Source organism: Pseudomonas sp. N-1-13 (assembly GCF_057787095.1).
This window is the reverse complement of record NZ_JBYNRI010000001.1, coordinates 5222030-5451774: the sequence shown is the minus strand read 5'-3', so window position 1 is coordinate 5451774 and position 229745 is coordinate 5222030. Positions and strand designations below refer to the sequence as shown.

The window sequence follows — 229745 nt, the reverse complement described above, 5'->3', positions numbered from 1 at the left end:
CTTCACCATGGGTTTGCTGCTGTCCTTGGCATGAATCTGACCGATCACGATCTTGCCGGTGCTGGGTACCTGGTTGACCACCAGGGTCGCACTCAATTTGTTGTCGGCGTCGGGGTATAGCCAGTTGCGCAAGGTGCCGTTTTTGTAGGTCTCGCGCAATTCGCTGCGCGGGTAGATCGCGTTTTCAGTCTTGGTGCCGGTGACCGGTGACCAGAAATACACCGTGCTGCCTTCAGAGTTGAAGTATTTGTTCTTGAAACCGTCCACCAGTCGAGGGGTTTCGATGGTTTTGGGTGGGCTTCCCTCGGGGATGCTCAAGTTCCAGGTTGCAAGATCGACCATGTGCGGGCCCTTTCTACGGAATGAATATGTTGCAAGATCCAGCCGGAGGCTCTAGCCAGCGCTTTATGACGCGTCCCGAGAAACGCGGGGGATCGAATTTTCATATCCGTCCGGCGGGGGGGTGGCGTCAACTGTCCGTCAGAGTGGTGTTTGCCGCTTTGGTGCCCGAGGACGACGACCGTTAGTCGGGCAATTCGAATTTTTTTTGAACGATGGCGCTATGGCATCGGCGTCGATGTGGGTCACGTTCGCAGGGAGCAGCGTCCATGCTGCGGTATGCCAGGGGAAATACGCTTATAGAACGGTGTGATGAATTTCCAGCATGCTGAACGTCACTTTTCCACCTTCAGTGGTGTAGCCGGTGTTGTCCTGCACGTAGACGCCGGCTTTGAAATACAACGGCTTGTCCTTCCAGTCCGGGCTTACCGTGGTTCTCCAGTTGTAACCCGCCGCGCTGATGCCCAGCGCGCCCTTCGGACTGAGGTGAATCTGGTAGGAAAACCTGCGATCAAGTTGCACGCCCGTGGCGATGGTGATGACCTGGCCCGATTCGTCGTCGGGGCGCAGTCGGACCTTCGCGACGATGTTGCCGGTGGAGCTGTAGGCCTTGTATTGGTATTCCAGTTTCACCATGGGCCGGGTGCTGTCTTTGGCGTGGATCTGGCCGATCACGATCTTGCCGGTGCTGGGCACCTGGTTGACGGTCAAGGTGGCGCGCAGCTTGTTGTCTGCCGCTGAGTAGAGCCAGTTGCGAAGGGTGCCGTCGCTGTAGGTTTCCCGCAGTTCGCTGCGCGGGTAAATGGCGTTTGCAGTCTTGGTGCCGGTCACCGGCGCCCAGAAGAACAGCGTGCCGGTGTCGGAGTGGAAATAGTCGTCCTTGAAGCCCTGGGCTAGCCGCGGTGTTTCGATGGTGATGGCGGGGCTGCCTTCGGGGATGCTCAAGTTCCAAGTGCTGAGATCGATCATGGTCGGATCCTGCGTAACGGGCGTAAAAGTGCTGAGGACCAAAGCGGGAGGCTCTACTCCAAGCATTTGGGGTGTGTTGATCACGCAGGAAGGAGTTTTTTGGATAACCATCCGGCGGATGTTTGACGTCAATTGTCCGTCGAATGGATCTTTTGCAGCATCTGTGCCTGGATGGTGAACCGTTAGTCGGCAGTTCGAATTTTCCCTGAACGATTTCGCATTGATAGGGTCGCCTGGGCGGGCAGCGCTGCGTTGCTGCCATGGCGCCATGCAAAGCGTCTAGATGTGATCGATATCCAGCAGGCTGAACGTCACGGTCCCGCCTTCGGTGGGATAGCCGGTGTTGTCCTGCACGTACACGCCCGCCTTGAAGTACAGCGGCTTGTCGCTCCAAGTGGAGCTGATGGGGGAACTCCACTGGTAACCCGCACCATTGATGGTCAGGACGCCGGCGGGGCTGAGGTGGATCAGGTAAGAGAAGGACTGATTGAGCTTTATGCCTGTGGCGATGGTGATGACCTGGCCCGATTCGTCGTCGGGACGCATGCGCACTTTGGCGACGATGTTGCCGGTGGAGCTGTAGGTTTTGTACTGGTACTCCAGTTTCACCATGGGGCTGGTGCTGTCTTTGGCGTGGATCTGACCAATGACGAGCTTGCCAGTGCTGGGGACTTGGTTGACGGTCAGCGTGGCGGCCAGCTTGTTATCAGCCGCTGAGTACAACCAGTTGCGCTGGGTACCGTTGCTATAGGTCTCCCGCAGTTCGCTGCGTGGGTAAATCGCGTTGGCAGTCTTGGCGCCGGTGACCGGTGCCCAGAAAAACACCGTTCCGGAGTCGGCGTGGAAATACTGGTTCTGGAACCCCTGCACCAGTTGAGAGGTTTCGATGGTCGTTGGTGGGCTGCCTTCGGGGATGCTCAGGTTCCAGGTGGCGAGATCAATCATGGTCGGATCCTACGTAACGGAGTGAAATGCTGAACGCCCAGCCAGAGGCTCTAGCTCAAGCTTTTGGGCGTGTTAATCACGCAGGGGGAAATTTTTTAATGACCGCCCAGCGGATGATTGACGTCAATTGTCCGTCGAAGGTGTCATTGCAGGTTTTGTGCCCGAGGTGGGTGACCGTTAGTCGGCTATTTTGGGCTTTGTCTGGATGATGGCGGGATGACACCTACTGCTTTTCAGAATCACGGTCTAGAGTGAGATCACAGTATTTGTCCGCCTTGCTACGTCAGGTCGGACGTGACGCCCGATAAGAGAAGCAGCATGGAATGCGTGCAACCACCGCTTGGCGAAGACAGTTCCGTCCTTTTGATAGTTGATGATTACCCTGAAAACCTGCTCAGCATGCGAGCGTTGTTGCAGCGTCAGGACTGGAAGGTGATGACCGCGTCCTCGGGTGTCGAAGCCCTTAACCTTCTACTCGAACATGACATCGACCTGGTCCTGCTGGATGTGCAGATGCCCGACATGGACGGTTTTGAAGTGGCGCGTCTGATGCGCGGCAGCCAGCGGACACGGCTGACCCCGATCATTTTCCTGACCGCTAACGAGCAATCCCAGGATGCGGTGATCAAGGGCTACGCCAGCGGCGCCGTGGATTACCTGTTCAAACCATTCGATCCGCAGATTCTCAAGCCCAAGGTTCATGCCCTGCTCGAACACCAGCGCAATCGCCGGGCCTTGCAGCGCCTGAGCCAGGATCTGGAAGCCGCCAGGGCTTTCAACGCCTCGGTGCTGGATAACGCCGCCGAAGGCATCCTCGTGGTGGACGAAAGCGGGTGTATTCGCTTCGCCAATCCGTCTACCTGCCGCCTGCTTAATGCCACCGCCGAGCAGTTGCAGGGAATGCCGCTCCTGGATTTCCTGCAAAAACCCCACATCCCCGAGTGGATCGGCTCCGATATCCATGTCGCCTACTGCCGGGGGCAGACCTGGCGCCTGCACGATGCGGTCCTGCGCACCGCGCCCGGCCAGCAGGTGTCGGTGGCCTTGTCTTGTGCGCCCCTGCCTGCGGAGCAGAAGGCCATGGTGGTAACGCTTCAGGACATGTCGGTGGTGCGTCACTTGCACCAGCAACTCGAATACCAAGCCGTCACTGACCCGCTGACCGGTCTGCTCAACCGCAGGGGGTTTTATCAGACAGCCGAAAACCTGCTGATGCGCAGCGAGCGGCTGGAAAGCAACTGGGTGCTGCTGTACCTGGATCTTGATGGCTTCAAACGGGTCAATGACTCGTTGGGCCATGATGCCGGTGACCGCGTGTTGCGCTGGGTGTCGGAACAACTGAAGGCGTGCCTGCGCCCGTTCGACATTCTGGCGCGTCTGGGCGGCGATGAGTTCACCGCCCTGCTGGATCTGGAAGTCCCCGAACAAGCGGCCAAGATTGCCGAGAAACTCATCGAACGGGTGTCTATCTGCCAACAGATCGAGGGCATGGACGTAGCGCTGGGGGCCAGCATCGGCATCGCGACCTACCCCGACTGCGGCGCCAATCTCGACGGTCTGCTGCGCGCCTCCGACATCGCCATGTACGAGGCCAAGCGCGCTGGCCGTCAGCAATACCGTTTTTACGATCACGAAATGAACGGTCGAGCCCGTTCACGGCTGATGCTCGAAGAAAGTGTGCGCTCGGCCATCGAAAACCGCGATTTCAATATGGTCTACCAGCCCCAGGTGGGGGTGGGCGACGGCCGCATCCGTGGCTTCGAGGCGCTGTTGCGCTGGCAGCACCCCAGCGTCGGTGATGTGCCGCCGGGGTTGTTCCTGCCATTACTGGAAGAGGCCCGGTTGATCAGTCGGCTGGGGAGCTGGATTTATCATCGCAGCGCCGCACAGCGTAAAGTCTGGGAGCGCTTGTTCGCTGATGATCTGGTACTGGGGGTGAGTCTGAGCAGCACCCAGTTCGGTTTGCCGAACCTGGTGACCGAATTGCGCCAGGTCCTGGAGCGACATGCCCTCAAACCGCGGCAACTTGAGGTCGAGGTGACTGAAGACGCACTGATGCGCAACCCCGACGAAACCCATAAACAACTGCGGCTGCTGCATAACCTGGGGGTGCGGGTGGCGTTGGATGATTTCGGTTCCGGGCCTTGCTCGCTGGCGCACCTGCGCGACCTGGAGCTCGATACCCTCAAGCTTGATCGACACCTGATCGCCCGTCTGCCAGGTTCACCCCGGGATGCGGCACTGGCGGCGTCGGTCATCGATTTGTGCAAGCAATTGGGTTTGCGGGTGATCGCCGAGGGCGTAGAGACGCCTGAGCAATATCAGTGGCTCAAGGCCCACGGCTGCGAATATGTGCAGGGGTTCCTGGTGGCGCGGCCCTTGATGGCCGAAGACACCGATGCCTTTGCCCGGCCATTTGACTGGAGCGCGATGCAGGTCTGAATTCGCTACACTGGCGGCTTTTGTGACTGTGTTGCCGCCGATGATCGCGCTCAAATACCTCCAGGCTTACCCCGCCGCCCTGCAAGCCCAAGTGCAGCAACTGATTGCCCAGGATCGGCTGGGCGACTACTTGCAGCAGCGCTACCCCGACCGGCATTCGGTCCAGAGCGACAAGGCCCTGTACGGTTATGCGCTGGATCTCAAGCAACAATACCTGCGTAACGCGCCCGCTATCGACAAGGTGCTGTTCGACAATCGTCTGGACCTGACTCACCGCGCCCTGGGCTTGCACACTGCCATTTCACGGGTGCAGGGCGGCAAGCTCAAGGCCAAGAAAGAAATTCGTATCGCTGCGCTGTTCAAGGACGCGGCACCTGAGTTTTTGAAAATGATCGTGGTGCACGAACTGGCCCACTTCAAGGAGTCGGACCACAACAAAGCGTTCTACCAACTCTGCGAGCACATGCTGCCGGGGTATCACCAGTTGGAATTCGACTTGCGGGTGTACCTGACCTGGCGCGATCTGCAACCCCCCAAGGAATGACCGAATGGACGTCAGCAAGACCAAAAGCAGTTTCTATCGTCGTTTGTATGTGGCGTACCTGATTGATAGCGGCGTGGCCAGCAACATTCCCGCGCTCACCGAAGTCACCGGTATGCCGCGACGTACCGCCCAGGACACCGTGGCAGCGCTGGCGGACCTGGATATCGTGTGTGAATTCGAGCAGCTAGAGGGTGCCCGTAACCATGCCGGGCATTATCGGATCCGTGATTGGGGGGCGATTGATCGGCGCTGGATCGAGGGGAATTTGCCGCGCATTAAAGCGGTGTTGGAGTATCCCTGAACATTGGCGGCTTCTGGGGAGGCGTTATCGCGAGCAGGCTCGCTCCCACATTGATCTGCAGTGGACATATGCTTTATGTACCACGCAGATCCACTGTGGGAGCGAGCCTGCTCGCGAAGAGGGCATCAAGGCCGATGCATGCCAATGTGTGGAATCCCGTCTTCCATGTACTCGATACCCACCACTCCAAACCCATACCGCGAGTAATACCCCTGCAGATGCGCCTGTGCCGACAGTGAGATCGATGTACCGGGCCAGTGCTTCTCGGCCTGCTTGAGACCCTGTTCCATCAGTTTGTGGCCCAGCCCCTGTCCCCGTGCTTGGGGGGCGATGACCACGCGCCCGATGACCACGTCACTGTTTTGCGAGTGCGGATCGAGCAAGCGAAGGTAAGCCACCAGACGATTGTCCTGCCAGGCCATCAGGTGGCAGGTGTCGCCCTCCAGGTCCAGGCCGTCGACGTCCAGGTAGGGGCAATTCTGCTCCACGACGAATACTTCGGCGCGCAATTTGAGGATGGCGTACAGCTGTTCCTTGCTCAGGTCACTGTGATGTTTGCAGACCCAGTCGATATCCATTTTTTGAATTTCCTGAAGAACCTGATGCCGATATTAAGCGGGCTGGCTGCGGAAGTCTCTTTCTTGGACAACTGTAAAAATCTGTGACAAAGGCCAAAATGCCATCATCGAATTGTCGCGGCGTGGCCTTCTTTGTGTAATCTTCGATTCAACGCTGCGCAGCGGTTCCACTGAGCTAATGTTAGGACCGGATGTCTGACGACATCTCTTGAGATTCGGCTAAAAACAAACCGGGCTTTGAACCCGTCAAGGATGTTTGGCATGCCGCGATTGCATCGAGCTCTTGCTTTGGTCGGGTTGCTGTTGCTGAGCCACAACGCCTGCGCGCAAAAGTTGCGTCTGGTGGCAGATGGCTGGCCACCCTTTACCGACACCACGCTGGTCAATGGTGGCCTGGCGACCGATATCGTCAGTACCGCTCTGGCGCGAGCCGGTTATGCCAGTGACTTTGAGCAGGTGCCTTGGGCCCGGGCGATGCTGGGCATCGGCGAGGGGCGCTATGACGTGCTGATCAATGCCTGGTACAGCGAAGAACGTACCCATGTGGGCCGTTTCTCGGCTGAGTACCTGCTCAATCGCGTGCGCTTCATCAAGCGCAAGGACGCACCCATCCAGTACGAGAACTTGCAGCAGCTGCATGCCTATCCCATCGCCGTGGTCCGCGGATACGCCTACTCCAAGGCGTTCGATGAGGATCAGCAATTGCAGAAAGTCCCTGTGCATAACTTTGCAATGGCCGTGCGCATGCTCGCTGCCGGTCGGGTGAAGCTGACCCTGGAAGATGAGTTCGTCGCCCGTTATTACTTGTCTCGTGAGTCGGCCAAGGTGCGCAACGCCGTGGAGTTCATGCCCAAGCCACTGAGTGAAAACAGCCTGCACATCCTGGTCAGCCTGAAGAACCCGCAGCACGAGCAGATTGTCGCGGGATTCGATCGGGAGATTGCGGCGATGAAGGCCGATGGTAGTTATGCGCGGTTATTGAAGGCGCACGGGATGTGATCTTGCGGTGCCTGGACTGGCGCCATCGCGAGCAGGCTCGCTCCCACAGTTGATCTAGAGCGGACACTTAAATTTTGTACGGCTGAGGTCCACTGTGGGAGCGAGCCCGCTCGCGATGGCGGTGGTGCGAGCACCACACTCCTCAAGCCTCACTGGTGTCCTTGACCAGATGCGCCGCCAACGTGCGCAGCGGCCCCAACTGACGGCAGATCAACCCCAGTTGCGTCTGCACCAGCCGCTGACCCTCGTCGATTTCATCGGGCATCTGCTCAAGCTCACTGGCCAAGGCTTCTTCCTCGTCGCTTTGGACCGCTATCGGTTGTTTGCTCGCCAGGCCCTGGGCAATTTCGTCGATGCTCGCGGCCAGTTTCACCCCTGCGCCGTCGATCAGGTGTTCGCGCACGTCTGCAGGCAATGGGGTGTCCCGATGGGCGCCCAGACCTGACAAGTAGCTGAGCAGGGTGTGGGACAGCACCAGGAAGCGGAACCCGACATCGGCTTCCTTACGGAAATGCCCCGGCTCCATCAGCATGTTTGCCAAGGTGGTGGACAATGCGGCGTCGGCGTTGTGGGCGTTGCGTCGGGCCAGGCGATAGGCAAGGTCATCGCTTTTGCCGGCGGCGTATTGCTGCATGATCTGGCGCAGGTAAATGCTGTTGCAGGTCAGCGTGTTGGCCAGCACCTTGTTCAACCGGCGGCCTTGCCAGTCCGGCAGGAACAGGAATACCGCAAGGCCGGCGATCAGGCTGCCCAGCAGCGTATCGAACAGGCGTGGCAGCAGCAGTCCATAGCCGTCGCCCACCTGGTTGAAGCAGAACAGCACCATGATCGTGATCGCGGCGGTTGCCAGGGTGTAGCGGGTCGTGCGGTTGGTAAAGAACACCACCCCGGCGGCGATGGCGAAAGACGATTGCACCAGCGGGTTGGGAAACAGATCGAACAGCGCCCAGGCCACCGTCAGGCCGATGGCGGTGCCGATGATCCGTTGGCCGAGCTTGCGCCGGGTGGCGCCGTAGTTGGGTTGGCACACGAACAGCGTGGTGAGAATGATCCAGTAGCCTTGGGACGGGTGGATCAGATGCACCATGGCATAACCCACACTCAGCGCCAGGGGCAGGCGCAGGGCATGCCGGAACAGCAGCGAGGTGGGCGTGAGCTGTGTGCGCAAGCGGACCCAGACGTCCTTCAGGTTGCGCGGCGAGCGATCCAGCAGGCTGCTATCGGTGGCGTCGGCCAGGGCGTCGGGGTTGCTCGCGTCGCTGAGCAGGCGGTCCATGGTGCCAAGGTTCGCCGACAAGGCCCGTAGCGAACGCAGCAATCCGCGCCAGGCTGGGTTGCTCTGAATCCGCAGGTGTTCGAGGGAGGCATGCAGGTCATTCAGCGCCTCGGCGAAGCTGGCGTCATAGACGAATGGCTGGCGCAGTTGGATCGACTCGGCCAACGCTTGGCAGGCTTTACCTTGCTGGCGCAGCAGGCGTTGGCAGCGGAACAGCACGTCGCTGTGAAAGAACGCCTCGGCCAGTGCGTTGTAGGGGTAGTGGGAAGAGCTGGCGCGCTCGTGGATATCCTGGGCGAGGAAGTACAGCTTCAGGTAGCGGCTGACCTTCGAGCCTGGTCGCCCATTGCCTACGCGGTGCAGGATGATTTCCTTCGCCGCGTTAAGCGCGGCGACGACCCGGCCGTTCTGCTGGGCCAGTTCCAGGCGTCGGGCTTCGACGTCCAGTTGACGGATCGGCTCGAAGAGCGATGATTTGAGCTTCAGATAGCGTCCCAGCTCGCGGAACAGCCGCGCCAGGCTTTGCTGCACCGGCTGGTTGGAAAACAGCGCCTGCCACAGCACCGAGAGCAGGCCGTACCATGCCGCACCGGCCACCAGCAGCAAAGGTTCGTGCCAGAAATCGGTGACCGCGCCACCGCGCTGGTCTACGCCGATCATGGTGTAGACCGAGAGAATCAACGTGGCCGAGGCAATCGCGCCATAGCGCTCGCCCAGCGCACCGAGCATAGTCAGGGCGAAACTCGCCAGCGCCAGGGCAACGATGAACAGAACCGGATAAGGGAACAGCAATTCCACCGACAGCGCTGCGATGGTGAAGCACACCAGCGTCACGGCCAGCGCGTTGAGGCGGCCCTGCCAGCTGTCATCGGTCTCGGCCAGGGCGCTGGCGATGATGCCCAGGAACAGCGGGATCAACAGCGCCATCTCATCCAGATACCAACACAGCGCCATGCTGCCGGTCAGGGCGATGAACACCCGTACGCTATAACTGAATTTATCCAACGCCCAAAGGCGACGCAGAGACTGACTAAACGAGGTCGATGACATGAAGTGCACGGGCCTGACGGGCAATGACGCTAAATTGAGGCAGTAATGACGCCGACGCAATGGCGGCGATCACATCCGGCAGCAAAAAGTGTTCCGGGATGCTCCAGCAAACCCCAGTGGGAGCGAGCCTGCTCGCGATGAGGCCGGTACATTCAACATTGATGTTGTCTGATAGTCCGCCATCGCGAGCAGGCTCGCTCCCACAGGATCATCATCCCCATTGGATTCAATGCATCCCTTCAATCAGACGTATTGCGCAGCCGCATACCCCGACGCCCAGGCCCATTGGAAGTTGAACCCGCCCAGGTGCCCGGTGACGTCCAGTACTTCGCCAATGAAATACAGGCCAGGGCTTTTCAGTGATTCCATGGTCTTGGACGAGACTTCCCGCGTATCGACACCGCCCAGGGTCACTTCGGCGGTGCGGTAGCCTTCGGTGCCGGCCGGGACGACATTCCAGCTCGACAGTTTCTCGGCAATGTCTGCCAGTTCGGCGTGGGTGTATTGCTTCATGGGTTTGGAGACGAACCAAGTGTCGGCCAGAAGGGTGGCCATCTTCTTGGTGAACAATTCGCCCAGCAGGGTTTTCAGTTCGCTGTTGGGGCGTTCGGCCTGTTGCTGTTGCAGCCAGCTCGGCACGTCGTGGTCCGGCAGCAGGTTGATCTGCACCGTGTCACCCGGTTCCCAGAACGAGGAAATCTGCAGGATCGCCGGGCCGCTGAGGCCGCGGTGGGTGAACAGGATGTTCTCGCGAAAACTCTGCTCGTTGCAGCTCACCAGGCAATCCACTGAAGTGCCTGAAAGTTCGGTGCACAACGCCTTGAGTTGGTCGGTGATGGTGAACGGTACCAGCCCGGCGCGGGTGGGCAGCAGTTGGTGGCCGAACTGTTTGGCCACCTGGTAACCGAAACCGGTCGCGCCCAGCGTCGGGATCGACAGCCCGCCCGTGGCAATCACCAAGGATTGGCAGGTGATGGCCCCGAGGGTGGTTTGCAGCAGGTAGCCGCTCTCGGTTTTCTCGATGCGCTCGATCGAGGTGTCCAGGTGCAGGTTGACACCGGCCTGGTCGCATTCGTCCAGCAGCAGGCCGAGGATGTCGCTGGACTTGTTATCACAGAACAACTGGCCGAGTTTTTTCTCGTGATAGGGCACGCCGTGCTTGGCCACCAGGGCGATGAAATCCCACTGGGTGTAACGGGCCAGGGCCGACTTGCAGAAATGCGGGTTCTGCGAGAGGAAATTGCCCGGTTCGCTGTACATGTTGGTGAAATTGCAGCGCCCACCGCCGGACATGAGGATTTTCTTGCCGGCTTTGTTGGCGTGGTCCAGCAACATCACCTGCCGTCCGCGCCCTGCGGCGGTCAGCGCGCACATCAACCCCGCGGCGCCAGCGCCAATGATCACGACTTCGGTAGAGCGCAAAACGGTGTCCCTCTAAATGTCACCACAAAACCCATTGTGGGAGCGAGCCTGCTCGCGATGAGGCCGGTACATTCAACATTGATGTTGTCTGACAGTCCGTCATCGCGAGCAGGCTCGCTCCCACAGTTTGATCTCTGTTGGAGTTACAGGATCCGCACCCGCAACGAACGGCCCTTGATCTTGCCATCGTTCAGGCGTTGCAGCGCCTGTTTGGCGATTGCGCGCTCCACGGCGACATAGGCCTGGAAGTCGAAAATCGCGATCTTGCCGACCTGGGCGCCGGGGATGCCGGCCTCGCCGGTCAGGGCGCCGAGGATGTCGCCGGGGCGGACTTTGTCTTTGCGCCCGGCACCAATGCACAGGGTGCTCATGGCCGGCAGCAGCGGGCCGCCGCCCTGGGGCTTGAGGTTGTCCAGTTGGTCCCAGCTCAGTGGCGACTTCTGCAACTGCTCGATCGCTTGGGCGCGGTGGGCTTCGGACGGCGCCACCAGGCTGATGGCGATGCCTTTTTCACCCGCACGCCCGGTGCGGCCGACGCGGTGAATGTGAATCTCCGAGTCGCGGGCCAGTTCGACGTTGATCACCATGTCCAGTGCGTCGATGTCCAGGCCACGGGCCGCCACATCGGTGGCGACCAGCACTGAGGTGCTGCGGTTGGCGAACATCGCCAGCACTTGATCGCGGTCGCGCTGTTCCAGATCGCCATGCAGGCCGACCGCCGAGATACCTTTGGATGTCAGATGGTCGACGGTTTCCTGGACTTGCTGCTTGGTGAAGCAGAACGCCACGCAGGAAGCCGGACGGAAATGCGCCAGCACCTTGACCACGGCGTCCATGCGCTCTTCGGGGGAGATTTCATAGAAACGCTGCTCGATCTGCGCGTCGGAGTGAAAGGCTTCGGCCTTGACCTGCTGCGGGTTGCGCATGAACTTGGACGACAGTTGCTTGATGCCCACCGGGTAGGTGGCGGAGAACAGCAAGGTCTGACGGCGTTCCGGGGTCTGCTGGATGATGTCTTCGATGGCGTCGTAGAAGCCCATGTCGAGCATGCGGTCGGCTTCATCGAGGATCAGCGTGTTGAGGCCGTCCAGCACCAGCGAGCCCTTGCGCAGGTGCTGCTGGATGCGCCCTGGCGTGCCGACGATGATGTGGGCGCCATGCTCCAGGGAAGCGATCTGCGGGCCAAACGACACGCCGCCACACAGGGTCAGGACCTTGATGTTGTCTTCGGCGCGGGCCAGGCGCCTGATTTCCTTGGCAACCTGATCGGCCAGCTCACGAGTCGGGCAGATCACCAGTGCCTGGCAGCCGAAGAAGCGCGGGTTGATCGGGTTCAGCAGGCCGATGCCGAAGGCCGCGGTCTTGCCGCTGCCGGTCTTGGCCTGGGCGATCAGATCCATGCCCTTGAGGATCACCGGCAAGCTCTGCGCCTGGATCGGCGTCATCTGGGCATAACCGAGGGATTCGAGGTTAGCCAGCATGGCGGCGGACAGCGGCAGAGTATTAAAAGCGGTGGCAATGGTGGTCACGGGACTGGCCTGCAAAACAAAATGTCGCGCAGTGTAGCAGCCTCGTGCCACTTTTCTCGAAAGTTCTGGACGAGCTGTGAGGGCCACGCTTGTGTTGGGGGCTGGTGGATCCAGAAACTGTGGGGCTCTGGAACTGTGGGAGCAAAGCTTGCTCGCGACGAAGGTGGCGCGCTATTTCAGGAAACCGAGTCGCCTGTATCGCGGGCAAGCCTTGCTCCCACAAAAAGCGCCAAGCCACGACGCCTCTTAGTCAGTGCTCGATATGCTCATCCGGCCGCTTGGCCCGCCGCCCATCCTCTTTCGACAGCTGCGAAAAAATCGTCGCCGCCAGCATCGCCATGATGCCCACCGTCAGGAACGTCAACTGGAACGCGCCAAGCACGGTGTCCACCCCGTCGTTGCCGACCTGGGCGGTAAAGCCGCCGAGCAGCGCACCAGCACAGGCCACGCCCAGGCTCAGGGACAGTTGCGCCACCACCGACAGCAGGCTGTTGCCGCTGCTGGCGCTGGCGTCGTCCAGGTCAATCAGGGTCACGGTGTTCATCGCGGTGAACTGCAACGAGTTGATCGCCCCCAGCACCGCCAGTTGCGCCAGCAGCAGCCAGTACGGCGTCTGTTCGCTGACCAGGCCCATGCTCGCCAGCATCAGGCCCAGGGCCAGGGTATTGGCGGTCAATACGCTGCGGTAGCCGAAGCGCTCGATCAACGGCCGGGCCACGGACTTGGCGACCATCGCCGCCGCGGCCAGAGGTAACATGCTCATCCCGGCCTGGGACGGTGAATAGCCCAGGGCTACTTGCAGCAGCAACGGCACCAGGAACGGCAGGGCGCCGCTGCCCAGGCGCGCGAACAGATTGCCGAGAATCCCCACGGCGAAGGTCCGGGTCTTGAACAGCGAGGGTGCGAACAGCGGGTTTTCGATGTGCCCGGCCCGTAGCCAATAAGCGGCCAGGCAGGCCATGCCGCCGAACAGCAGCAACATCACGCGCAAGTGCGGCAGGTGCAGTTCACCGAGGCCTTCCATGGCGATGGTGATCAGCACCATGGCCGCGCCAAACAGCAAAAATCCCAGGCCATCGAACCGGGTACGCTCGCTGCCGCGCAGGTCCGGGATGAATTTCCACACCGCGTAGCAACCCAGCACGCCCACCGGCAGGTTGATGATGAAGATCCAGTGCCAGGTCAGGTACTCCACCATCCAGCCGCCCATGGTCGGCCCGATCAGCGGGCCGAGCAGGCCGGGAATGGTGATGAAACCCATGATCCGCACCAGTTCCGAGCGTGGGTAGGCCCGCAGCACGACCAACCGGCCCACCGGCAGCATCAGCGCGCCGCCCAGGCCCTGGATCACCCGGGCGCCGATCAGCATGGACAACGAATTGGACAAGGCGCAGAGCAACGAGCCGAAACTGAACAGCAGGATCGCGCCGAAGAAAATCTTCTTGGTCCCGAAGCGGTCGGCGATCCAGCCAGAGGCCGGGATCAGCAGCGCCACGGTGAGCATGTAGGCAATGATCACGCCCTGCATGCGCAGCGGGTTTTCCGCCAGGTCGCTGGCCATGGCGGGCAGGGCGGTGTTGAGGATGGTCCCGTCCAGGGACTGCATGAAGAAGGCAATCGCCACGACCCAAGGAAGCCAGCGGGCGGTGACAGCGTCGAGCGGTGCGCGGTTGGGCATGGGACCTCTTGTACGGAGTGTTGATCAGGAACAGATGCCGCTGTTGTGGCGAGGGGATTTATCCCCGCTGAGCTGCGAAGCAGCCCCAGAACTGTCGCCTCGGTGAGTCAGGCAGAACGCATTTACCCTTTGGGGGTCGCTTCGCAACCCCGCGGGGATAAATCCCCTCGCCACAGGTCCTGTGTTTGGTTGGCTACAACGTCAAGGTCAAGCGCTTGACCAATGCCCCCGGCAACAGCATCGAAGCCGTGGCCCGCTGGCTGTAGGTGCTGGCCGAGAGCAGCAGTTCCCGCTCCCGGCTCAGGCCTTCGAGTTGCGAGCCGAGCAGGCTGTAGACGCTGTCGTCGAAACGCATGGTGCTGACCGGCGCGACGATCTGGCCGTTCTCGACCCAGAACGTGGCGAAGCGGGTCATGCCGGTCATGCGCGCGGCCGGTTGGTCCGAGTAGTTCAGGTACCAGAGGTTGCTGATGTACAGCCCGGTGCCAAGGTGTTCGAGGATGTCTTGCTGCTCGAGCTGGCCTTCGTTCATCACCAGCGCCGTGGGGTATTCGTAGCTGCTGGCGCCGTTGGCGTTCAGGCCGTGCTCGGCGGCGCTGCGGGAGTTGATCAACTGTGCACCGGCCATGCCTTTGACGATCAGGCCCAAGTCATCGCGCGGATAACCTTCGTCGGAAAACGCCGGGCTCAAAGAGCCGCTGACCTGCTCACTGAGCCATACGTCGGGGCTCAAGCTTGCTTCGTTCGCGTAGAACTTCTGCAACGGACTTTGCTTGCTGGCAATCGCCCGGGCCGAAAACCCGCCCCAGCTGAGCATGCCCATGATTTCTTCCATCGCCGCTGGTGCCAGGTAGGCGCGGTATTCACCGGGCGGCAGGGTGCGCAAGGGGCGGCCCAAAAACGCCAACTGCTCGCGGGCCTGTTCAAAGCGCCTGGCAAAGCCTTCGCTGCTCCATTCGTGCCCGGCGTAGCTGGCTTTTACCGCCTGGCCGTTTTCATGGAACAGGCTGAAATCGAAGTTGAAGCTGTTGGCCTGATGCCAGCCGAACGCCCCCGAAGAACTGGCAAAGCCCCGGCTGATGGGGCCGGCGGCATAGAAACCGACCAAATCCAGACCGTCGGCGGCGCGGGTGATTTCGGCCACGGCCTGGTCGGTGTCCGGCAGTGGATGGTCCTGCACGTTGTGGCTCTGCCAGTGATTGTGGTTGAGCAGCAGGTACGGATCGGGCGGCAGCAGCGGCAGGGTTTCGCGCAACTGTTGCAGACCTTCGGCCAGGCGTTGCAGGTCGGTTTCGACTTCGCCGGACAAGGTGATCTGCAAGTCGGCGTGGCGCCCGTCGTTGATCAGTTTGAAGCTGACGCTGGCCTGCTGCACCTGCCCGGCCTGACGGACCTTGCCATGGTTGAAACGCACAAAAGCAGAGGATTCGGCGGCGTAGCCGAGGGTGAACTGCTCGGCTTCGCGCAGTGCATTGCGCAGCCAGTCCACCAGCGCCTTGAAGGCCTCGGCCTGATTGTTGCCGGTGCTCATATTGCCGGTGCTCATCAGGCATCTCCCCCAAACACTGCGACATTGCTGAATACGCACGCCGGCGAGGCATGGCCGACGCGAATGACCTGGTTCGGTTCGCCCTTGCCACAATTTGGCGTGCCCAGTACCTGGGCGGTACTGGCATCGCCCACCGCCCGCAGGCTTTTCCAGAATTGCGCGGAAATGCCTCGGTAGTTGGGGTTTTTCACCACGCCCTTGAGCTCGCCGTTTTCGATCAATTGGCCCCACTCGCAACCGAACTGGAATTTGTTGCGGGCATCGTCGATGGACCAGGAGCGGTTGGTGCGCATCAGCACGCCGTGTTCGATGCCCTGGATCAGTTGCTCCAACGATTGGTCGCCGGGCTCGATGTTCAGGTTCGCCATGCGGTCGATGGGCGGGCGATTCCAGCCACAGGCGCGGCTGTTGGCGACCCCGCTCAGGCCTGCGCGAAATTGCGACAGCGCACCACCCAGGGGGCGCAGCAACAGCCCTTCACGAATCAGAAATTCTTTGCTGGCGGCGGTGCCGTCGTCGTCATGGCTGTAGCTGGCCAGCTCTTCGGGAACGTTCGGGTCGAAGGTCACGTTCAATAGCTGGGAGCCGTACTGCAGATGCCCGAAGTCGCCGGTCGTGACGAAACTGGTGCCGGCGTAATTGCGCTCGTCTCCCAGGATGCGGTCCAGTTCCAACGGGTGACCGATGGACTCATGGATCTGCAGCATCATCTGGTCAGGCATCAACAGCAGGTCACGGGGGCCTTGCGGGGTGTTCGGCGCCAGGAGCAATTGCAGGGCCTGGTCGGCGATCTTTGGTGCGGCACCGATCAGGCCGCAGCGGCGGATGACATCGAAGCCGCCTTGCTGGCCGAAGTTCTCACGGCCCAGGGTGCGGGTCTGGCTGTCGTTGCCGTCGAAGGCGGTGACGTCCAGGGCCGGATAAACAAAGCGTTGGGCCTGGCGCAGTTCGGCGCCGGCGCTGTTGAGGTAGATCTGCTCGACCTGGGTCAGGCCGATGCTGACCTGCCAGTTCACCAGGCGCTCATCCTTGGGCACCGCGGCGGATTCGTCGCCCAGTAACTGATAGCAGTCGTTGAGGGACGGGAACGCCTGGTCGAAGTGAGGCGAGAAGTAATCGGCGCGGTCGCTGGAGACCGCCTGCTCGCGCAAGTCGAGCAGGGCGTGTGGCTTGAGTCGGCGGGCTTGTTGCTCGGCCCGCTCCAGCGCCGCTTGCAGGCCGGCCTGGGACAGGTCGTTGGTGGCCGCATAGGCCTCGACACCGTCGACCCGCACGGTCAGCATCGCCCCTTCGTCACGGCCCAGGCTGGGCGGTTCGGCAATGTTCTTGCGCACCGACAGATGCTGGCCGGACTCGCGCACGTAGCGCAGGGAAAAGAACTCAGCGCCCGTGCGCAAGGCAGCAAACCGCTGCTTGAGCTGGGGGTGGACATCGAACATGGAACCTCCTTGTCTGGAGTGGCGGTGCAGCGAGGTGCGGCGCATTGACGCGACGGCTCTAGATTAGGCCTGGGCGGGGGAGGGATCAAGGCAGATGGGAATATGGAGTGTCAGGCCGGACGCCATCGCGAGCAGGCTCGCTCCCACAGTTGACGGTTGTCGGGCACAAGATCTGTGTCCGCCGCAGATCCACTGTGGGAGCGAGCTTGCTCGCGATAGCGGTGTAATGCCTTACTGCGCCAGAGGCCCGACTTCGCGCATCGGCTTGCCGCGCACCGGCGCGTCGCCGGCCACGTAGTATGGCGCGGTGCTACGTGGCAGTGGCTGGCGGCCACGGATCTTGTCGGCGATTTTCTCGGCGATCATGATCGTTGGCGCATTCAGGTTGCCGGTGGTGATGATCGGCATGATCGAGGCATCGACCACGCGCAGCCCTTGCATGCCATGCACGCGGCCTTCGCCGTCCACCACCGCCATGTCGTCGGTGCCCATCTTGCACGAGCAGGACGGGTGGAAAGCGGTTTCGGCGTGCTCGCGGATGAACTGGTCCAACTGCTCGTCAGTCTGCACCTCGATGCCCGGACTGATTTCGCGACCGCGAAACGGGTCGAGCGCCGGCTGCTGCATGATCTCGCGGGTCAGGCGGATGCCGTCGCGAAACTCCTGCCAGTCCTGCTCGGTGGCCATGTAGTTGAACAGGATGCTCGGGTGCTGGCGCGGATCCTTGGACTTGGCCTGGATCCGGCCACGGCTTGGCGAACGCATGGAGCCCATGTGTGCCTGGAAACCGTGTTCCTTCACGCCGTTGCTACCGTTGTAGTTAATTGCCACCGGCAGGAAGTGATACTGGATGTTCGGCCAATCGAAGTCCGGGCGGGTGCGGATGAAACCGCCGGCTTCGAACTGGTTGCTGGCGCCGATGCCGGTGCCGTTGAACAGCCATTCGGCACCGATGGCCGGCTGGTTGTACCAGAGCAGCGACGGGTACAGCGAAACCGGCTGGGTGCAGGCGTATTGCAGGTACAGCTCCAGGTGGTCCTGGAGGTTTTCACCGACGCCTGGCAGGTCATGGACCACCGGGATGTCGAGGCTTTCCAGCAGTTTGGCCGGGCCGACGCCGGAGCGTTGCAAAATCTGCGGCGAGGCGATGGCGCCGGAGCAGAGCAATACTTCCTTGCGGGCGCGGGCCTCGACGCGCTCTTCAGCAGCGCCCACCAGATAACGCACGCCGACCGCACGTTTGCCTTCGAACACGATCTTGTCGGTCAGGGCATGGGTGACGATGGTCAGTGTCGAGCGCTTCTTGGCCACGTCCAGGTAACCGCGCGCGGTGCTGGCGCGACGACCATTGGGCGTGACGGTACGGTCCATCGGGCCGAAACCTTCCTGCTGATAACCGTTGAGGTCTTCGGTGCGCGGGTAACCGGCCTGAACGCCGGCTTCGACCATGGCATGGAACAGCGGGTTGTTGCCGGCCTTGGGCGTGGTCACGCTGACCGGGCCGTCACCACCGTGGTAGTCGTTCGGGCCGATGTCGCGGGTTTCGGCTTTGCGAAAATACGGCAGGCAGTCCAGGTAGGCCCAGTCTTCCAGGCCCGGCAGCTTGGCCCAATTGTCGTAGTCCAGGGCGTTGCCGCGGATGTAGCACATACCGTTGATCAGCGAAGACCCACCCAGGCCCTTGCCGCGACCGCATTCCATGCGACGGCCGTTCATGTGCGGCTCCGGGTCGGTCTCGTAGGCCCAGTTGTAGCGACGACCCTGCAGCGGGAACGCCAGGGCGGCGGGCATTTGCGTGCGGAAATCCAGGCGATAGTCCGGCCCACCGGCTTCGAGCAGCAGGACGGTGACGCCTTCGTCTTCGGTCAGGCGGGTGGCCAGGGTGTTACCGGCCGAACCGGCACCGATGATGATGTAATCGAATTCTTGGGACATGAAATGCACCCTCTTTTTGAATTGGGTTCAGGTCGCGATTGCCTTGACGCCGCGCAACCTGTGGCGAGGGGATTTATCCCCGTTCGGCTGCGCAGCAGTCGTAAATCAGCGACTGGGTTTGTCTGAAGAATGGGGGGCCTTGGGGAGGGGGCTGCTACGCAGCCCCACGGGGATAAATCCCCTCGCCACAACGGCGTTCACTCAAGGCCTCATGTCAGATCAGAACACCGACGCGTAATCGCCCAGTTCGACCTGTACCGATTTGATACGGGTGAAGTTGTTCAGCGAACTGATGCCGTTCTCCCGGCCCACGCCCGATTGCTTGTAACCGCCGACCGGCATTTCGGCGGCCGATTCGCCCCAGGCGTTGATCCAGCAGATGCCGGCTTCGAGCTGATGAATCACGCGGTGCGCGCGGTTCAGGTCGCGGGTCACGACGCCGGCGGCCAGGCCGAAGTCGGTGTCGTTGGCGCGGCGGATCACTTCTTCTTCGGTTTCATAGGTGAGGATGCTCATCACCGGACCAAAGATTTCTTCGCGCACGATGGTCATCTCGTCGGTGCAATCGGTGAACACGGTCGGGGCGACGAACGCGCCCTTGGCCAATTCGCCTTCAGTCAAACGACCGCCGCCGCACAGCAGGCGCGCGCCCTCGGCCTTGCCTTTCTCGATGTAGCCCAACACGCTTTCCATGTGGGCGAAGCTGACCAGCGGCCCGAAGTTGGTGTTTTCATCTTCTGGATTGCCGATGCGAATACGTGCCACGCGCTCGGCGATCTTGGCTTCGAAAGCTGCCTTGAGATGGCTCGGCACGAACACCCGGGTGCCGTTGGTGCAGACCTGGCCGGAGCTGTAGAAGTTGGCCATCATCGCGGTGTCGGCGGCGCGATCCAGGTCGGCGTCGTCGAAGATGATCAGCGGTGACTTGCCGCCCAGTTCCATGGTCACGTCCTTGAGCGACGAGCTCGAGGCGCTGGCCATGACTTTCTTGCCGGTGTCGGTGCCGCCGGTGAACGAGATTTTCTCGATGCGCGGGTGCTCGGTCAGCCAGGTGCCGACTTCACGGCCGCTGCCCGTCAGCACGTTGAACACCCCCGCTGGAACGCCGGCTTCGGTGTAGATCTCGGCCAGTTTCAGGGTGGTCAGCGAGGTGACTTCGCTCGGCTTGAAGATCATCGCGTTGCCAGCGGCCAGGGCCGGGGCCGATTTCCACAACGCGATCTGGATCGGGTAGTTCCACGCGCCGATGCCGGCCACCACGCCCAGGGGTTCGCGACGGGTGTAGACGAACGAAGTGGTGCGCAGCGGCACCTGCTCGCCTTCGATGGCGGGCACCAGGCCGGCGTAGTATTCCAGCACGTCGGCGCCGGTGACGATGTCGACGTAGCGGGTTTCGGAATAGGCTTTGCCAGTGTCGAGGGTTTCCAGGGCGGCCAACTCATCGTTGCGCTCGCGCAGGATCTCTACGGCGCGGCGCAGGATGCGTGAACGCTGCATGGCGGTCATGGCGGCCCAGACTTTCTGGCCTTTTTCGGCGCTGACCACGGCGCGCTCGACGTCTTCTTTGGTGGCCCGCTGCACCTGGGCGAGTACTTCACCGTTGGCCGGGTTGATGGCTTCGAAAGTGGCGTCGCCGCTGGCATCGCTGTACGCGCCATCGATGTAGAGTTTTTGCAGTTCGAAACGGGCCATAAAGTCCTCGCAAGTGCATGAGTGGTTGGCTGACCACCGGGGCGTGTCGTCTACAGCTGACTACGCGGTTCGGTGGCGGTTCAGGAGCCGAGCGGTTCTGTGTGCTCTGTTACCCCTGCCTTGGCCAATTGGAAATCCATGTATTCGTAAGCGATCCGGTGCGCCTGGGCGGTATCGAACGCGTCTCCCGACAGCGCCCCGCGCAGCCACAAACCGTCAATCAACGCGGCCAGGCCCCGTGCCGCGCTACGTGCCTCATCGAGGGGCAACACGCGGCGGAACTGGCAACACAGGTTGGAATACAGACGGTGATCGTTGATCCGCTGCAACCTGTGCAAAGACGGGTGGTGCATGCTGGTGGCCCAAAAGGCCAACCAGGTTTTCATTGCCGGGCCATTGACCTGGCTGGCGTCGAAGTTGCCTTCGATGATCACCTGCAGGTGAGCCCTTGGGCTTGGGTCCTCCAGCGCCTGACGGCGTGCAGTGACGTTCTCGCTCAGGACACTCATCAGGTACTGGGCCGTGGCCGCGATCAGGCCATTCTTGTCCTTGAAGTAGTGGCTGATGATGCCGTTGGAGACACCGGCCAAACGGGCGATCAGCGCAATGCTGGCGTCCCCCATCCCGACCTGATCGACCGCTTGCATAGTGGCTTCGATCAATTGCTGGCGGCGGATGGGTTGCATACCGACCTTGGGCATCTGGTACATCTCCTTAGGCCATCCGATGGATGAGTGTTGTCTATCGGAATGAAGGCCAGTCTATTTTGTTTTGATTGAACGTTCAATCAACAAAAATAAGTTCTATGACAAGTCGTCGCTATTTGCCGGGGCGAGGACTTTTGGGGATGTCTTTATAACACTCGTCGGTTGGCATGTAGGCCAAATGCGCTTGATAGCTGGAATACTGTTGTGGTGAGGGGATTTGCATTCCAAGTCAAGCTGGTCAGCAGTTCAGAATCACCCAAACAAAAACGCCGCGATCGTCTCGCGGCGTTTTTGTCGGTTTCGCTTAGCCCAGGTTTTTGCCGAGCAGTGCGTGGTACAGCTCACTGTCGCCAAGAATCCCGACGACCTGCTGGTTATCGTGAAGTACCAGCTTGTTGCCGGTCTGGTAGCGAATCTGCAGCGCGTCGCGCATGCCGATGTTGGAGTCCACCAGGGTCGGACGACGGCCCAGGCCTTCGACGGCTTGGCCCGGGGCCCAGTTTTGCAGGTCCAGCACCGCGCCGTTCTGGCGGGCGCCCTTGATGGTGTTGCCTTCGGCCAGATCGAGCCAGGAGTCGCCGCCCGGATCCAGGCACACCGAACCGTTGATGCGCTTGCAGTTGTCCAGGGTGCGCATCAGGCTGCGGCCACAGAGCACGTTGAGCGGGTTGGTGTGGGCGACGAAGGTGCGCACGTAATCGTCGGCCGGGTTCAGCACGATTTCTTCCGGCTTGCTGTACTGGATGATCCGGCCGTCTTTCATGATCGCGATCCGGCTGCCCAGCTTCAAGGCTTCGTCCAGGTCATGGCTGACGAACACGATGGTCTTGCTCAGTTTGCGTTGCAATTCCAGCAATTCGTCCTGCAAGCCCTGGCGGATCAGTGGGTCGAGGGCCGAGAAAGGTTCGTCCATCAGCAGGATATCGGCGTCCATCGCCAGGGCGCGGGCCAGACCGACCCGTTGCTGCATGCCGCCGGACAACTCGTCCGGTTTCTTGTTGCGCCACTGGGTCAGGCCCACCAGCTCAAGTTTTTCATCCACCAGCTTCTTGCGTTCCTTTTCCGGCCGGCCCTGCATTTCCAGGCCGAAGCTGATGTTTTCGCGCACCGTAAGCCAGGGCATCAGGGCGAACTTCTGGAACACCATGGCAATGCGCTTGGTGCGCATCATCTTCAGTTCGGCCGGGCTGCAGGAGGCGATGTCGATCTGCCGGCCTTCATGCTCGACGAACAACTTCCCGCGACTGACGGTGTTCAAGCCGTTGATGCAACGCAGCAGGCTGGATTTACCGGAGCCGGACAGCCCCATCAGTACGCAGATTTCGCCTTTTTCAATGTCCAGGCTGGCTTTTTCCACACCGACGATTTGCCCGGTTTTCTTCAGGATTTCGTTGCGCGTCATGCCTTGGTCGAGCAGCTTGAGGGCTTCACGTGGATCTTTGGAGAAGATCACGTCGACCTCTTCGAAGCGGATTATGCTCATGCGTCACCCCCTACTTTGGCGTCGGGTTGCTTGCAGATTCGGTCGAGCATGATTGCCAGCAATACGATCGCCAGGCCTGCTTCGAAGCCCAGGGCGATATCAGCGGTGTTCAGTGCGTTGACCACGGGTTTGCCCAGGCCGTCGGCACCCACCAGCGCGGCGATGACCACCATCGACAACGACAGCATGATGCATTGGGTGATACCGGCCGCGATGCTGGGCATCGCATGGGGCAGTTCGATACGGGACAGCAGTTGGCGACGGGAGCAGCCGAAGGCTTTGCCGGCGTCCATCAGTTCGTCCGGAACGTCGCGGATACCCAGGTAGGTCAAGCGGATGGGCGCGGCAATCGCGAACACCACCGTCGAGATCAGACCGGGGACCACACCCAGCCCGAAAAGGGTCAGGGTAGGAATGAGGTAAACGAAGGTCGGTACGGTCTGCATCAGATCGAGCACCGGACGCATCATGGTGTAGAACAGCGGCTTGTGCGCGGCAACAATGCCCAGCGGCACGCCGATCAAGACACAGACCAGGGTCGCGAACAGCACCTGGGCCAGGGTTTCCATGGTTTCCTGCCAGTAACCCAGGTTCAGGATAAGCAGAAAGGCTGCGATAACGAAGACCGTCAGGCCCCACTTGCGCTGGATAAAATGCGCCAGTAGAGCGATGAGGCCGATCAAGACAAGCGGGTTGAACCAGGTCAGCGCAAACGTCACGCCGTGAATCATCGTTTCCAGTGACAAGGCGATGGCATCGAATGTGTTGGCGCCGTGTTGCGTCAACCAGTCGACAAAGCCCGCAATGTACTGGCCCAAGGGTATTTTCTGATCAATCAGCATGGTAGTGAACATCCGCATGCAAGGAATAAACAGCCCGGACGAGCGAACCCGCCCGGCATAAAAGCATTACTGCGCAAGCTTGGCTTTCACGGCTTCCAGGCCGGGTTTACCGTCAATGGTGGTCACGCCAGCGAGCCAGGTATCGAGTACCTGTGGGTTTTTCTTCAGCCAGGCCTTGGCGGCTGCGTCAGGCTTCATCTTGTCGTCAAGCACGTTGCCCATCAGCGTGCTTTCCATGTCCAGGGTGAAGGTCAGGTTTTTCAACAACTGACCTACGTTGCTGCATTCCTGGACGTAGCCTTTGCGGGTATTGGTGTAGATGGTTGCCTGGCCGAAATTCGGACCGAAGTACTCGTCACCACCGGTGAGGTACTTCATTTTGAAGCGGGTGTTCATCGGATGAGGTTCCCAGCCCAGGAACACCACGGCGGTGCTGCGGCGCTCGGCGCGATCGACCTGTGACAACATGCCGGCTTCGCTGGACTCGACGATCTTGAAACCGGCGTCCTTCAGGCCGAAGGCATTCTTGTCGATCATGCTCTGGATCAGGCGGTTGCCGTCGTTACCCGGTTCGATGCCGTAGATCTTGCCGTCCAGTTCCTTCTTGAACTTGGCGATGTCGGCGAAATCCTTCAGCCCTTTGTTATAGAGCTCTTCGGGCACCGCCAGGGTGTACTTGGCGTTCTCCAGGTTGGCCCGCACCGTATCCACGGTGCCGGCTTCGCGGTAGGCCTTGATGTCGTTTTCCATCGTCGGCATCCAGTTGCCGAGGAACACATCCATGTTCTTGCCGTCGGCCAGGGACTTGTAGGTCACCGGTACGGAAATCATGGTGGTCTTGGTTTTGTAGCCCAGGGCCTCAAGTACCACGCTGGTGGTGGCGGTGGTCACGGTGATGTCGGTCCAGCCGACATCGGAGAAGTTGACGGTGCTGCACTGCGCGGGTTCAGCAGCGTTGGCCAGCATCGGAAGACTCAGCATGGCGGCCAACAACAACGGCGTGGAACCTTTCATGGGTGGACTCCTGGTGTTTTATCGGCGGTGTCCGGTCAGGACCACCGCGCTTATTGGGGTTGCGGTTGGTGGCGCGTGGGCACTCTTCGACACGCGGCCTTGCAAACGAGCCGTAACCGATCATGTACCAGTGCAAATCTGTCGCCTACAGGGTGCGTCGTATCCAGTACAGGGAGGGTCGCATCCAGTGTCAGTGACGTCGTTTACAGATTTTTTTCACCCTTGGCTGGCCTCTGATACGCAAAAAACGTCGTAAAACCGGGGCAAAGGGCGGGCGACGTCGGTGGGCATGATTGCGTCGGTGTCAGACGTCGAACGCCCTGGCAAAAGCCGGATGATGCGGGCATCCCGGCGTTGAGCGTAGCAGCTCCGCCACCGGGCGCTCCTGCGCCCGGATGTGCCTGTTCTGGAGGTTCTCGGCAATGGCAATCAGCGTGTTCGACCTGTTCAAAATTGGTATCGGCCCGTCCAGTTCCCACACCGTGGGGCCCATGCGCGCTGCAGCGCTGTTCGTTGAAGCGATGCGCGCGAAGTCGTTGCTGCGCGATGTGCGTCGGGTCGAGGTGCAGCTGTTCGGCTCGTTGTCAGCAACAGGCATCGGCCATGGCAGTGACAACGCGGTGATCATGGGTTTGATGGGCGAGTGGCCAGACGCGATCGATCCGTCGCAGATTGGCCCGCGCATCGAGTTGTTGCGCCAAACCCAGACCCTGCTGCTGGACGGTCGCCTGCCGGTGCCTTTCGTCTGGTCCCGGGATATGCGCCTGCTCGACGAAAACCTGCCGTTCCACCCCAACGCGATGACGCTGGTGGCCGAGGGTGACCACGGCGAGTTGCACCGCGACACCTATTATTCAGTCGGCGGTGGCTTCGTCGTCGATCAGGCCCAGGCGTCCAGCGGCGTGGTGGATCTGGACGTCACTGAACTGCCTTACGATTTTTCCAGTGCCGAAGAACTGCTCCAGTTGTGTAGCACCCACAACCTTCGGGTGGCCGAGCTCATGATGGCCAACGAAAAGGTCTGGCGCTCGGAGGAGGAGATCCGCAGCGGCCTGATGAAACTCTGGCGGGCGATGCAGGATTGCGTCGAGCAGGGTCTCAAGCATGAGGGCATCTTGCCCGGCGGTTTGAATGTGCGCCGGCGAGCGGCCAAGCTGCACCGCAGCCTGCAAGAGCTGAACAAGCCCAATGTCATCGGCTCGACGCTCAGCGCCATGGAATGGGTCAACCTGTTCGCCCTGGCGGTCAATGAAGAAAACGCCGCCGGTGGGCGCATGGTCACGGCCCCGACCAATGGTGCGGCGGGGATCATTCCGGCGGTGCTGCATTACTTCATGAAATTCAGCGAAGCGGTCACCGATGCCAACGTTGTGGATTACTTCCTCGGCGCGGCGGCGGTGGGCATCCTGTGTAAAAAGAACGCCTCTATCTCCGGTGCCGAAGTCGGTTGCCAAGGGGAGGTGGGCTCGGCCTGCGCCATGGCGGCGGCCGGCCTGGCGGAGATCCTCGGTGCGACGCCTGAGCAACTGTGCAATGCGGCGGAAATCGGCCTGGAGCACAACCTTGGCCTGACCTGCGATCCGGTGGGCGGCCTGGTACAGGTGCCGTGTATCGAGCGCAACGCGATAGCCGCGGTGAAAGCCATCAACGCCGCGCAGATGGCGCTGCGCGGAGACGGCCAGCACTTCATCTCTCTGGACCGGGTGATCCGCACCATGCGCGATACCGGCGCCGACATGCATGACAAATATAAAGAGACATCGCGCGGTGGACTGGCGGTCAGTGCGGTGGAGTGCTGATCTCCTCGCCAGAGGCGATCGCATATCGCTCACAAAATGCACACTGATCCACAAACGCGCCACCTTTTAGCGCGTCGCAAACAGACATGACACCGTTTGTCGGACCCACCGCTGTTCGTCCCTCGACCGTTCGTCATTCGCACCTGTGGTGATACCGGTTGCGCAAGTGGCGCAGCCCAGTTCCCACAAGTGCTACCGTTCTGCTCACGGCCAACGGTGGCGGGTGCCTGCCGCCCCTGATGGCACCTATAACCCACACTCATCGCGTGCCTTATTTAGACTGGCCGCGATGTCGTTTTCAGGATTTATTGAACACGCATTCAATTTAGGCATGGCAATTGCTCTATCGATGCAAAGCCCGTCTCTTGCGTAGAGACCGAGGGCAACAACCAATAAAAAGAGCCTCCGCCTGAGGCCATCACTTGCTTTGTGTGAGGAGATACCGCGATGACGACGTCCAACTCAGGGGCCCAACCCCAGAACCGTGCGCCTCAATCCATCGGCTTTTTGCTGCTGGACAATTTCACGCTCATTTCCCTGGCGTCCGCGGTGGAGCCGCTGCGCATGGCCAACCAGCTGTCCGGTCGTGAGCTGTATCGCTGGACCACCCTCACTGTTGATGGCGGCCAGGTCTGGGCCAGTGATGGCTTGCAAATCACGCCGGACGCGGCCATGCACAAAGCGCCGCCCATCGACACCGTCATTGTGTGTGGCGGCGTCGGCATTCAGCGCACCGTCACCCGTGAACACGTGTCATGGCTGCAGAGCCAGGCCCGTCAGTCCCGGCGCCTCGGCGCGGTCTGCACCGGCAGTTGGGCCTTGGCCTGCGCGGGTCTGCTGGATGGCTTCGATTGCAGTGTGCACTGGGAATGTCTGGCGGCAATGCAGGAAGCCTTTCCGCGGGTATCGATGAGTACCCGTCTGTTCACCCTCGACCGCAACCGCTTCACCAGTTCCGGCGGCACCGCGCCACTGGACATGATGCTGCACCTGATCAGCCGCGATCACGGCCGCGAGTTGTCGGCAGCGATCTCCGAAATGTTTGTCTATGAGCGCATTCGCAACGAGCAGGATCACCAGCGCGTGCCACTCAAGCACATGCTGGGCACCAATCAGCCGAAGTTGCAGGAAATCGTCGCGCTGATGGAAGCCAATCTCGAAGAGCCGATCGACCTGGACGAACTGGCGGTGTACGTCGCCGTCTCCCGGCGCCAGTTGGAGCGCTTGTTCCAGAAATACCTGCATTGCTCGCCGTCGCGCTATTACCTCAAGCTGCGGCTGATCCGGGCGCGGCAACTGCTCAAGCAGACGCCGATGTCGATCATCGAAGTGGCGTCGGTGTGCGGTTTCGTTTCCACGCCGCACTTCTCCAAGTGCTACCGCGAATACTTCGGCATTCCACCGCGCGACGAGCGCGTCGGCTCCAACACCGCGCAGCAGGTGGCGATGATGCCGCTGCCACAGGCGCTGGTGCTGTCGCCATTGTCTGGCCCGTTGTCAGCGTTGAGCCAGGCGCGCAATGAGTCGACGTTTGCCAGTGTGAGGCTTTAAGACCGAGGCGCCGTCAATCGCGAGCAGGCTCGCTCCCACAGGTTCTGTGATCGACACCGAATCACTGTGGGAGCGAGCCTGCTCGCGATAGGTTTTTCAGACGTTCTGGTTTTTCTGATACTCCGCCAAAGCCGGCAGCAGCTGCAGATCAATCGCCCGACGCACGGCGGGCAGGATGGTGGCGCCGCTGATGTACATGTCCTTGACCATCTTGCGCAGTTCATTGGCGCGGGCCGTGTCCAGCCCGCGCACCGCACACTCGCAGGCCTGTTCGGCGGTGGAGCCGCTGGGTATTTGCAGCCCCAGGGCCTTGAGCTGGCCCAGCAGGTCTTCCTGGTCGATCAAATCGGCGTACATCATGACGCTTTTCCTTGTTCAGGGATTGGGGTCGTGACTCGATTCTGGTAGCCGGCCGAAGCGGCGGCAAGGGCAAATGGTCGCGATGTCATGAATGACTATGGGGGCGTCGTTTTCGGCTAACTTGCCCAGGCCTGGACTGGGCACACTGGCCCCAAGCTGAATCACGACGGTTTGGTCACCCTCGCGCAACAGCTCCTCCAGTAACGCAACTGCCCCGATCCAGTCACGGCTTGATCGGGGATTTTTTTGCCTGGGTGAATCAGAGGGTGATGGGGTGTTGGACAGACCGCTATCGCGAGCAGGCTCGCTCCCACAGGCCTTGTGCACGACACAGAGCCCCTGTGGGAGCGAGCCTGCTCGCGATGAACGATGACGCGGTCTACCGTTGCAACACCAGAATCTTCGACAGCAACTCATCGCGATCCACATAGCACCCTTGGAAATGTCGAGCTCCGGTGGCCGGGTCGAAGGCATTGCGGGCGTGCAGGGTACGGCGGTTGTCGAAACACCACAGTTGGCCGGGTTCAAGCCTTTGCATCAGGCGGAACTGCGGCTCGCGAGTCAGCGCTATGAAGCGGCGGTAGGCACGGTAGAGCCTGGGCATCTGCTCGACCGAGGTGTCGAACGGCCCGCGCAGAAAGTTCGCCATGCGGATCTCCGAGACCTGTCCCAGGGCATCCAGCGCGATAATGGGCGCCAGGCAGCGGTAATCACTGTGGCGGTCCTTGTTGCGAAACTCCACCGGGATTTCACACAGCGCGGCAAAGGCCTCGGGGTCTTCCTGGCGCAGCGCCTCGGCGATGGCGAAACCGTCGACAAATAGGCTCTCGCCGCCGTCGGCGTCATTCACCAGGCAATGCAGAAACTGTAATCCTGGTTGCAGCTCCCGGGTGGGTAGGTCGCTGTGCAGTGGCAGGTTGAAAGCGGTGTAGGCGTTACTGTCGGCATCGGCCTTGGATTGCACGTTGAACAGCACGCCGAAGTTGCTCTGGCGGATGAACGAAATCTGCTGGGCGATCAGTTTCAGCGAGCCGGGTTCGGTGGGTACGCCGCGCACCTGGGTCAGGCCGATGTCGCGCACCGCCAGCAACCATTGCAACAACGTATCGGTGTCGTCCATCAGCGCCTGGTAATCAAACACCGGCAGTTGCAGGTCGTGCCGCCAGAGCTGGCGCTTGGGCTTGCTCGCCAGGCGTTCAGCCCTGGACTGATCATCGTAGGCATGGGCACGCAGCCAGCCTGGGTCGAAACGGCTTTGGTGGCCGTCCTGCCAATCCACGCACAGGCAGCCTTCACTGTCGAGACGGGTCGCACGGGGGGCCAGGTCTTCAGGTACATCGACGATTTCCAGCACCTGCTCGCGGGTCACGGTGTAGACGCACTGTGGGCAGGGGCAGTTGTCCCGCAGCCACTGATGATGGAAGGGGCTGATCCGACCGTCGGCCCAGGTGACCTGCACCCGGTCGGTCAAGGGCGTCACTGCGGTCAATGCACAGATCAGGGGGTAACGGCGGAAGTCGGCAAAAGCGGCGGCGGTGTTCATGGCGATCTCCTGTTCGGGTTTTATCGGGCCGGCGGCAATGCGATGACCCGGCCGATATAGGCCGGCGGCGACAGGTCGGATTGCTCCGTGAGCAGGGCTTTGAGCTTGCCCAGGGTCTGTTCCGTGAAGGGCGCCGAGCGCGGGCCAGCCAGGTCGACGTGCAGCAGCATCTGCTCGTTTCCGGCCAGTTCCTTATCGCCGCCGACCAGGTGCAGGCTGTGGTAGAGATGCAGGCGTTTGGCGTCGTGGCCGATGATCTGTGTACGCACCTCGACCTGGGCGTCGAGCTTCACTTCGTGCAGGTAGTTCAAGTGCAGTTCGAGGGTGAACAGCGAGTGGCCGCTGGCTTCGCGGTTCTGGCTGTCCATGCCCAGGTGATCCATCAGTGCGTCGGTCGCGTAGCTGAAGATCAACAGGTAATAGGCATCGCGCAGATGGCCGTTGTAATCGACCCATTCGGGGAGGATGCGGGTTTGGTAGGTGGTGAGGGTGGGCATGTTTCTGGTTCCGACAGTTGTGGTGACTGGGCTGGCGTTATCGCGAGCAGGCTCGCTCCCACAATGAACTTCTGGGTGAGACAGATCGCATTCACACCTCAAATCCTGTGGGAGCGAGCCTGCTCGCGATGGGGCCAGACCTGCTGATCCAAAAGCCAAGGTTTACTCGCTGAAGGCCATCCCATGCTTTTCTTTGGTGGTCTTCACCGCTTCCAGCACTGCCAGCAGGCAATCATCACGATAGCGCTCCAGGGCCGAGATGCTGCGGCTGCCCAGTTGCTCGCTCGTGCCGTCCACCACATCGTCGATCAGCTTGTCGGTCAGCTCCGGCGCCGGCAGGTAGGTCCACGGCAACTGCAACGCAGGGCCGAATTGAGCCATGAAATGGCGCATTCCGGCATCGCCACCGGCCAGTGTGTAAGTCAGGAACGTGCCCATGAACGACCAGCGCAAGCCGGCGCCAAAACGGATGGCATCGTCGATTTCGCCGGTGGTAGCCACACCGTCGTTGACCAGGTGCAGGGCTTCGCGCCAGAGCGCTTCGAGCAGCCGGTCGGCAATGAAACCGGGCACTTCCTTGCGTACATGCAGTGGGCGCATGCCGAGGGACTCATACACCCGCATCGCGGCCTGTACCGCTTCGGGCGCGGTGTTTTTGCCGCCGACGACTTCCACCAGCGGCAGCAGGTAGACCGGGTTGAACGGGTGCCCGACCACGCAGCGTTCCGGGTGGGTGGAACCTTCATAGAACTCGCTTGGCAGCAGTCCCGATGTGCTGGAACCAATCAGCGCATTGGGCTTGGCGGCGGCGCTGATCTGGCCGTGCAGCTCGAGCTTCAGCTCCAGGCGCTCGGGGGCGCTTTCCTGGATGAAATCGGCGTCGCGCACGCATTCTTCGATGGTCGCGACAAAGCGCAGCCGATCCTGGGAGGCACCGGGTGCCAGGCCTTGTTTCTCCAGTGCGCCCCAAGCGTTGGCCACGCGTTTGCGCAGCGCTGCCTCGGCACCCGGCGCCGGGTCCCAGGCCACGACGTCCAGGCCATGGGCCAGGGCGCGACTGACCCAGCCGCTGCCGATAACACCGCTGCCCAGGGCGGCGAAGGTCTTGATGTCGGTGATAAAGCTCATGGTGATTTCCTGAAAAGGGTTCGCTGATCTAAATGTGGGAGCGAGCCTGCTCGCGATGGCGCTGTGTCAGTCGGCACATCAGTCGCCTGTTTCACCGCTATCGCGAGCAGGCTCGCTCCCACAGGGGAAGGTGTCGGTTGGGTTTAGCCGCGGGTGGTCAGACCCATCTTCTTGCGCCCCTCCGCCGGCGTGAGCACGCGCGCGCCGAGGCGGCTGAGGATTTCGCTGGCGCGTTCCACCAGTTGGCCATTGGTGGCGAGCACGCCTTTGTCCAGCCACAGGTTGTCTTCCAGGCCGACCCGCACGTTGCCCCCCAGCAGCACCGCCTGGGCCGCCATCGGCATTTGCATGCGGCCGATGCCGAAGCCGGCCCACACGGCGTCCGCCGGCAAGTTGTCGACCATGGCTTTCATGGTGGTGGTGTCGGCCGGCGCTCCCCACGGGATGCCCAGGCAAAGCTGGAACAGCGGGTTGTCCAACAGGCCTTCCTTGATCATCTGCTTGGCGAACCACAGGTGGCCGGTGTCGAAGATCTCCAGCTCGGCCTTGACCCCCAGTTCGGTGATGCGCTTGGCCCCGGCCCGCAGTTGCGCCGGGGTGGAAACATAAATGGTGTCGCCGTCGCCGAAGTTCAGAGTGCCGCAATCCAGAGTGCAGATTTCCGGCAGCAACTCCTCGACGTGGGCCAGGCGGGTCAGCGGGCCCACCAGGTCGGTATTGGGGCCGAACTCCATGGGATTTTCGCCGCCGCCGATCTCCAGATCGCCGCCCATGCCGGCGGTGAGGTTGACGATGATGTCCACGTCCGCCTCTCGGATGCGCTCCATCACTTCGCGGTACAACGCCACGTCACGGCTGAACTTGCCGGTCTGCGGATCGCGAACGTGGCAGTGGACCACCGTGGCGCCGGCCTTGGCGGCCTCGACGGCAGCCGCGGCGATCTGTTTCGGGGTGACCGGCACGTGTGGGCTTTTGGCGGTCGTGTCGCCAGCACCGGTGAGTGCGCAGGTGATGATGACGTCGTGGTTCATGGTGCAGGTTCCTTACAGGCGTGATGAGTCACTGCGCAGCCGATTGGCGCTGCGCAGATGGATGGCGTTTGTTCAGTTGCTGGTCAGTTTCAGGTTGTCGGCGGCAGGCTTGCCATCGAAGGTGGTGACGCCTTCGAGCCAGCGTTGCTTGTCTTGCGGATTATCCTTGAGCCATTGCTTGGCCGATTCGAGCGGGTCCTTGTGATCCAGCAGTGGCTGCATCATCCGGCTCTCGTCTTCGGCGGTGAACGTCAGGTTGCTCAGCAGACGGCTGACGTTCGGGCATTTTTGCGCGTAGTCCGGCGCGGTGACGGTCCATACGGTGGCCATGCCTTCGTTCGGGCCGAGGGCGTCTTCGCTGCCGGTGAGGTAGGTCATTTGCACGTTGACGTTCATCGGGTGCGGCGCCCAGCCGAAGAACACCACGGCTTCCTTGCGGCGCACGGCGCGGTCCACGGCGGCGAGCATGCCGGCTTCGCTGGATTCCACCAGTTGGAATTTGCCCAGGCCGAACTGGTTCTTGGCGATCATCGCCTTGATCTGGGTGTTGGCGCCGGAACCGGGTTCGATGCCGTAGATCTTGCCGCCCAACTCTTTTTCGAATTTGGCGATGTCGGCGAAAGTCTTCAGGCCCTTGTCGGCCAGATAAGTCGGCACGGCCAGGGTGGCGCGGGCGTCCTTGAGGCTGGGTTGCTCCAGGACCTTGACCTGCTTGGCCTCGACGAACGGGGTGATGGTCTGGGTCATCAGTGGGTTCCAATAGCCCAGGAACATGTCCAGGCGCTGGTCGCGGATGCCGGCGAAAATGATTTGCTGGGAGGCGCTGGTCTGTTTGGTCTTGTAGCCGAGGCCGTCGAGCAACACTTGGGTCATGGCGCTGGTGGCGATGACATCGGTCCAGTTGACCACACCCAGGCGCACGTTCTGGCACGCGGCGGGATCGGCTGCCATCGCAGCGGAACTCAGGAAGGTGGTGGTGCTGAGTGCAAGAACGCAGGAGCTGATCAGTCGTTTCATGTCGGGTTCCTCGGCAGTCTTTGTTATGGGTTCCGGCATCTGCGCGCCGGTGATGCCAAGTTACGCAGCCAGTCCGCCGGCAAAACGCACAGCGGCGACTCGCTCTTGCACTGCAGCGACCTGTGGCGTATCAAGGAGCGCACGCTACCCGCCAACCGAGTGCGCTACATGTCCCAGGATTTCTACTTCTTGTTGATGCCGGGTTTTTCGGCCATCGGTTTCATTTCGGCCATCGAACCGTTGCGGGTCGCCAACCGCTTTCGCGGTGAGTTGTACCGCTGGCATGTGTTGAGCGCCGATGGCGGGGCGGTGCTGGCAAGCAATGGCATGTCGGTCAACGCCGATGCCGCGTTGGAGCCATTGAAGAAAGGCGCGACCCTCTGGGTGGTGGCGGGGTTCGAACCGCTCAAGTTCGTGACCCCGGCGTTGGAGCGCTGGCTGCATCGGCTGGACAACGAGGGCGTCACCCTGGGCGGCATCGACACCGGCAGTGTGGTCCTGGCTGAGGCGGGGCTGCTGGAAGGCCATCGCGTAACCCTGCACTGGGAAGCGATCGAGGCGTTCAAGGAATCTTATCCACAGCTGAGTGTGACCCAGGAACTGTTCGAAATTGACCGCCGGCGCATCACCTGCGCCGGCGGCACTGCGTCCATCGACCTGATGCTGGACCTGATCGGCCAGGCCCATGGCCCGCAACTGGCGATTGAGGTCAGCGAACAATTCGTGCTCGGCCGCATCCGTCCGCGCAAAGACCACCAGCGCATGGAAATTGCCAGCCGCTATGGCATTCGCAACAAGAAGCTGGTGCACGTCATCGGCGAGATGGAAACCCACAGCGAGCCGCCCCTGAGCACCTTGGCCCTGGCCGAATCCATCAACGTCACCCGCCGCCAGCTCGAACGCCTGTTCCGCCTGCACTTGAACGACACTCCCAGCAACTTCTACCTGCGCCTGCGCCTGGAAAAGGCCCGGCAACTGTTGCGCCAGACCGACATGAGTGTGCTGGAAGTGAGCATCGCCTGCGGTTTCGAATCACCGTCGTACTTCACCCGCAGTTATCGAGCGAGGTTTGAACGGTGCCCGCGGGAAGATCGGCGGCGCCAAGGGGATGGGCGGGAGGTGGTTTGACAGGCTTTTATACTCAATTATGTTCGCGACTAAATTACACCTGTCGCCATAATTGAGTATGAAAGCATGTGTTGACCACCGAGGCAGGGGGGCAACGCCATGTTCACCGGCTCCAATCGCGACAAGCTCGTTCGGACCTCTGTGGGAGCAAGGCTTGCCCGCGACGAAAGCGGCGCGGTGCATGGGAGAGCGAGGCGCCTGTATCGCGGGCAAGCCTTGCTCCCACACAAAAAACTGCCGCAAGTCCAGTGTTTGGCTGAAAGAGGCTTACTTCTTCACCAGCGCCGAACACGCCGCCTTATAAGCCTCATGCTGATACTTGTTCAGCGTCGCGGGCAATGCGAAGTCGTGTTTCTTGTTCTGCGCATTGATGGTCTGCGGCGACAGCAGCGTCACCTCACAACCCTCAAGCAACTGGAAAACCCCTTCGATCTTGAACGTGGTCGGCCCGCCAGCGAACTCGCCTTTCTTGCTGCGCTTCTTGATGGCGATGCGGTCGATACCGTTATCCACCACGAACGCCCGGACCTGGGCGGCGAACGCCTTGACGTTGGCGGCCTCGTCATCATCGTCCAGGGCGATTTTCTTGGTATTCAGCGCGACGTGACTCAACGCCTGTGGATCCAGCGAGGCAACGGCAATGATCGCTTCGCTGCCTTTGATTTCGATGCCGCAGATTTTCATGTGAATTCCTTTGCTCGATAGTGGCGTGCAGCTTACAGCTCCAACTGATCGGCATGGATACCAAAGGCGGCGGCAATTTTTTCGCGAGTTGCCCGGCGAGGTTTGGCGACTGATTCCTGCTGGGCAAACGCCGGTTGAGAAATACCCAGGCGCCTGGCGACCTCATCCTGGGTCAAGTTCAGATGTTCGCGCCATGCACGGATGGGCGTGGCGCCGTCGACAATGCGGCTGACGACTTCATGGGGAATCAGATCGGGTTCCATTTTTTTTTGCGCAACGTATTGGGCATACGGAATGACCACGAATGCAGGATTCCCGTTTGCGTCGTTTATGATCTGAATATCAGTAGGTACGTTCATCGCGTTTCTTGACCTCTTGAATGCTGACGACCTTGATCGCCCCGTCCCGAACCTGGGCCTGATGCATAGAGTGCATTTTCAGAAGCTGCTTAACGGCCTTTCTGGTCCAGTGAATAGTGTTCATGGAGGAATATAAGTCTTTTATAAGATTTGCTAATCCTGACTTATATTTTCTCTAGGGCCAACGTATGAACGGTGTCTGAATATTGCTCCGTAAACGGCCCTTTATTCCTGCCCAATCGACTCCAAGAACTCCGACCGGTCATCACTCACCTGGGCCATGCAGTCGTTTTCGGCGATTTTGTAGGCTTCGCTGCCGGGTTTGGCCGGGAAGGCGGCGATGGCGCAGTCGGCATCGCGTTGTTTTTGCCACAGTTGCTGGGCAACTCTGATTTTGCTGGTGATGTCGTTGAGCTGGGCCTTGTTGTCGGCGTAGAGGGTTTGCAGACGTTCGTTGAGGCTCTGCAGGTTGTCGGCGAGCAGTTGTTCGGCGGCGGCTTTGCCGTAGGCCGAGCAGGCCAGGGTCTGGACGTCGTTTTCCACGGCGTCGCAGGGGTTGTGTTCGGTGTCTTCGGTCGCGTGGGCGACGGTGCTGATCAGAGCCAAAGCCAGGATGATTGATTTCATTGCGTTGCCGCTCGAGTCCAGTGAAAGCCAGTGATGCGGCGGATTCTGGCGTAAGCCTCGGGTAAAGAACAGACGGGTAGGGTGGCCCGCTCATAGCCCTTTGTCGTGGATTGACGCTTTCGGCAATTCCCCTGTCGTTTTTGCACCCGGTCGCCAATGCACCGAGGCATATGCTGGCCCCAAAGCGCCGGCACACGATTCGGCGCATGAATCGCTGACAAAAGGGGACTGCCTGATGAGCCCAGCCGAATTGCACGCCGACAGCATCGTTATCGACGGGCTGATCATTGCCAAGTGGAACCGTGACCTGTTCGAAGACATGCGCAAGGGCGGCCTGACTGCCGCCAACTGCACGGTGTCGGTGTGGGAAGGTTTTCAGGCCACCATCAACAATATTGTGGCCAGCCAGAAACTGATCCGCGAAAACAGCGATCTGGTGATCCCGGTGAAAACCACCGCCGATATCCAGCGCGCCAAGGCTCAAGGCAAGACCGGCATCATCTTTGGCTTCCAGAACGCCCACGCTTTCGAAGACCAGCTTGGCTACGTCGAGATCTTCAAGCAGCTCGGCGTTGGCGTGGTGCAGATGTGCTACAACACCCAGAACCTGGTGGGCACCGGCTGCTACGAGCGTGACGGCGGCCTGTCGGGCTTCGGTCGTGAAATCGTCGCCGAGATGAATCGGGTCGGCATCATGTGCGACCTGTCCCACGTCGGCTCCAAGACCTCCGAAGAGGTCATCCTCGAATCGAAGAAACCGGTCTGCTACTCCCACTGCCTGCCCTCGGGCCTGAAGGAGCACCCGCGCAACAAATCCGATGAAGAGCTGAAGTTCATCGCCGACCACGGCGGTTTTGTCGGCGTGACCATGTTTGCGCCGTTCCTGGCCAAGGGCATCGATTCGACCATCGACGACTACGCCGAGGCCATCGAATACACCATGAACATCGTCGGTGAGGACGCCATCGGCATCGGCACCGATTTCACTCAGGGTCACGGTCAGGATTTCTTCGAAATGCTGACCCACGACAAAGGCTATGCCCGTCGGCTGACCAGCTTCGGCAAGATCATCAACCCCCTGGGCATCCGCACCGTGGGCGAGTTCCCGAACCTCACCGAGACGCTGCTCAAGCGCGGCCATCCAGAGCGGGTGGTGCGCAAGATCATGGGCGAGAACTGGGTCAACGTCCTGAAAGACGTCTGGGGCGAATAAAGCCGCCGCATCACTGAATCCTTAACCTGCGGCCATTAGCGCCGCAGGCATACCACGAATTTTCGGAGTTAAGTTTCCATGGCCAAAATCGCCCCTCAATTGCCTATCGAAGTCGACAGTGAAACCGGTGTCTGGACCTCTGATGCCCTGCCGATGCTCTACGTGCCGCGGCACTTTTTCGTCAATAACCACATGGGCATCGAAGAAGTGCTGGGCGCCGACGCCTACGCCGAGATTCTCTACAAGGCCGGCTACAAATCCGCCTGGCACTGGTGTGAAAAAGAAGCCGAATGCCATGGCCTGGAAGGCGTCGCGGTATTCGAACACTACATGAAGCGCCTGTCCCAGCGCGGTTGGGGCCTGTTCAAGATCCAGGACATCGACCTGGATAAAGGCACCGCCAGCGTCAAGCTGGAACACTCGGCGTTCGTCTACGTGTACGGCAAGGTCGGGCGCAAGGTCGACTACATGTTCACCGGCTGGTTTGCCGGCGCCATGGACCAGATCCTCGCCGCTCGCGGCAGCAAGATCCGCACCGTGGCCGAGCAGGTCTACGGCGGTTCCGAAGAAGGCCACGACGACGGCCTGTTCATCGTCAAGCCGTTGTAAGTCGAGGATCGCGCCATGGCTTTTGAAGCAATGTTCCAGCCGATCCAGATCGGCAAACTGACCATCCGCAACCGCGTGCTCAGCACCGCTCACGCCGAGGTCTACGCCACTGACGGCGGCATGACCACCGACCGGTACGTGAAGTATTACGAAGAGAAGGCCAAGGGCGGCATCGGCCTGGCGATCTGTGGTGGATCGTCGGTGGTTGCCATCGACAGTCCGCAGGAATGGTGGAGTTCGGTGAACCTGTCCACCGACCGCATCATCCCGCACTTCCAGAACCTGGCCGACGCCATGCACAAGCATGGCGCCAAGATCATGATCCAGATTACCCACATGGGGCGTCGCTCGCGCTGGGACGGCTTCAACTGGCCGACCCTGATGTCGCCGTCCGGCGTGCGCGAGCCGGTGCACCGTGCGACCTGCAAGACCATCGAGCCGGAAGAAATCTGGCGGGTGATCGGTAACTACGCCCAGGCGGCACGGCGTGCCAAGGCCGGTGGCCTGGACGGCGTCGAGCTGTCCGCCGTGCACCAGCACATGATCGACCAGTTCTGGAGCCCACGGGTCAACAAGCGTACCGACGAATGGGGCGGCAGCTTCGAGGGGCGGATGAAGTTCGGCCTGGAGGTGCTCAAAGCCGTACGCGCCGAAGTGGGCGACGACTTCTGCGTGGGCATGCGCATCTGCGGTGATGAGTTCCACCCGGACGGCCTGTCCCACGAGGACATGAAGCAGATCGCCAAGTACTACGACGACACCGGCATGCTGGATTTCATCGGTGTTGTGGGCTCGGGTTGCGACACCCATAACACCCTGGCCAACGTTATCCCGAACATGAGTTATCCACCGGAGCCGTTCCTGCACCTGGCCGCCGGTATCAAGGAAGTGGTCAAGGTTCCGGTGCTGCACGCGCAGAACATCAAGGACCCGAACCAGGCCACGCGGATCCTCGAGGGCGGTTACGTCGACATGGTCGGTATGACCCGTGCCCACATCGCCGACCCGCACCTGATCGCCAAGATCAAGATGGGCCAGATCGACCAGATCAAGCAGTGCGTCGGCGCCAACTACTGCATCGACCGCCAGTACCAGGGCCTGGATGTGCTGTGCATCCAGAACGCTGCAACCTCCCGTGAATACATGGGCGTGCCGCACATCATCGAAAAATCCACCGGGCCCAAGCGCAAAGTGGTCGTCGTCGGTGCCGGCCCGGCCGGGATGGAAGCGGCGCGTGTGGCCGCCGAACGTGGCCACGACGTGACCCTGTTCGAGAAAAAGGAATTCATTGGCGGGCAGATCACCACCGCTTCGAAAGCCCCGCAACGGGACCAGATCGCCGGCATTACCCGCTGGTTCCAGCTGGAACTGGCCCGGCTGAAAGTCGACCTGCGCCTGGGCGTGGCGGCGGACGCGGCGACCATCATGGACCTGCGTCCGGATGTGGTGGTGCTGGCCGTCGGCGGGCATCCATTCCTCGAGCAGAACGAACACTGGGGCGCCGCCGAAGGGCTGGTGGTCAGCAGCTGGGACGTGCTCGATGGCAAGGTTGCACCGGGTAAGAACGTACTGGTCTACGACACTATTTGTGAATTCACCGGCATGTCGGTGGCCGACTTCCTCGCCGACAAGGGCAGCCAGGTCGAAATCGTTACCGACGACATCAAGCCGGGCGTGGCCATTGGCGGGACTTCGTTCCCCACTTACTACCGCAGCATGTACCCCAAGGAAGTGATCATGACCGGGGACATGATGCTGGAGAAGGTCTACCGCGAAGGCGACAAGCTGGTGGCGGTGCTGGAGAACGAATACACCGGTGCCAAGGAAGAGCGCGTGGTGGATCAGGTAGTGGTGGAAAACGGCGTGCGACCGGATGAAGAAATCTACTACGCGCTCAAGGAAGGTTCGCGCAACAAGGGCCAGATCGACGTCGAAGCCTTGTTCGCGATCAAGCCCCAACCGTGCCTGGAGCAGAGCGGCGATGGTTACCTGCTGTTCCGCATCGGTGATTGCGTAGCGCAGCGTAATACCCACGCCGCCATCTACGACGCGCTGCGGTTGTGCAAGGATTTCTAACGGCTTGCACATAGCCCTGTGGGAGCGAGCCTGCTCGCGATGAACGATAACGCGGTCTGCCTGAGGCACCGCGGCGCCTGAATCGCGAGCAGGCTCGCTCCCACAGGAACCGAGTAAGGCATCTCGACCTGCAAGACCTGAGGTCTTTGGGAGCTTCACCATGCTGAACACCCTTCTTCCCATCCTGCTGTTCGCTGCCCTGGGCCTTGCGGTCCTTGGCGCTTTGCGGCGGGTGAACATGTGGCGCCGGGGGCGACCGTCCAAGGTCGACCTGATCGGTGGTCTTTTCGCCATGCCCAAGCGCTACATGGTGGATTTGCACCATGTGGTGGCGCGGGACAAATACATCGCCAACACCCACGTCGCCACGGCGGGTGGTTTTGTGCTGGCGGCGCTGCTGGCGATTCTGGTGCATGGTTTCGGCCTGCAGAACCGCATTCTGGGCTATGCCTTGCTGTTCGCCACGCTGCTGATGTTCAGCGGCGCGATCTTCATTGCCCTGCGTCGTCGCAATCCACCGTCACGGCTGTCCAAAGGGCCGTGGATGCGTTTGCCCAAGAGCCTGTTCGCGTTCTCCATCAGTTTTTTCCTGGTGACCTTGCCGGTCGCCGGGATCTTGCCGGCCGACTTCGGGGGCTGGGTGTTGGTGGCGCTGTTGGGCCTGGGCGTGCTTTGGGGTGTGTCGGAAATGTTCTTCGGCATGACCTGGGGCGGGCCGATGAAACATGCCTTTGCCGGGGCCCTGCACCTGGCCTGGCACCGCCGCGCCGAACGCTTTGGTGGCGGCCGCTCAACCGGTCTCAAACCTTTGGACCTGAACGACCCCGCAGCACCGTTGGGCGTTGAGAAACCCAAGGATTTCACCTGGAACCAGTTGCTCGGTTTCGACGCTTGCGTGCAGTGCGGCAAGTGCGAAGCCGCGTGCCCGGCCTTTGCCGCCGGCCAGCCGCTGAACCCGAAAAAACTCATCCAGGACATGGTCGTCGGCCTGGCCGGCGGCACCGATGCGAAATTCGCCGGCAGCCCCTACCCATCCCTTGACGGCAGGGGTAAACCGGTGGGCGAACACAGCGGCAATCCACACCAGCCAATCGTCAACGGCCTAGTGGACGCCGAGACGCTGTGGTCCTGCACCACTTGCCGGGCGTGCGTTGAGGAATGCCCGATGATGATCGAGCACGTCGATGCCATCGTCGACATGCGTCGTCACCTGACCCTGGAGAAAGGCGCCACGCCGAACAAGGGCGCTGAAGTACTGGAAAATCTCATCGCCACCGACAACCCTGGCGGCTTCGCCCCGGGCGGGCGGATGAACTGGGCGGCGGACCTGAACCTGAACCTGCTCAGCGAGGTGAAGTCCACCGACGTGCTGTTCTGGGTCGGCGACGGTGCCTTCGACATGCGCAATCAGCGCACTTTGCGCGCCTTCGTCAAAGTCCTCAAGGCGGCGAACATCGACTTTGCCGTGCTCGGCCTCGAAGAGCGCGACAGCGGCGATGTGGCCCGGCGCCTGGGTGATGAAGCGACCTTCCAGCTGTTGGCCAAGCGCAACATCCAGACCCTGGGCAAATACAGCTTCAACCGGATCGTCACCTGCGACCCCCACAGCTTCCACGTACTGAAAAACGAATACGGCGCTTTCGATGGCAACTACCGGGTGCAGCACCACAGCACTTACCTGGCAGAAGTCATCGAGGCCGGCGCCCTGAACCTCGGCCAGCACAAGGGCGACAGCGTGACCTATCACGACCCCTGCTACCTGGGCCGTTACAACGGCGAATACGAGGCGCCACGCCAGGTGCTGCGTGCGCTGGGCATCGAGATCAAGGAGATGCAGCGTTCCGGTTTCCGCTCCCGTTGCTGCGGCGGTGGCGGCGGCGCGCCGATCACTGACATTCCGGGCAAGCAGCGTATCCCCGATATGCGCATGGAAGACATCCGCGAAACCGGCGCCGAACTGGTGGCAGTGGGTTGTCCACAGTGCACCGCGATGCTTGAGGGGGTGGTTGAGCCACGCCCGATGATCAAGGACATCGCTGAACTGGTGGCCGACGCTCTGCTCGAAGACGCGGTTGCGAACAAACCAGCGGTTCCGGCCAAACGTGAACCTGCGGAGGTGCACTAATGAGCGACATCATCCGCCGCGACCCTCGCGCCGAGTGGATCGCCCGTAACCGCCTGCACCCACTGCACGCGGCCATGCAACCGGTCCAGCACAGCTGGATGGGTCCCAACGGTGTCATCCGCAAGAACGTTCATGGTGTCGGATTCATCGGCCCCAACGGCATCAAGCGTATCGACCGCAGCGGCGCCCAGCAGGGCGGCGCGACCAAGCGTACCGCGGCAACTGAAGTGCAATTGCCGCTGCATCAGGTGCCGCAACCGGCGTTTTATATCTGCGTGGTGCCAGACATGGTGGGCGGTCGTCTCAGCAGCCACGACCGCGATCTGCTGGGCCTGGCCCATCAATTGGCCGGTGCCGACGGCGCGGTGCTGGCGGTGGTGTTCGGCGAGCACAAGGAAAGCACCTTTGCCACGGCCGGTGTCGACCGCTTGCTGGTACTGGAAGGCGAGGCGTTCAGCGGTTATGCACCGGAACAGCGAGTCCAGGGTCTGCGGGCTGTGGATAACCAATTCAACCCACGCCATTGGCTGCTGCCTGACAGCCGCACCGGTGGCGGCGAACTGGGCCGGCGGTTTGCCGCAGCCCTGGGCGAGCGCCCGGCCACACGGGTCTGGCAGGTCAAGGGTGAGGAGTGCATCGGCCGGGCCGGTGCCGGCCTGCAAGATTTGGCGCGGCCTTTGGCGCGGTTGATCCTGGCCGCGGCCGAATGCGCCGAACCGGTGAGCGAAACCCGCCACGAAGCCTTGCCGGTGGAGTTATCCACAGGCGTGGCCCGCAGCTTGTCGCGCATCGAAGACCTGGGCGCGGTGGCGGTGGACCCGGGCGCGATCCCGATGGCCGAAGCCGAATTCATTTTTTCCGGCGGCAACGGGGTCAAGGACTGGGCGCTGTTCCACCAGACCGCTGCGGCCCTGGGCGCCACCGAGGGTGCTTCGCGGGTAGCGGTGGACGATGGCTTCATGGCGCGGGATCGCCAGGTTGGCGCGTCCGGCACCTGGGTTACGGCGCGGGTCTACGTTGCGGTGGGGATTTCCGGGGCTATCCAGCACCTGCAGGGCATCGGCGCCTGCGACAAGGTGGTGGCGATCAACCTCGATCCGGGCTGCGACATGATCAAACGGGCAGACCTGTCGGTGATTGGCGACAGCGCGGCGATTCTCCAGGCCTTGATCGCGGCGGTAGAGGCGTACCGCAACGAAGCCAAGCGCGATGCGGCTTAAGCTAAGGATTCAACCATGAGTACTCAAGTGATCAGCCTGGTGTCCATCGGCGCCCACCCCACCTCCGGTCGGCCCCGGCGCGCCGAGCAGGATGCGCGGGCCGTGGAACTGGGCCTGCAACTGGCCGGCAACGACCTGCAAGTGCTGCACGCAGGCGACGTGGCTGAACCGGCCCTGCGCGCCTATCTGGGCATGGGTCTGGACGAACTCTACGTACTGGATAACCCCGCAGGTGCCGACGCACTGCCGGCCCTGACTGATTATCTGCGCGACGCGGGAGCCCAAGTGGTGCTCACCGGCAGTCAGGCGGAAACCGGCGAAGGTTCAGGTATGTTGCCGTTCCTGCTGGCGGAAAATCTCGGCTGGCCGCTGGTGGTGGGGTTGGCCCAGGTCGAATCCATCGACAGTGGCGTAGCCTTGGTTCTGCAAGCCTTGCCCCGCGGCCAGCGGCGACGTCTCAAAGTGCGCCTGCCGTTCCTCGCCACGGTGGATAACGCGGCCCCCAAACCCCGGCAAAGCGCCTACGGCCCGGCCCGACGCGGGGCGTTGCACGCTGAAGAAGTCGAGGTGATCGACGACGCCCTGTTGGCGGTGGCGACCCTGCAACCGGCCAAACCACGGCCCAAACGCCTGAAAGTGATCAAGGCCAAGAGCGGCGCCGACCGCATGAAAGCCGCCACGGCCAAGGCCAGCGGCGGAGGTGGGCAGGTGCTCAAAGGCGTGAGCCCGGAGGCGGGCGCCGAGGCGATCCTCAAGTTGCTGATTGAGGAAGGGGTGGTTCGCTAAATCCAGGCTCACCTTGTCCCTTGTGGGAGCGAGCCTGCTCGCGATAGCGGTCTTCCATTCACCTCCAGGTTGACTGACATGGCCCCATCGCGAGCAGGCTCGCTCCCACAAGGGCTGAGGTTTACCCACAATCCCTGTGCGCGCCTCTGTGGATAACCTGTTCGATCCTATCCAGACACCGCGCAAATCAGGCCTTTCAAGCCTTCGCTCAAAAAACGTCCAATCTGACCCGCTGCAACATCCAGCCATAAAACCGCTGCCCTGGCATGTTGTCGTGACTCAAACCTGCGCCTAAAAAAAGCTATTTGATAGCTAATGGAGCCACATCAATGGAAGTTGAATTTCGTCCGGCGTTGCCCACGGATACACGGGAGATCGCTCGTCTGTTCCGGATTTCCTCAGAGGGCGCGTCGGATTACATCTGGAGCCAGCTGGCGGAGTCCGGGCAGGATCTGCTGGAGGTAGGGGCTGCTCGCTATGCCCGTGAGGATGTCGATTTTTCCTACCAGAACTGCCTTATTGCAGAAGCCGGCGGACAGGTCATCGGCATGATGCATTGTTACGTGACGCGTGAGGATCCGCTGGCGACTCCCGTCACTGATCCGATCCTGGCGCCCTACGCCGACATGGAAGTCCCCGATACCCTCTATATATCGAGCCTGGCCCTGCATGAAGGGTGGCGTAACAAGGGGCTCGGCGTGCGCTTTCTCGAGCGAGCGCAACAACGTGCCGATCAACTGGCGCTCAAAGGCCTCAGTTTGATCGACTACGCAGCGAACATTGGCGCCCGGCGCTTTTATGAGCGCCACGGTTTTGGCATCGTCAAAACCTGCCAGGTCGTCCCGCATCCGCTGATTCGGGTGACGGGGGAGGCGTATTTGATGCATCGGCCTTAACCGTCACGGCGGGTTGTTCTGGAGCCAATAGCCCTCTGTGGGAGCGAGCTTGCTCGCGATAGCGGTCTGTCAGGTAACGATGAGGGGGACGGCTAGTCGGTCATCGCGAGCAAGCTCGCTCCCACAGGGGTTATGTGTTTACCCACAATCCCTGTGCGCGCCTCTGTGGATAACCTGTTCGCCCCTCGCCACACCCCACGCAGATCAAGCTCCCCAAGCCTGCGCTTAAAAAACAACCAGCCTAACTCACGGTTTTTCCTCGATTCTGTTTGTGAATAAGCGTGAGCGCAGGACGCTACTTGCCCCCAATCTCTGTTGGCGCTTCTGTGGATAAGATGTTCGCTACCCTCTACAGGCCATACGGAACGGGGCTTTCATGGGGCTGATCATAAAATGATCAATTCATCATTTTTATCCGAAAAATTCCGCTAAAACCTCGATTTACCGGCCATAGTCGCGGTTTTCCACAGAACCGTCAGAATTACCCCCAAACACTGTTGGCGCTTCTGTGGATAAGGTGTTCGCTCTCCTCCAGAAGCCACGCTAGACAAGGCTTTCAGGTGGTTGATCAGTTTTTGATCTATATGGAAAGGAAACGCTCTTTGTTCATAAGTCACGGTTTTTCTTTAGCTTTTACTTAAAAAAATCAGTCGCAATGAGGCACTTGTCCCCATTAGCTGTGGGTGGACATGTGGATAACTTGTTTGCGAAAGCGTAAGAGCCACGGCGGGTATAGGCCCAGACGCTATAGATCAAATTTCATACAGTTCTAAGGATCCACCTTGACGTGGCCCTGGCAGCTGTCTTCACTCATGGCACAAGGACACCGCCACTTTATCCACATCTGGTTCAGGGAGAACGCATGATGGATAGCAAGCCCCCCTGCTGGTACCCGATCTCGGCTGCGACCTGTACTCCGACCCCTCCCACCCGGTTACCCAAACGCAGACGTCGTCGTGCCACCAATCAGCGTGCGCGTCTATAGCGCCTCGTTGAGCCCTGAGTTTCCCCTGTAACACCGTTGACTGCCGCTCCAACCCGTACGGGATAGTGGCCAGGCGTTCGTGCGCCTGTCGATTTGCAGGCAACCGCAGAGTTGCCCCATCTGCCTGAGAGGACTTGAACATGACACGGATCTCGACCCCCATTAGCGAAATCAAGGAGCATTACGACGTTATCGTCATTGGTTCCGGCTACGGCGGTGGCATTGCTGCGTCACGCCTGTCCCGGGCTGGGCGCAAGGTTTGTCTGCTGGAGCGGGGCCGGGAGATCCAGCCCGGCGAATACCCCAACACCATGCTTGCGGCCACCGAAGAGTTGCAGGTGCATGACCCGGACGGTCACATCGGGTCGCGCACCGGACTGTTCGACCTGCACGTCAACGCCCAGCAGAACGTGGTGGTCGGTTGCGGCCTGGGCGGCACTTCGCTGATCAATGCCAACGTTTCGCTGGAGCCGGAGCCCGGTGTGTTCGAGGACTCCCGCTGGCCGCAGGCGGTGCGTGACCATTGCGACACGCTGCTCAAGGACGGTTATGCGCGGGCTCGGGAAATGCTCAAGCCCAACCCTTACCCAGATGCGGCGCCGAACCTGCCCAAGCTCGACGCCAACCGCAAGTCGGCGAGTTATCTCAAGCAGGACGCACATTTCTACAAACCGCCCATCAACGTGACATTCGACAAGTTGCCCAACAACCTCAACCACGTCGGCGTCGAGCAGTTGCCGTGCAACGGCTGTGGGGATTGCGTCTCGGGCTGTAACAACAAGGCCAAGAACACCACGCTGATGAATTACCTGCCGGATGCCTGGAACCATGGTGCGGAGATTTTCTGTCAGGCCCAGGTGCGGCACCTGGAGCGCGACGGCGACGGCTGGATCGTGCATTTCCAGTACCTGGACAGCGGTCGCGAGTTGTTCTCGGCGCCAACCCTGTTCGTGCGCGCCGACATCGTGGTGGTGTCCGCCGGCACCCTGGGCTCTACCGAGATCATGCTGCGTTCCCGGGACAAAGGCCTGTCGATGTCCAGTCAACTGGGCGAGAACATGAGCGGCAACGGCGACATCCTCGGGTTTGGCCACAACTGCGACCAGACCATCAACGGTATCGGTTTCGGCGCCCACTCGGCCAAGGAGCTGGAGCCGGTGGGACCGTGCATCACCTCGATCATCGACATGCGTACCGAGGGTGACTGGCGCAGCCGCATGGTCATCGAGGAAGGCTCGATCCCCGGCGCACTCGGTCGGCCCATGGTGCCGAGCATGGCGGCGTTCGCCGGGATGATCGGCGTGCCCACCGACACGGGCCTGGGTGCCAGCCTCAAGTACAAGGCCCGGGAAGCCGAGAGCTTTCTGCGCGGCCCGTACTACGGCGCGCTGCATAACATGCAGACGTACCTGATCATGAGTCACGACAACGGCAAGGGGCGCATGGTGCTCGACAACAAGGACCAGTTGCGCATCGACTGGCCCGGCGTCGGCGAGCAGGAAAACGTGACCCTGGGCAATGAGCGTTTGCACCAGAGCACCAAGGCGTTGGGCGGGATCTGGGTCGAGAATCCGATCTGGACCAAGCTGCTCAAGCACAGCATCGTTTCGGTCCATCCCTTGGGCGGCTGCGTGATGGGGGAAGACGCGACGCAAGGCGTGGTCAACCACAAGGGCCAGGTGTTCAGTGGTGCCAGCGGGACGGATGTCTATCCCGGTCTGTACGTGACGGACGGTGCGGTGATCCCGACTTCCCTGGCGGTGAACCCGTTGTTGACCATCTCGGCGGTGAGCGAGCGCAACATGGGGCTGCTGGCGGCCGATCGTGGCTGGATCATCGACTACACCCTGCCTTCGGCCCCGCGCAAACCGGTGGCGGCGCCGACCCTTGGCGTGCAGTTCACTGAAACCATGAAGGGCTACTTTTCCACAGCCTTCACCCAGCCTCAGGGCACTGATCTTTCGCTTTACGAAGCCGCGGCCAAGCGCGGCAAAGCCGATAACTCGCCCATCGAATTCACCCTGACCATCACTGCCGCCGATCTCAATCGCCTGATCAAGGAACCGGAACACGCCGCCACCCTGGTGGGTACGCTGGATGCGCCGATGCTTTCGCCCAAGCCGCTGGTCGCCAGCAACGGAGTGTTCAACCTGTTCGAGCAATACCAGGAACAGGTGGATGTGCGGCACATGAACTACGACATGAAACTGACCGCCGAGGATGGCAGCGATTATTACTTCAGCGCCTTCAAGACCGTACCCGAGGACAACGGGGTGCTGAACATCTGGCACGACACCAGCACGCTCTATGTCACGCTGTATCGCGGGCCGGACAAGAGCGGCGAGGTCATCGGCTCGGGGGTGATGCACATTCTGCCGGCCGACTTCGCCAAGCAGATGACCACCATGAAAGTGCTCAACGCACGTAACGAGCGTGAGCGAGTGGAAGCGTTGGCCCGCTTCGGCAAGTTCTTCGCCGGCATTTTGTGGGAGAGCTACGGCGGGGTGTTCGCTGGCGATGTGTACTTCAATCCGGACGCGCCGCCTCGCAGCAAGCGGCCACTGGACGCACCGGCGCCGACCGTGCATTTCTTCCAGACCGAGGACAACGTCGAGCTACGCCTGACTCGCTATCAAGCGGGCAGCAAAGGCCCGGTGATGCTGGTGCATGGCCTGGGGGTGGGGTCGAATATTTTCTCCACCGACACCATCCAGACCAACTTGCTGGAGTACCTGTGCAAGCACGAGTACGACGTTTGGTTGCTGGACTTGCGGGTGAGCATCCTGCTGCCGGCCAGCAAGCATGAATGGAACGGCGACCAGGTGGCCCAGCACGACTTCAAGGCTGCTATCGAGCAGATCCAGCAGGCCACGCTGGCCCGTGACGTGCAGTGCGTGGTGCATTGCTACGGTGCGACGACGTTCTTCATGTCGATGCTGGCGGGGCTGCAAGGGGTTCGCTCGGTGGTCTGCTCACAGATTGCCGCCGACACGGTGGTTGCCACCGCCACCGGACTGAAGGCCGGTTTGCATTTGCCGGGGATGCTCGATGCCATCGGCATCAAGTCCCTCACGGCCTACGCCGACACCAAGGAAAGCTGGTTCAACAAACTCTACGACAAGGCTCTCAACGGTTATGCCCGGATCGAGGCCCAGGGCTATTGCACCAACCCGGTCTGCCACCGCATCACGTTCATGTATGCATCGCTGTACCGCCACGACACCCTCAACGAAACCCTGCACGACAACCTGCATGAATTGTTCGGTGAGTCGAACATCCAGACCTTCGAGCACCTGGCGCTGATCGTGCGCAAGGGGCACCTGGTGGACTTCAAGGGCAACGACGTCTACATGCCGCATTTCGATCGGTTGAAATTGCCGATCTGCTTCATCAGCGGCGCCGAGAACCAGTGCTACCTCCCTCAAAGCACCCTCAAGACCTACGAGCGACTGTGCGATATGCACGGCCCGCAACTGTTCAGCCGTCACGAAGTGCCGGGCTACGGCCACATCGACTGCATTTTTGGCAAGGATGCGGTGGTGGATGTGTACCCGATCATCCTTGAACACCTGGAGAAGACGGCGCTGGGCTAGTTCTAGATCGCATCGCGAGCAGGCTCGCTCCCACACGGGGTTTGTGCCGTACGCAGGTTCGGTGGCCCACACCGTTCAATGTGGGAGCGAGCCCGCTCGCGATGCGATCGTCTGGACGCTGCATCTCGTGAGTCAGGAATAAGGAAAAAGGATGCCATGAACACTTACATCCGTTGGTTCCAACGCATCATCTGGGTGGGCATTGTGATGAACATGGTCTTCGCGATTCCGGCGCTGTTCGCGCCGGCGTTGCTGACGTCCATGCTTGGCCTGCCGCCCGTGCTGTCCGATCCCTGGCTGGAAAACACCGGCATGTTGCTGGTGGGGATCAGCCTGTTCTACATGCCCTCGGGGTTCAACGCGCCGCGTTTCGTGGTGCATTCGTGGTTGTGCGTGCTGTCGCGGCTGGTGGCGGTGGTGTTCTGGATCTACCTGATCAACACCAACAACCAGGGCCAGTTGTTCGTGCCGATGTTGATGGGCGACTTGAGCATGTTCCTGATTCTGGGCGTGCTGCTGTACCTGGGCAGCCCGGTGGCCCATCGTCCACTGGCCTTGCTCTGCGCCGGTTGGCGGGAGTGGCGCGCCGGCTGGGCGCAGCGCTGGCACAGTCATGGTTTCAAGGTTGGCATGCTGGTGATGCTGCTGGTGCTGGGTTTTATCGGCTACCAGACCTGGTACCAGATGATCCGAGAGGTGCCGCAACCGGATTTTGCCTCCGACGAAGACCATTACAAATACGCCGCCATCGGCCTGGGCATCGAAGCGCGGATCCCTTATTACCTGTTCGCCGTGCTGCCGCAGATGTGCCCGGAAAAACTGCCCAAGCCCGGCGGTTACGAGGTGTTCGGGTTTCTCTATGAGAACGGCAACGACCTGCCGATTGGCATGGCCAAGCGGCAACTGGGCTACCCCACCGTGGAGCCGAACTGCGCGCTGTGCCACACCGGCTCGTACCGGGCCAATGCCAGTGACATAGCGGTTCCGGTCGCCAGCGCGCCGGCCAACACCCTGCAACTGCAGGCCTTCCAGTGGTTTGCCTACGATTGTGCCAGCGACCCGAAATTCACCCCAGATGCGGTCATGGCGGCGATCAACAGCAAGTTCCAGCTGGGCTTTTTCGAAAAACTGTACAACCGTTACCTGATCATCCCGATGGCCAAGAGCGCGTTACTCAAGCAGAAGCAGGCCTACGCCTGGCAGAAACTGCGCCCGGCCCAAGGTCCGGGGCGGACCGATACCTTCAACCCGACCAAAATGGTGGTGTTCGGCTTCCCGGATGACTCCACCATCGGCACCGTGGACTTGCCGCAGGTCTGGAACCAGAAACCCCGTGAGTCGATGTATCTGCATTGGGACGGCAATAACAACAAGATTCACGAACGCAACTACGCGGCGGCCATGGCCGTGGGCGCGACACCGCAATCGGTGCTGCCGCCGAGTTTCAACCGGGTGACCAATTGGCTGCTGGGCCACAAGGCGCCGGCCTGGCCGTTCGCCCTGGACCAGGCGAAAGTCGCCCAGGGCAAACCGATCTGGGAGCAGAACTGTGCCGCTTGCCACGACTTCGGCCGTGCCGACACAGGACAGGTCACTACCAACATCGACCAGTTGGGCACCGATCCCCATCGCCTGAACTCCTTCACCGTCGGGCTGGTGACGGCGTTCCACGGCTTCAAGAAACCGCCGTTCGACTTCGGCGCCTACCGCAAGACCCAGAGCTACAGCAACACCCCCACGGACGGCATCTGGCTAAGGGCGCCGTACCTGCACAACGGCTCGGTGCCGACCCTGTGGGACTTGTTACAACCGCCCGAGTTGCGGCCGCAAGTGTTCTACACCGGCTCCGACATCTACGACCAGGAGAAGGTCGGCTTCATCACCAGCGGCGCGCAGATGAAGGCGTCGGCGGATTTCAAATACGACACCCGCCTGGAAGGCAACCACAACGGCGGCCACCTGTATGGCACGCAGTTGTCGGATGCCGACAAACGGGCCCTGATCGAATTCATGAAAACCCTGTAGCCCAGGGCACTGCGAAGGAGCGTTCACATGTCATTACTGCACCATTGGGAACATGAGTTCGACAAGGTCAAAGTCCGCCTGCACGGGTTGGTCACGCGGCTGGAGATGTCCTGGAAAAAACTCGTCAACGACCTGGAGCCCGAAGAGTTCGAGGCCATCGTCAAGCTGCTCCAGCGTGGCCACGATCAGGCCCGGCACGTCATCGATCACGGCGACCTGCCGGATGACGAACCGGCCGTGCCGTGGGAGCTGGCCCACGGTCTTTCGATCCTGAAGATTGGCAATGCCAGCGCCTTGCCGCAAACCGAGGACGAGCTGCCGACCCGCGTGCTCAAGGACGGCACCTTGCTCGGTTGCCGCAAATGGGAGTTGCTCGACCTGTTGTGGAGTGAGGCGTTGCTCAAGTGGATCGAGAACCTGCGCCATCACGCGCCGTTCGCCACTAACCCGGCACTGGTGAAAATGGACAGCGACGTGGTGTTGGCGATTGCCGGCGACTGGGGCACCGGACCGTTCGACAGTCATGCTCCGGCCGTGGCTGTCGCCAATCAGATGCAACTGGCCGAGGCCGACTTCACCATCCATCTGGGCGATGTGTATTACGCCGGCACCCATTCCCAGGAGGACGTCGACATGGTCGGCTGGCCCCAGGGCAAGCACGGCTCGTTCACGCTCAATTCCAACCACGAGATGTACAGCGGCGCCCACGGTTATTTCAAGGAGCTGGCCAAGCGTTTCCCGGTGCAACAGGGCACCAGTTACTTTGCCCTGTACAACGACGATTGGCTGGTGGTCGGCCTCGACAGTGCCTACGCCTCGGACGCGATGAATCTGTACATGGATGGCACCCTCAACGCGCAACAGATCGACTGGATGAAAAACCTGCCCAAGCGCAAAAAGCTGATGGTGCTCAGTCATCACCAGGGCTTCGATATTTCCGGGTACCACAAGACCGCGCTTTACCAACCGGTCTGCGATGCCCTGGGGCGTGAGCCGGACTACTGGTATTGGGGGCATCTGCACAATGGCATCTGCTACGCGCCCCAAGGCGGGCTGCACGCACGCTGTGCCGGGCACGGAGCGATTCCCTACGGCACCACCAGCGAGTTGAACGGACATGCCGGGGTGTTGTGGTCGGAAACGCAGTTGGCGGGGGACGAGGCGTACCCGGAACGGGTGTTGAACGGGTATGTGAAGGTGCGGCTGGTGGGGGAGGAGATTGTCGAGACGTTTTATGGGGAGGATGGGTCGGTGCGGTGGTCTTCACAGTAATCGGGTGAATGTGAGGCCGCTATCGCGAGCAGGCTCGCTCCCACATTTGATCTTCGGTGCGCCAAAGATCCTTTGTGGGAGCGAGCCTGCTCGCGATGCTTTTGCTGTCAGCCCTGGACCGGAACGCCCTTGAGGTACGGCGCAGGTTCCGCCCCCAGGTTGTTGAGCATGCGCTCGCTGTACCAGTCGACGAAGTTCACCACGCCGAACTCATAAGTCTTGGAGTACGGGCCTGGCTGGTAGGCGGTGGAGTTGATGCCGCGCTGGTTTTCTTCGGCCAGGCGACGGTCCTGGTCGTTGGTGGCGTCCCAGACCTGGCGCATGCGTGCCACGTCGTAGTCCACGCCTTCGACCGCGTCCTTGTGTACGATCCACTTGGTGGTGACCATGGTCTCCTGGGCGCTGATCGGCCACACAGTGAACACGATGATGTGGTCGCCCATGCAGTGGTTCCACGAGTGGGGCAGGTGCAGGATACGCATCGAGCCCAGGTCCGGGTTCTTGATGCGGCCCATCAGTTTGGCGCAGCCCTGCTTGCCGTCCATGGTCATCGACACGGTGCCCTTGAGCAGCGGCATGCGCACGATACGGTTGCGCAGGCCGAAACTGGCGTGGGCGTAAGGGATTTTCTCGGCTTCCCAGGCTGCGGCGGAGGCCGCTACATGGTCCTTGAATGCCTGGTCGGCCCGTGGGTCGGTGACGTCGTCCCATTCCAGCAGGGTCTTGAGCAGTTCCGGGTGCGCGCCGCCGCAGTGGTAGCACTCACGGTTGTTTTCCAGCACCAGCTTCCAGTTGGCTTTTTCCATCAAGGTGGTTTGCACCGCCACCTTGGTGTTTTCCATGTCATAGGGTTCCATGTAATGGGTCAAGGTCGCCAGGAAATCGTCGATGGCCGGCGGGTTCTCCGCCAGGCTGATGAAGATGTAGCCACCGGCGGTCTTCACGTTCACTGGCTTCAAGCCATACTGGTTCATGTCGAAATCGGCGCCCATTTCGGTGCCGGCGAACAATAGGCGACCGTCCAGCTCGTAGGTCCACTGGTGGTAATGGCAGACCAGCTTGGCGACCTTGCCCTTGTCGCTGGTGCACAGCCGCGAGCCCCGGTGCCGGCAGACGTTGTGGAACGCATGCACCACGCCGTCGGCGCCGCGAATCACGATGATCGGGTTCTTGCCAACCTGCAGGGTCAGGTAGTTGCCCTTGGTCGGAATTTCGCAGGTCATGCCGGCGATCAACCATTCCTTCTGGAAGATTTCCTGCATGTCGATATCAAACAGGCGCTCATCGGAGTAGAACGGCTGCGGCAGCGAGAAAGTGCGCTCGCGTTCCTGCAGCATTTGCGCGGTGGCCTTGCGTGCGGGTTCCAGCGGATCGCCCAGGCTCAGGGTTGCGGTGACGTCCATCGTTTTATCCTCATGGCCCTCTACGTGGCCGGCGAAAGTGGCTAATCAAATGTGCTACGCAAGGCAGAAAATATTATTTATCTGTTGGGGCGAGTGTGGGGCCGCGCAGGGGGCGAACCTTATCCATGGGCGACATGGCCCAATCTGTTCCCGACGCGCAAGGTCCGGTCGTTGGGGGCTGGTCGCGGTAAGCATGTGAATGTCGCAGATAGGTAAATGGGCGATTCGCGCTATACGCAGAATCGCCTCATAAGAGGCCGACAGTCGGCCGTGGAGATCAGCATGTCCAACAGCTTCCTGAACCCGGTAACCACCCAGACCTGGGCCAATGGTCGTCACATTGTCCGTTGCGTCAAAGTCATCCAGGAAACCTGGGATGTGCGCACCTTTTGTTTCATGGCTGATCAGCCGATTCTGTTCTTTTTCAAGCCGGGGCAATTCGTCACCCTGGAGCTGGAAATCGAAGGTCAGCCGATCATGCGCTCCTACACCATCTCCAGCTCGCCGTCGGTGCCCTACAGTTTTTCGGTGACCATCAAGCGCGTACCGGGGGGCAAGGTTTCCAACTGGCTGCACGACACCCTGCACGAAGGTCAGGAGCTGGCGGTGCACGGGCCGGTCGGCCTGTTCAATGCCATCGACTTCTCGAACCCCAAGGTGCTTTACCTCAGTGGCGGTGTCGGCATCACGCCGGTGATGTCCATGGCGCGCTGGTACTACGACACCAATGCCAACGTCGACATGGTGTTTATCCACAGCGCCCGCTCGCCCAAGGACATCATCTATCACCGCGAGCTGGAACACATGGCGTCGCGGATCGATAACTTCAACCTGCACCTGATCTGCGAAAAACATGGGCTGGGCGAGCCTTGGGCCGGGTATCGCGGCTATCTGAACCACAAGATGCTGGAGCTGATGGCGCCGGACTTCCTGGAGCGCGAAGTGTTTTGCTGTGGCCCGACGCCCTACATGAACGCGGTCAAGCGCCTGCTGGAAGCCGCTGGCTTCGACATGACGCGTTACCACGAGGAGTCCTTCGGCGCCACGCCACCGGAAGCTCGCGCCGACGCGGTGGAACAGGCCGAACAGGCTGCCGACGCCCCGGAAGTCGATGTGGCGGACCTACATCTGGTGGAGTTCACCGCCTCTGGCAAGAGTATTCGCGTGGGGCCGGGAGAAACCGTCCACGCCGCCGCCGCCAAGCTCGGCATGATGATTCCCAAAGCCTGCGGTATGGGCATCTGCGGCACCTGCAAGGTTTTGAAACTGGGCGGGGAAGTGGAGATGGACCACAACGGCGGTATCACCGAAGACGACGAGGCCGAAGGTTACATCCTGTCGTGCTGCAGCGTGCCGAAGGGGGATGTGCGGATCGAGTTCTGATCAGTCCATCCAAGTAGCGATGAGCACCTTCTGTGGGAACAAAGCCAGTGGGAGCAAGGCTTTGTTCCCACTGTGAGCCCCTCTCACCACAGGGGTATGACGGGCATGGGTTCGGTTTTTCTAGCCCGCCATCACTTCCCGAATATCCACCGCCAATTCCCGCACTCGCGCTTCTTCGGTGTCCCACGAGCACATGAACCGCGCGCCGCCCTTGCCGATGAAGGTGTAGAAGCGCCAGCCCTTGGCGGTCAGCGCGGCGATGGCCGGTTCCGAGAGTTGCAGGAATACGCCGTTGGCCTGGACCGGGAACATGAGTTCCACGCCTGGGATGTCGCTCACCAGTTGCGCCAGCAGTTGGGCGCAGTGGTTGGCGTGCCGGGCGTGCTTGAGCCAGGCGTCGTTTTGCAGCAGGCCGACCCAGGGCGCCGAGAGAAAGCGCATCTTCGAGGCCAACTGCCCGGCCTGTTTGCAGCGATAGTCGAAGTCTTCTGCCAGGTCGTGGTTGAAGAACAGGATCGCTTCACCCACCGCCATGCCGTTTTTCGTCCCGCCAAAGCACAGCACATCCACCCCGGCTTTCCAGGTCAGGTCTGCCGGTGAGCAGCCGAGGAAGGCGCAGGCGTTGGAGAATCGTGCGCCGTCCATGTGCAGGTTCAGCCCCAGTTCCTTGCAGGTGGCGCTGATGGCGCGGATTTCTTCCGGGGTATAGACGCTGCCAACTTCCGTGGCCTGGGTCAGGGTCACAACGCGGGGCTTGGGGTAGTGGATATCCTGGCGCTTGAGGGCGATCTCGCGGATCGAGTCCGGGGTCAGCTTGCCATTTTCGGTGCGCGCCACCAGCAGCTTGGAACCATTGGAAAAGAACTCCGGCGCGCCGCATTCGTCTGTTTCGACGTGGGCGGTTTCCGAGCAGATCACGCTGTGGTAACTCTGGCACAGCGAGGACAGCGCCAGGGAGTTGGCCGCGGTGCCGTTGAACGCGAAGAATACTTCGCAGTCGGTTTCGAACAAGGCACGGAAATCATCCGCCGCGCGGTGGGTCCACTCATCATCGCCGTAGGCCCGCTGATGACCCTGGTTGGCTTCTTCCATGGCCGCCCAGGCTTCGGGGCAAATGCCGGAATAGTTGTCGCTGGCGAATTGTTGACTCTTGTCGGTCATGGCCTTGCTCCTGAAATAGAGAGTCCTGGGTAAGAGATCCCTGACAGAATTCCCGGATGGAGAATTCCGTGGTCCGGCGTGCTTTGAGTCCGGCACGCGGTGGTCGATAGTGGTGCGCACTTTACCCAAGATTCGCGGGGGAACACACTGGATGTTTCTGTCAGAAACTCACAAAACCGCTAGGGCGGCTGTACCCATGAACCGACGCGACGGAGCCTTGGACCTGCTCAAGTGGTTGGCTCTGTTGGCGATGGTGCTCGATCATCTGCGATATGTCGGTTACTCCGCCGATTGGTTGTATGTGCCGGGACGTCTGGCGTTCCCCTGGTTCTGTCTGGCGATGGCGGCGAACCTGGCGCGCAACGGGGCCAGTGCGAGCTCGTGGCGTTACCTGGGCTGGCTGTTGCTGTTCAGCTCAGTGAGCGAAATTCCTTATCGGTTGTTTATTCCTGTGCCGGCCACCTTGAACGTGCTGCCGACCCTGACCCTCGGGTTGCTGGTGGCGCGTAGTTGGCAAACCCATACGCTGGAAGCGCGTTTGCTGGCAGCGGGGGCGTTGCTGCTGGCGGCGCTGTTTTCCTCGCGGCTGATGTTCGGTTTTTTTGGCGTCCTGCTGCCGCTGGCGATGTTGCTGGTATTTCACCGGCCCTGGTATTTCGCGTTGTTGCCAGGCTTGGTGTGCCTGGCGGCCAACCAGTGGCGGGTGCTGTATGGCGCGGCCTGGCTGGGGGATGCGGTGGCGATCGGCGGGTTGGTGGCGTGTCTGTTTGCGCCATGGCTTGGGCTGGTGCTTTTGCGACACGCTGGTCGTTTTCATCCTCCGCCCATGCGGCGCTGGGCCTACGGTCTGTATCCCGCGCATTTCCTGCTGTTGCTCGCGGTTCGCCAGATCGCCGCATAGCCCTATGGGAGCAAGGCCTGTGGGATGACACTGGGATAACCCTGTGGGAGCAAGGCTTGCCCGCGATGAAAGCGACGCGGTCTCCCATGGACTGAGGCGCCTGGATCGCGAGCAAGCTTTGCTCCCACAGTGTTATCCCACAAGCCTTGCTCCCATAGGGCTGTTCCACAGGCCTTGTTCTCCGACTCTTTGAACGCATGTCGTAAACGCACCTTTGCGTGGCGTCCATAGGCATTTGACCTGCCTGCGCCGGCCATACCATCGCTTCCAAAGGGCACGACCGAACGGTGGTCAGTGCCTCACCGAGACGAAAGGCGCACCGCCGCCGCTGGGAGAGACGCGATGTTCAGCAAGCAAGACCAGATCCAGGGTTACGACGATGCACTGCTGGCGGCGATGAATGCCGAGGAGCAACGCCAGGAAGATCACATCGAGCTGATCGCGTCGGAGAACTACACCAGCAAGCGTGTGATGCAGGCCCAGGGCAGCGGCCTGACCAACAAATACGCCGAAGGCTATCCGGGCAAGCGCTACTACGGTGGCTGCGAGCACGTCGACAAAGTCGAGGCCCTGGCTATCGAGCGCGCCAAGCAGTTGTTCGGCGCCGACTACGCCAACGTCCAGCCGCACTCCGGTTCTTCGGCCAACAGCGCCGTATACCTGGCCTTGCTGCAGGCCGGCGATACCATCCTGGGCATGAGCCTGGCCCACGGCGGTCACCTGACCCACGGTGCCAAGGTGTCGTCTTCGGGCAAGCTCTACAACGCGGTTCAGTACGGCATCGACACCACCACCGGCCTGATCGACTACGACGAAGTCGAGCGCCTGGCGGTCGAGCACAAGCCGAAGATGATCGTCGCCGGCTTCTCGGCCTACTCCAAGACCCTGGATTTCCCACGTTTCCGCCAGATCGCCGACAAGGTCGGTGCCCTGCTGTTCGTCGACATGGCCCACGTCGCCGGTCTGGTCGCTGCCGGTCTGTACCCGAACCCACTGCCTTACGCCGACGTAGTCACCACCACCACTCACAAGACCCTGCGCGGTCCGCGTGGCGGCCTGATCCTGGCTAAGGCCAACGAAGAGATCGAGAAGAAGCTCAACGCTGCGGTATTCCCCGGTGCCCAGGGCGGTCCGCTGATGCACGTCATCGCCGGCAAGGCGGTGTGCTTCAAGGAAGCGGCGGAGCCAGGCTTCAAGGCCTACCAGCAGCAAGTGATCGATAACGCCCAGGCCATGGCTGGCGTGTTCATCAAGCGCGGCTACGATGTAGTGTCCGGCGGCACCGATAACCACCTGTTCCTGGTCAGCCTGATCCGTCAGGGCCTGACCGGCAAGGACGCCGACGCCGCCCTGGGCCGCGCGCACATCACCGTCAACAAGAATGCCGTGCCGAACGACCCGCAATCGCCGTTCGTGACCTCGGGCCTGCGCATCGGCACCCCGGCGGTGACCACGCGCGGCTTCAAGGTCACCCAGTGCGTGACGCTGGCCGGCTGGATCTGCGACATCCTCGACAACCTCGGCGACGCCGATGTCGAGGCCAATGTTGCCCAGCAAGTGGCGGCCCTGTGCGCGGACTTCCCGGTTTATCGCTGAGTCGGTTTTGGAGTAATGACTATGCAACGCTATTCGGGCTTTGGCCTCTTCAAACACTCTCTCAGCCATCATGAAAACTGGCAGCGGATGTGGCGCACGCCGACCCCGAAAAAGGTCTACGACGTGGTCATTGTCGGCGGTGGCGGGCATGGTCTGGCGACCGCCTACTACCTGGCCAAGGAACACGGCATCACCAACGTGGCCGTGGTCGAGAAGGGCTGGCTGGGCGGCGGTAACACCGCGCGCAACACCACCATCGTGCGCTCCAACTACCTGTGGGACGAATCGGCCCACCTGTACGAACATGCGATGAAACTCTGGGAAGGCCTGTCCCAGGACCTGAACTACAACGTGATGTTCTCCCAGCGTGGCGTCTACAACCTGTGCCATACCCTGCAGGACATTCGTGATTCCGAGCGTCGCGTCAGTGCCAACCGCCTCAACGGCGTGGACGGCGAGCTGCTCAACGCCAAACAAGTGGCCGACGAGATTCCGTACCTGGACTGCTCGAAAAACACCCGCTACCCGGTGATGGGCGCCACCGTCCAGCGTCGCGGCGGCGTGGCCCGTCACGATGCCGTGGCCTGGGGCTTTGCCCGGGCGGCGGACGCGTTGGGCGTGGACCTGATCCAGCAGACCGAAGTGATCGGTTTCCGCAAGGAAAACGGCGTGTGCATCGGTGTGGAAACCAACAAGGGCTTCATCGGCGCCAAGCGCGTCGGCGTGGTCACCGCCGGTAACTCCGGACACATGGCCAAGCTCGCGGGGTTCCGCCTGCCGATCGAATCCCACCCGCTGCAAGCGCTGGTGTCCGAGCCGATCAAGCCGATCATCGACAGCGTGATCATGTCCAACGCGGTGCACGGCTACATCAGCCAGTCCGACAAGGGCGACCTGGTGATCGGTGCCGGTATCGACGGCTACAACGGCTACGGCCAGCGTGGCTCGTACCCGGTGATCGAACACACGGTTCAGGCCATCGTCGAGATGTTCCCGGTGTTGTCCCGTGTACGCATGAACCGCCAATGGGGCGGCATCGTCGACACTACGCCGGACGCCTGCCCGATCATTTCCAAGACCCCGGTGCCGAACATGTTCTTCAACTGCGGTTGGGGCACTGGCGGCTTCAAGGCCACCCCGGGCTCGGGCAACGTCTTCGCTGCAAGCCTGGCCAAGGGTGAAATGCACCCGCTGGCCGCGCCGTTTTCCATCGACCGTTTCCACAACGGTGCACTGATCGACGAACACGGCGCTGCTGCCGTCGCCCACTAACAGGAGAAATCCCTATGTTGCACATCTTCTGTCCTCACTGCGGCGAACTGCGCTCCGAAGAGGAATTCCATGCATCCGGCCAGGCGCACATCCCGCGTCCGCTGGATCCGAATGCCTGCACCGACGAGCAGTGGGGCGACTACATGTTCTTTCGTGACAACCCACGCGGGTTGCACCATGAGCTGTGGGACCACGTCGCCGGCTGCCGCCAGTATTTCAACGTGACCCGTGACACCGTGACCTACGAGATTCTGGAAACCTACAAGATCGGCCAAAAGCCGCAATTCACCGACAAGGCTGACAGTCCGAAAGCGGCCGCGCAGGCTCTGGGAGAGAAGGTATGAGCCAGATCAATCGCCTGTCCAACGGCGGACGGATCGACCGCAACAAAGTGCTGAGCTTCACCTTCAACGGCCAGACCTATAAAGGCTTCGAGGGCGATTCCCTGGCCGCTGCACTGCTGGCCAACGGTGTCGACATCATCGGCCGCAGCTTCAAGTATTCCCGTCCGCGTGGCATCTTTGCCGCCGGCGCCGAAGAGCCGAACGCGGTACTGCAGATCGGCGCCACCGAAGCCACGCAGATCCCTAACGTGCGCGCCACGCAACAGGCGCTGTATCAAGGGTTGGTCGCCACCAGCACCAACGGCTGGCCGAACGTGAACAACGACATGATGGGTATTCTCGGCAAGGTCGGCGGCAAGCTGATGCCGCCGGGCTTCTACTACAAAACCTTCATGTACCCGCAATCGTTCTGGATGACTTACGAAAAGTACATCCGCAAGGCCGCGGGCCTGGGTCGCTCGCCGACCGAGAATGACCCGGACACCTACGACTACATGAACCGTCATTGCGACGTGCTGGTTGTCGGCGCCGGCCCTGCTGGCCTGGCCGCCGCATTGGCCGCGGCCCGCAGCGGTGCGCGGGTGATCCTGGCCGACGAGCAGGAAGAGTTCGGCGGCAGCCTGCTCGATTCCCGCGAGAGCCTGGATGGCAAACCGGCGACCGAATGGGTGGCTGCTGTTGTTGCTGAGCTCAAGTCGATGCCAGATGTGGTGCTGTTGCCGCGCGCCACGGTGAACGGTTACCACGACCATAACTTCCTGACCATCCACGAGCGCCTCACCGACCACCTGGGTGATCGCGCGCCAATCGGCCAGGTCCGCCAGCGCATCAACCGGGTCCGCGCCAAGCGCGTGGTGCTGGCGACTGGTGCCTGCGAACGGCCGCTGGTCTACGGCAACAACGACGTACCGGGCAACATGCTGGCCGGCGCGGTCTCCACCTACGTGCGCCGCTATGGCGTGGCACCGGGCAAGAAACTGGTGCTGAGCACCAACAACGATCACGCCTATCGCGTGGCGCTGGACTGGCTCGACGCCAGCCTGCAAGTGGTGGCCATCGCCGACGCCCGCAGCAACCCGCGTGGCGCGCTGGTGGAAGAGGCGCGTGCCAAAGGCATCCGCATCCTCACCGGCAGCGCCGTGATCGAGGCTCGTTGCAGCAAGCGCGTCACCGGGGCCCGCATCGCCGCCATTGACGTCAAGGCGCACAAGGTCACCAGTCCCGGCGAATGGCTGGACTGCGACCTGGTGGCCAGCTCCGGCGGCTACAGCCCAGTGGTTCACCTGGCTTCGCACCTGGGCGGCAAGCCGATCTGGCGCGAAGACATCCTTGGTTTCGTACCGGGCGAAGCACCGCAGAAGCGCGTGTGCGTCGGCGGCGTGAATGGCGTCTACAGCCTGGGTGACACCTTGGCCGATGGTTTCGAAGGTGGCGTGCGCGCGGCCAACGAAGCCGGTTTCAAAGCGGTGGAGGGTGTGTTGCCCAAAGCCCTGAGCCGCCAGGAAGAACCGACCCTGGCGCTGTTCCAGGTGCCGCATGAAAAATCCACTGCACGGGCGCCGAAGCAATTCGTCGACCTGCAGAACGACGTCACTGCCGCCGCCATCGAACTCGCCACCCGCGAAGGCTTCGAGTCGGTCGAACACGTCAAGCGCTACACCGCACTGGGCTTTGGTACTGACCAGGGCAAGCTGGGCAACGTCAACGGCCTGGCCATCGCGGCTCGCTCGCTGAACGTGAGCATCCCGCAGATGGGCACCACCATGTTCCGCCCGAACTACACGCCGGTGACCTTCGGCGCGATAGCCGGGCGGCACTGCGGGCACATCTTCGAACCGGTACGCTTCACCGCGCTGCATGCCTGGCATGTGAAAAACGGTGCTGAATTCGAAGACGTCGGCCAGTGGAAGCGCCCTTGGTACTTCCCGAAGAACGGCGAAGACATGCACGCTGCGGTCAAGCGCGAATGCAAAGCCGTGCGCGATAGCGTCGGCCTGCTGGATGCCTCGACTCTGGGCAAGATCGATATCCAGGGCCCGGACGCCCGCGAGTTCCTTAACCGCGTGTACACCAACGCCTGGACCAAGCTCGACGTGGGCAAGGCCCGCTACGGTTTGATGTGCAAGGAAGACGGCATGGTCTTCGACGATGGCGTGACGGCCTGTCTGGCGGACAACCATTTCGTGATGACCACCACCACTGGCGGCGCGGCGCGCGTGCTGCAATGGCTGGAGATCTATCACCAGACCGAATGGCCGGACCTGAAGGTGTACTTCACTTCGGTTACCGACCACTGGGCGACCATGACTCTGTCGGGCCCCAACAGCCGCAAGCTGCTGAGCGAAGTCACCGACATCGACCTGGACAAGGACGCTTTCCCGTTCATGACCTGGAAAGAAGGCCTGGTGGGTGGTGTACCGGCGCGGGTGTTCCGTATCTCGTTCACCGGTGAACTGTCGTACGAAGTCAACGTGCAGGCCGACTACGCCATGGGCGTGCTCGAGCAGATCGTCGAGGCCGGGAAGAAATACAACCTGACCCCGTATGGCACCGAGACCATGCACGTATTGCGGGCCGAGAAGGGCTTCATCATTGTCGGTCAGGACACTGACAGCTCGATGACCCCGGACGACCTGAACATGGGCTGGTGCGTAGGCCGGACCAAACCGTTCTCGTGGATCGGCTGGCGTGGCATGAATCGCGAAGACTGTGTGCGTGAGGACCGCAAGCAACTGGTGGGCCTCAAGCCGATCGACCCGAATGTCTGGCTGCCGGAAGGTGCGCAACTGGTGTTCAACACCAAGCAGGCGATCCCGATGACCATGGTCGGTCATGTGACGTCCAGCTACGCCCACAACTCCCTGGGTTATTCATTTGCCATGGGCGTGGTCAAGGGCGGCCTCAAGCGGATGGGCGAACGCGTGTTCGCGCCACTGGCCGACGGCAGCGTGATCGAGGCAGAGATTGTTTCTTCGGTGTTCTTCGATCCGAAGGGGGATCGGCAGAATATTTGATACCTGATCGTTCCCACGCTCCGCGTGGGAATGCATCCCGGGACGCTCCGCGTCCCAAAAGCGGACGCAGAGCGTCCATGGCGGCATTCCCACGCAGAGCGTGGGAACGATCAATCTACGAGACAGGTGCTCCATATGACCGCAGTCAACGTGTACCAACAACGCCCAACCACCGGGGCCAAGGCCGAGTCGTCGCTGCACCATGCCGACCTCGCCAGCCTGGTGGGCAAGGGTCGCAAGAACGCCGGCGTGACCGTGCGCGAGAAGAAACTCCTGGGCCACTTGACCATCCGTGGCGATGGTCATGACCCTGCGTTCGCTGCTGGCGTGCACAAGGCCCTGGGCCTGGAGCTGCCGGGCGCGCTGACCGTCATCGTCAAGGGCGAAACCAGCCTGCAATGGCTCGGCCCGGACGAGTGGCTGCTGGTGGTGCCCAGTGGCGAAGAATTTGCCGCCGAGAAAAACCTGCGCGAAGCCCTGGGCGATCTGCACATCCAGATCGTCAACGTCAGCGGCGGTCAGCAGATCCTCGAACTGTCCGGCCCGAATGTGCGCGACGTGCTGATGAAATCCACCAGCTATGACGTACACCCAAGCAATTTCCCGGTGGGCAAAGCCGTGGGCACGGTGTTCGCCAAGTCGCAACTGGTGATCCGCCACACGGGCGAAGACACCTGGGAACTGGTGATTCGCCGCAGCTTCTCCGATTACTGGTGGCTGTGGTTGCAGGATGCCGCGGCTGAGTATGGGTTGAGCGTGCAGGCCTGACTAGGGTTGGACGCTGTCCTTTTGTGGCGAGGGGATTTATCCCCGTTGGGCTGCGCAGCAGACCCCAAACCTGCCACCTCAGTACGTCAGGCCGATCACATCAAGCTTTTTGGGGCTGCTTCGCAGCCCGACGGGGATAAATCCCCTCGCCACAGGAGTCACTGCAATGAGCCGCGCCCCAGACACATGGATCTTGACTGCCGACTGCCCCAGCGTGCTCGGCACGGTGGACGCGGTGACCCGCTTTCTGTTCGAGCAGGGCTGCTACGTCACCGAGCATCATTCCTTCGACGACCGGCTCTCAGCGCGTTTTTTCATTCGTGTGGAGTTCCGCCAACCCGACGGTTTTGATGAGCAAAACTTCCGGGCCGGCCTGGCCGAACGTGCGCAAGCCTTTGGCATGGTCTTCGAACTGACGCCACCCAACTACCGGCCCAAAGTGGTGATCATGGTCTCCAAGGCCGATCACTGCCTCAACGACTTGCTCTACCGTCAGCGCATCGGCCAGTTGTCCATGGACGTCGTGGCCGTGGTGTCCAACCACCCGGACCTCAAGCCGCTGGCCGACTGGCACCAGATTCCGTACTACCATTTCCCCTTGGACCCGAACGACAAGCCCTCCCAGGAGCGGCAGGTGTGGCAGGTGATCGAAGACACCGGCGCCGAGCTGGTGATTCTCGCCCGCTACATGCAAGTGCTGTCGCCGGAGCTGTGTCGCAAGCTCGACGGCAAGGCGATCAACATCCATCACTCGCTGCTGCCGGGCTTCAAGGGCGCCAAGCCGTATCACCAGGCCTACAACAAAGGCGTGAAACTGGTCGGCGCCACGGCGCACTACATCAACAACGACCTGGACGAAGGCCCGATCATCGCCCAGGGCGTGGAAGTGGTGGACCACAGCCACTATCCCGAAGACCTGATCGCCAAGGGCCGGGACATCGAAGGGCTGACCCTGGCCCGGGCGGTGGGGTATCACATTGAGAAAAGGGTGTTTTTGAACGCCAATCGCACGGTCGTTCTTTAGATTTTTGGGGCCGCTTCGCAGCCCATTCGCGAGCAAGCTCGCTCCCACAGGATCTGCGTCGTTATACAGATTCTGATGACACCCACAATCCACTGTGGGAGCGAGCTTGCTCGCGATGAGGCCCTTACAGACAACAAAGAAACAAGACACAAGCACTACCCGAGCAATCAACGCGCTGCCTGCCTGGGCAACGCAGTTTCATAAAAACAACAGCGAGGTGAAAGCATGTCTGGCAATCGTGGTGTCGTGTATCTCGGCAACGGCAAGGTCGAAGTACAGAAAATCGACTATCCAAAAATGCAGGACCCGCGTGGCAGGAAGATCGAGCACGGCGTCATCCTGCGCGTGGTATCCACCAACATCTGCGGCTCCGACCAGCACATGGTGCGCGGCCGCACCACCGCTCAGACCGGCCTGGTCCTGGGCCACGAAATCACCGGTGAAGTGATCGAAAAGGGCAACGACGTCGAAAACCTGAAGATCGGCGACCTGGTGTCTGTTCCGTTCAACGTGGCTTGCGGGCGCTGCCGTTCCTGCAAAGAACAACACACCGGCGTCTGCCTGACCGTCAACCCGGCCCGTGCCGGCGGTGCCTACGGTTATGTGGACATGGGTGACTGGACCGGCGGCCAGGCCGAATACGTGCTGGTGCCCTACGCGGATTTCAACCTGTTGAAGCTGCCGGACCGCGACAAGGCCATGGAGAAAATCCGCGACCTGACCTGCCTGTCCGACATCCTGCCGACCGGCTACCACGGCGCCGTCACCGCCGGCGTTGGTCCTGGCAGCTCCGTCTACATCGCGGGTGCCGGTCCGGTTGGCCTGGCGGCTGCCGCTTCCGCCCGCCTGCTGGGTGCCGCTGTGGTCATTATCGGTGACGTCAACCCGATCCGCCTGGCCCACGCCAAGGCCCAGGGTTTTGAAATCGCCGACCTGTCCAAAGACACCCCGCTGCACGAACAGATCGCCGCGCTGCTGGGCGAACCGGAAGTCGACTGCGCCGTTGACGCTGTGGGCTTCGAAGCCCGTGGTCACGGCCATGAAGGCGTCAAGCACGAAGCTCCGGCCACCGTGCTCAACTCGTTGATGGGTGTGGTTCGCGTAGCCGGCAAGATCGGCATCCCCGGCCTCTACGTCACCGAAGACCCGGGCGCGGTCGATGCCGCGGCAAAAATGGGTAGCCTGAGCATCCGTTTCGGTCTGGGCTGGGCCAAGTCCCACAGCTTCCACACCGGCCAGACCCCGGTGATGAAGTACAACCGCCAACTGATGCAAGCCATCATGTGGGATCGCATCAACATCGCCGAAATCGTCGGCGTACAGGTCATCAGCCTGGACGACGCGCCTAAAGGCTACGGCGAGTTCGATGCAGGCGTACCGAAGAAGTTTGTGATCGATCCGCACAAGATGTTCAGTGCGGCCTAAGCGGTAGGCAAGACGGAAAAAGGGCGACAGTGATGTCGCCCGTTTTATTTGATAGGTTGCCCTCAAGGTTGTTTATTGAGTGTCAGCTGTTTATTCCTCCAAGCCTGCTGAGGAGGAGGGCCCTCATCCACATACAGCTCCCGGTAACTATATAAGCAGGTGTTTGCTACAGGCGTGGGCGTTGTTAACGTCATTTGGTACATCGGTTGTAGAAAGTTAGGGCCCACGGCCTCGCCCCGCCAGATAACTTTTCCAGAGGAGTCCTTCACAGAATACTCCTCGTAGACCGGTCGGCCAGGAATGGTCTCTGGCATTAAACGAAACACAATTTCCCCTACGGCGGGACAGCTTGTTGCGTTCGCAGCATGGGTCACGCCCAGGAGTCCAGCGACGGAAAGTATGCAAACTATTAAACCGCGCATTTCAGGTACTCGCTTGTTGATTGGAGCAACGATGATCGCTGAGCGTCGTGCTTGGGCCTACTGTCAGAAATGACAGTGGGTCAGACTAAAAGGAAATAGCCTTGCGGGTTTTCATGCGACGTTTCAGGGAAAGGATCTGAGTGAGCCGAGGGTTATTCCGGCGTCACTCTCAGAGCCTGCATGCCTTTATCACCCATCTCGATTTCAAACGAAACAGTCTGTTTCTGTTTCAATGTTTTATAACCCTCGCCAGCTATTGCCGAGTAATGAACGAACAACTCCTCGCCTCCTTTGCCGCAGGTAATGAAGCCATAGCCCTTTGCATCGTTAAACCATTTAACGGTTCCTTTGATTCGGTCGTTCATTTTTATTCTTCCTGCTTGCCCGAATGAAGAAAGGCACAGGGACTGTGGTTTGCCCATAGCCTTGTTTTTCGTTGTCACGGCTGCAGCTTAGAGTCCGTATGAACAGCTGCCTACTGTCAACATTGACAGTAGGCAATACCGAAGTCGTGGAGGACGTCGAGGGCTTGGGGGCGATGAGCAGGGCAGCAGGGAACAATCCCCCTGGACCCCAGTCCAACGCACGCTTTACGCCGCTCTTTATGAGCGGTTTTTTCATGCTCAAGAGGATGTCCCGGATGAAGGTTTCACGAGGTTTTGCACTGTCTTGCCTGCTCGCGCTGGCAAGCAGCCCGGCCTTCGCGCAGTTCAGCCTCAGTGATGCGGCCAATGCGGTGGCGGCGATGCAGGGCGATCAGCCGGGGGAGGGCGCGGTGGCAGCTGCGCCGCAAGCCGCCGGGTTGCTCAATACCCTGGGCTCGGAGCTCAAGATCACCCCGGAACAGGCCATCGGCGGTGCCGGTGCGATGCTGGGGCTGGCGAAGAACCGACTCAGTGAGCCGCAGTTTTCCGAATTGAGCAAAAGCGTGCCGGGCCTGGATCAGATCGCTGGCAACAACGCTATGGTGGGCTGAATGGCTTGGGTGGCCTGGGCGGTTTGCTCGGTGGCGGGTCGGACAAGAACGCCTTGCTCGACGGCCTGCTGGGTAACGTCAAGGACACCCACGACCTGAACAACGCCTTCAGCGCGCTGGGCATGGACAGCGGCATGATCGGCCAGTTTGCCCCGGTGATCCTTGAATACCTCGGCCAGCAGGGTGTGGCCAGCTCGCTGCTGCAGAACCTGGGTGGCATCTGGGGGGCCGGCGCAGGTATCTGATCAGTCGCGCTCGCTGCGCAAGGCGGCGATGCGCTGATCTTTTTCGATCCAGAGCTGGTTCACCCAGTTCTGGACATGCTGGCGAAACACCGGATCGTTTTCGTAATCGCCCTGCCACAGCGCCGTGTCCAGCTCGCGGGTCTGGATGTCGATAATGACCTTCGGCACCGCACCGCTGATCAAATCCCAGAACCCCGGCGTCCGTTCCTGGGGGTACACCACCGTCACGTCCAGCACCGCGTCCAGTTGCTCGCCCAGCGCCGCCAGCACGAATGCCACGCCACCGGCCTTGGGTTTGAGCAGGTGTGTGAAGGGAGACTGTTGCTGTTGGCGCTTGGCGGCGGTGAAGCGTGTGCCTTCGAGGTAATTCACCACGGTGACTCGTTGGCGCTTGAACAGCTCGCAGGCCTGACGGGTGATTTCCAAGTCTTTGCCTGCCAGCTCCGGATTTTTTGCCAGGAAGGCCTTGGTGTAGCGTTTCATGAAAGGGTAATCCAGCGCCCACCAGGCCAGCCCCAGGAACGGTACCCAGATCAACTCTTTCTTGAGGAAAAACTTGAAGAACGGCGTACGCCGGTTGAGGGCCTGGATCAGCGCGGGGATGTCGACCCAGGACTGGTGATTGCTGATGACCAGATAGGAGGTGTCGCGGCGCAAGTCGCCGCCGCCGCGTATTTCCCAGCGGGTGGGAATGCACAGGGCGAAGATCAGTTTGTCGATTTCGGCCCAGGTTTCGGCGATCCACATCACTGCCCACGAGGCGCAGTCGCGAAGACGCCCGGGCAGGACCAGTTTGAGCAACGCGAACACCATCAACGGCCCGAACAGCACCAGGGTGTTGAGCAACAGCAGAAGGGTGACAAAACAGCCGGTGAGCAGGCGGCGCATAAATAACTCTTGCAAACAGGTGGGCGGGCCATGATAAGCAGCTTCGGGCGGCAGGCCAAATCGAGGTGAAACGAGCAACCTGTGGCGAGCGAAGTGATCTGTGGGAGCAAAGCTTGCTCGCGATGAAAGTAACGCTATTTCTCTGGAACCGTGGTGGCCGTATCGCGAGCAAGCTTTGCTCCCACAGACCCCCTTTCCCCGGCAGAGATGTTCTTGACGCCAACCGAACGAATTCACAGCCCACGGTCTAAAATCCCGCTGCCCACCCATACAAAGGAAGTCCATTACGTGAAATCCCTTCTCGCTCTGCTTTCCCTGGTGGCCCTTCCAGTGCTGGCCGCCGAACCGACCCTGTACGGGCGCTACGAATACATCGCGCTGCCGGAAATCGGCGGTGAGGTGCTCAAGGCCAAGATGGACACCGGCGCCCTGACGGCCTCGCTGTCGGCCAAGGACATAGAAACCTTTACCCGCGACGGCGAGGACTGGGTGCGTTTCCGCCTGGCGACCAAAGGCGCGAGCAACAAGCTCTTTGAGCACAAGGTCGCACGCATCAGCAAGATCAAGACCCGTTCGGAAGAAGATGAAGACGACGAATCGGCTGCCCCCAGCAAACGTCCGGTGGTGGAGCTTGAAATGTGCCTGGGTGATGTCAAGCGGACCGTTGAGGTCAACCTGACGGACCGCAGCAGCTTCAACTACCCGCTGCTGATCGGCGCCAAGGCCCTGCGCGAGTTTGATGCGGCGGTGAACCCGGCCCGACGTTTTACCGCTGACAAGCCCGACTGCTGATTTCCCTGATTGACGTGCCCCCGGGGTTGGGGCACCGTTCCGGCAACTTTACTGTCGGGCGCGGACGCCATGCCTCACATTCTGATTGTCGAAGACGAAGCCGCCATTGCCGATACGCTGGTGTTTGCCCTGCAAGGGGAGGGTTTCGGCACCACCTGGCTGAGCCTTGGCGCGGCTGCGCTTGAGCATCAGAAAAGCACCCCGGCGGACCTGATCATCCTCGACGTGGGCCTGCCGGATATCAGTGGATTCGAGACGTGCAAAAATCTCAGACGTTTCAGCGACGTTCCGGTCATCTTTCTTACAGCCCGGGATGCTGAGATCGACCGGGTAGTGGGGCTGGAGATCGGGGCCGACGATTATGTGGTCAAACCGTTCAGCCCTCGGGAAGTGGCGGCGAGGGTCCGCGCCATCCTCAAGCGCGTCGCGCCGCGACCGCCCACGGATCTGGGCGCCGGGCTATTTCAGGTCGACACAGAGCGGGTGCAGATCCACTATCGTGGCCGACCGCTGAACCTCACCCGTCACGAATTCCGCCTGTTGAACTGTCTGCTGGAGCAACCCGAGCGTGTGTTCAGCCGCGAACAACTGCTCGACGCCCTGGGTGTGGCCAGTGATGCCGGCTACGAGCGCAGCATCGACAGCCACATCAAGAGCGTGCGCGCCAAATTGCGTCTGGTCAGGGCCGAGGCTGAACCGATCCAGACTCACCGTGGCCTCGGCTACAGCTACAGCCCGGGGCAGAGCTGATGTCGCTGGGCATCCGGATTTTCCTGGTGTATGTGCTGTTCATTGGTTTGACCGGGTATTTCGTCCTCAACACAGTGATGGAAGAAATACGCCCCGGCGTGCGCCAGTCCACCGAAGAAACCCTGGTGGACACCGCTAACCTGATGGCCGAGATCCTGCGGGACGATTTCAAGGCCGGCACCCTCAACCAGAACCGCTGGCCGCAACTGCTCAAGGCTTACGGTGAGCGCCAGCCTGCAGCATCGATCTGGGGGTTGCCAAAGAACCAGGTCAACCATCGCATCTACGTCACGGACGCCAAGGGGATTGTGGTGCTCGACTCCAGCGGTGTGGCGGTGGGCCAGGATTATTCGCGCTGGAACGACGTCTACCTGACCCTGCGCGGGCAATACGGCGCACGCTCGACCCGCAGCGTTGCCGATGATCCGACGTCTTCGGTGATGCACGTTGGCGCGCCGATTCGCGACAACGGCCGGATTATCGGCGTGGTCACCGTGGCCAAGCCCAACAGTTCGCTGCAACCCTATGTCGACCGCACCGAGCGGCGCCTGTTGGCTTACGGCGCCGGGTTGATCGGCCTGGGGCTGCTGTTGGGCGCCTTGTTGTCGTGGTGGCTGAGCGCGGCGCTACGGCGTTTGACTGTTTATGCCGAGGCCGTCAGCCAAGGGCAACGGGTAGAGGTGCCGCATTATCGCGGTGGCGAGTTCGAGCAACTGGCCGGTGCGGTGGAACACATGCGCACCCAACTGGAAGGCAAGGCTTACGTCGAGCGCTACGTGCACACCCTGACTCACGAACTCAAGAGCCCGCTGGCGGCAATCCGTGGTGCCGCCGAGTTGCTGCAGAGCGACATGCCGACGGCCCAGCGTCTGCGTTTCGTCAGCAACATCGACAACGAAAGCGTGCGCATGCAGCAGTTGATCGAGCGTTTGCTCAACCTGGCCCAGGTCGAGCAGCGACAGGGACTGGAAGAAGAGGTTGCCGTGCCGCTGGCGGCATTGATGGACGAACTGCTGGAGGCCCGCAGTGGCTGGATCGAAAGCCGGCAGTTGCAGATCGAGCGGCACATTGCCGTGGACCTGACATTGACGGGGGAGCCGTTTCTGTTGCGTCAGGCCCTGGGCAATCTGCTGGAAAACGCCCTGGACTTCACGCCCGTCAACGGGTTGTTGCGCATGAGTGCCGAGCGTGTCGGCAACCGCGTCGAGATCCGGCTGTTCAATCAGGCCGAACCGATTCCCGCCTACGCCCTGCCGCGTCTGAGTGAACGCTTCTACTCCCTGCCGCGCCCTGACAGCGGTCGCAAGAGCACCGGGTTGGGCCTCAACTTTGTGGAGGAAGTGGTGCAGTTGCATGCCGGGGAGTTCAGTATTGGCAATGTCGAGGGTGGGGTTGAGGTGGTTTTGCGGTTGCCTTGAAACCGCCTCTGCCGCCTGACAGAACACAACCCTGTGGGAGCGAGCCTTGGGCAGTCTCCACACAATCTCCACAATCTCTCCATAACCCCAGCACACAGCCGGCTCAAGCTCTCCCTCATTCGAACAGGGAGAGCCCCACATGAACCGCAGCCTCGCCGTAAAACTGGGCATGATTGCCCTATTGATCCTCCTGCTGATGATCCCGTTGTTGATGATCAACGGCCTCATCGACGAGCGTCAGGAACTGCGCGACGGTGTACTGCAGGACATCGCCCGCAGTTCCAGTCACAGCCAGCAACTCATCGGGCCGATGATCGTGGTGCCGTTTCGCAAGGATGTGCGGGTCTGGAATACCAACGAGAAGACCGGCGCGCGGTTCCTGGAAACCGTCGAGCAAAGCGGTGAGTTATATTTTCTGCCGGAGCAATTGGACGTCGACGGCCAGATCCGCACAGAAACCCGTGCACGCGGGATCTACGAGGCGCGGTTGTTTCATGCCGACAACCGGATCGACGGCTACTTCAAGGTGCCTGAGCGTTTCGGCGTGGCCACCAAGGATTTTGCCGACTACCGCTTTGACGAGCCCTATCTGAGCGTGGGCATCAGCGACATCCGCGGTATCGAGAATGCACTGACCCTGAAGCTCAACCAGCAGACCGTCGATTTCCTGCCCGGCTCGCGGATCGGCTGGCTGGGGCAGGGCGTGCATGTGCCGCTGCCAATGGTCACGGCCCAGGGCAGCACTGAGCTGACCTTCGGTTTCGACCTGCGGCTGCAAGGCACCGGTCAGTTACAGATTCTGCCGGTAGGTAAGTCCACCCAAGTGCACCTGTCGGCCGACTGGCCGCACCCCAGCTTTATCGGCAACTACCTGCCGACCCAGCGCGACATCAATGAGCAGGGCTTCAGTGCCGACTGGCAGACCTCGTTTTTCTCTACCAACCTGCTGGAAACCTTGCAAGCCTGCGAGCCAAGCGATGGCTGTGAAGCGTTTCGCAGCCGTGCCTTTGGTGTGAGTTTCATCGACCCGGTGGACCAATACCTCAAGAGCGACCGGGCGATCAAATATGCACTGCTGTTCATAGCGTTGACGTTTGCCGGGTTCTTTCTCTTCGAAGTGCTCAAGAGCCTGGCGGTGCATCCGGTCCAGTACGCCTTGGTGGGCGTGGCGCTGGCGTTCTTTTACCTGTTGCTGCTGTCCCTGTCGGAACACATCGGTTTTGCCCTGGCGTATTTGCTGTCAGCCAGCGCCTGTGTGCTGCTGATCGGGTTCTATGTCTGTCATGTGTTGCGCAGCGTGAGCCACGGCCTGGGGTTTTCGGCGGGGTTGGCGGGCTTGTACGGTTTGCTCTATGGATTGTTGAGTGCCGAGGACTACGCCTTGCTGATGGGCTCGCTGTTGCTGTTCGGTCTGCTCGGTGTGTTCATGGTATTGACCCGTAAGCTGGACTGGTACCGGGTGGGAGCGAAGCCGACGGCTGCGATGACGTTCGATCTGGGAGAGGTGAAATGAGCCGGTCGCTGGGGTTGCGCGAGGACCGGCAATGGCGAGCAGTGCTGGTGACTCGCATAGGGCAGTTGTTTCCCTTGGATCCGCTGCGCTGCCATCGCGGGCAAGCCTTGCTTCCAAAGGCGGAGCAAGGTCTATGTGGGAGCAAGGCTTGCCCGCGACAAGGCCAGTATGGCTAACGCAGGGCTAGATTCTAGGCACTGTCTCGACCATCGAAGGCCGCAAGCTCACTTCGGCAAACCACGCTGCCAATTGTGGATTGGCCTTGCGCCATTCCAGATCGGGATGGCGCAGGTCCAGGTAACCCAGGGCGCAGGCCACGCTGATGGACGCAATGTCGAAATGGCAGGCCAGTTCGGCTATCGCCTCGGCTTCGAGCATGCCCAGGGCGCGGCGGATCTTGTCCCGTTGCGCATCGAGCCACTCGGCCCAGTGTTTTTCGACGGGTCGCAGGGCGGTTTCGTAGCGAATCATCACCGCGGCGTCCATGATTCCGTCAGCCAGGGACGCCAGGGTCAGGCGTCGCCACCGGGCTGCGCCGTCGCGGGGAATCAGCGGATTGCCGACGTGCTGGTGGTCGAGGTAATCAAGAATGACGCGACTGTCGTGGAGCACATTGCCATTGGCCAGGCGCAAGGCCGGGATCTTGCTCAGGGGGTTGTCATCAATGAGTGCCTGGTCTGGCCTGACCGGCGTGAGCTGGCTGAGCTGCAACGCCACGCGGTCTTGCTGGCCGGTTTCGTGCAGCAGCACCAGGACCTTGCGCACGAAAGGCGAAGCGGGGTTGTGGAACAACGTCATGCTGGGGGCCGACATGCAGGTATCCTCGATTAACGGGCAAGGGCTTAGCCTAGACAGTTCCAAGGCGGCTGGCGAGGCCGATTGGAAGCCAGTGTGGGAGCGAGCCTGCTCGCGATAGCGCAGTGTCAGTCGATATCAATGTGACTGGTTCACCGCCATCGCGAGCAGGCTCGCTCCCACATTGGGTCCGCGTCGGGCTGAAGTTATCTGCGTTTGATCAGCCCCCAGGTTCCCAGCACCGTCGGCACGCCCAAACCCACCCAACTCACGGCATCCCAGGCCCCATCGCCGAGCAATGCCGAAAACAACCCCGCCGCGCTCAGCACGCCGATTGCCACGGGAATACCAAACACTTTCCAGAAACTCGACTGCCGGGGCCTCACGAGACCACCTGCGCCGCGACCGTTGCGCGCTTGGCCGCTTTTCGCCGCACGACCCACAGGTAGACGCCGCTGCCGAGGACGATGATGGTCAGCACGTCCAGGGTCGCCCAGAAAATTTGCATCGGCCGACCGCCGTAGTCGCCGAAGTGCAGCGGCAGGGACAGGCTCATCATATCCATGTACCACGGCCGTTCAGCCACGGCGGTGACATCCAGGGTGCTGGCGTCGATCAATACGGGTGTCAGCAAATGGGAGGTCAGGTGGGTGTCACCTTTCATGAACACGCTGTAGTGGTGTTCGCTGGAAAACAGCGTACCGGGGAAGGCGATGAAGCTGGGCTCCATGCCCGGCGCAACCTCTTTGGCGATGTCCAGCAAGCGGGTCGCCGGGGCCAGTTGCGTCAGCGGCGGGGCGTCGCGATAGGGCTCGACCATGGCGCTGAGGCTGTCATTGCGCCAGGCGGCGATGATCAGGTCGGCGCACGCCGCGATGACGCCGGTCACGCCCACCGTCAGCGCCCAGACCAGCGTGACCACGCCGATCAGGTTGTGCAAATCGAGCCAGCGCAGGCGCGTGGATTTATCCTGGCGCACCGTGGCGAATTTCAGGCGGCGCATGAACGGCAGGTACAACACCACACCGGAGACGATGGCGATCACGAACAACAGGCCCATGAACGCCAACAGCAACTTGCCTGGCAAGCCGGCGAACATGTCCACATGCAGGCGCAGCATCACCATCATGAAACCGCCGTTGGCCGAGGGCATTTCCAGGGCCTCGCCGGTGCGGGCATCGAGCATGAACGTGTGGGAGGAATTGGGTTCGGTGCCCGGCGTCGGCGCCATGATGGTGATGACACCGTTGGGATCATCCTCGTCCCAGCCAAAATACTGGACCACCTCACCGGGGCGATGGGCCTTGGCTTTTTCCACCAGTTGCGCAAGGTCCAATGGCGGTGTGTCGGCCGGCATTTCGCGAAGCTCGGGGGCGTCGCCCAGCAGATGCTCGATTTCGTGATGAAAAATCAACGGCAGCCCGGTGATTGCCAGCATCAGCAGAAATACCGTGCAGATCAGGCTGGTCCAGGTGTGGACGAAGGACCAGCGACGGATGGTTTTGCTTTTCATGATTGATCCGAATGCAAAAAGGGCCACAGGTGGCCCTTCAAAAGGTTTACGCAAATGCTAACCGTTTACCATTTGTAATTCACGCTGGCGACGACGCTGCGTTGATCGCCGTAGTAGCAGTAGAAACCGTCACACGTGGACAGGTAGTCCTTGTTGAAGACGTTTTTTGCATCCACCGCCACCGATACCCCTTTGAGCGAGTTGTTCAGGCGACCCAGGTCGTAATGGGCCGAGGCGTCATACACGGTATAGGAGCCGACATGGCCCCAGTCGGTGTTGGTGGTGTTGCCATAGGTGTCGCCGACGTAACGCACACCCGCACCGACACCAAAGCCGTCCAGCGGGCCGTTGTGCCAGGTGTAGTCCGCCCAGGCGGTGGCTTGGTTACGCGGCACCTGGGCCATGCGCTTGCCTTTTTCCGCCGTCGTGCCTTTGGTGATTTCACTGTCGTTGTAGGTGTAGGAGCCGATGAGCTTCAGGTTGTCGGTCACGTCGCCCGAGGCCTCCAACTCCAGGCCACGTACCTGTACTTCACCCACTTGGCGGGTGACGTTGTTTTCGGTGACAGAGTTGTTTTTCTGGGTCAGGTCGAACACCGCCGCCGTCAGCAGGGTTTTGGTGCCGGGTGGCTGGTACTTGATGCCCGCTTCGTACTGTTCGCCTTCGGTCGGCTTGAATGCATCGGTGCTGTTGACGTTGGTTCCGGCCGCTGCCTGGAAGGACTGGGCGAAAGAAATGTACGGCGTCACGCCATTGTCGAAGACGTAGCTCAGCGCCGCGTTGCCGCTGAATTTCTTGTCGCGCTGGGTGTTGGTCGCGCCGGCCTGGTTGTGGAATTCGGTGCCGGTGTGGATCCAGTCTTCACGACCACCGAGGGTCAGACGCCAGTTGTCCAGGGCGATCTGGTCCTGGATGTAGAGACCGGTTTGCTGGGTCTTCTGGTTGTAGTCGTACATGGTGAAGTACTGGACGTTGGAGAAATCCTGTCCGTAGGTCGGGTTGTGGATATTGCTGGCCGGTACGCCGGTCGAGCCCCACAGCCAGCGCGAGTTGCTGTTGGAGCGCTGGTGATCCAGGCCCAGCAACAAGGTGTGGCTCAGGGCTGCGGTTTGGAAGTCGGCCTGGAAGTTGTTGTCCACGGCGAACTGGCTTACGTCTTCATCGACGATACCCGCTGTTCGCTGCACGGTTCCGTCGGCGCTGACCGCTTCGTCGGGGCCGGCCGGCCAGATCTGCCCGCCCGCAGTGACACCCTGAAACTCCAGGTCGCTCTTGGTATAGCGCAGGTTCTGGCGGAACTGCCAAGTGTCGTTCAGACGATGTTCAAACGCATAGCCGAGGGCGTAGTAGGTGCGGTCGTAGAATTCCCAGTCCGGGTCACCCAGGTTTTTGTGGTGGGAAATCTTGCCGGCCGGCGACGACAGCTTGGTGCCTTGCAGCGGCAGGAATTGCCCGGTGATGCCGGTGTCGTCGCGGGTGTACTGGGACAGGAAGGTCAGGCGCGTGTCGTCGTTGATGTTCCAGGTCAGGCTGGGGGCGATGTTGTAGCGTTTGTCCGGGATGTGATCGACCTGGGCGTTGCTGTCGCGCACCGTGCCGCTGACCCGATACAGGAACTGGCCTTCGTCATCGACCTTGCCGGTGCTATCGAAGTTGATCTGCTTGTGTTCGTAGCTGCCGGCTTGCAGTTCGACCTCGTGACTGCTTTGAGCTTGCGGGCGACGGCTGACCATGTCCAGCATGCCGCCGGGTGGCGTCTGGCCGTAGATCGAAGACGCCGGACCACGCAGCACGGCGATGCGTTCGAGGTTCCAGGGCTCGATTTTCGGCGTGACGTAGTTGCCCTTGGGCAGCGGCAGACCATCGAGGAACTGCGTCGGTACAAAACCGCGCACCAGCAGCCAGTCGTTGCGTGAGTCCGAGCCGTAGCCGCTGCTCTGCACGCCAGCGGTGTAGCGCAGGGCGTCATTGAGGTTGAGGACCGAGCGATCTTCCATCTGCTGGCGTGTGACCACGGAAACCGAGCGCGGCAGTTCGACAATCGGCGTATCGGTCTTGGTGCCGGCTGCCGTGCGAGTGGCGACATAGCCATCGGTCGGACCCCACGCGGTCTCGCTGAGGCCGGCGCCGATCACGCTGGTTTCCGGCAAAGCCATGACGCCTTCGGGCACGGCCACCAGGCTGTAGGTGCCGGCGCTGCTTTGTTGCAGTTGAAGGCCGGTGCCGCGCAACGCCTCACGTAATGCGCCAATGGCATCGAACTGGCCCTGGACCGGTGCCGAGGTTTTGCCCGAGGCCAGGGACGGGGTCAGACTCAGGGCGAGCCCGGCCTGACTGGCGATCTGGTTCAGGGTGCTGGCCAATGGTGCGGCGGGCAGGTTGTAGGTGCGCACGCTCGAGGCTTGTTCGGCGGCCAGCAACGGGCCGCTGACCAACGGGGCGGCAAAAGCGATGGCAACGGCCAACAGACTGGGGCGCAACAGGGTGTCTAGCGGGCGGGACATACGGCGGCTCCTGAATGGAAATATTTCTCAATTGCCTTGGTGCCGGATGAAAATTCAAAAGTGATAGGGCTGGATGAAAATAATTTAGATTCAGATTGGGGTGAGGTGTCCAACGGGTCTTCGGATCGGGACGGCTTCATCGCGAGCAGGCTCGCTCCCATAGCGGATCACTGAAGATCAAATGTGGGAGCGAGCCTGCTCGCGATGGGGCCTCAAGGCTTGGTCTCGGCCCTCGGCCCCACCATCACCCACCAGCGCGTGTGATGCTCGACTTGCACCGGCAAGGTCGGCAGCAGGGCACTGAGTGCCAGATCGGTGTCGTGCAGCGGGAAGCTGCCAGTGATGCGCAGGTCTGCCACCTGTGGCTCGACACCCAGGTAGCCGCGACGATAGCGTCCCAGCTCATGGACCAGGTCTTCGAGGCGGGCGTTGTCCACCACCAGCATGCCGCGGGTCCAGGCATCGGCACCCGGATTCAGGGCCATCGTCGGCCCGAGGCCGTCGCGACGCATCAACACCTGCTGGCCTTCGCGCAGGATCTGCTCTTCGTCGGTGGCCTGCGGATGCGCCGCCACTGCCGACTTCAACACGCTCAGGCGCGTGCCTTCTGCTTCTCGCTTGACCAAAAAACGGGTGCCCAGGGCGCGCATGTTGCCTTCGCGGGTTTCAACGATAAACGGACGCGGATCGTTGTGGCCGGTTTCCACCAGGATCTCGCCTTCTTGCAGGACAATGCGGCGTTGCTTGTCATCGAAACGCACGTCCAGCGCACTGTGGGTGTTGATGTTGATCAGCGTGCCGTCGGCCAGGCGCAGGACGCGTTGTTCGCCGGTGGCGGTGCGCTGGTCGGCCAGCCAGTAATCCAGCGGCAAGTAACGATCTCCGGCAAACAACGCCAGGCCGATCACTGCAACAATGCTGGCCAGGCTGCTGCCGAGCTTGCGCACCCGGCGACGGATGTTTGCTCTGGATTGCAACAACGCGGCTCGCCCAGGGCCGTTGGCGACACTGAAGCGTTGGTCAAGCATGCCCAGTTGCCGCCAGGCCCGGGCGTGTTCTTCGTCGGCGGCATGCCATTGGGCGAACGCTTCCCGCTCCTGGGCACTACCGCCGCCTGAGTCCAAGGACAGTTGCCAGGCAATGGCCGCATCCAGAACCCCGGTCGAGACGGGTTTGGAAGAAGGCGTGCTCATGTCGGCTCACCATAAAGCGCGATGTAGCACTGGCGCATGCCCTGGGCCAGGTACTGCCGCACCCGGGGCACGGAAACCCCCAGGCGCTCGGCGATTTCTGCATGGCTGAGGCCGTCGAGGCGGTTGTAAAGGAAGGCGGCGCGGGCCTTGCTCGACAATTTGCCAAGCAGCCGATCGATAGCCTTGAGGTCTTCGAGGATCAGTTGCTGCTCTTCCAACGACGGCTGTTCGTTTTCCGGGATCAGCATCAGCTCGGTGAGGTAGGCCTGCTCCAGCGCCGCCCGACGGAAATAATCGAACAGCAGTCCCTTGGCGATCGCCACCAGAAACGCCCTGGGCTCTCGGGGCGCTGTCAGTTCCTCCCGACCCAGCAGGCGCACGAAGGTGTCCTGGCTCAGATCTTCGGCCCGCTGCGGGCAGGCCACGTTGCGGCGCAGCCATGCCAATAGCCACCCGCGATGGTCACGGTACAACGCACCAACCAGATCACTGTGGGGGCTTGGGACTGACGACACGAAGCATCACCGACGTTTTAAGTAACGAGAATTGTTCGCGATTGTCGCAGAGGCGGGGGAGAGAAAGCAATTGGCGCTGGTCGGAGCACGATCCGCGGGTTCAGGTGAGTCTGTAGGAGCAAGGCTTGCCCGCGATGGCATCGCCGGGACTGGCAGCCAGGCCGAGTCGCCTGCATCGCGGGCAAGCCTTGCTCCCACAGGTCAACCACCTTGGGCTAAAGCGAAGGCGCCCGTTGCCGTCGCTTCCATTGGCTCAGGTGCTGTTGCAGCTCAAGCGGGCTATGGATCTGCTGCTGACGGGCACGGCTGAACAGAATGAGCGCCAATTCGGCGGTGGCCAGGGCGTCGGCGCTGGCGTTATGACGGTCGAAGACTTGCAATTTGCACCAGTCGATCCAGTCGTCCAGGCCGGCCTTGCGCAGGTGCGCTTGAGGGCAGAGCATCGGCGCCAGGTCAGCGACATCCAGAAACGAATGCTGCAAGCGATAACCGAGGTAATCCTTCAGTGCTCGCCCCAGCATGTGGGAGTCGAACGGCGCATGAAATGCCAGCAGAGGGCTGTCGCCGACGAATTCCATGAACGCCAGCAGCGCCTCGGCGGGGTCGCTGCCGGCGGCAATTTCACTCGGCGCCAGGCCATGGATCAATACGCTGGGTCCCAGCTTCTGCTTGTCGCACTGCAAGGTGCGTTCGAACTGTTGGCTGAAGTCGATGGCGCCGTCCTCTATGACCACCGCACCGATGGACAGCACCTGATCCTTGTTCAGGTTCAACCCCGTGGTTTCCAGATCCAGCACCACCCAGCGTTGCTCCCTCAGGCTGCATTCACCCAGGGGCGCGGGGGCCGGCAGGCGCTCCAGGCGCTGTTGCACGTCTTCAGGCAACATCGGTTGGACCGGGCGTAACCAGGAAAAAATGCTCACAACTGGTACCTCAGCGTCAGGCTGCTTTGCAGCCGTTGGGCTTGGCGCAGGGATTCGCGCAGAATGCGCCGGTCCAGATGATTAAGGCTGTCGGGGTCGACCCGGTTGGAGTAGGGCAGGTTTTCGCGGGTCTGCAGTTGATGTTGTTGCATGCGGGTTTGCTGGATGAAGTGGTAGGCCTCTTCATAGGCCGCGCCATCGAGCGGTTGGATCACGTCCTTGATGACCAGTTGCCGCAAGCGCTCCAGGGTATTGTTGGCTTCGATGCCATTGGCCAGGGCCAGCAGGCGAGCGCCGTCGACAAAAGGCGTCAGGCCTTGCACTTTCAGGTCCAGGGTGGCTTTTTCGCCGTTCTTGCGGCTGAGCACGAAATCCCTGAAGCGTCCCACCGGTGGACGATGACGCAGCGCGTTCTCGGCCATCATGCGCTGGAACAAACGGTTATCGGCCACCTGTTCGAGCACTTGCTGGCGCAACTGCTCACAGCCTTGCTCATCGCCCCAGACCACCCGCAGGTCGAAATAGATACTCGAGCTCAATAGGTTTTCCGGCGTCGCTTCACGAATGAATGCGGCAAAGCGTCGGGCCCATTCGGCGCGGGACAGGCACAGCTCCGGGTTGCCGGCCATGATGTTGCCCTTGCACAAGGTGAAACCACAGAGGGCCAGGCTCTGGTTGATCTGTTGGGCGATGGGCAGCAGCAGCCCGCGGATCTGCGCCGCATGGGCGGCGTCCCGGGCTTCGAACAGGATGCCGTTGTCCTGGTCGGTGTGCAGGGTCTGCTCGCGCCGGCCTTCACTGCCGAAACACAACCAACTGAACGGCACGCCCGGGTCACCCTTGTCGGCCAGGGTCAGTTCGATGACCCGGCACACGGTGTGGTCGTTGAGCAGTGTGATGATCTGGGTGATCTGCGTCGACGACGCACCATGGGCCAGCATGCGCTCGACCAATTGACCGATCTCGCCGCGCAGGGCCACCAGGGTCTCGACTTTCGGAGCGCTGCTGATGGTCCGTGCCAGATGTACCAGGTCGACCCGCTGCAGGGAAAACAGATCGCGCTCGGACACCACGCCGCACAAGCGATGGTCCTTGACCAGACAAACATGGGCAATGTGGCGCTCAGTCATGGCGATGGCCGCGTCGAAGGCGCTGTGGTCCGGCGAGAGATAGAAGGGTGTCGGGGTCATGTGCGCGGCGATGGCTTCGGAAAAATCCCCGGAGCCGTCGGCGACCACATGCCGCAGGTCGCGCAGGGTAAAAATCCCTACCGGCGCTTTTTGCTCGTTCACCACCACAATGCTTCCGACCTGCTGTTCGTGCATCAGTTTCACGGCTTCGCGCAGGGGCATGTCGGGGTTGCAACTCACCGGATGACGCATCGCCAGCTCGCCCAGCCGGGTGTTGAGGGAGTATTGGGTGCCGAGGGTTTGCGCGGACTTCTGCTGGACTTGCTGATTGAACTGGTCGAGCAGGCTGCTAACTCCACGCAGCGCGAAATCACGAAACGGGCTCGACAGGGCGAATAGCTTGATGAATGCCTGCTTGTTCAACTGCAGGCAGAAGGTGTCCTCGCCGGCACGGTGTTCGGTGCGCGTGGCCCGCTCGCCCAGCAGCGCGGCAAGGGGGAAGCATTCGCCGGTGGTGATTTCGAAGGTGGTCTCGGTGCCACCTTTTGCCGAATGCGGACGCTCGCCCACGACCCGGCCCTGCTTGACGATATAAAAGTGTTCCACCGTGCCGTCGGCCGGTTTGATGATGGTGTCCCCCGGTGCGTAAAAACGCAGCAGGCATTGCTCCACCAGATAAGCCAGGTGAGCGTTTTCCATTTGGTTGAACGGGGGAAAACGCTGAAGGAATTGCAGCGTTCCCTGGATGTTCTGCAACACCGCGGTTTTCCCAGCCTGGGTAAAGGCGTCCGTTTTTTTCATAACCATGGCGCAGTCTTTTTTGAATTGTTGTGGTCGGATCTGTCCCCATGGTCAACCCCTGAGGGTAGGGTGCCCATTGGACGTAAGTCTAGGTCAACGCAAAAGGCTGGGAACGATAGAAAAATCCCTCGTGTGGTCTATCCGAAGCCTGCAATAAATGTACTTGGAAAAAAATCCGACGAAGTGCACATTGAAGCGACGCAGAACGATGTCTGACCACTGTGCCAGGGGATCGATTAAAGAACGTAGAGAGCATCATGTCCGACCACGATATTTTGAGTGACGCCGAGCGCGAGGCGCTGAGTGCCGTCATGCTGGAACCCGACCTGCCGCCGCAACGAGTCTTGATTGTCGATGACGACAAGGACGCCCGTGAGCTGCTATCGGAAATTCTGGCCCTGGACGGCATTCACTGCATGACCGCCGCCAGCGGTGAAACGGCGCTCAAGTTGCTGGAAACCAAGCCGTCGATTGGCCTATTGATCACTGACTTGCGTATGGGCAATGTCGATGGCCTTGAACTGGTCCGCCTGGTCCGTGAGTCGGAGCGGGCAGCGCTGCCGATCATCCTCGTCTCCGGCGATGCCGACGTGAAGGACGCCATCGAAGCGATGCACCTGAGCGTAGTGGATTTTTTGCTCAAGCCTATTGATACGGAAAAATTGCTGGGTCTGGTCAAGCATGAGCTGGGGATGGATCTTTAAAATTGTCTGTGGGAGCCGATGAATCCCACAATGACTAGAGCATCAGCTAGGGCTTGGTGATTTTGCAATGAAAAAGCCCTGATCTTTCGATCAGGGCTTTTTCTTGTGCTGCGTTTTACCCTTCAATCACAGCCCATTGGCTGCCTTGAACTCGCGACGACGACGGTGCAGCACCGGCTCGGTATAGCCGTTAGGCTGCCGGGTGCCTTCGATCACCAACTCCACTGCCGCCTGGAAGGCGATGTTGCTGTCGAAGTCCGGCGCCAGTGGACGGTACAGCGGGTCGCTGGCGTTCTGGCGGTCCACCACCGGCGCCATGCGCTTGAGGCTTTCCATCACCTGGTCCTGGGTGACGATGCCATGGCGCAGCCAGTTGGCGATGTGCTGGCTGGAAATACGCAGCGTCGCACGGTCTTCCATCAGGCCAATATCGTTGATGTCCGGCACCTTGGAGCAACCTACGCCCTGGTCGATCCAGCGCACCACGTAACCGAGGATGCCCTGGGCATTGTTGTCCAGTTCGTTCCTGATCTGCTCCGGCGTCCAGTTCGGGTTCACGGCCAACGGGATGGTCAGGATGTCGTCCACCGAGGCGCGGGCACGTTGGGCCAGTTCGGCCTGACGGGCGAACACGTCGACCTTGTGATAATGCAGCGCGTGCAGCGCTGCAGCGGTCGGCGACGGAACCCACGCGGTGTTGGCACCGGCCATGGGATGAGCGATTTTCTGCTCCAGCATCGCTGCCATCAGGTCCGGCATGGCCCACATGCCCTTGCCGATCTGTGCGCGACCCTGCAGGCCGGTGCTCAGGCCGATATCGACGTTCCAATTCTCATACGCGGCGATCCACTTCTCGGCTTTCATATCAGCCTTGCGCACCATCGGGCCGGCTTCCATGGAGGTGTGGATTTCGTCGCCGGTGCGGTCCAGGAAGCCGGTGTTGATGAACACCACGCGTTCACTGGCGGCCTTGATGCAGGCCTTGAGGTTGACCGTGGTCCGGCGCTCCTCGTCCATGATCCCGACCTTGAGGGTGTTGCGCGGCAGGTTCAGCACGTCCTCGACGCGACCGAACAGTTCGTTGGTGAACGCCGCTTCTTCCGGCCCGTGCATCTTCGGCTTGACGATGTACACCGAGCCGGTACGGCTGTTGCGGCGCGAAGTATTGCCGTTGAGGCTGTGGATTGCCGCCAGGCTGGTGACCAGGCCATCCAGGATGCCTTCCGGTACTTCCTGACCGTCCTTGTCCAGGATCGCGTCGATAGTCATCAGATGACCGACGTTGCGCACGAACAGGAGCGAGCGGCCATGCAGGGTCAGGCCCGAACCGTCCACTGTCGTGTACGCACGATCGGGGTTCATGGTGCGGGTAAACGTTTGACCGCCCTTGGCGACCTGTTCCGACAGATCGCCCTTCATCAGGCCGAGCCAGTTACGGTAGATCACCACTTTGTCATCGGCATCGACGGCGGCGACCGAGTCTTCGCAGTCCATGATGGTGGTCAGCGCCGCTTCCATCAGGATGTCTTTGACGCCGGCGGCATCGGTCTGGCCGACGGGGGTGCTGGCGTCGATCTGGATTTCGAAGTGCAGGCCGTTGTGCTTCAACAGCACGGTGGTCGGTGCCGAAGCGTCGCCCTGGAAACCGATCAGTTGCGCGTCGTCACGCAGGCCGCTGTTGCTGCCGCCCTTGAGGGCAACCACCAGTTTGCCATCGACGATCTTGTAAGCGGTGGAATCGACATGGGAGCCGGCGGCCAACGGCGCGGCTTCGTCGAGGAAGGCGCGGGCAAAGGCAATGACCTTGTCGCCGCGTACCTTGTTGTAGCCTTTGCCTTTCTCCGCGCCGTCGGCTTCGCTGATGGCATCGGTGCCGTACAGCGCGTCGTACAAAGAACCCCAGCGGGCGTTCGAGGCATTGAGGGCGAAGCGGGCATTCATCACCGGCACGACCAGTTGCGGGCCGGCCATGCGGGCGATTTCGTCATCGACATTTTGCGTCGTGGCCTGGAAATCCGCCGCTTCTGGCAGCAGATAACCGATGTCTTGCAGGAAGGCTTTGTAAGCCACGGCGTCGTGGGCCTGGCCGGCACGGGCCTGGTGCCAGGCATCGATCTGTGCCTGGAAATCGTCGCGTTTGGCGAGTAGGGCTTTGTTCTTCGGGGCCAGGTCGTGGATGACTTTGTCGGCACCGGCCCAGAACGCATCGGCGGTGAGGCCGGTTCCGGGGATAGCTTCGTTATTCACGAAGTCGAACAGGACTTTGGCGACCCGCAGGCCACCGACTTGAACGTGTTCAGTCATTGCTTGCCTCACTCTGCTCAGCTATTTCGCTTTTCAGCTCTTCGATTTTGACAATGAAGCCTCGGGACATTTAAACCACAAACCCCGGAACCAGTACATGCCATCGCTGGCGGCTGGGTGGGACCTGTCACGGGCGTTAAGCCTTGCTGACGGGGCTTTCAGGGATGCGACCGCGCCTTGAACAGTCATTGGTCCAACATTATGTAGTGCGCGCTGCGGCATACTACATGATCAATTGCGGTTGTGAAAATTAGACTAATTGCGTCGTTCCGCGACCCACTAAAGTGTTACGGTCACGACGAGGCACGGGATGTTCTCAAAAAACGTATGGATTGTTCCATATAAATCTTGATCTTTGTACACGATGTATCTGGTTTCATCCTGTGGGAGCAAGCTTTGCTCTCACAGGAGCGAGGTATATATCTTTAGGCCATCAGTCTGCTCGCGACCACCTGCCTATACTCTTCTTTCCACAACAAGAGGGCTCGCGCCATGGACCATCTCGTCATCACTGTTTTCGCCCCGGACAAGCCCGGGTTGGTCGAGCAGATCGCCCTTTGCATCGCCGAGCACGGCGGTAACTGGCTGGAAAGCCGCATGTCCCGTCTGGCGGGACAATTTGCCGGGATCCTGCGCCTGAGCGTTCCGGCTGAGTCCCATGATGAATTGATCGAAGCCTTGCAAGGCCTGTCGGCCCACAACATCCGCGTGCTGATCGCCGAGGGCATCGTCGAAGAGTCCTGCACTTGGAAGCCTATCGCGATGGAGCTGGTGGGTAATGATCGCCCGGGGATCGTGCGCGACATCACGCGCTTGCTGAGTGAGCAGGGCGTCAACGTCGAGCGACTGGTCACGGACGTGCGGCCGGCGCCGATGAGCAGCGAGTTACTGTTTCATGCCGAAGCGATCCTCGGGGTGCCAGTGACCTTGTCCCTGGACACTTTGCAGGAGCGTTTGGAAACCCTGGCCGATGAACTGATGGTGGAGCTGAAACTCAGCGACGAGAACTGATAAAGGTTATCCAAGGAAAAACTGCGCCTGCCTGTGGATAACCTGTAGAGACACCTCGCCAGCCCACGTCCGCCGGGCGCTGGCGGGATATGATTAAAAAATCACCAGTTTTCAAGGGCTTGTGCACAAACGGCGGGGATCACGCTGTGGATAACCTTGGGAAGGATAAGCGCAGGCCACGCCAGGCGTGGCCTGTGGAGGTTCGTACGTTTTTTGATCAGTTGCGCCGGCGCATGCTGATCACGGCATCGACGCTATACACCGCAAGCCCAGCCCAGATAAACAGGAACGCCACCAATGTGCTGGACGACAGGTGCTCACCGAACAGCAGTACGGCGAGCAACAACACCAGCGTCGGTGCGATGTACTGGAGGAACCCGAGGGTGGTGTAGGGCAAATGCCGCGCCGCAGCGTTAAAGCACACCAACGGCACCAGCGTCACGGGCCCGGCCGCCACCAGCCACCAGGCTTCGGAGGTGGTCCAGAAAACGGCTTGGGCGCTGGTAGCCGCCGGGTTGAACAACAACCAGGCAATGGCGATCGGCACCAGCATCCAGGTTTCCACTACCAGTCCGGGTAAAGCCTTGACCGGCGCCTGCTTGCGGATCAGCCCATAAAAGCCGAAGGTCAGCGCCAGCACCAGCGACACCCAAGGCAGGCTGCCCACTTGCCAGACCTGCTGCGCCACACCGACCGCGGCCAACCCCACCGCCAGCCACTGCATGCGTCGCAACCGTTCACCCAGGATCAACATGCCGAGCAATACGTTCACCAGCGGGTTGATGTAGTACCCCAGGCTCGCTTCGAGCATGCGCTCGTTGTTCACCGCCCAGACATAGGTCAACCAGTTGGCCGCGATCAACGTACCGCTCAGGGCCAGGATTGCCAGCCGCTGTGGATTGTCCCGCAGTTCGCGCCACCAGCCCGGGTGTTTCCAGACCATCAGCAACGCCGCGCCGAACAGCGCCGACCACAGCACCCGGTGGATGATGATCTCCACGGACGGCACGTTGGCGATGGCTTTGAAATAGATCGGGAACAGACCCCAGATGATGTAGGCACTCAGGCCCAGGATATACCCGCGACGCGGGTTGGCGGCTTGCATGCAGAATCCTTGCTTAGGCAGCTAACAAAAGAGTGATTGTAAGGAGATTTGTCAGATTGTGCTGTGAACCTTTATGCGCGCCATCGCCGGCCCCTGTGGGAGCGAGCTCGCTCGCGATGACGATGGCCCATTCAACATGGACATCGACTGACCTACCGCGATCGCGAGCAGGCTCGCTCCCACAGGGGGGCGGCAGTGGCAAATCAGAACAACTTCAACGGCTCCTCATTGAGCGCCGCCAGTTGCTCGCGCAACGCCAACACCTGGTCGCCCCAGTAGCGTTCGCTGCCGAACCACGGGAAGCTGCGCGGGAACGCCGGATCGTCCCAACGGCGCGCCAGCCAGGCGCTGTAGTGCATCAGGCGCAAGGCCCGCAGTGGCTCGATCAAGGCCAGTTCACGCGGGTCAAAGTCATGAAACTCGCGGTAGCCGTCCATCAATTCCGACAACTGCCCCAGGCATTCCTGGCGATCACCGGCGAGCATCATCCACAAATCCTGTACCGCCGGGCCCATGCGGCAGTCGTCCAGGTCGACGATATGAAAAACCTCGTCGCGGCACATCATGTTGCCGGGGTGGCAGTCGCCGTGCATGCGGATGTTCTGGTGAGGCGTGGCGGCATAGACCTCTTCGACCCGTTTGAGCAGGTCCCGGGCCACCGACTCGTAGGCCGGAAGCAGGCTGCGGGGTACGAAACCGCTTTGCAGCACGGTGGCCAGCGAATCGTGGCCGAAGTTTTTCACGCCCAACGCTTCACGATGCTCGAACGGACGGGTCGACCCGACCGCGTGCAGACGCCCGAGCAATTGCCCCAGGCGATAGAGTTGGTCGAGGTTGCCCGGCTCAGGCGCGCGCCCGCCACGCCGGGGAAACAGGGTGAAACGAAACCCGGCGTGTTCGTGCAGACTGACGCCGTTGTGAATCAGCGGCGCCACCACCGGCACGTCGCATTCGGCCAGTTCGAAGGTGAAGCGGTGCTCTTCCAGAATCGCTTCGTTGGTCCAGCGCTGAGGGCGATAGAACTTGGCGATCAGCGGCTCGGCGTCTTCGATACCCACCTGATAGACACGGTTTTCATAGCTGTTGAGGGCCAGCACACGGGCATCGCTGAGCAAGCCCATGCTTTCAACGGCATCGAGCACCAGGTCGGGTGTGAGGGTTTCAAACGGATGGGACATGCTGACTCCTGCGCAGCGGCAGGGCTGCCGCGTCCGGCCCAGCATGGTAGCGCAGACGGAGGGAGATAGGTGACGGCTGTCGGTGATCGTTCCCACGCTCTGCGTGGGAACGCCTCATGTGACGCTCCGCGTTACTCTTTGGGACGCGGAGCGTCCCTGGCTGCATCCCCACGCAGAGCGTGGGAACGATCAGCGTGAGGGCTATCAGGCGCCGATGACCCCGCCATCCTCACGAGTAATCACCATCACCGACGACCGCGGCTTACCGTTGGGCAGGTGCTCAGGGAACGTCGAGCCGCCGCTGGGATGCTGGATGCCGACGAACAGGGTTTTGTAGTCTGGCGAGAAGCTGATGCCGGTCACTTCGCAACCCACCGGCCCGACCAAGAATCGACGGATTTCGCCGCTGTCGGGGTCGGCGCAGAGCATCTGGTTGTTGCCCATGCCGGCGAAGTCCCCGGTATTGCTGAAATCACCGTCGGTCTGAATCCACAGCCGCCCGGCCTTGTCGAAGCCCAGGCCATCGGGGCTGTTGAACATGTTCTGGGCGTTGATGTTGGACGAGCCGGCTTTCGGCGTGCCGGCGTGTACCGCCGGGTTGCCGGCGACCACGAACAGATCCCAGGAGAAGGTCTTGGAGGCATGATCGTCGCGGTCGGTGCGCCAGCGCAGGATCTGCCCGTAGACGTTCTTGGCCCGAGGGTTTGGCCCTTCCACCGGTTGACCGGCATCACCGCGCTTGGAGTTGTTGGTCAGGGTGCAATAGACCTGGCCGTCCTTGGGGCTGACCACGATCCACTCGGGGCGGTCCATGCGCGTGGCGCCAACGGCACTGGCGGCCAGGCGCGCATGGATCAGCACTTCGGCCTGGTCAGCGAAACCGCTGCTGGCGTCGATGCCGTTCTTGCCGTGGGTCAGCTCGATCCACTGGCCCTTGCCTTTGGGGTGGTCCGGGTTGCCGTCGCCGGCATCGAAGCGCGCCACATACAAGGTGCCGTGGTCCAGCAGGTTGCGGTTGGCTTTGGCATTGCGATGGTTGATGCGCTCGCGGCTGACGAACTTGTAGATGAATTCGCCGCGCTCGTCATCGCCCATGTACACCACGGCGCGACCGTCATTGGTCTGCGCGAGGGCGGCGTTTTCGTGTTTGAAACGGCCCAGAGCAGTGCGTTTTACCGGGGTGGATTGCGGGTCGAACGGATCGATTTCCACCACCCAGCCATGGCGATTGAGTTCGTTGGGGTTCTTCGCCAGATCAAAACGCGGGTCGTGCAGGTGCCAGTTGATTTCACTGCTGGTGACGGTGGCGCCATAGCGTTTTTGTGCCGCGTCGAACTGCAGGTCCGCCTTGCTGCTGCCGAAGCAGTCAGTGAAGTTCTCTTCGCAGGTCAGGTACGTGCCCCACGGCGTCATGCCGTTGGCGCAGTTCTGGAAAGTCCCCAGCACTTTTTTGCCGCTCTTGTCGGCGCTGGTTTTCAGCAGGTCGTGGCCGGCTGCCGGACCACGCAGGCGAATCGGCGTGTTGCCGTGGATCCGGCGGTTGTAGCGCGATTCCTGGACGAACTGCCACTGGCCGCGACGACGCTGGATCTCGATCACCGACACGCCTTCGGCGGCTTGGGCCTTGCGCACGTCTTCGGCCGACTGCGGCTGGCCGCCGTGAGGGAACAGGTATTGGTAGTTGGTGTACTCGTTGTTGATCGCCATCAGCGCCCGGTTCTTGTCGCCGGGGAATTCGAACAGGCTCATGCCGTCGGTGTTGTCGCCAAACTGCTCTTCCTGAGCGCGGGCTGTTCCATTGCCACTGGGGTCGAACGCCGGTGCATTTTTGCGCAGTGGCTGGCCCCAACTGATCAGCACCGAGGCTTTGTAGCCCGGAGGCAGGGTAATGGTGTCGGCCGTGGCGGCGGCGATGCTTTTAAAGCCCAGCAGCTTGCTGTTGCCTTCGCTCACGGCGGCGGCCAGCACGCTGCGGCTCAGCAGGTTGCCGCCCAGGAACATCGCCGCGCCGCACAGGGCGCCGGCGCTGATGAAGCTTCGACGGCTCAGGCCGACGATCTTTTCCAGGTCGGTGGATTGGTTTTCTTCTAATAGGCTCATCATCAGGCTCCCTGCTGGTTTTGGCAGTCACCTTAAAGCGGGTCGATGAAACTATTGTTGCAGCGCGCTACAGCGGTGTGCCGAGCAGCACATTTGTCGGTGAAAACGCGACGTGCACCGCAGAACCGGTAGCCAGGTTTCGCTCATGCAATTGGAGCGGATCGGCCAGGGCGCACAATGTCTGGCCGTTGGGCAGGCCGATACGCACTTCACTGGGGCCGTCTTCGGCGGCGGCAACCTGCTCGATCACGCCGCGCAACGTGTTGATTCCCGATTGCTCCGCTGACTCGATGGGGTGCAACTCCAACCAGCCGGCCTTGATCAGGGCCACCACTTCGGTGCCGATAGCCAGCTCCAGGCGTAAGGTGCTGTCATGGGTGATTTGCGCCTCGATGACCAGACCCCGGGCCAGTTCCAGGCGTACCCGGTCATTGTGGCCCTGGGCCTCGATCCCCAGGACTTTGCCATGCAGTTGATTGCGCGCGCTGGTGCGCAGCATCAAGCGACTGAGCAGGCCCAGATCCCCGGCGTCCTCGCTGGCTTCCAGTAACTGCGCCTGCAGCGCTTGCAAGCGCTGATACAGACGCAGCACGCGTTGCCCCTCCTCTGACAGCTTGGCGCCGCCACCGCCCCTGCCGCCGACGCTGCGTTCCACCAGCGGCTGGTCCGCCAGGTTATTCAACTCGTCGATGGCATCCCACGCCGCCTTGTAGCTCAGGCCCGCGCTCTTGGCGGCGCGGGTGATCGAGCCTTGTTCGGCAATGTGCTGCAACAAGGCGATGCGTTGTGGGCGCCGGACGATGTGCTGGGTCAGGAGCGGGGGCAATGACATGATGGAGAACTGCGCCAAGGAATCATGAGCGGACGTTGGCGCCTCGCAGGCGGCGCGTCAAGCCGGCTCACCGGGTTTCGGCGTGCGGGCCAGGCAATACACATCGACCCGGGCGGCGCCGGCATCCAATAGTAGGCGAGCCAGCGCCTGGGCTGTGGCGCCGGTCGTGAGCACATCGTCGACCAACGCCAGATGACGGTTGCCGAGCACGGCGTCGGGTGTGATGGCAAAGGCTTGACGCAGGTTTCGGCGCCGGGCCCTGGCATCGAGTGCCTGCTGGGCGGGGGTGTCCAGGACGCGCCGCAGCAATTGTTCTTCGCAAGGGATCTTCAATGTCGCGCTGAGCCAGCGTGCAAGCATCGAGGCCTGATTGAAACCCCGTTGACGCAAGCGCCGATTGGCAAGCGGTACTGGCACCAGTGCGTCGGGTGGCTCCAGTCCTTCATTGAAGTGATGCTGCAGGGACTGCGCCAGCAGTTCGCCCATCAACCGACCGAGCGGCCATTTGGCCTGATGTTTGAAACGTGCGATCAGGCTGTCGATAGGAAAGTCGTAGGCCCATGGCGCCAGGACCCGCTCGAAGGCTGGCGGTTGAGTGGCGCACTGGCCACAACGCAGCCCGGCCATGGGCAGTGGCAAGGCGCAGATACTGCACTGGTCACCGAGCCAGGGCAGTTCGCTCTCGCAGGGGGTGCAAATGGGTTGGGGCGTATCGGTGGTTTCGCCACACAACAGACAAGATTGTTTGTTTTTTAACCAGATGTAAACCGGTCCATCGTATCGTGGTTGACAGCGCATGACTCTTCCTTAAATATGCCGAACATCCGTGTCGCGCCTGTGGGTATTCCATGTCCCCAGGTGCCAGCCAAGCATAATCAAGGAAATGCCCATGAGCGCCAGCACCACTGCCAACCTGCGTCATGACTGGTCTTTGGCCGAAGTCAAAGCTCTCTTCGTCCAGCCCTTCAATGACCTGTTGTTCCAGGCGCAGACCGTGCACCGCGCGCATTTCGACGCCAACCGCGTCCAGGTGTCCACGCTGCTGTCGATCAAGACCGGCGCCTGCCCGGAAGATTGCAAATATTGTCCGCAGTCCGGCCACTACAACACCGGGCTGGAAAAAGAAAAGTTGCTGGAAGTGCAGAAAGTCCTCGAAGAGGCCGCCCGTGCCAAGGCCATCGGCTCGACCCGTTTCTGCATGGGCGCGGCGTGGAAGCATCCGTCGGCCAAGGACATGCCTTATGTGCTGGAGATGGTCAAAGGCGTGAAGGCCATGGGCCTGGAGACCTGCATGACCCTGGGCCGCCTCGATCAGGACCAGACCCAGGCCCTGGCCCAGGCCGGCCTGGACTACTACAACCACAACCTCGACACGTCGCCGGAGTTCTACGGCAGCATCATCACCACTCGTACCTACAGCGAGCGTCTGCAAACCCTGGCTTACGTGCGAGATTCGGGGATGAAGATCTGCTCCGGCGGCATCCTGGGCATGGGCGAGTCCCTGGACGATCGCGCCAACCTGCTGATCCAGCTGGCGAACCTGCCGGAGCATCCGGAATCGGTGCCGATCAACATGCTGGTAAAAGTCGCCGGCACGCCACTGGAAAACGCCGAAGACGTCGACCCGTTCGATTTCATTCGCATGCTCGCCGTAGCGCGGATCCTGATGCCCAAGTCTCATGTGCGCCTGTCCGCCGGCCGCGAAGCGATGAACGAACAGATGCAGGCCCTGGCATTTTTCGCCGGTGCCAACTCGATTTTTTATGGCGACAAACTCCTGACCACCGCCAACCCGCAAGCCGACAAGGACATGCAACTGTTCGCTCGCCTGGGCATCCAGCCGGAGGCCCGCGAAGAGCATGCTGATGAAGTGCATCAGGCGGCTATTGAACAGGCGCTGGTGGAGCAGAAGAGCAGCGAGCAGTTCTACAACGCCGCCCTCTGAGCTGACGCAAAAAAAATGTGGGAGCGAGCCTGCTCGCGATGGCGATGGAGCATTCAACATTTGTTGACTGGCACGCCGCTATCGCGAGCAGGCTCGCTCCCACAGGGGGATCTCCTCCAGTCTTTAAATAGCGGTTCACCCCGAGGCCTGCATGCCCTTCGATCTCGCCGCACGCCTGACTGCCCGTCGTGCCGAAAACCTCTATCGCCAGCGCCCGCTGCTCGAAAGCCCGCAGGGGCCAGAGGTGGTGGTGGACGGCCAGCCGCTGCTGGCGTTCTGCAACAATGATTACCTGGGCCTGGCCAATCATCCACAAGTGATCGAAGCCTGGCGCGCCGGTGCGGCGCGATGGGGCGTGGGTGGCGGTGCTTCCCATCTGGTGATCGGCCACAGCGGGCCTCATCATGCCCTGGAAGAAGCCCTGGCTGACTTGACTGGCCGCCCGCGGGCACTGCTGTTCACCACCGGCTACATGGCCAACCTTGGCGCTGTCACCGCACTGGTGGGGCAGGGTGATACGGTGCTGGAGGATCGACTCAACCACGCTTCGTTGCTCGACGCCGGGTTGCTGTCCGGCGCGCGCTTCAACCGTTACCTGCACAACGATGCCCAGAGCCTGGCCAACCGTCTGGAGAAAGCCACCGGCAATACGCTGGTGGTCACCGATGGTGTGTTCAGCATGGACGGTGACATCGCCGATCTGCCGGCCCTGGCCCGTGCAGCCAGGGCCAAGGGCGCCTGGCTGATGGTCGATGATGCCCACGGTTTCGGCCCGTTGGGGGCCAATGGCGGCGGGATCGTCGAACATTTTGGCCTGAGCCAGGATGACGTGCCGGTATTGGTCGGCACCCTGGGCAAAGCCTTCGGTACTGCCGGTGCTTTTGTCGCCGGCAGTGAAGACCTGATCGAAAGCCTGATCCAGTTCGCTCGTCCCTACATCTACACCACCAGTCAACCGCCGGCTCTGGCCTGCGCTACGCTCAAGAGCCTTGAGCTGCTGCGCAGCGAGCATTGGCGGCGCGAACATTTGCAGGTGCTGATCCGCCAGTTTCGCCACGGTGCCGAGCAGATCGGCCTGCAATTGATGGACAGTTTCACGCCGATTCAGCCGATCCTGATCGGCGATGCGGGGCGGGCGATGCGCTTGTCGCAGATGCTGCGTGAGCGGGGACTGATGGTCACTGCGATCCGCCCACCCACCGTGCCGGCCGGCAGCGCTCGTCTGCGCGTGACCTTGACCGCCGCTCACAGTGAGGCTCAGGTGCAGCTACTGCTGGAGGCATTGGCCGAGTGTTTTGCACAACTGGGACCGGAGCCAAGCCATGCGTGATCGACTGATATTGCTGCCTGGTTGGGGCTTGGGCGTTTCCCCGCTGGAGCCTCTGGCGGCTGCGCTGCAAGGGCTCGATGAACATCTGCGGGTCGAGATCGAGCCGTTGCCGGCACTGACCTCAAGCGACCTCAATGAATGGCTCGATGAGCTGGATGCCACATTGCCCCAGGATGCCTGGTTGGGTGGCTGGTCGCTGGGCGGCATGCTGGCCGGCGAGCTGGCGGCGCGTCGGGGCGAGCGCTGTTGCGGCTTGTTGACCCTGGCGAGCAACCCTTCTTTCGTGGCCCACGATCAATGGCCGAGCGCGATGGCCGGTGAAACCTTTGATGGGTTTCTCGCCGGGTGCGCCGCCGACCCGCGCCAGACCCTCAAGCGCTTCAGTTTGTTATGTGCCCAGGGTTGCAGCGATCCGCGCGGCTTGTCGCGATTGTTGCTGGCGGGTGCGCCTGTCACTTCGCCCGATGTGTTGATGGCCGGGCTCGAGCTGCTGGCGCAACTGGATACCCGCGCCGCCTTGCAGGGCTTCGGCGGCCCGCAGCTCCACGTGTTTGCCGGGCTCGACGCCCTGGTACCGGCTGAGGCAGCGGGTGAATTGCTGGTGTTGCTGCCCGATGTTGAAATCGGTCTGATCGAACAGACCGGCCACGGATTCCCTCTGGAAGACCCCCACGGTGTGGCGGGGGCGATTCAGGCTTTTTTGCATGAGTCCGATGATGACTGATTTGTCTGTTGCCAAATTGCCCGGTGCCTTGCCGGACAAGCGCCAGGTGGCGGCCTCGTTTTCCCGGGCGGCGACCAGTTACGACAGCGTGGCCGAGCTGCAGCGCGACGTAGGCCAGCAGTTGCTGGACCGGCTGCCTGCTTCGATCATGCCTGAGCGCTGGATGGACCTGGGTTGTGGCACCGGCTATTTCACGCGGGCGCTGGGTACGCGCTTCGGCGAGGTGACCGGGTTGGCGCTGGATATCGCCGAAGGTATGCTCAACCATGCTCGCCCTCAGGGCGGGGCTGCGCACTTTATAGCCGGTGATGCCGAGCGGTTGCCCTTGCAGGCCTCCAGCTGCGATCTGGTGTTCTCTAGCCTGGCGGTGCAGTGGTGCGCGGATTTTGCCTCGGTGTTGAACGAAGTCCATCGGGTTTTGAAACCCGGTGGCGTGTTTGCCTTTACAAGCCTTTGCGTCGGCACGTTGTACGAACTGCGCGACAGCTGGCGTCAGGTGGATGGCCTGGTGCACGTCAACCGTTTTCGCGGGTTCGAAACGTATCAACAGCTATGTGAGGCCAGCGGGCTGAACGTTATCAGCCTGGAAAACCGTCCCCATGTGATGTATTACCCGGACGTGCGCGGTCTGACCCATGAATTGAAAGCCCTCGGCGCCCACAATCTGAACCCCGGCCGGCCCGGCGGGTTGACGGGCAGGGCGCGGATCCTCGCACTGGTTGACGCTTACGAACAGTTTCGTCAGGTACAGGGTTTGCCCGCGACCTACCGGGTGGTTTACGCCGTGCTGGAGAAACCGCTATGAGCCAGGCTTATTTCATCACCGGTACCGACACCGACGTGGGCAAAACCACCGTCGCGGCTGGCCTGCTGCATGCTGCGCGACAGGCTGGCATGTGCACCGCCGCGGGTAAGCCCGTGGCCTCTGGTTGTGAAGTAACGCCCAAGGGCCTGCGCAACGCCGATGCCTTGGCGCTGTTGGCCGAATGCTCGGTGCCGCTTGAGTATGCCCAGGTCAATCCGGTGGCTTTCGAGCCGGCCATCGCGCCTCACCTGGCCGCTCGGGAAGCCGGCGTGGCCTTGACTGTGCAATCGTTGCTGGGGCCGATGCGTGAAGTGTTGGCCTTGGAGGCCGATTTCACTCTGATCGAAGGCGCGGGCGGCTGGCGCGTTCCGCTGGCCGATCAGGACAACCTCTCGGACTTGGCGATGGCGCTGGGGCTACCGGTGATCCTGGTGGTGGGCGTGCGCCTGGGCTGCATCAGCCACGCCCTGTTGACCGCCGAGGCCATCGCCCGGGACGGCCTGCAACTGGCGGGTTGGGTGGCCAATATCATCGACCCCAAGACATCGCGGCTGGAAGAAAATCTGGCGACCCTGGCCGAACGCCTGCCGGCGCCGTGCTTGGGGCGTGTGCCGAGAATCAAGGGCATCACCGCCGAAGCCGTGGCTGCGCATCTGCACCTGGATTTGCTGGACTACTAAGGTTTTCACTATGACAAGGCACTGTGCCATTAGTGTTTTTGTCGGGTCTTTTCCCCAGGCTTCTGTTTCAATGTCCGCTGTCTACCCTTCAAGAAGACGAGTTCTGCCATGGAAATCTCAGGAAATACCGCGTTCTATGCCGGTCTGAGCACTATTCAGACAGGGCAGAACCGTGTCGATCAGGCCTCGAGCCAGATTGCCAACAATACGATCGAGCGTTCGGTCACCAGCCAGTCGTCCGAACTGCAAGCCGATCGCTTGCGGTCGGTGGATCGCAGCCAGCAATCGGACTTGGCCAGCAACATGGTTGAAATGTCCCAGGGCAAATTTCAGGTCGAACTGGGCGTGAACGTGGCCAAGGCTTCCGATGAAATGCTCGGTACGTTGATCGACACTTTCGTCTGATTCTCTACTTCAGGTTTGTCAAAACGCCGCGATTATTCGCGGCGTTTTCGTCTCTAACTCCTTCTGGCTCAACTAATCTTTTCCTACGGACGCTGTGAGTGTTTCGCTGCGGTGAATTGCTGTGCCTGGGATTTTTTCAGGGACGATGACGAACGGCAAAAGATCGACGCTTGACAAGATTTAGGCGTAAACGTATGTTTCAAACAACTGTTTGACCGTCACAACAAATCCATGCGGTCGTTCATTCCCGGTTACATCAGCAGAGGTTTATCGCTATGCCTGACTACAAGGCCCCCTTGCGTGATATTCGCTTCGTTCGTGACGAACTGCTTGGCTATGAAGCGCACTATCAGAGCCTTCCGGCTTGCCAGGACGCAACGCCAGACATGGTTGACGCCATTCTTGAAGAAGGCGCCAAGTTTTGTGAGCAGGTGCTGGCACCGCTGAACCGTGTGGGCGACATCGAGGGCTGCACCTGGAGCGAATCCGGTGTGAAGACCCCGAGCGGCTTCAAGGAAGCCTACAAGCAATTCGTCGAAGGCGGCTGGCCAAGCCTGGCCCACGACGTTGAGCATGGTGGTCAAGGCCTGCCGGAGTCCCTGGGCCTGGCGGTCAGCGAGATGGTCGGCGAAGCCAACTGGTCGTGGGGCATGTACCCAGGCCTGTCCCATGGCGCGATGAACACTATTTCCGAGCACGGTACGCCCGAGCAGCAAGAGGCCTACCTGACCAAGCTGGTTTCCGGCGAATGGACCGGGACCATGTGCCTGACCGAGCCGCACTGCGGCACTGACCTGGGCATGCTGCGCACCAAGGCCGAGCCTCAGGCCGACGGTTCGTACAAGGTCAGCGGCACCAAGATCTTCATTTCGGCCGGCGAACACGACATGGCCGACAACATCGTCCATATCGTTCTGGCACGCCTGCCGGACGCTCCGGCCGGTACCAAAGGTATTTCGCTGTTCATCGTTCCTAAGTTCCTGCCTAACGCCGACGGCTCCATCGGTCAGCGCAATGCGGTGAGCTGCGGTTCGCTGGAACACAAGATGGGCATCCACGGCAACGCCACTTGCGTGATGAACTTTGACGCGGCCACCGGTTTCCTGATTGGCCCGGCGAACAAAGGCTTGAACTGCATGTTCACCTTCATGAACACCGCACGCCTGGGCACCGCGCTGCAAGGCCTGGCTCACGCCGAAATCGGCTTCCAGGGCGGTCTGAAGTACGCCCGTGACCGTCTGCAAATGCGTTCCCTGACTGGCCCGAAAGCGCCGGACAAGGCTGCCGACCCGATCATCGTGCACCCCGACGTGCGTCGCATGCTGCTGACCATGAAGGCCTTCGCCGAAGGTAACCGGGCGATGGTTTACTTCACTGCCAAGCAAGTGGACATCGTCAAGTACGGCGTCGATGAAGAAGAGAAGAAAAAAGCCGATGCACTGCTGGCGTTCATGACGCCGATCGCCAAGGCGTTCATGACTGAAGTCGGCTTCGAATCGGCCAACCACGGCGTGCAGATTTATGGCGGTCACGGTTTCATCGCCGAGTGGGGCATGGAGCAGAACGTTCGCGACAGCCGCATTTCGATGCTGTACGAAGGCACCACCGGCATCCAGGCCCTCGACCTGCTGGGCCGCAAAGTGCTGATGACCCAGGGCGAAGCGCTCAAGGGCTTCACCAAGATCGTTCACAAGTTCTGCCAAAGCAACGAAGGCAACGACGCGGTCAAAGAGTTCGTAGAACCTCTGGCTGCGCTGAACAAGGAATGGGGCGAGCTGACCATGAAGGTCGGTATGGCGGCCATGAAAGACCGCGAAGAAGTTGGCGCGGCCTCGGTGGATTACCTGATGTACTCCGGTTACGCCTGCCTGGCCTACTTCTGGGCTGACATGGCGCGCCTGGCGGCGGAAAAACTCGCCGCCGGCACCACCGAAGAAGCTTTCTACACCGCCAAGCTGCAGACCGCGCGCTTCTACTTCCAGCGCATCCTGCCACGCACCCGCACTCACGTGGCAACCATGTTGTCGGGCGCCAACAACCTGATGGACATGAAAGAAGAAGACTTCGCACTGGGTTACTAAGCCTTACGCGGTTCTTCTAAAAAAGCCGCTGCTTCCTTCGGGAGCAGCGGCTTTTTTGCGCCTGACCGCAACCCCTGTGGGAGCGAGCCTGCTCGCGATGACGGCGGCATATCCAACATCATTGTGGGCTGACCCACCGCTATCGCGAGCAGGCTCGCTCCCACAGGAGTTGTTGGCAATCGTGGAACAACATTCATCCAACAAAGCCCTAAGAAAACATCCCCCCCTGCCGTTACAAGGATGGCAGTGTGACATCTGTCACATCTCGCGTGCCTTAATGCCCCAGTAGCAGGCACAATGCCATCTTTGATCAGCCGGGTCGGAGCTTTTACCCTTGCCGCGTTCTTCCGCTGTACGTCTCAGTCATTTCCTACCGTCATTGGTGCTATTGCTGGCGGGGCTTGCGGCTGCCTACGTCAAGGATCTCAATGTCTTTTTCACCTCCCTGTTCAACGTTCTTCCTACATTGGTGTTGTTGCTCGGAGGGGCGTACTGCGCCGTTTACCGACGTCAGCGTGAGCTGTTTCTGATGATCACGGTGTACATCGCCTATTTCCTGCTGGACACCCAGACCGACTTCTATCGCGACAACGGCAAGGTGCGCGATGACGCAGCTGTGGTGTTTCACCTCGTCTGCCTGTTGTTGCCGCTGTTATTTGGCCTGTTCGCCGCGTGGCAGGAGCGGACTCATTTGTTCCAGGACATGGTGGCGCGGTTCGCGGTGCTGCTGATCTTTGGAAGCGTGGCGCTGGCCCTGGAGCAAAGTTTTCCCCAGGCACTGCTGTTGTGGCTTTCGGAGATCCGCTGGCCAGCGTTGCACGGTGCCTGGATGAGCCTGATCCAGTTGTCCTACCCGGTGTTCATCGCCGCCTTTGTGTTGCTGGCCTGGCAATACTGGCGCCATCCGCGACCGTTGCATGCCGCGCAATTGGTGGGTTTGCTCGGCGTGTTCTGGATGTTGCCCAAGACCTTCATCCTGCCATTCACCCTGAACATCATGTGCAGCCAGGTGATGCTGATGATCGCGGCGGCGGTCGCCCACGAGGCTTATCAGATGGCGTTCCGTGACGAACTGACCGGCCTGCCGGGGCGTCGGGCACTGAATGAGCGCATGCAGCGCCTGGGTCGCAATTATGTCTTGGCGATGAGCGACGTGGACCATTTCAAGAAATTCAATGACACCCACGGCCACGACGTGGGCGACCAGGTGTTGCGTCTGGTCGCCAGCAAACTGTCGAAAATCAGCGGTGGCGGTAGGGCTTATCGCTACGGTGGAGAGGAATTTGCGCTGGTATTCGCAGGAAAAACCATCGAAGAGTGCATGCCTCATCTGGAAGTCATTCGCGAATCCATCGCGAACTACAGCATCCAGCTACGCAATCCCGACAGTCGTCCCCAGGATGATCAACAAGGTCGCCAGCGTCGTGCCGGTGCCGGGGCATCCAGTGTATCGGTGACGGTCAGCATCGGTGTGGCCGAGCGCATCGAACAGCGCACCCCCGAAGAAGTGCTCAAATCCGCTGACCAGGCTCTCTACAACGCCAAGGGAGCCGGGCGTAACTGTGTGATTGCCTATGGGCAGAACCGTCGCGGTGCGGTGCGCATGGAAGCGGCCGCGGGTTGAGTGATGATGGCGCATTCAGCGTCTGGACTGTGATTGTGAGCCTCGGTGGCCGGCAGTAGGTTTGAACGACCTGTTACCGGAGAAGACCACCATGCCCGAGTACAAAGCCCCGCTGCGCGACATGCGCTTTCTGATCGATCACGTCTTCGATTTCCCTGGCCGCTATGCCGAACTGGGCGCCAGCGATGCCAGCCCGGACATGGTCAGCGCGATCCTCGAGGAAGGCGCCAGGTTCTGTGAGAATGTGCTGGCGCCGCTCAATCGCTCCGGTGACGAAGAAGGCTGCCATTTCGACAACGGCGTGGTCACCACGCCTACAGGCTTCAAGCAGGCGTTCGCACAGTACGTGGAGGGCGGCTGGCACGGCCTGGCGGCGGACCCGACTTACGGCGGCCAAGGATTGCCCAGTTCCCTGGGCCTGGTCATCAGCGAAATGGTCGGCTCTAGCAACACCTCCTGGGGCATGTACCCGGGCCTGACCCATGGTGCGATGTCGGCCATTCATGCCCACGGCACCGAAGAGCAGAAACAGGCCTACCTCACCAAGCTCACGGCCGGTCAATGGACCGGCACGATGTGCCTCACCGAAGCCCATTGCGGCACGGACCTGGGCATCATCAAGACCCGAGCCTTGCCTCAGGCCGATGGCAGCTACGCGATTACCGGCAGCAAGATTTTCATTTCCGCCGGCGAACACGACATGAGCGACAACATCATTCACTTGGTGCTCGCCAAACTGCCGGATGCGCCTGCCGGGACCAAAGGTATCTCGCTGTTCATCGTGCCCAAGTTCCTGCCAGACGCCAGTGGCGAAGCGGGACCGCGCAATGGCGTCTCCTGCGGCTCGATCGAGCACAAGATGGGCATCAAGGCGTCCGCCACCTGCGTGCTTAATTTCGACGGGGCCAAGGGATTCTTGATCGGCGAGCCGAACAAGGGTCTGAACTGCATGTTCACCATGATGAACCATGCCCGGCTGGGCACCGGCATGCAGGGCCTGTGCCTCGGGGAAGCGAGCTTCCAGGGCGCGATCAAATATGCCAACGACCGTTTGCAGATGCGCTCGCTGACCGGCCCCAAGGCGCCGGAAAAAGCCGCCGATCCGATCATCGTCCACCCCGATGTGCGCCGGATGTTGCTGACCATGAAAGCCTTCAACGAGGGCAACCGGGCGCTGACTTACTTCACCGCGCAACTGCTGGATATCGCACACCTGAGCAGCGACGAAACCGCCCGCCAGGAGGCCGAAGACCTGCTGGCGTTCCTCACCCCGATCTGCAAGGCTTTCATGACCGATACTGGCCTGGAAGTAACCAACCACGGCATGCAGGTGTTTGGCGGCCATGGTTTCATTCGTGAGTGGGGCATGGAACAGCTGGTGCGCGACTGCCGTATTGCGCCGATCTATGAAGGCACCAACGGCATCCAGGCCTTGGATCTATTGGGGCGCAAGGTGCTGGGCAGCCAGGGCAAGTTGCTGCGAGGGTTCACCAAAATCGTCCATAAGTTCTGCACCGCCAACGCTGAACATCCGCAGCTCAAGGATTACGTCGCGCAACTCAACGGGCTCAACCAGCAATGGGGCGAACTGACCACCCGGGTTGGCATGGCGGCCATGAAGAACCCCGATGAAGTCGGCGCCGCTTCGGTGGACTATCTGATGTACAGCGGTTACATCATCCTGGCCTATCTGTGGTTGCGCATGGCGTTGGTGGCCCAGGCGCAACTGGATGCAGGCGAAGGTGATGCGGATTTCTGCCGGGGCAAACTGGCGACCTGTGAGTTTTACTTCAAGCGCCTGCTGCCAAGGACCGCTGCCCATCGGGCCGCGGTGGAGGCGGGGAGCGATTGCTTGATGAAGCTGCCGGCGGAGTTGTTTGCCCTCTGATGTGAGGGGGGACAAAGATCGCAGGCTTCGCCAGCGCCTACAGACGTGCGCATATTCCCTGTAGGAACTGGCGAAGCCTGCGATCTTTTCTGTGGTGACTAAAAATAACAAAACAGTCACTGGCTGACCCTATGTGTCGCAAAAGTTGTTGGGGTACACTCAGGCCACTGCAAAAACCGTTTTCTTACGAACCAATTGTTTAGATCTTGCGAGGTTTGCCATGGCTGACTACAAAGCGCCCCTGCGCGATATGCGCTTCGTCCTCAATGAAGTGTTCGAGGTCGCGAAGCTGTGGGCTCAACTGCCGGCGCTGGCCGAGACCGTAGACGCTGAAACCGTCGAGGCGATCCTTGAGGAAGCCGGCAAAGTCACCAGCAAAAGCGTTGCCCCCCTCAGCCGTGCAGCTGACGAAGAAGGTTGCCACTGGGCTGACGGTGCCGTCACCACGCCAGCCGGTTTCCCACAGGCCTACAAGACTTACGCTGAAGGCGGCTGGGTCGGTGTCGGTGGTGATCCGACCTACGGCGGCATGGGCATGCCCAAGGCTGTTTCGGCTCAGGTCGAAGAAATGGTCAACTCCGCCAGCCTGTCCTTCGGCCTGTACCCCATGCTGACCGCCGGGGCTTGCCTGTCGATCAATGCTCACGCCAGTGAAGAGCTGAAAGCAGCCTACCTGCCGAACATGTACGCCGGCGTCTGGGCCGGTTCCATGTGCCTGACCGAGCCGCATGCCGGTACGGACCTGGGCATCATTCGCACCAAGGCCGAACCTCAGGCCGACGGTTCCTACAAGGTCAGCGGCACCAAGATCTTCATTACTGGCGGCGAACACGATCTCACCGAAAACATCATCCACCTGGTGCTGGCAAAGTTGCCGGACGCACCGGCAGGCCCTAAAGGCATCTCGCTGTTCCTGGTGCCCAAGTTCATGGTTAACGCCGACGGCAGCCTGGGGGCGCGTAACGCGGCCAATTGCGGGTCGATCGAACACAAGATGGGCATCCAGGCGTCCGCCACCTGTGTGATGAACTTTGACGACGCCGTGGGTTATCTGGTCGGCGAGCCGAACAAAGGCCTGGCGGCGATGTTCACCATGATGAACTACGAGCGTTTGGGTGTGGGTATCCAGGGCCTGGCCACCGGTGAGCGCTCCTACCAGAACGCCATCGAATACGCCCGTGACCGCCTGCAAAGTCGTTCGCCAACCGGTGCGCAGAACAAAGACAAAGTCGCTGACCCGATCATCGTCCACCCGGACGTGCGTCGGATGTTGCTGACCATGAAAGCCTCGAACGAAGGTGGCCGGGCATTTTCCACCTACGTGGCGATGCAACTGGACACCGCCAAGTTCAGCGAAGACCCGGCCACCCGCAAGCGTGCCGAAGATCTGGTGGCCTTGCTGACCCCGGTGGCGAAGGCGTTCCTGACTGATCTGGGACTGGAAACCACTGTCCATGGCCAGCAGATTTTCGGCGGCCACGGCTACATTCGCGAATGGGGTCAGGAGCAACTGGTGCGTGACGTGCGCATCACCCAGATCTACGAAGGCACCAACGGTATCCAGGCGCTGGACCTGGTAGGGCGCAAGATCGTCGGCAGTGGCGGGGTGTTCTACAAGCTGTTCGCTGACGAAATCCGCCACTTCACCGCTACCGCGAGCAGTGACCTGGCCGAGTTCACCAAGCCGTTGAACGACGCTGTCGGTACGCTGGATGAACTGACCGAATGGCTGCTGGACCGGGCGAAAAGCAACCCGAACGAAATCGGCGCGGCTTCGGTGGAATACCTCCAGGCGTTCGGCTACACCGCCTACGCCTATATGTGGGCACTGATGGCCAAAGCGGCCTTGGGCAAAGAAGCGCAGGATGACTTCTATGCGAGCAAACTGGGCACGGCGCGGTTCTACTTCGCCCGTTTGCTGCCGCGCATCCACTCCCTGAGTGCCTCGGTGAAGGCGGGTAGCGAGTCACTGTTCCTGCTGGACGCTGGGCAGTTTTGAAATCTGACGACGTGTAAGCAAATGCTTACACGTCGTGCTGGCGTTTTCCCTCTATCGGCTGATTGGATCCAGAGCTAATCTACTTCACATGGACGTCGCGCAGGATGCGCAAAGCAAAAACACGGACACGTAGGATTCTGCCAGGATGGCGGAGCGAAATGGATGTCAGGGAAACAGTCTGCAAAGCCCCGCTTCGGCGGGGTTTTCTTTTGTCCGCGTTTTTATCTTCCCGCGCTTTATCCCTTCTGGATGGCTTCGCACTGAACCCTGACGAGCGGTCGGGTGTCCATGTGCTATATGGCAATGTGGCCATCGCCAATCAGGAGTCATCCATGGATATCATTCGAATCATCATCGCCATCCTGCTGCCGCCGTTGGGTGTGTTTCTGCAAGTGGGCTTCGGCGGGGCATTCTGGCTCAACATCCTGCTGACTCTGTTGGGTTACATCCCGGGTATCGTGCATGCGGTGTACATCATCGCCAAGCGCTGAATTTGTTGGTTTGCACAAATCCCCTGTGGGAGCGAGCAGGCTCGCTCCCACATTTGGTTTTGCATTTGCCCTATAGGGGGCCATCCATCACCCTGCGATAGAACAACCATTCATGTTCCAGCGCATGAGCCTGGTTGATCGCCTTGCGAAAGCCATGGCGCTCATCGGCGTAGTAATGCGCTTCTACCGCGATTCCGTTGTTCTGCAATGCCTCGACCATATCGCGTGTTTGCTGCGGCACGACCACGGCATCCAGTTCACCCTGGAAAAATATCACCGGGGTGCGGATCTGATCAGCGTGCAGCAGTGGCGTGCGGTCCCGGTAGCGTTCGGCGTCCTGTTGCGGGTCGCCGATCAACCAATCCAGATAATCGCCTTCGAATTTGTGCGTGGCATGACCCAGGGCGACGGGGTCGCTGACACCATAGAGACTGGCGCCGGCGCGGAACACGTCATGGAACGCCAGGGCGCAAAGAGTCGTGTAGCCGCCGGCACTGCCGCCACGAATGAACGCGCGACGGCCATTGATCAAGCCTTGTTCCTCAAGGTACGTGACCACCGCGCAGGCATCCTCGACGTCCACCACCCCCCAATTCAAATACAGCGCCTGTCGATAGGCCCGGCCATAACCGCTGCTGCCGCGGTAATTGAGATCGGCTACGGCAAAGCCGCGCTGGGTCCAGTACTGGATGCGCGGATCAAAAATGGGATAACACGCCGAGGTCGGTCCGCCATGGATGAACACCGCCAATGGCGGCTTCTCTTCGGTGTTCATGGCCGGGTAAAAGAACCCATGGGCTTGGCTGGAAGCCGAGGGATAGCGCAGGGTTCGGGGGCGACTGATGTGTTCGACGGGCAACGGCGCAACGCCACCGGCGAGCACCACCACTGCATGGTTTTGCCGCTCAATGGCTATCACCGCCGACGGGCTGATTGGCGAAGCGGCGATGGCATAAATGAACCGCTCATCGAGTGCCAGGCTGCGAAACCGCGAATAGGCGCCGGTGAAATCCTCGGATACGCCGTCACTGCGGCAGAGGCCCAGTCGCCCGAAACCCGCCTCGGTCCAGCTCGCCAGGTAATCGCGTTCGCCTAGCGGCAGCCAGGTACAGCCGCCCAGTTGCCAGGGTGCTGGGGCGTGATCGGCTTCGGCGGCGGGCAGCGGCTCCAGGTCGTCGGCGGATTCAGTCCAGGGCTGCCAATAACCGTCACGATCGCTCAGGCAATAGAGGCGACTGCGATCATCAAAACGCGGTTGCTGAATGGACTCCTCGTGACCGCTGCCCGCAACGCAACGCGGCTCATTCCAGGCGCCAGCGTTGCGCTCGGCCAGCATCAGTCTCGTTGACGTCCACGGTTGATGGGGGCGGCTCCACTCAATCCAGGCCAGTCGTCGACCATCTGGACTCAAGGTCGGCGCGGCGTAGAAGTCCGCACCTTCGGCCAGCAGATGTCGCTGATGATCTGCCAGGCCGATCGAGACCAGGCGATGCTGATTGGCCTGCTCCTCCACCGCCAGCACCTGGCCGCAAGCGAAGTGAAGATCGCCATATCGACAATCACCTGAGGTCAGCGCCACGGGCTGTTCGCCGGCCAGCGACTGGTGATACACCTGCTGGTCGGCCTCATTGACGAACAGCACACCGTCGTCGCTCAGGCAGAACGAACCGCCGCCGTATTCATAAACCCGGCTGCGGACACTGAACCCGTCCGGGGTCAGGCATCGGGCCTTGGCATCCTGCCAATGCCAGATCCGGCAGGCACCGTCTTCGGGACGGTATTGATTCCAGAACAGTCCAAGGGGCCCGGCTTGCAGCTCAGCGAAGTCGATGCCTGCCGCAACGGCCTGGGCTGCGCTGAAAGAATCAGCCTTTGGCGATGAGGCGTGAGTTTCGTTCATTGCGAAAGGCCAGTTGTTCAATCGTCTGAGTGGCATGCTCGGCGTCTTCCCGAGCCTGAAGAATCATCCCGTGATGCTCGGATTTGCTGCACACCGGGTCGGCATTGCTCGCATCGCCCGTGAGCATGAACGCCTGGCAGCGACAGCCGCCGAAGTCCTTTTCTTTTTCATCACACGAGCGGCACGGCTCGGGCATCCAGTCATAGCCGCGGAAACGATTGAAGCCGAACGAGTCGTACCAGATGTGCTGCATGCTGTGGTCACGCACGTTGGGAAATTGCACGGGCATCTGACGGGCGCCGTGACAGGGCAATGCAGTGCCGTCCGGCGTGACGGTCAGGAAAATGTTGCCCCAGCCGTTCATGCAGGCCTTGGGGCGTTCTTCATAATAGTCCGGGGTGACGAAGATCAACTTGCACGGATGCCCTTGGGCCTCCAGTCTGGCGCGGTATTCGTTGGTGATACGTTCGGCGCGCACCAATTGTTCCCGGGTGGGCAGCAGGCCGACGCGGTTGAGCTGCGCCCAGCCGTAGAACTGGCAGGTGGCGAGTTCGACGAAGTCGGCTTCAAGGGCGATGCACAGCTCGATAATGCGGTCGATCTTGTCGATGTTGTGCCGATGGGTGACGAAGTTCAGCACCATCGGATAGCCGTGGGCCTTGACCGCCCGGGCCATTTCCAGTTTTTGCGCGAAGGCTTTCTTTGAGCCGGCCAGCAGGTTGTTCACCTGTTCGTCGCTGGCCTGGAAACTGATCTGGATGTGGTCGAGGCCGGCCTTTTTGAAATCGCTGATTTTCTGCTCGGTCAAGCCGATGCCAGAGGTGATCAGGTTGGTGTAGAAACCCAGCCTGCGCGCCTCGGCGATCAGTTCGGCCAGGTCCTGGCGCACCAGCGGCTCGCCGCCGGAAAAGCCCAATTGCGCGGCGCCCATCTCACGCGCCTCGCGAAACACCTTGAACCACTGCTCGGTACTCAGCTCCTTGCCTTGCTCGGCGAAGTCCAGCGGATTGGAGCAGTACGGGCATTGCAACGGGCAACGGTAGGTCAGCTCGGCCAGCAGCCACAGCGGCAGGCCGACTTCAGGCTTGGGCGGCAGGCTTGTGGCGTCAGACAAGTTCGATCCAATGCTCTGCACGGGCGACCTCCATGAATTGCTCGATGTCGTCACCGAGTTCCGGCACGTCGGGGAACTGTTTGGCCAACTCGCCAATGATGGCGGCCACATCCCGTTCACCGTCGATCAGGCCGCCAATAAGCGAAGCGCTGTCGTTGAGCTTGATCATGCCTTCAGGATAGAGCAGCACGTGGCCCTTCTGTGCCGGCTCGTACTGGAAACGATAGCCGGGGCGCCAGCGTGGGGTCTTGCTGCGATCGAAACTCATAAGGTAATTCCTTTGTGCCACACCCGTTGCCCGGTCACGCTGTGATAGGGCGGGCGGTTCAATTCGTAGGCCATGCTCATGGCATCGAGCATGCTCCAGAGGATGTCCAGTTTGAACTGGAGAATCTCCAGCATGCGCTCCTGGCCTTCGCGGGTGGTGTAATGCTGCAAGGTAATCGCCAGGCCGTGCTCCACGTCACGCCGGGCCTGGCCCAGGCGGGTGCGGAAATATTCGTAGCCGGCGGGGTCGATCCAGGGGTAATGCTGCGGCCAGCTGTCCAGGCGCGACTGATGGATCTGCGGTGCGAACATTTCGGTCAGGGAGCTGCTGGCGGCTTCCTGCCAAGAGGCGCGGCGGGCGAAGTTGACGTAGGCATCCACCGCGAAGCGCACGCCCGGCAGCACCAGTTCCTGGGAGCGCAGTTGATCGGGATCCAGGCCAACCGCCTGACCCAGCCGCAACCAGGCTTCGATGCCGCCGTCTTCGCCGGGCGCGCCGTCATGGTCGAGCAGGCGCTGGATCCACTCGCGGCGGATTTCCCGGTCCGGGCAGTTGGCTAGGATCGCGGCATCCTTGAGCGGGATGTTCACCTGATAGTAAAAACGGTTCGCGACCCAGCCCTGGATCTGCTCGCGAGTGGCGCGGCCCTCATACATCGCCACGTGATACGGGTGATGGATGTGGTAATACGCACCCTTGGCACGCAGGGCCGCTTCGAACTCGGCGGGGGACAGGGGGGTGTCAGTCATTGCGGTTCTCCGGGCAATTCCCGTGGATTCTGTGGCGTCAGGGTTGGTCTCATCGCGAGCAGGCTCGCTCCCACACTCGATCTGTAACGCATGAAATATCCGGTACGACTCAAACTTCTGTGGGGGCGAGCCTGCTCGCGATGGCGTCTCATCAGCCAGCAGTGATTGGCTGACTCAGCGCACACCCACTCCCACAATCGTCGCGCCCGTCCTACAACTCAATACTCATTCCGTCGTAAGCCACTTCAATCTTTCGACGTACAAGCTCGGCCCGCTCGGGCGAGTCTTCGTCGAGGATCGGGTTGGTATTGTTGATATGAATAAGGACCTTGCGCGGCTCGGGCAGTTGCTCCAGCACTTCGATCATCCCGCCAGGCCCGTTCTGTGCCAGATGGCCCATCTCGCGACCGGTGCGGGTGCCGACGCCACGACGCTGCATTTCATCGTCGTCCCACATCGTGCCGTCCACCAACAGGCAATCGCTGCCGGCCATGATCTCCAGCAAAGGCTCGTCGACTTTGCCCAGGCCTGGGGCGTAAAACAGCTTGCCGCCGGTGCGCAGGTCTTCGACGATCAGGCCGATGTTGTCGCCTGGGTGCGGATCGAAGCGGTGCGGTGAATAGGGCGGCGCTGCGCTGCGCAGCGGCAGGGGAGTGAAGCGCAGGTTCGGGCAGGCGGGGATGGTGAACGGCTGGTCGAGTTCGATGCGGTTCCAGCTCAGCCCGCCGTTCCAGTGGGTCAGCATGTTGAACAGCGGAAAACCGGTGCTCAGGTCTTCATGGACCATGTCGGTGCACCAGACTTGATGCGGGCAGCCTTCGCGCAGGCTGAGCAGGCCGGTGGTGTGGTCGATCTGGCTGTCCATCAGAATGATGGCGCCGATACCGGTGTCCCGCAGTGCCCGACCCGGTTGCATCGGGGCGAATCCTTGGAGCTGGGCGCGAATGTCCGGGGAGGCATTGCACAGCACCCAGTTCACGCCATCATCGGAAATCGCGATGGACGACTGAGTGCGTGCCTGGGCTCGCAGGCTGCCGTTGCGAAAACCTGCGCAATTGGCGCAGTTGCAATTCCACTGGGGGAAACCGCCGCCGGCGGCGGAACCTAGAATCTGGACAAACATGGCCGCTCCATCTGCAAACCGAAATAAAAAACGCCCCGGCTGACCGAGGCGTTGTGCTGCGCGTTCAACCGCCTGCAGCAATCAACGGCTGGCGAAGTACATGGTGACTTCGAAACCGATACGCAGGTCGATATATGCGGGTTTGGACCAAGACATGGAAATACTCCTTTAGGTGGGATGCTGTCATCAGGATGGGTCGGTTGAGACCTATACATATAGTCCACCTCCGAAGGGAGATGTTCAGATGCTTAGGCGGCTATGTTACTAAATCTGACATATTCGTTGGCTGCAATTCTCCAAGAAAGCTCATTGCACAGACTGTAATGATCACGGCACCGCGTGCCAGGGCTCTCCAGGGCAGGCTCCATTGGTCAGGCAGTAGCGTGCACTTTCGGCGCTAGTCAGATGCCCCACGGCGTCCATCAGCTGTTCTCGATTCACACGCATGATGGCGTCGGACAATTGCTCTAGATAATCCGACGGATGGCCAGCGAGTTTGCCCTGCCAGAGCAGTTCGGCCGCTTGGGCGCAGGGTAGGGCGGCGCTCTGGAACTGGGCGGCGAGGGCCTGCTGCTGACTGGCCAGCGTCGAATCGTCGAGCTGCTGGAGACGGTCCGGCAGGCCGCTCAGGAACTGGTCGATATGGGCGATCAACTGGGCCGCCGAGGCGCTGGGTGATTGGACACCGAACAACAAACCGGTCTGCCCATCGATCTGCTTCACACCGCTGAACACTGCGTAACCCAACTGCAACTCGACCCGCAGGCGCTGGTAAAACGGTGTTTGACACAGCTGTGCCAGTAACCGCCATGCGGCTTCGTCGTGCAGGGCTCGGGTAGGCGTGGGACAAAACAACAACACGGCCTGTTCGTCGCCGTGGGTCTGAAGGGTGTGCCAGATCGGCTGCCGGCAAGGGGAGGTCGGTTGGGCTTGCTGGCCGGCAATGCCGGGCACCCGGGCCAGCACCGGGCCCATTGCTCCCTGGGTGGCGGCCGAGAGACCGATGGCCAGTGCGTCCCAATGCGCCGTCGTCCACACGCTGTTGTCGCGATCGGGCAGCGCCAAGGCTGACGATGAGGAGTTTTGCTGGCAATGAATCGGCAGCTCCTTCAACAGGTGTCGAATCGGTATCAGTGCAGGTTCGCTCTTCGCTGGCGCCGGCGGCAGTGGTTGTCCCAGCTTCGTCAGGATGTGCTCGAGCACCAAGGGCATCGGTGCCTGCAGGCCAACCAGCTTCAGCAGCCATTGGTCGGCGCAGGGCTCAAAGGTGACTTCCACGCCGGCCTGCTGCGCATCTTCACGCAGATCCTGCAGGTGCCGATCAAGCCTGGCCGAGAGGTCGAGCGGGGGCAGCGTCGCCAAGCGCCAGCGCAGATACACCGCGCCTTGCGAGGTGTTGTCCGCCAGCCCTTGGCTGAACTGCATGGGGGAACGTTCCCGCCGGCCCCGGGAGCGGTCCTGGGCGAAGGTGCGCAGACCGCGATGGGCGCTGGTCTGGCCGCGTATCAACCCGGTACGGGGTGGTTCGCTTGCCGTTTGCAGGAACGGGTTGGGCGCGGGCAGTTGCCATTGCCCGGTGACGTGCTCCGCCGGGTGCAATTGCTTGAGAATTTCCCTGAGCCGCGACAGATCGTTTTCCGACAGTTGAACATCACGTTCTTCATTGTCCCAACGGGCCAGTTGCAACGCCGTCGCGGTCTCCTGCCGACGTTGCAGGCGGGCGCTGAACTCATCGCGCAAGGGCGCCCAGTCGTCCTGGGCGGCGAAAAATCCCAACCAATCGTGCAGCAATGGCTGAATGTCGTTCAGTGCGTGATCGTTGTCGAGGTTGAACTCGATGTGCAACAGCGCCTGCTCGGCAAACTCGTACAGCGCCGATGCCTTGAGGCTGTCAGCCAGACCGCGTTGACGCAAGGTGGCGAGCAGGCCCCCCGGTTTGCTGTTATTCAGCCATGTGCAGAGAAAATCCATGGTTTGCGGCGAGGCGACGGGCAAACCTTCGAAGGCGTACAGCAGATCGAGACGTCCTGGGCTGACCTGTTGATAACCGGACTGGTGCGATGCCATCAGCTCTGGCGCCGGCTGTCGGGTGACCGCTTCACCCGCAGGCACATCGCCGCTGAACTGCTCGGCCAGTGCCTTCATGGCTTCGATGCTTTGCGGGCCCGCCAGACTCAGCGTCATTTGGCCGCTCTGGTAGAACCTTCGATAAAAGTCTTGCAGTGCCATTTGGAACTCGGCCCGCTGCACCGCGAGGCTGTCGCGATTACCCGCATGGAAACCTCGCAGTGGATGAGCTGCGGACAGTCCTTCGTGCAGGGCCACTTGTCGCTGGGCCGTGGGGTCCTGAGACCAGGCGATGAATTCCGCGTGCAGCACTTCTCGCTCGCGCAATTGGACAGTTTCATCCAGGCGCGGATGGGAGAGCATGTCCCCGAGTCGCTCCAGACCGCCGGCAAAGGCAGCCGGTGGTAATTCGAAGAAGAAATCGGTGGTGCGATCGCTGGTGCGGGCATTGACCTGGCCGCCATGCCGTTGCACGTAGGTCATCAGGTTCTGCTCTGTGGGAAACCGCTCAGTGCCGAGGAAGAAAAGATGTTCGAGCAAGTGCGCCAGTCCCGGCCAGGCGAGCGGCGCATCATGGCTGCCGACCGCCACCCGCAGCACCGCAGCGCTGCGCTTGAGGCCGGGGACATGGCGCAATGTCACTCGCAAGCCGTTGGCCAGGGTTTCAGTGTAGGGGCAGAAGGAATCGACGGCCGACATGAGCGTTTCCAGAACAGAGAAGCGCTCATGCTAGCGGATTAGGGAGCGTTCTCAATCAGTGTTTGTTCAAGTCGTCGTAAAGCTCAGGGCGGCGGTCATGCAGGTAGTTGTAGGCCGCACGGCAATCCTCCATCAGTTGCCGATCCAGGTCACCGACGATCAAGGCCTCGTCCAGCCCGGCCAGGGCAGGGCGGCTGCCATCCGGGGCGGCGATGCTGCTTTGCCCGCAGTACTGCAATTCACCTTCATGACCGCAATAGTTGGCGTAAGCCACAAAACACTGGTTCTCGATGGCTCGGGCGCGCACGGTGACATCGGCGATGAACTCATAGGGCTGCATGTTGGCGGTGGGCACCAGGATCAGTTCGGCGCCGGCCAGGGCCAGGCGCCGGGCGTTTTCCGGAAACTCCAGGTCATAGCAGATCAGAAAGCCGAGCTTCCAGCCGTTAAGCTCGACGATGGGCAGCTCGCTATCGCCAGCGCTGAACATCGCGTGGTCCAGATCGCCAAACAGGTGACTCTTTCGATAATTTGCCAGGCGTTCGCCGTGGGCGTCGATCAGTTGCACCGCGTTGTAAATCTGCCCATCTTCGCTGCGTTCCGGGTAGCCATAGGCGATCGCCAGACTGGCCGCCTTGGCGATGCGAGCGATCTGCTGCGCCCATTCGCCGTTGTAGACCTCGGCCAATACATTCACCGCGTCGACGCCAATGTTGTAGCCGGTCAGGAACATTTCCGGCAACACCAACACATCGGCGCCCCTGGCCTCCAGCGCCACCTGATGCAGGCGTTGCAGGTTGGCGGCCGGGTCCAGCGGCAGCGGTGAACATTGGTAAAGGGCTACACGCATCAAAAACTCCTTTTATTCGGGCAGGGCGATCGGACCGATTTCGTCGAACACGTCACCTGGCCCCGGGTTCTCGGGGTGAGTTTCACCGCCGAAGTGCTTCATGATTCCCCACACGGCATTGAGTGAGGTTTGTACCGCGCCCTCAACCCAGGCCGGTGTCCATGAGACGTCATCGCCGGCGATAAAGATCCCTCGCTGTTCGGCCGGCATGTCGTCCTGCATGAAATGGGCGTACATGCGCTGGTTGTAGCGATAGTGGCCGGGCAGAGCACCTTTGAATGCGCCGAGGAAATGCGGGTCGGCTTCCCAGGAGACGGTGATCGGATCGCCGATGATCCGTGCGGCGATGTCCACCTTGGGGTAAATCTTCTTCAAGGCGTCGAGCGCCAGCTTCACGCGTTTTTCCACCGGATGGGGGAGCATTTTCAGCGCATCGCTCATCCACGAGTACGACAGGCAAATGACCCCCGGCTTGTCATCGCCATTGTCGAACAGATAGGTGCCACGGGTGAGGCGGTCGGTGAGGGTCATGCTCATCAGGTCGCGGCCGGTTTCCGGATCCTTGTCCTTCCAGAAGGGCCGGTCGACCATCACGAAAGTCTTCGACGATTGCATGTAGCGGGTGCGGTCCAGGGCCATCCACATTTTTTGCGAGAACAGCGCCTCTTCGCATTCGATCTGAGTGGTCAGCAGCCAGCTTTGGCAGGTGACCAGCACCGCGGCATATTCGCGGGTGTTGTCCCACACGTCGGTCACGCTGAACCGGCCATCGTCGGCGCGTGCGATGCGCTTCACACCGCTGCGCGGGGCGCCCAGGTGCAAGGAGTTGAGGCTGGTACCTTCTGGCCAGTGCGCGCAGCGCTCCGGCACATGCTTCCAGATGCCATGGGGCACCTGCTCGACGCCACCGACCACCAGATGCTGATGATCGTCGCAATTGGTCATCACCACGCGGAAAATTTCCAGCATCGAATTGGGGAAGTCCGAGTCCCAGCCGCCGGTGCCGAAACCCACCTGGCCGAACACTTCACGGTGCTGGAACGAGAGTTTGGCAAACGCCTTGGACGTGGCGACGAAGTCGTAGAAAGTGCGGTCGTCCCACAGGGGGACCAGGGTGTTCCACAGTTCCTTGAGGCGTGGCACGTCGCGGTCGCGAATCGCCTGCTGGATATCGCCGAAGCGCGAACCGTCCTCCAGCGCATCCGCCCAGGCGTCGGCCACTTCCTGGAACAATGCCGGCAGGTCGGCCAACTTTTGTGCGTAGTAGGTCTGGCCTTCCAGATCGATGACCGTGCTGCCCGAGGCCGGGGTCAAAGGGTTGGGAAACGGTTTGGTCTCCAGGCCCAGTTTGTCGACGTAGTGATAGAACGCCGTGGACGACACCGGAAACCGCATGCCCCCCAACTCGGCAACGACACCCTCGGCGCCGTTGAACGCTTGTGAGCGCAGGCGCCCACCCATTTTCGACGCTTCGTAGACCACCGGCTTGAGGCCCAGCTTCATCAACTCGTAGGCCGCCACCAGACCGGCGATCCCGGCACCGACAATCGCGACTTCTGCCCCGTGGTTGTGGGCGGGAATACTGCCCAGGCCGGCGGGATGCTCGATCCAGTCGTCAAAAGCGAAAGGAAAGTCCGGCCCGAAAATGGTGATGGGCTTCTTGCCGTCTGCTGGGTGGCGATTGTTCTTGTTCATGGCTGACCTTGATTGGGCGACTCGACGCGGCTTTCGCGTCTGAGTATAGGAAAGATGCCAGCCATTCTAGAGAGGGTGAAACACGTTAATAAGACGCAATGTGTCGTCGTTCTGGATTGTTATCAGTCATTTTGATGCGTTGGTTAGTCGTAATGACGAGTCAGAGCCTGGTGAGTATGGGCCTTCTGGTGAAGGCGGTGGGCGGTTACTGGGGAGGCTGGTTGTGCTCGGGTTTTCGTGAGCAAGCCCGCTCTGACAGGTAAGTCGCACCCTCTAGACCGGCTGCCCCCGATCGATCTTGCTGCTGAGGATGATCGAAGTGGTGGTTTTCTCCACCCCATCGACACTGCCAATCTGATCCAGTAACTGATCCAGCTGCTCCGGTGAATCCGTGCGCAGCCAAGCCACATAGTCGAATTCGCCGCTGACCGCACACAGTTGCTGGACCTGGGCCATCGCACTCAAGCGCCGCAGCACGTCCTTGCCGGAGCGCGGTTGAACCTTGATGCCGACGTAAGCCTGTAACCCGCCGTCTATCACCCGCTGCCCCAGACGCACGCCGTACCCGGTGATGACCTTGGTTTTTTCCAGCCGCGCCAGCCGCGAAGTCACGGTGGTGCGGGCGATGCCCAATTGTCGGGCGAGCATGGCGACGCTTTCCCGGGCATTGATTTGCAGGGCGGCAATCAGTTGGCGGTCGATTTCGTCGAGGACGGGAGGGCGGGTGTCAGACAAGATGGGCTCCGGCGTGGATATCGGTGGCTGGCATGTTACAGGCTCCCATGCCTTTGCCACCTACTCCATTGGGATGCGCTCGGGAATGCCTGCCACCATGACGTTGGTCATGGTGGCAGTATCCGCAGATTTGACGATGCTGGCATCAGCCCGTTTCAGATGCGGCCACAGCCCAATCCAGGCTGCGACCGGGCCGGGATCATTTCCAGCGATTGGTATCCCATGCCTTGCGGTCGAGATCGAGGTCGGGGAAATTTGCCGGATCGAAGACCGGCCTTGCCACACCGGCTTTCAACTGCGCGCGGAAGTCGTTGATCACCCGTATCGCGGTAGGGAACAGCATCAAAATCGCAATCAGGTTCACCAGTGCCAGAATGCCCATCATCGGATCTGAGAAGAAGAACACCGAGGTGGCGTTCGGGGCCGCGGCGCCGAGGAAAATCAAGCCCAGGATAAACACGCGCAGCACCAGCAGGGCCGGTTTGGATTTGGTGATGGCCGCCAGTGCGTTCTCACCCAGATAGACGTTGTAGATGATGGACGAGAAGGCGAAGAGCAGGATCGCCAGAGTCAACGCGTAGCGCGACCACTCACCAAAATGGCTGGCCAGTGACTGTTGTGTCAGTACGACACCGTCGATACCTGTAGCACCGGCAACATAGACATCACCCAGCAGGATGATGAAAGCCGTGCACGAGCAAATCACGATCGTGTCGATGAAGACCGAGAACGATTGGGTGATGCCCTGGCTGACCGGGTGATGTACCAGCGCTGTGGCTGCAACGTTCGGTGCGGAACCAAGCCCGGCCTCGTTTGAGAACAGCCCGCGGCGCAAGCCTTGTGCAATCGCAGCCCCCATGCCACCGGCGATGGCTTCTTCATAGCCGAAGGCGCTAGAGACGATGCGTACGAAGAGCGCCGGAATTTCACCGATGTTCATCACGATGACGATCAGGGCAAGCGCCAGGTAACCCAGCGCCATGACGGGCACCACGACATCGGCCGCCTTGGCGATGCGCTTGATTCCACCAAAGATCACAAAACCGGTGACAAGCACCAGGAGTGCCCCGGTCACAAGGCGGCTGATCCCGAACGAATCCTGCATCGCGCCGGCCACAGTATTGCCTTGGAAGGCATTGAAGCCAAGGCCGAAGGCTGCCAGCAGGCAGACTGCATAAACTATCGCCAGCCAGTTGTAGTTCGAGCCGAGGCCGTGCCGGATATAGTCGGCTGGGCCGCCACGGAAGGAGTGCTCCCCGTCGGTGCGCTTGTAGATCTGGGCAAGCGTACATTCGACGAGACTTGTCGCCATGCCGACGAGCGCGATGCACCACATCCAGAAAACCGCGCCGGGCCCACCGAGCGTGATCGCGACGGCTACACCGGCAATGTTTCCGCCGCCCACGCGGCCGCCCACGGATACGAGTAGCGCCTGTCGCGCGCTGAGGTTATTGGGGTCGCTGTTCTGGTTCTTCCCTGACAGCACGCGGAACATCCGGCCGAAGAATTCGAACTGGACGAAACCCGACATGATCGTGATGAACACTCCGAAGACCACGAGAATGGGTATGAGCGACCACCCCCACGTGAGGCTGTCGACATACCCAAACAGCGTTTGCAGGAATTCCATCTGTTTCTCCTATATTTCTTATTATCGGCGGAATCGCTCTCTTGAGCGTCCCGCGATCAGTTTATGCCTGGTTTTACATCCGATTTCGCGTCTTCGGACGTTTCGGTGCCGCCGATCGTTCCCGATCCGAAAACCCGCCATATGGCACCGTCGAGTCGTTCGAGGGCTAAACCGACCTTTATCGCTGGCAGTGGCCGGGCCCTGGCGGGCGCAACTGTACTACAGAGCGGTACTTTCGGCGCCCTGAGAGTTGTGCTTAATCAGCCTCAGGGGCTGCCCAATGTCTGTTCAGTTGAGTGCTACTGCCAGTTTGATCTTCTAAACGTCCGGTATAGGCGAAATTCACTATAGCTGGGCGGGTATACATCGCATGGATGACGTGCTTATTGCGCAGCGGTTGTTTATGAAGACCTTTGGCCAGTTCGCCCAGTCTCGCCGCTCAAAAACGCAAAAGCCGCGCAATGCGCGGCTTTGAGTATGGTGGGCCCACACGGACTCGAACCGTGGACCAAAGGATTATGAGTCCTCTGCTCTAACCAACTGAGCTATAGGCCCTCAGTAGGCCGCGGATTATAGCGACGGTTTCTCGGCTGTGCTATCCGAAAAATCCGATACGGTCATACGAAGAAACGTTGCGGCGAACTCTTCGGCGCACAGGGGCAGGCTGACGATGTAGCCCTGGATCTGTTCGCACCCTTCTTCAGCCAGGAATTGTTGTTGGGCCAGGGTCTCGACGCCTTCGGCGATGATGGTGAATTGCATACTGCGGCCCAGCGCGATGATTGCCCGCACGATGGCCACGTCGTGCGGGTCATCGGGCAGGCCACGGACGAAGGACTGGTCGATCTTGAGGAAGTCCAGTGGCAAACGCTTGAGATAGCTCAGGGAGGAGTAGCCGGTGCCGAAGTCGTCTATCGCCAGTTGCACACCGAGTTTTTTCAGCTGGTGCAGCACCGCGAGGGCTTCTTCGGCCTGGCTCATGATGAAGTTTTCGGTAATTTCCAGTTGCAACAAGCCGGGCTTGAGGTGGTGCTCACGCAGCAACTGTTCGATACGCCCCAGCAGGTTGGGTTGGCGCAATTGGGCTCCGGCAAGGTTGACCGACAGCGGGCCGAGGCTTTCGTAGGCGTCGTTCCATTCGGACAGTTGTCGACAGGCATGTTCCAGTACCCAGTCGCCAATCTGCAGGATCATGCCGTTTTCTTCGGCCAGCGGGATGAAATGCTCCGGCGGTACGTCGCCAAATGTGGGGTGGGTCCAGCGAATCAGCGCCTCGGCGCCCACCAGGCGATTGTCGGCAAGGCTGAATTTGGGTTGGAAGGACAACGATAATTCGTTGCGCTCGATGGCGCGTCGCAACTCGTGTTCCAGTGCCACCCGCTCACTGGCCTGGGCGGTGAGGTCGCGGGTGTAGCTTTCAACCCGGTTGCGGCCCTTGGCCTTGGAGCGGTACATCGCCGCGTCGGCATTCTTGACCAGCGTGGCGACGTCGCAGCCATCCTGTGGGTACAGGCTGGTGCCGATGCTGGCGCTGATGAAAAACTCATGTTCACCGGCCTGGAACGGTGCGGCAAAGCAATTCAACAGTTTTTGGGCAATGTGTTCGGCGTCGCTGGGTTGTTGCAGGCCTGGCAGCAGGATGATGAATTCGTCACCCCCCAGGCGCGCCACGGTATCGATATCGCGCAACTGCTCGCGCAGGCGCACGGCGATACCCTTGAGGAGCAGATCTCCCACCGGGTGTCCCAAGCTGTCATTGATGTGCTTGAAGCGGTCCAGGTCCAGGAACAGCACCGCACCCTGGCCGCCATCTTCCTGCTGGCTGTTGAGCGCCGTCAGTAATCGGCTTTCGAACAATGTGCGATTTGGCAGGCCGGTGAGCGGGTCGTGGTGCGCCTGGTAATCGAGTCGGGCCTGGGCGTGCTTGAGGCTGGAAATATCGGCAAAGACCGCAACGAAATGGGTGATTTCCCGATCCCGGTTACGCACCGCGCTGATGGTCAGCCAACTGGGATACAACTCGCCGTTTTTACGCCGGTTGGAAATCTCCCCCTGCCAGTGTCCCTCGGCGGTCAACTGGTGCCACATTGCGGCATAGAACGCACTGTCATGCAGGCCGGAAGCCAACAGCCGCGGCGTGTGACCCAAGGCTTCGGTTTCGCTATAGCCGGTGATCTCGCTGAAGGCGCGGTTCACCGCGCTGATGTGCTGTTGTGTATCGGTGATCAGCACGCCTTCGGCAGTGCTTTCGAACACGGTGGCTGCCTGTTGCAGTTTTTCCTGCATCAGGTGGCGTTCGGTGATGTCCCGGGCGATGGTCAGCATGCAGTCTTCGTTGCCGATGGGCAGAGGGCGGCTGGACACTTCGCAGAGCCTTATCTGCCCATCGTTACGGCGTATATGACATCTGAAGTCCCTGACATAACCGTCTCGTTGCAATTGGTCGAGCATCTGTTTGCGCTCATTGAGGTTGACCCAGATACCCAGGTCCAGGGTGGAACGGTCCACCGACAAGGCGCTATTGAAACCGGTAATACGGCTGAAGCCTTCGTTGACCTCAATCAGCAGGCCGTCGCTTTGCCGGGACAGTAGCAGGCCGTCGGGCGAGGCATGAAAGGCCTTGGCGAACTTCTCTTCGGAAGTCTGCAACTGCTGCTGTGTTTCCTTGAGCTGGCTGATATCACGCACTACCACGACCAGGGCTGGGGTGGTGTCGAGGTCGAAGGGTTCGGCCGAGATCAGCCCGGTGAACACCTGGCCATTGCTGCGACGGAAAGGCATCTCCAGATTGCGGATACTGCCGGCCTGTAATCGTTGCAGCAGGCCCGGGCCGACGTCCTGGATGCCCCAGATGTTCAGTTCGGTCGCGGTTTGGCCCACCACCTCTGCGGCGCTCAGGCCAATCTGCTCCTCGAAGGCTTTGTTGACCTCCAGCAGGCAACCGTCCATCAGGCGCGCTATCACCAGGATGTCCGGACATTGACGAAATACCGAGGCGAATTTTTGCTCGGAGAGGCGCAGGGCTTCCTCGGTGCGTTTGGCTTCGCTGATGTCGATCATCAGCCCGCGCATCACCGGTTCGTGGCCGTGTTCGATCAGGCTGACAATATCGCGCACCCACAGGCAGCGGCCGTCAGCAGTGATCACGCGGTAATCAATGCAATGGTCCCGGCCCGCCAGCACTTCATGCTCACAATAGCTCTGGGCGCGAATCAGGTCGGCAGGATGAATGATGTTGCGCCAGAACCCTGGAATCAGCCAGTGGGAGAGGGGATAACCGAGCAGATCTTCGGCGTGAGGCGACACGTAGCTGTAGGTGAAGTCACTGACCCTTGCCTCCCAGGCAATTGCTGAAAGGCTCTCCACCAGCCCGCGGTAGTGGTATTCGCTGCTGCGCAGTTCTTGTTCCAGATCGACTCGTCGCGCGATCTCTGAGCTGAGGCGGCGATTGATGCGAATCACCGCCGCAAGGACACCGCTCAAGAGGAGCAGCGCAGGCAAGCCGTAAACCAGCAGGTCTGACCAGAACCTTCGGTAATCTCGGACATTGCCGACCCATTTCTCCTGGATTTCGCTGATCTGGGCCGGGCTCATGTCCGCTATCACCTTGTCCAGGATACCCACCAGTATCCTGTTCTCCCGGGGGACGCCCATGGCCAGTTGATAGCGATAGGGTGTTTCTCCGCTGACATAGAGCCCGTCAAGCTTGAGTTGGCGCAGGCTCCAGACACTGGAAGCCAGGTCGCCCACCACCGCATCCACTTTATCTGTGGCCAAGGCTTGCAAGGCTGAGCTGACATTGGGCAGCGCCACCAGATTCAGGTCTGGATGGTGGTTGCGCAACAGTTCGTGGGGCGCATAGTTTTCCACCACGGCGATTTTCAGCCCGTACAAATCCTCAAGGTTATGAGGTTCTGCACCGCCATGATGGGCCAGGATGACGATGGGAAAGTCCAGATATGGGCGGGTGAAGGCCAGGTAGTTCTGACGTTCGGGCGTGGACATGATGCCGGGTAAAAGATCGATTTTGCCCTGTGCGACCTGCTCCAGCACCATCGTCCAGCTGACGGGCTCGATAGGCGTGAGCGTGACAGCCAGCCGCTCGCGGATAACATCCACGTAGTCGGCGGCCAGGCCCTGATACCGCCCCTGATCGTCGCGAAATTCGAACGGTGGCCAGGAGGCGTCGACACCCAGGCGCAGGTCGGGGTGGTCCTTGAGCCAGCGGCGCTCTTCGTCGGTGAGCGTCAGCGCGCCAGCCGTTGCGGTCCAGCTCATCAATGACAGCAAAATCACGGCCGTCAGTCTGGGCATCACGGTCTCGTCATGGCTTGGGGAGGATGTTTCGAGTGTAGACGGGCAATAGGGCGGGGGGGCGTAGCGGGGGGATTTTATCTGCACATAACAAAACCCCCGGCAGGGCCGGGGGTTTTTAACATCACTCGTCGAGGAAGGAGCGCAGGTGCTCGCTTCGCGTCGGGTGGCGCAATTTGCGCAAGGCCTTGGCCTCGATCTGACGAATCCGCTCGCGGGTTACGTCAAACTGCTTACCGACTTCCTCAAGGGTGTGGTCGGTATTCATGTCGATGCCGAAACGCATGCGCAGTACCTTGGCTTCACGGGCAGTGAGGCCGGAGAGCACTTCGCGAGTCGCTTCCTTGAGGCTCTCAACGGTGGCGACATCGATCGGCGACTGCATGGTGGAGTCTTCGATGAAGTCACCCAGATGGGAGTCTTCGTCATCACCGATCGGGGTTTCCATGGAGATCGGCTCTTTGGCGATCTTCAATACCTTGCGGATTTTGTCCTCAGGCATTTCCATGCGTTCGCCCAGCTCTTCCGGAGTCGGTTCACGACCCATCTCCTGCAACATCTGCCGGGAAATGCGGTTGAGCTTGTTGATGGTCTCGATCATGTGCACCGGAATACGGATGGTGCGGGCCTGGTCGGCGATCGAGCGAGTGATCGCCTGACGGATCCACCAGGTGGCATAAGTCGAGAACTTGTAGCCGCGACGGTATTCGAACTTGTCCACCGCTTTCATCAGGCCGATGTTGCCTTCCTGGATCAGATCGAGGAATTGCAGGCCGCGGTTGGTGTACTTCTTGGCGATGGAGATCACCAGACGCAAGTTCGCTTCGACCATCTCTTTCTTCGCGCGGCGGGCCTTGGCCTCACCGATCGACATGCGACGGTTGATGTCCTTGATCTCGGCGACGGTCAGGCCGGTTTCGGCCTCCAGCGCGGTCAGCTTCTGCTGGCAACGAATGATGTCCGGTTGCAGGCGGGCAATGGCTTCAGCGTATTTGCTTTTGCCTTTGGCCAGTGCATCGGTCCAGCTTTCGTCGACTTCGTGGCCAGGGAACTGACGCAGGAAATCAGCACGTGGCATGCGGGCATCACGCACGCACAGTTGCATGATCGCGCGCTCTTGCTGACGCAGACGATCCAGGGCGCCGCGGACACGCTCGACCAGGCCTTCGAATTGCTTTGGCACCAGTTTGATCGGCATGAACAGCTCGGCCAGTGCCAACAGCTCGGCAATTGCCTGCTTGTTGTTGCGGCCATGCTTCTTCAGCGCCTTGCGGGTGATTTCCATCTGGTCGGCCACAGCGCCGAAACGCTGGGCAGCGATGACCGGATCCGGACCGCTTTCGGCTTCTTCTTCGTCGTCGCTGGCTTCGGCGTCGTCGTCATCGGTGTCGTCGTCGGCCTTGGCGGCTTTCGCGTCGATCGGCGGCGGCACTTCGGCTGCAGGCGGCGCGATACCGTCGTCCGGGTCGATGTAACCGCTCAGGACGTCGGACAGGCGGCCACCTTCGGTGGTGACGCGGGTGTACTCGGAGAGAATATGGTCAACCGTGCCAGGGAAGTGCGCGATTGCGCCCATCACTTCGCGGATGCCTTCTTCAATGCGCTTGGCGATTTCGATTTCGCCTTCACGCGTGAGGAGCTCTACCGTACCCATTTCACGCATGTACATGCGCACGGGATCGGTGGTGCGACCAATGTCGGTCTCGACCGCTGCCAACGCTGCGGCCGCTTCTTCAGCGGCCGCCTCGTCGGTATCGGCGTCGGCCAGCATAAGGGCATCCTTATCTGGAGCAACCTCGAATACGTTGATCCCCATGTCGTTGATCATGCGGATGATGTCTTCCACCTGTTCCGGATCTGAAATATCCTCCGGCAGGTGGTCGTTGACCTCCGCGTAAGTCAGGTAGCCCTGCTCACGACCCAATAGGATCAACTCTTTGATACGAGACTGCTGTTGCGCTTTTCCGGACATAACACCCTATCCACTGAAGGTCTTGGCGGGCAAAAAACAAGCCGAGGATTATACCTGAGCTGTGACCTCACGCGCCAGTTGAGGTCGGGTTTGATGCGCAAACATTGCGGCTGAGTAAATCGCGCAATTGGTTTTTCTCTTCGCTGGTCAACTCGCTCTGGCGAGCTTTTCGCAGAAGTTGTTCCAGATTTCGCTCGCGTTGGCGGGCGGACAAGCTAGTAATGGTGTCGAAAAACTGTTGTTCAAGGTTGTCTCCATCAATCAACCATTCCTTCTCGGCCAGGGCCTTCAACAGGCGCCCTTGTTCGGTGCCGTGCCACCGGGCGATCAACTGGAAAGAGTTAAGTTTGGGGTTCTTCTGCACGGCTTCAAGGAGTGCGATCAGCAATTGCGTATTGCTGTGGTCCTCGGCGGCGAAGTGCCCGGCGTCCTCGACCTTTTCAGCCAGTTGCGGGTGGTGCAGCAAAGTCCGCAGGGCGGCCAGTGTTGGTGGTTCGACGGCGGCCGGCACGCGCGGGGCACGTGGCTGGTCGCGATCGCCGCGCTTACCGTTCTTGTCCCAGGGTTTTTTGTCCCATTTCTTGCCGCCGCTGCCCGGTTTCTTGGGTGTCCATTCCTGCGCAGGCGCGTAGTCCTGCTGAGGTTGATGATAGTCGGCGAAATCCGGCATCGCGTCGTAATCAATGCCTGGGTCGTAAGCCGGCGGTGCTTCCTGGGGGGCGCTGTGGACCAACTGATTGACCGCTTCACTGTTCAGGCCGGTGATTTCGGTCAGACGCTGGCGCATCAGTGTGCGCAAGTTGGCGCCGGGTACCTTGTCGATCAACGGTGCCGCGAGGGTGGCCATATGGGCCTTGCCTTCGAGGGAGCGTGGATCGGCTTCTTCGGTCAACTGCTGGAAAAAATAATCGGCCAGCGGTTGCGCGTGCTGGTTGATCCGCGCACGGAAAGCATCGGTGCCTTCGGAGCGCACCAGGGTATCCGGGTCCTCGCCCTCGGGTAAAAACAGAAAGCGCGCTCGCCGCCCATCCTGCAGGCATGGCAATGTCGCTTCCAGTGCTCGCCAGGCGGCATTGCGGCCGGCCTGATCGCCGTCGAAGCAGAACAGCACGCTGGGCACGACGCGAAACAGGCGCTTCATGTGCTCTTCGCTGGTGGCGGTGCCCAGGGTCGCAACGGCATTGCGCAAACCTTGCTGGGCCAGGGCGATCACGTCCATGTAACCTTCGACGACGATGATTTCGTCGAGGTTGCGGTTGTTCTTGCGCGCTTCGTACAGCCCGTAGAGTTCCTGTCCTTTATGGAATACCGGGGTCTCCGGGGAGTTCAGATACTTGGGTTTGTCGTCGCCCAGGACCCTGCCGCCAAACGCGATGATCCGTCCGCGCGTGTCACGGATCGGGAACATTACCCGGTCGCGGAAGCGATCATAGCGCTTGCCGGTTTCGGCATTCTCGATCAGCAGGCCGGCGTCGATCATCGCGCGCTGCTGCAAGGTGTCGCTGCTTAAGTGCTTGTACAGATTGTCCCAGCCGGGTGGGGCAAAGCCGAGGCCGAAATCCCGGGCGATTTCCCCGGTCAGGCCGCGGCCCTTGAGATAATCCACGGCTGCCTTGCGGGCAGGATGGCTTTTGAGGGCCTGGCGATAAAAATCGGCCGCCGCAGTCAGCAATGGGTAGAGCGGCGAGTCGGTGGGTTGGCGCGGTTTGTGCGCTCGGCCACTTTCCTCGCGGGGAATTTCCATGCCGGCGGCTTTGGCCAGTTCTTCGACAGCCTGGGGGAAGTCCAGGTTGTCGTGGTCCATGATGAAGCCGAGGGCATTGCCGCCAGCGCCACAGCCGAAACAGTAGTAAAACTGTTTGTCGGGGCTGACGCTGAAGGACGGGGTCTTTTCCTTGTGGAACGGGCAGCAGGCCGTGTAATTCTTGCCGGCTTTTTTCATTTGCAGGCGAGAGCTGACCACATCGACGATGTCGGTGCGGTTCAGGAGGTCGTCAATAAAGCTCTGGGGAATCAGCCCGGCCATGGCGTTCTCATCATCACTGCGCGAAATATGGACCCGAAATCAGCAGGCGTAACCGACTCTTGGTCTTGAGGCACGGTAAAACGGTGGCTCGACCGGGTCGTCTGCATCATCGCTGTCGGGAAGTGTATCTGCCGATAGTCCACTGACGTTAATCACTAATCAGTATTCGACTGTTTGAATATGTTGCGCTGAGTCCGGTAACGGCCGTTCAGGCCTCGGATCATCAGGCGGGCACGCAAGCAGGTGCCTTGGGCTGATCGTCGTTAGAGGAATCAGGGTGTGCTCGTCAGTAGCCTTGGAAGGCTCGTCAGAAGAGACGTGCACCGCTGGCAAAAGAGCCAGGTCTGACGTGGTAAAGCAGGTTGTCTCGGTCGCATGTGCGACTTTGACAGTGAAGCATCAAGCGTTTTCCGCAAATGCCATAAGCCCGGCTTGAGGGCCGGGCTTGGCAGAAGCTTGCTACGGACGTCTGTGTATTAGTACAGACGTACGGCGCGGCGCTGTTCGCGCTGAACTTTCTTGGCGTGACGCTTAACAGCGGCTGCTGCTTTGCGCTTACGCTCGGAAGTCGGCTTCTCGTAGAATTCGCGGCTACGAACTTCAGCCAGAACACCGGCTTTTTCGCAGGAGCGCTTGAAACGACGCAGAGCTACGTCGAAGGGTTCGTTCTCTTTTACTTTGACGGCTGGCATCCAGAGCTACCTTCATTCATTACCGGGGTCAACATCCTCGCGGCAAAAGAGCACTTGAAGACGTCGGTTTTTAAGGGTTGCGGATGTTAACCCCTCATCGCTCGGAATGCAAAGCCTCTGATCGAAAACCGCTGGTCGGGGCACAACGTGACGACTATTATGCGCGCCTTCGAATTCAGCCTCTACAAGGCGCAAACCCATGCTAGTACTGGGATTAGAAACCTCCTGCGACGAAACCGGTGTCGCATTATACGACAGTGAACGCGGCCTGTTGGCCGATGCGCTGTTCAGCCAGATCGACCTGCACCGCGCCTATGGCGGCGTGGTGCCCGAGCTTGCGTCCCGCGATCACGTCAAGCGCATGCTGCCCTTGATTCGCCAGGTCCTGGCCGAGGCCGGCTGTGTGCCGACCGAGATCGACGCCATTGCCTACACCGCCGGGCCGGGCCTGGTGGGCGCGCTGCTGGTGGGTGCTTCCTGTGCCCAGGCGCTCGCCTTCGCCTGGGGTATCCCGGCCTTGGGTGTGCATCACATGGAAGGTCATTTGCTGGCGCCGATGCTGGAGCCGCAACCGCCGGAGTTTCCGTTCGTCGCTTTGTTGGTCTCTGGCGGTCATACCCAGTTGGTCCGGGTCGATGGCATCGGCCAATACGAACTGTTGGGGGAAACCCTGGACGACGCTGCCGGTGAAGCCTTCGACAAGACCGCGAAGATGATGGGCCTCAATTACCCGGGCGGACCGGAAATCGCACGGTTGGCGGCCCACGGAGTGGAAGGGCGTTTCGTCTTCCCGCGGCCGATGTGTGACCGCCCCGGCCTGGATTTCAGCTTCAGCGGCCTGAAAACCTTCGCCCTGAACACCTGGCAGCAATGCGTCAGCGCCGGAGACGACGGCGAGCAAGCCCGTTGCGACATCTCGCTGGCGTTCCAGCAGGCGGTGGTGGAGACTTTGACCATCAAGTGCAAGCGGGCCCTGAAACAGGCCGGACTCAAGCGTCTGGTGATCGCTGGCGGAGTCAGTGCGAACAAGGCTTTGCGCGTGTCACTAGAGAACATGCTTGGCAGCATGAACGGCGACGTTTACTACGCCAGGCCGGAGTTCTGCACAGATAACGGGGCGATGATTGCCTTCGCCGGATGCCAGCGTTTGCAAGCCGGCCAGCACGAAAGCCTGGCAATCAGCGTGCAGGCGCGCTGGCCCATGGAGCAGTTGTCACCGCTGTAGGGCGATTGGATTAAAAATGCCGTTCGCGCCCGGCAAACAGGTCGCGTAGATTGCCCCGGTGGCGCCAGACGATCAGTGCAACGAGTGCCGTCACCGGCAGCAAGGCCGCCGGCTCCTGCCAGGCCAGCAATGGCAGGATCAGCGGTGTGGCGATCAGGGCGGCCAGGGAGCTGGTACGGGTCAGGTAGAACGTCAGCAGCCAGGCAGCGACGGCCAGCAGGGCGGCGGGTGGATACAGACCCAGCAGCATGCCGGCGGCGGTGGCGACACCCTTGCCGCCGCGAAAGCGAAAGTACAGCGGGAACAAGTGACCGAGGACGGCGCAGACACCGATCCAGGCCTGTTGCTGCAACGAAAGTCCTGCAAGATTGGCGAGCAGAACCGGGACAAGGCCTTTGCAGAGGTCGCCAAGCAAGGTCAGGATGGCAAGTTTGCGTCCGGCCAGGCGCAGCATGTTGGTGGCGCCGGCATTGCCCGAGCCACTCATTCGCGGATCCGGGCGACCGGTCAGGCGGCTGAGCAAAATGGCGAAGGACAGCGAGCCGAGCAGGTAGGCGAAAGTCGCCAGTAACCAAAACATGCTAACTATTCCGGGCGAGGACGCCCTGATTCTAACGGCGCATTGCGCCCTTGTCGTGCTGCGGAGAAGAGTGCTTGGACAGAGTGTTTATCGAAGGCCTGGAAGTCGACACGGTCATTGGTGCCTACGACTGGGAGCGCGGCATCCGCCAGTGTCTGCGGCTGGATCTGAGTTTCGCCTGGGATAACCGTCCGGCCGCCGCCGGCGATGACCTGACCCTGGCGCTCGACTACGCCAGCGTATCGTCGCGCATCCAGGCATTTGCCGAGCAAGCCCAGTTCCAATTGGTCGAGACCTTTGCCGAACGACTGGCCCAGGCGCTGATGGAGGAGTTCAAGATTACCTGGCTGCGTCTGAAAGTGACCAAGCCCGGCGCTGTGCCGGCCGCCAGTGGCGTGGGCGTGGAGATCGAGCGCGGATGTCGCTGACTCAGGTTTTTCTCGGGCTCGGCAGCAATATCGAGCGCGAAGCCCACTTGTGCGCAGGTCTCGAAGCCCTTGCCGGTTTCCTGGTGGACATACGCTGTTCGGCGGTGTTCGAGAGCCAGCCGGTGGGGATCAAGAGCGGGCCTTTTTTCAATTTCGTCGTAGCTGCCTACACGGATCTGCCGCTGATGGAGCTGGACCGTCGCCTCAAGTTCATCGAAGCAGACAACGGTCGTTATGCGCCGGACCGTAAAGGGCTGCCGCTGGATATCGACGTGTTGTTGTATGGCGAGCAGGTCGGCAATTTCGACGGCTTGATCCTGCCCCGCGCCGAAATTCTCAAGAACGCCTTTGTCCTGTGGCCATTGTCGTTGATTGCACCCGATCGGATACATCCTGGCGTAGGCAAAAGCTTCGCGACTTTGTGGGATGAGTCGCAGATTGACCAGGTGTTGGCTCCGGTGGCTTTTGAATGGCGGGGTGTACCGCTCACGCCTTTGGAGCTGCTGTCAGGCCTCTGACGTCATCGCGAGCAGGCTCGCTCCGACATTGCGCCTGAGCGGCCCGCGATGCCTGTGGGAGCGAGCCTGCTCGCGATGGCCGAGATGCAAGCCGATACAAAGCTTTCTCAGCTCGCCGCGTCTTTATACGCTTTCAATGCCCGAAGACGCTCGCGCTTGATCGCCTCGCCCAGTTCAGGTCCCTTGAAGCCTTTTTCCAGCAAGGGCTGCACCGCTACTCCGCGTGCGGCCGCTGCCGCTCCACGCAGGTAATCCGCCTGTGGATAACTTCGACTCTCCAGGCCCTTGCGGCCGCGCGCATCCATCTCGCACGCGGCGATGAACTCCTCGAAGCGCTGAGGGCGGCGATACACGTCAAAACTCTGCAACAGCTCAAGCAAAGTGGATGCCTTCAGCTCAAGCGCACGATGGCCGTGGGTATGGTATTGACCGACCAATAAAGCCAACTCCTGACAGTCGCGCGGCGCCTTGAAACGTTCATTGACCGCCTTGATCAGCTTCAGGCCCGTGTGTTCATGGGCGATATGCCGGGGCCATTCGTGCGCGGGCGTCAGGCCTTTGCCCAAGTCATGCAGCAGGCACGCCCAACGAACTGTCAGGGGCTGTTCATGCAGCGCGGCCTGCTCCAGCACGCTCAGGGTATGGACGCCGGTGTCGATTTCAGGGTGATGGGCCTCGGGTTGCGGCACGCCGAACAGTGCATCCACCTCGGGCATCAAGACTTTGAGGGCTGTGCAATCGCGCAGGACCTGGATAAACACCTGCGGTTGTTTTTCCATGAGAGCGCGGGAAATTTCTTTCCAGCTGCGTTCGGCGGTCAAGGCTTGCAGTTCGCCCGAGTCGCTGAGCTGGCGCATCAGTTCCAGGGTTTCGTCCGCCACTTTGAAACCGAGCGGAGCATAGCGCGCGGCAAAGCGGGCAACCCGCAGGACCCTGAGTGGATCTTCGGCGAACGCGGGGGAAACATGACGTAGCAGGCGGGCTTTGAGATCGCGTTGGCCGTGATACGGGTCGGTAAGATTGCCATGGTCATCTTCGGCCATGGCGTTGATCGTCAGGTCCCTGCGGATCAGGTCTTCTTCGAGGGTCACTTCAGGGCTGGCATGGAACACGAAGCCGCCATAACCGCGGCCACTTTTGCGTTCTGTGCGGGCGAGGGCGTATTCCTCCCCGGTCTTGGGATCAAGGAATACCGGAAAGTCAGCTCCCACCGGGCGAAAGCCCTTGGCGAGCATATCCTCGGCCGTAGCCCCCACCACGACCCGATCAATGTCGGTGACAGGAATGCCCAGCAGGCGATCGCGAACGGCGCCGCCGACTTTATAGATCTGCATAAAAAACCTCCGTTGGTCTGACAGGATAACCTTTGCGCCAGGCCTTCGGAGGTGAAAACGGGTTCAAAGATGAATGACAGCCAAGTCCAACCGGCCATAATCTCCTTCGGTTTGCTCGGTTCTGGGGGGCACGTGATGGGTTTTCATCACCTGCTCGCCTTGCAGGGTTTCGAGATGGATGTCGAAACCCCAGAGGCGGTGCAGGTGCTTGAGGACTTCATCGGTTGAGTCGCCCAACGGTTTGCGATCATGCGCCTGATGGCGCAGCGTCAGCGAGCGATCGCCCCGGCGATCGATGCTGTAGATCTGAACGTTGGGTTCGCGGTTGCCCAGGTTGTATTGCGCCGCCAGTGTCTCGCGGATGACGCGATAACCGCTTTCATCGTGGATGGCAGGCACCAGCAGGTCATCTTTCTGGTCATCATCGAGGATGCTGAACAGTTTCAGGTCGCGGATGACCTTGGGCGAGAGGTACTGGAGGATGAAGCTCTCGTCCTTGAAGCTGCTCATGGCGAATTTGATAGCGGACAACCAGTCCGAGCCGGCGATGTCCGGGAACCAGCGCCGATCCTCCTCTGTGGGGTTTTCACACATGCGCCGGATATCGCGGTACATGGCAAAGCCCAGTGCATAAGGGTTGATGCCGCTGTAATACGGGCTGTCGAAACCGGGCTGGAACACCACGCTGGTGTGGGACGTGAGGAACTCCATCATAAAACCGTCGGTGACCAGGCCTTCGTCGTACAGGTCGTTCATGAGCGTGTAATGCCAGAACGTGGCCCAGCCTTCGTTCATGACCTGGGTCTGGCGTTGCGGATAAAAATATTGAGCGATCTTGCGCACGATGCGCACGATCTCCCTCTGCCACGGCTCCAGCAGCGGAGCGTGTTTTTCAATGAAATAGAGGATGTTTTCCTGAGGCTCGGCAGGGAAGCGCGCGTTGTCTTTCTCGCTGTACTTGTCGGCCCCTTTGGGAATGGTGCGCCACAGATCGTTGATCTGCTTTTGCAGATGTTCTTCGCGATCCTTTTGACGCCGGCGTTCTTCTTCGGCGGAAATCGGATACGGTCGTTTGTAGCGGTCCACGCCGTAGTTCATCAGCGCGTGGCAGGAGTCCAGCAGGTCTTCCACGGCATCGATGCCGTGACGCTCCTCGCATTGCATGATGTATTGCTTGGCAAATACCAGGTAATCGATGATTGAGCTGGCATCGGTCCAGGTGCGAAACAGGTAATTACCCTTGAAGAAGCTGTTGTGGCCGTAGCAAGCATGGGCCACCACCAAGGCCTGCATGCAGATGGTGTTTTCTTCCATCAGGTAGGCGATGCAAGGGTCGGAGTTGATCACGATCTCATAGGCCAACCCCATCTGGCCGCGGCTGTAGGACTTCTCGGTACTGAGGAAGTGCTTGCCGTAGGACCAGTGGTGATAGCCCAAAGGCATGCCGACCGACGCGTAGGCGTCCATCATCTGCTCGGCGGTGATCACCTCGATCTGGTTCGGGTAAGTGTCCAGGGCATAACGGTCCGCGATACGGCTGATTTCCCGGTCGTAGGCCTGGATCAGCTCGAACGTCCATTCGGAGCCGGTGGAGATGGGTTGACGCTTCTGCTCTTTTTTGGCGGTCATGTCACTAACCTGCGCTGGAAGAGTTCACGGAAGACCGGGTAGATGTCCCCGGCCGAGACCAGTTGCTGCTGGGCAAATGTGTCGGAAAACGCTTCGGCAATGCGTTCATATTCGTACCACAAGGCCTGATGTTCCCGTGGAGTAATTTCCACATAGGTGTAGTACTGGACGAACGGCATGATCTGGTTGATCAGGATGTCGCGGCAAATGGGTGAATCATCGTTCCAGTTGTCGCCGTCGGACGCCTGGGCGGCGTAGATGTTCCATTCATTGGCCGGATAGCGTTCGGCCATGATTTCCTGCATCAACTTCAGGGCACTGGAAACGATCGTGCCGCCGGTTTCCCGGGAATAGAAGAACTCCTCTTCGTCCACTTCCCTGGCGCTGGTGTGGTGGCGGATGAACACCACATCGATCTTGTCGTAGTTCCGTTTGAGGAACAGGTACAACAGGATGAAGAAACGCTTGGCAATATCCTTGGTGGCCTGGGTCATGGACCCCGACACGTCCATCAGGCAGAACATCACGGCCTTGGAGCTGGGGTTGGGTTGTTTCACCAGCAGGTTGTACTTGAGGTCGAAGGTATCGAGAAATGGCACACGGTGAATCCGCGCGCTAAGTTTTTCGATCTCCGCTTCCAGCTCCTGAATATCGCCAAAATTGTCGGGTTCTTCGCGCTTGAGGCGGGCGAGCTCCTCCTTTGTCTCGCGCAACTTTGCCCGGCTGCTGCCAGACAGCGCGATGCGCCGGGCATGGGCCGAGCGAAGCGTACGGATAATGTTGATACGCGAAGGATTGCCTTCATTGCTGATGCCGGCGCGCACCGTCTTGAACGTATCGGTGCCGGTCAGGTTGCGCTTGACCAGATTCGGCAGCTCGAGGTCCTCGAACATGAACTCCAGGAATTCCTCCTGGGTAATCTGGAACACGAATTCGTCCATGCCCTCGCCGGAGTTACCGGCCTTGCCTGGACCTCTCCCGCCACCTCCGCCTTGCGGACGCGGAATGTGTTCGCCGCTGGTGAATTCCTTGTTGCCGGGGTGCACGACAGTCTGTTTGCCGCCACGCCCGTGGTGAAGCACCGGCTCGTCGATGTCGCGTCCGGGGATGCTGATCTGCTCGCCATGTTCCATGTCGGTAATGGAACGGCGACTGACCGCCTCTTCGACGGCCTTCTTGATATGGTCGCGGTAACGCCGCAGAAACCGCTGGCGGTTCACCGTGCTTTTGTTCTTGCCATTAAGGCGTCGGTCGATCACATAGCTCATAGGTGGCCCTCTGGGCAGCTTCAAGTTCTCAGCTTCAAGCTGCAAGCCGCAAGCGCAGGGACGGTGAGCGCCCCTGCAGCTCAAGGCTTGAAGCTTGCCGCTGCTTCACTGCCTCACTGCGATTTCCGGACCCGCAGGTACCACTCGGAGAGCAGTCGTACCTGTTTGTCGGTGTAGCCACGTTCGACCATGCGTGTGACGAAGTCGTTGTGTTTTTGCTGGTCCTCCTTGCTGGCCTTGGCGTTGAAACTGATGACTGGCAGCAGGTCTTCGGTGTTGGAGAACATTTTCTTCTCGATGACCACCCGCAGCTTCTCGTAGCTGAGCCAGGTCGGGTTCTTGCCGTTGTTGTTGGCCCGGGCCCGCAAGACGAAGTTGACGATTTCGTTGCGGAAATCCTTGGGGTTGCTGATCCCGGCCGGTTTCTCGATTTTTTCCAGTTCCTCGTTCAGCGCCACGCGGTTGAGGATTTCGCCGGTTTCCGGATCGCGGTATTCCTGATCCTGGATCCAGAAGTCCGCGTAAAGCACGTAGCGATCGAAGATGTTCTGCCCATATTCGCTGTAGGACTCCAGGTACGCGGTCTGGATTTCCTTGCCGATGAACTCGATATAACGCGGAGCCAGATACTCCTTCAGGAAACGCAGGTAACGCTCGCGGGTTTCCGCCTGGAATTGTTCCTGCTCGATCTGCTGTTCCAGCACATACAGCAGGTGAACCGGGTTGGCTGCGATCTCGTGTGGATCGAAGTTGAAGACCTTGGACAGAATCTTGAAGGCAAAACGCGTGGACAGACCATTCATCCCTTCGTCGACCCCCGCGTTGTCGCGGTATTCCTGGATCGACTTGGCCTTCGGATCAGTGTCCTTGAGGTTCTCACCGTCATAGACGCGCATCTTCGAATAGATGTTGGAGTTTTCCGGCTCCTTCAGGCGCGACAGCACCGTGAACTGGGCAAGCATCTTCAGTGTGTCGGGGGCGCAGTGGGCCTTGGACAACGAGCTGTTGAACAGGAGCTTGTCGTAGATCTTGACCTCATCGGTGACTCGCAGGCAGTAGGGCACCTTGACGATGTAGATCCGGTCGATGAAGGCTTCGTTGTTCTTGTTGTTGCGGAAGGTGTGCCATTCCGATTCGTTGGAGTGCGCCAGCAGGATGCCGCTGAACGGAATCGCCCCGAGGCCTTCAGTGCTGTTGTAGTTGCCTTCCTGGGTTGCGGTCAGCAGGGGGTGCAGCACTTTGATGGGCGCCTTGAACATTTCGACGAATTCCATCAGGCCTTGGTTGGCCCGGCACAGCGCACCCGAATAGCTGTAGGCGTCGGCGTCGTTTTGAGGAAACTCTTCCAGCTTGCGGATATCGACCTTGCCCACGAGGGCCGAAATGTCCTGGTTGTTTTCATCCCCCGGTTCGGTCTTGGCCACCGCGATCTGGTTGAGGATCGAAGGGTAGAGCTTGACCACCCGGAACTGGCTGATGTCACCGCCGAACTCGGCCAGGCGCTTGGTGGCCCATGGCGACATGATGGTATTGAGGTAGCGGCGCGGAATACCGAAGTCTTCCTCCAGAATCGCGCCATCTTCGGTAGCGTTGAACAGCCCCAGGGGGGATTCGAACACGGGAGAACCCTTGATGGCGTAGAAGGGCACCTTTTCGATCAGTTCCTTGAGCTTCTCGGCCAGGGACGATTTACCGCCGCCGACGGGACCAAGCAGGTACAGGATCTGTTTCTTTTCTTCCAGACCCTGAGCTGCGTGGCGGAAATAGGACACGATCTGGTCGATGCACTCTTCCATGCCATGGAAGTCCTGGAAGGTCGGATAGCGGCGAATCACCTTGTTGGAAAAGATCCGCGAAAGCCTCGAATTGGCCGAGGTATCCAGCAGTTCCGGTTCTCCGATTGCCAGCAACAGGCGTTCCGCAGCCGATGCGTAGGCGCTGCGGTCCTGCTTGCAGAGATCGAGGTATTCCTGCAGCGAGTATTCCTCCTGCCGCGTGGACTCGAAACGTTGCTGGAAGTGGCTAAAAATACTCATGACGTCACCTCGCTCGATACGTGGAGCCGGTGTCGGATCAATCAGTCGATGCTGGTCGGCCGCTGGGAACCCAGCTGCCGTTTACCCCCCAGAATGCTTTCAGAAATGCCGTCTCCTGAAAGCTGTCTCCCGATGAACCCGCGCGCCGGTGTACCGGCTCTCCCCTGTTTTGGATGGCCTGAGGCTAAGGATAGTTCGGAATCGGAGAGGTAAAGGTTGAATGCGTAATTAGTTGTGGCAGACCGTTCGTCCGCCATCACCCAAACCCGCGGTTCACGTGGGCTTGGGCGTCATAAAAATTATTCCGGGTTACCTGGGGCTGTTTCTGCAGGATAAGTCGTGCGCCACAGCTCAAAACCGCCGTCCAGGCTATAGACATCGGAGAAGCCTTGGCTGACCAGGTAAGCGGCTGCGCTCTGGCTGGAATTGCCGTGATAACAGACCACCACCACGGGGGCATCGAGGTCCGCATTGCGGATGAAATCGGAGAGGGAGTGGTTATCCAGATGGGTCGAGCCGCTGATGTGCAGGGCGGCGAAGGTGGCCGGATCTCGAACGTCGACGACAACCGCGCCTGTTTCACGCAGGGCCTGGGCCTGCTCTGGGGGGATGCGTTTAAAAGCGGTCATTTGGGACTCCTGTAGCCTGACGCGCGGCATCGATCAAACGATGGTAGCGGCCGTTACTGATGCAATGGTCGGATGATGAAGGGATTTGGCGTGACCCTGTTCGTCACACTCGCAACGCAGTTGCTCGCCAGAGTCGACGTTCATCAGCGTCATCGCGCTACCCCATACGCATCCGGTGTCGAGGGCGAAAACCCCAGGTTCGTCGGATTGGCCTTCCAGTGCCGCCCAGTGCCCGAAAATGATCTTCAGATTACGGGTCTTGCGCTCTTTGTGTTTGAACCAAGGGGCGTAGCCAGGTGGCGCGGTCTCGATGCCTTCCTTGCCCTTGAGGTCCAGCTTACCGTCGCGGGTGCAGAAGCGCATGCGGGTGAAATAATTGGTGATGACTCGCAGACGGGCGGTGCCGGTGAGATCGTTGTCCCATTTGACCGGTTCATTGCCGTACATGCCATCCAGGTAGGGGCCGAACAGGTTGTCGTCGCGCAGCGCGTGTTCGACTTCGCCGGCGTACTTGAGCGCCTTGCGCAAGGACCACTGGGGTGGGATGCCGGCGTGCACCAGCGCCAGATTGCGTTGCTCGTCGTAGTGCATGAGCTTTTGCAGGCGCAGCCATTCCAGCAGCTCGACGCAATCGGGGGCATCGAGGATCTCGCTCAAGGTATCGGATTTTTTCAGGCGCTCGATGTTCTGCCAGGCGGCCAGCAGGTGCAGGTCGTGATTGCCGAGCACGCAGACCAGTGAATCGCGGATGTTGTAGAGAAAGCGCAAGGTCTCAAGCGATTGTGGGCCGCGATTGACCAGATCGCCCACCAGCCACAGCGTGTCTTTCTGTGGGTCGAAGGCGACCCGTTCCAGCAGGCATTTGAGCGGGTCCAGGCAACCTTGCAGATCGCCGACCGCATACGTCGCCATCAGTGCAGGGCTCCGGGTACCGCCAGGCGAAACGGCTTGATGATCGCGTCGAAACGCGTGCCGTCCTCCGCCAGCATTTGGTACGTGCCCTGCATGGTGCCGACCTTGGTCGTCATCACCGTCCCGCTGCTGTAGCTGTGGCTTTTTCCAGCGTCGATCAGCGGTTGCTGACCGACCACACCCTCGCCCCGCACGTGCTCAACATGACCATCGCCGTCGGTGATGACCCAGTGGCGTGATAGCAGGCGGGCTGGCAATGAGCCGTTGTTGCTCACGGTAATGGTATAGGCGAAGGCGAAACGGTTGTGCTCGGGTTGCGACTGTTCTGCCAGAAAGCGGGTGGCGACGCTGACGTCGACCTGATAACGAAGATCGGACATGCAAAAAGGCCTTAAAAGCGAAGCGGGACGCGGGCGTAGCTGAGAAGATCAGTCTAGGCCATGTATCGGGTAGTAGACCAGACGTCCCACCCGATAGCGATGAGCTTGTCAGATGGCGTCGGCTTTGGGCGTTACCTGTTCGCTGAGTTTGTCGGCCAGGCGCACGAACGCCGCCAGGTCCAATTGCTCGGGACGCAGGCTGCCGTCAACGCCGGCGGCTTCGATTTCGGCGCTGCTGAGCAATAGCTTCAGGGTGTTGCGCAGGGTTTTGCGACGCTGATTGAAAGCTTCGCGTACGACGCGCTCCAGCAGGCGATGATCCTTGGCCGGGTGCGGCAGGACGGCATGGGGTACCAGGCGGACGATGGCCGAGTCGACTTTGGGGGGCGGGTTGAATGCCCCAGGGCCTACGTTGAACAGATGTTCTACCCGGCAATGGTACTGAACCATGATCGACAGGCGACCCCAGTCACCGCCGCCAGGGCCAGCAGCGAGCCGTTCGACCACCTCTTTTTGCAACATGAAGTGCATGTCGCGGATCAGGCCAGCGTTGCTCAGCAGATGAAAGATCAGCGGCGTGGAGATGTTGTACGGCAGATTCCCCACCACCCGCAGGCTATTGGGCGCAGCCTCCAGGCTATTGAAGTCAAACTTCAGCGCGTCGCCCTGGTGCAGGTTGAAATTGCTCATGCCAGCGAACTGCTGGTTGAGGATCGGGATCAGATCCTTGTCCAGTTCCACCACATCCAGTTGCGCACCGCTGCCGAGCAGGCCTTCGGTCAGCGCGCCCTGGCCCGGGCCAATCTCCAGCAGGCGATCGTCGGGTTTGGCATTGATGGAGCGCAGGATGCGATCGATTACGCCAGCGTCATGCAGGAAGTTCTGGCCGAAGCGCTTACGCGCGCGGTGTTGGTATTGCTCGGTCATAAATGGGTCTCGGCCATCTGGTAGGCGGTTTCCAAGGCGACCTGCAGGCTGCCGGTATCGATCCTGCCACTGCCGGCCAGGTCCAGGGCGGTGCCATGGTCCACCGATGTGCGGATGATCGGCAGGCCCAGGGTTACGTTGACTGCCGCGCCGAAGCCTTTGTACTTCAGTACGGGCAGGCCCTGATCGTGGTACATCGCCAGCACCGCGTCGCAGTGCTCCAGATATTTGGGGGTGAACAGAGTGTCGGCAGGCAGCGGGCCACGCAGGTCCATGCCCTCGCTGCGCAAGCGCTCCAAGGTGGGTTCTATGGTGTCGATTTCTTCATGGCCCAGATGTCCGCCTTCACCGGCATGGGGGTTGAGCCCGCACACCAGGATACGGGGCCGGGCGATGCCGAACTTTTCCTGCAGGTCGGCGTGCAATATCCGCGTGACCCGCTCCAGGCGTTGCGGGGTGATGGCATCGGCGACGTCCCGCAAGGGCAGGTGCGTGGTCACCAGTGCCACGCGCAGGCCGCGGGTGGCGAGCATCATTACCACCTGCGTGGTGTGGGTCAGGTCCGCCAGGAACTCGGTATGTCCGGAAAAGGCAATCCCGGATTCGTTGATCACGCCCTTGTGCACCGGAGCGGTGATCATGCCGGCGAAGCTCCCGTCCAGGCAGCCCTGGCCAGCGCGGGTCAGGGTTTGCAGGACGAATGCCGCGTTGGTTTTGTCCAGTTGCCCGGTAACCACCGGGGCGCCCAGTGGCGTATCCCAGACATACAGGCTGTTGGCGGGTGCCGGGACATCCGGCCAGGCTCCCGGTGTCACCAGCAGCAGGTCGACGACCACCCCCAGCTGCGCAGCCCGCTCGAGGAGCAGGTCGCGGCTGGTGATGGCTATCAGGGGATGTGGCTGGGGTTGCGAGGCGAGCAGCAGGCACAGGTCGGGACCGATGCCGGCAGGCTCGCCGGGTGTCAGCGCGAAACGCTTGGGTTTCACTGCGCTGCCTGGTCTGCACCAGGGAGTTTGATTTCGACGTAGGCTTCATCGCGAATCTGACGCAGCCAGGTTTGCAGCTCTTCGTCGTATTTGCGGTTGCGCAGCACGGTCATCGCCTGTTGTTCACGAGCCTGGGTGGTGCTGTCGGTGGCGCGGCGGCCAAGGACTTCCAGTACGTGCCAGCCATAAGGGCTCTTGAACGGCTTGGACAACTGGCCTTGTGGTGTCTCGGCCATCACCTGGCGGAACTCGGGCACCAGTGCGTTCGGGTCAACCCAGTTCAGGTCGCCGCCGTTGAGGGCTGAACCCGGGTCTTCCGAGAAGCTCTTGGCCAGCTCGGCGAAATCTTCACCCGCTTCGATGCGCTCATAAAGCTTTTGCGCCAGACGCTGGGTCTCGGCTTCGCTGCGGATCTCGCTTGGCTTGATCAGGATATGACGAACATGCACTTCGTCACGCACCTGAGCACCGCCACCGCGCTTTTCCAACAGCTTGAGGATAATGAAGCCGCCGGGCGTGCGGGCTGGTTGAGTGATGTCACCCACGGCCATGCTGCTCAGTTCGCGATCGAACGGAGGGGGCAATTGGGCGGCTTTGCGCCAGCCCATATCACCACCTTCCAGGGCGTTGTCACTGCCAGACCTGGCAATGGCCATCTGACCGAAGTCGGCGCCTTGCTTGAGCTGCTGGTAGATGTCCATCGCCTGGCGGTAAGCATTCTGGATGGCTTCGGAGTTGGCGCTTTCCGGAGTAGGAACCAGGATGTTCGCCAGGTGCAGTTCCTCGGAAAGCTGCATCTTGCCCAGATCGGAGGCGAGGAAGTTTTTCACTTCCTGCTCGGACACCTGGATGCGTTCGGCTACACGACGCTGGCGCACACGGCTGATGATCATCTCGCGGCGGATCTGATCGCGAGCGTCCTCGTAAGAGAGGCCGTCGCGAGCCAGGGCGGCGCGGAACTGGTCGACGCTCATGTTGTTGCGCTGGGCAATGGTGCCGACGGCCTGGTTCAATTCTTCATCAGTGATGCGGATGCCCGAGCGTTCGCCAATCTGCAATTGCAGGTTTTCGACGATCAGGCGTTCGAGCACCTGTTGATCCAGTACGCCCGGAGGCGGCAAGCCACCACCGCGCTTGGCGATGGTCTGCTGCACTTCATGGACGCGCTGGTCCAGCTGGCTTTGCATGACCACGTCGTTGTCGACGATAGCCACCACTTTGTCGATGGGCTGTACCGCGGCGTTGGCCGCAGTACCCAGGAACAGCGCGCCCAGCATCAGCGGGCGCAGACAATCAGAAAGCTTGGTCTTCACGTTCACGATAACCTTGGATGCCTTTGTCGAGGAAGCTCTCTACCTTGGCGCCGGTGAGGCCGCCGAGTCCCTTCAGGACAATTTGGAGGAAGATGCCGTGGTCGCCCTTCTCGTTTTCCGGGGCGGCTTGACTGAACTCTTCATAGTCGACCCAGTAACGGTTGATCAGGCGCAGTTTCCAGCAGCAGTTGTCGTATTCGAAACCACCGAAGGCTTCCAGGGTACGGTTGCGGTTGTAGTCATACTGCCAGCGGCTGATGAGATTCCACTGCGGCACGACCGGCCAGATGACCGAGAAGTCGTGCTGCTGGATCTTGTAGTAGTCCTTCACGTAGCCCGGAGTGCCCGGAGTGCCATAGTCGCCACCACCCACGGACCATTGGCCAGTAGTCTGGTCGTAGCGCACCTGGTCGTTGCGGTAGCGGTAACCGGCGTTGATGACCTTGTTCGGGTTGTCTTCAGGCTGGTAGTGGAACATCGCGCTGCCAGAGCGGGGGCTGCGGGTGTCCGGGTCCCAGTTGTACGTAGCCGTGGTTCGCCAATCGCGGTTCCAGCGGAATTCGTACTCCAGTGCATAAGGAGATACGTCTGACTTGGCATCTTCACGCGTGTTGAAATCGATGCCTGGCAGTTGAACTTCGCGGTCCTTGAAGTAAAAGGCCTGGCCGACGCTGACGCGCTGGCGCTCGAAACCGTTTTCCTGGATCCAGCGGCTGGTCACGCCCAGGGAGAGTTTGTTCTCGTCGCCGACACGGTCGGAGCCGGAGAAACGGTTGTCCCGGAACAGCGAGGAGTAGCTGAAGGTGGATTCGCCAGTGTCGAAAACCGGGATGTCGCTCTGATCTTTCTCCGGAACATAGAGGTAGAACAGGCGCGGCTCCAGGGTTTGACGGTAGTTACTGCCAAACCACTGGGTGTCCCGGTCGAAGTACAGACCGCTGTCGATGCTGGCGATTGGGACGCCGCGGCTCTGGCTGCCACTATAAGTACCCCGCAGGCGATCAGCCTCGGCAGACTGTGCGGCAATTTGCGACTTGCCCGTGCCATCCAGGTCGAGATCGTATTGGGTGTACTGGTATTTAAGCGACGGCTTGATGAAGCCATAGCTTGCTTCCATTGGTAGGCTCACAACCGGCGCCAGGTTCAGGCGATTGCCGTTAGCCCGTGCCAGGCCGCGAACGTTGGTGTCCAGCCATCGCTCGGCGTTGCCGTCCTCATCGGTGTAATTGCCGGTCCGTAAATCTCGATCAAACCGCACCAGCTCCGTCTTGTAGGCGAAATCCAGACCATACGGGTGCTGCGGCAGGTCGCCAATGAAGGTGATCTGCGGCAGGCGGTTATACGGCGTGATCTTCGAAATCGTCGCCATCTGGTAAGCCTGGGCATTCAGCCGCGCAACGTAGTTGTCACCCCGATAGCTGACGGCGCCCTGCTGGTTCACGTAGTCATTTGACTCGACACCAATCTGGTCGGACTGCAGATCCTGGAAGTAATAAGGATCGCTGATCTTGGTGTAGTCGACTTCCGTCAGCACACGCGAATCGAGCCCGCCCTTGTGCTGCCAGTTGTACATGTAGCGGGTCTTGTCGTAGTCGGACTGGCCGCTGCGTTCATCGTCTTCATCGTTGAGGTACGCCGCACCGAACTGACCTTCGCTGGACTTGGTCAGGTAGCGGAATTCGCCTTCCATCAACAGGCCGCGCTTGCTCATGTAACGTGGGTACAACGTGGCATCGTAGTTGGGTGCCAGGTTGAAGTAATACGGGGTGACCAGCAAAAAGCCGGTATCGCTGCCAGTGCCGATGGTCGGCGGCAGGAAGCCGGACTGGCGACGGTCATCGATCGGGAAATAGATGTACGGCGTATACAGGACCGGGAAGTCCTTGACCCGCAGCGTCACGTTGGTGGCGGTGCCGAAGCCGGTAGCCGGGTTCAGGGTGATGTTGTTGCCCTTGAGTGTCCAGGCGTTGCTGCCCGGCTCGCACGTGGTGTACGTACCGTCCTTGAGGCGGATGATCGCGTTTTCAGCACGCTTGGCGTACAGCGCGTTACCGCGGATGCGCGACTTGTGCATCACGTATTCGGCGTTGTCGACCTTGGCTTCGCCAGTGTCCAACTGCACATCGGCGTGGTCGCCGACGATGAGCGCACCGTTATCGCGAACGCGCACGTTGCCGCTCAGCTCGCCGCGGTTTTCAGCCTGGTACAGGTTGGCCTCGTCGGCCTCGACCTGCATGCTGCCTTGACGCATGACCACGTCGCCGGCCAGCGTTGCCACCTGCTCTTCCTGCTGGTAGCGCGATGCTTTGGCGCCAAGGAAGGTCGGAGCGTCGCTTTTGTCCGTCTTGTCATTCATGCCAGGACGAACGGGCTCGATATAGGCGCCGGCGCAATAAGGACCGGTTTCGGCCAATTGGGCAGGGGTGAGGTTCTCCCGTGGAACCCAGTCCAGGTGACTGTAGTCCGCACTGCGAGACTTCAGGCCGCGGCCTTTGGCTTCGGTGACGAGCACGGGCTTGTCGCCGGCTTCTTCGCCCGAGCTGCTGTCGGCCGGGGCCTCGCCGCTGGCGGAAATCGCACTGCCGTCATGCACCGGACGTGGCGGCAATGCAGCAGCCGGCGTCTTGGGCGAACAGTCCCAGGCACCCGAAGCGGAGACGGAGCAGTCATACTGCTCTGCCGCGACGACGAATGAAGAGGCCAAGGGTTGCAGGGCCAGCAGACTGCCGGTGACCAGCAACGGAAATTTTTTACGAAACGCGGGGGATTTCAATGCCATCTTATTAGTCCGGGCTTCCTGCGTGCCATCTGCCCGCGGTGTGGGCCGCACGCCTCTCGATGGTCTGAAAAAGATGCTGGATAATAAAGCATGACCCGCTTGACGGCTAGCGCCGTCGGAGACCCTTGCAATGCCTGACCAAGATGTACGCCTGCAACACCTGAAAGTTTGGCTCGATGAGCAGCTGCCGATCCTTTTTGTTCAGCAGGGCTGGGGCGCCGTACCCCCGGCCACGTTGACTGCGGCCAGCAGCGACGCGAGTTTTCGCCGTTATTTCCGCTGGGAAGGCGAGGGCCGCAGTTTGATCGTGATGGATGCGCCACCGCCCCAGGAAAACTGCAAACCCTTCGTGGACATTGCTTTTTTGCTGGCTAAATCCGGCATCAACGTGCCAAAAATTTATGCCGAAGACCTTGAGCGCGGTTTTCTTTTGCTCAATGACCTGGGCAATCAGACGTATCTGGACGTGATCAACGGCGACAATGCCGACCCATTATTCCGTGACGCCCTGCAGGCCCTGCTGGCTTTCCAGCAACTGCCGATGGTCGCGCCACTGCCCAGCTACGACGTCGCTTTGCTGCGTCGGGAACTGGAGCTGTTTCCTGAGTGGTACGTCAAGCATGAGCTGGGTATCGAATTCGATGCTGCCCAACAAGCGCTCTGGCAACAGGCCAGCGACCTGCTGATCAACAGCGCGCTGGCTCAGCCCAAAGTGCTGGTTCATCGCGACTACATGCCGCGCAACCTGATGCTCAGCGAACCGAACCCCGGCGTACTGGACTTTCAGGATGCGGTCTACGGCCCGGTGACCTATGACGTCACGTGTCTGTTCAAGGATGCCTTTCTCAGTTGGCCCGAGGAGCGCGTGCGTGGCTGGCTCGAGGATTACTGGCAGCAGGCCGGTGCGCTTGGCATCCCGGTCCAGCCGGACTTCGAGGATTTCCTGCGGGCCAGCGACCTGATGGGCGTGCAGCGCCATCTCAAGGTCATCGGGATTTTCGCGCGTATTTGCCACCGCGACGGCAAGCCGCGCTACCTGGGCGATGTGCCGCGCTTCTTTGCCTATATAGAAGCGGTCATTGCCCGTCGCCCTGAACTGGCGGAACTGGATCGGTTGCTCTCCAGCCTGCGTCAGTCGGCCGGAGCGACGGCATGAAAGCGATGATCCTGGCGGCGGGTAAAGGGGAGCGCATGCGGCCCTTGACCCTTACCACGCCTAAACCGCTGGTTCGTGCCGGCGGCGTTCCCTTGATCGAATACCATCTGCGTGCCTTGGTTCGGGCCGGGTTCAAGGACATCGTGATCAATCACGCCTGGCTCGGTCAGCAAATCGAAGATTATCTAGGGGACGGTTCACGTTTTGGCGTGAGCATTCATTTCTCGCCCGAAGGTGAGCCGCTGGAAACCGGCGGTGGCATTTTCCGCGCCCTGCCGTTGTTGGGCGACGAGGCGTTCCTGGTGGTCAACGGCGACATCTGGACCGATTACGATTTCAGCGCCTTGCGCCGACCTCTGGACGGCTTGGCGCACCTGGTACTGGTGGATAATCCCGAACACCATCCGGGCGGCGATTTCCTCCTGGCCGACGGACAGATTCATGATGGCGGGGCGGCTGCCGACAAACTGACCTACAGCGGCATTGCCGTCTTGCATCCGCGGTTGTTCGAGGGTTGCCTGGACGGCGCGTTCAAACTCGCACCGCTGCTACGCAAGGCCATGGCCGAGGGCCAGGTCAGCGGCGAGCACCTGAAGGGACACTGGGTGGATGTGGGGACTCATGAACGTTTGGCGCAGGTTGAAACCTTGATAGAAGCGAGCCGTTGATATGTGGTGGCCAGGGACTCTGATTGGAGCCGGGGCGGGCTTTGCCATAGCCAGCATTCCGGGGGCCATGCTGGGAGCGTTATTAGGACAGGCGCTCGATCGGCGACTTAATCTGCAAGGCTGGGCGCAGCTGCGCGAGCGTTTGGGTGGCCGTCCGGCATTACGCAACGATGAGTTGCTGTTTGTATTGCTGGGCCGGCTGGCCAAGAGCGATGGACGAGTGGTGGATGGGCACATCCAGCAGGCGCGTCAGGAGATGCGCGCGCTGGACCTGAGCGAGCCAGCGCAACGCCGGGCCGTCGCCGCATTCAACCGGGGCAAAACCGGAAACGACCATTTGCGCGGTTATTTGCGTCGCCTTGCGACCCAGCCCCATGCGGCTGAGGGTGTGCTGCGCGCCTGCTGGCGGATGGTCTGGGCCGACGGTCGCGCGGGCATAGCCGAGCGTGAGTTGCTTGCTCAGTGGGGCAAATGGCTGGGGTGGACGCCGCAACAGGTCCAGGCACTGGCGGCGGATTACGAACCACACAAACAGTCGTTGCCCAACAGCGGCGCGACCTATCAGGAGGCGTTACGCTTGCTGGGAGTTTCGGCCACCAGCGAGCCGTCGCAGATCAAGCGGGCTTATCGCCGTCTGCTCAGTCGTCACCACCCGGACAAGATTGCCGGCAGTGGGGCGACGCCGTTGCAAGTGCGTGACGCCACCGACAAGACCCGGGAGTTGCACAACGCCTATCGGTTGATCCGCGAGCGCCGGGACTTTCGCTAGAAGGGGATCACCACGGTGGCTGGCTTGGGGCTTGTCTAAGCCTCACTCCCCCGGCTTCTGCGGGTTCAACCAACCCCGTACCCGACGAAACAGCTGTTCTTGCTGCGCCGATGAGTTGGGCACCGCTTTGAGTGACACCTGACTGAAGCTCGACCCTTTAAGACGCTTACTGGCCTGTAAACGCTCCAGCGCTGCATTGCGATCCTGCGGTTTGTCCATGTAGAACATATCGGCGGTGGCCAGCTTCAAGGTGGGGGTCAGTTCGGCCAGGGCGGGCTTGACTGCGAGCGGTGTCTGGGCGGCGACCATCACGAAACGCTCGATCTGCGAGGGCTGTTTTTCATTCAGGTAACGTGCCGCCCAATAGGCGCCGGTGCCGTGGCCCAGCAGAACAATACTGCGGGCGCCCTGCTGTTCGGCGTAGGCCAGTGCGGCATCGATGCGGGCAAAGATACGTTCGGCATCGGCCAGGAGGTGTTCCTCGCTGGTTTGGGCAACGACCGGATCTACAGCGTCAGCCTCGCCGCCCGCCACTTGTTCAATCGGTGCTGCGGTCGTGGCGTCCGGTGCCGCGCCAGCCACGTCGGCCGGTTTGGTCTCGGGCGGTGTTTCCACCACGCGCGGTGCGATGACGTCGCTTTGCAGGTCCGGCAGGGTGATACTCAGGCTGCTCCACTCGATATCCGGTAACTTTTTGCGCATCGGGCCGATCACTTGAGGCCAGTCAGCGGTTTCGCCGGCGCCGGGGACTATGATGACCGCACCCTTGGGTTCGCTGGTGTTGGCTGGTTTCCAGAGAGCCAGGAAGGTGTCGCTGCCGGTTTGTAGCTGTTGTTGCTCCTGGACCGGGATCTCCCGTTCAAGTGCTGTCGCTTCTTCCTCGCTGCGCTCGAGCAAAGGCGGACGCTCGACCGGTTTTTCCTCGGTGGCTTGATCCGCCGCCGCGGGGGCCGGTTCTTCAGCCTGTACAGAAAAGGCACTCGGCAGGATCAGCGACAGGCACAATGCTGGCAATGCCAGGCGATAAACAAAGGGCATCGGATATTCCATGACCAGAAGTATTTCCGGCAGCCTAATGGGTTGGTCAGTATTTGTCAGTGCATGAGACTTCGATGATGCGTTTTTGCTGCCTGTGGGTTATCGGCTGTTTATGGCTTCCCTTGATGGCGTGGGCCGCGCCCGCACCGTCGTTGACTGGGGTGCAACTGGACGCGGGCCAGCGACAATGGCTGCTCCAGCATCCGCAACTGCGCGTCGGCCTCGTGTTGCAGGCGCCCTATGCGCAATATGACCGGCGCTTGCAGCGTCTGTCCGGCACCAATGTCGAGCTGATGCAGTGGTTGGGCAAGGCGTTGAATGTCGAACTGACCTGGCGCAATTTCCAGGACGTGGCGCAGTTGGAAGCCGCGTTGCGCTCCGGTGAGGTGGATATTGCCCCAGGGCTGACCCAGACCCCGGCCGGGCTGCGACTCTGGCGGTTTTCCGACCCCTACATGCGCGTGCCGCAATTGATCGTGGGCCAGAAGAAGGGCGCCGAAGGGGTCGAGCTGGAAAAGCTCGATGCTCAAGTGCGGGTGGCGGTGCGCATGCCCAGTACCACGGCCGATTATTTGCGTAGCAACTACCCGACGTTGAATCTTCAAGGCGTACCGTTGGAGCGTCAGGCGTTGCAACTGTTGTTGAGCCAGCAGGCCGGTTACGCGGTGGTCGATGAGGCGCAGTTGGGGCGACTGATGGTCGAGCCTGAATTCGCCGGGCTGGTGGTCGTAGGCGATATCGGCCTGCCGCAACTGTTGCGCGTCGCCACTCGCCGGGATTGGCCGGAGTTGGCCAACATCATCGAGAGCGGTTTGCAGGCGATCCCGGCCAAGGAACTTGAGCAACTGCACAGTCGCTGGCTCAAGCCCAAATATCCGCGGCTGACCGACACCCCGGGTTTCTGGCAAAACCTGACCCTGTTGCTGCTGGCCCTGCTCTTGAGCTGCGTGGCGATCGTGTTTTGGCAGCGCCGCGAGCAAAGGGCGCTGGAGCGGCGCCTGCGCAATGCGCGAAATGACATCGCCCAGCGGGCCGCCAGCGAGGAAGCCCTGCGCCTGACACAATTTTCCATCGACCAAAGCACTGTCGGCATTCTCTGGGTCAATTGGGATAGCCATGTACGGTATGCCAACCGCGCCGCCGAAATCATGCTGGGCTATGCGCCGGGCGCGATCATTGAGCGCCCCTTGATCGACTTCGAACCGGGCCTGCACATGGATCGCTGGCTGAACCTGTGGAAACGCGCCCGGGCCAGCGAGGAGGGGCCACAGAGTTTCGAAACCGAATGCGTGCGGGCTGATGGAAGCATCCTTCCGGCCGATGTTTCCTTGAGCTTCCTGCGCTTTCGCGATGCCGAATACCTGGTGGTCTACATAAACGACGTCACCGAGCGCCGTCGCGCGCTGGCGGCGCTGCGCGAAAGCGAGGCGCGCTTGCAGGGGATCGCTGCCAACGTCCCGGGCCTGGTCTTTCGCCTGGAGCGGGCGCCGGTAACCGGGCAGATCGACTTTGCCTACATCAGTGAGGGCAGCGAAAGCCTCGTGGGGTATTCGCCCGCGACCCTGGCCCGTAGCGACACCGGCCTGCGCAGCCTCGTACACCCCCAGGACAAGGCCAGTTATCACCGCACTCAGGATCAGGCGCTGGACAGCGACAGCGACTGGTCGTGGCAGGGGCGCATCCTGACCCGCGAAGGCCGGGAGCGCTGGGCCGAGATCAAGGCCATTACCCGTCGTCTCGAAGACGGCGCTTACGTGTGGGACGGTATCGTCTGGGACATCACCGAAAGCAAGCGCATCGAACTGGAGCTGGCCAGCTCCAGGGAGCAGCTGCGCGAATTGTCGGCGCACCTGGAGAGCGTGCGGGAAGAGGAAAAGGCGCGCATAGCTCGGGAGGTCCACGACGAGTTGGGGCAAATGTTGACCGTCTTGAAGCTGGAAACGTCCATGTGCGAACTGGCCTATGCGCAGCTCGACCCGGGCCTGCAAGAGCGGCTCAACAGCATGAAGCGCCTGATTGCCCAGTTGTTCCAGTTGGTGCGGGACGTGGCGACGGCATTGCGACCTCCGATTCTTGATGCGGGCATCGCCTCGGCCATCGAATGGCAGGCGCGGCGTTTCGAGGCGCGCACGCAGATCCCATGCCTGGTGCGGGTGCCGGACAATCTGCCGCCCTTGAGCGACGCCAAGGCCATCGGTCTGTTTCGAATTCTCCAGGAAGCGCTGACCAATGTGATGCGCCATGCTCAGGCGCATACTGTAGAACTGACGCTGGTGCAGGAAGACGACCAGCTTTGTCTGACGGTGAGCGACGACGGTGTAGGATTCGTTCCCGCCACGGGTCGGCCGACCTCCTTTGGTCTGGTCGGCATGCGGGAGCGGGTGTTGATCATGGGCGGGCAGTTATCGTTGGAAAGTGAGCCAGGGGAGGGGACGACCCTGGCGGTGCGGGTACCGGTGAATGAGGCCTGATGATTTTTGTTTGGCTTGGCTTGGCTGACGCTATCGCGAGCAGGCTCGCTCCCACATTGATTGAGATGCACACACGCACAACCCTGTGGGAGCGAGCCTGCTCGCGATGAGATTCTGAATCTGGAGAAAAACGTGATCCGTGTACTGGTAGCCGAAGACCACACCATCGTGCGCGAAGGCATCAAGCAGTTGATCGGCCTGGCGAAGGACCTGGTGGTCGTGGGGGAGGCGAGCAATGGCGAACAATTGCTGGAGACCCTGCGGCATGTGCCCTGCGAAGTGGTGCTGTTGGATATCTCCATGCCTGGCGTCAATGGTCTGGAGGCGATCCCGCGGATCCGTGCGTTGAACAATCCGCCGGCCATCCTGGTGTTGTCGATGCACGACGAGGCGCAAATGGCGGCGCGCGCGCTGAAGGTCGGCGCCGCCGGCTACGCGACCAAGGACAGCGACCCGGCCTTGCTGCTCATGGCGATTCGCAAGGTCGCGGCTGGCGGACGTTACATCGACCCGGAACTGGCCGACCGCATGGTTTTCGAAGTGGGCCTGACCGACAGCCGACCGCTGCACTCGCTGCTGTCCGAGCGCGAATTCTCGGTCTTCGAGCGCCTGGCCCAAGGGGCCAACGTCAACGACATCGCCCAGCAATTGGCCCTGAGCAGCAAAACCATCAGCACTCACAAAGCGCGGCTGATGCAGAAACTCAACATCACTTCCTTGGCGGAACTGGTGAAGTATGCGATGGAGCATAGGTTGCTCTAGCATCCCCACGATTCCCTTGTGGGAGCGAGCCTGCTCGCGATGGCGGTGTGTCAGTCAACCACGATGCTGGCTGATCCGCCGCCATCGCGAGCAGGCTCGCTCCCACAGGGCCAGTGTGTCGGCATATCCATTTGCGACACGCCCCAACACCGCTTTTGTCCCTGCTTGCAGCTTGCAGCTCATAACTCACGACTGTCCTTATCCAATCCCGCCATCCTTGTAGGGAAATCCCTACACCGACTCTTCCATCCGGCTGAGGCGATTCTCTCCTGCGCCCCGATTTGCGCAGGCCCCAGGCTCCACTAGGCTTGATTCACAAGCAGTCATCAATACAAAAGGTGCGGGTATGAGCCAGGTCGATTCAAGCGCGGGGGCCAGTGATGTGCTGGTCAGCTTTCGTGGTGTGCAAAAGAGCTACGACGGCGAGAACCTGATCGTCAAGGACCTCAACCTGGACATTCGCAAAGGCGAATTCCTGACTCTGCTCGGGCCGTCCGGTTCCGGCAAAACCACCAGCCTGATGATGCTCGCCGGGTTTGAAACACCCACTGCCGGTGAGATTCAGCTGGCCGGACGCTCCATCAACAACGTGCCGCCCCACAAGCGTGACATCGGCATGGTGTTCCAGAACTACGCTTTGTTCCCGCACATGACCGTTGCCGAGAACCTGGCCTTCCCGCTGACCGTGCGCGGCTTGAACAAAAGCGACGTGAGTGATCGGGTCAAGCGCGTCTTGAGCATGGTCCAACTGGACACGTTTGCCCAACGCTACCCGGCGCAGTTGTCCGGCGGCCAGCAACAGCGCGTGGCCCTGGCCCGGGCGCTGGTGTTCGAACCGCAACTGGTGCTGATGGACGAACCCCTTGGCGCCCTGGACAAACAACTGCGTGAACACATGCAGATGGAGATCAAGCATCTGCATCAGCGCCTCGGTGTGACAGTGGTCTATGTGACTCACGACCAGGGCGAAGCCTTGACCATGTCCGACCGGGTAGCGGTGTTCCATCAAGGCGAAATCCAGCAGATTGCCCCGCCACGCACCCTCTACGAAGAGCCAAGGAACACCTTCGTCGCCAACTTCATCGGCGAGAACAACCGTCTCAACGGCCGCCTGCACAGCCAGACCGGCGATCGTTGCCTGGTGGAGCTGGGGCGTGGTGAAAAGGTCGAGGCCCTGGCGGTGAACGTCGGCAAACCCGGCGAGCCGGTGACCCTGTCGATCCGCCCGGAGCGGGTGAGCCTCAACGGCGCAAGCGAACAATGTGTCAACCGCTTCTCAGGGAGGGTGGCGGAATTCATCTATCTGGGCGACCACGTCCGGGTTCGCCTGGAGGTCTGTGGCAAGAATGACTTCTTCGTGAAACAACCGATTGCCGAACTCGATCCCGGGCTCGCTGTTGGGGACGTGGTTCCGCTTGGCTGGCAAGTCGAGCATGTGCGTGCGCTCGATCCCCTTCTAGAGGCGAATTGATCGCCCCCTGCTGTACCAACACCAACCCTGCACGTGGAGAGAACAATAAATGTTGAGATCCCTGAAGTTCACAGCCCTGACCCTGGGCATGATGGGTGCGGCAAGCACGATGGCGGCGGGCCCGGACCTGACTGTGGTGTCTTTCGGTGGGGCGAACAAGGCGGCTCAGGCCAAAGCCTTCTACGCGCCGTGGGAAGCAGCCGGCAACGGCAAGATCATCGCTGGCGAATACAACGGTGAAATGGCCAAGGTCAAGGCCATGGTCGACACCAAGAGCGTTTCGTGGGACTTGGTGGAAGTCGAGTCCCCGGAGCTGTCCCGTGGTTGTGACGAAGACATGTTCGAGCAACTGGACCCGGCTCTGTTCGGTAAGGCCGAAGACTACGTCAAGGGCGCCATCCAGCCTTGCGGCGTGGGCTTCTTCGTGTGGTCCACCGTGCTGGCCTACAACGCCGACAAACTGAAAACCGCACCGACCAGTTGGGCGGATTTCTGGGACACCAAGCAATTCCCAGGCAAGCGTGGCCTGCGTAAAGGCGCCAAGTACACCCTGGAATTTGCCTTGATGGCCGACGGCGTCGCGCCGAAAGACGTGTACAAAGTGCTGGCCGGCAAAGATGGCCAGGATCGTGCCTTCAAGAAGCTCGACGAACTCAAGCCGAACATCCAGTGGTGGGAGGCCGGCGCCCAGCCGCCGCAGTACCTGGCTTCCGGTGACGTGGTCATGAGCTCGGCCTACAACGGTCGGATCGCTGCGGTGCAGAAGGAAAGCAACCTGAAAGTGGTGTGGAACGGCGGCATCTACGACTTCGACGCGTGGGCAATTCCACGCGGTCTGGACAAGACCCGCGCCGAAGCTGCGAAGAAATTCATCGCTTTCTCGGTGGCACCGCAGCAGCAAAAGATCTACTCGGAAAACATCGCCTACGGCCCGGCCAACACCCAGGCTGTACCGCTGTTGTCCAAGGATGTCTTGAAAGACATGCCGACCACCCCGGAAAACATCGCCAACCAGGTGCAGATCGACGTCAGCTTCTGGGCTGACAACGGTGAGCAACTGGAGCAGCGCTTCAACTCCTGGGCGGCGAAGTAACCGCTGACAGAGATCGTTCCCACGCTCCGCGTGGGAATGCCGCCCAGGACGCTTCGCGTCCTTTGTGACGCAGAGCGTCATTGGATGCATTCCCACGCGGAGCGTGGGAACGATCGGCTCAGAGGCCAACGTTTCAAAAGAACAGAAGCGGCACGCCGCTTCTGTAACGATCAAAAAGATTTGCGGAGTTCGCCATGGCCATCGCCGTTCCACTGAACGCGGGCACCAGCCCCACCCTGAAGCAACGGCTCAAGCGCGCCGAGCGGGTCAACCGCTGGAAGGCCCAGGCCTTGATCGCGCCGCTGGTGTTGTTTCTGTTGCTGGTGTTCCTGGTGCCAATCGTGGCGCTGCTGTTCAAAAGCGTCAGCAACCCGGAAGTGGTCAACGGCATGCCGCGCACCGTCGCCGCGGTCGCTGCCTGGGACGGACGTGGGTTGCCAGGCGAGCCGGTATACAAAGCCGCCAGCGAAGACCTGGCCGAAGCGCGCAAGAATCAGACCTTGGGCGATTTGTCCAAGCGCCTGAACATGGAGCTGGCCGGCTATCGCAGCCTGCTGACCAAGACCGCCCGTGCGCTGCCGTTCGCCACCGAGCCGGTTTCCTATAAAGAAGCGATGGAGAGTCTCGACGAACGCTGGGGGGATCCGGCGTATTGGCAGGTGATCCGCCGCAACACCAGTGATGTCACCCCGTATTACCTGCTGGCGGCCGTCGATCATCGCATCGATGATCTTGGCGAACTGGCCCCGGCCACCCCCGACCAGGCGATCTACCTGGATATTTTTGCCCGTACGTTCTGGATGGGCCTGGTGATTACCGCGATCTGCCTGGTGCTGGCCTATCCGTTGGCCTACCTGCTGGCGAACCTGCCGTCGCGCCAAAGCAACCTGCTGATGATTTTGGTGCTGTTGCCGTTCTGGACGTCGATCCTGGTGCGGGTGGCGGCGTGGATCGTGCTGCTGCAATCGGGCGGGCTGATCAACAGTGGCCTGATGGCCATGGGCATTATCGATAAGCCTCTGGAGTTGGTGTTCAACCGCGCCGGTGTCTACATCTCCATGGTCCATATCCTGCTGCCGTTCATGATCCTGCCGATTTACAGCGTGATGAAAGGCATCTCTCCGACTTACATGCGTGCGGCGATTTCCCTGGGCTGCCATCCGTTCGCCAGCTTCTGGCGCGTGTATTTCCCGCAGACCTATGCCGGTGTCGGCGCCGGTTGCCTGTTGGTGTTCATCCTCGCCATCGGCTACTACATCACTCCGGCGCTGCTGGGCAGCCCGAGCGATCAGATGGTCAGCTATTTTGTCGCGTTCTACACCAACACCAGCATCAACTGGGGTATGGCCACGGCGCTCGGCGGGTTGTTGTTGCTGGCAACCGTCGTGCTTTATCTGATTTACAACTGGCTGGTGGGCGCCAGCCGCCTGCGCCTGAGCTGAGGGGAGATTGAAATGCTGAGTCCTTACATGTCCCCCGTCGAGCGGGTGTGGTTCTACAGCTTGCGCATATTCTGCGGGCTGATCCTGTTGTTCCTGATCCTGCCGGTGCTGGTGATCATTCCATTGTCGTTCAACTCCGGCAGCTTCCTGGTGTACCCGTTGCAAGGCTTTTCGTTGCAGTGGTACCACGATTTCTTCGCTTCGGCGGAGTGGATGCGGGCGCTGAGGAACAGCGTCATCGTCGCCCCGGCGGCGACGGTACTGGCGATGGTCTTCGGTACCCTGGCGGCGATTGGCCTGACCCGTGGTGATTTCCCAGGCAAGGCGCTGGTGATGGCCCTGGTGATCTCGCCGATGGTGGTGCCGGTGGTGATCATCGGGGTGGCCAGTTACCTGTTCTTCGCGCCGCTGGGAATGGGCAACAGTTTCTTCTCGCTGATCGTGGTCCATGCCGTGCTGGGCGTGCCGTTCGTCATCATCACGGTGTCAGCGACTCTGCAGGGCTTTAACTACAACCTGGTTCGGGCCGCCGCCAGCCTTGGGGCTTCGCCGTTGACGGCGTTTCGTCGAGTGACCTTGCCGTTGATCGCCCCGGGCGTGATCTCCGGCGCACTGTTCGCCTTCGCGACCTCGTTCGATGAAGTGGTGGTGACGCTGTTCCTGGCCGGTCCCGAGCAGGCAACTCTGCCAAGGCAGATGTTCAGCGGTATCCGCGAAAACCTAAGCCCCACCATCGCCGCCGCCGCGACGCTGCTGATCGCCTTTTCGGTGATCCTGTTGCTGACTCTGGAGTGGTTGCGTGGGCGTAGCGAGAAACTGCGTACTGCGCAGGTCTGACGGTCAGTGTTGTACCCTGTGGGAGCGAGCCTGCTCGCGATAGCGGAGTGTCAGTCGATAAAAATGTCGAATGTTCTACCGCCATCGCGAGCAGGCTTGCTCCCACAGGGGATTTGCGGTGTATTCATGGGCTGAATGGAAGACAACCTTAAATACCGAGCTATCCTTGTGCCAGCCCATACGCGAATAAGAGGCCGCGCACATGAGTCTTTCCTCATTCAAGATCGCCCACAAACTGATCACCGGTGCGGCTGCCATCGAGCAACTGGCGGCCGAGCTGACGCGGCTGGATGTCGATAACCCGCTGATCGTCACCGACGCTGCGCTGGTCAAGTCCGGCACCGTGGAGCTGGCGCTGCAGCATCTGGGCGGGCGCGACTACGAAATTTTCGACCGGGTCATGCCGGACCCGGAAATCGCCATCGTTGAAGACTGCATGCAGGCCTACCGTGACGGCGGCCATGATGGCTTGATCGGCCTGGGCGGCGGCAGTGCCATCGACATTGCCAAATGCGTGGGGGTCTACGCCGGTTACCACGGCGAGCTGCAGGATATGTTCGGGGTCGATCAGGTCCCGCGCAAAGGCGCGCCCATGATCGCCATCCCCACCACGGCCGGGACCGGCTCTGAAGTCACCAACGTGGCCATCCTCTCCGACAAGGCCGCGCAACTCAAGAAAGGTATCGTCAGCGATTATCTGCTGCCGGACGTGGCGCTGGTCAGCCCGCAGATGACCCTCACCTGTCCCCGGAGCGTGACCGCCGCCAGTGGCGTCGATGCACTGGTGCATGCCATCGAGTCCTACCTGTCGCTCAATGCCTCGCCGATCACCGATGCCTTGGCTATCGGCGCAATAAAACTGATCACCCGCGCCTTGCCCAAGGCCTACGCCAACCCCGCTCATTTGCAAGCTCGCGAAGACATGGCCACTGCAAGCCTGATGGCCGGCATGGCGTTCGGCAATGCCGGGGTCGGGGCGGTACATGCGCTGGCGTATCCGCTGGGGGGGCGCTTTCACGTGTCCCATGGTGTGGCAAACGCCTTGTTGCTGCCGTATGTCATGGCGTGGAACAAGATGGCTTGCGTCGAGCGCATGCGCGACATTGCCGAAGCCATGGGCATAAAGACCGCGCACCTGAGTGACCTTGAAGCCGCTGACGAAGCCGTGGAGGCCATGGTTGCGCTGTGTGCTGCCGTGGAAATCCCCCAGGGCCTGAGCAGCCTTGGGGTGACGGACGAAGTGATACCGTCCATGGCGGTGGAAGCAGCCGGGATCGAGCGATTGATGCGCAATAACCCACGCAAACTGAGCGCCAGCGATATCGAGAAGATCTACCGCGCGGCGTATTGATCGTCTGCCACGGTGGGCGCGCCAAATCTTGAGGTATACAATGCGCGCCATCGTGATTTCGCTCAAAACAGGTGCGTCATGCAGCCCTTCGCTATTGCTCCGTCGATTCTCTCCGCCGACTTCGCCCGCCTGGGCGAGGAAGTGGACAACGTTCTGGCCGCCGGCGCCGACATCGTGCACTTCGATGTCATGGACAACCATTACGTACCCAACCTGACCATCGGCCCGATGGTCTGCGCAGCGCTGCGCAAGTACGGCGTCACGGCGCCGATCGACGCGCACCTGATGGTCAGCCCGGTGGATCGCATCGTCGGCGACTTCATCGAGGCCGGTGCCACCTACATCACCTTCCACCCCGAAGCCACCCAGCACATCGACCGCTCCCTGCAGTTGATTCGCGAAGGCGGATGCAAGGCCGGCCTGGTGTTCAACCCGGCCACGCCCCTGGACGTGCTCAAGTACGTGATGGACAAGGTCGACATGATCCTGCTGATGAGCGTCAACCCCGGCTTCGGCGGGCAGAAGTTCATTCCTGGTACCCTCGACAAGCTGCGCGAAGCCCGCGCGCTGATCAAGGCATCGGGCCGTGATATCCGCCTGGAGATCGACGGTGGCGTGAACGTCAATAACATCCGCGAAATCGCAGAGGCCGGTGCCGACACCTTTGTCGCAGGCTCGGCCATTTTCAATGCGCCGGACTACAAAGAGGTCATTGAAAAGATGCGTGCCGAACTGGCCCTGGCCCGTCTATGAGCGGCTTTGAGCAGCTGTTCCCCGGCAGCCTGCCGCGTCTGGTGATGTTCGACCTCGACGGCACGCTGGTCGACTCGGTGCCGGACCTGGCGGCGGCCGTGGACAACATGCTGCTCAAGCTCGGTCGTCCGGCCGCCGGAATTGACGCCGTGCGCCACTGGGTCGGCAACGGCGCGCCCATGCTGGTGCGGCGGGCCTTGGCCAACCATATCGATGCCCAGGGCGTCGATGACGCCGAGGCCGAGCGGGCGCTGGAGTTGTTCAACGAAGCCTATGAAGGCAATCACGAACTGACGGTCGTCTACCCCGGTGTGCGTTCCACCCTCAAGTGGCTGCACAAGCAAGGCGTGGAAATGGCCCTGATCACCAACAAGCCGGAGCGCTTTGTCGCGCCGCTGCTGGATCAGATGAAAATCGGTCGTTATTTTCGCTGGATCATCGGTGGCGATACCCTGCCACAGAAAAAACCTGACCCGGCCGCGCTGTTTTTCGTGATGAAAATGGCCAACATCCCGGCCTCTCAATCGCTGTTCGTCGGCGACTCGCGCAGCGATGTGTTGGCGGCGAAAGCCGCCGGGGTCAAATGTGTGGCACTGAGCTACGGCTACAACCATGGCCGGCCGATCGCCGAAGAGTTTCCCGCGCTGGTGATCGACGATTTGCGCCTGTTAATTCCCGGTTGCCTGGACCCGGCCGCTGAGATAACGTTGCCCGACGCTGTTCAATCCTCTTCTGGAAACGCCATCGTGGTGGTCACTCGCAAACTCTGGATGAAAGTCATGAAGGCCCTGGCCCGCTGGCGTTGGCGCGCCTGACCTGATCCTGGCCGGTTATCCGGCGCGTTTGCATACCTGACTGTCAGCTCCTCCTGCCACGAGGCACACCATGATCCGCGAAGAATTCCTGCGTCTAGCCGCTGCCGGCTATAACCGTATCCCGCTTGCCTGCGAAACCCTGGCCGACTTCGACACGCCGCTGTCGATCTACCTCAAGCTGGCCGATGAGCCCAACTCATACCTGCTCGAATCGGTGCAGGGCGGTGAGAAATGGGGCCGTTATTCCATCATCGGCCTGCCGTGCCGCACGGTGCTGCGGGTCCATGACCATCGTGTCAGCGTGACCCATGACGGCGTCGAGATCGAAAGCCTGGAGGTCGAAGATCCGCTGGCCTTCGTCGAAACCTTCAAGGCTCGCTACAACGTGCCTACCATCCCCGGCCTGCCGCGGTTCAACGGTGGCCTGGTGGGTTATTTCGGCTACGACTGCGTACGCTATGTGGAAAAGCGTCTGGGCACCTGCCCGAACCCGGACCCGCTGGGCGTGCCGGACATTTTGCTGATGGTCTCTGACGCAGTGGTCGTCTTCGATAACCTCGCCGGCAAGATGCACGCCATTGTCCTGGCCGATCCGTCCCGGGAAGACGCCTACGAGCAAGGTCAGAAAAGTCTTCAGGCGCTGCTGGAAAAACTCCGGCAGCCGATCACGCCGCGTCCTGGCCTGGATTTCAGCAAACAGTCGGCGGCCGACCCGGTGTTCCGTTCCAGTTTCACTCAGAACGATTACGAAAGGGCCGTCGATACCATCAAGGAATACATCCTGGCCGGCGACTGCATGCAAGTGGTGCCGTCGCAACGGATGTCCATCGACTTCAAGGCCGCGCCCATCGACCTGTACCGGGCACTGCGCTGTTTCAATCCGACGCCTTACATGTACTTCTTCAATTTCGGTGACTTCCATGTTGTGGGCAGTTCACCCGAAGTGCTGGTGCGGGTCGAAGACAACCTGATCACTGTGCGGCCTATCGCTGGCACCCGCCCTCGTGGGGCCACGGAGGAAGCCGATCGGGCGCTGGAAGAGGACCTGCTGTCGGATGACAAGGAAATCGCCGAGCACCTGATGCTGATCGACCTGGGCCGCAATGACACCGGGCGCGTCTCGGAAGTCGGTTCGGTGAAGCTCACCGAAAAGATGGTCATCGAGCGTTATTCCAACGTGATGCACATCGTCTCCAACGTCACGGGCCAGTTGAAGGCCGGGCTGACGGCGATGGACGCCCTGCGGGCCATCCTGCCGGCAGGAACGTTGTCTGGCGCCCCGAAAATCCGCGCCATGGAAATCATCGACGAACTGGAGCCGGTCAAGCGTGGGGTGTACGGCGGGGCCGTGGGCTATTTTGCCTGGAACGGCAACATGGACACTGCCATTGCCATCCGCACCGCCGTCATCAAGGACGGTGAGCTGCACGTGCAGGCCGGCGGCGGGATCGTGGCCGACTCGGTGCCGGTGCTGGAGTGGGAAGAAACCCTGAACAAGCGCCGGGCAATGTTCCGTGCCGTGGCGCTGGCCGAGCAGACCCCAGGCGACTGAAGGGAAGCTGATCAACTGTGGGAGCGAGCCTGCTCGCGAGGCGATGCATGTGTCGAACATGCCGGCCTCATCGCGAGCAGGCTCGCTCCCACACAGGGTTATCTCGATCAGAAATCCAGGCTGACCCCGACATTCACGCCCTGCTGGGTAAAGTCATCGTCCTTGCGCAGCGTATAACCGCCCCGCAGGGCCAGATCGTTGGTCAACTTGTGGCTGACCCCCAGGCTCAGGCGATTCAAATGACTCTGCGGCGTATAGCCTTCAAGCGTGAAATCATTGGCCGGCAGACTGTTGAGGGCGATGTTCACTTTTTGGGTGTCGTCTTCGTACTCGCGTTCGTGGGCATATTCGCCATACACCTGGGTCTGACGGGTGAAGTTGTATTTGCCTTGCAAGCCAATGCCCAAGCGTTTCGAGTCGCGGGTCTGGTCATCGAAAGTCAGGGCGGTGGAGCGGCTGCTCTTTTCTGAATACCCGTCGACTTCCACCTTCGCATAATCGGCGCTGATAAACGGTGACAGGTGCCACTGACTGCCCGGCTGGGCGATGTCGTAGCCCAGGCGCGTGCTGAAGGCCCACAGGTGACCGTCGGTGTCACCTTTCTCTTGCGCCTGGTTGACGCCCAGGTCGAACTTGCGCTCCAAGTTGTCGTAGTCGAGCTTGCCGCCGGTCAACGCGGCATCGGCCCACCAGCGGTTCTGCTGGAACTGGGCGAAAGCGGTGGCCAGGTAGCTGTTGAGTTTGTAGTCCGAATCGGCGCTGCCTGCCTCCATGTCCTGGCGGTAGAAACCGGCGGCTACACCCACGCGCCAAGCCTCGTTGAGACGATAGCTGCCACCGACGTTCAGGCTGTAGCCGCTGCCGTCGGCGCTGGCGCCACTGCTTTGGCTGTCGATGTCCAGGTGCTGGCCGCCGCCTGCGACGATCGCCCGCCATTGGCCGACGGCTTGCCAGTTCTCCCAGTCCGATTGCCACTGGCTGCGTAATTCATCCTGGTGGGCGCGCAGGGTCGAGTGGGCCATTTCCGGCAGCAATGTCAGCTCCCATGGCGCCGCGAGCAGGGAAAAGGCGTAATCGGCGATCAGTTGCTGTCCGGTCTCGGTGGGGTGGACCGAGTCGTTATAGATCAGCTTGGTGGGGTCTGGCGTCGCGCTGTTGATGCCATAGGTGGGGTTTTCCGTGCAGCCGTTGCCGCTGAAGCAGGTGGCGGTGAGGTTCTCGCCGGTGGCGAGGCCGAATCGTGCTGGATCGGCGAAACTTTCCTGCAGCAGTAGCGGAACGTTCAGTGGAATGATTTCGGCATCAATGCCTTGCAGCCGCGTGACCAGTTGCTGGTTGAACTGGTTGCTGAGCTGCGAAACGGCGTCTTGCAAAGGCGTGCCATTGAGCGCAGGGGTCAGGCCCAGGTCGGGCAGCAGCCAGACCATCACATAACGGGCTCCGGCGGTTTGCAGCACCTGGACACTGTCGGCCAGGCGGTCCGCGGCGGCGTTCGCCTGGGCGGGGGTCAGTACCAGACCCTGGAGGAAGTCGTTACCGCCCCCGGAAAGGTAGTACAGCGCGTTCGGGTCGGCACGCAGGCCGTTGGACAGCAGGTATCCGTCACGGCTGCGTTCGCCAGTGTCGGAAACGCCGGTAATCGACTCGAGGATCTGGTCGGTACGATACCCGCCCACGGCCCAGTTGTTGCCATCGGCCTGGCCTTCGCTGGCACGAACCGCCGAGGTGGATGCCGCGGTTTCATCATCGGAAAAGCCCAACCGTCCGCCCAGCAGTTGGGTGGAATTGAGGGAATAGGATTCGCCGCTTCCGTCGAGATAGAGCGGGCCGGTGCGGTTGGTAAAGCGTTGCGTGGCCCCGGACGGACCGTCCGGGTCGGCAAACTGGCCGGCATCGTTGAGGCTGTCGCCAAACACGATGAAGCTGGAGTAGGGATTGGGCGCGGCGCTCGCCTGGGCGCAGGCCATTGCCAGCAGACAGCCGGCCATTGGTACGAACAACGTTTTTCTTAGCATGAGAAAGTCCGTTTTTATCTTATTGTTGTTAGAAAACGAAACGACAGTACCAAAAACTTCCGGCGTTTTGCCATCCATCAGGCTCGTCGCGATTGTTTCAAAGCCCTTCGGGGGTCGTCATATTGCGTGCACCGTCCAGCTAAGCTACTGTGCCGGAACGTATGAACGAGACTTCCCCTGTGTCGATTGTCAGCAAACTTCTGGATCAATTGATCAAGGCACACGCCCGTTGGCGTTGGCGCGCCTGAACGTTCTCTGCCGGCCTGGCCGGACCTGTACCGATTTGCCTTCTTTACCCGCTTGAAAGTCGCTTCGCTGGCCCATCACACGCCTCGCCAAGCGCAACACCGCGCGGGTCACTCTCCGAAGGCTGTATTTCAAGTCAGTGAATTCAATAGGTTGCTTACGCCATGTTGCTGATGATCGATAACTACGACTCTTTTACCTACAACGTTGTGCAGTACCTGGGCGAGCTGGGCTCCGAGGTCAAGGTCGTGCGCAACGACGAACTGACCATCGCCGAAATCGAAGCCCTCAAGCCCGAGCGCATCGTGGTCTCTCCCGGTCCTTGCACGCCGACCGAAGCGGGCATTTCCATCGAAGCCATCAAGTATTTCGCCGGCAAGCTGCCGATCCTGGGTGTCTGCCTGGGGCACCAGTCGATCGGCCAGGCCTTTGGCGGCGACGTGGTGCGCGCCCGGCAAGTCATGCACGGTAAGACTAGCCCGGTATTTCACGAGAACAAGGGCGTGTTCGAAGGTCTGAATCTTCCGCTGACCGTCACCCGCTACCACTCCCTGATCGTCAAGCGCCAAACCCTGCCAGATTGTCTGGAGCTGACCGCCTGGACTCAGCTCGAGGACGGCTCTGTGGATGAAATCATGGGGCTTCGTCACAAAACGTTGAATATCGAAGGCGTGCAATTTCACCCCGAGTCTATTCTCACCGAACAGGGTCACGAGCTGTTCGCCAACTTCCTCAAACAAACCGGCGGCACGCGCTAAGGACTTTTCATGGATATCAAGACAGCCCTGAGCCGTATCGTCGGCCATCTCGACCTGAGCACCGACGAAATGCGCGATGTGATGCGCGAAATCATGACCGGCCAATGCTCGGATGCGCAGATCGGCGCGTTCATGATGGCCATGCGCATGAAGAGCGAGAGCATCGATGAGATCGTCGGCGCGGTTTCGGTCATGCGCGAGCTGGCGGACCAGGTCGAACTCAAGACCCTGGATGGCGTGGTGGATGTGGTGGGCACCGGCGGTGACGGCGCCAATATCTTCAACGTTTCCACGGCCTCGGCCTTCGTTGTCGCCGCGGCCGGTTGCACCGTTGCCAAGCATGGCAATCGTGCGGTCTCCGGCAAGAGTGGCAGCGCCGACCTGCTGGAGGCGGCCGGGATCTATCTGAACCTGACGCCAGTACAGGTGGCGCGTTGCATCGATAACGTGGGCATCGGTTTCATGTTCGCCCAGACCCACCACCGCGCCATGAAGTACGCCGCCGCGCCGCGTCGTGATCTGGGCCTGCGGACGATGTTCAATATGCTCGGCCCGCTTACGAATCCGGCCGGCGTGAAGCATCAAGTGGTCGGTGTGTTCAGCCAGGCATTGTGCCGACCCCTGGCCGAGGTCTTGCAGCGTCTGGGCAGCAAGCACGTGCTGGTGGTCCATTCGAAGGATGGCCTGGACGAATTCAGCCTGGCTGCACCCACGTACGTGGCTGAATTAAAAAATGATCAGATCAGCGAGTATTGGGTCGAACCTGAAGACCTGGGCATGAAGAGCCAGAGCCTGCATGGGCTGGCGGTGGATGGGCCGGCCCAGTCGCTGGAGCTGATTCGCGATGCCTTGGGGCGCCGCAAGACTGAAAATGGCCAGAAGGCCGCCGAGATGATCGTGCTCAATGCGGGCGCCGCGTTGTATGCGGCGGATCACGCCAGCAGCCTCAAGCAGGGCGTGGAACTGGCCCATGATGCGTTGCACACCGGCCTTGCCAGGGAAAAACTCGAAGAGTTGGGTGCATTTACCGCCGTATTCAAAGTGGAGAACGAAGGATGAGTGTGCCAACGGTTCTGGAAAACATTCTGGCTCGCAAGGCTCAAGAGGTTGCCGAACGCAGTGCTCGGGTCAGTCTGGCAGAGCTGGAAACCTTGGCGCGGGCAGCGGATGCGCCGCGTGGCTTTGCCAAGGCGCTGATCGATCAGGCCAAGAGAAAGCAGCCAGCGGTGATTGCCGAAATTAAAAAGGCTTCCCCCAGCAAAGGCGTGATTCGTGAACACTTCGTCCCCGCCGACATCGCCAAGAGCTATGAGAAGGGCGGTGCGACTTGCCTTTCGGTGCTGACCGATATTGATTTTTTCCAGGGCGCCGATGAATACCTCAAACAGGCGCGGGAGGCGTGCAAGCTGCCGGTGATTCGCAAGGATTTCATGATCGATCCTTACCAGATCGTTGAAGCCCGAGCCCTGGGCGCAGATTGCGTGCTGTTGATTGTGTCCGCCCTGGACGATGTGAAAATGGCCGAGCTGGCGGCGGTCGCCAAAGGCGTGGGCCTGGATGTCCTGGTAGAGGTCCACGATGGCGAGGAGCTGGAGCGGGCCTTGAAGACCCTCGATACTCCGCTGGTCGGGGTGAACAACCGTAACCTGCATACTTTCGAAGTCAGCCTGGAAACGACTCTGGATTTGTTGCCGCGTATTCCGCGTGATCGCTTGGTGATCACCGAGAGCGGGATCCTGAACCGGGCCGATGTCGAACTGATGGAAGTCAGCGATGTGTATTCGTTCCTGGTGGGCGAAGCGTTCATGCGCGCGGAAAATCCGGGTACCGAGTTGCAACGTCTGTTCTTCCCTGAACGCGGCGTTCCGATAAGCGGCTCGACGCTGGATTGATTCAATGTCGCCGGTGATTTCCCTGACCGTCGAAGCCGGTCTGCAAGCCGAACAGGATTTGCTGGCCAGCATCTGTGCAGGCGACGCTGAGTTCGGCTTGTTGTTCTGGCAGCCCAATGATCGCGCGCTGGTCATGCCTCGTCGTTTGAGTCGTTTACCGGGGTTCGAACACGCCTGCCAAATCTCGGCGGCCCACGACTGGCCAGTGCTGCTGCGCGAAACCGGCGGTGAGCCGGTGCCGCAGTCTGCCGCCACCGTCAATATCGCCCTGGTTTACGCTCCGCCGCGTAGTGAAGGCGACCATGGCCGCATCGAAACCGGTTATCGCCGGTTGTGTGATCCGATCTGCCAGTTATTGGATGAGCTGGGTGGGGTGGCTTCGTTGGGTGAAGTCGAGGGTGCGTTCTGCGACGGTCGATTCAACGTCAATCTCGACGGCCGGAAAATGGTCGGCACTGCTCAGCGCTGGCGTCAGAGCAAGGGCGGCCAACGCCCGGTGGGTCTGGTGCATGGAGCCCTGTTGCTGGAGAACGAACGCGAATCGATGGTTGCCGCGGTCAATCGTTTCAATGAAGCCTGTGGCCTGGCGCAGCGAGTGCGCGCCGAGAGTCATATTGCCTTGCATGAAAAATTCCCGGCGCCTCACGCGTTGCAGCGGCTTGAGGCGCTGTACCGGGAACTGCTGACCAGGCTGCTCGCCTAGCGCGTCCCAAAGACCACCATGGTCTTGCCTTTGACGCTGACCAGGTTGCGCTCTTCCAGATCCTTGAGCACACGACCGACCATCTCCCGCGAGCAACCCACAATCCGGCCGATTTCCTGGCGCGTCACCTTGATCTGCATGCCGTCCGGGTGGGTCATGGCATCGGGTTGCTTGCACAGTTCCAGCAAGCAGCGGGCGACGCGACCGGTCACGTCGAAGAAGGCGAGGTCGCCCACCTTGCGGGTAGTGTTGCGCAGGCGCTGTGCGATTTGTCCGCTGAGGACGTAAAGAATGTCGGGATCCTGCACCGACAGTTCCCGGAACTTGCTATAGCTGATCTCCGCGACCTCGCATTCGACCTTGGCCCGTACCCAGGCGCTACGTTCCTGTTCTTTGCCTGCCTGTTCAAACAATCCAAGTTCGCCGAAGAAATCCCCGGCGTTGAGATAGGCGATGATCATTTCGCGACCGTCATCATCCTCGATCAGGATCGTGACCGACCCTTTGATGATGAACGACAGGGTGTCGGAGCGATCGCCCGCGCAGATGATGTTGTGCTTGGCTGGATAGCGGCGACGCTGACAATGCATCAAGAGTTTGTCGAGATTCTTGATCTTGGGTGTGGGAGTAATGGCAACCATGGTTGTATCCCGAAAGACTGCGCGGTGTATTGATTTGGATTTTTTGTGGGGCGCGAATGGCAATCGCTATAGCTGGCCATACGCCAGCTAATTGGCGCCAGCTTAACAGAGGCGTCCTTAATTGATTTGAGAATTTACCTACACGTATTTGTCATGCGTCCTAAGGCAGAAGCCGCCGTGGCGGGGGGCTGTGCTAAGCTGGCGACCCTTTTTTCAGACAGTGGAGTCTTGGCGATGAAGGCACGCATCCAATGGGCTGGCGAAGCCATGTTCCTCGGTGAGTCAGGTAGCGGTCATGTGGTCGTCATGGATGGCCCGCCAGAAGCCGGAGGTCGGAACCTGGGTGTAAGGCCGATGGAAATGCTCCTGCTGGGCGTGGGTGGTTGCAGTAATTTCGATGTGGTCAGCATCCTTAAAAAATCGCGCCAGGCCGTCGAAAGTTGCGAAGCCTTCCTGGAAGCGGAGCGCGCCACCGAAGACCCGAAAGTGTTCACCAAGATTCACATGCATTTCGTGGTGAAGGGGCGTGCCTTGAAGGAAGCCCAGGTCAAGCGCGCCATTGAGCTGTCAGCCGAGAAATATTGCTCGGCTTCCATCATGCTCGGCGCCGCCGGTGTTGAAATCACTCACGATTATGAAATCATCGAATTGGGTTGAATCGACATCCAACCATCATAAAAGCAGTGCAAGCTCTGGCGATCAGAAGCCGACCTCTGCATAATGCGCCACTTTTTTCAGGGCAGTGATCGGTCCTCCGGCCGGTCCCTTGTCTGGACAGACAACCAAAATCGCCATCGCGAAGAGGTGTTAACCGTCCTACGCAGGTGCGTCGTTCGCATCTGACGGGCATGCTTGATCACGCGGCCAGGCCGCAATACATAGAGAGTTTTCAAACGGTGAAAAGCAAACTCAAGCTCCATGGGTTCAATAACCTGACAAAGACCTTGAGCTTCAACATCTATGACATCTGCTATGCGGAAACCCCGCAGGACCAGCAGGCCTACGTCGAGTACATCAATAAAGAGTACAACGCCAAGCGCCTCACGCAGATCCTCACGGAAGTTGTCGATATCATTGGTGCCAACATCCTGAACATCGCCAGTCAGGACTATGAACCCCAAGGCGCCAGCGTGACCATTCTGATCTCGGAAGAACCGGTGACACCGACCGACAGCCAGATCGAAGAGTCCCCGGGCCCATTGCCGGAAATCATCCTGGCCCACCTCGACAAGAGCCACATTACGGTACATACCTACCCGGAAATCCACCCGGTGGATGGCATTGCGACGTTCCGTGTGGACATTGACGTGTCGACCTGTGGCGTCATTTCACCGCTCAAGGCACTCAATTTCCTGATTCACCAGTTCGACTCGGACATCGTGACGGTGGATTATCGCGTGCGTGGCTTTACCCGCGACGTTGAAGGCCACAAGCACTTTATTGATCACGAGATCAACTCGATTCAGAACTATCTCTCCGAAGACACTCGCGACGCGTATCAGATGACCGACGTGAACGTGTATCAGGAAAACCTGTTCCACACCAAAATGCTGCTCAAGAACTTCGAGCTTGATAACTACCTGTTCGGGGACGCTACCAGCAACCTTTCTGCTGAACAGCGGGATCAGGTGGAAGACCGTGTGAAACACGAGATGCTGGAAATTTTCTACGCGCGCAACATGCCACGCTGAAGGTTTCAGCTACAAAAAAGGCGGCTCCCCATGGGAGTCGCCTTTTTTAGTTTCTGTAGAACGTGGATGAACGCACAGGCCTGCAACGCTGTGGCGTGGGTATAACCCCTTCGCCACCCTTGCACGATCAGATTCGATAGGTGCTCTTGGTCATGACCTTGGCCAGCAGGCTCATGCCGAACTTCACCGGCGCTGGAAAACGAAACCCTCCGGCCTCGAGCGCACTTTCGGCGTGCTGCTCTTCATCCTCGCGCATCTGCTTGAGAATCGCCCGGGACTTTTCGTCCTCGGCCGGCAACTGCTCCAAGTGCTCATTCAGGTGTTTGCACACCTGATGTTCAGTGGCCGCCACAAAGCCGAGGCTGACTTTGTCGCTGATCAGCCCGGCCACTGCACCGATTCCAAATGACATCCCATAAAACAACGGGTTCAGGACGCTGGTATGGCTGCCCAGTTGGTGAATGCGTTGTTCGCACCAGACCAGATGGTCGATTTCTTCCTCGGCGGCATGCTCCATCGCCTCACGTACCTGGGGCAGCTTCGCCGTCAGCGCCTGGCCCTGATACAGCGCCTGGGCGCAGACTTCACCGGTGTGGTTGATGCGCATCAGCCCAGCGACATGGCGGGTTTGCTCGTCACTCATTTGCACGTCTGGCTGCACGATAGCCGGCGATGGACGGTAGGGCTGACCACTGAAGGGCAGCAGCGTACGCATCGCGGTATCAGCTTGCAGCAGTAGACGGTCAATCGGTGAGTAGTGACGTTGGGTAGTCATGCTTACCTCCGGGAAAAATCTCGGCGGCCAGTTTAACTCAATCGGCCGCTCAGGATTTGCGTTGGGTCAGGGTATCAACCCGGCGGCCAGTTCATCTGGCGCTGCCCAAGCACATGCATATGAATGTGATAGACGGTCTGTCCCCCAAGTTCATTGCAGTTCATCACCACACGAAAACCTTCTTCGCAGCCCAGTTCAAGCGCCAGGCGCTGGGCAGTGAACAGGATATGCCCGGCCAAGCCTTTGTCTTCTTCGGTCAGATCATTGAGCGTGCGGATCGGTTTCTTTGGGATGACCAGGAAATGCACAGGTGCTTGAGGGGCGATGTCGTGGAACGCCAGAACTTGATCATCTTCGTAAATGATCTTGGCCGGAATCTCCCGGTTGATGATCTTGGTAAACAGAGTATCCACAGCTGTTTCTCCATTGGGTTAGTCGAGCTTGAGTGTACTTAAGGCGCGATTGGCGAGCCCGGTTTTTCACGGGAAAAGGCATTCAGCGGGGGCAGCAGGCCTTGTTGGTCATGCCGGCAATCGTGCGAACCAGCCATCGCGGGCCCAGTCGCGGCAACGCCGCCAGCCAGCGATTGCGGCGCCCAGGAATGATGATCGCCCGGTTTTTTTCCAGTGCGCGCACGGCATACAGCGCGACTTCCTCCGGGCTCATCAGGGTTTGACTGTCGTTGAATTTCTGTTCATTGAGCTGCGCCCGGGCGAAAAAGCCGGTTCGTGTCGGGCCAGGGCAAAGCACCGATACCTTTATTGCGCTTTTTTTCAGCTCGACCCGCAGGGCTTCGGAGAAATGCAGCACGTAAGCCTTGCTGGCGTGATAGGTGCTCATCCAGGGGCCAGGCTGGAACGCGGCGATCGATGCAACGTTCAGGATCTGGCCACCGCCCTGCAGCGCCATGCTGTTGCCCACCGAGTGACAGAGCCGCGTCAAGGCGAGGATGTTGACTTCGATCAGGTCCTGCTCGGTCATCCAGTCCTGGCCCAGGAACGGCCCGCTGGTGCCGATACCGGCACAATTGACCAGCAGGTCGATCTGTCGCTCGCCTTCTTCCAGCTCGAGCAGAAAGCCTGAAAGCCTCAGCGGTTCTCCCAGGTCACAGGCCCGGAACAACACCTCCACGCCAAAACGCTGAGTCAGTTCGATTGCAATACTTTCCAGCCGATCACGCTGTCGAGCCACCAATATCAGGTCGCGACCGCGGCGGGCGAGTGCTTCGGCCATTGCCAGGCCAATGCCACTGGAGGCGCCAGTGATCAGAGCGTAACGGGTCATGCAGTTCTCCATCGCAACGGCCCGTCACCAGTGTACTGAGCTGTCACCGGCACGAAGCGCGCTTATTGTTCCTCTTCATAGTCTACAGAAGGCGCAGCAGGCTCGGCTGCTTCGACGGCTGGTTCTGCAGTGTCTTCATCAATGAGCTCGCTGCTCTCATAGCTGCTCAAGGAACTGCTGTCGTATTCCTCTGTGATGCCGCTGAATGCACCGGCCATTGCGGCAAGGAAAGCCACCACGATCATGACAATCCACAGTGACGAAAGTACCTTGACCGCAGTGCTGTTGGGCGGCGGCGGGGGGCCATAGCGATTGGCGCCGGTGTTGCCGGGCAAGGCCATGAGTACGAAGGGGAAGACACTGCCCACGAACGGCACCAGGTTGAGCAGCCACAACCACCCGGACCAACCCAGGTCGTGCAGGCGCTGGACGCTGAACTGGATGCTTACATAAGCAAAGCCCAGTGCGATGATCAGTCCCAGCAGGCCGCCGACGATCATTGCCGCTGTGGAGCTGGAGGCGAGGAACCAGGTCACGCCCAATGAAAAGGCTGTGCCCACCACAAACAGCATGACCAGCGTCAAGGCCATGGTCCAGCCCAGGAAGCGCAGTCGTCCGATGCGCCCATCGAAGCTGAAGGGCTTGAGCGTGCTGTACTCGGCCATTGCCTCACCCACCTCGGCTCGGGGTGGCGCGTAGGGCGATACCGGGTCGATGATGGAGTCCGGGTGGCGTCCGTTCGACGGCGGCGAATGCTGTACCTCGTCCAGGTTCAGTTCGAGGGAAGGTTCGGCTTCGATTCGTGCATCGATCCCGCTCTTGTTGAGAGCCTCCAGGTACTTCTGCGCTTCGGCCTGGGACAGGTTGCTTTTAAGCGCCACCTTGCGCCCGCTGAACAACCGCTCAATGGCACTGACATCGCTTTTGAACAGTTCAGCCAGGTTGAGCTTGGCTGTGGTGGTTTCGACACCCGGCAGCAGGGCTCCATCGAATACGATATTGAAACGGGTTTCGCTCATGCCAGGCATCCTTGTCTCATAAGGTTAAGCAATGGTTTTGATCCGGTTGATTTCAGCGGGGCCATTGGCCGCCGAGTTGTGTCGCGCGGGCCAGCGCTTGCCGGTATTCTTCATCCAGGCGTGTCACTAGCTGATCGACACTTGGCAGATCATGGATTTCACCCACGCCCTGGCCTGCGGACCATACGGTTTTCCAGGCCTTGGCTTCGTCGTTCAGTGGCTTGAGTTTGGAACCGAAATCCACCTCGCCCTTGCCCTGCAGGGCGGCCAGGTCGAAACCGGCGTTTTCCAGGCTTTGGCGCATGAAGCTGGCCGGCACTCCAGACACCGCAGGAGTATGCACGATGTCTGCGGCTCTGGATGTGAGCAACATCTCTTTATAAGCGTCAGGCGCATGGCTTTCGGTCGTGCCGATGAAGCGTGTGCCGAAGTAGGCCAAATCCGCGCCAAGCAGTTGGGCGGCCAGAATCTGATGGCCGTGGTTCAGACATCCCGCAAGCAGCAGGGTTTTGTCGAAGAACTGGCGGATTTCGGCGACCAGTGAGAAAGGGCTCCAGGTCCCGGCGTGGCCACCTGCGCCGGCGGCGACCGCTATCAAGCCGTCGACACCGGCTTGGGCAGCTTTCTCAGCATGACGGCGCGTGGTGACATCGTGGAATACCAGCCCACCATAGCTGTGAACCGCATCCACCAGTTCTTTCACGGCGCCCAGGCTGGTGATGACAATCGGCACCTTATGTTCGATGCAGATGGCCAGGTCGGCCTGAAGTCGTGGGTTGCTATGATGGACGATCAGGTTCACGGCATAGGGTGCCGGGTTTTCCATTGTTGCCAGGCCCGCTTCGATTTCTTCCAGCCAAGCCTTGAAACCACTGCTTTCGCGCTGGTTCAGCGCCGGAAAGCTGCCGACGATTCCGTTGCGGCAGCAGGCCAGTACCAGCGGTGGATTGGAAATCAGAAACATCGGCGCTGCCACGACGGGCAGGCGCAAACGTTGTTCAAGCAGAGCGGGCAGCGACATCGGAAGTACCCCGGATAAGGTGGTGCTGATTGAAAGTTAGAACGGCCGAACCACGACCAGAATTACGATAGCCAGCAATATCAGAACCGGCACTTCATTGAACCAGCGATAAAAGACATGGCTGCGGGTGTTTTCGCCACGGGCGAAGCGCTTCAATTGCGCGCCGCACATATGGTGATAGCCGATCAGCAATACCACCAGGGTCAGCTTGGCGTGCATCCAGCCGCCTTGAGTGAAGTAGGCACTGGCGTTGAGACTCAGCAGCCAGATGCCGAATACGAGGGTGGCGATCATCGCCGGCCCCATGATGCCGCGATACAGCTTGCGCTCCATGACGATGAAGCGTTCTTTGCTGACGCTGTCTTCGCTTTGGGCGTGATAGACGAACAGGCGAGGCAGGTAGAACAGGCCGGCGAACCAGCAGACCATGCTGATGATATGAAGTGCTTTGAGCCATAGATAGAGCATTTTTTTGTATTCCCAGATTCACGGTAGCCCGATAGTAGAGGCTAGAGCGGCCACACGTCACCTTGGCGGTTGTCGCCGGGCCGCGCGGCCCCTATCATCGACAGCTTTCCAGTGGGTTCGTTGAGGGCAGGTATATGGTCAAGGTCGGTATCGTCGGCGGCACGGGTTACACCGGTGTCGAACTGCTGCGTCTGTTGGCACAGCATCCGCAGGCTGAGGTGGTGGTCATTACCTCCCGATCCGAGGCTGGACTGGCCGTCGCCGACATGTATCCGAACCTGCGGGGCCATTACGACGGCCTGGCGTTCAGCGTTCCGGACATCAAGACCCTCGGGGCCTGTGATGTGGTGTTCTTCGCCACGCCTCACGGTGTTGCCCATGCCCTGGCAGGCGAGCTGCTGGCCGCCGGGACCAAGGTCATCGACCTGTCGGCAGATTTCCGTCTGCAGGACGCTGAAGAGTGGGCCAAATGGTACGGTCAGCCACACGGTGCGCCAGATCTGCTGGACGAGGCGGTCTACGGCCTGCCGGAAGTCAATCGCGAGAAAATCAGGCAGGCACGGTTGATCGCTGTCCCGGGCTGCTATCCAACGGCAACGCAACTGGGTTTCCTGCCGCTGCTCGAGGCGGGGCTTGCTGATGCGTCGCGTCTGATCGCCGACTGCAAGTCGGGTGTCAGCGGTGCCGGCCGTGGTGCCAGTGTCGGCTCGTTGTACTCCGAGACGTCGGAAAGCATGAAGGCGTATGCCGTCAAAGGCCACCGTCATCTGCCGGAAATCCGCCAGGGGCTGCGTCGCGCGGCAGGCAAGGATGTCGGCCTGACTTTTGTGCCGCACCTGACGCCGATGATTCGGGGCATTCACTCCACGCTGTACGCAACCGTCGTCGACCGTTCCGTAGACCTGCAAGCGTTGTTCGAGAAGCGTTACGCCAACGAACCGTTCGTCGATGTGATGCCGGCTGGCAGCCACCCTGAAACTCGTAGCGTACGCGGCGCTAACGTTTGCCGGATCGCGGTGCATCGCCCACAGGATGGCGATCTGGTAGTGGTGTTGTCGGTCATCGATAATCTGGTCAAAGGCGCGTCCGGCCAGGCTGTGCAGAACTTGAACATCCTGTTCGGGCTGGATGAGCGTCTGGGTCTGTCCCACGCTGGGATGTTGCCTTAACTCCAATCTGAGGCTGCAAGCTTGAAGCGCCAGGCTTGCAGCTCATAACGTGTAGTTTGCGCCTGCCTCTCAAATAGTTGACCGATTTTCTAGGAGAAGCGGATAATGCGCGTCATCACGCATTATGGCGGCGTAAGCGCCGGGAGATATTCAGCATGAGCGTCGAAACCTTCACCCCCACGGCTTTGCAATTCACCCACGGTGCCGCGCACAAGGTGAAGAGTCTGGTCGATGAGGAGGGGAATGATCGTTTAAAGCTGCGCGTTTTTGTGACGGGCGGCGGTTGTTCGGGTTTTCAATACGGCTTCACTTTCGATGAGGAAGTGGCTGATGACGACACCATCGTCGAACGCGAAGGTGTCAGCCTCGTGGTCGATCCGATGAGCTTCCAGTACCTGGCGGGTGCTGAGGTGGATTATCAGGAAGGGCTGGAAGGGTCGCGCTTCGTCATCAAGAACCCTAACGCCACCACAACCTGTGGATGCGGTTCTTCGTTTTCGATCTGAGGCTTTAAATAAGAACGCCGCAGCGCCTTACGGCTCTGCGGCGTTTTGCTGTGCGGCGAAAAATGGATTCAGGCGGGATAGATTGCGCCGAGTATGCGCAAACCCCGTGCGCCGGTGACACTTGGGCGATTCGCTGAAATGCCTTCAAGGCAGCAATGGGCCAGCCAGGCAAAGGCCATGGCTTCGACCCAATCCGGGTCTACACCGTAAGTGGCTGTGCTGCTGACTTGGGTGTTTGGCAGTAAGTCGGCCAGCCGCTTCATGAGTGTGCGGTTGTGCGCGCCGCCGCCGCAAACCAGCAGCTCTTGAGTGTTGGTCTGGGCATTCTGCAGTGAGTGGACGATGGTCAGGGCCGTCAGTTCGAGTAGCGTTGCCTGCACGTCTTCAGGGGCGAAGACCGGTAGGTGCGACAGGTGCTGGGTCAGCCAGGACAGGTTGAACACTTCGCGCCCTGTGCTTTTAGGGCCTTGAGTGACAAAGAAAGGGTCGCCAAGCAGAGCCTTTAGCAGAGCCGGTTCGACTTTTCCGCTGGCAGCCCACAGACCATCGCGATCAAAGTGCTCGCCCCGTTGCTGATGTATCCAGGCGTCCAGCAATACGTTGCCAGGGCCGCAATCGAAACCGGCTACGGGCTTTTCGGGTTCTATCAGGCTGAGATTGCTGAAGCCGCCGATATTCAGTACGGCGCGATTGCCGGCCCGTTCTTCAAACAGTGCTTCGTGAAACGCAGGAACCAGCGGGGCGCCTTGCCCGCCAGCAGCGACATCGCGACTGCGAAAATCGCTGACGACGGCAATGCCGGTCAATTCGCTCAACAATGCTGGGTTGCCGATCTGCACGGTAAAGCCACGGGCCGGTTCGTGTCGTATGGTCTGACCATGGCTACCGATTGCCCGGATACCTTCAGGTTTGAGCTTCTGTGCGTCGAGCAGCGTGTGGACGCCCTGCGCAGCCAGCCTTACCCAGTTTTGTTGGGCAATGGCTGAGCGAGCGATCTCATCGGGCCCGCTGCTGCATAACTCGAGCATTTCGGTGCGCAGGGAGGCGGGCATGGGGATGTAGTGCGTGGCGATCAACTTGATCGCCGGAGTCAGTTCGATCAGCGCGATATCCAGTCCATCCAGGCTGGTGCCAGACATCACGCCGATATAGTGCGCCATGGTTTAGCGCTTGCTTGAGGCGAGCATGGTGGCTTTTTCCTGGTCCATGCGAGCCATCAAGGGTTGGCTCTGAGCCAGGAAGCGTGAGCGCTCGGACTTGGCAATCGGATCGGCCATGGGGAGCTTCTGGCCCAGCGGATCAACGTGAACGCCGTTGACCTGGAATTCATAATGCAAATGCGGCCCGGTGGACAGACCGGTAGTGCCAATATAGCCAATCACCTGGCCTTGCTTGACGCTGCCGCCGGTTTTCACGCCTTTTGCGAAGCCCTGCATATGGCCATACAGCGTACGGTAAGTGTTGCCGTGCTGGATGATCACGGTGTTGCCATAGCCACCCCGGCGTCCGGCCAACAGCACTTTGCCGTCTCCGGCGGCCTTGATTGGGGTGCCGCGGGGAGCTGCGTAGTCGACGCCTTTATGGGCGCGGATCTTGTTCAGGATTGGATGTTTGCGGCCTACGGAGAATCTTGAGCTGATGCGGGCGAAATCAACCGGCGTACGGATAAATGCCTTGCGCATGCTGTTGCCGTCGGCAGTGTAATAGCTGCTGTTGCCTTGTTTGTTGGTGTAGCGCACCGCCGTGTAGGTCTTGCCGCGATTGGTGAAGCGGGCGGAAAGAATAGGGCCGTTGCCGACGCTTTTTCCGTTGACCATTTTCTGTTCGTAAATGACGTCGAACTCGTCGCCCTGGCGAATATCCTGAGCGAAGTCGATGTCGTAGCCAAACACGCTGGCCATGTCCATTGTCAGGCTATGGGAAAGGCCGGCGCGTGCGGCCGATTGCGACAATGAGCTGTTAATGACGCCGTGAGCATAGGCTGAGCGCACGGTTGGTTTGGTGATGACGCGGTTGAACGCATAACCCTTGTCGTTTTTGCTCAGGGTGATGCTTTCCAGGTCACTTAGTTTGGTATGCAGGCTGGTCAGTTGTCCGTCTGGGCTGAGTTCGAACTCGAGTTTCTGACCCCTCTGGAGCCGAGCGAACTGTTTGGCTTTCTTGTCGCTGGCCAGGACCTCGTGGACCAGGGTCGACGGCAGCCCAACCTTTTCGAAGAGAGTGGAGAGCGTGTCGCCTTTGGCAACTATGACCTCATGGTGGCCCGGGTCTTTCTTTTCTTCGATCGCAGGCTCCGCTTGGGCGGACGCGGGCGTGTCTTCAGCGTTGTTTTCGATCTGCGCGAAGGGGGAGGCTGCGGCCTCGTTTGTGGCTTGGACGGCTTCGGCAGCGTCTTGATCTTGTGTCAGTTGTTCAGCAGGGCTTTCCAGTTCGAGACTTAGGGTCGTCTTTTTGGCTTCAACATCGCTGGAGGGAAACACCAGGAGCGCCAGGCTAAGAAGGGCGGCAATACCACTTGCAGCGAGCAGGTGGGTCTTGGGGTAAAGCGGCGGCGCTTTGGATGGTTCTGTGGTCATAGGTAATTTGACTTTTGAAGAGATGAATTGGAAAAGATGAATGACATGATGAAGATGAAATAACTGTATAAAATATAACCAAATCACCTGCGAAGCAAGCCCGCGGACACTCTGTCCGTGGATTGGTGTCCGCGCACCCGGCAAACCTTGTATTTGGTGCGCGATCTTGTATGGTTGGGTCCCTTTGAATCTGAGCCTTGCGGGTCTGTTATGAAGTCGGTTGAAGAGCAGCTAGCGCTGATCAAGCGTGGTGCAGAAGAGTTGTTGGTCGAGTCCGAGCTGATTGAAAAGCTCAAGCGTGGGCAGCCGCTGCGTATCAAGGCTGGTTTCGACCCGACGGCACCCGATCTGCACCTGGGTCATACCGTGCTTATTAATAAGCTGCGTCAGTTCCAGGACCTGGGGCATCAGGTCATCTTCCTGATAGGTGACTTCACTGGGATGATCGGTGATCCTAGTGGCAAGAGCGCGACGCGCCCACCGCTGACGCGCGAGCAGGTTCTTGATAATGCCGAGACCTACAAGACTCAGGTCTTCAAGATCCTTGATCCGGCCAAGACCGAAGTCGCTTTCAACTCCACCTGGATGGATCAGATGGGGCCGGCGGATTTCATTCGCCTGACCTCCCAATACACCGTGGCTCGTATGCTCGAGCGCGATGATTTTGACAAGCGCTATAAAACCAGTCAGCCGATCGCCATTCATGAATTCCTCTATCCGCTTGTTCAGGGCTATGACTCGGTGGCATTGCGTGCTGACGTCGAGCTCGGCGGTACGGATCAAAAGTTCAACCTGCTGATGGGGCGCGAGCTTCAGCGTGGTTATGGTCAGGAAGCCCAGTGCATTCTGACCATGCCTTTGCTGGAGGGGTTGGATGGTGTGAAGAAGATGTCCAAGTCGTTGGGTAACTATGTGGGTATCCAGGAAGCGCCGGGTGTTATGTACGGCAAGCTGGTTTCCATTCCTGACGTGCTTATGTGGCGTTACTTCGAATTGCTCAGCTTCCGTTCCATGGATGAGATCAACGCATTCCGTGCGGATGTTGAGGCTGGGGCAAATCCGCGGGACATCAAGATCAAGCTGGCTGAAGAGATTGTTGCTCGTTTCCATGGTGAGGAAGCTGCGGCCAATGCTCATCGTGCGGCGGGCAACCGCATGAAGGATGGCGAATTGCCGGATGATCTGCCTGAGATCGAATTGACTGCGGCCGAGGATATGCCGATTGCGGCCGTCCTTAATAAAGCAGGCTTGGTCAAGAATGCTGCAGCAGCGCGAGATCTTCTTGGTTCGGGCGGCGTGCGCATCGATGGTGAAGTGGTGGATCGCGCCTATATATATAAGCTGGGCGCTACCCATGTCTGTCAGGCTGGCAAGAAGGCTTTTGCGCGTATCGTGCTGAAGCCGGAATAAAAGCCGAAATTAGTGCTTGACGGCAAATTCTGGACGTCTATAATTCGCCCCACTTCCGGCGCAGTCGAAGCGGAAAACTCCTTGAGTTTCAATGAGTTAAACGATTTTAGGCGGCGCAGGGCTTCAGGTCATCGAGGCTTGGGAAGCAGTTAGTGGGGCGGTTTTCCTGGCTCCGTTAACGATTCGATCTTCTCGATCGAAAGCGTCAAAAAGAGGTGTTGACAGCAGCGAGTAACGCTGTAGAATTCGCCTCCCGCTAACGAGAGATCGGAAGCGCAAGTGGTTGAAGTTGCAGAGGAAACTTTGAAAACTTCTTAAAATAACCGCTTGACAGATACACCGGGCGCTGTAGAATGCGCGCCTCGGTTGAGACGAAAGGCTCAACCCACCGCTCTTTAACAACTGAATCAAGCAATTCGTGTGGGTGCTTGTGGAGTCAGACTGCTAGTCAACAGATTATCAGCATCACAAGTTACTCCGCGAGAAATCAAAGATGTAACCAACGATTGCTGAGCCAAGTTTAGGGTTTTCTCAAAACCCAAAGATGTTTGAACTGAAGAGTTTGATCATGGCTCAGATTGAACGCTGGCGGCAGGCCTAACACATGCAAGTCGAGCGGTAGAGAGGTGCTTGCACCTCTTGAGAGCGGCGGACGGGTGAGTAAAGCCTAGGAATCTGCCTGGTAGTGGGGGATAACGCTCGGAAACGGACGCTAATACCGCATACGTCCTACGGGAGAAAGCAGGGGACCTTCGGGCCTTGCGCTATCAGATGAGCCTAGGTCGGATTAGCTAGTTGGTGAGGTAATGGCTCACCAAGGCGACGATCCGTAACTGGTCTGAGAGGATGATCAGTCACACTGGAACTGAGACACGGTCCAGACTCCTACGGGAGGCAGCAGTGGGGAATATTGGACAATGGGCGAAAGCCTGATCCAGCCATGCCGCGTGTGTGAAGAAGGTCTTCGGATTGTAAAGCACTTTAAGTTGGGAGGAAGGGCATTAACCTAATACGTTAGTGTTTTGACGTTACCGACAGAATAAGCACCGGCTAACTCTGTGCCAGCAGCCGCGGTAATACAGAGGGTGCAAGCGTTAATCGGAATTACTGGGCGTAAAGCGCGCGTAGGTGGTTCGTTAAGTTGGATGTGAAATCCCCGGGCTCAACCTGGGAACTGCATTCAAAACTGTCGAGCTAGAGTATGGTAGAGGGTGGTGGAATTTCCTGTGTAGCGGTGAAATGCGTAGATATAGGAAGGAACACCAGTGGCGAAGGCGACCACCTGGACTGATACTGACACTGAGGTGCGAAAGCGTGGGGAGCAAACAGGATTAGATACCCTGGTAGTCCACGCCGTAAACGATGTCAACTAGCCGTTGGGAGCCTTGAGCTCTTAGTGGCGCAGCTAACGCATTAAGTTGACCGCCTGGGGAGTACGGCCGCAAGGTTAAAACTCAAATGAATTGACGGGGGCCCGCACAAGCGGTGGAGCATGTGGTTTAATTCGAAGCAACGCGAAGAACCTTACCAGGCCTTGACATCCAATGAACTTTCCAGAGATGGATTGGTGCCTTCGGGAGCATTGAGACAGGTGCTGCATGGCTGTCGTCAGCTCGTGTCGTGAGATGTTGGGTTAAGTCCCGTAACGAGCGCAACCCTTGTCCTTAGTTACCAGCACGTAATGGTGGGCACTCTAAGGAGACTGCCGGTGACAAACCGGAGGAAGGTGGGGATGACGTCAAGTCATCATGGCCCTTACGGCCTGGGCTACACACGTGCTACAATGGTCGGTACAGAGGGTTGCCAAGCCGCGAGGTGGAGCTAATCCCACAAAACCGATCGTAGTCCGGATCGCAGTCTGCAACTCGACTGCGTGAAGTCGGAATCGCTAGTAATCGCGAATCAGAATGTCGCGGTGAATACGTTCCCGGGCCTTGTACACACCGCCCGTCACACCATGGGAGTGGGTTGCACCAGAAGTAGCTAGTCTAACCTTCGGGGGGACGGTTACCACGGTGTGATTCATGACTGGGGTGAAGTCGTAACAAGGTAGCCGTAGGGGAACCTGCGGCTGGATCACCTCCTTAATCGACGACCGCAGCTGCTTCATGAGCTCCCACACGAATTGCTTGATTCATTGAAGAAGACGATAGAAGCAGCTTTAAGCTCCAAGCTGATAGCTCAACGCTAACAGTTACGCGCTCGAAATTGGGTCTGTAGCTCAGTTGGTTAGAGCGCACCCCTGATAAGGGTGAGGTCGGCAGTTCGAATCTGCCCAGACCCACCAATTTTGTTATGGGGCCATAGCTCAGCTGGGAGAGCGCCTGCCTTGCACGCAGGAGGTCAGCGGTTCGATCCCGCTTGGCTCCACCATAAACTGCTTCTGAAAGCTTAGAAATGAGCATTCCATCGATGTGATGGTGAATGTTGATTTCTAGTCTTTTGATTAGATCGTTCTTTAAAAATTTGGGTATGTGATAGAAAGATAGACTGAACGTTACTTTCACTGGTAACGGATCAGGCTAAGGTAAAATTTGTGAGTTGCTCTTAGAGCATGCGAATTTTCGGCGAATGTCGTCTTCACAGTATAACCAGATTGCTTGGGGTTATATGGTCAAGTGAAGAAGCGCATACGGTGGATGCCTTGGCAGTCAGAGGCGATGAAAGACGTGGTAGCCTGCGAAAAGCTTCGGGGAGTCGGCAAACAGACTTTGATCCGGAGATGTCTGAATGGGGGAACCCAGCCATCATAAGATGGTTATCTTGTACTGAATACATAGGTGCAAGAGGCGAACCAGGGGAACTGAAACATCTAAGTACCCTGAGGAAAAGAAATCAACCGAGATTCCCTTAGTAGTGGCGAGCGAACGGGGACTAGCCCTTAAGTGGCTTTGAGATTAGCGGAACGCTCTGGAAAGTGCGGCCATAGTGGGTGATAGCCCTGTACGCGAAAATCTCTTAGTCATGAAATCGAGTAGGACGGAGCACGAGAAACTTTGTCTGAATATGGGGGGACCATCCTCCAAGGCTAAATACTACTGACTGACCGATAGTGAACTAGTACCGTGAGGGAAAGGCGAAAAGAACCCCGGAGAGGGGAGTGAAATAGATCCTGAAACCGTATGCGTACAAGCAGTGGGAGCCCACTTTGTTGGGTGACTGCGTACCTTTTGTATAATGGGTCAGCGACTTATTTTCAGTGGCGAGCTTAACCGAATAGGGGAGGCGTAGCGAAAGCGAGTCTTAATAGGGCGTCTAGTCGCTGGGAATAGACCCGAAACCGGGCGATCTATCCATGGGCAGGTTGAAGGTTGGGTAACACTAACTGGAGGACCGAACCGACTACCGTTGAAAAGTTAGCGGATGACCTGTGGATCGGAGTGAAAGGCTAATCAAGCTCGGAGATAGCTGGTTCTCCTCGAAAGCTATTTAGGTAGCGCCTCATGTATCACTGTAGGGGGTAGAGCACTGTTTCGGCTAGGGGGTCATCCCGACTTACCAAACCGATGCAAACTCCGAATACCTACAAGTGCCGAGCATGGGAGACACACGGCGGGTGCTAACGTCCGTCGTGAAAAGGGAAACAACCCAGACCGTCAGCTAAGGTCCCAAAGTTATGGTTAAGTGGGAAACGATGTGGGAAGGCTTAGACAGCTAGGAGGTTGGCTTAGAAGCAGCCACCCTTTAAAGAAAGCGTAATAGCTCACTAGTCGAGTCGGCCTGCGCGGAAGATGTAACGGGGCTCAAACCATACACCGAAGCTACGGGTATCACTTAGGTGATGCGGTAGAGGAGCGTTCTGTAAGCCTGTGAAGGTGAGTTGAGAAGCTTGCTGGAGGTATCAGAAGTGCGAATGCTGACATGAGTAACGACAATGGGTGTGAAAAACACCCACGCCGAAAGACCAAGGTTTCCTGCGCAACGTTAATCGACGCAGGGTTAGTCGGTCCCTAAGGCGAGGCTGAAAAGCGTAGTCGATGGAAAACAGGTTAATATTCCTGTACTTCTGGTTATTGCGATGGAGGGACGGAGAAGGCTAGGCCAGCTTGGCGTTGGTTGTCCAAGTTTAAGGTGGTAGGCTGGAATCTTAGGTAAATCCGGGATTCTAAGGCCGAGAGCTGATGACGAGTTACCCTTTGGGTGACGAAGTGGTTGATGCCATGCTTCCAAGAAAAGCTTCTAAGCTTCAGGTAACCAGGAACCGTACCCCAAACCGACACAGGTGGTTGGGTAGAGAATACCAAGGCGCTTGAGAGAACTCGGGTGAAGGAACTAGGCAAAATGGCACCGTAACTTCGGGAGAAGGTGCGCCGGTGAGGGTGAAGCACTTGCTGCGTAAGCCCACGCCGGTCGAAGATACCAGGCCGCTGCGACTGTTTATTAAAAACACAGCACTCTGCAAACACGAAAGTGGACGTATAGGGTGTGACGCCTGCCCGGTGCCGGAAGGTTAATTGATGGGGTTAGCTAACGCGAAGCTCTTGATCGAAGCCCCGGTAAACGGCGGCCGTAACTATAACGGTCCTAAGGTAGCGAAATTCCTTGTCGGGTAAGTTCCGACCTGCACGAATGGCGTAACGATGGCGGCGCTGTCTCCACCCGAGACTCAGTGAAATTGAAATCGCTGTGAAGATGCAGTGTATCCGCGGCTAGACGGAAAGACCCCGTGAACCTTTACTATAGCTTTGCACTGGACTTTGAATTTGCTTGTGTAGGATAGGTGGGAGGCTTTGAAGCGTGGACGCCAGTTCGCGTGGAGCCATCCTTGAAATACCACCCTGGCAACTTTGAGGTTCTAACTCAGGTCCGTTATCCGGATCGAGGACAGTGTATGGTGGGTAGTTTGACTGGGGCGGTCTCCTCCTAAAGAGTAACGGAGGAGTACGAAGGTGCGCTCAGACCGGTCGGAAATCGGTCGTAGAGTATAAAGGCAAAAGCGCGCTTGACTGCGAGACAGACACGTCGAGCAGGTACGAAAGTAGGTCTTAGTGATCCGGTGGTTCTGTATGGAAGGGCCATCGCTCAACGGATAAAAGGTACTCCGGGGATAACAGGCTGATACCGCCCAAGAGTTCATATCGACGGCGGTGTTTGGCACCTCGATGTCGGCTCATCACATCCTGGGGCTGAAGCCGGTCCCAAGGGTATGGCTGTTCGCCATTTAAAGTGGTACGCGAGCTGGGTTTAGAACGTCGTGAGACAGTTCGGTCCCTATCTGCCGTGGACGTTTGAGATTTGAGAGGGGCTGCTCCTAGTACGAGAGGACCGGAGTGGACGAACCTCTGGTGTTCCGGTTGTCACGCCAGTGGCATTGCCGGGTAGCTATGTTCGGAAAAGATAACCGCTGAAAGCATCTAAGCGGGAAACTTGCCTCAAGATGAGATCTCACTGGGACCTTGAGTCCCCTGAAGGGCCGTCGAAGACTACGACGTTGATAGGTGGGGTGTGTAAGCGCTGTGAGGCGTTGAGCTAACCCATACTAATTGCCCGTGAGGCTTGACCATATAACACCCAAGCAATTTGTTGACCCGATACAGGGCACCAGATTGCGGTGTGTGAAGACGCTATGAACCGAAAGTTCGCACAACACACAAACCTATCGCATACCCATTCGCTGGAACGTGACCGCAAGGCACGCGCTGGCTACCGAATTTCTTGACGACCATAGAGCATTGGAACCACCTGATCCCATCCCGAACTCAGTAGTGAAACGATGCATCGCCGATGGTAGTGTGGGGTTTCCCCATGTGAGAGTAGGTCATCGTCAAGATTAAATTCCGAAACCCCTATCTGCTGATGCAGGTAGGGGTTTTGTTTTGCCCGCAGGAAAGACCATTTGTGTTTCTATGCAACGGTCTTGCGCATCGCTATCATGCGGGCCTCATTATCAGGTGCAGTTTGCATGCTCACGTTGCTTAAACTTCTGAAAGATGGCCGCTTCCACTCGGGTCAGGCGCTGGGTACTGCGCTGGGTATCAGTCGTAGTGCTGTATGGAAGCAGTTGCAGCACCTGGAGGCGGAGTTAGGGCTATCTGTTCATAAGGTTCGAGGTAGAGGTTATCAGCTGGCTAAGCCGCTGCTGCTTTTGGACTCGGCTGAGATTAGCGCCAAAGAGTCCTGTGAGTGGCCCATCCATATATTTGACTCCATTGATTCGACCAACGCTGAAGCGCTTCGCGCCATAGAGCGTGGAATGGGCGCGCCATTTATGATTTTGGCCGAGCGACAGACAGCCGGTCGTGGTCGTCGTGGTCGCAAGTGGGTGAGTCCGTTTGCCGACAATCTTTACCACAGTCTGGTGCTGCGAATTGATGGTGGCATGCGCCAAATTGAGGGGCTCAGCCTGGTTGTGGGGCTTGCGGTTATGCATGCCTTGCATGATATGGGGATCGCGGGCGCTGGGCTGAAGTGGCCTAACGATGTCCTGGTAGGTGATAAGAAAATCGCGGGCATCTTGCTTGAATTGGTGGGGGATCCAGCAGACGTTTGCCACGTTGTCCTCGGCGTAGGGATTAATGTGAATATGCGGTCGACCGATGAGGTCGATCAGCAATGGACATCCATGTGCCTTGAGGCGGGCAGGGATTTTGATCGAAACGAGCTGGTTGGACGGTTGGCCGCGAAGTTTCAGCATTACCTCAGGCTCCACCAGGTGTCGGGTTTCTCCGCAATCCAAGAGGAATGGGAGCGATACCATCTGTGGCAGGGGCGGAATGTTTCCCTGATTGCCGGTATCAACCAGGTTGACGGGGTTGTGATGGGCATTGATCGTCAGGGCGCGCTGCGTTTGAAGGTAGATGGCGTGGAAAAAATCTTTAGCGGTGGTGAGCTCAGTTTGAGGTTGCGTGATGATTCTTGAGCTCGATTGCGGCAATAGCTTTATCAAGTGGCGTGTCCTTGACTTCGACGGCGTAACACCGATCGAAGGAGGGGTGGTTGGTACCGATAGTGCCCTGCTGGCAAGCTTGAGTGACGCCGATAAATTTAAGCTCAAGAAATGCCGTCTCGTTAGCGTGAGGACTCCGCAAGAGACGGATTCGTTGGTTGCTCTACTAATTGATGTTTTTGGAGTGTCTGTCTCACGCGCTGTGCCTGTTCGGGAGTTGGCCGGTGTTAAGAACGGTTACAACGATTACGAGCGGCTAGGGCTCGATCGATGGTTGGCTTTGCTTGGGGGCTTCCATCTCGCTTCGGGAGCCTGCCTGGTGCTCGATTTCGGTACGGCCGTTACAGCGGATTTCGTGGCCGCGGATGGTGAGCATTTAGGGGGGTTCATTTGTCCTGGTATGCCTTTGATGCGTAATCAGTTGCGCACTCATACCCGGCGGATTCGCTATGACGATACGGCTGCCGAGCGGGCTCACGAGAGCCTCGCCCCTGGTCGCGAGACTGTAGAGGCGGTGGAGCGCGGTTGCATGCTCATGCTCAGAGGATTTGTCCTGACTCAGCTTGAACTGGCTAAAGAATATTGGGGGAACGACTTCGTAGTATTTCTCACGGGAGGAGATGCCAATTTGGTATCCGGTGTTGTGCCTGATGCCAAGGTAGTGCCTGATCTGGTTTTTGTTGGTTTGGCGATGGCCTGTCCTTTGTCTTGAGGTTCCTATGCGGTGGCTTTTTCTGCTGTTGGTGGTTTTGAATGTCTTTTATTACGTCTGGCATCAACAGGAGGCTCCGCTTCGGGCAAAAGATGTGACTCCGTTGAGTTTGTACCGGGGCTCGCAGCAGGATATTCATCTCTTGAGCGAAACGGCAGATGCGCTTGTAAGGCGGGATTCAGGCAAGTCTGCTGGCCGAGGCGCATGTGTTTATCTTGGTGGCTTCACCCGGATTGAAATGGCGCGCCAGCTGGAGCAGCGGCTCGCGGCATCCGGGATCGCGGCTCGCTCCATTGCGCAGGGCTCACCGAATCTGCCTGAGGGAGAAGGATTTTGGGTTCTGATTTCGCCAGATAGCGCGATGAAGGTGAATGAAACGCTGCTTCAAAACCTTTCTAAAGAATTCAATGAGTTAAAACATAAAATAATGCCCTGTGAGGGGGTTGCACCCGCAGGGTAGTTTGCATAGAATGGCGCCCGCTTCGCAGCGAAGGCCTTTAATGGCTAGCGCCACGAAGCGGCGTCAACGCAGCTAACCTCAGGTTTTTTATGAGAAAATGCTTGACAGAAGGCTGGCATGATATAGAATGCCGGCTCGCTTAGGAGGGGTTCCCGAGCGGCCAAAGGGATCAGACTGTAAATCTGACGTCTACGACTTCGAAGGTTCGAATCCTTCCCCCTCCACCAGTTTTGGCGTGAGCTGCAAGCTCCGCGGGTATAGTTTAGTGGTAGAACCTCAGCCTTCCAAGCTGATGATGCGGGTTCGATTCCCGCTACCCGCTCCAAGTTTGCAGGTTGTGCATAGTGTTTCGCTCTTGTAGCTCAGTTGGTAGAGCACACCCTTGGTAAGGGTGAGGTCAGCGGTTCAAATCCGCTCAAGAGCTCCATATAACAAGGCAGATATGAAAATATCTGCCTTTGTTTTAATGGTTTGTGTGACTTGCTAAATTCTTCTCCTAGGGGTGATTTCGATGGCTAAGGAAAAGTTCGAACGTAATAAGCCGCACGTCAACGTTGGCACCATCGGTCACGTCGACCACGGTAAAACCACGCTGACCGCTGCTCTGACCCGTGTCTGCTCCGAAGTTTTCGGTTCGGCCAAGGTTGACTTCGACAAGATCGACAGCGCCCCGGAAGAGAAAGCTCGCGGTATCACCATCAACACCGCTCACGTTGAATACGATTCGGCCGTGCGTCACTACGCACACGTTGACTGCCCAGGTCACGCCGACTACGTAAAAAACATGATCACTGGTGCTGCCCAGATGGACGGCGCGATCCTGGTTTGCTCGGCCGCTGATGGTCCGATGCCACAAACCCGTGAGCACATCCTGCTGTCCCGTCAGGTAGGCGTTCCGTACATCGTTGTCTTCCTGAACAAGGCTGACATGGTTGACGACGCTGAGCTGCTGGAACTGGTTGAGATGGAAGTGCGCGATCTGCTGAGCACTTACGACTTCCCAGGTGATGACACTCCAATCATCATCGGTTCGGCTCTGATGGCTCTGAACGGCCAAGACGACAACGAAATGGGCACCACCGCTGTCAAGAAGCTGGTGGAAACTCTGGACAGCTACATCCCAGAGCCAGAGCGTGCTATCGACAAGCCGTTCCTGATGCCAATCGAAGACGTATTCTCGATCTCCGGTCGCGGTACCGTTGTGACTGGTCGTGTTGAGCGTGGCATCGTCCGCATCCAGGAAGAAGTTGAGATCGTCGGTCTGCGCGACACTCAGAAAACTACCTGCACCGGCGTTGAAATGTTCCGCAAGCTGCTCGATGAAGGTCGTGCTGGCGAGAACTGCGGCGTACTGCTGCGCGGCACCAAGCGTGACGACGTTGAGCGTGGCCAGGTTCTGGTCAAGCCAGGTACCGTCAAGCCGCACACCAAGTTCACTGCAGAAGTTTATGTTCTGAGCAAGGAAGAAGGCGGCCGTCATACTCCGTTCTTCAAAGGCTACCGTCCACAGTTCTACTTCCGTACAACTGACGTGACCGGTAACTGCGAGCTGCCAGAAGGCGTTGAAATGGTAATGCCAGGTGACAACATCCAGATGACTGTCACTCTGATCAAGACCATCGCGATGGAGGACGGTCTACGTTTCGCTATCCGTGAAGGCGGTCGTACCGTCGGCGCTGGTGTCGTAGCCAAAGTCATCGAGTAAACAGTTGTAATGTCTTTTTCGGGCCGGCATAATGGTCGGCCTGATTTTGTTTTAGGTCAGTAGCTCAATTGGCAGAGCGACGGTCTCCAAAACCGTAGGTTGGGGGTTCGATTCCCTCCTGACCTGCCAGATTCACTTGGTGTGTCTGGCTTTCTTTTCACAGGATCTTCATAGATGACTCCTAAAGCTGAAGCTCAAGGCTCTCGCTTCGATCTGCTCAAGTGGCTAGTGGTAGTCGCTTTGGTGGTTGTTGGCGTTGTTGGCAATCAGTATTACTCTGCTTCGCCGATCCTGTACCGTGTACTTGCATTGCTTGCCATTGCCGCTGTTGCTGCCTTTGTGGGGCTGCAAACGGCTAAGGGCAAGTCTTTCTTTGTACTCGCTAAGGAAGCTCGCACCGAGATTCGTAAAGTCGTATGGCCGACTCGCCAAGAAACCACGCAGACCACGTTGATCGTTGTGGCTGTTGTTCTGGTAATGGCGTTGCTGTTGTGGGGGCTCGATTCCCTGCTCGGCTGGCTTGTTTCCTTGATTGTTGGCTAAGGGTGTCCCGTGGCTAAGCGTTGGTACGTTGTGCATGCTTACTCGGGTTACGAGAAGCATGTCATGCGCTCGCTGGTAGAGCGCGTAAAGCTGGCTGGCATGGAAGATGGCTTTGGCGAGATTCTGGTCCCCACTGAAGAAGTGGTTGAGATGCGTAATGGCCAGAAGCGCAAAAGTGAACGCAAGTTCTTTCCAGGCTACGTGCTGGTACAGATGGATATGAACGAAGGGACTTGGCACTTGGTCAAGGATACCCCTCGGGTGATGGGCTTCATCGGCGGTACCGCTGACAAGCCTGCACCGATTACAGATAAAGAGGCAGAAGCGATTCTGCGTCGCGTCGCTGATGGTAGCGATAAGCCGAAGCCAAAAACACTGTTTGAGCCAGGTGAAGTTGTTCGGGTCACTGACGGCCCATTCGCTGACTTTAATGGCACGGTTGAAGAAGTTAACTACGAAAAGAGCCGGATCCAAGTGGCAGTGCTCATTTTCGGTCGCTCTACTCCGGTAGAGCTAGAGTTCAGTCAGGTCGAAAAGGTCTGATTGAACAGGCATCCCAACCCCGCAGCCCTAGGCTGTGGGGTTTTGTCGTCACTGGGATAAACGCGCAAGTAACCGGGGAGCCTTTCGAGGCGCTAGAACCCGTAATTGGAGTGCCTCATGGCCAAGAAAATTACCGCTTACATCAAGCTGCAAGTGAAGGCCGCTCAGGCTAACCCAAGCCCACCTGTTGGTCCTGCCCTGGGTCAGCACGGCGTGAACATCATGGAATTCTGCAAGGCCTTCAACGCCCGTACTCAGGGTCTTGAGCCAGGTCTGCCAACTCCAGTGATCATCACTGTCTACAGCGACCGTAGCTTCACCTTCGAAACTAAAAGCACCCCTGCTTCGGTTCTGCTGAAGAAGGCTGCAGGTTTGACCAGCGGTTCCGCTCGTCCAAACACCGTTAAGGTTGGCACCGTTACCCGTGCCCAGCTGGAAGAAATCGCGAAAACCAAAAACGCGGATCTGACTGCAGCTGATATGGATGCAGCCGTGCGTACTATCGCCGGTTCTGCTCGTAGCATGGGCCTTAACGTGGAGGGTGTGTAATGGCTAAGCTGACCAAGCGTCAAAAGGCTATCGCCGGCAAAATCGAAGCAGGCAAGGCCTACAACTTTGTAGACGCCGCCGCTCTGCTGGCCGAGCTGTCGACTGTCAAGTTCAGCGAGTCGTTCGACGTTGCTGTAAACCTGGGTGTTGACCCGCGTAAATCCGACCAGGTCGTTCGTAGCGCTACCGTGCTGCCACACGGCACTGGCAAGACCGTTCGTGTAGCTGTTTTCACCCAGGGCCCAGCAGCTGAAGCTGCTCTGGCTGCTGGTGCTGATCGCGTAGGTATGGACGATCTGGCTGCTGAAATGAAAGGCGGCGACCTGAACTATGACGTAGTTATCGCATCCCCGGATGCCATGCGCGTTGTGGGTCAGTTGGGTCAGATCCTCGGTCCACGTGGTCTGATGCCTAACCCTAAAGTCGGCACCGTAACGCCAGACGTAGCTACCGCGGTTAAAAACGCCAAGGCTGGTCAGGTTCGTTATCGCACCGACAAGAACGGCATCATTCACACCTCCGTTGGCAAGATTGGCTTCGACGCCGTCAAGCTGAAGGAAAACGTAGAAGCCCTGATCGCTGATCTGAAGCGTATCAAGCCAGCTTCTTCGAAAGGCATCTACGTCAAGCGCGTTACCCTGAGCACCACTATGGGCCCAGGTCTGGTCATCGATCAGAGCTCGCTCGACGCGTAAGACTCAGATTGGCGCAAGCGATTGCGCCAATCGAAAAATTGGGGTCCCTGCCTGGCGGGGGCTGTCCAAGACCGTAGGCGACGCAAGTCTTAAACCACAAGCCTACGCAGATGGTGCTCCCGGTTCCTTACCGAATCAGACACCAAAACGACATTCGGTTTCGACCGAATGAAACGGTAACAAGCAGGAGTTAAACCCGTGGCAATTAATCTCGAAGACAAGAAGGCCATCGTCGCTGAAGTCAACGAGGCTGCCAAAGTCGCTCTGTCCGCTGTCGTGGCTGATGCCCGTGGCGTAACAGTAGGCGCAATGACCGGACTCCGTAAAGAGGCCCGTGAAGCTGGTGTTTACGTACGTGTCGTACGTAACACCCTGCTCAAGCGCGCAGTTGCTGACACTGAATACAGTGTTCTCAACGACGTGTTCACCGGCCCGACCCTGATCGCGTTCTCCAAAGATCATCCAGGCGCTGCTGCCCGTTTGTTCAAGGAATTCGCCAAGGGTCAGGACAAGTTCGAGATCAAGGCAGCTGCGTTCGAGGGCAAGTTCCTCGCAGCTAATCAGATCGATGTACTGGCAACACTGCCGACCCGCGACGAAGCCATTTCGCAGCTGATGAGCGTGATTCAAGGCGCTACCAGCAAGCTGGCTCGTACTCTGGCTGCAGTTCGCGAGCAAAAAGAAGCTGCCGCAGCCTAAGGCTGAGCACTTCCTCTCGCGCTTTTTTGTTTATTTCGATGGCCGCGTAGGCCGTCCCCCAATTCAGGAAATACAGTAATGTCTATCTCCCAAGACGATATCCTCAACGCCGTAGCTGAAATGTCGGTTCTGCAGGTTGTTGAGCTGATCAAAGCTTTCGAAGAGAAATTCGGCGTTTCCGCTGCCGCTGCTTCCGCTGGTCCAGCTGCTGCTGCCGCCGTTGTTGAAGAGCAAACCGAATTCAACGTCATGCTGACCGAAGCTGGCGAGAAGAAAGTAAACGTGATCAAGGCAGTACGTGAACTGACCGGTCTGGGCCTGAAAGAAGCCAAGGCTGTAGTTGACGGCGCTCCTGCCATGGTTCTGGAAGCTGTTGCCAAAGACGCAGCTGACAAAGCCAAGGCCGCTCTGGAAGAAGCAGGCGCTAAAGTCGAGCTGAAGTAAGCATCGACTTTGCGTCTCCAGCCCGAGCGTTAAGCGACAGGCTGATGGCTGGTGGCTTTTGCCACCGGCCTTTTTCCGTTATTGGCAGCCGACTGGGTCGGTGCTTATAGCGCGCTGTATCCACCCGATGTGGTGGCGCAAACCATGGGGTTTGCACGATTTTCTGGCTGCTCCCGTCGGGAGGGGCCAAACAAGCAGGTGACCAAGCTGGGGAACGCTGATGGCTTACTCATATACTGAGAAAAAACGTATCCGCAAGGACTTTAGCAAGTTGCCGGACGTCATGGATGTGCCGTACCTCCTGGCCATCCAGCTGGATTCGTATCGTGAATTCTTGCAAGCGGGAGCGACTAAAGATCAGTTCCGCGACGTGGGCCTGCATGCGGCCTTCAAATCCGTTTTCCCGATCATCAGCTACTCCGGCAATGCTGCGCTGGAGTACGTCGGTTATCGCCTGGGCGAACCGGCATTTGATGTCAAAGAATGCGTATTGCGCGGTGTGACTTACGCCGTACCTTTGCGGGTAAAAGTGCGCCTGATCATTTTCGACAAAGAATCGTCGAACAAAGCGATCAAGGACATCAAAGAGCAAGAAGTCTACATGGGTGAAATCCCCCTGATGACTGAGAACGGTACCTTCGTAATCAACGGTACCGAGCGTGTAATCGTTTCCCAGCTGCACCGTTCTCCGGGCGTGTTCTTCGACCACGACCGTGGCAAGACGCACAGCTCCGGCAAACTGCTTTATTCCGCGCGCATCATTCCTTACCGCGGTTCGTGGCTGGACTTTGAGTTCGACCCGAAAGACTGCGTATTCGTGCGTATCGACCGTCGCCGCAAGCTGCCTGCATCGGTACTGCTGCGCGCGCTCGGCTATACCACTGAGGAAGTGCTGGACGCGTTCTACACCACCAACGTTTTCCATGTGCAGGGTGAGAATCTCAGCCTGGAACTGGTGCCTCAGCGCCTGCGCGGTGAAATCGCTGTCCTCGATATCCAGGATGACAAAGGCAAGGTTATTGTCGAGCAGGGTCGTCGTATCACCGCTCGCCACATCAACCAGCTGGAAAAAGCCGGGATCAAAGAGCTGCAGGTGCCGATCGACTACGTTCTGGGTCGCACCACGGCCAAGGTCATCGTGCATCCAGCTACCGGCGAAATCCTGGCAGAGTGCAACACCGAGCTGAACACCGAGATCCTGGCAAAAATCGCCAAGGCCCAGGTTGTTCGCATTGAAACTCTGTACACCAACGATATCGACTGCGGTCCGTTCATCTCCGACACGCTGAAGATCGACTCCACCGGCAACCAGTTGGAAGCCCTGGTCGAGATCTATCGCATGATGCGTCCTGGCGAGCCGCCAACCAAAGACGCAGCCGAGACCCTGTTCAACAACCTGTTCTTCAGTCCTGAGCGCTATGACCTGTCTGCGGTCGGCCGGATGAAGTTCAACCGTCGTATCGGTCGTACCGAAATCGAAGGTTCGGGCGTGCTGAACAAGGACGACATCGTTGCGGTGCTCAAGACCCTGGTCGACATCCGTAACGGCAAAGGCATCGTCGATGACATCGACCACCTGGGTAACCGTCGTGTCCGCTGCGTAGGCGAGATGGCCGAGAACCAGTTCCGTGTTGGCCTGGTGCGTGTAGAGCGCGCGGTCAAGGAACGTCTGTCGATGGCTGAAAGCGAAGGCCTGATGCCGCAGGATCTGATCAACGCCAAGCCAGTGGCTGCTGCGGTGAAGGAGTTCTTCGGTTCGAGCCAGCTGTCTCAGTTCATGGACCAGAACAACCCGCTGTCGGAGATTACCCACAAGCGTCGTGTATCTGCACTCGGCCCGGGCGGTTTGACCCGTGAGCGCGCAGGCTTCGAAGTTCGTGACGTACACCCGACTCATTACGGTCGTGTATGCCCGATTGAAACGCCGGAAGGTCCGAACATCGGTCTGATCAACTCGCTGGCAGCCTATGCTCGCACCAACCAGTATGGCTTCCTCGAGAGCCCGTACCGTGTGGTGAAAGAAGGTCTGGTGACCGACGAGATCGTGTTCCTGTCCGCAATCGAAGAGGCCGATCACGTGATCGCTCAGGCTTCGGCGACCATGAACGAAAAAGGTCAGTTGATCGACGAACTGGTAGCTGTTCGTCACCTGAACGAGTTCACCGTCAAGGCGCCAGAAGACGTCACCTTGATGGACGTTTCGCCCAAGCAGGTTGTTTCGGTGGCAGCGTCGTTGATTCCGTTCCTCGAGCACGACGACGCCAACCGTGCGTTGATGGGCTCGAACATGCAGCGTCAAGCTGTACCGACCCTGCGTGCCGACAAGCCGCTGGTAGGTACCGGCATGGAACGTAACGTTGCCCGTGACTCCGGCGTTTGCGTCGTGGCTCGTCGTGGTGGCGTGATCGATTCCGTCGATGCCAGCCGTATCGTGGTTCGTGTTGCCGATGACGAAGTTGAAACTGGCGAAGCCGGTGTCGACATCTACAACCTGACCAAATACACCCGCTCCAACCAGAACACCTGCATTAACCAGCGTCCGCTGGTGAGCAAGGGTGATCGGGTTCAGCGTAGCGACATCATGGCTGACGGCCCGTCCACCGATATGGGTGAACTGGCACTGGGCCAGAACATGCGCATCGCGTTCATGGCATGGAACGGCTTCAACTTCGAAGACTCCATCTGCCTGTCCGAGCGTGTTGTTCAGGAAGATCGCTTTACCACGATTCACATTCAGGAACTGACCTGTGTGGCTCGTGACACCAAGCTTGGCCCAGAGGAAATCACTGCGGACATCCCTAACGTGGGTGAAGCCGCACTGAACAAGCTGGACGAGGCCGGTATCGTTTACGTAGGTGCTGAAGTAGGCGCAGGCGACATCCTGGTTGGTAAGGTCACTCCGAAAGGCGAGACTCAACTGACTCCGGAAGAAAAACTGCTGCGTGCCATCTTCGGTGAAAAAGCCAGCGACGTTAAAGACACCTCCCTGCGTGTGCCTACCGGCACCAAGGGTACCGTCATCGACGTACAAGTCTTCACCCGCGACGGTGTAGAGCGTGACGCTCGTGCACTGTCTATCGAGAAGACTCAACTCGACGAGATCCGCAAGGACCTGAACGAAGAGTTCCGTATCGTTGAAGGCGCAACTTTCGAGCGTCTGCGCTCCGCTCTGGTCGGCCACAAAGCCGAAGGCGGCGCCGGTCTGAAGAAAGGTCAGGAAATCACCGACGAAGTTCTCGACGGTCTTGAGCATGGTCAGTGGTTCAAACTGCGCATGGCTGAAGATGCTCTGAACGAGCAGCTCGAGAAGGCCCAGGCCTATATCGTTGATCGCCGCCGTCTGCTGGACGACAAGTTCGAAGACAAGAAGCGCAAACTGCAGCAAGGCGATGACCTGGCTCCAGGCGTGCTGAAAATCGTCAAGGTTTACCTGGCAATCCGTCGTCGCATCCAGCCGGGCGACAAGATGGCCGGTCGTCACGGTAACAAGGGTGTGGTCTCCGTGATCATGCCGGTTGAGGACATGCCGCACGATGCCAATGGCACCCCGGTCGACGTCGTCCTCAACCCGTTGGGCGTACCTTCGCGTATGAACGTTGGTCAGATCCTTGAAACCCACCTGGGCCTCGCGGCCAAGGGCTTGGGCGAGAAGATCAACCGTATGATCGAAGAGCAGCGCAAGGTTGCTGACCTGCGTAAGTTCCTGCACGAGATCTACAACGAGATCGGCGGACGCAACGAAGAGCTGGATACCTTCTCCGACCAGGAAATCCTGGATCTGGCGAAGAACCTGCGCGGCGGCGTTCCAATGGCAACTCCGGTGTTCGACGGTGCCAAGGAAAGCGAAATCAAGGCCATGCTGAAACTGGCAGACCTGCCGGAAAGCGGCCAGATGCAGCTGTTCGACGGCCGTACCGGCAACAAGTTCGAGCGCCCGGTTACCGTTGGCTACATGTACATGCTGAAGCTGAACCACTTGGTAGACGACAAGATGCACGCTCGTTCTACCGGTTCTTACAGCCTGGTTACCCAGCAGCCGCTGGGTGGTAAGGCGCAGTTCGGTGGTCAGCGTTTCGGGGAGATGGAGGTCTGGGCACTGGAAGCGTACGGTGCCGCATACACTCTGCAAGAAATGCTCACAGTGAAGTCGGACGATGTGAACGGCCGGACCAAGATGTACAAAAACATCGTGGACGGCGATCACCGTATGGAGCCGGGCATGCCCGAGTCTTTCAACGTGTTGATCAAGGAAATTCGTTCCCTCGGCATCGATATCGATCTGGAAACCGAATAACACGTGACGCGAATCGAGAGCGGGGCTGTTTTGCCCGCTCTCTGCTCCGCCAGGAGGAAAGGCCTTGAAAGACCTACTGAATTTGCTGAAAAACCAGGGTCAAGTCGAAGAGTTCGACGCCATCCGTATCGGATTGGCCTCGCCTGAGATGATCCGTTCGTGGTCGTTCGGTGAAGTTAAAAAGCCGGAAACCATCAACTACCGTACGTTCAAACCCGAGCGTGACGGCCTGTTCTGCGCCAAGATCTTTGGCCCGGTAAAGGATTACGAGTGCCTGTGCGGTAAGTACAAGCGCTTGAAGCACCGTGGCGTGATCTGCGAGAAGTGCGGCGTTGAAGTCGCGCTGGCAAAAGTTCGTCGTGAGCGCATGGCGCACATCGAACTGGCCTCGCCGGTTGCCCACATCTGGTTCCTGAAATCGCTGCCGTCCCGTATCGGCTTGCTGATGGACATGACCCTGCGTGATATCGAGCGCGTTCTCTACTTCGAGAGCTATGTCGTTATCGACCCGGGCATGACCACCCTTGAAAAAGGTCAGCTGCTCAACGACGAGCAGTACTTCGAAGCGCTGGAAGAGTTCGGCGACGATTTCGATGCCCGCATGGGTGCCGAAGCTGTCCGTGAGCTGCTGCACGCGATCGACCTGGAGCACGAGATTGGCCGTCTGCGTGAAGAAATTCCGCAAACCAACTCCGAAACCAAGATCAAGAAGCTGTCCAAGCGTCTGAAGTTGATGGAAGCCTTCCAGGGTTCCGGCAACCTGCCAGAGTGGATGGTGCTGACCGTTCTGCCGGTTCTGCCGCCAGACCTGCGTCCACTGGTTCCGCTCGATGGCGGTCGTTTCGCGACTTCCGACCTCAACGATCTGTATCGTCGAGTGATCAACCGTAACAACCGCTTGAAGCGCCTGCTTGATCTGTCCGCTCCGGACATCATCGTGCGCAACGAAAAGCGTATGTTGCAGGAAGCTGTCGACGCATTGCTCGACAACGGTCGTCGTGGCCGCGCTATCACCGGTTCCAACAAGCGTCCTCTGAAATCCCTGGCTGACATGATCAAGGGTAAGCAGGGTCGTTTCCGTCAGAACTTGCTCGGTAAGCGTGTTGACTACTCCGGTCGTTCGGTAATTACCGTAGGCCCGACCCTGCGTCTGCACCAGTGCGGTCTGCCTAAGAAAATGGCTCTGGAGCTGTTCAAGCCGTTCATTTTCGGCAAGCTGGAAATGCGTGGTCTCGCGACCACCATCAAAGCCGCCAAGAAGATGGTCGAGCGCGAGCTGCCAGAGGTTTGGGACGTTCTCGCCGAAGTGATTCGCGAACACCCAGTGCTGCTCAACCGTGCACCGACCCTTCACCGTCTGGGTATCCAGGCGTTTGAACCGGTACTGATCGAAGGTAAGGCCATCCAGCTGCACCCTCTGGTCTGTGCTGCGTACAACGCCGACTTCGACGGCGACCAAATGGCCGTGCACGTACCGCTGACGCTGGAAGCCCAGCTCGAAGCGCGTGCGCTGATGATGTCGACCAACAACATCCTGTCGCCAGCCAACGGTGAGCCAATCATCGTTCCGTCGCAGGACGTTGTATTGGGTCTGTACTACATGACTCGTGAAGCGATCAACGCCAAGGGCGAAGGTCGTGTGTTCGCGGATCTGCAGGAAGTTGACCGTGTGTTCCGTGCCGGCGAAGCCGCACTGCACGCCAAGGTCAAAGTGCGGATCAACGAAACCGTGAACGATCGTGATGGCGGCAGCGTGACCAACACCCGTATCGTCGACACCACCGTCGGCCGTGCGCTGTTGTTCCAGGTTGTGCCAAAAGGTCTGTCCTTCGACGTCGTCAACCTGCCGATGAAGAAAAAGGCGATCTCCAAGCTGATCAACCAGTGCTACCGCGTGGTTGGTCTGAAAGAGACCGTGATCTTCGCTGACCAGTTGATGTACACCGGTTTTGCCTATTCGACCATTTCCGGCGTTTCCATCGGTGTTAACGACTTCGTTATCCCGGACGAAAAAGCCCGCATCATCGGTGCTGCTACCGAGGAAGTGAAAGAGATCGAAAGTCAGTACGCCTCCGGCCTGGTAACCCAGGGCGAGAAGTACAACAAGGTGATCGACCTCTGGTCCAAGGCGAACGACGAAGTATCCAAGGCGATGATGGCCAACCTCTCGAAAGAGAAGGTCATCGACCGTCATGGCAACGAAGTCGACCAAGAGTCCTTCAACTCGATGTACATGATGGCCGACTCGGGCGCACGGGGTTCTGCTGCGCAGATCCGTCAGCTCGCCGGTATGCGTGGCCTTATGGCCAAGCCGGACGGTTCCATCATCGAGACCCCGATTACCGCGAACTTCCGTGAAGGTTTGAGCGTACTCCAGTACTTCATCTCCACTCACGGTGCTCGTAAGGGTCTTGCGGATACCGCGTTGAAAACGGCGAACTCCGGTTACCTGACTCGTCGTTTGGTAGACGTTGCGCAGGATCTGGTCGTGACCGAGATCGATTGCGGCACCGAACACGGCCTGGTAATGACTCCGCACATTGAAGGCGGTGACGTTGTAGAGCCGCTGGGTGAGCGCGTATTGGGTCGTGTCATCGCCCGTGACGTATTCAAGCCGGGTACCGAGGACGTAATCGTTCCTGCCGGCACCCTGGTTGACGAGAAGTGGGTCGAGTTCATCGAACTCAACAGCATCGACGAAGTGATCGTACGTTCGCCGATCAGCTGCGAAACCCGCTACGGCATCTGCGCCAAGTGCTACGGTCGCGACCTGGCTCGTGGTCACCAGGTGAACATCGGTGAAGCGGTCGGCGTTATCGCTGCCCAGTCCATCGGTGAGCCGGGTACCCAGCTGACGATGCGTACGTTCCACATCGGTGGTGCGGCCAGCCGAACCTCCGCAGCTGACAGCGTTCAGGTGAAGAATGGCGGTACTGTCCGTCTGCACAACCTCAAGCACGTAGAGCGCGTGGACGGTCACCTGGTGGCTGTATCCCGTTCCGGTGAGCTGGCGATCGCTGACGACTTCGGTCGCGAGCGCGAGCGCTACAAGCTGCCGTACGGTGCTGTGATTTCGGTCAAGGAAGGTGACAAGGTCGACGCTGGCGCTATCGTGGCCAAGTGGGATCCGCACACCCACCCGATCGTGACCGAAATGAAAGGTACCGTGACCTACGTGGGCATGGAAGAAGGCATCACGATCAAGCGTCAGACTGACGAATTGACCGGTATGACCAACATTGAAGTACTTGACGCGAAAGATCGTCCAGCTGCTGGCAAGGACATCCGTCCGGCCGTGAAGATGGTCGACGACAACGGCAAGGATCTGTTGCTGCCAGGCACTGACGTAATCGCTCAGTATTTCCTGCCAGCCAACGCCCTGGTCGGTGTTGCGGACGGTGCGCGGATCGCGATCGGTGATGTTATCGCTCGTATCCCGCAGGAAACTTCGAAAACCCGCGACATCACCGGTGGTCTGCCGCGTGTTGCCGACTTGTTCGAAGCCCGTCGTCCGAAAGAAGCCTCGATTCTGGCTGAAGTCAGCGGCACCATCGCGTTCGGTAAAGAGACCAAGGGCAAGCGCCGTCTGGTCATCACGCCGAACGACGGTAGCGATCCGTACGAAGAGCTGATTCCGAAGTGGCGTCACCTGAACGTCTTCGAAGGCGAACAGGTAAACCGCGGCGAAGTTATCTCCGACGGCCCGAGCGATCCACACGACATCCTGCGTCTGCTGGGTGTGAGTGCGCTGGCCAAGTACATCGTGAACGAGATCCAGGACGTTTACCGTCTGCAAGGCGTGAAGATCAACGACAAGCACATCGAGACCATCCTGCGTCAGATGCTGCGTAAAGTTGAGATCGCTGAATCCGGCGATTCGAGTTTCATCAAGGGCGACCAGATGGAGCTGACTCACGTACTGGTGGAAAACGAGCGCCTGGCGACGGAAGACAAGTTCGTCTCCAAGTTCACTCGCGTGCTGCTGGGTATCACCAAGGCGTCGTTGTCCACCGAATCGTTCATCTCGGCGGCTTCCTTCCAGGAAACCACCCGTGTACTGACCGAAGCGGCGGTAACCGGCAAGCGCGATTACCTGCGCGGCCTGAAAGAAAACGTGGTCGTGGGTCGTCTGATCCCGGCTGGTACCGGTTTGGCCTATCACAGCGAGCGCAAGCGTCGTCGTGATGCAGACAAGCCGTTGCGCGTAAGCGCCAGTGAAGTGGAAGCTGCACTGACCGAAGCACTGAACTCGAGCGGTAACTGAGTTCTGCGGTAATTAAGTGCCTGGCCCTGGTCATCCCGTTTGCTGGATCGAGACAAAATGTCGAGATCCGGCGGGCGGGGAGGTCGGGGCCTTGCCTTGACTGGGAACAAGATCCTCTTTAGACTCTTGATCCCCTAAATTTGGCGGGAATTCGTTCCTGCCATTTTGCTTTTCTTGTAAGACAATAGCGTCGCAAGACAACAGTGGAGCTAGTAGATGGCAACTATCAACCAGCTGGTACGTCAGCCGCGTAAGCGTATCGTCGAGAAATCCGACGTGCCTGCGCTGCAGAACTGCCCGCAACGTCGTGGCGTATGCACCCGTGTGTATACCACCACGCCGAAAAAACCTAACTCGGCACTGCGTAAAGTATGCCGTGTGCGTCTGACCAACGGTTTCGAGGTTTCCTCGTACATCGGTGGTGAAGGCCACAACCTGCAAGAGCACAGCGTGGTACTGATCCGCGGCGGTCGTGTAAAAGACTTGCCAGGTGTTCGTTACCACACCGTTCGCGGTTCTTTGGATACTTCCGGCGTTAAAGGTCGTAACCAGGGTCGTTCGAAGTACGGTACCAAGCGTCCGAAGTAATCGGCCGTTTTGCAGTTTTTCATTTTATTGAGTCGATAAGAGTAAGGTCGGGCACGCATTAGCTGTCCCGGGCTAACCTGAAGACCGTTTGAGGGCTTATCAATGCCAAGACGTCGCGTAGCAGCCAAACGTGAGATTCTGGACGATCCGAAATACGGAAGCCAGATTCTCGCCAAGTTCATGAACCACGTAATGGAAAGCGGCAAGAAAGCCGTTGCCGAGCGTATTGTTTATGGCGCACTGGACAAAGTTAAGGAACGCAAGAACAGCGATCCCCTGGAAATCTTCGAGAAAGCTCTCGACGCCATCGCTCCGCTGGTCGAAGTGAAGTCGCGCCGTGTAGGCGGTGCTACTTACCAGGTTCCGGTCGAAGTTCGTCCGTCCCGTCGTAACGCCCTGGCAATGCGCTGGTTGGTAGACTTCGCCCGCAAGCGCGGTGAGAAGTCCATGGCTCTGCGTTTGGCTGGCGAACTGTTGGACGCTGCTGAAGGTAAAGGTGCTGCAGTTAAGAAGCGTGAAGACGTGCACCGTATGGCTGAAGCCAACAAGGCTTTCTCGCACTACCGCTTCTAATTCTAGCGTCACTCAATTTGCGAGGGCTTTATGGCTCGTACTACACCGATTAATCGCTACCGTAACATCGGTATCGTTGCCCACGTGGATGCTGGTAAAACCACCACCACTGAGCGCGTCCTTTTTTACACTGGCAAAAGTCACAAGATGGGCGAGGTGCATGATGGCGCCGCGACCACCGACTGGATGGTGCAGGAGCAGGAGCGTGGTATTACCATTACTTCTGCTGCCATTACCGCCTTCTGGAAGGGTTCCGAGAAGCAGTATCCGCACGAGCATCGCTTCAACGTTATCGATACCCCGGGTCACGTGGACTTCACCATTGAAGTTGAGCGTTCCCTGCGTGTACTCGACGGCGCTGTGGTTGTGTTCTGCGGTACCTCGGGTGTTGAGCCTCAGTCGGAAACCGTATGGCGTCAGGCCAACAAATACGGTGTTCCACGTCTTGTTTACGTAAACAAGATGGACCGTGCTGGTGCCAACTTCCTGCGCGTGATCGGTCAGATCAAGCAGCGTCTGGGTCACACTCCGGTGCCGATCCAGCTGGCTATCGGTTCCGAGGACAACTTCCAGGGTCAGATCGATCTGATCAACATGCAAGCTGTCTACTGGAACGATTCTGACAAGGGTATGGTTCCTGTTCGCAAGGACATCCCGGCAGAGTTGCTGGAAGAAGCCGAGAAGTGGCGCGGCAACATGGTTGAGGCTGCGGCCGAAGCCAACGAAGAACTGATGAACAAGTACCTTGAGGGTGAAGAGCTCACCAACGAGGAAATCAAGGCCGCTCTGCGTCAGCGTACCATCGCTGGTGAGATCGTTCTGGCTGTTTGCGGTTCTTCCTTCAAGAACAAGGGTGTTCCCCTGGTTCTCGATGCTGTGATCGACTTCCTGCCTGCTCCAACCGACATTCCTGCTATCAAGGGTTCCAACCCTGATAACGAGGAAGAGGAAATGGAGCGTCATGCAAGCGACGACGAGCCTTTCGCGGCCCTGGCGTTCAAGATCGCTACCGACCCATTCGTGGGCACCTTGACCTTCGTTCGGGTTTACTCGGGCGTGTTGAACTCCGGCGACGGCGTGATCAACTCTGTTAAAGGCAAGAAAGAGCGTGTGGGTCGTATGGTGCAAATGCACGCAAACGCCCGCGAAGAGATCAAGGAAGTGCGCGCTGGCGACATCGCGGCCTTGATCGGCATGAAGGACGTCACCACCGGTGAAACCTTGTGCAACGCTGACAAGCCGATCATCCTGGTTCGCATGGACTTCCCGGAGCCGGTTATTTCGGTTGCCGTTGAGCCAAAAACCAAGGATGACCAGGAAAAAATGGGTATCGCTCTGGGCAAGCTTGCTCAGGAAGATCCATCTTTCCGCGTCAAGACTGATGAAGAGACCGGTCAAACGATCATCTCTGGCATGGGCGAGTTGCACCTGGACATCCTGGTTGACCGGATGCGCCGTGAGTTCAACGTCGAAGCCAACATCGGCAAGCCTCAGGTTTCCTATCGTGAGCGCATCACGAAGAACTGTGAAATTGAAGGCAAGTTCGTTCGCCAGTCCGGTGGTCGTGGCCAGTTCGGTCACTGCTGGATTCGTTTTGCGCCGGCTGACGAAGGTCAGGAAGGTCTGCAATTCGTGAACGAAGTCGTAGGTGGTGTGGTTCCTAAGGAATACATCCCGGCGATCCAGAAGGGTATCGAAGAGCAGATGAAGAACGGCGTTGTTGCCGGCTATCCGCTGATCGGCCTGAAGGCGACTGTGTTCGATGGTTCTTACCACGACGTCGACTCCAACGAGATGGCGTTCAAGGTGGCTGCTTCCATGGCGACCAAGCAACTGGCCCAGAAGGGCGGTGGTGAGTTGCTTGAGCCGATCATGGCGGTAGAGGTTGTTACGCCTGAAGACTACATGGGTGATGTCATGGGCGACCTTAACCGTCGTCGTGGCATGATTCTGGGTATGGAAGATACGGTTTCCGGCAAGGTCATTCGTGCCGAGGTTCCGTTGGGTGAAATGTTCGGTTACGCAACCGACGTTCGTTCCATGTCTCAGGGTCGCGCGAGCTACTCTATGGAATTCAAAAAATACAATACAGCTCCGTCGCATATCGTCGAAACTGTTACCAAAAAGCAAGGCTGATTCAGCCCTTTAAGCTAGGAGTTAATTGTCGTGGCTAAAGAAAAATTTGAACGGAACAAACCGCACGTCAACGTTGGCACCATCGGTCACGTCGACCACGGTAAAACCACGCTGACCGCTGCTCTGACCCGTGTCTGCTCCGAAGTTTTCGGTTCGGCCAAGGTTGACTTCGACAAGATCGACAGCGCCCCGGAAGAGAAAGCTCGCGGTATCACCATCAACACCGCTCACGTTGAATACGATTCGGCCGTGCGTCACTACGCACACGTTGACTGCCCAGGTCACGCCGACTACGTAAAAAACATGATCACTGGTGCTGCCCAGATGGACGGCGCGATCCTGGTTTGCTCGGCCGCTGATGGTCCGATGCCACAAACCCGTGAGCACATCCTGCTGTCCCGTCAGGTAGGCGTTCCGTACATCGTTGTCTTCCTGAACAAGGCTGACATGGTTGACGACGCTGAGCTGCTGGAACTGGTTGAGATGGAAGTGCGCGATCTGCTGAGCACTTACGACTTCCCAGGTGATGACACTCCAATCATCATCGGTTCGGCTCTGATGGCTCTGAACGGCCAAGACGACAACGAAATGGGCACCACCGCTGTCAAGAAGCTGGTGGAAACTCTGGACAGCTACATCCCAGAGCCAGAGCGTGCTATCGACAAGCCGTTCCTGATGCCAATCGAAGACGTATTCTCGATCTCTGGTCGCGGTACTGTTGTGACTGGTCGTGTTGAGCGTGGCATCGTCCGCATCCAGGAAGAAGTTGAGATCGTCGGTCTGCGCGACACTCAGAAAACTACCTGCACCGGCGTTGAAATGTTCCGCAAGCTGCTCGACGAAGGTCGTGCTGGCGAGAACTGCGGCGTACTGCTGCGCGGCACCAAGCGTGACGACGTTGAGCGTGGCCAGGTTCTGGTCAAGCCAGGCACCGTCAAGCCGCACACCAAGTTCACTGCAGAAGTTTACGTTCTGAGCAAGGAAGAAGGCGGCCGTCATACTCCGTTCTTCAAAGGCTACCGTCCACAGTTCTACTTCCGTACAACTGACGTGACCGGTAACTGCGAGCTGCCAGAAGGCGTTGAAATGGTAATGCCAGGTGACAACATCCAGATGACTGTCACTCTGATCAAGACCATCGCGATGGAAGACGGTCTGCGTTTCGCTATCCGTGAAGGCGGTCGTACCGTCGGCGCTGGCGTCGTAGCCAAAGTCATCGAGTAAGTCTCTTGTAGAGTCAGCTTGATGAGTTGAAGAGCCCCCGCCTAGCGGGGGCTTTTTTATTGGGTTGACACCTATCAGGGGCGTCTATAGAATTGCGCCTCCTTTTAACGGGCGTATTGCGCTCGGTGGGAATAGCAGCCGGAGTCTGAAATCCAATGCAAAATCAGCAAATCCGTATCAGGTTGAAGGCTTTTGACCATCGCCTGATCGACCAATCCACCCAGGAAATCGTGGAAACCGCGAAACGTACTGGTGCTCAAGTGCGTGGTCCAATTCCACTGCCTACCCGTAAAGAGCGGTTCACCGTTCTGGTCTCCCCGCACGTCAACAAAGACGCGCGTGACCAGTACGAGATCCGTACTCATAAGCGCGTTCTGGACATCGTCCAGCCAACGGATAAAACCGTTGATGCACTTATGAAGCTTGATCTTGCGGCCGGTGTGGAAGTGCAGATCAGCCTCGGCTAAGACTCGGTCTTGGTCGTGTAACGCTCTGAAATGGGCGGCCATAGCGGGTGAAAGCCCCGTACACTCATGAGGTTTACAACATGACTATTGGTGTAGTCGGTCGTAAATGCGGTATGACCCGTATTTTCACCGAAGAAGGTGTCTCCATTCCGGTCACGGTCATTGAGATCGAGCCGAATCGCGTCACCCAGTTCAAAACTGAAGAGACCGATGGCTATCGTGCAGTGCAAGTCACTGTCGGCGAGCGTCGTGCTTCGCGTGTAACAGCTGCTCAAGCTGGCCACTTCGCCAAGGCGAACGTTGCCGCTGGTCGTACCGTAATGGAATTCCGCCTTGAAGAAGGCGAGTACCAGGCCGGCGATCTGATCAACGCTGAAATCTTCGCTGCTGGTCAACTGGTTGATGTAACCGGTCAGTCCAAGGGTAAAGGCTTCCAGGGTACGATCAAGCGTTGGAACTTCCGCGGGCAAGATAACACCCACGGTAACTCCGTATCCCACCGCGTTCCAGGCTCTATCGGCCAGTGCCAGACTCCTGGTCGTGTATTCAAGGGCAAAAAAATGTCCGGTCATATGGGCGCTGAGCGCGTGACCGTGCAGTCCCTCGAAGTAGTGCGCGTGGACGCTGAACGCAATCTGTTGTTGGTCAAGGGCGCTGTTCCTGGCGCTACTGGCGGCAACTTGGTTGTACGTCCAGCAGCCAAGGCTCGCGGTTAAGGGGAAGCTGACATGCAATTAAATGTAAATGACGCTCAAGCGATCGAAGTTTCCGAACTGACATTTGGCGGCGAATTCAACGAGACGCTGGTTCACCAAGCAGTCGTGGCCTACATGGCTGGCGGCCGTCAAGGTAGCAAGCAGCAAAAGACCCGTTCCGACGTTTCTGGTGGCGGTAAGCGCCCATGGCGTCAGAAAGGTACTGGCCGTGCTCGTGCCGGTACTATCCGTAGCCCAATCTGGCGTGGCGGCGGTACCACTTTTGCAGCTCGTCCTCAGGATCACTCCCAGAAGCTGAACAAGAAGATGTATCGCGCAGCAATGCGTTCCATCCTTGCTGAGCTGGTGCGTACTGATCGTCTGGTCGTGGTTCAGGACTTCGCTGTTGAAGCACCGAAAACCAAAGATCTGCTGAACAAGCTGAACGGCATGGGCCTGACTGACGTCCTGATCGTGTCTGACGCTGTTGATCAGAACCTGTACCTGGCTGCTCGCAACCTGCCACACGTTGATGTTCGTGACGTGCAAGGTTCCGATCCGGTCAGTCTGATCGCATACGACAAGGTGTTGATCACCGTGTCGGCCGTGAAGAAATTCGAGGAGCTGCTGGGATGAACCAGGAACGCGTATTTAAAGTTCTGCTTGGCCCGCACGTTTCCGAGAAGGCTACGGTTCTGGCAGACAAGAAAGGCCAGTTCGTTTTCAAGGTTGCTACCGACGCAACCAAGCTGGAAATCAAGAAGGCCGTCGAAAGCCTGTTCAGCGTGAAAGTAGAGCGCGTTACTACCCTGAATGTTCTGGGTAAGAGCAAGCGCACTGCTCGCGGTCTGGGCAAGCGTAATGACTGGAAGAAGGCAGTTATCTCCCTTCAGCCAGGCCAAGATCTCGATTTCAGCAGCAGTGCTGAGTAAGGAAGGGGTGCATCATGGCAATCGTTAAATGCAAACCGACTTCCCCTGGCCGCCGTTTTGTGGTCAAGGTGGTCAACCAGGAGCTGCATAAAGGCGCTCCTCACGCACCGCTGCTCGAGAAAAAATCGAAGTCTGGTGGTCGTAACAACAATGGCCGTATTACCACTCGTCACATCGGTGGTGGTCATAAGCAGCATTATCGTCTGGTCGACTTCCGTCGCAACGACAAGGATGGCATCGCTGCCACCGTCGAGCGTATCGAATACGATCCAAACCGTACTGCTCACATCGCTCTGCTGCTGTACGCAGATGGCGAGCGTCGCTACATCATCGCCCCTAAAGGCGTGAGTGCTGGCGACCAGCTGATCGCAGGTGCTTTGGCACCGATCAAGCCGGGCAACGCTCTGCAGCTGCGTAACATTCCAGTTGGTAGCACCGTACACGGCATCGAATTGAAGCCAGGTAAAGGCGCACAGATCGCTCGTTCCGCTGGTGCTTCGGCTCAGTTGATCGCTCGTGAAGGTGTCTACGTGACCCTGCGTCTGCGTTCTGGTGAGATGCGTAAAGTACTGGCTGAGTGCCGTGCGACCCTGGGCGAAGTCTCGAACTCCGAGCACAGCCTGCGTTCGTTGGGTAAAGCTGGTGCCAAGCGCTGGCGTGGCGTTCGCCCAACCGTTCGTGGTGTTGCCATGAACCCGGTTGACCACCCACATGGTGGTGGTGAAGGTCGTACCTCTGGTGGTCGTCATCCGGTATCGCCATGGGGCTTCCCGACTAAGGGCGCGAAGACTCGTGGTAATAAGCGTACCGACAAAATGATCGTCCGTCGTCGCAAGTAAATAGAGGGATACGACAGTGCCACGTTCTCTGAAAAAAGGTCCTTTTATTGATCTTCACCTACTGAAGAAGATCGAAGTGGCGGCGGAAAAGAACGATCGCAAACCAGTTAAGACCTGGTCGCGTCGTTCGATGATCCTGCCACAAATGGTCGGTCTGACCATCGCAGTACACAACGGTCGCCAACACGTCCCAGTTCTCGTTAACGAAGACATGGTCGGCCACAAACTGGGCGAGTTTGCCGGTACCCGCACATACCGTGGGCACGTGGCTGACAAGAAAGCCAAGCGTTAAGGGGTAAGGAAATGGAAGTAGCCGCTAAGTTGTCGGGCGCTCGAATCTCCGCCCAGAAAGCCCGCTTGGTCGCCGACCAGATCCGCGGGAAGAAGGTGGGCGAAGCGCTCAACCTGTTGGCTTTCAGCAGTAAGAAAGCCGCCGAGATCATGAAGAAAGTGCTGGAGTCGGCCGTAGCCAACGCCGAGCATAACGAAGGCGCAGATGTTGATGACCTGAAGGTCAGCACCGTTTTCGTCAACGAAGGGCGTTCGCTGAAGCGCATCATGCCACGTGCCAAAGGCCGTGCTGATCGCATCGTCAAGCGGTCTTGCCATATCACTGTCAAGGTTGCTGACAAGTAACGGAGTCGAAGAGATGGGTCAGAAAGTACATCCCATTGGCATTCGCCTGGGAATCGTCAAGGAGCACACCTCCGTCTGGTACGCAGACGGTCGGACTTATGCGGACTACTTGTTCGCTGATCTGAAGGTGCGTGAGTATCTCCAAGACAAACTAAAAAGCGCGTCCGTAAGCCGTATCGATATCCATCGTCCGGCGCAGACTGCACGCATCACCATCCACACTGCTCGTCCAGGTATCGTTATCGGGAAGAAAGGTGAAGATGTTGAGAAGCTGCGTCAGGACCTGACCAAGCAAATGGGTGTGCCTGTGCACATCAATATCGAAGAGATCCGCAAGCCGGAGCTCGACGGTATGCTGGTTGCGCAGAGCGTAGCTCAGCAGCTGGAGCGTCGTGTAATGTTCCGTCGCGCTATGAAGCGCGCTGTACAGAACGCAATGCGCATTGGTGCCAAAGGCATCAAAATCCAAGTGAGCGGTCGTCTCGGCGGTGCTGAAATCGCACGTACTGAATGGTATCGCGAAGGTCGTGTGCCACTGCACACCCTGCGTGCCGACATCGACTATGCCAACTACGAAGCTCACACCACCTACGGTGTGATCGGTGTAAAGGTTTGGATCTTCAAAGGCGAAGTAATTGGTGGTCGCCAAGAAGAGCTGAAGCCACAAGCACCAGCGCCTCGTAAAAAAGCTGCTAAGTAAGGGGTACGCCAAATGTTGCAACCAAAGCGTACGAAGTTCCGCAAGCAGATGACCGGTCACAACCGTGGCCTGGCATTGCGCGGTAGCAAAGTCAGCTTCGGCGAGTTCGCGCTGAAGTCTGTTGCTCGTGGTCGTCTCACCGCTCGTCAGATCGAGTCAGCGCGTCGTGCTCTGACCCGTCACGTAAAACGTGGCGGCAAGATCTGGATCCGTGTATTCCCGGACAAGCCTGTCACCAAGAAGCCACTCGAAGTTCGGATGGGTAAAGGTAAGGGTAACGTGGAGTACTGGGTTGCCCAGATTCAGCCAGGCAAAGTCCTGTATGAAATCGAGGGTGTTTCTGAAGAGCTGGCGCGTGAGGCTTTCGCCCTGGCTGCTGCAAAGCTGCCGCTCGCCACCTCCTTTGTTAAACGGACGGTGATGTGATGAAAGCGAATGAACTTCGTGAAAAATCAGCACAGCAGCTGAACGAGCAACTGCTCGGCCTGCTGCGCGACCAGTTCAATCTGCGTATGCAGAAAGCAACTGGCCAGTTGGGGCAGTCTCATCTGCTCTCGCAAGTTAAGCGTGACATCGCTCGCGTGAAAACTGTGCTCAACCAGCAGGCAGGTAAGTAATCATGGCTGAAGCCGAAAAAACTGTCCGTACGCTGACTGGCCGTGTTGTCAGCGACAAGATGGACAAAACCATCACCGTTCTGATCGAGCGTCGCGTTAAGCACCCGATCTACGGTAAATACGTTAAGCGTTCGACTAAGCTGCACGCGCACGACGAAACCAATCAGTGCCACATCGGCGACAAAGTCACTATTCGTGAAACTCGTCCGATGGCCAAGACCAAGTCTTGGGCGCTGGTTGATGTTCTCGAACGCGCTGTGGAAGTCTAAGGGCTAGGGGTCGGAGAAATTATATGATTCAGACTCAATCCATGCTCGATGTGGCCGATAACAGCGGCGCTCGCCGTGTTATGTGCATCAAGGTGCTGGGTGGCTCCCATCGTCGTTACGCTGGTATTGGTGACATCATCAAAGTTACCGTCAAGGAAGCAATTCCTCGCGGTAAGGTGAAAAAAGGCCAAGTGATGACTGCTGTTGTAGTCCGCACTCGCCACGGTGTTCGTCGCGCTGACGGCTCCATCATCCGCTTTGATGGCAACGCTGCTGTTCTGTTGAACAACAAGCAAGAGCCAATCGGCACCCGTATCTTTGGGCCAGTGACCCGTGAGCTTCGTACTGAGAAGTTCATGAAGATCGTCTCGCTCGCCCCAGAAGTGCTGTAAGGAGATCCGACATGCAAAAGATTCGTCGTGACGACGAGATCATCGTGATCGCCGGCAAGGACAAGGGTAAGCGCGGTAAGGTGCTGAAGGTTCTCGCTGACAACCGTCTGGTTGTTGGTGGCTTGAACCTGGTCAAGCGCCATACCAAGCCTAACCCGATGTCGGGCGTACAGGGCGGTATCGTCGAGAAAGAAGCGCCACTGCACGCTTCCAACGTCGCCATTTTCAACGGCGAAACCAACAAGGCTGACCGCGTTGGTTTCAAAGTAGAAGACGGTAAGAAAATTCGTGTCTTCAAGTCGACCCAAAAAGCGGTTGATGCTTGAACACTGCTAGGTAGAAGACCATGGCACGACTAAAAGAGATTTACCGGAAGGAAATCGCACCGAAGCTTAAGGAAGAACTTAAGCTTTCGAACGTGATGGAAGTTCCGCGCGTTACCAAAATCACCCTGAACATGGGTCTGGGCGAAGCGATCGGCGACAAAAAAGTCATCGAGCACGCTGTTGCTGACCTGGAAAAGATCACCGGTCAGAAAGTCGTTGTGACTTACGCTCGGAAATCCATCGCTGGCTTTAAAGTCCGTGAAGGTTGGCCGATCGGCGTCAAAGTGACCCTGCGCCGTGAGCGTATGTACGAGTTCCTGGATCGTCTGCTGTCGATCTCCCTGCCTCGGGTTCGCGACTTCCGCGGCCTGAATGCCAAGTCCTTCGATGGTCGTGGTAACTACAGCATGGGCGTTAAAGAGCAGATCATTTTCCCGGAAATCGATTACGACAAGATCGACGCTCTCCGCGGTCTGGACATTACCCTGACCACCACTGCTCGGACGGATGACGAAGGTCGCGCACTGCTGCGCGCTTTCAAATTCCCGTTCCGCAACTGATTGGAGTAGGAAAATGGCCAAGAAGAGCATGAAAAACCGTGAGCTGAAGCGTCAGCTCACCGTTGCCAAGTACGCCACCAAGCGTGCAGCGCTGAAAGCTATCATCGTTGATCTGAACGCAAGTCCAGAAGCGCGTTGGGAAGCTACCGTAGCACTGCAGAAGCAGCCACGTGACGCAAGCGCTTCGCGCATGCGTAACCGCTGCCGCTTGACTGGTCGTCCGCACGGCGTGTACCGCAAGTTCGGCCTCGGCCGTAACATGCTGCGTCAAGCTGCAATGCGTGGTGACGTTCCAGGTCTGGTTAAAGCCAGCTGGTAAGCACTGTCAATGTCTCGGTGTTCGGGGTCGCAAGATCCTGACCGCCGGTGACCTTGAACTTGAATCAAGCCCCTTTTGGGGCTTGATTCATTTGTGGGGTGTGTCTAGAATACCCGGCTCGCCTGAGCCCGTGCTTTTATCGCGCGGATGTACTCGGCGACACGTAGTAGCCGAAAGGCTAATTTTTTGTGTATTAGGAGCGTCTAGCCCATGAGTATGCAGGACCCGTTAGCGGACATGCTAACTCGTATCCGTAATGCCCAGATGGCTGAAAAGTCCGTCGTAAGCATGCCATCTTCTACTTTGAAGGTAGCTGTTGCCAAAGTCCTGAAGGACGAAGGTTACATTGCGGGTTATCAGATCAGCAGCGAAATCAAGCCACTGCTGTCCATCGAGCTGAAGTACTTCGAAGGCCGTCCGGTCATCGAGGAAGTGAAGCGCGTTAGCCGTCCAGGCCTGCGTCAGTACAAGTCCGTCGAGGATCTGCCAAAAGTTCGTGGCGGTCTCGGTGTGTCTATCGTCTCCACCAACAAAGGTGTGATGACGGATCGTGCTGCGCGCGCTGCCGGTGTCGGCGGCGAAGTTCTTTGCACTGTGTTCTAAGGGGGGATAAGCATGTCACGCGTCGCTAAGAACCCCGTTAAGCTGCCAGCCGGTGTCGAAGTCAAATTCGCAGGCCAACAGCTTTCGGTGAAGGGTGCCAAGGGCACTCTGCAACTGAACATCCATTCGTCCGTTGAGATTGTTGAAGAAGCTGGTGAGCTGCGTTTCGCTGCTCGCAATGGCGATCAACAGACTCGCGCAATGGCTGGTACCACTCGTGCGTTGGTAAACAACATGGTCCAAGGCGTAAGCCAAGGCTTCGAGCGCAAGCTCCAGCTGGTCGGTGTTGGTTACAAGGCGCAAGCAAAAGGCACAGTGCTGAACCTGGCTCTTGGCTTCTCGCACCCAGTGGATTATGAACTGCCGGAAGGCATCACCGCTGAGACTCCTAGCCAGACCGATATCCTGATCAAGGGCATCGACAAGCAGCTGGTAGGTCAAGTGGCCGCCGAGATCCGCGACTTCCGTCCACCAGAGCCGTACAAAGGCAAAGGTGTGCGCTACGCGGACGAAGTCGTCCGTCGTAAAGAAGCCAAGAAGAAGTAGGGCATAGCAAATGACCGACAAAAAAGTTACTCGACTGCGTCGCGCTCGCAAAGCACGCCTGAAAATGCACGAACTCGAAGTCGTGCGTCTCTGCGTGTTCCGCTCGTCGCAGCACATCTACGCCCAGGTCATTTCGGCCGACGGCAACAAAGTCCTGGCAAGTGCCTCGACTTTGGATAAAGAACTGCGTGATGGCGCCACTGGCAACATCGACGCGGCCACTAAGGTTGGCCAGCTGGTCGCTACGCGTGCTAAAGCCGCTGGCGTCTCGCAGGTGGCTTTCGACCGCTCTGGCTTCAAGTACCACGGCCGCGTCAAGGCGCTGGCTGATGCTGCTCGTGAAGCTGGGCTGGAGTTCTAAGTTATGTCAAATAACGACCAAAAGCGCGACGAAGGCTACATCGAGAAGCTGGTTCAAGTTAACCGCGTAGCCAAAACCGTTAAAGGCGGCCGTATCTTCACTTTCACCGCGTTGACCGTGGTTGGTGATGGTAAAGGGCGTGTTGGCTTCGGCCGTGGCAAGTCGCGTGAAGTGCCTGCTGCGATCCAGAAGGCAATGGAAGCTGCTCGCCGCAACATGATCCAGGTTGATCTGAACGGCACCACTCTGCAGTACGCAATGAAGTCCGCCCATGGCGCTTCGAAGGTGTACATGCAGCCTGCTTCTGAAGGTACCGGTATCATCGCTGGCGGCGCTATGCGTGCTGTCCTCGAGGTTGCTGGCGTTCAGAACGTTCTGGCCAAGTGCTACGGCTCGACTAACCCAGTAAACGTGGTTCACGCCACTTTCAAGGGTTTGAAAGCAATGCAGTCTCCTGAATCCATTGCCGCCAAGCGTGGCAAAAGCGTCAAGGAGATCTTCTGATCATGGCTACCGTAAAAGTTACGCTGATCAAAAGCATGACCGGCCGCATCCCTAACCACAAACTGTGCGTTAAGGGTTTGGGTCTGCGTCGCATCGGTCACACTGTAGAGGTCCTGGATACTCCCGAGAATCGCGGGATGATCAACAAGGCCTACTACATGCTGCGTGTAGAGGGTTAATCGATGAAACTCAATGATCTGAGTCCAGCGCCGGGTTCCCGTCGCGAAAAGCATCGTCCGGGCCGTGGTATCGGTAGTGGTTTGGGCAAGACCGGTGGCCGTGGCCACAAAGGTCAAACCTCCCGCTCCGGTGGCACCATTGCTCCAGGCTTTGAAGGCGGTCAACAGCCGCTGCATCGTCGCCTGCCGAAGTTCGGTTTCGTTTCCCTGAAGGCCATGGATCGCGCAGAAGTGCGTCTGTCCGAGCTGGCTAAAGTGGATGGCGACATCGTCACCGTGCAGTCCCTGAAGGATGCCAACGTGATCAACCAGAACGTACAGCGTGTGAAAATCATGCTGTCGGGCGAAGTTGCTCGCGCTGTCACCATCGGAAAGGGAATCGGCGCCACCAAAGGTGCGCGTGCGGCTATCGAAGCAGCTGGCGGCAAGTTCGAGGAATAAATGGCTAAGCAAGGTGCTCTCTCTGCGCTCGGCAAAGGCGGTATGTCTGAACTCTGGGCTCGTCTGCGTTTTCTGTTCCTGGCGATTATCGTCTACCGAATAGGCGCACACATCCCGGTTCCAGGTATCAACCCGGACCGACTCGCGGACCTGTTTCGACAGAATGAGGGGACCATTCTTAGCTTGTTCAACATGTTTTCCGGCGGTGCGCTGGAACGGATGAGTATCTTTGCTCTGGGGATCATGCCGTACATCTCGGCATCGATCATCATGCAACTGATGACCGCCGTCAGCCCACAGCTGGAACAGTTGAAGAAGGAAGGTGAAGCTGGCCGTCGCAAGATCAGCCAGTACACCCGCTACCTCACCGTCGTCCTTGCTCTTGTCCAGGCTGTTGGCATGTCCATCGGTCTGGCAGGGCAAGGCGTAGCGTTCACTGGTGACTTTGGCTTCCATTTCGTCGCAGTAACCACGTTTGTGGCGGGTGCGATGTTCATGATGTGGCTGGGTGAGCAGATTACTGAGCGTGGTGTTGGCAACGGTATCTCGATGTTGATTTTCGCAGGTATCGTCGCCGGTCTTCCGAGAGCGATCGGGCAGTCTTTCGAGTCTGCGCGTCAGGGTGACATCAACATTTTTGCCCTGGTTGCGATCGGTTTGCTGGCAGTAGCGATTATCGGTTTCGTGGTGTTCATTGAGCGTGGTCAGCGTCGTATTGCTGTTCACTACGCCAAGCGTCAGCAGGGCCGCAAGGTATTTGCTGCGCAGACTAGCCACTTGCCGCTGAAGGTGAATATGGCCGGTGTTATCCCGGCTATTTTTGCGAGCAGCATTTTGCTGTTCCCGGCTTCGCTGGGTGCCTGGTTTGGTCAGTCTGAAGGTATGGGCTGGCTGCAGGACATCTCGCAGTCGATCGCTCCTGGTCAGCCGTTGAATATTCTGCTGTTTAGTGCAGGGATTATTTTCTTCTGCTTCTTCTATACGGCGTTGATGTTCAATCCGAAAGACGTAGCGGAAAACCTGAAGAAGTCCGGTGCCTTTATTCCGGGTATCCGTCCAGGCGAGCAGTCGGCGCGCTACATTGATGGCGTTTTGACTCGTTTGACCTTGTTCGGTGCTCTCTATATGACGGCCGTCTGCTTGCTTCCCCAGTTCCTGGTGGTTGCGGCAAACGTTCCGTTCTACCTTGGCGGGACCTCGTTGCTGATCGTGGTCGTGGTTGTGATGGACTTCATGTCCCAAGTACAATCGCACCTCGTTTCGCACCAGTACGAATCCCTGATGAAGAAAGCCAACCTGAAGGGCTACGGCAGCGGCATGTTGCGCTGAGTAGCGTCCATAAGGTTCGAGGAGTTGGTGATGAAAGTTCGTGCATCGGTGAAAAAGCTGTGCCGTAACTGCAAGATTATTCGCCGCGAAGGCGTTGTTCGGGTAATTTGCAGCGCGGAACCGCGTCACAAACAGCGCCAAGGCTGAGTGTGATTGTGCTTTAAGCCCGGCAGCTAGTGCGCTGCCGGGTTGATTATTTGTTATTACAGCGATATTATCTCGCGCCCTATTTCTTGGCTTCCGGGGCGTAGGTAGCTGTCAATTGGAGTCCCACTGAATGGCCCGTATTGCAGGCGTTAACATTCCAGATAACAAGCATACTGTTATCTCGCTGACCTACATCTATGGTGTTGGTCGCACTACTGCACAGAAAATTTGTGCAGTGTCTGGGGTAAACCCAGCGGCAAAGATCAAAGATCTGAGCGACGAGCAGATTGAACAGCTGCGTGGCGAAGTGGCGAAGTTCACCACTGAAGGTGACCTGCGTCGCGAAATCAACATGAAAATCAAGCGCTTGATGGACCTCGGTTGCTATCGCGGTCTGCGTCATCGTCGTGGTCTTCCAGTACGCGGTCAGCGTACCAAGACCAACGCGCGTACCCGTAAAGGTCCGCGTAAGCCGATCCGCAAGTAATCGCCCCAGCGAATCGACAGGAATTTAATCATGGCAAAACCTGCTGCTCGTCCTCGTAAAAAAGTTAAAAAGACAGTGGTTGATGGCATCGCCCACATCCATGCTTCTTTTAACAACACCATCGTGACCATTACCGACCGTCAAGGTAACGCTCTTTCCTGGGCAACCTCCGGTGGTTCGGGTTTCCGCGGTTCCCGCAAGTCCACCCCGTTCGCTGCTCAAGTAGCTGCTGAGCGTGCTGGTCAAGCTGCGCTGGAATACGGTCTGAAAAACCTCGACGTTAACGTCAAGGGTCCAGGTCCGGGTCGTGAATCCGCAGTCCGCGCTTTGAACGGCTGTGGCTACAAGATCGCCAGCATCACCGACGTGACGCCAATCCCGCACAACGGGTGCCGTCCGCCGAAGAAGCGCCGCGTGTAATCCAGGAGATTGTAAAGAATGGCTCGTTACATTGGTCCAAAATGCAAACTCGCTCGTCGCGAAGGCACCGATCTCTTTCTGAAGAGCGGCGTGCGCGCGATCGAATCGAAGTGCAACATTGAAGCAGCACCTGGTATCCACGGCCAACGCCGCGGTCGCCAGTCCGATTACGGCACCCAACTGCGTGAAAAGCAGAAGGTCCGTCGTATCTACGGCGTTCTCGAGCGTCAATTCAGCGGCTACTACAAAGAAGCAGCTGGCAAGAAGGGCGCAACCGGCGAAAACCTGTTGCAACTGCTCGAATGCCGTCTGGACAACGTTGTATACCGTATGGGTTTCGGTTCTACTCGTGCCGAATCCCGTCAGCTGGTATCGCACAAGTCGATCAGCGTTAACGGTCAGACCGTAAACGTTCCGTCCTACCAGGTTCGTGCTGGTGACGTGGTTGCTGTTCGCGAGAAAGCAAAGAACCAACTTCGCATTGTCCAAGCTCTCGATCTGTGTGCCCAACGTGGCCGCGTAGAATGGGTAGAAGTAGACACTGAGAAGAAGTCGGGCGTTTTCAAGAACGTTCCTGCTCGCAGTGATCTGTCCGCCGACATCAACGAAAGCCTGATTGTCGAGCTCTACTCCAAGTAAGGGCTAGAAAATAGGTGCATCCATGCAGATTTCGGTAAATGAGTTCCTGACACCCCGCCATATTGATGTGCAGGTTGTCAGTCCAACCCGCGCCAAGATCACACTCGAGCCTCTCGAGCGTGGTTTCGGCCACACCCTGGGCAACGCGCTGCGCCGCATCCTGTTGTCCTCAATGCCCGGCTGTGCAGTAGTCGAGGCCGAGATTGACGGTGTGCTCCATGAGTACAGCGCCATCGAAGGTGTACAGGAAGATGTAATTGAAATCCTGTTGAACCTTAAAGGTCTGGCTATCAAGCTGCACGGTCGTGACGAAGTTACGCTGACCTTGTCGAAGAAGGGTTCGGGGGTGGTTACCGCTGCCGATATTCAGCTGGATCATGATGTCGAGATCGTTAACCCCGATCACGTAATCGCTAACCTGGCGTCTAACGGCGCCCTGAACATGAAGCTCACCGTAGCTCGTGGTCGTGGTTATGAACCGGCAGACTCGCGTCAGAGCGATGAAGACGAAAGCCGCAGCATCGGTCGCTTGCAGCTCGACTCTTCGTTCAGCCCGGTTCGCCGTATCGCATACGTGGTGGAAAACGCCCGTGTCGAACAGCGTACCAACCTGGACAAGCTGGTTATTGATCTGGAAACCAACGGTACCCTGGATCCTGAAGAGGCCATTCGCCGCGCTGCAACCATCCTGCAACAGCAGTTGGCTGCGTTCGTCGACCTCAAGGGTGACAGTGAGCCAGTGGTTGTCGAGCAGGAAGACGAGATCGATCCGATCCTGCTTCGCCCGGTTGACGATCTGGAACTGACTGTACGTTCGGCTAACTGCCTTAAGGCGGAAAACATCTACTACATCGGCGACCTGATTCAGCGCACCGAAGTAGAGCTGTTGAAGACTCCGAACCTTGGCAAGAAATCCTTGACTGAAATCAAGGACGTTCTGGCCTCCCGCGGTCTGTCCCTCGGCATGCGCCTCGACAACTGGCCGCCTGCAAGTCTTAAGAAGGACGACAAGGCGACTGCCTGATCGTCGTAATCACCGAACGTTGTGTTTGGTAAGGAATGAACCATGCGTCATCGTAAAAGTGGTCGTCACCTGAGCCGCACCAGCTCGCACCGCAAGGCCATGTTCCAAAACATGGCGGTGTCGCTGTTCGAGCACGAGCTGATCAAAACTACACTGCCGAAAGCCAAAGAACTGCGCCGCGTTGCTGAGCCGCTGATCACTTTGGCCAAGACAGATAGCTTGGCTAACCGCCGTCTGGCTTTCGACCGTACTCGTTCGAAAGCTATCGTTGGTAAGCTCTTCAACGACCTGGGCAAGCGTTACGCTACCCGTGAGGGTGGCTACCTGCGCATCCTCAAGTGCGGTTTCCGCGCTGGCGACAACGCGCCTATGGCGTACGTCGAGTTGGTTGATCGTGCTACCAGCGGTGAAGCTGTATCCGCTGAGTAAGTCGGCAACATACAAAAAACCGGGCCTTGTGCCCGGTTTTTTGTGCCCGGTCAAAAAGTGGCAGTCACCTCTGTTGGCTGGCTTGCGCTTGGCAATGCGACAGCATTAGATAATGACTATCGATGTCCATGATTTAATGAATTTGGATACTGTCATTAACATGATCAATACTCCTTTCCAGCCGATTAGCCGGCAGTTTGAAGACCGACCTAGGAAGATTGAGCATGAGCCAGACCAAAACGCTTACGACCGCCAGCGGCGCTCCTGTCGCCGATAACCAGAACTCTCGCTCCGCTGGCCCGCGTGGCCCGCTGTTGCTCGACGACTTCCACCTTATCGAGAAGCTCGCTCACTTCAATCGCGAGAACATTCCCGAGCGCCGTGTACACGCTAAGGGATCGGGCGCTTACGGCACATTTACCGTAACCCGGGATATTACCCAGTACACCAGCGCCAAGCTGTTTGAGTCGGTCGGCAAACAGACCCCGACGTTCCTGCGTTTTTCCACCGTGGGTGGCGAGCGTGGCTCTGCCGATACTGAGCGCGATCCACGCGGTTTCGCCCTGAAGTTCTACACCGAGGAAGGGAACTGGGACATCGTGGGTAATAACACCCCTGTGTTCTTCATCCGCGATCCGCTGAAATTCCCCGACTTCATCCATACGCAGAAGCGCCTGCCCCAAAGCAATCTGAAAAGTGCCCAAATGATGTGGGATTTCTGGTCGCATTCGCCCGAGGCTTTGCACCAGGTCACCATTCTGTTCTCTGATCGTGGCATTCCCGATGGCTACCGTCACATGCACGGCTTCGGCAGCCACACCTATAGTCTGATCAGCGCCGAGGGTGAGCGTCACTGGGTGAAATGGCACTACAAGACCAAGCAAGGGATCAAGAACCTGACGCCGGCTGAAGCTGCACGCCTGGCGGGCACCGACCCGGATTACGCTCAGCGTGATCTGTTCAATGCGATCGAGCGTGGCGATTTCCCGAAGTGGAGCGTCTGCATCCAGATCATGACCGAGGCCCAAGCGGCGGCCCATTACGAGAACCCGTTCGACGTGACCAAGACCTGGTCGCAGAAGGAGTTTCCGTTGATCGAGGTCGGCGAGTTGGAACTCAACCGTAACCCGCTGAACTACTTCGCTGAAGTTGAGCAGGCGGCGTTCGGGCCGAGCAATATGGTTCCAGGGGTTGGCCTTTCGCCAGACCGCATGCTGCAAGGTCGTGTGTTCGCCTACGCTGATGCACACCGCTACCGTGTGGGTACCAATCACCAGCAATTGCCAGTCAACGCTCCGCGCAGCCCGGTCAACACTTACCAGCGCGACGGAGCCATGGCGTTCGGCAGCAATGGCGGTGCAGCACCGAACTACGAGCCCAACAGCTACGTCGAGGCCCCCAAGCAGGCTCCGCGTTATGCTGAACCGGCCCTGGCGCTCGGTGGTTCGGCAGACCGTTACGATCACCGCGAAGATACCGACTACTACAGTCACGCCGGTGCGCTGTTCCGCTTGATGAATGATGCCCAGAAAGCGCTGCTGATCAGCAACATCGCGGGTGCGATGGCCGGTGTATCGGCGGATGTCGTCGATCGTCAGTTGCAGCACTTCTTCAAAGCGGATGTCGCTTACGGTGAAGGCATCGCGAAAGCGTTGGGCGTACAGCTTAACTAAGTCTAAACGAGAAGCAGAACCGCCCTCAATTGGGCGGTTTTTGCGTTATTTAACCGGCTTTTCTCGGATTTTCTTCGCTTTTATCGCGATAGGCGAGTGACCTTGCGGTCAGCTTGGTTCAAACTAGAGCCTTCAAAGCTTGTGGAGATGTAGGGCGATGCAAGGTCACCCAGACGTAATCGATTACCTCAACACGCTGCTGACAGGCGAACTGGCAGCCCGTGATCAATATTTCATCCACTCGCGGATGTACGAGGACTGGGGTTTTACCGAGCTCTACGAACGTATCAACCATGAGATGGAAGAAGAGGCCCAGCACGCCGATGCGTTGATGCGCCGGATCCTGATGCTCGAAGGTACGCCACGCATGCGCCCGGATGATCTGGACATCGGCACCACGGTGCCAGACATGCTCGCGGCCGACCTGCGCCTGGAATACAAAGTCCGTGCCGCGCTGTGCAAGGGCATTGAGCTCTGCGAACAGCACAACGATTACGTGACCCGCGAGATCCTGCGCATCCAGCTCAACGACACCGAAGAAGACCATACCTACTGGCTCGAGAAGCAGCTGGGCCTGATCAAGTTGATAGGCCTGGAAAATTACCTGCAGTCGCAGTTCTGATTGCAGGGAAAGGGAACGCAGAGCGTCCCAAGCTGCATTCCCACGCGGAGCGTAGGAACGATCAAACAAAAAAGCCCCTGTCATTGATGAGATGACAGGGGCTTTTTCGTGGCCGGGGAAAAATCAGTCCCGGTCACGCTCCAGCAACGGCTTGAGGTAGTAGCCAGTGTACGACTGCTTCATCTCGGCCACTTCCTCGGGGGTACCCACCGCGATGATCTGACCACCCTTGGAGCCGCCTTCCGGCCCCAAGTCCACCAGCCAGTCCGCCGTCTTGATCACATCGAGGTTGTGCTCAATTACCACCACGGTGTTGCCATGGTCGCGAAGGCGATGCAGGACGTCGAGCAATTGCTGGATATCAGCGAAGTGCAAGCCCGTGGTCGGCTCGTCGAGGATGTACAGGGTCTTGCCGGTATCACGCTTGGACAGCTCGCGAGACAGCTTGACCCGCTGGGCCTCGCCGCCGGACAACGTCGTTGCCGATTGCCCAAGCTTGATGTACGACAGCCCCACATCCATCAGCGTCTGGAGCTTGCGCGCCAGGGCCGGCACCGCGTCGAAGAACACCCTGGCCTCTTCGATGGTCATCTCGAGGGTTTCGTGGATATTCTTGCCCTTGTACTTGATCTCCAGGGTTTCGCGGTTGTAGCGCTTGCTCTTGCACACGTCGCACGGCACATAGATGTCCGGCAAGAAGTGCATCTCGACCTTGATCAGGCCGTCGCCCTGGCAGGCTTCGCAGCGCCCGCCCTTGACGTTGAACGAGAAACGCCCTGGGCCATAGCCGCGTGAACGGGACTCCGGCACGCCGGCGAACAGCTCGCGAATCGGCGTGAACAGCCCGGTATAAGTCGCCGGGTTGGAGCGCGGTGTGCGACCGATGGGGCTCTGGTCGATGTCGACGACCTTGTCCAGATGCTCCAGGCCCTTGATGCTGTCGTGGGCGGCGGCCTCCAGGGTCGTGGCGCCGTTCAGGGCCGTAGCGCTGAGGGGGAACAGGGTGTTGTTGATCAGCGTCGATTTGCCGGAGCCGGACACACCGGTCACGCAAGTCAGCAGCCCAATCGGGATGTCCAGGTCAACGTTGCGCAGGTTGTTGCCACGGGCGCCCTTGAGGCTCAGCGACAGCTTCTTGTTGCGCGGCGTACGCTTGGCCGGCACCTTGATCTTCACCCGGCCCGACAGGTATTTGCCGGTCAGGGAGTCGGGATGCGCCATGACTTCGGCGGCTGTGCCTTGGGCAACGATATGCCCGCCATGCACGCCCGCACCCGGACCGATGTCCACGACGTAATCCGCCAGGCGGATCGCATCCTCGTCGTGTTCGACCACGATCACCGTGTTGCCGATGTCCCGCAGGTGCTTGAGCGTCCCGAGCAGTCGATCGTTGTCCCGCTGGTGCAGGCCAATGGACGGTTCGTCGAGGATGTACATCACCCCCACCAGGCCGGCACCGATCTGGCTGGCCAGGCGAATACGCTGGGCTTCGCCGCCGGACAAGGTATCTGCGCTGCGATCGAGGGTCAGGTAGTCCAGGCCAACGTTCACCAGAAATTGCAGGCGCTCGCGGATTTCCTTGAGGATCTTGTCGGCAATTTCGCCCCGGCGGCCGGTGAGCTTCAAGCCGCCGAAGTAGTCGGTGGCGTCCCCAATTGGCAGGTTGGTCACCGCCGGCAGGGTTTTCTCGCCGACCCACACATGTCGCGCCTCCCGACGCAAGCGGGTACCGCGGCAATCGGGGCAGGGCTGGGTGCTGAGGAACTTGGCCAGTTCTTCGCGCACGCTGGCCGATTCGGTCTCGCGATAACGCCGCTCCAGGTTCGGCACGATGCCTTCGAACGGGTGGGAGCGTTTGACGATATCGCCACGGTCGTTCAGGTATTTGAAGTCGACACTTTGTGAGCCGCTGCCGTGCAGGATGAATTTCTGCTGGTCGGCGGGCAGTTCATTGAAGGGTTTGTCCAGGCTGAACTTGTAGTGGGCCGCCAGCGACCCGAGCATCTGGAAGTAGTAGACGTTACGCCGGTCCCAGCCGCGAATCGCGCCCTCGGCCAGGGTCAATTCACCATTGACCAGGCGCTTGGTGTCGAAGAACTGCTTGACCCCCAGGCCATCGCAGGTCGGGCACGCGCCGGCCGGGTTGTTGAAGGAGAACAGCTTGGGCTCCAGCTCGCTGATGGCGTGGCCGCAGATCGGGCAGGCGAAGCGCGCCGAGAAGATGATTTCCTCGCCGGGCTCGTCGTCCATCGGCGCTACCAGGGCGATGCCGTCGGCCAGCTTCAGCGCGGTCTCGAAGGATTCGGCCAGACGCTGTTGCAGGTCGGCCCGGACCTTGAAGCGGTCGACCACCACATCGATCGAGTGCTTTTTCTGTTTATCCAGCTTCGGCAGTTCGTCCAGCTCGCACAGCTTGCCGTTGACCCGTGCCCGAACGAAGCCTTGGGCGCGCAGTTCTTCGAAGACCATCAGGTGCTCGCCCTTGCGCTCGCGGATGACCGGCGCCAGCAGCATCAACTTGCTGCCTTCGGGCTGGGCCAGCACCAGGTCGACCATCTGGCTGACGGTCTGGGCTTCCAGCGGGATGTCGTGGTCGGGACACCGGGGAATACCGACCCGCGCATACAGCAGGCGCAGGTAGTCGTAGATCTCGGTGATGGTGCCGACGGTTGAACGTGGGTTGTGGGAAGTCGACTTCTGTTCGATGGAAATCGCCGGCGACAGGCCTTCGATGGTGTCGACGTCGGGTTTTTCCATCATCGACAGGAACTGCCGGGCGTAGGCCGACAGCGATTCGACATAGCGCCGCTGGCCTTCAGCGTACAGGGTGTCGAAGGCCAGGGATGATTTGCCGGATCCGGACAGGCCGGTGATGACGATCAGCTTGTCCCGTGGCAGGGTCAGGTCGATGTTCTTCAGGTTGTGGGTACGGGCCCCACGAATCAGGATCTTGTCCAAAGTGGCCTCGCTCGGCGGGCGTCGAAAACGTAGGAGTATACGGGCAAATACTGGATGGATGCACACTATTGAAAGTGAGTTTGCAGTCATACATGAAGACTGCGCGGCAAACGGTCGCGATATACCCCCTCAATCGATGGGACTGGTAGAATCGCCGCCGGTTCACACGAGGTTTTTCCATGCACGATCCCCACAGCGAACGCATGAGCAGCGGCGAGACACGCGCAGCAAGCGGTCTGGCTCTTGTGTTCGCCTTCCGTATGCTGGGCATGTTCATGGTGTTGCCGGTGCTGGCGACCTATGGGATGGATCTGGCAGGCGCGACCCCGGCCCTCATCGGGTTGGCGATTGGCGCGTACGGCCTGACCCAGGCGATTTTCCAGATCCCGTTCGGGGTCATTTCCGACCGCATAGGCCGGCGTCCCGTCATCTACCTGGGCTTGATTGTCTTCGCCCTGGGCAGTGTGCTGGCGGCCAATGCCGATTCGATCTGGGGCGTGATCGCCGGACGCATCCTGCAAGGCGCCGGGGCGATTTCCGCAGCCGTCATGGCTTTGCTGTCGGACCTGACCCGCGAACAGCATCGGACCAAGGCCATGGCCATGATCGGCATGACGATCGGTCTGTCGTTCGCCGTCGCCATGGTCGTCGGGCCGTTGCTGACCCGCGCCTTTGGCTTGTCGGGGCTGTTTCTGGTCACGGGGGGCATGGCGCTGGTGGGCATCCTGATCGTGGCGTTCATGGTGCCGCGCTCCACCGGGCCGTTGCAGCACCGCGAATCAGGGGTGGCTCGCCAGGCGCTGATGCCGACGCTCAAGCACCCGGACCTGCTGCGTCTGGACCTGGGCATCTTCGTGCTCCACGCCATGTTGATGTCCAGCTTCGTTGCCTTGCCGCTGGCGCTGGTGGAGAAGGCCGGCCTGCCCAAGGAGCAGCACTGGTGGGTTTACCTGACTGCGCTGCTGATTTCGTTTTTCGCCATGATTCCGTTCATCATCTACGGCGAGAAGCGACGCAAAATGAAACGAGTTTTGCTCGGCGCCGTCGTGACGCTGATGCTCACTGAGCTATTCTTCTGGCAGTTCGGCGACAGCCTGCGGGCCCTGGTGATCGGCACAGTGGTGTTCTTCACCGCGTTCAATCTGCTGGAGGCGTCGCTGCCGTCGCTGATCAGCAAGGTTTCACCGGCGGGTGGCAAGGGCACGGCGATGGGGGTTTACTCCACCAGCCAGTTCCTCGGTTCGGCGTTGGGCGGGATCCTCGGCGGCTGGTTGTTCCAGCATGGCGGTTTGTCGGTTGTGTTCCTGGGATGCGCCGCGCTGGCTGCACTTTGGCTGGTCTTTGCTGTTACCATGCGCGAACCTCCGTATGTGACGAGCCTGCGCTTGCCGTTGTCGCCCGAAGCCATCCGCGAAGCAGGCCTGACCGAGCGCCTTAAGGCCGTCGTTGGAGTAACCGATGCAGTGGTGGTCGCCGACGAAGCGGCCGTTTATATCAAACTGGACACCGAATTATTGGATCGCGCGACGCTCGAGCGCCTGGTGAACAACCCGGCCCCGACCACGTGCGAAGCCTAGGAGAACGTTATGGCCCGTGGGGTTAACAAAGTCATATTGGTCGGTACTTGCGGCCAGGATCCCGAAGTTCGCTACCTGCCCAATGGCAACGCTGTGACCAACCTGAGTCTGGCGACCAGCGAACAGTGGACCGACAAGCAGACCGGCCAGAAGGTCGAGAAGACCGAATGGCACCGCGTGTCGATGTTCGGCAAGGTGGCCGAAATCGCCGGCGAATACCTGCGCAAGGGTTCGCAGGTGTACATCGAAGGCAAGCTGCAGACCCGCGAGTGGGAAAAAGACGGCATCAAGCGCTACACCACCGAAATCGTGGTCGACATGCAAGGCACCATGCAACTGCTGGGCGGTCGTCCACAGGGTGACCAGCAGCAAGGTGGCAACAACTACCAGCAGGCTGCTCCGCGTCAGCAAGCACCTCGCCCGCAGTCGGCGCCTCAGCCACAGCGTGAACGTCCAGCGGCTCCGCAACAGGCCGCGCCACAACCGGCTCCGGACTTCGACAGCTTTGATGACGATATTCCGTTCTAAAGCCGCTGGAAGCTCCAGGCAGCGAGCTTCAAGCTAAAAACAAAACCGCGCTTCGGTTTACGAGGCGCGGTTTTTTTTAGCCTTGGATTTGCCGCTTGGGGCATCACTCAGTGGCGGGCAGCCAAAAACTGTTCAGTGCTCACCACATCCGCATAGGCAAAACCCAGGGCCGACATGAAGGCCGCATGCACTTGAGCCGCCGGGACGACGAGCCCATTGAATTCCAGATCGCGGCTGGCACAAGCATCGTGAATCACCGTGACCTCATAGCCCATGTCCGCCGCCGCCCGGGCGACCCCGTCGATGCACATGTGGCTCATGCTGCCGACGATCACCAGATGCTTAATGTCGTGGCGGTCAAGGATGGCTTGCAATTGGGTTTCGCGGAACGAGTTGACGAAGTGCTTGAGCACCACTGGTTCGTCGGTGCGGTTGAGCACTTTGGGATGCAGTTGCGCACCTTCAGAGCCTGGGGTGAAGAACGGTGCGGAATCGGAGGTGAATTCGTGACGAATGTGCACCACCTGATCCGCGGCCTGGCGAAAGGCTTCGATCAGTCTGGCGGCGTTATCGGCGGCCGCTTCGGCACCGACCAATGGCCATTTTCCCTGGGGGAAGTAGTCGTTCTGGATATCGACTACGATGAGCGCTTGCTTGGACATAAGGCTTCCTCGATCAGTGGGGTCTGAAGCCAGTATTGGCTCATGCCACCGGTTTCAGAATGGGCCGTAACGACAATAAGCGAGGGAAAACTGACAATGACGCAGCAAAGGGCAGTCGCTGAGCTCGGGGTGCTCATCTACCCCGGCGCGCAACTGGCGGCGGTGCATGGCTTGACCGATCTGTTCGCCGTGGCGCAGCGGATTGCCGACGAGCAAGCCAGTTCTCAGTTGCCGCGCCTGCGGGTCAGTCATTGGCGAGCGCAGGAGGGAGAAGTACCGACCCGGGTGTTCGAGAGTTTCGCCGGTCCTCAGGGCAGGCTGGTTGCGCTGCTGATTCCACCGTCCATCGCCGGTTTCAGTGAGGGGCTGGTGTCGCAGGCGCTGATGACCTGGTTGCGAGCGCGGCATGCCGACGGCACGGTGCTGGGTGGGGTGTGTGTCGGTTCGATTCTGTTGGCCGAAAGCGGCCTGCTCGATGGGCGCAGCGCCACGACCCACTGGACCTCGGCCAAGACCTTTGCCGCGCGTTATCCGAAGATCAAGCTCGACGCTGATAAACCCATCGTCGACGATGGCGACCTGATTACCACGGCCGGGCTGATGGCCTGGTCAGAGCTGGGGCTACGACTGGTGGACCGCCTGCTCGGCCCCAGCATCGCCACGCGCACGGCGCAGTTTCTGGTGATCGAACACAGCGACAGCGCCAGCCAATGTGGCAGTAACTTCGCGCCCATCCTCGGACACGGTGACGCGGCCATTCTCAAGGTCCAGCACTGGTTGCAAGGCAGCGGAGCAGTGGACGTTTCCCTCGGCGCCATGGCCGAACAGGCCGGGCTGGAGGAACGCACCTTCCTGCGCAGGTTTCGCGCCGCCACCGGGCTCAAACCTACCGAATACTGCCAGCACCTGCGCGTCGGCAAGGCGCGGGAAATGCTGGAGTTCACCAATGGCACCATCGACCACATTGCCTGGACGGTGGGTTATCAGGACCCGGGGGCTTTTCGCACGACGTTCAAGAAAATTACCGGGTTGGCGCCCAGTGATTATCGGGCGAGGTTTGGGGTCAGCCCGATGAATGCGCCAAAGTAGTCATCGATCTCTTCGCCACCGTCGCAGTCGTCGTGCAATTTGCCGGATGTCCTCAGGGTGTCGTGCAGAATGAAACAGGCCCGGTGCTATCAATCCTCCCTCAGACGCCCGTTTCGTTGCTCGTCCTGGCTCGCAACACCGTTGGCCTGATCTCTGCACCCCTTTATCTAAAGCCATCGAGCGCAGTTAAAAGGGCAC

200 protein-coding genes, 7 tRNA genes, 3 rRNA genes and 1 pseudogene (1 of these 211 cut by a window edge) are annotated in these 229745 nt (G+C 59.6%); 127 read left to right on the top strand and 84 right to left on the bottom strand.

The features are described from left to right. The 3 genes from AC3I65_RS24435 to AC3I65_RS24425 form a co-directional block, all read right to left on the bottom strand. Window positions 1–342, bottom strand: the 5' portion of a protein-coding gene (locus AC3I65_RS24435; RefSeq protein ID WP_047230500.1) for a polysaccharide lyase family 7 protein. It extends 327 nt beyond the left edge of the window; only the first 342 of its 669 coding nucleotides appear in the window; the start codon lies at window positions 340–342; its stop codon lies beyond the left edge, outside the window. Window positions 343–636: 294 nt separating this feature from the next. Next, window positions 637–1308 (bottom strand): polysaccharide lyase family 7 protein, encoded by a 672-nt coding sequence (locus AC3I65_RS24430; RefSeq protein ID WP_047230499.1) that lies wholly within the window; start codon window positions 1306–1308, stop codon window positions 637–639. Window positions 1309–1587: 279 nt separating this feature from the next. Then, the gene (locus AC3I65_RS24425; RefSeq protein ID WP_076383385.1) at window positions 1588–2253 is read right to left on the bottom strand and encodes a polysaccharide lyase family 7 protein; all 666 of its coding nucleotides are present in this window, start codon (window positions 2251–2253) and stop codon (window positions 1588–1590) included. Window positions 2254–2571: 318 nt separating this feature from the next. Between AC3I65_RS24425 and AC3I65_RS24420 the strand changes: the two genes are divergently transcribed. The 3 genes from AC3I65_RS24420 to AC3I65_RS24410 are packed head-to-tail and all read left to right on the top strand — an operon-like array spanning window position 2572 to window position 5540. After that, the gene (locus AC3I65_RS24420; RefSeq protein ID WP_288915788.1) at window positions 2572–4695 is read left to right on the top strand and encodes a putative bifunctional diguanylate cyclase/phosphodiesterase; all 2124 of its coding nucleotides are present in this window, start codon (window positions 2572–2574) and stop codon (window positions 4693–4695) included. A gap of 40 nt (window positions 4696–4735) precedes the next feature. Further along, window positions 4736–5239: a M48 metallopeptidase family protein gene (locus tag AC3I65_RS24415; RefSeq protein WP_047230503.1), complete on the top strand. Its 504-nt coding sequence runs from the start codon at window positions 4736–4738 to the stop codon at window positions 5237–5239. Between the two features lie 4 nt (window positions 5240–5243). Then, window positions 5244–5540 (top strand): winged helix-turn-helix domain-containing protein, encoded by a 297-nt coding sequence (locus tag AC3I65_RS24410; protein WP_047230496.1) that lies wholly within the window; start codon window positions 5244–5246, stop codon window positions 5538–5540. Window positions 5541–5665: 125 nt separating this feature from the next. On the opposite strand, the gene AC3I65_RS24405 is transcribed toward AC3I65_RS24410, so the two are convergent. Beyond that, window positions 5666–6118, bottom strand: coding sequence for a GNAT family N-acetyltransferase (locus tag AC3I65_RS24405; RefSeq protein ID WP_047230495.1), 453 nt, complete (start codon window positions 6116–6118; stop codon window positions 5666–5668). 261 nt (window positions 6119–6379) lie between these two features. On the opposite strand from AC3I65_RS24405, the gene AC3I65_RS24400 reads away from it, so the two are divergent. After that, the gene (locus tag AC3I65_RS24400) at window positions 6380–7117 is read left to right on the top strand and encodes a substrate-binding periplasmic protein (RefSeq protein ID WP_047230494.1); all 738 of its coding nucleotides are present in this window, start codon (window positions 6380–6382) and stop codon (window positions 7115–7117) included. A 142-nt stretch (window positions 7118–7259) separates the two neighbouring features. On the opposite strand, the gene yccS is transcribed toward AC3I65_RS24400, so the two are convergent. The 12 genes from yccS to AC3I65_RS24340 all read right to left on the bottom strand — a co-directional run bounded on the left by yccS (window position 7260) and on the right by AC3I65_RS24340 (window position 24733). Next, entirely contained in the window at window positions 7260–9443 is a 2184-nt protein-coding gene (yccS, locus tag AC3I65_RS24395) for a YccS family putative transporter (RefSeq protein ID WP_160893959.1), read from the bottom strand. 243 nt (window positions 9444–9686) lie between these two features. Next, a complete protein-coding gene (locus AC3I65_RS24390) occupies window positions 9687–10865 on the bottom strand; it encodes a BaiN/RdsA family NAD(P)/FAD-dependent oxidoreductase (RefSeq protein ID WP_047230492.1) in 1179 nt (392 codons plus the stop codon). A 143-nt stretch (window positions 10866–11008) separates the two neighbouring features. After that, window positions 11009–12346: an ATP-dependent RNA helicase DbpA gene (dbpA, locus tag AC3I65_RS24385; RefSeq protein ID WP_230682660.1), complete on the bottom strand. Its 1338-nt coding sequence runs from the start codon at window positions 12344–12346 to the stop codon at window positions 11009–11011. A gap of 298 nt (window positions 12347–12644) precedes the next feature. Continuing rightward, window positions 12645–14072, bottom strand: coding sequence for a multidrug transporter subunit MdtD (gene mdtD, locus AC3I65_RS24380; protein ID WP_076383389.1), 1428 nt, complete (start codon window positions 14070–14072; stop codon window positions 12645–12647). Window positions 14073–14265: 193 nt separating this feature from the next. Then, the gene (locus tag AC3I65_RS24375) at window positions 14266–15603 is read right to left on the bottom strand and encodes a TldD/PmbA family protein (protein ID WP_305468592.1); all 1338 of its coding nucleotides are present in this window, start codon (window positions 15601–15603) and stop codon (window positions 14266–14268) included. A gap of 14 nt (window positions 15604–15617) precedes the next feature. Further along, window positions 15618–17060: a TldD/PmbA family protein gene (locus AC3I65_RS24370; protein ID WP_488524231.1), complete on the bottom strand. Its 1443-nt coding sequence runs from the start codon at window positions 17058–17060 to the stop codon at window positions 15618–15620. A gap of 231 nt (window positions 17061–17291) precedes the next feature. Then, window positions 17292–18995, bottom strand: coding sequence for a choline dehydrogenase (betA, locus tag AC3I65_RS24365; protein ID WP_076383391.1), 1704 nt, complete (start codon window positions 18993–18995; stop codon window positions 17292–17294). Window positions 18996–19214: 219 nt separating this feature from the next. Then, window positions 19215–20687, bottom strand: a complete 1473-nt coding sequence (gene betB / locus AC3I65_RS24360; protein ID WP_047230363.1) for a betaine-aldehyde dehydrogenase — start codon at window positions 20685–20687, stop codon at window positions 19215–19217. A gap of 80 nt (window positions 20688–20767) precedes the next feature. Further along, entirely contained in the window at window positions 20768–21388 is a 621-nt protein-coding gene (betI, locus tag AC3I65_RS24355) for a transcriptional regulator BetI (RefSeq protein WP_047230364.1), read from the bottom strand. Window positions 21389–21698: 310 nt separating this feature from the next. Further along, window positions 21699–22877, bottom strand: a complete 1179-nt coding sequence (gene choV / locus AC3I65_RS24350) for a choline ABC transporter ATP-binding protein (protein WP_047230365.1) — start codon at window positions 22875–22877, stop codon at window positions 21699–21701. Next, window positions 22874–23719, bottom strand: a complete 846-nt coding sequence (gene choW / locus AC3I65_RS24345; RefSeq protein ID WP_047230366.1) for a choline ABC transporter permease subunit — start codon at window positions 23717–23719, stop codon at window positions 22874–22876. The genes choV and choW overlap by 4 nt, the downstream gene beginning before the upstream one ends. Before the next feature lie 66 nt (window positions 23720–23785). Then, window positions 23786–24733, bottom strand: a complete 948-nt coding sequence (locus tag AC3I65_RS24340) for a choline ABC transporter substrate-binding protein (RefSeq protein ID WP_047230367.1) — start codon at window positions 24731–24733, stop codon at window positions 23786–23788. 422 nt (window positions 24734–25155) lie between these two features. Between AC3I65_RS24340 and AC3I65_RS24335 the strand changes: the two genes are divergently transcribed. Beyond that, on the top strand, window positions 25156–26532 hold the full coding sequence (locus tag AC3I65_RS24335) for an L-serine ammonia-lyase (protein ID WP_047230368.1): 1377 nt from the start codon (window positions 25156–25158) through the stop codon (window positions 26530–26532). A gap of 447 nt (window positions 26533–26979) precedes the next feature. Further along, window positions 26980–28083, top strand: a complete 1104-nt coding sequence (gbdR, locus tag AC3I65_RS24330) for a choline metabolism transcriptional regulator GbdR (RefSeq protein WP_047230369.1) — start codon at window positions 26980–26982, stop codon at window positions 28081–28083. Between the two features lie 96 nt (window positions 28084–28179). On the opposite strand, the gene AC3I65_RS24325 is transcribed toward gbdR, so the two are convergent. The 6 genes from AC3I65_RS24325 to choX all read right to left on the bottom strand — a co-directional run bounded on the left by AC3I65_RS24325 (window position 28180) and on the right by choX (window position 33659). Then, a complete protein-coding gene (locus AC3I65_RS24325; protein ID WP_047230370.1) occupies window positions 28180–28443 on the bottom strand; it encodes a hypothetical protein in 264 nt (87 codons plus the stop codon). Between the two features lie 379 nt (window positions 28444–28822). Beyond that, window positions 28823–29986 carry a gamma-butyrobetaine dioxygenase gene (locus tag AC3I65_RS24320; protein WP_281459764.1) on the bottom strand — a complete coding sequence of 388 codons (1164 nt, stop codon included), beginning with the start codon at window positions 29984–29986 and terminating at the stop codon, window positions 28823–28825. A 20-nt stretch (window positions 29987–30006) separates the two neighbouring features. After that, window positions 30007–30483, bottom strand: a complete 477-nt coding sequence (locus AC3I65_RS24315) for a thioesterase family protein (protein ID WP_047230372.1) — start codon at window positions 30481–30483, stop codon at window positions 30007–30009. A 162-nt stretch (window positions 30484–30645) separates the two neighbouring features. Then, a complete protein-coding gene (locus tag AC3I65_RS24310) occupies window positions 30646–31611 on the bottom strand; it encodes an L-carnitine dehydrogenase (RefSeq protein WP_281459765.1) in 966 nt (321 codons plus the stop codon). Window positions 31612–31754: 143 nt separating this feature from the next. After that, the gene (cdhC, locus tag AC3I65_RS24305; protein ID WP_076383396.1) at window positions 31755–32642 is read right to left on the bottom strand and encodes a 3-dehydrocarnitine:acetyl-CoA trimethylamine transferase CdhC; all 888 of its coding nucleotides are present in this window, start codon (window positions 32640–32642) and stop codon (window positions 31755–31757) included. Window positions 32643–32714: 72 nt separating this feature from the next. Next, window positions 32715–33659, bottom strand: coding sequence for a choline ABC transporter substrate-binding protein (gene choX, locus AC3I65_RS24300; RefSeq protein WP_047230375.1), 945 nt, complete (start codon window positions 33657–33659; stop codon window positions 32715–32717). Between the two features lie 168 nt (window positions 33660–33827). Between choX and AC3I65_RS24295 the strand changes: the two genes are divergently transcribed. Then, window positions 33828–34787, top strand: coding sequence for a GlxA family transcriptional regulator (locus AC3I65_RS24295; protein ID WP_047230376.1), 960 nt, complete (start codon window positions 33828–33830; stop codon window positions 34785–34787). A gap of 267 nt (window positions 34788–35054) precedes the next feature. On the opposite strand, the gene AC3I65_RS24290 is transcribed toward AC3I65_RS24295, so the two are convergent. From AC3I65_RS24290 to AC3I65_RS24280, 3 genes are all read right to left on the bottom strand, one after another. Then, complete coding sequence (locus AC3I65_RS24290; protein WP_047230377.1) at window positions 35055–35471, bottom strand: DUF3010 family protein; 417 nt, start codon at window positions 35469–35471, stop codon at window positions 35055–35057. Between the two features lie 32 nt (window positions 35472–35503). Further along, window positions 35504–35830 (bottom strand): helix-turn-helix domain-containing protein, encoded by a 327-nt coding sequence (locus AC3I65_RS24285; RefSeq protein ID WP_047230378.1) that lies wholly within the window; start codon window positions 35828–35830, stop codon window positions 35504–35506. A gap of 225 nt (window positions 35831–36055) precedes the next feature. Further along, window positions 36056–36457 (bottom strand): lysozyme inhibitor LprI family protein, encoded by a 402-nt coding sequence (locus AC3I65_RS24280; RefSeq protein ID WP_047230380.1) that lies wholly within the window; start codon window positions 36455–36457, stop codon window positions 36056–36058. A 235-nt stretch (window positions 36458–36692) separates the two neighbouring features. Here AC3I65_RS24280 and AC3I65_RS24275 point away from each other — a divergent pair, with 235 nt between their 5' ends. From AC3I65_RS24275 to AC3I65_RS24230, 10 genes are all read left to right on the top strand, one after another. After that, window positions 36693–37670 (top strand): dipeptidase, encoded by a 978-nt coding sequence (locus AC3I65_RS24275; RefSeq protein ID WP_047230381.1) that lies wholly within the window; start codon window positions 36693–36695, stop codon window positions 37668–37670. Window positions 37671–37748: 78 nt separating this feature from the next. After that, window positions 37749–38279, top strand: a complete 531-nt coding sequence (locus AC3I65_RS24270) for a 4-vinyl reductase (protein WP_003177589.1) — start codon at window positions 37749–37751, stop codon at window positions 38277–38279. Window positions 38280–38294: 15 nt separating this feature from the next. Further along, window positions 38295–40355 carry a dimethylglycine demethylation protein DgcA gene (gene dgcA / locus AC3I65_RS24265; protein WP_047230382.1) on the top strand — a complete coding sequence of 687 codons (2061 nt, stop codon included), beginning with the start codon at window positions 38295–38297 and terminating at the stop codon, window positions 40353–40355. Window positions 40356–40515: 160 nt separating this feature from the next. Next, window positions 40516–42480, top strand: a complete 1965-nt coding sequence (gene dgcB / locus AC3I65_RS24260) for a dimethylglycine demethylation protein DgcB (protein WP_305466896.1) — start codon at window positions 40516–40518, stop codon at window positions 42478–42480. Next, window positions 42480–43700 carry an electron transfer flavoprotein subunit alpha gene (etfA, locus tag AC3I65_RS24255; RefSeq protein ID WP_305466895.1) on the top strand — a complete coding sequence of 407 codons (1221 nt, stop codon included), beginning with the start codon at window positions 42480–42482 and terminating at the stop codon, window positions 43698–43700. Before dgcB ends, etfA begins: the two co-directional genes overlap by 1 nt. Before the next feature lie 15 nt (window positions 43701–43715). Continuing rightward, window positions 43716–44486 (top strand): electron transfer flavoprotein subunit beta, encoded by a 771-nt coding sequence (gene etfB / locus AC3I65_RS24250; protein WP_047230385.1) that lies wholly within the window; start codon window positions 43716–43718, stop codon window positions 44484–44486. Between the two features lie 329 nt (window positions 44487–44815). Beyond that, window positions 44816–45382 carry a GNAT family N-acetyltransferase gene (locus tag AC3I65_RS24245; protein ID WP_488524230.1) on the top strand — a complete coding sequence of 189 codons (567 nt, stop codon included), beginning with the start codon at window positions 44816–44818 and terminating at the stop codon, window positions 45380–45382. 1125 nt (window positions 45383–46507) lie between these two features. Further along, entirely contained in the window at window positions 46508–49960 is a 3453-nt protein-coding gene (locus tag AC3I65_RS24240; RefSeq protein ID WP_305466893.1) for a GMC family oxidoreductase N-terminal domain-containing protein, read from the top strand. Between the two features lie 156 nt (window positions 49961–50116). Then, window positions 50117–51985, top strand: coding sequence for a c-type cytochrome (locus AC3I65_RS24235; RefSeq protein ID WP_488524229.1), 1869 nt, complete (start codon window positions 50117–50119; stop codon window positions 51983–51985). Window positions 51986–52012: 27 nt separating this feature from the next. After that, the gene (locus AC3I65_RS24230) at window positions 52013–53257 is read left to right on the top strand and encodes a metallophosphoesterase (protein ID WP_488524228.1); all 1245 of its coding nucleotides are present in this window, start codon (window positions 52013–52015) and stop codon (window positions 53255–53257) included. A 107-nt stretch (window positions 53258–53364) separates the two neighbouring features. On the opposite strand, the gene gbcA is transcribed toward AC3I65_RS24230, so the two are convergent. After that, on the bottom strand, window positions 53365–54660 hold the full coding sequence (gene gbcA / locus AC3I65_RS24225; RefSeq protein WP_047228149.1) for a glycine-betaine demethylase subunit GbcA: 1296 nt from the start codon (window positions 54658–54660) through the stop codon (window positions 53365–53367). A gap of 282 nt (window positions 54661–54942) precedes the next feature. Between gbcA and gbcB the strand changes: the two genes are divergently transcribed. Continuing rightward, on the top strand, window positions 54943–56043 hold the full coding sequence (gbcB, locus tag AC3I65_RS24220) for a glycine-betaine demethylase subunit GbcB (protein ID WP_047228148.1): 1101 nt from the start codon (window positions 54943–54945) through the stop codon (window positions 56041–56043). A gap of 120 nt (window positions 56044–56163) precedes the next feature. Here gbcB and AC3I65_RS24215 read toward each other — a convergent pair whose 3' ends face one another. Then, window positions 56164–57204 carry a threonine aldolase family protein gene (locus AC3I65_RS24215; protein WP_107323021.1) on the bottom strand — a complete coding sequence of 347 codons (1041 nt, stop codon included), beginning with the start codon at window positions 57202–57204 and terminating at the stop codon, window positions 56164–56166. Window positions 57205–57400: 196 nt separating this feature from the next. On the opposite strand from AC3I65_RS24215, the gene AC3I65_RS24210 reads away from it, so the two are divergent. From AC3I65_RS24210 to fdhA, 8 genes are all read left to right on the top strand, one after another. Next, on the top strand, window positions 57401–58105 hold the full coding sequence (locus AC3I65_RS24210) for a TraX family protein (RefSeq protein WP_487777168.1): 705 nt from the start codon (window positions 57401–57403) through the stop codon (window positions 58103–58105). Window positions 58106–58447: 342 nt separating this feature from the next. Next, window positions 58448–59701, top strand: coding sequence for a serine hydroxymethyltransferase (gene glyA / locus AC3I65_RS24205; protein WP_047228145.1), 1254 nt, complete (start codon window positions 58448–58450; stop codon window positions 59699–59701). A 21-nt stretch (window positions 59702–59722) separates the two neighbouring features. Continuing rightward, entirely contained in the window at window positions 59723–60973 is a 1251-nt protein-coding gene (locus AC3I65_RS24200; protein WP_003177603.1) for a sarcosine oxidase subunit beta, read from the top strand. A 14-nt stretch (window positions 60974–60987) separates the two neighbouring features. After that, entirely contained in the window at window positions 60988–61317 is a 330-nt protein-coding gene (locus tag AC3I65_RS24195) for a sarcosine oxidase subunit delta (protein ID WP_003206305.1), read from the top strand. Then, complete coding sequence (locus AC3I65_RS24190; protein WP_488524227.1) at window positions 61314–64331, top strand: sarcosine oxidase subunit alpha; 3018 nt, start codon at window positions 61314–61316, stop codon at window positions 64329–64331. The genes AC3I65_RS24195 and AC3I65_RS24190 overlap by 4 nt, the downstream gene beginning before the upstream one ends. A gap of 135 nt (window positions 64332–64466) precedes the next feature. Continuing rightward, window positions 64467–65099 carry a sarcosine oxidase subunit gamma gene (locus tag AC3I65_RS24185; protein WP_076383401.1) on the top strand — a complete coding sequence of 211 codons (633 nt, stop codon included), beginning with the start codon at window positions 64467–64469 and terminating at the stop codon, window positions 65097–65099. 166 nt (window positions 65100–65265) lie between these two features. Further along, window positions 65266–66123 (top strand): formyltetrahydrofolate deformylase, encoded by an 858-nt coding sequence (purU, locus tag AC3I65_RS24180; protein ID WP_305466889.1) that lies wholly within the window; start codon window positions 65266–65268, stop codon window positions 66121–66123. A 225-nt stretch (window positions 66124–66348) separates the two neighbouring features. Then, a complete protein-coding gene (gene fdhA / locus AC3I65_RS24175) occupies window positions 66349–67548 on the top strand; it encodes a formaldehyde dehydrogenase, glutathione-independent (protein ID WP_047228141.1) in 1200 nt (399 codons plus the stop codon). A 574-nt stretch (window positions 67549–68122) separates the two neighbouring features. On the opposite strand, the gene AC3I65_RS24170 is transcribed toward fdhA, so the two are convergent. Next, window positions 68123–68335, bottom strand: a complete 213-nt coding sequence (locus tag AC3I65_RS24170; RefSeq protein WP_076383403.1) for a cold-shock protein — start codon at window positions 68333–68335, stop codon at window positions 68123–68125. Window positions 68336–68610: 275 nt separating this feature from the next. Between AC3I65_RS24170 and AC3I65_RS24165 the strand changes: the two are divergent. Continuing rightward, window positions 68611–69191, top strand: a pseudogene (locus AC3I65_RS24165) (DUF2780 domain-containing protein). On the opposite strand, the gene yihG reads toward AC3I65_RS24165, so the two are convergent. Beyond that, window positions 69192–70079, bottom strand: a complete 888-nt coding sequence (gene yihG, locus AC3I65_RS24160; RefSeq protein WP_160893949.1) for a 1-acylglycerol-3-phosphate O-acyltransferase, YihG family — start codon at window positions 70077–70079, stop codon at window positions 69192–69194. It abuts the pseudogene before it with no gap. 288 nt (window positions 70080–70367) lie between these two features. Between yihG and rloA2 the strand changes: the two genes are divergently transcribed. The 4 genes from rloA2 (at window position 70368) to creD (ending at window position 74552) form a co-directional block, all read left to right on the top strand. Further along, entirely contained in the window at window positions 70368–70871 is a 504-nt protein-coding gene (rloA2, locus tag AC3I65_RS24155; RefSeq protein ID WP_047228137.1) for a retropepsin-like aspartic peptidase RloA2, read from the top strand. 69 nt (window positions 70872–70940) lie between these two features. Next, window positions 70941–71621, top strand: a complete 681-nt coding sequence (gene creB, locus AC3I65_RS24150; protein ID WP_173406475.1) for a two-component system response regulator CreB — start codon at window positions 70941–70943, stop codon at window positions 71619–71621. Further along, on the top strand, window positions 71621–73039 hold the full coding sequence (gene creC, locus AC3I65_RS24145; RefSeq protein WP_076383406.1) for a two-component system sensor histidine kinase CreC: 1419 nt from the start codon (window positions 71621–71623) through the stop codon (window positions 73037–73039). The genes creB and creC overlap by 1 nt, the downstream gene beginning before the upstream one ends. A 139-nt stretch (window positions 73040–73178) precedes the next feature. Continuing rightward, entirely contained in the window at window positions 73179–74552 is a 1374-nt protein-coding gene (creD, locus tag AC3I65_RS24140; protein ID WP_488524226.1) for a cell envelope integrity protein CreD, read from the top strand. A gap of 183 nt (window positions 74553–74735) precedes the next feature. On the opposite strand, the gene AC3I65_RS24135 is transcribed toward creD, so the two are convergent. From AC3I65_RS24135 to AC3I65_RS24100, 8 genes are all read right to left on the bottom strand, one after another. After that, complete coding sequence (locus tag AC3I65_RS24135; protein WP_076383408.1) at window positions 74736–75365, bottom strand: glutathione S-transferase; 630 nt, start codon at window positions 75363–75365, stop codon at window positions 74736–74738. Between the two features lie 188 nt (window positions 75366–75553). Beyond that, window positions 75554–75733, bottom strand: a complete 180-nt coding sequence (locus AC3I65_RS24130; protein WP_076383409.1) for a hypothetical protein — start codon at window positions 75731–75733, stop codon at window positions 75554–75556. Further along, window positions 75730–76860, bottom strand: coding sequence for a PepSY-associated TM helix domain-containing protein (locus AC3I65_RS24125; protein ID WP_488524225.1), 1131 nt, complete (start codon window positions 76858–76860; stop codon window positions 75730–75732). The genes AC3I65_RS24130 and AC3I65_RS24125 overlap by 4 nt, the downstream gene beginning before the upstream one ends. Before the next feature lie 65 nt (window positions 76861–76925). Then, window positions 76926–79364 (bottom strand): TonB-dependent siderophore receptor, encoded by a 2439-nt coding sequence (locus AC3I65_RS24120; protein WP_160893940.1) that lies wholly within the window; start codon window positions 79362–79364, stop codon window positions 76926–76928. Between the two features lie 212 nt (window positions 79365–79576). Continuing rightward, window positions 79577–80557 carry a FecR domain-containing protein gene (locus AC3I65_RS24115; RefSeq protein ID WP_488524224.1) on the bottom strand — a complete coding sequence of 327 codons (981 nt, stop codon included), beginning with the start codon at window positions 80555–80557 and terminating at the stop codon, window positions 79577–79579. Then, window positions 80554–81072, bottom strand: coding sequence for an RNA polymerase sigma factor (locus tag AC3I65_RS24110; protein WP_092400806.1), 519 nt, complete (start codon window positions 81070–81072; stop codon window positions 80554–80556). The genes AC3I65_RS24115 and AC3I65_RS24110 overlap by 4 nt, the downstream gene beginning before the upstream one ends. Window positions 81073–81287: 215 nt before the next feature. Next, a complete protein-coding gene (locus tag AC3I65_RS24105; protein ID WP_047228127.1) occupies window positions 81288–81995 on the bottom strand; it encodes a 3'-5' exonuclease in 708 nt (235 codons plus the stop codon). Next, window positions 81992–83926, bottom strand: a complete 1935-nt coding sequence (locus AC3I65_RS24100) for a putative nucleotidyltransferase substrate binding domain-containing protein (RefSeq protein ID WP_305468590.1) — start codon at window positions 83924–83926, stop codon at window positions 81992–81994. The genes AC3I65_RS24105 and AC3I65_RS24100 overlap by 4 nt, the downstream gene beginning before the upstream one ends. 257 nt (window positions 83927–84183) lie before the next feature. Here AC3I65_RS24100 and AC3I65_RS24095 point away from each other — a divergent pair, with 257 nt between their 5' ends. After that, entirely contained in the window at window positions 84184–84630 is a 447-nt protein-coding gene (locus tag AC3I65_RS24095) for a response regulator (protein ID WP_047228125.1), read from the top strand. A 126-nt stretch (window positions 84631–84756) separates the two neighbouring features. Here the strand turns inward: AC3I65_RS24095 and AC3I65_RS24090 are convergent, their stop codons facing one another. Then, a complete protein-coding gene (locus tag AC3I65_RS24090; protein ID WP_047228124.1) occupies window positions 84757–86934 on the bottom strand; it encodes a malate synthase G in 2178 nt (725 codons plus the stop codon). A 492-nt stretch (window positions 86935–87426) separates the two neighbouring features. Between AC3I65_RS24090 and AC3I65_RS24085 the strand changes: the two genes are divergently transcribed. Further along, window positions 87427–87945 (top strand): glycine cleavage system transcriptional repressor, encoded by a 519-nt coding sequence (locus AC3I65_RS24085; RefSeq protein WP_047228123.1) that lies wholly within the window; start codon window positions 87427–87429, stop codon window positions 87943–87945. 217 nt (window positions 87946–88162) lie between these two features. On the opposite strand, the gene rarD is transcribed toward AC3I65_RS24085, so the two are convergent. From rarD to AC3I65_RS24060, 5 genes are all read right to left on the bottom strand, one after another. After that, a complete protein-coding gene (gene rarD / locus AC3I65_RS24080; protein ID WP_047228122.1) occupies window positions 88163–89050 on the bottom strand; it encodes an EamA family transporter RarD in 888 nt (295 codons plus the stop codon). A gap of 203 nt (window positions 89051–89253) precedes the next feature. After that, the gene (locus tag AC3I65_RS24075; RefSeq protein WP_047228121.1) at window positions 89254–90228 is read right to left on the bottom strand and encodes a serine/threonine protein kinase; all 975 of its coding nucleotides are present in this window, start codon (window positions 90226–90228) and stop codon (window positions 89254–89256) included. A gap of 204 nt (window positions 90229–90432) precedes the next feature. Then, window positions 90433–92328, bottom strand: a complete 1896-nt coding sequence (locus tag AC3I65_RS24070; RefSeq protein ID WP_047228120.1) for a PhoX family protein — start codon at window positions 92326–92328, stop codon at window positions 90433–90435. 67 nt (window positions 92329–92395) lie between these two features. Then, window positions 92396–93160 (bottom strand): TOBE domain-containing protein, encoded by a 765-nt coding sequence (locus AC3I65_RS24065; protein WP_047228119.1) that lies wholly within the window; start codon window positions 93158–93160, stop codon window positions 92396–92398. Window positions 93161–93217: 57 nt separating this feature from the next. Continuing rightward, on the bottom strand, window positions 93218–93958 hold the full coding sequence (locus AC3I65_RS24060) for a double zinc ribbon domain-containing protein (protein ID WP_047228118.1): 741 nt from the start codon (window positions 93956–93958) through the stop codon (window positions 93218–93220). A 91-nt stretch (window positions 93959–94049) separates the two neighbouring features. Between AC3I65_RS24060 and bioB the strand changes: the two genes are divergently transcribed. The 11 genes from bioB (at window position 94050) to AC3I65_RS24005 (ending at window position 107132) form a co-directional block, all read left to right on the top strand. Beyond that, window positions 94050–95105, top strand: a complete 1056-nt coding sequence (gene bioB / locus AC3I65_RS24055) for a biotin synthase BioB (RefSeq protein WP_047228117.1) — start codon at window positions 94050–94052, stop codon at window positions 95103–95105. Window positions 95106–95256: 151 nt separating this feature from the next. Continuing rightward, the gene (bioF, locus tag AC3I65_RS24050; RefSeq protein WP_047228116.1) at window positions 95257–96435 is read left to right on the top strand and encodes an 8-amino-7-oxononanoate synthase; all 1179 of its coding nucleotides are present in this window, start codon (window positions 95257–95259) and stop codon (window positions 96433–96435) included. Next, window positions 96428–97159 (top strand): alpha/beta fold hydrolase, encoded by a 732-nt coding sequence (locus AC3I65_RS24045; RefSeq protein WP_076383417.1) that lies wholly within the window; start codon window positions 96428–96430, stop codon window positions 97157–97159. Before bioF ends, AC3I65_RS24045 begins: the two co-directional genes overlap by 8 nt. Further along, the gene (gene bioC / locus AC3I65_RS24040) at window positions 97152–97964 is read left to right on the top strand and encodes a malonyl-ACP O-methyltransferase BioC (RefSeq protein WP_047228114.1); all 813 of its coding nucleotides are present in this window, start codon (window positions 97152–97154) and stop codon (window positions 97962–97964) included. Before AC3I65_RS24045 ends, bioC begins: the two co-directional genes overlap by 8 nt. Continuing rightward, entirely contained in the window at window positions 97961–98644 is a 684-nt protein-coding gene (bioD, locus tag AC3I65_RS24035; RefSeq protein WP_076383418.1) for a dethiobiotin synthase, read from the top strand. Before bioC ends, bioD begins: the two co-directional genes overlap by 4 nt. A gap of 108 nt (window positions 98645–98752) precedes the next feature. Next, window positions 98753–99049, top strand: a complete 297-nt coding sequence (locus AC3I65_RS24030; RefSeq protein ID WP_107323009.1) for a pyrroloquinoline quinone biosynthesis protein PqqE — start codon at window positions 98753–98755, stop codon at window positions 99047–99049. Between the two features lie 275 nt (window positions 99050–99324). Continuing rightward, entirely contained in the window at window positions 99325–101130 is a 1806-nt protein-coding gene (locus tag AC3I65_RS24025; RefSeq protein ID WP_047228111.1) for a phenylacyl-CoA dehydrogenase, read from the top strand. 334 nt (window positions 101131–101464) lie between these two features. Further along, the gene (locus AC3I65_RS24020; RefSeq protein WP_047228110.1) at window positions 101465–102754 is read left to right on the top strand and encodes a GGDEF domain-containing protein; all 1290 of its coding nucleotides are present in this window, start codon (window positions 101465–101467) and stop codon (window positions 102752–102754) included. Window positions 102755–102845: 91 nt separating this feature from the next. Next, entirely contained in the window at window positions 102846–104642 is a 1797-nt protein-coding gene (locus tag AC3I65_RS24015; RefSeq protein ID WP_487777160.1) for an acyl-CoA dehydrogenase C-terminal domain-containing protein, read from the top strand. Window positions 104643–104862: 220 nt separating this feature from the next. After that, window positions 104863–106641: an acyl-CoA dehydrogenase C-terminal domain-containing protein gene (locus AC3I65_RS24010; RefSeq protein ID WP_076383422.1), complete on the top strand. Its 1779-nt coding sequence runs from the start codon at window positions 104863–104865 to the stop codon at window positions 106639–106641. 332 nt (window positions 106642–106973) lie between these two features. Further along, window positions 106974–107132, top strand: coding sequence for a YqaE/Pmp3 family membrane protein (locus AC3I65_RS24005; protein WP_038436734.1), 159 nt, complete (start codon window positions 106974–106976; stop codon window positions 107130–107132). 70 nt (window positions 107133–107202) lie between these two features. Here the strand turns inward: AC3I65_RS24005 and AC3I65_RS24000 are convergent, their stop codons facing one another. The 16 genes from AC3I65_RS24000 to rpsU form a co-directional block, all read right to left on the bottom strand. Beyond that, complete coding sequence (locus tag AC3I65_RS24000) at window positions 107203–109032, bottom strand: S9 family peptidase (protein WP_322834952.1); 1830 nt, start codon at window positions 109030–109032, stop codon at window positions 107203–107205. Beyond that, window positions 108998–110167 (bottom strand): pyrroloquinoline quinone biosynthesis protein PqqE, encoded by a 1170-nt coding sequence (gene pqqE / locus AC3I65_RS23995; protein WP_488524223.1) that lies wholly within the window; start codon window positions 110165–110167, stop codon window positions 108998–109000. Before pqqE ends, AC3I65_RS24000 begins: the two co-directional genes overlap by 35 nt. Beyond that, entirely contained in the window at window positions 110139–110414 is a 276-nt protein-coding gene (gene pqqD, locus AC3I65_RS23990; protein ID WP_047228106.1) for a pyrroloquinoline quinone biosynthesis peptide chaperone PqqD, read from the bottom strand. Before pqqD ends, pqqE begins: the two co-directional genes overlap by 29 nt. Beyond that, window positions 110411–111163 (bottom strand): pyrroloquinoline-quinone synthase PqqC, encoded by a 753-nt coding sequence (gene pqqC, locus AC3I65_RS23985; RefSeq protein ID WP_047228105.1) that lies wholly within the window; start codon window positions 111161–111163, stop codon window positions 110411–110413. The genes pqqD and pqqC overlap by 4 nt, the downstream gene beginning before the upstream one ends. Window positions 111164–111374: 211 nt before the next feature. Continuing rightward, window positions 111375–112286, bottom strand: coding sequence for a pyrroloquinoline quinone biosynthesis protein PqqB (gene pqqB / locus AC3I65_RS23980; protein WP_047228104.1), 912 nt, complete (start codon window positions 112284–112286; stop codon window positions 111375–111377). A gap of 81 nt (window positions 112287–112367) precedes the next feature. Beyond that, on the bottom strand, window positions 112368–112442 hold the full coding sequence (pqqA, locus tag AC3I65_RS23975) for a pyrroloquinoline quinone precursor peptide PqqA (RefSeq protein ID WP_003177660.1): 75 nt from the start codon (window positions 112440–112442) through the stop codon (window positions 112368–112370). 171 nt (window positions 112443–112613) lie between these two features. Beyond that, window positions 112614–115052 carry a pyrroloquinoline quinone biosynthesis protein PqqF gene (gene pqqF, locus AC3I65_RS23970; RefSeq protein ID WP_488524222.1) on the bottom strand — a complete coding sequence of 813 codons (2439 nt, stop codon included), beginning with the start codon at window positions 115050–115052 and terminating at the stop codon, window positions 112614–112616. Window positions 115053–115107: 55 nt separating this feature from the next. Further along, window positions 115108–115902, bottom strand: a complete 795-nt coding sequence (locus AC3I65_RS23965) for a carbon-nitrogen hydrolase family protein (RefSeq protein ID WP_047228102.1) — start codon at window positions 115900–115902, stop codon at window positions 115108–115110. 12 nt (window positions 115903–115914) lie between these two features. Continuing rightward, a complete protein-coding gene (locus tag AC3I65_RS23960) occupies window positions 115915–117597 on the bottom strand; it encodes a flavin monoamine oxidase family protein (protein ID WP_107323003.1) in 1683 nt (560 codons plus the stop codon). A 273-nt stretch (window positions 117598–117870) separates the two neighbouring features. Continuing rightward, window positions 117871–118332: an Lrp/AsnC family transcriptional regulator gene (locus tag AC3I65_RS23955; protein ID WP_024779396.1), complete on the bottom strand. Its 462-nt coding sequence runs from the start codon at window positions 118330–118332 to the stop codon at window positions 117871–117873. Between the two features lie 199 nt (window positions 118333–118531). After that, window positions 118532–119962 (bottom strand): alanine/glycine:cation symporter family protein, encoded by a 1431-nt coding sequence (locus tag AC3I65_RS23950; RefSeq protein ID WP_107323002.1) that lies wholly within the window; start codon window positions 119960–119962, stop codon window positions 118532–118534. A 478-nt stretch (window positions 119963–120440) separates the two neighbouring features. Further along, a tRNA-Ile gene (locus AC3I65_RS23945) sits at window positions 120441–120517 on the bottom strand. Window positions 120518–120532: 15 nt separating this feature from the next. After that, window positions 120533–124276 carry a bifunctional diguanylate cyclase/phosphodiesterase gene (locus AC3I65_RS23940; protein WP_047228084.1) on the bottom strand — a complete coding sequence of 1248 codons (3744 nt, stop codon included), beginning with the start codon at window positions 124274–124276 and terminating at the stop codon, window positions 120533–120535. Window positions 124277–124400: 124 nt separating this feature from the next. Further along, window positions 124401–126248, bottom strand: a complete 1848-nt coding sequence (gene rpoD, locus AC3I65_RS23935; protein WP_047228083.1) for an RNA polymerase sigma factor RpoD — start codon at window positions 126246–126248, stop codon at window positions 124401–124403. Window positions 126249–126315: 67 nt separating this feature from the next. Further along, window positions 126316–128274, bottom strand: coding sequence for a DNA primase (dnaG, locus tag AC3I65_RS23930; RefSeq protein ID WP_047228082.1), 1959 nt, complete (start codon window positions 128272–128274; stop codon window positions 126316–126318). 476 nt (window positions 128275–128750) lie between these two features. After that, on the bottom strand, window positions 128751–128966 hold the full coding sequence (gene rpsU / locus AC3I65_RS23925) for a 30S ribosomal protein S21 (protein ID WP_002551877.1): 216 nt from the start codon (window positions 128964–128966) through the stop codon (window positions 128751–128753). 199 nt (window positions 128967–129165) lie between these two features. Here rpsU and tsaD point away from each other — a divergent pair, with 199 nt between their 5' ends. Further along, window positions 129166–130191, top strand: a complete 1026-nt coding sequence (gene tsaD, locus AC3I65_RS23920) for a tRNA (adenosine(37)-N6)-threonylcarbamoyltransferase complex transferase subunit TsaD (RefSeq protein ID WP_047228081.1) — start codon at window positions 129166–129168, stop codon at window positions 130189–130191. Between the two features lie 10 nt (window positions 130192–130201). On the opposite strand, the gene plsY is transcribed toward tsaD, so the two are convergent. Further along, complete coding sequence (plsY, locus tag AC3I65_RS23915; RefSeq protein ID WP_047228080.1) at window positions 130202–130771, bottom strand: glycerol-3-phosphate 1-O-acyltransferase PlsY; 570 nt, start codon at window positions 130769–130771, stop codon at window positions 130202–130204. A gap of 74 nt (window positions 130772–130845) precedes the next feature. Between plsY and folB the strand changes: the two genes are divergently transcribed. Continuing rightward, window positions 130846–131199 (top strand): dihydroneopterin aldolase, encoded by a 354-nt coding sequence (gene folB, locus AC3I65_RS23910; RefSeq protein ID WP_186614295.1) that lies wholly within the window; start codon window positions 130846–130848, stop codon window positions 131197–131199. Further along, complete coding sequence (gene folK / locus AC3I65_RS23905; protein ID WP_047228079.1) at window positions 131190–131717, top strand: 2-amino-4-hydroxy-6-hydroxymethyldihydropteridine diphosphokinase; 528 nt, start codon at window positions 131190–131192, stop codon at window positions 131715–131717. Before folB ends, folK begins: the two co-directional genes overlap by 10 nt. Before the next feature lie 107 nt (window positions 131718–131824). Here folK and AC3I65_RS23900 read toward each other — a convergent pair whose 3' ends face one another. The 11 genes from AC3I65_RS23900 to AC3I65_RS23850 all read right to left on the bottom strand — a co-directional run bounded on the left by AC3I65_RS23900 (window position 131825) and on the right by AC3I65_RS23850 (window position 145910). Then, window positions 131825–133051, bottom strand: a complete 1227-nt coding sequence (locus AC3I65_RS23900) for a multifunctional CCA addition/repair protein (RefSeq protein ID WP_047228078.1) — start codon at window positions 133049–133051, stop codon at window positions 131825–131827. A 63-nt stretch (window positions 133052–133114) separates the two neighbouring features. After that, window positions 133115–134680 carry a SpoVR family protein gene (locus tag AC3I65_RS23895; protein ID WP_047228077.1) on the bottom strand — a complete coding sequence of 522 codons (1566 nt, stop codon included), beginning with the start codon at window positions 134678–134680 and terminating at the stop codon, window positions 133115–133117. Then, window positions 134677–135948, bottom strand: a complete 1272-nt coding sequence (locus AC3I65_RS23890) for a YeaH/YhbH family protein (protein WP_047228076.1) — start codon at window positions 135946–135948, stop codon at window positions 134677–134679. Before AC3I65_RS23890 ends, AC3I65_RS23895 begins: the two co-directional genes overlap by 4 nt. A 113-nt stretch (window positions 135949–136061) precedes the next feature. Next, window positions 136062–137984 carry a PrkA family serine protein kinase gene (locus tag AC3I65_RS23885; protein WP_047228075.1) on the bottom strand — a complete coding sequence of 641 codons (1923 nt, stop codon included), beginning with the start codon at window positions 137982–137984 and terminating at the stop codon, window positions 136062–136064. A gap of 299 nt (window positions 137985–138283) precedes the next feature. Then, window positions 138284–138613, bottom strand: coding sequence for a thiosulfate sulfurtransferase GlpE (gene glpE / locus AC3I65_RS23880; protein WP_047228074.1), 330 nt, complete (start codon window positions 138611–138613; stop codon window positions 138284–138286). A 33-nt stretch (window positions 138614–138646) separates the two neighbouring features. Next, a complete protein-coding gene (locus tag AC3I65_RS23875; RefSeq protein WP_107322998.1) occupies window positions 138647–139525 on the bottom strand; it encodes a symmetrical bis(5'-nucleosyl)-tetraphosphatase in 879 nt (292 codons plus the stop codon). Continuing rightward, on the bottom strand, window positions 139525–139905 hold the full coding sequence (apaG, locus tag AC3I65_RS23870) for a Co2+/Mg2+ efflux protein ApaG (RefSeq protein WP_047228072.1): 381 nt from the start codon (window positions 139903–139905) through the stop codon (window positions 139525–139527). Before apaG ends, AC3I65_RS23875 begins: the two co-directional genes overlap by 1 nt. Window positions 139906–140013: 108 nt before the next feature. Next, the gene (gene rsmA, locus AC3I65_RS23865) at window positions 140014–140832 is read right to left on the bottom strand and encodes a 16S rRNA (adenine(1518)-N(6)/adenine(1519)-N(6))-dimethyltransferase RsmA (protein ID WP_047228071.1); all 819 of its coding nucleotides are present in this window, start codon (window positions 140830–140832) and stop codon (window positions 140014–140016) included. Further along, complete coding sequence (gene pdxA, locus AC3I65_RS23860; protein WP_160893922.1) at window positions 140829–141818, bottom strand: 4-hydroxythreonine-4-phosphate dehydrogenase PdxA; 990 nt, start codon at window positions 141816–141818, stop codon at window positions 140829–140831. Before pdxA ends, rsmA begins: the two co-directional genes overlap by 4 nt. Beyond that, window positions 141815–143131: a peptidylprolyl isomerase SurA gene (gene surA, locus AC3I65_RS23855; protein WP_155417177.1), complete on the bottom strand. Its 1317-nt coding sequence runs from the start codon at window positions 143129–143131 to the stop codon at window positions 141815–141817. The genes pdxA and surA overlap by 4 nt, the downstream gene beginning before the upstream one ends. Next, a complete protein-coding gene (locus AC3I65_RS23850; RefSeq protein WP_305466878.1) occupies window positions 143112–145910 on the bottom strand; it encodes an LPS-assembly protein LptD in 2799 nt (932 codons plus the stop codon). Before AC3I65_RS23850 ends, surA begins: the two co-directional genes overlap by 20 nt. A gap of 130 nt (window positions 145911–146040) precedes the next feature. Here AC3I65_RS23850 and AC3I65_RS23845 point away from each other — a divergent pair, with 130 nt between their 5' ends. The 3 genes from AC3I65_RS23845 to AC3I65_RS23835 are packed head-to-tail and all read left to right on the top strand — an operon-like array spanning window position 146041 to window position 148503. Beyond that, entirely contained in the window at window positions 146041–147066 is a 1026-nt protein-coding gene (locus AC3I65_RS23845) for an aminoglycoside phosphotransferase family protein (protein ID WP_305466877.1), read from the top strand. Next, window positions 147063–147734 carry an N-acetylmuramate alpha-1-phosphate uridylyltransferase MurU gene (gene murU / locus AC3I65_RS23840; RefSeq protein WP_047228067.1) on the top strand — a complete coding sequence of 224 codons (672 nt, stop codon included), beginning with the start codon at window positions 147063–147065 and terminating at the stop codon, window positions 147732–147734. The genes AC3I65_RS23845 and murU overlap by 4 nt, the downstream gene beginning before the upstream one ends. A 1-nt stretch (window position 147735) precedes the next feature. Then, window positions 147736–148503: a TerB family tellurite resistance protein gene (locus tag AC3I65_RS23835; RefSeq protein ID WP_047228066.1), complete on the top strand. Its 768-nt coding sequence runs from the start codon at window positions 147736–147738 to the stop codon at window positions 148501–148503. Window positions 148504–148545: 42 nt separating this feature from the next. Here the strand turns inward: AC3I65_RS23835 and AC3I65_RS23830 are convergent, their stop codons facing one another. After that, window positions 148546–149541 carry an alpha/beta hydrolase family protein gene (locus tag AC3I65_RS23830; protein ID WP_305466876.1) on the bottom strand — a complete coding sequence of 332 codons (996 nt, stop codon included), beginning with the start codon at window positions 149539–149541 and terminating at the stop codon, window positions 148546–148548. Window positions 149542–149615: 74 nt separating this feature from the next. On the opposite strand from AC3I65_RS23830, the gene AC3I65_RS23825 reads away from it, so the two are divergent. The 10 genes from AC3I65_RS23825 (at window position 149616) to trpE (ending at window position 162088) form a co-directional block, all read left to right on the top strand. Then, window positions 149616–152012, top strand: coding sequence for a PAS domain-containing sensor histidine kinase (locus AC3I65_RS23825; protein ID WP_488524221.1), 2397 nt, complete (start codon window positions 149616–149618; stop codon window positions 152010–152012). A gap of 132 nt (window positions 152013–152144) precedes the next feature. After that, window positions 152145–152774, top strand: coding sequence for a response regulator (locus tag AC3I65_RS23820; protein WP_047228063.1), 630 nt, complete (start codon window positions 152145–152147; stop codon window positions 152772–152774). Window positions 152775–153120: 346 nt separating this feature from the next. After that, a complete protein-coding gene (locus AC3I65_RS23815; protein ID WP_047228062.1) occupies window positions 153121–154245 on the top strand; it encodes an ABC transporter ATP-binding protein in 1125 nt (374 codons plus the stop codon). Between the two features lie 49 nt (window positions 154246–154294). Continuing rightward, complete coding sequence (locus tag AC3I65_RS23810) at window positions 154295–155338, top strand: ABC transporter substrate-binding protein (RefSeq protein WP_305466875.1); 1044 nt, start codon at window positions 154295–154297, stop codon at window positions 155336–155338. 194 nt (window positions 155339–155532) lie between these two features. After that, window positions 155533–156780 carry an ABC transporter permease gene (locus AC3I65_RS23805; protein ID WP_047228060.1) on the top strand — a complete coding sequence of 416 codons (1248 nt, stop codon included), beginning with the start codon at window positions 155533–155535 and terminating at the stop codon, window positions 156778–156780. Window positions 156781–156792: 12 nt separating this feature from the next. Further along, on the top strand, window positions 156793–157617 hold the full coding sequence (locus AC3I65_RS23800; protein ID WP_047228059.1) for an ABC transporter permease: 825 nt from the start codon (window positions 156793–156795) through the stop codon (window positions 157615–157617). Window positions 157618–157819: 202 nt separating this feature from the next. After that, window positions 157820–158968, top strand: coding sequence for an iron-containing alcohol dehydrogenase (locus AC3I65_RS23795; RefSeq protein ID WP_047228058.1), 1149 nt, complete (start codon window positions 157820–157822; stop codon window positions 158966–158968). 78 nt (window positions 158969–159046) lie between these two features. After that, window positions 159047–159721, top strand: coding sequence for a ribulose-phosphate 3-epimerase (gene rpe, locus AC3I65_RS23790; protein WP_047228057.1), 675 nt, complete (start codon window positions 159047–159049; stop codon window positions 159719–159721). Next, the gene (locus AC3I65_RS23785) at window positions 159718–160536 is read left to right on the top strand and encodes a phosphoglycolate phosphatase (protein WP_047228056.1); all 819 of its coding nucleotides are present in this window, start codon (window positions 159718–159720) and stop codon (window positions 160534–160536) included. Before rpe ends, AC3I65_RS23785 begins: the two co-directional genes overlap by 4 nt. Window positions 160537–160606: 70 nt before the next feature. Continuing rightward, on the top strand, window positions 160607–162088 hold the full coding sequence (gene trpE / locus AC3I65_RS23780) for an anthranilate synthase component I (RefSeq protein WP_305466874.1): 1482 nt from the start codon (window positions 160607–160609) through the stop codon (window positions 162086–162088). A 107-nt stretch (window positions 162089–162195) separates the two neighbouring features. On the opposite strand, the gene estP is transcribed toward trpE, so the two are convergent. After that, on the bottom strand, window positions 162196–164103 hold the full coding sequence (gene estP / locus AC3I65_RS23775; RefSeq protein ID WP_047228054.1) for an esterase EstP: 1908 nt from the start codon (window positions 164101–164103) through the stop codon (window positions 162196–162198). A gap of 410 nt (window positions 164104–164513) precedes the next feature. Between estP and AC3I65_RS23770 the strand changes: the two genes are divergently transcribed. Genes AC3I65_RS23770 through AC3I65_RS23755 form a run of 4 tightly spaced genes read left to right on the top strand, consistent with a single transcriptional unit; the run spans window position 164514 to window position 167702 of the window. Further along, complete coding sequence (locus AC3I65_RS23770) at window positions 164514–165107, top strand: aminodeoxychorismate/anthranilate synthase component II (RefSeq protein ID WP_047228053.1); 594 nt, start codon at window positions 164514–164516, stop codon at window positions 165105–165107. Window positions 165108–165116: 9 nt separating this feature from the next. Then, window positions 165117–166166: an anthranilate phosphoribosyltransferase gene (gene trpD / locus AC3I65_RS23765; protein ID WP_092400967.1), complete on the top strand. Its 1050-nt coding sequence runs from the start codon at window positions 165117–165119 to the stop codon at window positions 166164–166166. Beyond that, complete coding sequence (gene trpC / locus AC3I65_RS23760; protein ID WP_047228051.1) at window positions 166163–166999, top strand: indole-3-glycerol phosphate synthase TrpC; 837 nt, start codon at window positions 166163–166165, stop codon at window positions 166997–166999. Before trpD ends, trpC begins: the two co-directional genes overlap by 4 nt. A 4-nt stretch (window positions 167000–167003) precedes the next feature. Beyond that, complete coding sequence (locus AC3I65_RS23755; protein ID WP_047228050.1) at window positions 167004–167702, top strand: lipoate--protein ligase family protein; 699 nt, start codon at window positions 167004–167006, stop codon at window positions 167700–167702. On the opposite strand, the gene crp is transcribed toward AC3I65_RS23755, so the two are convergent. Further along, a complete protein-coding gene (crp, locus tag AC3I65_RS23750; RefSeq protein WP_047228049.1) occupies window positions 167699–168343 on the bottom strand; it encodes a cAMP-activated global transcriptional regulator CRP in 645 nt (214 codons plus the stop codon). The two genes, AC3I65_RS23755 and crp, sit on opposite strands and share 4 nt — an antisense overlap. A gap of 234 nt (window positions 168344–168577) precedes the next feature. Between crp and AC3I65_RS23745 the strand changes: the two genes are divergently transcribed. After that, entirely contained in the window at window positions 168578–169000 is a 423-nt protein-coding gene (locus AC3I65_RS23745) for an OsmC family protein (protein ID WP_003206127.1), read from the top strand. 239 nt (window positions 169001–169239) lie between these two features. Next, window positions 169240–170034, top strand: a complete 795-nt coding sequence (gene speD / locus AC3I65_RS23740; protein ID WP_047228048.1) for an adenosylmethionine decarboxylase — start codon at window positions 169240–169242, stop codon at window positions 170032–170034. Window positions 170035–170161: 127 nt separating this feature from the next. On the opposite strand, the gene coq7 is transcribed toward speD, so the two are convergent. The 6 genes from coq7 to hemJ all read right to left on the bottom strand — a co-directional run bounded on the left by coq7 (window position 170162) and on the right by hemJ (window position 174601). Continuing rightward, window positions 170162–170809 carry a 2-polyprenyl-3-methyl-6-methoxy-1,4-benzoquinone monooxygenase gene (coq7, locus tag AC3I65_RS23735; protein ID WP_047228047.1) on the bottom strand — a complete coding sequence of 216 codons (648 nt, stop codon included), beginning with the start codon at window positions 170807–170809 and terminating at the stop codon, window positions 170162–170164. 74 nt (window positions 170810–170883) lie between these two features. Then, window positions 170884–171222 (bottom strand): histidine triad nucleotide-binding protein, encoded by a 339-nt coding sequence (locus tag AC3I65_RS23730; RefSeq protein ID WP_003316306.1) that lies wholly within the window; start codon window positions 171220–171222, stop codon window positions 170884–170886. An 82-nt stretch (window positions 171223–171304) separates the two neighbouring features. Further along, window positions 171305–172093 carry an SDR family NAD(P)-dependent oxidoreductase gene (locus AC3I65_RS23725; protein WP_047228046.1) on the bottom strand — a complete coding sequence of 263 codons (789 nt, stop codon included), beginning with the start codon at window positions 172091–172093 and terminating at the stop codon, window positions 171305–171307. Window positions 172094–172155: 62 nt separating this feature from the next. Beyond that, a complete protein-coding gene (locus tag AC3I65_RS23720; protein ID WP_047228045.1) occupies window positions 172156–173112 on the bottom strand; it encodes a DUF805 domain-containing protein in 957 nt (318 codons plus the stop codon). 52 nt (window positions 173113–173164) lie between these two features. Continuing rightward, a complete protein-coding gene (locus tag AC3I65_RS23715; RefSeq protein ID WP_076383441.1) occupies window positions 173165–174133 on the bottom strand; it encodes an NAD(P)H-dependent flavin oxidoreductase in 969 nt (322 codons plus the stop codon). Window positions 174134–174169: 36 nt separating this feature from the next. After that, window positions 174170–174601: a protoporphyrinogen oxidase HemJ gene (gene hemJ / locus AC3I65_RS23710; RefSeq protein ID WP_047228043.1), complete on the bottom strand. Its 432-nt coding sequence runs from the start codon at window positions 174599–174601 to the stop codon at window positions 174170–174172. A gap of 134 nt (window positions 174602–174735) precedes the next feature. Here hemJ and argC point away from each other — a divergent pair, with 134 nt between their 5' ends. Both argC and erpA read left to right on the top strand, forming a co-directional pair. Further along, window positions 174736–175770: an N-acetyl-gamma-glutamyl-phosphate reductase gene (gene argC / locus AC3I65_RS23705; RefSeq protein ID WP_047228042.1), complete on the top strand. Its 1035-nt coding sequence runs from the start codon at window positions 174736–174738 to the stop codon at window positions 175768–175770. Window positions 175771–175925: 155 nt separating this feature from the next. Further along, window positions 175926–176276, top strand: coding sequence for an iron-sulfur cluster insertion protein ErpA (gene erpA / locus AC3I65_RS23700; RefSeq protein WP_003206114.1), 351 nt, complete (start codon window positions 175926–175928; stop codon window positions 176274–176276). A 68-nt stretch (window positions 176277–176344) separates the two neighbouring features. On the opposite strand, the gene AC3I65_RS23695 is transcribed toward erpA, so the two are convergent. Continuing rightward, window positions 176345–177436 carry an anhydro-N-acetylmuramic acid kinase gene (locus tag AC3I65_RS23695; RefSeq protein ID WP_047228041.1) on the bottom strand — a complete coding sequence of 364 codons (1092 nt, stop codon included), beginning with the start codon at window positions 177434–177436 and terminating at the stop codon, window positions 176345–176347. Window positions 177437–177439: 3 nt separating this feature from the next. Then, a complete protein-coding gene (locus tag AC3I65_RS23690) occupies window positions 177440–178852 on the bottom strand; it encodes a peptidoglycan DD-metalloendopeptidase family protein (RefSeq protein ID WP_274090707.1) in 1413 nt (470 codons plus the stop codon). 210 nt (window positions 178853–179062) lie between these two features. Between AC3I65_RS23690 and tyrS the strand changes: the two genes are divergently transcribed. The 56 genes from tyrS to bfr all read left to right on the top strand — a co-directional run bounded on the left by tyrS (window position 179063) and on the right by bfr (window position 222733). After that, window positions 179063–180262 carry a tyrosine--tRNA ligase gene (gene tyrS, locus AC3I65_RS23685; protein ID WP_076383442.1) on the top strand — a complete coding sequence of 400 codons (1200 nt, stop codon included), beginning with the start codon at window positions 179063–179065 and terminating at the stop codon, window positions 180260–180262. A 550-nt stretch (window positions 180263–180812) separates the two neighbouring features. Next, a 16S ribosomal RNA gene (locus AC3I65_RS23680) occupies window positions 180813–182349 on the top strand. Window positions 182350–182472: 123 nt separating this feature from the next. Continuing rightward, window positions 182473–182549: transfer RNA gene (locus tag AC3I65_RS23675), tRNA-Ile, on the top strand. Between the two features lie 10 nt (window positions 182550–182559). Further along, window positions 182560–182635 (top strand) — tRNA-Ala (locus AC3I65_RS23670). Between the two features lie 239 nt (window positions 182636–182874). After that, window positions 182875–185766 (top strand): 23S ribosomal RNA (locus AC3I65_RS23665). 150 nt (window positions 185767–185916) lie between these two features. Then, window positions 185917–186032: ribosomal RNA gene (gene rrf, locus AC3I65_RS23660) — 5S ribosomal RNA — on the top strand. The 16S, 23S and 5S rRNA genes sit together here with 2 tRNA genes alongside, the layout of an rRNA operon. Window positions 186033–186164: 132 nt before the next feature. Beyond that, window positions 186165–187121: a bifunctional biotin--[acetyl-CoA-carboxylase] ligase/biotin operon repressor BirA gene (gene birA / locus AC3I65_RS23655; protein WP_047230554.1), complete on the top strand. Its 957-nt coding sequence runs from the start codon at window positions 186165–186167 to the stop codon at window positions 187119–187121. Further along, window positions 187111–187860 carry a pantothenate kinase gene (locus tag AC3I65_RS23650; protein WP_047230553.1) on the top strand — a complete coding sequence of 250 codons (750 nt, stop codon included), beginning with the start codon at window positions 187111–187113 and terminating at the stop codon, window positions 187858–187860. Before birA ends, AC3I65_RS23650 begins: the two co-directional genes overlap by 11 nt. 7 nt (window positions 187861–187867) lie before the next feature. Continuing rightward, window positions 187868–188320: a hypothetical protein gene (locus AC3I65_RS23645; protein WP_047230552.1), complete on the top strand. Its 453-nt coding sequence runs from the start codon at window positions 187868–187870 to the stop codon at window positions 188318–188320. A 142-nt stretch (window positions 188321–188462) separates the two neighbouring features. After that, window positions 188463–188547 (top strand) — tRNA-Tyr (locus tag AC3I65_RS23640). Window positions 188548–188571: 24 nt separating this feature from the next. Beyond that, window positions 188572–188645: transfer RNA gene (locus tag AC3I65_RS23635), tRNA-Gly, on the top strand. 26 nt (window positions 188646–188671) lie between these two features. Beyond that, window positions 188672–188747, top strand: a tRNA-Thr gene (locus AC3I65_RS23630). Window positions 188748–188831: 84 nt separating this feature from the next. Continuing rightward, window positions 188832–190025 carry an elongation factor Tu gene (gene tuf, locus AC3I65_RS23625; protein WP_003186103.1) on the top strand — a complete coding sequence of 398 codons (1194 nt, stop codon included), beginning with the start codon at window positions 188832–188834 and terminating at the stop codon, window positions 190023–190025. A 53-nt stretch (window positions 190026–190078) separates the two neighbouring features. Beyond that, window positions 190079–190154 (top strand) — tRNA-Trp (locus AC3I65_RS23620). A gap of 45 nt (window positions 190155–190199) precedes the next feature. Next, window positions 190200–190568, top strand: coding sequence for a preprotein translocase subunit SecE (secE, locus tag AC3I65_RS23615; RefSeq protein ID WP_003186101.1), 369 nt, complete (start codon window positions 190200–190202; stop codon window positions 190566–190568). A 9-nt stretch (window positions 190569–190577) separates the two neighbouring features. Continuing rightward, window positions 190578–191111 (top strand): transcription termination/antitermination protein NusG, encoded by a 534-nt coding sequence (gene nusG / locus AC3I65_RS23610; RefSeq protein ID WP_003186097.1) that lies wholly within the window; start codon window positions 190578–190580, stop codon window positions 191109–191111. A gap of 117 nt (window positions 191112–191228) precedes the next feature. Further along, window positions 191229–191660: a 50S ribosomal protein L11 gene (rplK, locus tag AC3I65_RS23605; protein ID WP_003176435.1), complete on the top strand. Its 432-nt coding sequence runs from the start codon at window positions 191229–191231 to the stop codon at window positions 191658–191660. Next, entirely contained in the window at window positions 191660–192355 is a 696-nt protein-coding gene (gene rplA, locus AC3I65_RS23600) for a 50S ribosomal protein L1 (RefSeq protein WP_003186095.1), read from the top strand. Before rplK ends, rplA begins: the two co-directional genes overlap by 1 nt. A gap of 198 nt (window positions 192356–192553) precedes the next feature. Further along, window positions 192554–193054, top strand: a complete 501-nt coding sequence (gene rplJ / locus AC3I65_RS23595) for a 50S ribosomal protein L10 (RefSeq protein ID WP_047230484.1) — start codon at window positions 192554–192556, stop codon at window positions 193052–193054. A gap of 78 nt (window positions 193055–193132) precedes the next feature. After that, window positions 193133–193498, top strand: coding sequence for a 50S ribosomal protein L7/L12 (gene rplL / locus AC3I65_RS23590; protein ID WP_027617682.1), 366 nt, complete (start codon window positions 193133–193135; stop codon window positions 193496–193498). A 220-nt stretch (window positions 193499–193718) separates the two neighbouring features. After that, complete coding sequence (rpoB, locus tag AC3I65_RS23585; RefSeq protein ID WP_047230483.1) at window positions 193719–197792, top strand: DNA-directed RNA polymerase subunit beta; 4074 nt, start codon at window positions 193719–193721, stop codon at window positions 197790–197792. Between the two features lie 64 nt (window positions 197793–197856). Next, window positions 197857–202056: a DNA-directed RNA polymerase subunit beta' gene (rpoC, locus tag AC3I65_RS23580; RefSeq protein WP_047230482.1), complete on the top strand. Its 4200-nt coding sequence runs from the start codon at window positions 197857–197859 to the stop codon at window positions 202054–202056. 216 nt (window positions 202057–202272) lie between these two features. Beyond that, window positions 202273–202644, top strand: coding sequence for a 30S ribosomal protein S12 (gene rpsL, locus AC3I65_RS23575; RefSeq protein ID WP_003186084.1), 372 nt, complete (start codon window positions 202273–202275; stop codon window positions 202642–202644). A 102-nt stretch (window positions 202645–202746) separates the two neighbouring features. Next, window positions 202747–203217: a 30S ribosomal protein S7 gene (gene rpsG / locus AC3I65_RS23570; protein WP_003186074.1), complete on the top strand. Its 471-nt coding sequence runs from the start codon at window positions 202747–202749 to the stop codon at window positions 203215–203217. Between the two features lie 30 nt (window positions 203218–203247). Next, window positions 203248–205353 (top strand): elongation factor G, encoded by a 2106-nt coding sequence (fusA, locus tag AC3I65_RS23565; RefSeq protein WP_047230481.1) that lies wholly within the window; start codon window positions 203248–203250, stop codon window positions 205351–205353. A gap of 30 nt (window positions 205354–205383) precedes the next feature. After that, complete coding sequence (gene tuf, locus AC3I65_RS23560) at window positions 205384–206577, top strand: elongation factor Tu (RefSeq protein WP_003186103.1); 1194 nt, start codon at window positions 205384–205386, stop codon at window positions 206575–206577. A gap of 155 nt (window positions 206578–206732) precedes the next feature. Beyond that, complete coding sequence (gene rpsJ / locus AC3I65_RS23555; RefSeq protein WP_003186070.1) at window positions 206733–207044, top strand: 30S ribosomal protein S10; 312 nt, start codon at window positions 206733–206735, stop codon at window positions 207042–207044. Between the two features lie 80 nt (window positions 207045–207124). Beyond that, window positions 207125–207760, top strand: coding sequence for a 50S ribosomal protein L3 (gene rplC, locus AC3I65_RS23550; RefSeq protein ID WP_003186059.1), 636 nt, complete (start codon window positions 207125–207127; stop codon window positions 207758–207760). A 12-nt stretch (window positions 207761–207772) separates the two neighbouring features. Next, window positions 207773–208375, top strand: a complete 603-nt coding sequence (gene rplD, locus AC3I65_RS23545; RefSeq protein WP_003186057.1) for a 50S ribosomal protein L4 — start codon at window positions 207773–207775, stop codon at window positions 208373–208375. Then, the gene (gene rplW / locus AC3I65_RS23540; protein WP_002555488.1) at window positions 208372–208671 is read left to right on the top strand and encodes a 50S ribosomal protein L23; all 300 of its coding nucleotides are present in this window, start codon (window positions 208372–208374) and stop codon (window positions 208669–208671) included. The genes rplD and rplW overlap by 4 nt, the downstream gene beginning before the upstream one ends. A 14-nt stretch (window positions 208672–208685) precedes the next feature. Beyond that, window positions 208686–209510: a 50S ribosomal protein L2 gene (gene rplB / locus AC3I65_RS23535; protein ID WP_003186055.1), complete on the top strand. Its 825-nt coding sequence runs from the start codon at window positions 208686–208688 to the stop codon at window positions 209508–209510. A 16-nt stretch (window positions 209511–209526) separates the two neighbouring features. Beyond that, window positions 209527–209802, top strand: coding sequence for a 30S ribosomal protein S19 (gene rpsS, locus AC3I65_RS23530; protein ID WP_002555486.1), 276 nt, complete (start codon window positions 209527–209529; stop codon window positions 209800–209802). Between the two features lie 11 nt (window positions 209803–209813). Beyond that, window positions 209814–210146 carry a 50S ribosomal protein L22 gene (gene rplV / locus AC3I65_RS23525; protein WP_003103908.1) on the top strand — a complete coding sequence of 111 codons (333 nt, stop codon included), beginning with the start codon at window positions 209814–209816 and terminating at the stop codon, window positions 210144–210146. Window positions 210147–210159: 13 nt separating this feature from the next. Beyond that, window positions 210160–210846, top strand: coding sequence for a 30S ribosomal protein S3 (gene rpsC / locus AC3I65_RS23520; RefSeq protein WP_003176422.1), 687 nt, complete (start codon window positions 210160–210162; stop codon window positions 210844–210846). Window positions 210847–210858: 12 nt separating this feature from the next. Continuing rightward, window positions 210859–211272: a 50S ribosomal protein L16 gene (rplP, locus tag AC3I65_RS23515; protein WP_003186052.1), complete on the top strand. Its 414-nt coding sequence runs from the start codon at window positions 210859–210861 to the stop codon at window positions 211270–211272. After that, entirely contained in the window at window positions 211272–211463 is a 192-nt protein-coding gene (gene rpmC / locus AC3I65_RS23510) for a 50S ribosomal protein L29 (protein ID WP_002555481.1), read from the top strand. The genes rplP and rpmC overlap by 1 nt, the downstream gene beginning before the upstream one ends. 2 nt (window positions 211464–211465) lie before the next feature. After that, on the top strand, window positions 211466–211732 hold the full coding sequence (gene rpsQ, locus AC3I65_RS23505; RefSeq protein ID WP_003194644.1) for a 30S ribosomal protein S17: 267 nt from the start codon (window positions 211466–211468) through the stop codon (window positions 211730–211732). Between the two features lie 23 nt (window positions 211733–211755). Then, complete coding sequence (rplN, locus tag AC3I65_RS23500; protein WP_002555479.1) at window positions 211756–212124, top strand: 50S ribosomal protein L14; 369 nt, start codon at window positions 211756–211758, stop codon at window positions 212122–212124. A gap of 11 nt (window positions 212125–212135) precedes the next feature. Continuing rightward, complete coding sequence (gene rplX / locus AC3I65_RS23495) at window positions 212136–212450, top strand: 50S ribosomal protein L24 (protein ID WP_003186046.1); 315 nt, start codon at window positions 212136–212138, stop codon at window positions 212448–212450. Between the two features lie 20 nt (window positions 212451–212470). Then, on the top strand, window positions 212471–213010 hold the full coding sequence (rplE, locus tag AC3I65_RS23490; protein WP_003186044.1) for a 50S ribosomal protein L5: 540 nt from the start codon (window positions 212471–212473) through the stop codon (window positions 213008–213010). 13 nt (window positions 213011–213023) lie between these two features. Continuing rightward, on the top strand, window positions 213024–213329 hold the full coding sequence (rpsN, locus tag AC3I65_RS23485) for a 30S ribosomal protein S14 (RefSeq protein WP_003186042.1): 306 nt from the start codon (window positions 213024–213026) through the stop codon (window positions 213327–213329). Between the two features lie 210 nt (window positions 213330–213539). Continuing rightward, window positions 213540–213932: a 30S ribosomal protein S8 gene (gene rpsH, locus AC3I65_RS23480; RefSeq protein ID WP_017848802.1), complete on the top strand. Its 393-nt coding sequence runs from the start codon at window positions 213540–213542 to the stop codon at window positions 213930–213932. Between the two features lie 12 nt (window positions 213933–213944). After that, on the top strand, window positions 213945–214478 hold the full coding sequence (rplF, locus tag AC3I65_RS23475) for a 50S ribosomal protein L6 (RefSeq protein ID WP_003186039.1): 534 nt from the start codon (window positions 213945–213947) through the stop codon (window positions 214476–214478). 10 nt (window positions 214479–214488) lie between these two features. Next, entirely contained in the window at window positions 214489–214839 is a 351-nt protein-coding gene (gene rplR, locus AC3I65_RS23470; RefSeq protein ID WP_003186037.1) for a 50S ribosomal protein L18, read from the top strand. Window positions 214840–214842: 3 nt separating this feature from the next. Next, window positions 214843–215343, top strand: a complete 501-nt coding sequence (gene rpsE, locus AC3I65_RS23465; protein ID WP_003186035.1) for a 30S ribosomal protein S5 — start codon at window positions 214843–214845, stop codon at window positions 215341–215343. A gap of 2 nt (window positions 215344–215345) precedes the next feature. Further along, window positions 215346–215522: a 50S ribosomal protein L30 gene (rpmD, locus tag AC3I65_RS23460; protein ID WP_003186033.1), complete on the top strand. Its 177-nt coding sequence runs from the start codon at window positions 215346–215348 to the stop codon at window positions 215520–215522. 3 nt (window positions 215523–215525) lie between these two features. Then, entirely contained in the window at window positions 215526–215963 is a 438-nt protein-coding gene (rplO, locus tag AC3I65_RS23455; RefSeq protein WP_003186032.1) for a 50S ribosomal protein L15, read from the top strand. After that, a complete protein-coding gene (gene secY, locus AC3I65_RS23450) occupies window positions 215964–217292 on the top strand; it encodes a preprotein translocase subunit SecY (protein ID WP_047229771.1) in 1329 nt (442 codons plus the stop codon). It begins immediately after the preceding gene. A 30-nt stretch (window positions 217293–217322) separates the two neighbouring features. Further along, complete coding sequence (gene rpmJ, locus AC3I65_RS23445) at window positions 217323–217439, top strand: 50S ribosomal protein L36 (protein WP_002555468.1); 117 nt, start codon at window positions 217323–217325, stop codon at window positions 217437–217439. Between the two features lie 130 nt (window positions 217440–217569). Beyond that, window positions 217570–217926, top strand: a complete 357-nt coding sequence (gene rpsM / locus AC3I65_RS23440; protein ID WP_047229770.1) for a 30S ribosomal protein S13 — start codon at window positions 217570–217572, stop codon at window positions 217924–217926. A gap of 30 nt (window positions 217927–217956) precedes the next feature. Beyond that, window positions 217957–218346: a 30S ribosomal protein S11 gene (gene rpsK, locus AC3I65_RS23435; RefSeq protein ID WP_002555466.1), complete on the top strand. Its 390-nt coding sequence runs from the start codon at window positions 217957–217959 to the stop codon at window positions 218344–218346. Window positions 218347–218364: 18 nt separating this feature from the next. Further along, window positions 218365–218985 (top strand): 30S ribosomal protein S4, encoded by a 621-nt coding sequence (gene rpsD / locus AC3I65_RS23430; RefSeq protein WP_003176404.1) that lies wholly within the window; start codon window positions 218365–218367, stop codon window positions 218983–218985. Window positions 218986–219007: 22 nt separating this feature from the next. Further along, window positions 219008–220009, top strand: a complete 1002-nt coding sequence (locus AC3I65_RS23425; RefSeq protein WP_003186012.1) for a DNA-directed RNA polymerase subunit alpha — start codon at window positions 219008–219010, stop codon at window positions 220007–220009. Window positions 220010–220051: 42 nt separating this feature from the next. Further along, the gene (rplQ, locus tag AC3I65_RS23420; protein WP_003186009.1) at window positions 220052–220438 is read left to right on the top strand and encodes a 50S ribosomal protein L17; all 387 of its coding nucleotides are present in this window, start codon (window positions 220052–220054) and stop codon (window positions 220436–220438) included. A 224-nt stretch (window positions 220439–220662) separates the two neighbouring features. After that, the gene (locus tag AC3I65_RS23415; RefSeq protein ID WP_076383443.1) at window positions 220663–222111 is read left to right on the top strand and encodes a catalase; all 1449 of its coding nucleotides are present in this window, start codon (window positions 220663–220665) and stop codon (window positions 222109–222111) included. A 157-nt stretch (window positions 222112–222268) separates the two neighbouring features. Beyond that, the gene (gene bfr / locus AC3I65_RS23410; protein ID WP_025215751.1) at window positions 222269–222733 is read left to right on the top strand and encodes a bacterioferritin; all 465 of its coding nucleotides are present in this window, start codon (window positions 222269–222271) and stop codon (window positions 222731–222733) included. A 123-nt stretch (window positions 222734–222856) separates the two neighbouring features. On the opposite strand, the gene uvrA is transcribed toward bfr, so the two are convergent. Beyond that, window positions 222857–225691 (bottom strand): excinuclease ABC subunit UvrA, encoded by a 2835-nt coding sequence (gene uvrA / locus AC3I65_RS23405; protein ID WP_047229768.1) that lies wholly within the window; start codon window positions 225689–225691, stop codon window positions 222857–222859. A 179-nt stretch (window positions 225692–225870) separates the two neighbouring features. Between uvrA and AC3I65_RS23400 the strand changes: the two genes are divergently transcribed. Next, a complete protein-coding gene (locus AC3I65_RS23400; RefSeq protein WP_076383444.1) occupies window positions 225871–227268 on the top strand; it encodes an MFS transporter in 1398 nt (465 codons plus the stop codon). Window positions 227269–227277: 9 nt separating this feature from the next. Then, window positions 227278–227796: a single-stranded DNA-binding protein gene (locus AC3I65_RS23395; protein WP_047229766.1), complete on the top strand. Its 519-nt coding sequence runs from the start codon at window positions 227278–227280 to the stop codon at window positions 227794–227796. Window positions 227797–227903: 107 nt separating this feature from the next. Here the strand turns inward: AC3I65_RS23395 and AC3I65_RS23390 are convergent, their stop codons facing one another. Then, window positions 227904–228458: a cysteine hydrolase family protein gene (locus tag AC3I65_RS23390; RefSeq protein ID WP_139049050.1), complete on the bottom strand. Its 555-nt coding sequence runs from the start codon at window positions 228456–228458 to the stop codon at window positions 227904–227906. A gap of 96 nt (window positions 228459–228554) precedes the next feature. Between AC3I65_RS23390 and AC3I65_RS23385 the strand changes: the two genes are divergently transcribed. After that, window positions 228555–229547 carry a GlxA family transcriptional regulator gene (locus AC3I65_RS23385; RefSeq protein WP_107321779.1) on the top strand — a complete coding sequence of 331 codons (993 nt, stop codon included), beginning with the start codon at window positions 228555–228557 and terminating at the stop codon, window positions 229545–229547. Window positions 229548–229745: the final 198 nt, after the last annotated feature.

What these genes read in the sequence shown, in the direction of transcription:
- AC3I65_RS24065 (WP_047228119.1), bottom strand. Translation starts at nt 93,160, where the DNA reads ATGTCATTGCCCCCGCTCCTGACCCAGCACATCGTCCGGCGCCCACAA.
- purU (WP_305466889.1), top strand. Translation starts at nt 65,266, where the DNA reads ATGAGCCGCGCCCCAGACACATGGATCTTGACTGCCGACTGCCCCAGC.
- apaG (WP_047228072.1), bottom strand. Translation starts at nt 139,905, where the DNA reads ATGTCCGATCTTCGTTATCAGGTCGACGTCAGCGTCGCCACCCGCTTT.
- rplD (WP_003186057.1), top strand. Translation starts at nt 207,773, where the DNA reads ATGCAATTAAATGTAAATGACGCTCAAGCGATCGAAGTTTCCGAACTG.
- AC3I65_RS24290 (WP_047230377.1), bottom strand. Translation starts at nt 35,471, where the DNA reads ATGAAAATCTGCGGCATCGAAATCAAAGGCAGCGAAGCGATCATTGCC.
- AC3I65_RS24200 (WP_003177603.1), top strand. Translation starts at nt 59,723, where the DNA reads ATGCAACGCTATTCGGGCTTTGGCCTCTTCAAACACTCTCTCAGCCAT.
- AC3I65_RS24375 (WP_305468592.1), bottom strand. Translation starts at nt 15,603, where the DNA reads ATGAGCACCGGCAACAATCAGGCCGAGGCCTTCAAGGCGCTGGTGGAC.
- choW (WP_047230366.1), bottom strand. Translation starts at nt 23,719, where the DNA reads ATGCTGATTGATCAGAAAATACCCTTGGGCCAGTACATTGCGGGCTTT.
- argC (WP_047228042.1), top strand. Translation starts at nt 174,736, where the DNA reads ATGGTCAAGGTCGGTATCGTCGGCGGCACGGGTTACACCGGTGTCGAA.
- AC3I65_RS23745 (WP_003206127.1), top strand. Translation starts at nt 168,578, where the DNA reads ATGAAGGCACGCATCCAATGGGCTGGCGAAGCCATGTTCCTCGGTGAG.
- AC3I65_RS23425 (WP_003186012.1), top strand. Translation starts at nt 219,008, where the DNA reads ATGCAGATTTCGGTAAATGAGTTCCTGACACCCCGCCATATTGATGTG.
- bioF (WP_047228116.1), top strand. Translation starts at nt 95,257, where the DNA reads ATGCCCTTCGATCTCGCCGCACGCCTGACTGCCCGTCGTGCCGAAAAC.
- AC3I65_RS24185 (WP_076383401.1), top strand. Translation starts at nt 64,467, where the DNA reads ATGACCGCAGTCAACGTGTACCAACAACGCCCAACCACCGGGGCCAAG.
- rplW (WP_002555488.1), top strand. Translation starts at nt 208,372, where the DNA reads ATGAACCAGGAACGCGTATTTAAAGTTCTGCTTGGCCCGCACGTTTCC.
- AC3I65_RS23645 (WP_047230552.1), top strand. Translation starts at nt 187,868, where the DNA reads ATGCGGTGGCTTTTTCTGCTGTTGGTGGTTTTGAATGTCTTTTATTAC.
- AC3I65_RS24235 (WP_488524229.1), top strand. Translation starts at nt 50,117, where the DNA reads ATGAACACTTACATCCGTTGGTTCCAACGCATCATCTGGGTGGGCATT.
- pqqC (WP_047228105.1), bottom strand. Translation starts at nt 111,163, where the DNA reads ATGACTGACACCCCCCTGTCCCCCGCCGAGTTCGAAGCGGCCCTGCGT.
- AC3I65_RS23715 (WP_076383441.1), bottom strand. Translation starts at nt 174,133, where the DNA reads ATGTCGCTGCCCGCTCTGCTTGAACAACGTTTGCGCCTGCCCGTCGTG.
- AC3I65_RS24090 (WP_047228124.1), bottom strand. Translation starts at nt 86,934, where the DNA reads ATGACTGAACACGTTCAAGTCGGTGGCCTGCGGGTCGCCAAAGTCCTG.
- rplO (WP_003186032.1), top strand. Translation starts at nt 215,526, where the DNA reads ATGAAACTCAATGATCTGAGTCCAGCGCCGGGTTCCCGTCGCGAAAAG.
- rpe (WP_047228057.1), top strand. Translation starts at nt 159,047, where the DNA reads ATGCAGCCCTTCGCTATTGCTCCGTCGATTCTCTCCGCCGACTTCGCC.
- cdhC (WP_076383396.1), bottom strand. Translation starts at nt 32,642, where the DNA reads ATGAACCACGACGTCATCATCACCTGCGCACTCACCGGTGCTGGCGAC.
- creD (WP_488524226.1), top strand. Translation starts at nt 73,179, where the DNA reads ATGAACCGCAGCCTCGCCGTAAAACTGGGCATGATTGCCCTATTGATC.
- rplC (WP_003186059.1), top strand. Translation starts at nt 207,125, where the DNA reads ATGACTATTGGTGTAGTCGGTCGTAAATGCGGTATGACCCGTATTTTC.
- AC3I65_RS23400 (WP_076383444.1), top strand. Translation starts at nt 225,871, where the DNA reads ATGCACGATCCCCACAGCGAACGCATGAGCAGCGGCGAGACACGCGCA.
- fusA (WP_047230481.1), top strand. Translation starts at nt 203,248, where the DNA reads ATGGCTCGTACTACACCGATTAATCGCTACCGTAACATCGGTATCGTT.
- AC3I65_RS24315 (WP_047230372.1), bottom strand. Translation starts at nt 30,483, where the DNA reads ATGCCCACCCTCACCACCTACCAAACCCGCATCCTCCCCGAATGGGTC.
- AC3I65_RS24215 (WP_107323021.1), bottom strand. Translation starts at nt 57,204, where the DNA reads ATGACCGACAAGAGTCAACAATTCGCCAGCGACAACTATTCCGGCATT.
- AC3I65_RS24270 (WP_003177589.1), top strand. Translation starts at nt 37,749, where the DNA reads ATGGCCAAAATCGCCCCTCAATTGCCTATCGAAGTCGACAGTGAAACC.
- murU (WP_047228067.1), top strand. Translation starts at nt 147,063, where the DNA reads ATGAAAGCGATGATCCTGGCGGCGGGTAAAGGGGAGCGCATGCGGCCC.
- AC3I65_RS24005 (WP_038436734.1), top strand. Translation starts at nt 106,974, where the DNA reads ATGGATATCATTCGAATCATCATCGCCATCCTGCTGCCGCCGTTGGGT.
- AC3I65_RS23900 (WP_047228078.1), bottom strand. Translation starts at nt 133,051, where the DNA reads ATGCAGATCTATAAAGTCGGCGGCGCCGTTCGCGATCGCCTGCTGGGC.
- AC3I65_RS23845 (WP_305466877.1), top strand. Translation starts at nt 146,041, where the DNA reads ATGCCTGACCAAGATGTACGCCTGCAACACCTGAAAGTTTGGCTCGAT.
- AC3I65_RS24370 (WP_488524231.1), bottom strand. Translation starts at nt 17,060, where the DNA reads ATGTTCGATGTCCACCCCCAGCTCAAGCAGCGGTTTGCTGCCTTGCGC.
- dbpA (WP_230682660.1), bottom strand. Translation starts at nt 12,346, where the DNA reads ATGCTGGCTAACCTCGAATCCCTCGGTTATGCCCAGATGACGCCGATC.
- hemJ (WP_047228043.1), bottom strand. Translation starts at nt 174,601, where the DNA reads ATGCTCTATCTATGGCTCAAAGCACTTCATATCATCAGCATGGTCTGC.
- gbcA (WP_047228149.1), bottom strand. Translation starts at nt 54,660, where the DNA reads ATGGACGTCACCGCAACCCTGAGCCTGGGCGATCCGCTGGAACCCGCA.
- AC3I65_RS24275 (WP_047230381.1), top strand. Translation starts at nt 36,693, where the DNA reads ATGAGCCCAGCCGAATTGCACGCCGACAGCATCGTTATCGACGGGCTG.
- rplN (WP_002555479.1), top strand. Translation starts at nt 211,756, where the DNA reads ATGATTCAGACTCAATCCATGCTCGATGTGGCCGATAACAGCGGCGCT.
- AC3I65_RS24230 (WP_488524228.1), top strand. Translation starts at nt 52,013, where the DNA reads ATGTCATTACTGCACCATTGGGAACATGAGTTCGACAAGGTCAAAGTC.
- AC3I65_RS24085 (WP_047228123.1), top strand. Translation starts at nt 87,427, where the DNA reads ATGGACCATCTCGTCATCACTGTTTTCGCCCCGGACAAGCCCGGGTTG.
- creC (WP_076383406.1), top strand. Translation starts at nt 71,621, where the DNA reads ATGTCGCTGGGCATCCGGATTTTCCTGGTGTATGTGCTGTTCATTGGT.
- rpmC (WP_002555481.1), top strand. Translation starts at nt 211,272, where the DNA reads ATGAAAGCGAATGAACTTCGTGAAAAATCAGCACAGCAGCTGAACGAG.
- AC3I65_RS23835 (WP_047228066.1), top strand. Translation starts at nt 147,736, where the DNA reads ATGTGGTGGCCAGGGACTCTGATTGGAGCCGGGGCGGGCTTTGCCATA.
- secE (WP_003186101.1), top strand. Translation starts at nt 190,200, where the DNA reads ATGACTCCTAAAGCTGAAGCTCAAGGCTCTCGCTTCGATCTGCTCAAG.
- estP (WP_047228054.1), bottom strand. Translation starts at nt 164,103, where the DNA reads ATGCTAAGAAAAACGTTGTTCGTACCAATGGCCGGCTGTCTGCTGGCA.
- AC3I65_RS23800 (WP_047228059.1), top strand. Translation starts at nt 156,793, where the DNA reads ATGCTGAGTCCTTACATGTCCCCCGTCGAGCGGGTGTGGTTCTACAGC.
- AC3I65_RS23650 (WP_047230553.1), top strand. Translation starts at nt 187,111, where the DNA reads ATGATTCTTGAGCTCGATTGCGGCAATAGCTTTATCAAGTGGCGTGTC.
- AC3I65_RS24420 (WP_288915788.1), top strand. Translation starts at nt 2,572, where the DNA reads ATGGAATGCGTGCAACCACCGCTTGGCGAAGACAGTTCCGTCCTTTTG.
- AC3I65_RS24320 (WP_281459764.1), bottom strand. Translation starts at nt 29,986, where the DNA reads ATGAACACCGCCGCCGCTTTTGCCGACTTCCGCCGTTACCCCCTGATC.
- rpsL (WP_003186084.1), top strand. Translation starts at nt 202,273, where the DNA reads ATGGCAACTATCAACCAGCTGGTACGTCAGCCGCGTAAGCGTATCGTC.
- tsaD (WP_047228081.1), top strand. Translation starts at nt 129,166, where the DNA reads ATGCTAGTACTGGGATTAGAAACCTCCTGCGACGAAACCGGTGTCGCA.
- bioC (WP_047228114.1), top strand. Translation starts at nt 97,152, where the DNA reads ATGACTGATTTGTCTGTTGCCAAATTGCCCGGTGCCTTGCCGGACAAG.
- folK (WP_047228079.1), top strand. Translation starts at nt 131,190, where the DNA reads ATGTCGCTGACTCAGGTTTTTCTCGGGCTCGGCAGCAATATCGAGCGC.
- rpsM (WP_047229770.1), top strand. Translation starts at nt 217,570, where the DNA reads ATGGCCCGTATTGCAGGCGTTAACATTCCAGATAACAAGCATACTGTT.
- AC3I65_RS23795 (WP_047228058.1), top strand. Translation starts at nt 157,820, where the DNA reads ATGAGTCTTTCCTCATTCAAGATCGCCCACAAACTGATCACCGGTGCG.
- rpmD (WP_003186033.1), top strand. Translation starts at nt 215,346, where the DNA reads ATGGCTACCGTAAAAGTTACGCTGATCAAAAGCATGACCGGCCGCATC.
- choX (WP_047230375.1), bottom strand. Translation starts at nt 33,659, where the DNA reads ATGAAACGACTGATCAGCTCCTGCGTTCTTGCACTCAGCACCACCACC.
- AC3I65_RS24410 (WP_047230496.1), top strand. Translation starts at nt 5,244, where the DNA reads ATGGACGTCAGCAAGACCAAAAGCAGTTTCTATCGTCGTTTGTATGTG.
- erpA (WP_003206114.1), top strand. Translation starts at nt 175,926, where the DNA reads ATGAGCGTCGAAACCTTCACCCCCACGGCTTTGCAATTCACCCACGGT.
- AC3I65_RS23755 (WP_047228050.1), top strand. Translation starts at nt 167,004, where the DNA reads ATGTCGCCGGTGATTTCCCTGACCGTCGAAGCCGGTCTGCAAGCCGAA.
- bioD (WP_076383418.1), top strand. Translation starts at nt 97,961, where the DNA reads ATGAGCCAGGCTTATTTCATCACCGGTACCGACACCGACGTGGGCAAA.
- AC3I65_RS24060 (WP_047228118.1), bottom strand. Translation starts at nt 93,958, where the DNA reads ATGCGCTGTCAACCACGATACGATGGACCGGTTTACATCTGGTTAAAA.
- rsmA (WP_047228071.1), bottom strand. Translation starts at nt 140,832, where the DNA reads ATGACCGAGCAATACCAACACCGCGCGCGTAAGCGCTTCGGCCAGAAC.
- AC3I65_RS23940 (WP_047228084.1), bottom strand. Translation starts at nt 124,276, where the DNA reads ATGCCCAGACTGACGGCCGTGATTTTGCTGTCATTGATGAGCTGGACC.
- plsY (WP_047228080.1), bottom strand. Translation starts at nt 130,771, where the DNA reads ATGTTTTGGTTACTGGCGACTTTCGCCTACCTGCTCGGCTCGCTGTCC.
- rpmJ (WP_002555468.1), top strand. Translation starts at nt 217,323, where the DNA reads ATGAAAGTTCGTGCATCGGTGAAAAAGCTGTGCCGTAACTGCAAGATT.
- AC3I65_RS23690 (WP_274090707.1), bottom strand. Translation starts at nt 178,852, where the DNA reads ATGACCACAGAACCATCCAAAGCGCCGCCGCTTTACCCCAAGACCCAC.
- rpsC (WP_003176422.1), top strand. Translation starts at nt 210,160, where the DNA reads ATGGGTCAGAAAGTACATCCCATTGGCATTCGCCTGGGAATCGTCAAG.
- choV (WP_047230365.1), bottom strand. Translation starts at nt 22,877, where the DNA reads ATGAGCATAATCCGCTTCGAAGAGGTCGACGTGATCTTCTCCAAAGAT.
- AC3I65_RS23385 (WP_107321779.1), top strand. Translation starts at nt 228,555, where the DNA reads ATGACGCAGCAAAGGGCAGTCGCTGAGCTCGGGGTGCTCATCTACCCC.
- dgcB (WP_305466896.1), top strand. Translation starts at nt 40,516, where the DNA reads ATGCTGAACACCCTTCTTCCCATCCTGCTGTTCGCTGCCCTGGGCCTT.
- rpoD (WP_047228083.1), bottom strand. Translation starts at nt 126,248, where the DNA reads ATGTCCGGAAAAGCGCAACAGCAGTCTCGTATCAAAGAGTTGATCCTA.
- AC3I65_RS24115 (WP_488524224.1), bottom strand. Translation starts at nt 80,557, where the DNA reads ATGAGCACGCCTTCTTCCAAACCCGTCTCGACCGGGGTTCTGGATGCG.
- AC3I65_RS23830 (WP_305466876.1), bottom strand. Translation starts at nt 149,541, where the DNA reads ATGCCCTTTGTTTATCGCCTGGCATTGCCAGCATTGTGCCTGTCGCTG.
- rpsK (WP_002555466.1), top strand. Translation starts at nt 217,957, where the DNA reads ATGGCAAAACCTGCTGCTCGTCCTCGTAAAAAAGTTAAAAAGACAGTG.
- AC3I65_RS24100 (WP_305468590.1), bottom strand. Translation starts at nt 83,926, where the DNA reads ATGAAAAAAACGGACGCCTTTACCCAGGCTGGGAAAACCGCGGTGTTG.
- AC3I65_RS23720 (WP_047228045.1), bottom strand. Translation starts at nt 173,112, where the DNA reads ATGAGCGAAACCCGTTTCAATATCGTATTCGATGGAGCCCTGCTGCCG.
- AC3I65_RS23695 (WP_047228041.1), bottom strand. Translation starts at nt 177,436, where the DNA reads ATGGCGCACTATATCGGCGTGATGTCTGGCACCAGCCTGGATGGACTG.
- AC3I65_RS23725 (WP_047228046.1), bottom strand. Translation starts at nt 172,093, where the DNA reads ATGACCCGTTACGCTCTGATCACTGGCGCCTCCAGTGGCATTGGCCTG.
- AC3I65_RS24240 (WP_305466893.1), top strand. Translation starts at nt 46,508, where the DNA reads ATGACACGGATCTCGACCCCCATTAGCGAAATCAAGGAGCATTACGAC.
- etfB (WP_047230385.1), top strand. Translation starts at nt 43,716, where the DNA reads ATGAGTACTCAAGTGATCAGCCTGGTGTCCATCGGCGCCCACCCCACC.
- AC3I65_RS23825 (WP_488524221.1), top strand. Translation starts at nt 149,616, where the DNA reads ATGATGCGTTTTTGCTGCCTGTGGGTTATCGGCTGTTTATGGCTTCCC.
- AC3I65_RS24195 (WP_003206305.1), top strand. Translation starts at nt 60,988, where the DNA reads ATGTTGCACATCTTCTGTCCTCACTGCGGCGAACTGCGCTCCGAAGAG.
- AC3I65_RS24325 (WP_047230370.1), bottom strand. Translation starts at nt 28,443, where the DNA reads ATGATGTACGCCGATTTGATCGACCAGGAAGACCTGCTGGGCCAGCTC.
- betB (WP_047230363.1), bottom strand. Translation starts at nt 20,687, where the DNA reads ATGGCCCGTTTCGAACTGCAAAAACTCTACATCGATGGCGCGTACAGC.
- AC3I65_RS24210 (WP_487777168.1), top strand. Translation starts at nt 57,401, where the DNA reads ATGAACCGACGCGACGGAGCCTTGGACCTGCTCAAGTGGTTGGCTCTG.
- AC3I65_RS24135 (WP_076383408.1), bottom strand. Translation starts at nt 75,365, where the DNA reads ATGTCGGCCCCCAGCATGACGTTGTTCCACAACCCCGCTTCGCCTTTC.
- AC3I65_RS23965 (WP_047228102.1), bottom strand. Translation starts at nt 115,902, where the DNA reads ATGCGTGTAGCCCTTTACCAATGTTCACCGCTGCCGCTGGACCCGGCC.
- rarD (WP_047228122.1), bottom strand. Translation starts at nt 89,050, where the DNA reads ATGCAAGCCGCCAACCCGCGTCGCGGGTATATCCTGGGCCTGAGTGCC.
- AC3I65_RS24010 (WP_076383422.1), top strand. Translation starts at nt 104,863, where the DNA reads ATGGCTGACTACAAAGCGCCCCTGCGCGATATGCGCTTCGTCCTCAAT.
- AC3I65_RS24095 (WP_047228125.1), top strand. Translation starts at nt 84,184, where the DNA reads ATGTCCGACCACGATATTTTGAGTGACGCCGAGCGCGAGGCGCTGAGT.
- AC3I65_RS23415 (WP_076383443.1), top strand. Translation starts at nt 220,663, where the DNA reads ATGAGCCAGACCAAAACGCTTACGACCGCCAGCGGCGCTCCTGTCGCC.
- AC3I65_RS24280 (WP_047230380.1), bottom strand. Translation starts at nt 36,457, where the DNA reads ATGAAATCAATCATCCTGGCTTTGGCTCTGATCAGCACCGTCGCCCAC.
- rplK (WP_003176435.1), top strand. Translation starts at nt 191,229, where the DNA reads ATGGCCAAGAAAATTACCGCTTACATCAAGCTGCAAGTGAAGGCCGCT.
- AC3I65_RS23390 (WP_139049050.1), bottom strand. Translation starts at nt 228,458, where the DNA reads ATGTCCAAGCAAGCGCTCATCGTAGTCGATATCCAGAACGACTACTTC.
- AC3I65_RS23815 (WP_047228062.1), top strand. Translation starts at nt 153,121, where the DNA reads ATGAGCCAGGTCGATTCAAGCGCGGGGGCCAGTGATGTGCTGGTCAGC.
- AC3I65_RS24025 (WP_047228111.1), top strand. Translation starts at nt 99,325, where the DNA reads ATGCCTGACTACAAGGCCCCCTTGCGTGATATTCGCTTCGTTCGTGAC.
- tuf (WP_003186103.1), top strand. Translation starts at nt 188,832, where the DNA reads ATGGCTAAGGAAAAGTTCGAACGTAATAAGCCGCACGTCAACGTTGGC.
- rplL (WP_027617682.1), top strand. Translation starts at nt 193,133, where the DNA reads ATGTCTATCTCCCAAGACGATATCCTCAACGCCGTAGCTGAAATGTCG.
- dgcA (WP_047230382.1), top strand. Translation starts at nt 38,295, where the DNA reads ATGGCTTTTGAAGCAATGTTCCAGCCGATCCAGATCGGCAAACTGACC.
- rpsQ (WP_003194644.1), top strand. Translation starts at nt 211,466, where the DNA reads ATGGCTGAAGCCGAAAAAACTGTCCGTACGCTGACTGGCCGTGTTGTC.
- gbcB (WP_047228148.1), top strand. Translation starts at nt 54,943, where the DNA reads ATGTCCAACAGCTTCCTGAACCCGGTAACCACCCAGACCTGGGCCAAT.
- fdhA (WP_047228141.1), top strand. Translation starts at nt 66,349, where the DNA reads ATGTCTGGCAATCGTGGTGTCGTGTATCTCGGCAACGGCAAGGTCGAA.
- pqqB (WP_047228104.1), bottom strand. Translation starts at nt 112,286, where the DNA reads ATGTTTGTCCAGATTCTAGGTTCCGCCGCCGGCGGCGGTTTCCCCCAG.
- AC3I65_RS23810 (WP_305466875.1), top strand. Translation starts at nt 154,295, where the DNA reads ATGTTGAGATCCCTGAAGTTCACAGCCCTGACCCTGGGCATGATGGGT.
- rpsN (WP_003186042.1), top strand. Translation starts at nt 213,024, where the DNA reads ATGGCCAAGAAGAGCATGAAAAACCGTGAGCTGAAGCGTCAGCTCACC.
- AC3I65_RS24120 (WP_160893940.1), bottom strand. Translation starts at nt 79,364, where the DNA reads ATGTCCCGCCCGCTAGACACCCTGTTGCGCCCCAGTCTGTTGGCCGTT.
- AC3I65_RS24170 (WP_076383403.1), bottom strand. Translation starts at nt 68,335, where the DNA reads ATGAACGACCGAATCAAAGGAACCGTTAAATGGTTTAACGATGCAAAG.
- AC3I65_RS24400 (WP_047230494.1), top strand. Translation starts at nt 6,380, where the DNA reads ATGCCGCGATTGCATCGAGCTCTTGCTTTGGTCGGGTTGCTGTTGCTG.
- tyrS (WP_076383442.1), top strand. Translation starts at nt 179,063, where the DNA reads ATGAAGTCGGTTGAAGAGCAGCTAGCGCTGATCAAGCGTGGTGCAGAA.
- rplX (WP_003186046.1), top strand. Translation starts at nt 212,136, where the DNA reads ATGCAAAAGATTCGTCGTGACGACGAGATCATCGTGATCGCCGGCAAG.
- rplB (WP_003186055.1), top strand. Translation starts at nt 208,686, where the DNA reads ATGGCAATCGTTAAATGCAAACCGACTTCCCCTGGCCGCCGTTTTGTG.
- rplV (WP_003103908.1), top strand. Translation starts at nt 209,814, where the DNA reads ATGGAAGTAGCCGCTAAGTTGTCGGGCGCTCGAATCTCCGCCCAGAAA.
- AC3I65_RS23850 (WP_305466878.1), bottom strand. Translation starts at nt 145,910, where the DNA reads ATGGCATTGAAATCCCCCGCGTTTCGTAAAAAATTTCCGTTGCTGGTC.
- secY (WP_047229771.1), top strand. Translation starts at nt 215,964, where the DNA reads ATGGCTAAGCAAGGTGCTCTCTCTGCGCTCGGCAAAGGCGGTATGTCT.
- trpE (WP_305466874.1), top strand. Translation starts at nt 160,607, where the DNA reads ATGATCCGCGAAGAATTCCTGCGTCTAGCCGCTGCCGGCTATAACCGT.
- AC3I65_RS23895 (WP_047228077.1), bottom strand. Translation starts at nt 134,680, where the DNA reads ATGACCGCCAAAAAAGAGCAGAAGCGTCAACCCATCTCCACCGGCTCC.
- AC3I65_RS24340 (WP_047230367.1), bottom strand. Translation starts at nt 24,733, where the DNA reads ATGAAAGGTTCCACGCCGTTGTTGTTGGCCGCCATGCTGAGTCTTCCG.
- AC3I65_RS24405 (WP_047230495.1), bottom strand. Translation starts at nt 6,118, where the DNA reads ATGGATATCGACTGGGTCTGCAAACATCACAGTGACCTGAGCAAGGAA.
- AC3I65_RS24125 (WP_488524225.1), bottom strand. Translation starts at nt 76,860, where the DNA reads ATGAAAAGCAAAACCATCCGTCGCTGGTCCTTCGTCCACACCTGGACC.
- AC3I65_RS24030 (WP_107323009.1), top strand. Translation starts at nt 98,753, where the DNA reads ATGGAAATCTCAGGAAATACCGCGTTCTATGCCGGTCTGAGCACTATT.
- AC3I65_RS24430 (WP_047230499.1), bottom strand. Translation starts at nt 1,308, where the DNA reads ATGATCGATCTCAGCACTTGGAACTTGAGCATCCCCGAAGGCAGCCCC.
- AC3I65_RS23875 (WP_107322998.1), bottom strand. Translation starts at nt 139,525, where the DNA reads ATGGCGACGTATGCGGTCGGCGATCTGCAAGGTTGCCTGGACCCGCTC.
- AC3I65_RS23885 (WP_047228075.1), bottom strand. Translation starts at nt 137,984, where the DNA reads ATGAGTATTTTTAGCCACTTCCAGCAACGTTTCGAGTCCACGCGGCAG.
- etfA (WP_305466895.1), top strand. Translation starts at nt 42,480, where the DNA reads ATGAGCGACATCATCCGCCGCGACCCTCGCGCCGAGTGGATCGCCCGT.
- AC3I65_RS24295 (WP_047230376.1), top strand. Translation starts at nt 33,828, where the DNA reads ATGTCCCAGGATTTCTACTTCTTGTTGATGCCGGGTTTTTCGGCCATC.
- AC3I65_RS24425 (WP_076383385.1), bottom strand. Translation starts at nt 2,253, where the DNA reads ATGATTGATCTCGCCACCTGGAACCTGAGCATCCCCGAAGGCAGCCCA.
- rpsJ (WP_003186070.1), top strand. Translation starts at nt 206,733, where the DNA reads ATGCAAAATCAGCAAATCCGTATCAGGTTGAAGGCTTTTGACCATCGC.
- betI (WP_047230364.1), bottom strand. Translation starts at nt 21,388, where the DNA reads ATGCCCAAGGTCGGTATGCAACCCATCCGCCGCCAGCAATTGATCGAA.
- trpD (WP_092400967.1), top strand. Translation starts at nt 165,117, where the DNA reads ATGGATATCAAGACAGCCCTGAGCCGTATCGTCGGCCATCTCGACCTG.
- dnaG (WP_047228082.1), bottom strand. Translation starts at nt 128,274, where the DNA reads ATGGCCGGGCTGATTCCCCAGAGCTTTATTGACGACCTCCTGAACCGC.
- yccS (WP_160893959.1), bottom strand. Translation starts at nt 9,443, where the DNA reads ATGTCATCGACCTCGTTTAGTCAGTCTCTGCGTCGCCTTTGGGCGTTG.
- AC3I65_RS23770 (WP_047228053.1), top strand. Translation starts at nt 164,514, where the DNA reads ATGTTGCTGATGATCGATAACTACGACTCTTTTACCTACAACGTTGTG.
- rpsE (WP_003186035.1), top strand. Translation starts at nt 214,843, where the DNA reads ATGTCAAATAACGACCAAAAGCGCGACGAAGGCTACATCGAGAAGCTG.
- rplA (WP_003186095.1), top strand. Translation starts at nt 191,660, where the DNA reads ATGGCTAAGCTGACCAAGCGTCAAAAGGCTATCGCCGGCAAAATCGAA.
- AC3I65_RS24190 (WP_488524227.1), top strand. Translation starts at nt 61,314, where the DNA reads ATGAGCCAGATCAATCGCCTGTCCAACGGCGGACGGATCGACCGCAAC.
- glyA (WP_047228145.1), top strand. Translation starts at nt 58,448, where the DNA reads ATGTTCAGCAAGCAAGACCAGATCCAGGGTTACGACGATGCACTGCTG.
- rpsD (WP_003176404.1), top strand. Translation starts at nt 218,365, where the DNA reads ATGGCTCGTTACATTGGTCCAAAATGCAAACTCGCTCGTCGCGAAGGC.
- pqqD (WP_047228106.1), bottom strand. Translation starts at nt 110,414, where the DNA reads ATGAGTTTCGATCGCAGCAAGACCCCACGCTGGCGCCCCGGCTATCGT.
- betA (WP_076383391.1), bottom strand. Translation starts at nt 18,995, where the DNA reads ATGTCCCAAGAATTCGATTACATCATCATCGGTGCCGGTTCGGCCGGT.
- creB (WP_173406475.1), top strand. Translation starts at nt 70,941, where the DNA reads ATGCCTCACATTCTGATTGTCGAAGACGAAGCCGCCATTGCCGATACG.
- pqqF (WP_488524222.1), bottom strand. Translation starts at nt 115,052, where the DNA reads ATGTCGGCCGTCGATTCCTTCTGCCCCTACACTGAAACCCTGGCCAAC.
- AC3I65_RS23960 (WP_107323003.1), bottom strand. Translation starts at nt 117,597, where the DNA reads ATGAACAAGAACAATCGCCACCCAGCAGACGGCAAGAAGCCCATCACC.
- glpE (WP_047228074.1), bottom strand. Translation starts at nt 138,613, where the DNA reads ATGACCGCTTTTAAACGCATCCCCCCAGAGCAGGCCCAGGCCCTGCGT.
- AC3I65_RS24000 (WP_322834952.1), bottom strand. Translation starts at nt 109,032, where the DNA reads ATGAACGAAACTCACGCCTCATCGCCAAAGGCTGATTCTTTCAGCGCA.
- AC3I65_RS24075 (WP_047228121.1), bottom strand. Translation starts at nt 90,228, where the DNA reads ATGTCCCATCCGTTTGAAACCCTCACACCCGACCTGGTGCTCGATGCC.
- AC3I65_RS24015 (WP_487777160.1), top strand. Translation starts at nt 102,846, where the DNA reads ATGCCCGAGTACAAAGCCCCGCTGCGCGACATGCGCTTTCTGATCGAT.
- yihG (WP_160893949.1), bottom strand. Translation starts at nt 70,079, where the DNA reads ATGCGCCGCCTGCTCACCGGCTGTTTTGTCACCCTTCTGCTGTTGCTC.
- AC3I65_RS23950 (WP_107323002.1), bottom strand. Translation starts at nt 119,962, where the DNA reads ATGGAATTCCTGCAAACGCTGTTTGGGTATGTCGACAGCCTCACGTGG.
- rpsG (WP_003186074.1), top strand. Translation starts at nt 202,747, where the DNA reads ATGCCAAGACGTCGCGTAGCAGCCAAACGTGAGATTCTGGACGATCCG.
- AC3I65_RS23890 (WP_047228076.1), bottom strand. Translation starts at nt 135,948, where the DNA reads ATGAGCTATGTGATCGACCGACGCCTTAATGGCAAGAACAAAAGCACG.
- mdtD (WP_076383389.1), bottom strand. Translation starts at nt 14,072, where the DNA reads ATGCCCAACCGCGCACCGCTCGACGCTGTCACCGCCCGCTGGCTTCCT.
- rplF (WP_003186039.1), top strand. Translation starts at nt 213,945, where the DNA reads ATGTCACGCGTCGCTAAGAACCCCGTTAAGCTGCCAGCCGGTGTCGAA.
- AC3I65_RS23805 (WP_047228060.1), top strand. Translation starts at nt 155,533, where the DNA reads ATGGCCATCGCCGTTCCACTGAACGCGGGCACCAGCCCCACCCTGAAG.
- coq7 (WP_047228047.1), bottom strand. Translation starts at nt 170,809, where the DNA reads ATGACTACCCAACGTCACTACTCACCGATTGACCGTCTACTGCTGCAA.
- gbdR (WP_047230369.1), top strand. Translation starts at nt 26,980, where the DNA reads ATGACGACGTCCAACTCAGGGGCCCAACCCCAGAACCGTGCGCCTCAA.
- AC3I65_RS24245 (WP_488524230.1), top strand. Translation starts at nt 44,816, where the DNA reads ATGGAAGTTGAATTTCGTCCGGCGTTGCCCACGGATACACGGGAGATC.
- AC3I65_RS24310 (WP_281459765.1), bottom strand. Translation starts at nt 31,611, where the DNA reads ATGAGCTTTATCACCGACATCAAGACCTTCGCCGCCCTGGGCAGCGGT.
- trpC (WP_047228051.1), top strand. Translation starts at nt 166,163, where the DNA reads ATGAGTGTGCCAACGGTTCTGGAAAACATTCTGGCTCGCAAGGCTCAA.
- AC3I65_RS23785 (WP_047228056.1), top strand. Translation starts at nt 159,718, where the DNA reads ATGAGCGGCTTTGAGCAGCTGTTCCCCGGCAGCCTGCCGCGTCTGGTG.
- rpoB (WP_047230483.1), top strand. Translation starts at nt 193,719, where the DNA reads ATGGCTTACTCATATACTGAGAAAAAACGTATCCGCAAGGACTTTAGC.
- rplE (WP_003186044.1), top strand. Translation starts at nt 212,471, where the DNA reads ATGGCACGACTAAAAGAGATTTACCGGAAGGAAATCGCACCGAAGCTT.
- AC3I65_RS24070 (WP_047228120.1), bottom strand. Translation starts at nt 92,328, where the DNA reads ATGAGCCTATTAGAAGAAAACCAATCCACCGACCTGGAAAAGATCGTC.
- rplR (WP_003186037.1), top strand. Translation starts at nt 214,489, where the DNA reads ATGACCGACAAAAAAGTTACTCGACTGCGTCGCGCTCGCAAAGCACGC.
- rplQ (WP_003186009.1), top strand. Translation starts at nt 220,052, where the DNA reads ATGCGTCATCGTAAAAGTGGTCGTCACCTGAGCCGCACCAGCTCGCAC.
- AC3I65_RS24335 (WP_047230368.1), top strand. Translation starts at nt 25,156, where the DNA reads ATGGCAATCAGCGTGTTCGACCTGTTCAAAATTGGTATCGGCCCGTCC.
- rpsH (WP_017848802.1), top strand. Translation starts at nt 213,540, where the DNA reads ATGAGTATGCAGGACCCGTTAGCGGACATGCTAACTCGTATCCGTAAT.
- rplP (WP_003186052.1), top strand. Translation starts at nt 210,859, where the DNA reads ATGTTGCAACCAAAGCGTACGAAGTTCCGCAAGCAGATGACCGGTCAC.
- bfr (WP_025215751.1), top strand. Translation starts at nt 222,269, where the DNA reads ATGCAAGGTCACCCAGACGTAATCGATTACCTCAACACGCTGCTGACA.
- AC3I65_RS24045 (WP_076383417.1), top strand. Translation starts at nt 96,428, where the DNA reads ATGCGTGATCGACTGATATTGCTGCCTGGTTGGGGCTTGGGCGTTTCC.
- birA (WP_047230554.1), top strand. Translation starts at nt 186,165, where the DNA reads ATGCTCACGTTGCTTAAACTTCTGAAAGATGGCCGCTTCCACTCGGGT.
- AC3I65_RS23395 (WP_047229766.1), top strand. Translation starts at nt 227,278, where the DNA reads ATGGCCCGTGGGGTTAACAAAGTCATATTGGTCGGTACTTGCGGCCAG.
- AC3I65_RS24415 (WP_047230503.1), top strand. Translation starts at nt 4,736, where the DNA reads ATGATCGCGCTCAAATACCTCCAGGCTTACCCCGCCGCCCTGCAAGCC.
- rpsU (WP_002551877.1), bottom strand. Translation starts at nt 128,966, where the DNA reads ATGCCAGCCGTCAAAGTAAAAGAGAACGAACCCTTCGACGTAGCTCTG.
- crp (WP_047228049.1), bottom strand. Translation starts at nt 168,343, where the DNA reads ATGGTTGCCATTACTCCCACACCCAAGATCAAGAATCTCGACAAACTC.
- AC3I65_RS24285 (WP_047230378.1), bottom strand. Translation starts at nt 35,830, where the DNA reads ATGAACGTACCTACTGATATTCAGATCATAAACGACGCAAACGGGAAT.
- bioB (WP_047228117.1), top strand. Translation starts at nt 94,050, where the DNA reads ATGAGCGCCAGCACCACTGCCAACCTGCGTCATGACTGGTCTTTGGCC.